Below are 230,686 nucleotides of genomic sequence, written 5' to 3'. Positions count from 1 at the left end.
TGGGTGATGCTGCGGTTGCGCTCGCTGACGGCAATACTCATCAAAAAACCGCTGATGCAGATGATCGACATCAGCGCCAGAACCAGCTCTTGCGGGGCGATCAGGGTCAAGCCCAACAGCGCGGGGAGAATCACCAGGGTGCCGATATTGAAAATCACCATCGCTGCGACAAACATGCGTGCCGGGCGATAGCCCTGTTGCCAGTGGTAAACCGAGACCGCCAGGATGCTGATGCTCGCCAGCCCGACCAGGGCGTAGGTGATGAGGTTAAGCGGCAGGTTGTCGATAAACAGCAACAGCAGGCCGCCGAGCGTGATGATCAAAATGTCCAGCAGCAGCAATTTGTGCAGCGGGTGCGAGCCGCGGTTGGCAAAAAAGCTGTAGGTAAACATCAGCCCGCAGGGGGCGGTCAGCAGCAGTGTCAGGTAGGCACCGGGGATGTGTGTACCGCTCCAGTTGGGGACCCAGTTGTCCAGCAGGTTCAGGAACAGTATTGAGCTGGTCATCAGCAGTGCTTCGCAGATGGCGAGCCATAGGCTGCTGGGCGAGCGGCTAAAGACGAAGCGAATGATGTTTTGCAGCAACAGCATCGAAATGCAGCCGAGCAACAGGCCATAGAGCAAGGGCTTGTTCTGGTTGGCGGCCAGCATGACGGCGGTGTCGAGGGTAATGTGGGGGCGCAGTTGATGGTCGGAGACCATACGCAGGTATACATCCAGCGGTTTGGCGCTTTGGGGCAGGGGCAACAGGTAATCACTGCTCGGCAGGGGTTTGTTGTCCAGAGGCAAAGCAGCACCGGTGTTGATTTCGCTGATCAGTTTTTGATCATCGAAAACGTACATGTCCAGACGGGCCAGATCGGGGGCGAACACCCGAAGGATCTGTTCGTGTTTGTCAGGTTGCAAGCGTACCCGCAGCCACAGGGCTTCACCGGGCTCGGCAGCGCTCAGGCGGGCAAGGTCGACGGGGCTGAACTGACTGGATAAACGGGGGGAGCGCACATCGTTGAGCTGCAGGCCAGCTTGTGGGTCTGACAGGACAGACCAACTGGTACCCGATGCAGCCTGCACAGGCATGAGACAGAGCAGGGTCGTCAGCAGGCTGACGATTAAAGTTGTGGCGATCCTTAGCCAGCGCACGGCGAAATCCCTTGGTAGATTGAAGCCAGATGATAACTATGCGCGGGGCTGGAATAGTTAGGCAAGGGCTGTGGGCCCTTGCCTATCCATGTGGAGCGCTTATTCCTGATCTTCACCGCGTTCGCGTGCAATGGCTCGGTAGCCAATATCGTTACGGTAGAAGCAGCCGTCCCACTCGATGGCCTTGGCCAGCTCGTAAGCCTTGTGTTGCGCTGCCTGAACGGTGTCACCCATGGCGGTTGCGCACAGTACACGGCCACCGGCGGTGACGACTTCGCCTGCCGCGTTGAGGGCAGTGCCAGCATGGAACACTTTGCCTTCCAGCTTGGCGGCCGCATCCAGACCGTGGATCACGGCACCTTTGGCGTAGTCGCCAGGGTAGCCGCCGGCGGCCAGCACGATACCCAGGCTTGGGCGCGGGTCCCATTGGGCTTCAACCTTGTCCAGCGCCTGAGCCAGTGCAGCTTCGATCAGCAACACCAGGCTCGATTGCAGACGCAGCATCACCGGTTGGGTTTCCGGGTCGCCGAAGCGGCAGTTGAACTCGATGACTTTCGGGTTGCCAGCCTTGTCGATCATCAGGCCGGCGTACAGGAAGCCGGTGTAGACGTTGCCTTCTTCAGCCATGCCGCGCACGGTCGGCCAGATCACCAGGTCCATCACACGCTGGTGAACTTCGGCGGTGACTACCGGAGCAGGGGAGTAAGCACCCATGCCGCCGGTGTTCGGACCGGTGTCGGCGTCGCCCACACGTTTGTGGTCCTGGCTGGTAGCCATTGGCAGGACGTTCTTGCCATCGACCATCACGATGAAGCTGGCTTCTTCGCCGTCGAGGAACTCTTCGATCACGACGCGCGAACCGGCTTCGCCAAACGCGTTGCCCGCGAGCATGTCGCGTACGGCGTCTTCGGCTTCGGTCAGGGTCATGGCGACGATCACGCCTTTGCCTGCTGCCAGGCCATCGGCCTTGATCACGATCGGTGCGCCGACTTTCTGCAGGTAAGCCAGGGCCGGTTCGATTTCAGTGAAGTTCTGGTAGTCGGCGGTCGGGATCTTGTGGCGTGCCAGGAAGTCCTTGGTGAACGCCTTGGAGCCTTCCAGCTGAGCAGCGCCAGCCGTCGGACCGAAGCAGTCCAGGCCACGGGCGCGGAACAGATCAACCACGCCGGCAACCAATGGCACTTCCGGGCCAACGATGGTCAGGGAGACATTCTTCTCGGCAAAATCAGCCAGTTGCTCAAGGGCCAGTACGTCGATGGCGACGTTCTCGCATTTGGCTTCAATGGCGGTGCCGGCGTTGCCCGGGGCAACGAAAACTTTAGCGACACGTGGGTCCTGAGCGACTTTCCAGGCCAGTGCGTGTTCGCGGCCACCGCTGCCAATGATCAAAACATTCATTTCAAAAACCTCGGATGACGCTGAATTCTGTGGAAACGCGGGTCAGACCTTGTAGCCGCTGCCGTCAGGCTGCGATCAACCGCAAGGCGGTTGCAGGATGTTCAGATCGCTGAAGACCCTTCGGGTCTTATCGCAGCCTATGGCCGCGGCTACACAGTCTGTGGCGCCTTCAATAATGCTTAGTGACGGAAGTGGCGCATGCCGGTGAAGACCATGGCAATGCCGGCTTCGTCTGCTGCTGCAATCACTTCGTTGTCGCGCATCGAACCGCCTGGCTGGATCACGGCGGTGATACCGGCCTTGGCTGCGTTGTCCAGACCGTCGCGGAACGGGAAGAACGCATCCGATGCCATGACCGAACCCTGTACTTGCAGACCGGCGTGCTCAGCCTTGATCGCGGCAATACGGGCCGAGTTTACGCGGCTCATCTGGCCAGCGCCGACACCGATGGTCTGACGGTTCTTGGCGTAAACGATGGCGTTGGACTTCACGTACTTGGCTACTTTCCAGGCAAAGATCAGGTCGTTGATCTCTTGCTCTGTCGGTGCGCGCTTGGTCACGACCTTCAGGTCTTCGCTGCCGATCATCTGGATGTCGCGGCTCTGCACCAGCAAACCGCCATTGACGCGTTTGAAGTCCCAGGCCGGGGCACGGTCTGCGCTCCACTCGCCGCAGGCCAGCAGGCGAACGTTGGCTTTGGCAGCCACAATGGCGCGTGCTTCTTCGCTCACGGACGGGGCGATGATCACTTCAACGAACTGGCGCTCAACGATGGCCTTGGCCGTTTCGGCGTCCAGCTCACGGTTGAAGGCGATGATGCCGCCGAACGCGGACTCGGTGTCGGTGGCGTAAGCCAGCTCGTAGGCCTGGCGAATGCCGCCTTCAGCGTCCGGGCTTACGGCCACGCCGCACGGATTGGCGTGCTTGACGATGACGCAAGCCGGTTTGACGAAGCTTTTTACGCATTCCAGCGCGGCGTCGGTGTCGGCCACGTTGTTGAACGACAGCTCTTTGCCTTGCAGCTGGGTAGCGGTGGCGATGCTGACTTCAGCAGGCTTGGCTTCAACGTAGAACGCCGCGCTCTGGTGCGGGTTCTCGCCGTAACGCATTTCCTGAGCCTTGATGAACTGGCTGTTGAAGGTGCGCGGGAACAGGCTGCGGCCTTCGGTGCTCAGGGTCTCGGCGGCCTGGTCAACAGTGCCCAGGTAGTTGGCGATCATGCCGTCGTAGGCAGCGGTGTGTTCGAAGGCCTTGAGCATCAGGTCGAAACGCTGTGCGTAGGTCAGGCCGCCGGCCTTGAGGTTTTCCAGAACGCTGGCGTAGTCGCTGGCATTCACCACGATGGCCACGTCTTTGTGGTTTTTGGCCGCGGAGCGAACCATGGTCGGGCCGCCGATATCGATGTTTTCGATAGCGGTCGGCAGGTCGCAGCCTGGCTTGGAGATGGTGGCTTCAAACGGATAGAGGTTAACGGCTACCAGGTCGATCGGCTTGATGCCGTGCTCGCTCATGATGTCGTCGTCGATGCCGCGACGGCCAAGGATGCCGCCATGGATTTTCGGGTGCAGGGTTTTCACCCGACCGTCCATCATTTCTGCAAAGCCGGTGTAGTCCGCGACTTCAACAGCGGCTACGCCGTTGTCTTGCAGCAGCTTGAAAGTACCGCCGGTGGACAGGATCTCGACGCCGAGGGCTTCCAGTTCACGGGCGAAATCAAGGATTCCGGTTTTGTCGGAAACGCTGATTAGAGCGCGGCGGATCGGCAGGCGGGTAGTCTGATCGGTCATCTCGATTTCCATCAAAAGCAAAGGAGTCAGCAAAAAAGGCGGCCCGTTTTACGAGGACGCCTTTCAGGTTTGATTGAATGCTTACAGCAGATCGTACTGTTTGAGCTTTTTGCGCAAGGTGCCGCGATTGAGGCCCAGCATCTCGGAGGCCTTGGTCTGGTTGCCCTTGACGTAGTTCATGACGCACTCGAGAAGGGGAGCCTCGACTTCGGAAAGTACCAGGTTGTAGACGTCCGTGACTTCAGCGCCCTCCAGGTGGGCGAAATAATTGTGCAGCGCCTTTTCGACACTCCCGCGAAGGGTCTGACCTTCTTCGCTCGGTGTATTGAGGTGCTGTTTCAAGTTGACGTTGTCGCTCACGGGCGTTGTTCCACTCACTAATGTCTCGGTCATCATCGTCATGCGGCCACCCATCCTTCGTCCCCTGTCACCAGGCTCTTGTGTCGTTCGGCGAAAAACGCCTGAACGTTGGCGCATTGTGCTTCCGTATCTTCTAAACGATTGAAGTGGGCGCGAAACTCCTTGGCGCCCGGCAAGGTTGCCAGATACCAGCCAACATGCTTGCGGGCGATGCGTACGCCCAGTACCTCCCCATAGAAGGTATGCAATGCAGTCAGATGCTCTAGCAGAATACGTTCCACTTCGCTCAACTCCGGTGCCGGCAACAGTTGCCCGGTACGCAGAAAGTGATCAACTTCGCGGAAAATCCAGGGCCGCCCTTGAGCCGCCCTGCCTATCAATAGTCCGTCAGCCCCGGTCGCATTCAACACGTGCAGGGCCTTGTGGGGTGAATCGATGTCGCCGTTGGCAAAGACCGGTATCGACACTGCCTGCTTGATCGCGGCAATGGTGTCGTACTCGGCTTCGCCGGTGTACAGGTCGGCACGTGTTCTGCCGTGAACCGCAAGCGCTGTGATCCCGGCTTGTTCGGCGATTTTTGCCACCGTCAGGCCGTTCTTGTTGTCCCTGTCCCAGCCGGTACGGATCTTCAGGGTAACCGGCACATCCACCGCAGCCACGACGGCCTGCAGGATCTCGTTTACCAGTGCTTCGTCTTTCAGCAATGCGGAGCCGGCGGCCTTGTTGCAGACCTTCTTTGCCGGGCAACCCATGTTGATATCAATAATCTGCGCGCCCAGCTCCACATTGGCCCTGGCGGCGTCTGCCAGCATTTGCGCATCACCGCCGGCGATCTGTACCGAGCGTGGCTCGGGATCACCGTCGTGAATCATGCGCAGGCGCGATTTGCGGCTGTTCCAGAGACTCATGTCACTGGTGACCATTTCCGAAACAACCAGGCCTGCGCCCATCCGTCGACAAAGCTGACGAAAGGGCTGGTCAGTGACGCCCGCCATGGGGGCGAGAATCAAACCGTTGTGCAATGTATATGGGCCGATGCGTACCGCCGACATAGGACTTCCCTGTTGTGGGGCCGGATCTTGGGAGTTCGAAAAAGGGTTGGCATGATACCCGCTCTCGATGACTGGTTAAAGTCGCAATTGGATGATTTTTGAACAATTAGCCACAAGACACAAACCGCAAGCGGCAAGTCGGGGGCGAACAGCCCCGCACTTGCCGCTTGCGGTTTGTAACTCAAAGCGTAGCGCGGTTATTCGGGAGAGTGAAAACTCAGGCTGTAGTTCACGGCCTTGGGGCCCGGGTCGAGGATGTCCAGGGCAATGTGGATAGGGGTTTGCGGGGGCATTTCGGCTTTTGACAGATCCCCGGTCAGGTATTCGCCGGGTTTGAAGCGACGACTGGCGATCATTTTGCCGTTGATGTCGGCGAAGCGCAGTTCCAGCAGCGGGAAAGGCTGGGAGAACGGTGCGCGGTTGTAGAGGATGGCATCCACCACCAGCGCACCGGCGAACTCTGGGTGGCTGCGCACCACCAGATTGCTGCTTTTGATCCGGTCGATATCGACTTTGGACGGCACGGTACAGCCGATCTGGGGGCACAGTTGCTGGAAGATCGGGCGGTACTGGTCCTGGCGCGCCAGTTCGTCGAAGTGATTGGCGATGTATTGCCCGGCCAGTGCAGCGCCGGCCAGTAGCACCAGCAAGATCCAGAGCAGGCGCTTGCCCCAGGGCGTGCGGCGTTTTTTCCAGTCCAGGTGCAAGGGGTCGTCGACCAGGTCGAGCAACGCCTCGTCGCGTATGGCCGGTTCGCTGCGCTGGTGCTTGTCTTTGCCTACCGGCGCCAGCTCAGGGAGTTCGTCGTCCTCGTCATCGGTCGCAGACAGGCGTTCGCCTGGCAGCGGCGGGTCGAGGTCGTCGTCCACCGAAAGCTTGAGCGGCGGGGTATCGTCCGGCTCATCGAGGTCCAGAGACAACGACGGTTCGGTACGCCCGGTTTTGGCAAGCTCTACCGCTTGCTCGGTCACCTTGGCGGTCTCGGCGCGATCTGCCGCAGAGTCGCTGAACAGGCTGTCAGCCCATTGGGCTTCTTCTGGCTCGGACGTTTCGCGACTGGCGCTCAACGAACTGCTTTTGACCTTGTGTGGCTGGCCGAAGCTTTTGCTGGGCTGGATTTCACGCTCTTCGAGACGCGCGAGCTCTTCGTCCAGATCCAGATGGTCGAGGTCCAGTTCGCTGCTCTGCCAGAGCGCCGGGGTGGCCGCTTTGGGCGCGGCAGGCGGTTCGACGGCCGCGGGCGTTGCCACAGGAGGTGTCGCTACGGCAGGCGGCTGCTCTGTTTCAGTGCTTTGGTTCAGCAGTTGCTGTGCAGCATTGAACACTTGCAGGCAGGCGCCACAGCGCACCACTCCGCGAGCCATGCCCAATTGGGCGTGGCGTACGCGAAAGCTGGTCTGGCAATGTGGGCACTGTGTAACGAAGCTATCGCTCATGCGGCCATCCGGGTTAGGCAGACGTGCATTCTAGCGCCGACGACCACTGATGCGCACCCAGCCATCGCGATTGGCAATTGGGTCCAGATCGAAGTCTTTGGCATAAGCCGCTGCAACTTCTTCGCCCTGTTCGGCAAGGATGCCCGACAGTGCCAGACGGCCGCCCGGTTTTACCAGGCTCGACAGTTGTGGCGCGAGTGAAACCAGCGGGCCGGCCAGGATGTTGGCCACCACCACATCGGCCTGAACCTGAGGCAGGTCTTCAGGCAGGTACAGCGGGAACAGTTCTTGGGCGATGTTGTTGCGCCCCGCGTTGTCGCGGGAGGCTTCCAGCGCCTGCACGTCGATGTCGGTGCCGATGGCCTGTTTGGCGCCCAGCAGCAGGGCGGCGATGGCCAGGATCCCCGAACCGCAGCCGAAGTCCAGAACGTCGCAGTCCTTCAGGTCCTGACCGTCGAGCCACTCCAGGCACAGCGCGGTGGTCGGGTGGGTGCCGGTACCGAAGGCCAGGCCCGGGTCGAGCAGCAGGTTCACCGCGTCCGGCTCCGGAGCTGCGTGCCAGCTTGGCACGATCCACAGGCGCTGACCGAAGCGCATCGGGTGGAAGTTATCCATCCAGCTGCGCTCCCAGTCCTGGTCTTCGATGACTTCGGCGTGGTGTTCAGGCAGGGGCGAGCCGGTCAGCAGTTCCAGATGGGACAGTACGAGGTCGGCTTCGGTGCCGCCTTCGAACAATGCCAGCAAATGGGTGTGCGACCACAGTGGTGTGGTGTTGAGCTCGGGTTCGAAGATCGGCTGGTCTTCAGCGTCCATGAACGTAACTGAAACAGCACCGACTTCGAGGAACGCGTCTTCGTAGGTTTCGGCTTGTTCCGGGCTGATGGCGAGGCGTACTTGCAGCCAAGGCATGGCGGGCACCTTTGAAAAATAGGAGTGTGCAGCCGGTCGGGCTGCGAGAAGCGCGCAAGTTTACGCGAGCGGGCTGGCAGGGGGGTAATCAAAAACGATGAAAAGCCAAAGCCCCTCACCCCAACCCTTCGAGAGAGGGTTGGGGTGAGTGAAGGCTTTGTACCAGATACAACAAAGCCGCTCGAAAGCGGCTTTGTTGAACGGATTACAAACTTACTTGTTAGCCAGTTTGTGTTCCAGGTAGTGAATGTTGACGCCGCCTTTGCAGAAGCCTTCGTCATTCACCAGATCGCGGTGCAGCGGGATGTTGGTTTTGATCCCGTCGACCACGATTTCGTCCAGGGCATTGCGCATGCGCGCCATGGCTTCGTCACGGGTCGAGCCCCAGGTGATCAGCTTGCCGATCAGGGAGTCGTAGTTGGACGGAACCTTGTAGCCGCTGTACAGGTGCGAATCGACGCGAACGCCGTTGCCACCCGGTGCGTGGAAGTGCTTGACCATGCCTGGGCTCGGCATGAACGTCGCCGGGTCTTCAGCGTTGATCCGGCATTCCAGCGAGTGACCGTGAATTTTCACGTCAGCCTGGGTGAAGGACAACTTGTTGCCTGCCGCGATGCTCAACATCTCTTTGAGGATGTCGATGCCAGTGACCATTTCGGACACCGGGTGCTCTACTTGCACGCGAGTGTTCATCTCGATGAAGTAGAAGCGACCATTTTCGTACAGGAACTCGAAAGTGCCCGCGCCACGGTAGTTGATGTCGACACACGCCTTGACGCAGCGAGCCAGAACTTCAGCGCGTGCGGTTTCGTCGATGCCCGGTGCCGGAGCTTCTTCCAGTACCTTCTGGTGACGACGTTGCAGCGAGCAATCGCGGTCGCCCAGGTGGATCGCATTGCCCTGGCCATCGGAAATGACCTGAACTTCCACGTGACGTGGGTTGGTCAGGTATTTTTCGAGGTAGACCATCGGGTTGCTGAACCAGGCGCCGGCTTCTTCGCGGGTCTGCTTGGCTGCTTCGATCAGGTCTTCTTCACGGTGCACAACGCGCATGCCGCGACCACCGCCGCCGCCAGCGGCTTTGATGATCACCGGGTAGCCGACTTCACGGCCGATGCGCAGCGCGGTTTCTTCGTCTTCAGGCAGAGGGCCGTCAGAACCTGGAACCGTTGGCACACCAGCAGCGATCATGGCGTGCTTGGCCGAAACCTTGTCGCCCATCAGGCGAATGGTGTCGGCTTTCGGGCCGATGAAGGCAAAGCCGGATTTCTCGACTTGCTCGGCGAAATCGGCGTTTTCAGCCAAAAAGCCGTAGCCCGGGTGAATCGCCGTGGCGCCGGTCACTTCAGCGGCCGCGATGATGGCCGGAATGTGCAGGTAAGACAGGTTGGCCGGTGCCGGACCGATGCAGACGGTTTCGTCTGCCAGGCCCAGGTGCATCAGCTCTTTGTCGGCAGTGGAGTACACCGCGACGGTCTTGATCCCCATTTCCTTGCACGCCCGCAGGATGCGCAAAGCAATCTCGCCACGGTTGGCGATCAGGACTTTTTCCAGCTTCTGAGGCTTCAACATCGTTGGCTCCCCGTGGTTCAAACGATGGTGAACAGCGGTTGGTCGAACTCAACCGGTTGACCGTTTTCTACCAGGATGGATTCGATAACACCGGCTTTTTCGGCCGTGATGTGGTTCATCATTTTCATCGCTTCAACGATGCAAATGGTGTCGCCGACCTTAACGGTCTGGCCAACTTCAACGAAGGCAGGCGAAGTCGGTGCCGGGGTGCGGTAGAACGTACCGACCATTGGCGACTTGACCACAAAACCGTTCAGTTTCGGAGCAGCAGGCGCTTCGGTCACAGTGGCAACCGGAGCGGCAGCAACTGGAGCAGCGGCAGGCGCTTGCATTGGAGCCGGCGCGTAGAACTGTTGCGCTGGAGTCTTGCTGTGGCGACTGATGCGTACGGACTCTTCGCCTTCTTTGATTTCCAGCTCGTCGATGCCGGACTCTTCCAGCAGCTCGATCAGTTTCTTAACTTTACGGATATCCATGAATCGTCAACTCCCAATGGGTCTGTCAGGGGCGTTTAGCTTGTAATTCAAGCTGTTCCAGGGCGGCCTCCAAGGCCAGTCGATAACCGCTGGCGCCAAGGCCGCAGATCACACCTACCGCAACGTCGGAGAAGTAGGAGTGATGGCGGAAAGGTTCGCGTTTGTGCACGTTAGACAAATGCACTTCGATGAATGGGATGCTCACCGCCAGCAGCGCGTCACGTAATGCCACGCTGGTGTGGGTAAAAGCAGCCGGGTTGATCAGGATAAAGTCCACACCTTCATTGCGGGCGGCGTGGACCCGGTCGATCAATTCATACTCGGCATTGCTTTGCAGGTAGAGCAGATGGTGCCCCGCATCACGGGCCCTTTGTTCCAGATCCTGATTGATTTGCGCCAGGGTGGTCGCGCCGTAAACGCCCGGCTCGCGGGTGCCGAGCAGGTTCAGGTTGGGGCCGTGTAGAACCAGGAAAGTCGCCATCTGCTGTTCCTTATTATCTATGTGCAGTTGTCAGTGCCGGGCGACTATGCCGAAAAGCAGATTCGCTGTCCAGTTAACTGCAATAGCCAGCACGATGCCCGATGTTCGCGAAAAGTTTGTGACCAGAGCTCTAGATCTGGTCATTCGCGTTGGCGACACGTTCGGCGAAGTCTGCTGCATTGATCTCGCCAATGACCCGCTGGTCACTTTTTTCGGTGCCGTTTTTGCCAAAGAACATCAGCGCTGGCGGGCCGAACAATTTGTACTGATCGAGCAGGCCGCGTTGCTCGGCATTGCTGGCGGTGATATCGAAGCGCACCAGCCGGTAACCCTTGAGCAGCTCAAGTACACGGGGGTTGTTCAGCACTTCGTGTTCGATCACTTTGCAGCTGATGCACCAGTCGGCGTACCAGTCCAGTAACAGTGGCTGGCCGGCAGCCTTGGCCTGGGCCAGCGCACTGTCCAGCTCGGCCGGGGTGCTGACGGTGAGCCATTGGCCGGTCGCTTGCGCGGGGGCGGTCACGGCCGCAGTGGCGGGCTGCGAGTGGCCGATGGGGCTAAACGGATCGCTTTGACCGCTCAGGGCGCCGTACCAGCAGGCCAGCCCGTAGACCAGCAAAAGCAGCCCCAGCAGTTGCGCCAGTCGCTGGCGCGGGGCCTTGTAGACGAACTCCAGGGTGCCCAGGAACAGGCTCACGCCTACTGCCAGCAAGCCGATCAACAGCAGCGTCACCGATCCCGGCAGCACGCGGCTGAGCAGGCCGATAGCCAGGCCGAGCAGCAACACGCCGATGGCGTTTTTCACGCTGACCAGCCACGGGCCGCTTTTCGGCAGCCAGGCCGCGCCACCGGTGGCGACGAGCAACAGCGGCGCGCCCATGCCCAGGCCGAGGGCGAACAGCTTCAAGCCGCCGCCCAGCGCATCGCCACTGGCACTGATGTAGAGCAAGGCTCCGGCCAGCGGTGCGGACACGCAGGGTGATACCAGCAGGCTGGAGACCACCCCCAGTACGGCGGCGCCCCATAGCGAGCCGCCCTGGGTGCGATTGGCGACGCGGTCGAGGCGGTTGCTGATGGCTTGCGGCAACTTCAGCTCGAACACACCAAACATGGCCAGTGCAAAAATCCCGAAGAACACCGCGAACGGTACCAGGACCCATACCGATTGCAGGCGCGCCTGCAGATTGAGTTGAGCCCCGAACATGCCCATCAGTGCGCCCAGCAACGCAAAGCACGCCGCCATCGGCAGCACGTAGGCCAGCGACAGGCTGAAACCGCGCAGGCCGCCCACCTGGCCGCGCAATACCACGCCCGACAGAATCGGCAGCATGGGTAGTACGCAGGGGGTGAACGTCAGGCCAATGCCTGCGAGGAAAAACAGCGCCAGTTCGCGCCAGCTCCACGATTTTTCGGGTTGGCCGGTGGCTGGGGCTGCGGTGCCCTCGATGTTCAGTCGCTCGGTTTCAGGCGGGTAGCACAGGCCCTTGTCGGCGCAACCCTGGTAGGTAACTACCAGCGTGAAAGGGCGCGAATCGTTGGCCGGGCGAGGGATATCCACATCGAGAATGCCGTGATAGACCTCGACGTTGCCAAAGTACTCATCGTGTTTTGCTTCACCGGGAGGCAGATGCGCGGTACCCAGGGCGATGTCAGTGGGCTCGGTCTTGAAGCCGAATTTGTGCCGATACAGGTAATAGCCTTCGGTGGGCACAAAGCGCAGCTTGATCGTCTCGGGGGTGCTGTTGATCAGGTTCAGCTTGAACGCTTCGCGCACCGGCAAAAAATCGCTGCTGTTATTGATCGCGCCCAAGGTTGCGCTGGGCCGGTTATCCAGCAAACCCGCACCCATGGCAGGCACGGCAAACAGCAAACACAGGAGCAAAAACAGGCGGCGCATAGGAATCTCGCAAATCAAACGTGGGGGCATGATAGCGCGGCCAATAAACCTGTGCTGGTCGTCTGTAGCCGCTGCCTCACCTTCAGCCGTGGGAACCTGCTCGCGATGCACACGACGCGGTTTATCCTGACGAACGCGGTGATGCCTTCGCGAGCGGGCTCGCTCCCACAGGGGCTTCAGCGCCTACAGAATTCGAACCTTGCAGGGATCATTGTGGGAGCGAGCCTGCTCGCGATGCACACGACGCGGTTTATCCTGACGAACGCGGTGATGCCTTCGCGAGCGGGCTCGCTCCCACAGGGGGCTTCAGCGCCCACAGAATTCGAACCTTGCAGGGGTCATTGTGGGAGCGAGCCTGCTCGCGATGCAGGCGACGCGGTTTATCCGAATGAACGCGGTGATGCCTTCGCGAGCGGGCTCGCTCCCACAGGGGGCTTCAGCGCACACAGAACTCGAGCCTTGCAGGGACTGTTGTGGGAGCGAGCCTGCTCGCGATGCAGGCGACGCGGTTTATCCGAACGAGCGCGGTGATGCCTTCGCGAGCGGGCTCGCTCCCACAGGGGCTTCAGCGCCTACAGAATTCGAGCCTTGCAGGGTTTATTGTGGGAGCGAGCCTGCTCGCGATGCAGGCTCACTCCCACACAGGGGCAGGTGGTTTGGGCTTACACCCTGAACGCCTGCACTGCGGTGTTGAGCTCTGAACCCAGCGCCAGCAGTTGCTGGCTTTGATCACGGGCAATGCCGATACGTTGCAGGTTTTCGTCGCCCAGTACGTGGATGCGCTCGCTGTGATCGCGGATCTCGCTGACGGCCCCGGTTTGTTGGGCGGTGACGTCGGCAATGCGCACGGCAGTGTTCGAGATGGTTGCGATCGCCCCGACAATTTCATCCAGTGCGCCATCCGCCGCCTGGGCCTGCTGGGCAGTGGCCTGGGCGTGGATCACTTGTGCGCGTATGCCTTCAACCGATTGGCGCGCGGCCAGTTGCAGCCCGGCAATCAGGGTCTGGATCTCGTTGGTTGCGCCCGCCGTCCGTTGGGCCAACGAGCGCACCTCTTCGGCGACCACCGCAAAGCCGCGGCCCATTTCACCTGCACGGGCAGCTTCAATGGCCGCGTTGAGCGCCAGCAGATTGGTTTGGTCGGCAATGGAGCGAATCACGGTGAGTACCCCGCCGATGGTGGCTGATTCTTCGGCCAGGCGTTCGATGGTTTGCGCGTTGCCTTGCACTTCCCCCACCAGTGCGTGCAGCCCGGTCAGGCTTTGGCCGATCACCCGTTGCCCTTGTGCCACGGCCAGCCCGGCGCTGCGACTGGCATCGGCGGCCTGACTTGCATCGCCCGCGACCTGAGAGATAGTCGCCTCCAGCTCACCCAGCGCGTCGCGGATTTGCGCGGTGTCACCGGCCTGGCGTTGTGCTCCGCCGTGCAGGCCGGTGCTCAGTTCGGCCAGGGTCTGGCTGCTGCCGGCCACCTGCTCGGCATTCAGGCGCAGGGTGCCCACCAGGTTCACCAGGTAGGTGCGCAGGCGGTTGAGGGAGGATTCGATGTCACGCAGCTCGCGGTTGGTCTTGCCCAGTTGAATGTCGCGGCTGAAGTCGCCTTCGGCCCAGGTCGACAGCAGCGGTGCCAGATACGTCAGCACCCGCGCCAGTTTGCGCTGCAGGGTATCGATCAGCAGCGCGATCAACAGGATCAGGCCAATCATCAGCCCTTGAATCAGCCGCACTTCATTCTGGATCTGACCATGCTCGGCGCGCACCACGGGCTCCAGTCCAGCGATGGCCTGCTGGACGGCGTCGAGTTTGAGGTGGGTGGCGGCACTGAGCTGGCTGTGTTGCTCGATTTGGGTCTGGGTGCGCTTGAGTTCCGCCGGGTAGCGGCTCAACAAGCTGTTGAGTTCGCGCTTGAGGCCTACCCCGGCGTCCTCGGCCTGGGTTGTTGCGGTGGATTCAAGGCCCATCATCGCGGCAAAGTCGTCAGTGCCCGAGGCGCTGTTACTGCTCACACCGAGCAAGGGCAGGCTGTCGATTTGCCGGGCCTGGCGCTCAATGCCGTCCAGCTCGCGCTCCACATCACCGGCCAGTTCGCTGCGCCCGCTGCTGACCAGCTTGTCACGGCTCAGGGACAGCTTGGCCAAGTGTTGCGAGGCTGCCAGCAGCAAGGGCAGATAGGCCCTGGCCTCGGCTGAAGTCGCGTCGCTGGCGTATTGGCCGAGCTGTTCGAGGCTGGCGCCCAATTCGCGCTCGGCCTGCAACAGCAGGGCCTGTGGGTCGCCGGCCAGTTTGCCGGCCGCCAACAGTTCGGTATTGCTGTAGGTGCTCAGGTTCTCAAGGCTGGGGCGCAATGCATCGGCCAGTGCCGGCGGCAAAGGCCCGAGTTCGGTCTTGAGGGCATCGAGGGCGCTGTTGGCATCGCTCAGGCGCACGGCATCGCCGCTGGCGAGGTAGTCCTCGATATTGCGCGCGACGTTATTCTGGAACTGCTGCGAGAGGCTCAAGTAGCGCTCCATCAACAGGAAAGGGCGCTCCAGCGCTTGTTGCGACCACCACAAGGTTGCGCCCAGGGCGAGGCACACGGCGACCAGCAACAGGGTGTTGAGGTTGGTTAGCAGCTTTAGGCGCATTTGGGATTTTGCCTACTACACAATAAGAAGCGGCAAAAGTTATTGCACTTGCGTTACAGCGGTGTGACGGATTCCTGCAGTTCGGCACAAATAGTGGCATTTGGCCTTAACTGATGAAAATGCTGCACCTGATTGCGGCCATTGTGTTTGGCGCGGTACAGCGCTTCGTCGGCCTGGGAGGCCATTTGCAGGCTGTCCGCGTCGTTCTGCAGTTGCACCACGCCGGCGCTGAATGAGCACGACAGGTCTGCCGGCTGCGCGGGGTAGTGAATCTCGGCGAAGCGTTGGCGGATCTGGTTGAGCACCTTATAGGCCGACTGCTCATCGGTGTCCGGCATCACAATGGCAAACTCTTCGCCGCCGTATCGGCCAATAAAGTCAGTTTTGCGCAGGCGCTGCTTGAGAAACAGCGCAAGGCTTTTGATCACCCGGTCGCCCATAGGGTGGCCGTAGCCATCGTTGACGTGTTTGAAGTGGTCCAGATCGAGCATCGCAAAGCTCAGCGGACGATTCTCGCGGCGGGCGCGAAAAGTGCAGTCTTCGAGCAGTTGCAGGATGTGGGTGTGGTTGTACAGCCCGGTCAGGCTGTCACGCACCATCCGCGCCTTGAGATGGCGGGCGCGGGCGGCGCGGTTGCGCACGGTGGTGATCAGATGGCGCGGCTGGATGGGTTTGGTCAGGAAGTCGTCGCCGCCTTCGCTCATGGCATCGAGCTGCTTGTCCATGTCGTCTTCGGCCGACAGGTAGATGATCGGCACGCTGACGTAGCGGTCGTTGTGGCGAATCACCTTGGCCAGCTCGGTCCCGGTGCAGGTGGGCATGTACATGTCCAGGATGATCAGGTCCGGCTGAAAGTCCGCCAGCTCGGCCATGGCCTGAATCGGGTCGATCAGCGTGCGGGTGACAATCCCTGCGCTGTTGAGCAGGCGCTCGGTGTGCAGCGCCTGGGCCCGAGAGTCGTCAATGATCAGCACTTTGTAAGGTTCGTACTGAGCGACGCAGGTCAGCACTTCGATCTTTTCCATCAGGCTGGATGCTTCGAGGGTGCCGGTCAAAAACGCTTGCCCGCCGGCGCGCACAGCGGCCAGGCGGGTAGGGGTGTCGGTTTCATGCAGGCTGAAAAACAGCAGCGGCAGTTTTTGCTCAAGGCCGATCTGGGCCTCGGCAGCCAGTTCCAGGCCACGGCCGGGGCCGCTGAAGTCCACGTCCATCACAATGGCGGCCGGATGGCGCTCGGCCATGGCGTGGCGGAATGTCGTCAAATCGCCAAACGCCTGGGCGTTGAGCTCGAAAAACTCCAGTTGCTTGGCCAGTCGCTCGGCGCGCTCCAGATCGTGCAGCAGGATGTACACCGGTTTGCGCAGCGGCGGCAGGCAAATGTGGGCCATCAGGTCGCCCTGGCGCAGGCCGGTGCGCGACAGGCGCTGCATCAGGCGGTTGAGCTCGGTGATGATCGGGCTGCTCAGGCGGCTGTGATTGGCCTCCATGTCTTGCAGCGCAACATTGATGGCCCGTGCCAGCTCGGTGTGTTCGGGCTGCTCGAACCGGTCGGCAAAACGCAGCAGGCGCAAGTTGGCGTCGTTGAGCTCGGTCAGCCCTGCGGGGGACCATTCATTGGCCTGCAACCGTTGCCATATCTCAAGGATCTGACGTGCCTGATGCGTGACCCGCTGGGCAAAGTGGTTTTTCAGGCGTTCGCGACTGGGGTCTTCTTGCTCGGTCATATCCTGGCTGCTGGTTAGTGGGCATGCTGAGATCGAGTGGTGGCTCTATGCTAGCACCTAGTTCGAAATGTACGAGTTTCTGCTTGAAATTAACTGGCGGGCAGCCATATTGCCTATCCCCTGCGCGCTTGTTCTATAGTGCCGGGCTTACATGCCCCCCGATAAAAAACGTGCACGCAATGCACGATGGGTTAGGGTTGTGGTCGAACCGTTGAATCAAGCATTTGAAAGGATATAGCCATGCTGGACTGGAAAAAACGTGAGGGCGGTGCCCGCGAGTCGGTCAAAGAGACGAAGACACAGTCGCGTGGCTATTTCAAAAGCATTCTATTGAGCCGCTCGATCGCGGTGCTGGTGGGTATCTACGCGCTGGTGTGCCTGGGGCTGGGCTGGTACTGGAGCCAGGAGCCGGATCTGTTCCCGGTGCAGCAAAACGCCCAGGTGGCGGCCGAGAAAGAAGGCAAGCAAATGGTGCCGGGCTTCACCACCGTCGAGACCCTCAAGAGCGTTGCCGGTACGTTGCTCAACAAACCGGGCGGCTATCTGTCCAACGACCGTTTCCCGCCAGGGATCTTTCTGGACAACATTCCAAGTTGGGAATACGGCGTGCTGGTACAGGTGCGCGACCTGACCCGCGCCTTGCGCAAAGACTTCGCCCGTTCGCAGTCGCAGTCGGCGGAAGATGCGGATTTGGCCAAGGCCGAGCCGCGTTTCAACTTCGACAACAAGAGCTGGATGCTGCCGTCCAGCGAGTCCGAGTACCAGGAAGGCATCAACTCCCTGAGCCGTTATCAGGCGCGCCTGTCTGATCCAAACCAGAAAAACGCCCTGTTCTATGCCCGCGCCGACAACCTGAACAACTGGCTGGGCGATGTGGGTACCCGCCTGGGTTCCTTGTCGCAACGCCTGTCGGCCAGCGTTGGGCGGGTCAAGCTCAACAGCGCGCTGAAAACAGAAAGCCTGCAACCGGGCCAGGTGCCGGTGGTTGATGAGGAAGTGGTCGAAACGCCGTGGATGCAGATCGACAACGTGTTCTATGAAGCCCGCGGTCAGGCCTGGGCCCTGTCGCACTTGCTGCGAGCCATCGAAGTCGACTTTGCTGACGTGCTGGCCAAAAAGAACGCCACGGTCAGCGTGCGCCAGATCATTCGTGAGCTGGAAGCGGCTCAGGAGCCGGTCTGGAGCCCGATGATTCTCAATGGCAGCGGCTATGGCGTGCTGGCCAACCACTCGCTGGTCATGGCCAACTACATATCCCGCGCCAACGCGGCGGTCATGGACCTGCGTCAATTGTTGTCCCAGGGCTGAGTTGATGCCGATTTCAGCGCTGGAGGCCGCACACCGTGCGGCCTCTGATCTAGAAATGGTGGCCTGGGTTGATCGCGATGATCAATTGCTGGGCGGTTTGCCCCGCCAGCAATTGCGAGAGCGGGGGCTGATCGGGCGCGGCACTTTTATCCTGTTGTTCAACTCTGCCGGTGAGCTGTGCGTGCATCAGCGCACCCTGAGCAAAGCGCTTTATCCCGGTTTCTGGGATGTGGCGGCGGGCGGCATGGTGGGGGTGGAGGAGAGCTACGCCGAATCGGCGGCCCGTGAGCTGGCCGAAGAGCTGGGGGTGAGCGGCATACCGCTGACGCCCCATGAGCGCTTTTACTTTGAAGGTGAACAAAACCACCTGTGGTGCGCGGTGTTTTCGGCCGTGTGGGACGGGCCGTTGCAGGTGCAGCCCGAAGAAGTCCAGCAAGCGTGCTTTATGCCGGTGGACGAGGCATTGCGCCTGAGTGAACAGCAGCCGTATTGCCCGGATTCGCTGGATGCACTCAAGCGCTATCTGGCCCAGATCAACACGCTGTAGATCGCTGCACAGTTGCCCTGGTGGGAACGAGCCTGCTCGCGAATGCTGTTCGCGAGCAGGCTCGCTCCCACGGTTGAAGGCCATGTGGCCCTTACGATGACTTTTGCGCCGATTGGCTATTGGGCAGCAGCGATTTTGTCGTTACACTGCGCGACCTTTTTCAGGCTCAGGCGGTTTTCCCCCTGAGTTGCGCTGCCCCTGCCAGAGTGGGGCTTCGCGGTCGGTACACCTTGGCGCAACAGCGTCATGCACCGGCCAATTATTTGTCCTCCGAATGAGGATTGCCGGTGGCCAAAAAAGCCGCATCCTTCGCCGCCCTTGGTGGCCTGGTATTTTCCACCGACGCAGGTCGTCACTGTCCGGACTGTCGTCAGCCGGTGGACGCCTGTACCTGCAAACAAACCCTGATCCCCGAAGGTGATGGCATTGCCCGCGTGCGTCGCGAAAGCAAAGGCCGTGGCGGCAAGACGGTGACCACCATCACCGGCGTACCGCTGGCCGAAGACGCGCTCAAAGACCTGGCCACGGCGTTGAAAAAACGTTGCGGTACGGGGGGTGCGTTGAAAGACGGCATCATCGAGATCCAGGGCGATCACGTCGAACTGTTGCTGGCCGAACTGGTCAAGCACGGGTTCAAAGCCAAGAAGTCCGGCGGCTAGCAGCCTCTGTGAAAACCACCGCATAGCTGATCCGGCGCCTGAAGGGCCTGCCGGATTGTGCTCGCCATGGTTTTCACAGAGCCTGTTATCACGGGTTTCTAAACTCGGCGCTGTTGTCAGGGTCTGACTAATCGTCACTTTCACACTTTAGACTGCACCAGCCTGCTTTCAGGTTGGGCTATTTGACTTATTTATAGGGGACTTCGATGTCCGTACGACGCACACGCAAAGACGATGGCAGCCAATGGACAGTTGCGGACAGCCGCAGCGTTTATGGGATTCGCCATTGGGGGGCCGGGTATTTCGCGATCAATGAAGCCGGTCGCGTAGAAGTCCGTCCGAACGGCCCGAACAGCTCGCCCATCGACCTGTACGAGCAAGTCGACGAACTGCGCAAGACCAGCGGTTTGTCCTTGCCGTTGCTGGTGCGTTTCCCGGATATCCTGCAAGACCGTGTACGTCAGCTGACCGGCGCCTTCGATTCCAATATCGAGCGCCTGGAATACCAGAGCAAGTACACCGCGCTGTACCCGATCAAGGTGAACCAGCAAGAAGCGGTGATCGAGAACATCATCGCCACCAAAGACGTGTCGATTGGCCTTGAAGCCGGCTCCAAGCCTGAGCTGCTGGCCGTGTTGGCGCTGGCCCCCAAGGGCGGCACCATCGTCTGCAACGGTTACAAGGACCGCGAATTCATCCGTCTGGCGCTGATGGGCCAGAAGCTGGGCCACAACGTCTTCATCGTGATCGAGAAAGAGTCCGAAGTAGACCTGGTGATCGAGGAAGCCGCCTCGCTCAAGGTCAAGCCACAAGTGGGCCTGCGCGTGCGTCTGTCGTCCCTGGCATCGAGCAAGTGGGCTGACACCGGCGGCGAGAAATCCAAGTTCGGTTTGTCTGCCGCGCAATTGCTGTCGGTGGTTGAGCGCTTCCGCGCTGCCGGCCTGGATCAGGGCATTCGCCTGCTGCACTTCCATATGGGCTCGCAGATCGCCAACCTGGCGGACTACCAGCACGGTTTCAAAGAAGCGATCCGCTACTACGGCGAGCTGCGCAACCTGGGCCTGCCGGTTGACCACATCGACGTGGGCGGCGGTCTGGGCGTGGACTACGACGGTACGCACTCGCGCAACGCCAGCTCGATCAACTACGACATGGACGACTACGCCGGTGTTGTCGTGGGCATGCTCAAAGAGTTCTGCGACGCGCAAAGCCTGCCGCACCCGCACATCTTCTCTGAAAGCGGCCGCGCCCTGACCGCGCACCACGCCATGCTGGTGGTGCAAGTGACCGACGTCGAGAAACACAACGACGACGTGCCGGTGATCGACAACAAGGAAATCCTGCCCGAAACCGTGCAGTGGCTGGTGGACCTGCTGGGTCCGACCGACATTGAAATGGTCACCGAAACCTACTGGCGCGCCACGCACTACATGAGCGACATCGCCGCCCAGTACGCCGACGGCAAGATCACCCTGGCGGAAAAAGCCCTGGCCGAGCAGTGCTACTTCGCTGTGTGCCGCCGCCTGCACAACTCGTTGAAAGCGCGTCAGCGTTCCCATCGCCAAGTGCTGGACGAGCTCAACGACAAGCTGGCAGACAAGTACATCTGCAACTTCTCGGTATTCCAGAGCCTGCCGGACACCTGGGCCATTGGCCAGGTACTGCCGATCCTGCCGCTGCACCGTCTGGATGAAGAGCCGCTGCGTCGCGCCGTACTGCAAGATCTGACCTGCGACTCCGATGGCAAGATCAAGCAATACGTCGATGAGCAGAGCATTGAAACCAGCCTGCCGGTTCATGGTTTGAACGAAGGCGAAGACTACCTGCTGGGCATCTTCCTGGTGGGCGCTTACCAGGAAATCCTGGGTGACATGCACAACCTGTTCGGTGACACCGACTCGGTGAACATCTACCAGAATGCAGATGGCAGCGTTTACCACGCCGGTATTGAGACTCACGACACCATCGAAGACATGCTGCGCTACGTGCACTTGTCGCCCGAAGAGTTGATGAATCACTACCGTGACAAAGTGGCCAGCGCCAACATCAGCGCCAAGGAACGTACCCAGTACCTGGACGCGTTGCGTCTGGGCCTGACCCGTTCGTCGTACCTGTCGAGCCACTGATTGCCCGACATAGTCCTCGCTGACTGAACTACGCTGACCTGTGCATTGCAGGGGTCAGCGTTTTTTTTTGCCCAGAGGTCGTATGCATGTCGAATACCTTCAAGCGTGTCATCGGGCTGGCCTGCGCCGGACTGATGGGCTGGCTGCTCAGTGCCTGTTCGCCGTTGAGCATCATTAACGGCCTGACGCCCGTCAGCACTTTCGACAAAACCAGCGACATTGCCTACGGCGCAGACCCACGGCAAACCCTTGATATCTACCGTCCCAAGCAGCCCGCACCCGGCGCACCAGTGGTGGTGTTCTTCTATGGCGGCAGTTGGAACAGCGGCTCGCGCAGTGATTACCTGTTTGTGGGCGAGGCGCTGGCCTCGCGGGGGATAACTGCGGTTATTGCCGATTACCGACTTTATCCACAGGTGCGTTATCCGGAGTTTCTGGTAGACGGTGCGCAGGCGGTGGGCTGGACGTATCGGCACATTGGCGAGTATGGCGGTAACCCCCAGCGTCTGTACTTGATGGGCCACAGCGCTGGGGCCTACAACGTCGCGATGCTGGCCCTGGATGCGCAATGGTTGAAGGCGGCCGGCCTGAGCCCGGCCAATGTCCGTGGCTGGATTGGTTTGGCTGGGCCATACGACTTTTTGCCGATCAAGGATGAGGCCGTCAGGCCGGTATTTTTCTACCCGGACTCACCGCCCGAGTCGCAGCCGATTCACCACGTCAGCCGAGAGGCGCCACCGGCATTGCTGATGGCTGCCCGCAGCGATACGTTGGTCAACCCGACCCGAAACACAGGCGGTTTGGCCAATGCACTGCGCGGGGTGCATGTGCCGGTGCAGGAGCTGTACTTTTCGCGCACCAGTCACGTGACACTGGTGGCGGCGCTTTCACGGCCGCTGCGCTGGCTGGCACCGGTGCTGGATAACGTCAGCGACTTTGTTACCAGAACCCCGTAGTCGCAGGCTGCGGGGTCAGCTTGCGGCCCTGGGCGTAAACCACTCGTCCCGGCGCTGCATGCGCCACGCATAAACACCCAGGGTCAGGCTGCGCAGCACCATAAACAGCAGAAAACTTATCCACAGCCCGTGGTTGCCGTAGCCGTGCAGTGCCCAGGCAACGGGGAGGGCGATAATCACGCTGATCACCATTGCGTTGCGCATTTCCCGGGCGCGGGTGGCGCCGATAAACAGGCCGTCGAGCAAATAACTCCACACCGCAATCAGCGGCAGCAGTGCCAGATACGGCAGGTACTGGAAGGCGGTTTCGCGCACGCTCGGGATGTCAGTCTGCATCTCGATAAACAGATGCCCGCCAAACAGAAACAACAGCGCAAAGGCTACGCTGGCCAGCAATGACCAGCCGCAGGCCACCACCATCGAGCGGCGCAATGCGATGCGGTCACGGGCGCCGATGGCGTGCCCGCACAGCGCCTCAACGGCGTGGGCCAGGCCATCCAGTGCGTGGGCGGCCAGCAGCAAACCATTAAGCAGCAGCACATTGGCCGCCACAGTGGCGTCGCCCAAGCGTGCGCCTTGCAAGGTGATGGCGAAAAACACCGATTGCAGCATCAGGCTGCGGATAAAAATATCGCGGTTGACCCCCAGCAGCGGTTTCCAATTCTGCCAAACGGTCAGGGCGGCCAGCACCAGCGTGCCCGGGAATTTGCGCAGTGCACCGCGAGTCAGCCACAGACCGAGCAGGGCGCCGCTCCACTCGGCAATCACCGAGGCACGCGCCGCGCCGACCACGCCCCAGTCCAGCCCCAGTACAAACCACAGGTTCAGCGCGATGTTGACCAGATTGGTGGTCAGCAGGATCGCCAGCGGCGCGCGGGCGTTTTGCGTGCCCAGAAACCAGCCCACCAGTGCATAGCTGGCCAGCGCGGCGGGCAGGCCAAACAGCCGGGTATGGAAGAAATCCAGAGTCAGCTCATGCAACTCGGCCGAGGGCTGCATCACACTCAGCGCCACGGTGCTGAAAGGGGTGGCGATCGCCCCCAGCAGCATCGACAGCAGCACACTGAGCAGCAAGCCCTGCACCAGGATCTGGCGTAACGCCGTTCCGTCCCCGCGCCCGGCAGCCTGGGCGGAGAACCCGGTGGTGCCCATGCGCAAAAAGCCCATCATCCAGGCCAGGAAGATGTACATGCTGGCGCCTACCGCCACGGCGCCCAACTGATGGGCGTGGGGCAAATGGCCGATTACCGTACTGTCGACCAGCGCCACCAGCGGTACAGAGATATTCGACAAAATCATCGGCGCCGCCAGCGCCCATACCCGGCGGTGGGTCGGGCGGTCGCGCCAGTCGGCTAATAGAGAAGATGACATGCAGGCTCCTTTGGGGCCGCGATTGTAGCCGCAAAGCCTGCCCTCACCCCAACCCTCTCCCGGAGGGAGAGGGGGCTTTCTGACCAGTGCGCCTGTGGTTCCCCACTGGCTGTTATATAGTCGCCCTTTATCTGCCCAGTTAACGAGAACACCATGCTTAACAAAGGACTGTTCCTGGCTTGCACGCTGGCGCTGCTGAGCGCTTGTGATTCTTCCAGCGTCGACAAACCTGCTGCGCCGTCGGTGGCGGCGAGCCAGCCGGCCAAGCCGGCGCAGGACGTCAAGGCGCTGGCCGAGCGCTATGCCGGGCGCGAGTTGAGCGTGGTGGATGTGTCCGAAGTGCAGCTGGACGGAGCCAGCACCTTGTCCGTGAGCTTTTCGGTGCCGCTCCATCCTGAGCAGAATTTTGCAGACAAGCTGCATCTGGTGGACGCCAAAACCGGTAAGGTCGATGGTGCCTGGGAGCTCTCGGACAACCTGATGGAACTGCGCCTGCGCCATCTTGAGCCCCAGCGCAAACTGATCCTCACCGTCGATCCTGGCCTGCGTGCCGTCAACGACGCCAAACTCTCGGCCGAGTACATCAGCCGCCTGGAGACCCGTGACCTGCAACCTACGGTCGGTTTCGCCAGCCGTGGCAATTTGCTGCCGACCCGTCTGGCCGAAGGCCTGCCGGTGATTGCGTTGAATGTCGACAAGGTTGACGTTGAGTTCTTTCGGATAAAGCCCGAGTCGCTGCCAGCGTTTCTCAGCCAGTGGGGCCGCAACAGCAGCCTGCAAAGCTACGAAGCCAAGGACCTGCTGAGCATGGCCGATATGGTGTATGCAGGCCGTTTCGACCTGAACCCGGCGCGCAATACCCGTGAAACCCTGATTTTGCCGACCTCCGGGATCAAACCGTTGCAGCAGCCGGGCGTCTACCTGGCGGTGATGACGGCGACGGGCAGTTACAACTATTCGACCCCCGCCACCTTGTTCACCCTCAGTGACATCGGCCTTTCGGTACACCGCTATCAGAAGCGCCTGGACGTCTTCACCCAGGCCCTGGAGGGCGGCAGTGCATTGGCCGGCGTCGAGCTGGAACTGCTCGATGGCAAAGGCCGGATGCTCGGTCAGGGCAAAACCGGCAAGGATGGCCACGCAGAGCTGGCACTGCCACCCAAGGCTGAAGTGCTGGTGGCGCGCCAGGGCGATCAGACCAGCTTGCTGCGCTTGAACACGGCGGCGCTGGACCTGGCCGAATTCGACATCGGCGGTCCGCAAGCGCATCCGCTGCAGTTCTTTGTGTTTGGCCCGCGTGATCTGTATCGCCCCGGCGAAACCGTATTGCTCAATGCCTTGCTGCGTGACCGCGACGGCAACCCGGTCAAGCCGCAACCGGTCAGCGTTGAAGTGCGTCGCCCGGACGAGCAGGTCAGCCGCAAGTTTGTCTGGTCGCCGGATGCATCGGGCTTCTATCAGTACCCGCTGCAACTGGCCGCCGAAGCCCCGACCGGGCGCTGGCAGCTGGTGTTCGATTTCGGCGATGGCAAGCCACAGCTGTATGAGTTTTTGGTCGAAGACTTCCTGCCCGAGCGCCTGGCGCTGGAGCTCAAGGGCAGCGATACGCCGCTGAGCCCTGAACAAACGGCCGAAATCCAGGTGACGGGCCGTTATCTGTACGGCGCCCCGGCCGCCGGCAATCGCTTGAGCGGGCAGGTTTATGTGCGGCCATTGCGTGAAGCCGTCAGCACATTGCCGGGCTATGAGTTTGGTTCGGTAACCGAAACCGAACTGACCCAGGATTTGGAGCTGGACGAAAGCGTACTGAACGCCGACGGCAAAGAAACCATCAGCCTTGAAAGCCAGTGGAGCGATGCCAAATCCCCGTTGCAACTGATTGTGCAGGCCAGCTTGCAAGAGTCGGGCGGGCGGCCGATCACCCGGCGCCTGGTGCAGCCGGTATGGCCGGCAGAGCGGATGCCGGGGCTGCGCGGGTTGTTCGAGGGCACTGAAACCGATGGCGATGGCCCGGTAGCCTTTGAACTGTTGGTAGCCGACAAGGACGGCAACAAACTGGCCGCTGAAAACCTCAAGGTACGGCTGGTGCGTGAGCGCCGCGATTACTACTGGAACTACTCGGATAACGACGGCTGGAGCTATCACTACAACGAGAAATTCCTCAACCTCAACGAAGAAACCCTCAGCCTCAAGGCTGGCGAAACCGCCAAGGTCAGCTTCCCTGTGGAGTGGGGCCCTTACCGGGTTGAAGTTGAAGACCCGCAAACCGGCCTGATCAGCAGCCTGCGTTTCTGGGCCGGTTACCGTGCCCAGGACAACGCCGAAGGTGGCGCCGTGCGCCCCGACCAGGTCAAGCTGGCACTGGACAAGGCGGCGTATGCCGATGGCGACCTGGCCAAGGTAACGGTCACGCCACCGGCGGCGGGCAAGGGTTACCTGCTGGTTGAAGGCAGCGACGGCCCATTGTGGTGGGAAGAAATCGAGGTGCCCGCTGAGGGCAAGGCATTCGACATCAAGCTGGACCCGAGCTGGGCCCGCCACGACCTGTACATCAGCGCCCTGGTGATCCGTCCCGGCGAGCGCAAGACCAACATCACCCCCAAGCGCGCTGTCGGCGTACTGCACCTGCCGATCGATCGCAGCCAGCGCAAGTTGGCGCTGACCCTCGATGCACCGCAAAAGATGCGTCCCAAGCAGCCCCTGACAGTGAAGATCCACGCCAAAAACGCGGATGGCAGCATCCCCAAACAAGCCCATGTGTTGCTGGCCGCAGTGGATGTGGGCGTGCTCAATATCACCGACTACCCAACCCCTGACCCTTACGCCAGCCTGTTTGGGCGCAAGGCCTATGGCGCCGATCAGCTGGACATCTACGGGCAATTGATTGAAGCCGGACAGGGCCGTTTGGCCAGCCTGGCCTTTGGCGGTGATGCGGCGCTGGACAAGGGCGGCAAGCGTCCGGCCACCAGCGTGACCATCGTGGCGCTGCAAAGCGCGCCGGTGACGCTCAACGAGCAGGGCGAAGGCGAAGTCAGTGTGGATATCCCCGACTTCAACGGCGAGCTGCGCTTGATGGCACAGGCCTGGACCGATGATCGCTACGGCATGGCCGAGGCCAAAACCGTGGTCGCCGCACCGTTGGTGGCCGAGCTGGCCGCCCCGCGCTTTTTGGCCGGTGGCGACGAGACGAAGCTGGCACTGGACCTGTCCAACCTCACCGACAAACCGCAAAAGCTTCAAGTGCAGCTCAATACCGAAGGCCAACTGAGCCTGCTGGGCGACACGACGCAAAACGTAACCCTGAGCCCCGGCCAGCGCAGCACCTTGCAGATTCCGGTCAAGGCGCTGGGCGGGTTTGGTACGGGGCAGGTCAAGGTCACGGTCAACGGCCTCGACCTGCCGGGCGAAAGCCTGGCGCCGCTCACTCGTGAGTGGACCCTGGGCGTTCGCCCGGCGTACCCGGCCTTGCTCAAGCATTACCGCACCGTACTGAACGACCAGCCGTGGAGCCTGCCCGACACCGAGTTGCAAGCCTTTGAACCGGCCGGGCGCGAAGCCCTGCTCAGCCTGTCGAGCCGCCCGCCGCTGAACCTGGGCGAGCAGATTCGCGCACTCAAGGCCTACCCGTATGGCTGCTCTGAACAAACTACCAGCGGCCTGTACCCGGCGTTATATGCCGATGCGGCCCTGCTCAAACGCCTGGGCCTGGAAGGCGAGCCGGACACCGAGCGCAAACGCAAAATCGAGTTGGGCATCGAGCGCCTGCTGGGCATGCAGCGTTACAACGGCAGCTTTGGCCTGTGGGGGGCGGACGGTCAGGAAGAATATTGGCTGACGGCCTATGTGACCGACTTCCTGCTGCGCGCCCGTGATCAGGGCTACGCCGTGCCGCCCGAGGCGTTGAAAAAAGCCAGCGAGCGCTTGCTGCGCTATGTGCAGGAACGCAACCTGATCGAAGCCGACTACAGCGAAAACCTCGACCATACCCGCTTTGCCGTGCAGGCCTATGCCGCGATGGTTCTGGCGCGCAGTCAGCAAGCACCGCTGGGGGCGTTGCGCAGCATTTTTGAGCGGCGCAGCGATGCCCGTTCCGGCCTGCCATTGGTGCAGTTGTCGATTGCCCTGCAGAAAATGGGCGACCAGCCCCGTGCTGACCAGGCCCTGGTGGCTGGCCTGGCGGTTACCCGCAAGGCCGATCAATGGCTGGGTGACTACGGCAGCCCGCTGCGCGATCAGGCCCTGATTCTGGCCTTGCTGGAAGAGAACAGCCTGATGAGCGGCCAGCGCGAGCAACGCTTGTTCGATCTGTCGGATCAACTGGCAGCAAGCCAATGGCTGTCGACCCAGGAACGTAACTCGCTGTTCCTCGCGGGTCGCGATCTGTTGAGCACCCCCGAAAAAAACTGGTCGGCGCAGCTCACCAGTGGCAGCCAGACCCGCGAGCTGAACAACGCTCAGTCGGGTCTCAAGCTTGAAGGACCGTTGCTGGCTTCACCCGTGACCTTGCGCAATGAAGGCAGCACACCGATTTATCAACAGCTGACCCTTTCGGGTTATCCACAGCAAGCGCCGGCGGCAGGCGGTCAGAACATGAGCATTCGCCGTGATTACCTGGGCATGAACGGCGAGCCGCTGGACATCAAGGCGCTCAAAAGTGGTGATCTGGTACTGGTGCATCTGGCCGTGACGGCCAAGCAGCAGGTACCGGACGCGTTAGTGGTGGACTTGCTGCCGGCGGGCCTGGAGCTGGAAAACCAGAACCTGGGCCAGAGCGCCGCCAGCCTTGAAAACGCCAGCACCCAGGTCAAGCAATGGCGCGAGTCGATGCAGAATGCCAGCGTGCAGCATCAGGAATACCGGGATGATCGTTACGTGGCAGCGCTGAAACTGGATGGCTATGGCACCACGCACTTGCTGTACCTGGCACGCGCGGTGACCCCGGGTACCTACCGCGTTCCGCCGCCGCAAGTGGAGTCGATGTACCGCCCCAACTGGCAGGCCGTGGGCGAGACACCAGGCGAGATGGTGATCAAGGGCCGGTAATCATGCGTGTGTAGCTGCTGCCGCAGGTGTGGTGCGCCACTGCGGCGAAGCGACCCGAAAGAAGGGCCTGCGGCCCTTGTCGCAGCCTTCGGCAACGGCTACAGAGTGTGGTGTGTTTAGGTGATAATCCAGCTCAACACCCACAGCCCCAGCAACATCCAGATCACGCCGCCGAAGATCGAGGCGCGCATGAAGGCGCGCACTGCGTTGTACAAAAACAGCAGGCCGGCAATCAATACCAGAATGCTGATGATGGAGGTGTCCATGCCCAGTGCACGGGCCATGCCGTCGACAAAGTTACCGCCCGCCTCGGTGATGGCACCGAACAGGCCATTCAGGGTCTCGACGATAAAACGAACCAGCGTGCCCAGCCACAGGCCAAGATTTCCAATAAAACTTTCGACGTGCATGGTCATGTTCCGATGAGTAAGGTGGCCACTGTGCCAGATATACACATTAGGCATCCATCCATGCCGCAAGTTGCGTAGCGAGTAAGTGTCTGTGAGGGCAGGGATCAAAAAGGCTCTGGGCTGGACGGCCACCGGTTTGCTGCTGGTGTGCGCTTTGCTGTGGCTGGCCGACAGGATCTGGCCGTTGCCCTTGCCACGGGATGATCTGGCCCGCGTGGTCCTGGCCGAAGACGGCACGCCCCTGTGGCGGTTTGCCGACGCCGACGGCGTGTGGCGCTACCCGGTGCAGGTCAGTGAAGTTTCGCCGCTGTATCTGGATGCCTTGCTGACCTACGAAGACCGCTGGTTTTACCGGCACCCGGGGGTCAACCCCCTGGCGCTGGGCCGTGCGGCCTGGCAAAACCTCACTGGCGGGCGGGTGTTGTCAGGCGGCAGCACCTTGTCGATGCAGGTTGCGCGTTTGCTCGACCCCCATGAGCGCACGCTGCCCGGCAAGTTGCGGCAACTGTGGCGCACAGCGCAGCTGGAATGGCACCTGTCCAAGGACCAGATTCTCACCCTGTACCTCAATCGTGCCCCGTTTGGCGGCACCCTGCAAGGCGTGGCGGCGGCCAGTTGGGCCTATCTGGGCAAGTCGCCGCAGCAACTCACCCATTCCGAGGCCGCGCTGCTGGCGGTGTTGCCGCAAGCACCGAGCCGGCTGCGCCCCGATCGTCATCCGGGGCGGGCGCAAGTGGCGCGGGACAAGGTGCTGCGCCGGTTGGCCGAGTTTCGGGTGTGGCCGCAACCGGCAGTGGACGAGGCGCTGGAAGAGCCGCTGTTGCTGGCGCCGCGTCTGGAACCGAGCCTGGCACCGTTGCTGGCGCGCAGGCTCAACCGGCCCGACAGCCCGCCGCTGATTCGCACCACCCTGGACGCTAACCTGCAGCGCCGTCTCGAAGACTTGCTGTTGGGCTGGCGCGCCCGTTTACCCGATCACACCTCGGCCGCCATCGTGGTGGTCGAAACCGAAAGCATGGCGGTGCGCGCGTATTTGGGCTCGGTGGACATCAACGATGCACGCCGTTTTGGCCATGTCGACATGATCACGGCCATGCGCTCGCCCGGTTCCACCCTCAAGCCGTTTTTGTATGGCATGGCAATGGACGCCGGGCTGATCCACTCCGAATCGCTGTTGCAGGATGTGCCGCGGCGCTATGGCGACTACCGGCCGGGCAACTTTTCCATGGGCTTTAGCGGGCCGGTCTCGGCCAGTGCGGCGCTGGTCACTTCGCTCAACTTGCCCGCCGTGCAGTTGCTTGAGGCATACGGCCCCAAGCGCTTTGCCGCCGATATGCGTAACGGTGGAGTGCCGTTGAGCTTGCCGGCACTGGCCGAGCCCAACCTGGCGCTGATTCTGGGCGGCGCCGGCAGCCGGCTGGAGGACCTGGTCAGTGGTTACAGCGCCCTGGCGCGAGAAGGGCGCAGCGCCAATTTGCGCCTGCAACCGCAAGATGAACTCCATGAGCGTCGCATGCTGTCGCCGGGTGCCGCGTGGATTATCCGGCGCATCCTCAGTGGCCAGGCGCGCCCCGACCGCGATCCGAAAGCCGAGCTGGTTCAGCGGCCGCTATTGGCCTGGAAGACCGGTACCAGTTATGGCTTTCGTGATGCACTGGCGATCGGGGTGGGGCCGCGCTATTTGATCGGAGTGTGGATCGGCCGCCCGGATGGCACTCCGGTGCCGGGCCAGTTTGGCCTGGCATCGGCCGCGCCGTTGATGCTGCAAGTGCACGATGTGCTGAGCAACCGTGACAGCCAGCGCGGTCTTGTCGCGCCGGTACAGGCGGTGCCGGGCAGCGTCGGGGTGGCCGCCATTTGCTGGCCTTTGGGGCAGCCCATGAGCAAGAACGATCCTGACTGTCGTCGTCAACGGTTTGCCTGGACGCTGGATCACACCACGCCGCCCACCTTGCTTGCTGCCGATCAGCCGTTGGGCTCAGGCCTGAGGGAAAATATCCGGGTCAACCCGCAAGGCCTGCGCGTGGGCCCGCAATGCCCCGGTGCGCAGATGCGCGAAGTGGCGTTATGGCCCGCACCACTTGAGCCGTGGCTGCCCCGGGTCGAACGGCGTGAGGCGCGGTTGCCGCCTGCTTCGACACAATGCCCGCCGCCGCCTTTGAGCTCGGTCACATCCTTGACGATTGTCGGCGTGCGCGACGGAGACCGTCTGCGCCGCCCGGCTGCAAGTCAGGCCTGGTTGCGGCTTTCGTTATCGGCTCTGGGCGGAGACGGCCGGCGCTGGTGGTTTCTCAACGGCGCACCGCTGGGCGACAGTGCACCGCAAGAGGCACTCACTGCCACTCTGGAACAGACGGGGCGTTATGAACTCAGTGTGCTCGATGAAAGCGGGCACACCGCACGGGTTGAGTTCAGCGTGGTGGATTAAAACCGCTGCGACAGTGCGCGCACCGGGAAAAACATCAACTAACAGGTCGTCAATTATGCTTATACCTAAAGTAGGGTTGTTATTGCCGGTTTTTTATCGGGTATTAAATAGTGTTGATAAGTAACGTTTTTTTAGAGTTGGTTAGTTCCAAAGTATTAATCAGCAAGCAAGATGATGGCCTTTTTATATAAGGGGTTAATACCAAGTTGAGAATTGTTTGATAAGGCCCTGGGCGTTGTTATGTCAGCACGCGGTGAATGTATCCCTGACGCAGAGCAGGGAACTTTCGAACTCAGGTGTAACAGGTGCAGGGTAATTAATCATGAACACTCAACTGTGGTTGAAAACAAGTACAGCATTACTGTTGGTCATGACCGTCAGCCTGGCTGGCTGCAGCAGCGGTGGTGGCGGCTCCAAGAGCCATGTGTCGGCGAGCACGCCGGATAGCAGCGCCGGCGGCGGTACAGGTGGTGGCGACGGTGGCACGGGCGGCGGCACAGGTGGTGGCGACGGTGGTACTGGCGGCGGCACTGGCGGCACAGGTGGTGGCGATGGCGGTACTGGCGGCGGTACAGGTGGTGGTGGCACCGGTGGTGGCGGTACAGGCGGTGGCGGCACCGGTGGTGGTGGTACAGGCGGTGGCGGTACAGGTGGCGGCGGCACGGGTGCAGGCACCACGCCTCTGGTCACAGGCCAGGTCGTCGGGCAAGTCGGCACGGCTCTTGGCGGCGTGGGCACCACGGTCAGCGGGCTTGGCAGCACCCTGACCACCGTACCTGTGGTGGGCAATCTGGGCGGCGGGCTGGTGGTCAACACCGGTAATGCCGTGACCTCCGTCACCGATGGCCTCACCCACGGCCTGGGCTCGCTGGGTACAGACAAGGACTCGCTTGGCCTCACCGTAGGCGGTGCCACCAATGCAGTCAGTGACCTGGGTAAAGGTGTGTCTTCGGTCGGTACCGGTGTGAGCACTGTGCTGGATAACACCCCGATCAGCCAGATCCCGCTGGTCGGCGGTGTGGTTGGCAAGGTGACTGACGTCACAGGCGGGCTGGTGAATAAAGTGGGCACCACGGTGACCATGCTCGGCAACACGCTGACCACCAACGTGACCAGTGGCCAGTTGGGCAAGGTGACTGGCGGCGTGAATGACAAGGTTCTGGTGCCCGTGATTTCCTTGGTGGAAAACGTGACGGGCAAAGTGGGGACCACGACGGGTCTTGGCGCGCCGGTGGACGGCCTGCTGAACAAGGTCGGCGGTGTCGTGGGCGGGCTGGGCAACAAGGTAACCACGACCGGCGGCGACAACCCGGTCACCTCTCTGGTCGGCGGCGTGCTGGCCGGTGTGGGCGGTGTGGCTGACAAGGCAGGTGGTTACGTGAACCCGGCGGCAGGTACCGGCACAGGCACAGGCACAGGCACTGGTCTGGGTGGTCTTGGCGGGTTGCTGGGTCTGGGTGCAGGTGCGGGCGCAGTTGCCGGCACTGGTACGGGGGCTGGTGTCGGTGTCGGTGCTGGCGTCGGTGCAGGTGCAGGTGTTGGTGCGGGCGCCGTTACTGGCACCGGTGGCACCGCAGGTGGTGGTCTGGGGGCAGGCCTGGGTGCCGGGCTTGGTGGTTTGCTGGGCGTCAAAGTAGATTCAGGCAGCACCGGCAGCACCGGCAACACAGGTGCAGCCGCGGGTGGTACGGGTACAGCGGGTGGTTTGGGTGGTCTGGGTGGTGCTCTTGGGGGAGTGCTTGGCGGGCTGGGCAACTTGGGCAAGAAAAACTGACGATATTGCACCTGGCCGGTTCGACGGCCGTACCTACAGCGCCTACTCTTGGTTGGGACGGGAGATTCAGATGAGTCTCTCGTCTTTTTTCATGTGCAGGTTGTAGGACTGATGCTCGGGAAGCTTCGCGCATGTCGCAAAGGTGAAGCCCCCTCGTTATGCCGCTGTAGTTGAACATGGAGAGTCATATGCGTAATTGCGTCCCCTTTTTGTTATTGGCACTGGTCCCGTATGCGGGCGCCGAGCCACTTCCCCGCTTCCTCAATAGCAACGACAGCATGCAAAACCTGCCCTCACCCAATTTGCCGGTGGATGCCTATCGCCCGTCGGCACCTGCGCTGGAACTGCCAAAACCTGCCGCCGCTGAGGCACAGCCCTTACAGATGGGCACCCGGCTGACCATCCGCAAGTTACAGATCGAAGGTGGCACGGTGTACCCGCTCACCGAACTGGGTGCTGCGTACAAGCCGTTGCTGGGCCATGAAATCACTCTGGCCCAATTGATTGAAGCGACCCGCAGCATCACTCAGCGCTACCAGGATGACGGCTATTTATTGTCGTACGCGTTTTTGCCCCCGCAGAACTTCGACCAGGGCTTGGTGCGTGTGGTGCTGGTTGAAGGCTATATCCGTGATTACCAGGTAGACGGCGATGTGGGGCGGGTTAAAGGCTTCATTGATGAACTGGTGGACAAGCTCAAGGGCGAGCGCCCCCTGACCCGTAAAACCTTCGACCGTTACAGCACCTTGATGAGCCGGATTCCCGGCGTGACCTTACAGGCGCAAGTGCCGCCGCCGGGTACCACTGATGGCGCATCGACGTTGCATGTCAGTGCCAGCCGCCAGCCGTTCACCACCAGCATGAGCCTTACCGAGGGCAGTCGAGACAGTACTCAGGCGCTGTTCGGGATCAGCAGCAACTCGCAAACAGCCATGGCGGAGCAGTTGACCTTGAGCGGGTTGTTCCCGCCGGGCAGTGACAAGGAGCACTACTACCGCCTCGATTACTCACAGTACCTGAACGCCGAAGGCACGCAGTTGAACCTGTATGGCGCCAGTTATCGCAGTGACCCCAGCACCAGCATTGCCACCAGCGACGGCTTTGAGCTCAAGCCCCATCGCGAAAATGACCGCTTCTCGATTGGCGTCAGCCACCCGTTGATTGCAGCACCCAGTGAATGGCTCAGCGTCGCTACCCGGTTGTATGGGGTCAATGACAATACGGACTACAAGGTGGTCGGCTACAACCAGACCATCAGCGAAAAAACCAACACCCGTGCACTGGCGTTTGAAGGTGACTGGCGCAAGTCCGATGCCAGGCAATTGCGTATTTTCAGTGCCGGTGTGTACCAGGGGATAAACGGGTTGGGTGCCAAGAGCGAAACCAACCTGACCAGCAGCCACTACGACCTGGATTTCTTCCGTTTGCGTTTGTCGGGCGTGCAGAGCGACGGTTACTTCGACAACTGGCAGGGCGTGATGTCGGGCGCCTTGTACTGGACGGATGACAGCTTGCCTGACAGCGAACGGGCGGTTTTCGGTGGGCAGAATTTCGGCCGTGGCTACCCGGATGATCAAGCGTCGGGGGATAAAGGTTGGGGCGTGGCGTATGAGTTGAACTACAGCTTTAACCGCGACGGTGAATGGGTGAAGTTGTTGCAACCCTATGCGGCGCTGGACAGGGCCAAAACCTGGTACAACGAACTGCCTTTGAAGGGATCGGATATGTCATCGGCGGCAGTGGGGTTGCGCTTTGGGGATAAACGTTACTACAACATCGCTCTGGAAGTGGCCAAGCCCATGTCGGATATTGCATTGGACAGCTTTAACCGCCGGCCGCGTTATACCCTGAGTTTCAGTTATCAGTTATAAGCTGCCTATATAAAGACTGCCGCCGGCTGCGAGCTTCTAATAGTTAAGAAGCTCGCAGACTGCGGCAGTTTTTATAGGGTTTAACGATAAGGTTTAAGGCGTGGCCATATGCATTTTTGCAGGTTTCGGGAAAAGGTTTTCGAGGGTGTCGAGCAGGCGTACGTGATAAATGGGTTTGCGGAAAAGGTCCAGTACCTGCAGACGCAAGAGGTCGCTGACATCGTCCATATCAGCGTGCCCCGAGATGACAATCACCGGTAAATGCTGGCGCGATGTGTGTTCACGCAGGCGCTTGATCAGGTCTATACCGCTGCTTTCAGGCATGCGCAGGTCAGTGATGACCAGTGCAATGTCCGGATGCCGGGTCAACTGCTGAAGGGCGAGTGTGACTGACGTTGCCGTAAAGCAACAAAAGTCCTCGCCCTCCAACAGTTCTGCCAACTCCAACAGTGCGTCCTCCTCATCATCAACCAGGAGTAGCTGTTGGCGTGGTGAGGAAAGGGGCATGTTAGTCACTCGTCATAAATAATTAATTAGGCTGGAGCAGGCGGATTCAGACCGGTTTTGATCTTGGTGAATATGCCAGTTACAGCGGTTTGTACATCGGGTGAAAGCCCCGCAATAACGACCGCCACCATTGCCGCAATAATGGCGTATTCAATACCTGAAGCGCCCTCTGTTTGTTGTGCAAAACGCTTGGCCTGTTGCGACAGGAATACTTTAGTCGGCACATACACTTTCAGAACAGTATTTAACATCATCTGACTTCTCCTTCGTGCACCGGGTCGGGCACTGCATAACAATGGCGCTACATGATTTCTATGTGCCACCACAGCATTGGCAATAAAACACTTTCCTACAACTGTAACAATGGACTAATTACAAAGCATTAATCCGAATTTGCATTTAAAAAATGTGTGGTCAATCAAAGTATTGAGGTTTGGGCGAAGATTTTTTCACCCGCTAATGGCATTTTGCTTTACCTGAGCTATTTTTAAATAGCGAAAGGTTTCAATTGCGTCATTGGTTCATAGCTGCCTGATTGTGAATGGGTTTTTTTAATCTGCCGTACGCAGCGGTAAATGGAGTTTTTAATGAACAATCGACGCAGCTTGATACTGGCCGCCATTTTGTTTGTCGGTGCTATTGCCGCCGGTTATTGGGGGCTGGTGTTGAGCCGGCAGCAGCCTGTTGCCGCAGTGCCTGTGACCCAGGTGGTCGAGCAGGGTGTAGCGGCTGCTGAAGACAAAACCCGCAAGGCAGTGGTGGTGCTGGCCCGCGATGTCCCCCCGAATGTGGCCTTGACGGCCGATGATCTGATCCTGGAAAAACTCACCACTGCACCGGCTGGCAGCCTGACTGCGATTGATCAGGCGGTGGGCCGTACGCCGTGGCGCAGTCTGGCGGCGGGCACCTGGCTCAGTGAGCAAAGCTTCGAGGCGGGTGGGCCATTGGCTCGCATGATTCGCCCGGATGAACGCGCACTGGCAGTAGGCATTGACGAAGTCAGCGGTGCGGGCGGGCAACTGACCCCGGGCGACTACGTCGATATCTTGCTGTTCTTGCGTCAGGACACCGCCAACCCCCAGCAGTCGGCTCAGGTGGTACTGCCCGCAGTACGTGTACTGAGTGTGGGTGAAGAACTGGGCCTGACCAGTGACGGAAAGCTGGCCAACCAGCCGAAAAACGCCGAAGAAGCACTCAAGCTGGAGCAACGCCGCGCCAGTGCGCGCACCGCCGTGCTGGCAGTGCCTGAACCTCTGCTCAATCAACTGATGCTTGCCACTCAAGCCGGGACTTTGCGTCTGGCCGTGCGCAGCGCCCAGGAGCAGCGCTTGAGCAAATATTGGGCGGGTGAGCAGGAGTCCCCGACCAACCTTGAGAACGCCAAACGCAGCCTGTATCAATTCAACCAACTGGCTATGGCCGGCCCGGTAAGAGCGCCAGTAATCAGTAACCCCGGTGCGCCTCGTGTGCGTGGTACCGAAATTATTCGTGGCAATCAGATGGCCCAACAGCCTGCCCAATAAAAATCCTGATTCTAAAGGAAGCACAGCATGAGCCACCGTTGCGTACCGTTATACAAACGTGCTGCCTGGACGCTGATCTTAAGCAGCTTGCCCCTTGAAATGGCCTTGGCCGCGTCAAGCAATTGTGCGGCACTCGAACAGATGCCGTCGGTCGTGGAAGTGATCCAGGGAGCCCAACAGGCACTGGAGTCTCCGGTCAGCGTGACCCGTATTGCAGTCGGTGACCCGACCGTCGCCGACGTACACGTCAATGGCAGTAACTCCTTTTTGCTCACGGGTGTAGCGCCGGGCACCACCAGCCTGATGATCTGGACCGCCTGCTCGAAAACGCCCCGCCAGAGCATGGTCTTCGTCAAGGGTAAAGCCTCGGCGGGCCTGACCAGTACAGCCCTGTCGCCTTCCGCGGACCCTACCTTGCCGAGCCAGGTGCAAACCGATATCCGCTTTGTCGAAGTGAGCCGCACCAAACTGCAGGAAGCCAGCACCTCGATCTTCGGTATGGGCAGCGACTTTCTGATCGGCTCGCCGGGTTCGTTGATTACCTCGGCGGCCAACGTCATCACCGGTGGGCCACCCGCCAACAACAAGTTCTTCAACGTCGGCTTCGGCGGTGGTCGCGTGCGGGCCATGATTAATGCCCTGGAAGGCAGCGGCTTTGCCTACACCCTGGCGCGTCCAAGCCTGGTGGCCCTCAGTGGGCAAAGTGCAACGTTCCTTGCGGGTGGCGAAGTGCCGATCCCGGTTCCGAGCAGCGGCAGCGATAACGTGTCGATCGAATACAAAGAGTTCGGTATCCGCCTCACGCTGACCCCGACCGTGGTGGGGCGTGATCGCATCCTGCTCAAGGTCGCACCTGAGGTCAGCGAGCTGGACTACACCAATGCGGTGAATATCGCCGGGACATTGGTGCCGGGTCTTAATGTTCGTCGTACCGATACCAGCATTTCCCTGGCCGATGGCGAGAGCTTCGTGATCAGTGGTTTGATCAGTTCGAAAAACAGCGCCCAGGTAAACAAATTCCCGGGGCTGGGAGAAATCCCGATTCTGGGTGCATTTTTCCGTGACTCCAACACCAGCAGCGAAGAGAAAGAACTGCTGATGATCGTGACGCCGCACCTGGTTCAGCCGTTGGCGGCCAATGCGCAACTGCCGTCCCTGCCGGGCGAGAATCTGCGCAACTACGACCCTAACTGGTACCGCTTGTACTTCCTGGAAAACGGCAATTTCAATAGCCGCAGCGGGTTATCTCAATGAGCCAAAGCCTTAGCCAGACGTTTCTCGCGCTGACGCGCAACAACACCGATCTCGAGTGGCTGCAGGGTGCGTTGGCACCCTTGGGCCAAGTGGTGGGTGCAGGCACCAGTAGCCTGGATGAACTGTTGGCATTGGTTGATGTGACGTTCGCCGGGTTGATCTTTGTGGGGCTGGATCGCGAAAAAGTGGTGGCCCAGTGCGCGCTGATTGAAAGTGCGCTGGAGGCCAAGCCGATGCTGGCCATTGTCGCCCTGGGTGACGGTATGGATAACCAGCTGGTGCTCAATGCCATGCGTGCCGGGGCACGGGACTTTGTGGCCTATGGCTCTCGCTCCAGCGAAGTGGCGGGCTTGGTTCGCCGCTTGAGCAAGCGTTTGCCACCGGTGGCGCCGAACGCCGAACTGGGCGGCCTGAGTGTGCTGTTCGGTGCCCAATGCAATGCCGACGGGGCATTGCTCGCCAGTCATTTGGGGCTGGTGGTGCAAAAGAGTAATCAGAGAACCCTGTTTCTGGACCTGGGCGTGCCCCGTGGTGATGGCCTGGCCCTGATGGGCCTTGAGAGTTCGTTTTTCTTTGGTGATGCCTTGCGCCATCTGCGGCGCCTGGACAGTACCTTGATTGACAGCGCCTTTACCAAGGCAGAGGGCGGGTTGCGGGTTCTGGCCCACAGCGACAACGACGAATCACTGGAGTCAACCAGTGCGGCCGAGTTGTATATGTTGCTCAGCGCCTTGCGCATGCACTTTCAGCACATCGTGGTGAACCTTACGGGCCAGCCTGACAGTGATGCGTTGCGTACGTTCGTCAGCCATTGCGACACCTTGATGTGGTACACCGACCAAAGTGTGCTCGATTGCCGGCGCAACCTGGACGTGCTCAACCTTTGGCGTGCCAAGGGTATGAAACTTGATCATGCGGGGTTGTTGGTCGATCGTTACCTGAGCGGTGTGGCCCCCAGTGCCGATGCGCTGGTCAAGAGTTTTGGTTTTCCGGTGATGGCCACGCTGCCACTGAGCCCTGAGTTGCGAATCAACGCCAAGAACCAGGCCGCGACCTTGTTTGATTTGGCCCCGCGAGAAGCCCTGAGCCTGGGGTTGAAAAAACTGGGTGAGCAACTGACCCGGCGTTCACAGGCATCCGAGCAGGCGGTTTCCGGGCCTGCCGCGTGGTTGAACCGCCTGTGGGGGGCTAAATGAGCAATGAACAACTATTTGGCTCAGGCCTGTACAAGGACGGCCGGGCGGACCATGACGGTCTGAAACTGGTACTGCACCGCTACATCATCGACGCCATTGAGGAGACCGGCAAAAACCTGCTGGAAGATTCGCGGGTGATCCTGTCGCAATTCGTCACCGAGCGGGTTGCCGAGTATGTGTCGCGCCTGCACCTGGCGATTTCCCGCTATGAGATGGAACGCCTGGCCGAAGAAATCGTCGACGAACTGACCGGGTTCGGCCCGCTGGAAGTGCTGCTGCGCGACCCGGCCGTGACGGAAATTCTGGTCAACGGCCCTCACCGGGTGTTTGTGGAACGCGAGGGCTTGTTGAGCCGAAGCGATCTGCGTTTTATCGACGATCATCATGTTGAGCGGGTGATGCAGCGCATTTTGGCGCCCCTGGGTCGGCGCCTGGACGAGTCCTCGCCGATGGTGGATGCACGCCTGCCCGATGGCAGTCGGGTCAACGCGATCATTCCGCCGATTGCACTGGATGGCCCGTGCCTGTCGATCCGGAAATTTCGCAAGGACATGCTTCAAGGCACCGACCTGGTCGCGATGCAAACCATCGATCAGGCGATCTATGAATTCTTTCAGGAGTCGGTGGGCAAGCGCTGCAATATCTTGATCAGCGGCGGTACCGGTACCGGTAAAACCACACTGCTCAATATTTTGAGCCAGCTGATCAACCCCCACGAACGTCTGGTCACCATCGAAGACGTGGCTGAATTGCAACTCGGTCACCCTCACGTGGTGCGCCTTGAAACCCGCCCGCCCAATGCCGAAGGGCATGGCGAGGTCAAATCCAGCGACCTGATCCGCAACGCCCTGCGGATGCGCCCGGACCGCATCATTCTCGGTGAGATTCGTGGCGTGGAAGTGCTCGATGTGTTGACCGCGATGAACACCGGCCACGATGGTTCGATGAGCACCGTGCACGCCAACACCGCACAAGATGCCTTGCTGCGACTGGAAACCCTGGTGGGCCTGACGGGCCGCACGGTGGCGGAAAAAACCCTGCGCCAGATGATCTGCGCCGCACTGGACGTGATCATCCAGCTCACGCGCATGCCTGATGGTCGGCGGTGCGTCAGTGAGGTGCTGGAAGTGGTCGGGGTGCGTGACGATGTGTATGTGACCAACACCCTGTTCCGGCTGGACAAGCGCACGGGCTTTGGCTTTATGCGCGAAGCCTTGAACCCGGCAGGCGACAAGTTGCGTCGTGACCCCATTTTGAACGCTCACGGCTGAGGCACTGCTTATGATCCCGGCCCTACTGCTTTTTACCATCAGTTTTCTGATGTTCTCGTTATCCATGAACCTGGTGTACCGCGCCCTGCGTGACCCCACAACCAGCCGGGTGCTCGACCGCCTGGGCGAAAGCCAGCCGCAGTTTGCGGAAAAAATCCAGGGCGTCGCGTGGCTGGACCGGGCATTTTTGCAGGCCGGTCTGGGTCGTCCTTCTGAGCGTCTGGGCCTGTGGCTGTCGTTATGGGCGGTGGCGATAGTGCTGGCCGGCCTGCTCGGCGGCTGGTGGTTTTTCCTCGCCTTTGTGGTGTTACCGCCGGTGCTGCTCAAGGTGTTTGTCAGTTGGCGTTACCACCGTCGGGTGCGGCGCATGGTTGAACAACTGCCGCTATTGCTCGACCACAGTGTGCGTAGCCTGAAGGCTGGCCGCACCTTGACCGATGCGGTGCTGCACGCGATTGAAGCCTCTAGTGACCCGCTCAAAAGCAGTATCGGCCGGGTGTCGCGCAGCGTGCAGATGGGGGTGAGTTTGCCCGAGGCAGTGCAAGACTTTGCCGAGCTGTATGAGCGCGACGAATTTCGCATGTTTGCCCTTGGGTTGAAGGTCAACCATCGCTACGGCGGCAACGCCAGCGAGCTGCTGGAAAACCTGATCGTACTGATCCGCGAACGCGATCAAGGGGCTCGCAGGTTGAGGGCCATGACCGGTGAAACCCGCATGACGGCTTTGGTGCTGGGTATGTTGCCGGTGTTTGTGGTGGGGTTCTTCATGGCCACCAACCCCAACTACATGATCAAAATGTGGCAAGACGGCGGAGGCCAACACATGCTCCTGACGGCGCTTGCGATGCAAATAATTGGCAGCGTGGCGTTGTGGCGCATGGTTCGGAGCGTATGACATGGCCTTTTTGATTTGCGCAGTTTTACTGCTTGGCGCCATGGGGTTGTTGATCAACAACGTGGTTCAGGAACGCCTGAGTCAGCAGCGGGTGATGCAGCGCCTGGAAGGTGACCAGGCCGGGCCGGGCAAGCTCAGCCTGTGGATGCGGGCGGTGGGCAACAGCAAGTTTGGCCAGCGCTCGGTCACGATGGACAGCGAGACCCAGACCCTGCTCAACCGCGTGGGCTGGCGCACCGCAAGCCAGCGTTCGTTGTTTGCCGCCTTTCAGATCGGGACACCGTTTGCGTTTGCCGGGTTGGTATTTCTGGGGCACGAACTGTTCTTCCCGAAGTCGGGCAACCTGTTGGTCGTGCTGCTGTTGTCTCTTGCCGTGGGGTATCTGATCCCCAAGCGGCTGTTGGCTTTCGCTGCCAAACAGCGCCAGCAGGAAGTGGCGGTGGAGGTGTCGACCTTTATCCCCTTGCTGCGCATCCTCTTCGAGTCGGGCATGGCGGTCGAGCAAGCGCTGCGGGTGCTGAGCCAGGAAGGAAGGCAGTTGCTGCCGATACTGACCGGCGAATTGCGGGTCGTGCTCAATCGGGTGGACTCGGGACTGGAATTGACTCAGGAACTGAGCAAAACCGCGAGCTTGCTGGAGGTGGATGAGTTCAATGACACCTGCGTGATCCTTCAACAATTGATTCAGCAGGGCGGCGGCGCGATGAAGTCGTTGCAGGCGCTCAAGGAGTTGCTTGATGACCGGCGCCTGACACGCATGGAGGAATACATCTCCAAAATGTCCGCCAAAATGTCGGTAGTGATGATGGTGTTCCTGTTCCCAGCGTTGATGATTGTTCTGGCCGGGCCGAGTTTTGTCGCTATCTCACGAGCCTTTCTCTCTTGATCAGGGGTATGAACATGAAAGCTGTCATCGTCGTATGCGCACTGCTGATGCTGGGCGGGTGTGCGACCGGAGGAGGCGGGCTGGGCATGGGCGCCAGCTGTTCCAAGTTGAGTAACGATCAGGAACTGGCGCTGAGTCTGGCGGACAACATGGCCAAAGAGGGCAAGTTGCACGCCAGCCTGGCCAACCTGCAAAGCCTGCCGGAGCGTTCGGCACAGGTACAACTGCGCAAGGCGCGGATCTACCGTCAGTTGGGCCGCAATGAGGCCGAGCCTTTGTATAAAGGTTTGTTGGGCAGTTGCCTGGCCGCTGAGGGCGAGCATGGCCTGGGCCAGTTGGCGGCAGGGCGCGGCGATAACGCGCTGGCGACGACCCATCTGGAACGTGCAGCACAAATGGCCCCGACCAACGACAAAATTCGAAATGACCTGGGTGTGGTTTACCTCAACCAACGTCGGATCAATGAGGCGCGGTTTGAGTTTTTGACCGCTCTGGAGCTCAAACAGGACGACTCACTGGCAGCGGAGAACCTGGTGACCTTGCTGATTTACCAGGACCAGTGGAAGCAGGCTTCAGAACTGGTGACCCGTGCCGGATTGACCTCCGAGCAAGTGAGTAATGCACAGTCCCGTGCACAAGCGTTGAAGGCCCAAGCCAAGGCAGCCAGTAACCAGGTGGCTGTCGTCAAATAATAAGTTGGAGGTTTGCCATGACTTTTTACATGCGTGTGGGGGTGCTGTTAGCCCTGGTGCCACTTGGCGCGATGGCCATCGAGCCAGGACCTGCGTCCAGAAACCAACAGGAAACCGAACACTGGTTGCAGCTTCAAATCAGCGGCAATGCTCAATCGCCGGTGCGTCAGGTGGCAACGCCGGCCGAGCGCGAGCAAAGCCTGCAGCGCTGGCTGGACAGCTACAAACACGAAATTCCTGAGTATTACAAACAGGATGAGGGCGGCAAGGCCAAGCAGAATTGAGTACGCATTCTGTGGGAGTCAGCTCCCACAGGATTTGCGGCAGACGTACAGGCTACGGCATACGGGCTTGGCGTTACTCAGCGCTTAAAGCGCACTTTGCCGGTGTTGTTGAGACGGGCTGTTAGGGGACAAGGCGAGAGCCAGTTGGGTGCGATTGTTCATGTGGGTAAGGCGCAGCACTTGCGACACGTAGAGCTTAACCGTGTTTTCAGTGATGCCCAGGTCGCAGGCGATCTGGTAGTTGGTCTGGCCTTTACTCACCAGTTTGGCGACGTCCATCTGGCGCGGTGACAGCTGTTTGAAAATGGTCGGGATCTGTTGCCAGGTACCCTCGCTCGAGTCTTGCTGGTCTGTACTTTGAGACGCCGTTTTGGGAGGGCGTCGAGCTGACTCCATGTCTTGATACAGGTCGTCGATGGACTCGGCCAGATATTGCAGCTTTTGGTTCAGGTGGCCCAGCTGATCGCTTTTATGGCGTTCGCGCAAAATGCCTTCCTGGCGCTGGACACCTTCGAGCAATTCATTGAGATCAACCGGCTTCTGATAGTAATCGGCGATGCCGATACGCAGGGCCTTGATCACATCCTGCTTGTCTGCACGGCCGGTCAGCAAAATGCTTTCAAAGGCGCGGTGTTTGCCGGCGAGTTTTTGCAAGTGCTGGGTCAGTTCGATGCCATTCATCTCTGGCATATGCAAGTCGCACAGCACCAGACCAATGTCTGTATCTGCAACGAATGCACTGATCGCTTCACGGGTGGTATTGCAAGGCACGCAACGGTAACCGCTGCTTTCTAGGAACTCGCACAGTTCTTCAACAATCAACGGTTGATCGTCGACCACGAGTACTTTTATTAGAGGATTGTGTGTATTCACGCGGTTCTCCATCCTGGTAAACCAATCAGGGACTTCTTTGATCCATTCACTTGAATGGACTGATTAAAACGTAGACCTACTTTACTACTATGTACAAGGTATTAATCCCTCATATCAACTAGTTAGAAGCCACATTGTCAGGGTAAAACCGCCTAACAGGAAGGGTGCAAAGGGAAGCTTTTTTGACACTGGTCCATTCTCTTCAAACGAATAGATCCTAAGTTGTTGATTCACTAAAGGCAGGATTTTTGACGCGAACAGCCACCACAGGGCGGTACACACACCGGCTCCGATCAGGGTTCCCAAAATTGTCAGACGATCGGTTGCCAGCGCCAGAGCAATCAGCAGCTTTACATCACCGGCGCCGAGCTTGTTCAGCGCATAGCCGGGCAGGGTCAGCACCAACGCGATCAGCAGCGCCCAGCCGCCTTCGGCCGCGCTTGCTCCGAGCCAGGTATGGCCTGACCCGAGCAGATACAGCAACGCCAGTGCGGCGGCACCAAAGGTCAGGACGTTGGAAATCTGACGCTGGAGAAGGTCTTGAATGGAGCAGGCTATGAACCACAGAAACACCACACATAACTGGATCACGTAATTAACGTCCCTTTTTTACCAATGATTCTATGATGATATTACTGTCGATTGTCAGGGTAGACGCAGCCATGAAAGCAATACTTCCAAAAAAGCAGAAAGGCGCCGCAGCGATTGAGTTTGCGCTGGTGTTTGTGATTTTTTTTGCAGTGCTCTACGGCGTCCTCAGCTACAGCCTGCCGCTGCTGCTGATACAGTCATTTAATAATGCGACGTCCGAAGCGGTCCGCCGCAGCATGGCGGTCGACCCGGCAGCACCTGACTATAAAACGTCGGTGGAAACGCTGGCCAAGAGCGTACTGAAAGAAAAGCTGACCTGGGTGCCTGCTGCCGTAAAAGGCATTATCCCGAATGCGACATTTGACCTGAACACCAGAATACTGACCGCCACCGTTACGCTTCCGCGAGAGGGCTTGAGCAGCATCATGCCGGTACTCAAATTGGGAGTGATCACGGTGCCTGATCTGCCACCGCTCCTGACGGCCCAGTCGAGTGCTCAACTTGTCCCGTTGAGTGTCAAACTTGGCCAGTAATGAAGGGCTGTTCGGGCGATTGTCGGGACGGACCGACAATCGCTTGCCTGAATCCACAGATCCGCAGTTGCATACCCATGCGGGCATCCAGTTGATGCTCGATCATCAAGGCTACGTCACAGACATTCACGGCCTGCAGCGTTACGGCCTGGCGCGCTCAAGCGGCGACGGCGCACCGCGCCTGTTGCTGAGCTATATGGTGCCGGGCAGCACGCTGGCGCTCGAAGGCGTACCGGCAGACTGGGTCGGCCACAGCCTTGACCTGGACTTTCAATGCGCGGGGCTGCGCGTGGTCCATACCCGGGGCTGGGTTCAGCCACAGGGCGACGGTTGGCTTTTACAGCTGCTGGATATCAGTGACTTGCGCCTTGGCAGCCAGCAGGCCAGCAATCGCGAGCGCTGCACCCAACTGACCCTGGGCCTGAGCGAGCAATTGCGCCGGTGCAGTACGGTGCGTTTGCCTGAAGTGATGCACGAAGCGTTGCGCAGCGTGGCCCAGCATGGGCGTGTGCCCTGCATGGCCCTGGCCGTGCGCGATGAGGCGCAGTCCGGCTGGTACATGCACAGCGCCTACCATGCTTTTGACGCCCCCGAACTCTGGACGCTGGAGCAGAACCTCGGCAGCTTGCTTGAGCCGTTCAACGGGCCGGCGCCCCAGCGTGTTGAACGCGACGGCAACCCCCGGCTCAACGACCTGTTTGGCAATGCCGATGGCGTGCTGGTGCCGTACAGCGATCAGCAAGGGCTGTGCGCGTGGTTGATGCTGGGTTTTTACCCGGCCTCCCTGCACGGACCGCAGATGAGCGACAGCGACTGGTTGCAGGTATGCGCCGCATTGGCCGGGCCACTGGTGGGTCGTTTGCGCGAGCAGCAACATCTGCAACAGAGCGAACGTACGGAAGCCCTGCAAGGGTTCCTGGGCGCGGGCTGGTGGGAGTGGTCGGCTACCAGCGAGTGCCTGCAACTGGCCCCGCAACTGGCGGCGAACCTGACACCCACGGCCGATCTGCTGCCACTGACCCTCGAGGCCTGGCTGGCGCTGTTTCATCCTGCTGACCGGGATGAGCTCAGAGGCCGCTTCAATGAGCTGCTGGAACATGGCAAGGCGTTATCGTTGTTCGCGAGAGTGCACCAGCCTCAGAGCACGCAGCCTGCCCAGTGGTATCGGATTCAGGGCCAGGCACAGGGGATCGGTACCCGGCGGCGTATCGTGGGTTTTATGCTGGATGTCAGCGACATCAAGAATCAACAGCAGCAAATTGCTGCCGCCCACGCGCGGCTGGACAACCTGATTGCCAGTTCGCCTGCCGTGATCTATGTGCAGCGCTATGCCGAAGGTGCGCTGCTGCCCGTGTTCTTCAGTGACAGCCTCAAGCCCTTGCTGGGCTGGACACTAGAGGAATGCACGAGCACTGCCTTGATCGAGTGGATCCACCCCGACGATCGTGAGCAGTATTTTGAGCGCACGCGCCAGTTGCTGCGTGAAGGCAGCGCCCGCAGTCGGTATCGCCTGCGTGATCGACGCGGCGATTACCACTGGTTGCTGGATGAGGCCAAGCTGTTGCGCGACGACCTGGGCTTGCCCGTTGAAGTGGTCGGGTTGTGGCTGGACATCACCGAAGCAACTGAAGCGGCTGAACGGGTCAAAAGCAGTGAGGAACGCTATCGGATTCTGGTTGAAGACTCGCCTGCCATGATTTGCCGTTACCTGCCAGACCTGACCCTGACCTTCGGTAATCAGCCGCTGGCCAGCTATCTGGAGTGTACGACCGGGCAACTGCCGGGGATCAATCTGAGCAGCTGGCTCTCCAGCGAACAGCGCGAGGCATTTGTGCAGCGCATTGAGGGTTTGACCCCGGAGTCCCCGGTCAGCTCGGCTGAAATCAGCCTGCAACTGCCGGGGCGTGAGTATGCGTGGTGGGTGTGGTCGGACCGGGGCATCTTCGACGAACAGGGCAACCTGCTGGAAGTACAGGCCGTGGGGCGCGACAACACCGAACTGCGCCGCTCACAGCAGCAACTGACCCACAGCGCGAAAATGGCCACCCTTGGCGAAATGGCCACGGGGCTGGCGCACGAAATCAACCAGCCGTTGAACGTGATGCGCATGGCCATCGTCAACGTGCTCAAACGCCTGAGCAACGGCGATGTGCAGATCGATTACCTGCAAGACAAACTCACCCGTATCGACGGGCAGGTTCAGCGTGCGGCACGGGTGGTCGACCACTTGCGGGTGTTTGGTCGGCGTTCGGAGATCGAGCAGAAAGTCTTCAACCCGGCGCTGGCGCTGGAGGGCACCCTGGCCTTGCTCGGCGAAGGGTTGCGGGGTAAAGGCGTGAAGCTGCGCAGCGAAGGTCTGGCTTGCGACGTACAGGTGCGTGGTCATGCCGATCAGCTTGAGCAAGTGCTGATCAACCTGATGGTCAACGCCCGTGATGCGCTGATGAGCAAACGCGAAGCCGATCGCGACTTTGAGCCCTGGATTGCCCTGAGTATCGAATCTGATGCCCAGAATGTGCACCTGAGAGTGGACGACAACGCTGGCGGCATCGACCCGCGCCTGCTGGAGCGGATCTTCGAGCCATTCTTCACCACCAAGCCCATAGGTTTGGGCACGGGTTTGGGGTTGTCCGTGAGCTACGGAATTATCGACAACATGGGTGGGCGGCTGAGTGTGAGCAACACCGGGCACGGCGCCCGGTTTTCTGTGGAGTTGCCGGTAGTTGAAGTGCAGGTTTGAGGTGCAGCGATATCTGTGGCCGCTGACGACACTGCGAGTGCTGCCTACTCGAACGCAGCCTCGTTCTACTCGTCAGCGGCTACATGCAGTGAGCGTAAGTAAAATGGGATGCGTTGCGAATGGTGTAGCCGCTGAGGAGCGAAGCGAGGCTGCGATCGGCTGCGCAGCAGTCGTAAGACCCTGCAGCGCGGTGTATCTGATACACCGCGCTGCAGGGGTTTAGTCGCGTTTCGTAATCGCTCGCAAGGAATTAAAGCACCAGTTGGGCCCGCCCGCCTTGGTTGCAGGAGAGGTTGGCATCAACCTCTGTGACCATAAGGTTTATGCCAAGCAGCGAGAGCAGGTTGTTGATAATAGGGTCGAGTAAAGGGCTTAACACACTTGTAATTAATCCTGATGCAATATTAACCACCGCTAGAAGCGTCGCATTGACGGCACTCGTCAGTCCCGTCGTAAGTGCGCTCAGGATGCCAGTGCCGTCTACGGGGGCATACAGTTGAATCGGTACATGACTCAAGGTGCTTTTGAGGCTGGCCACCACGTCGGTAGTTGGACTGGCATTTTTAGGCATGGGGGGAAGTTTCAGGTTTGGCGGAACCGTGTTAGTGGCCGCTGAATAAACTAATGTGCTGGGAGTTTTGGCAATGGGCAGCATGGCCATGAGTGCAATGCCACCGCCACCGTAGTCTTTTACCTCGCATCCCGTCAGGAGGCCGCAGGTTTTACTTGTAATGTTCACGATGGGGAAAGGAGTGACAGTCACAGGGGCTGAAGAGGAAAAGGCTTTACTGGCATCAATACTTCCGATGTTCAGATTGGCTATTGATGAGTTTGCTTGAACCGTGAGGCTTTTATTGCTGCTACTTCCGGAAGGACAGGTATACCCGGTCACCAAAGCGTCTGCCCCTCCGGCATCGAGATTAATGCTGAGAAATAATGGGGGCGGTAGTATTTTAACGGTGTATGTAGTGCCGAGGCCGAGCAGGCCTTGAAGGAGTCCGAGCAGGCCTGAAAGAAGCTCTGTGACGTTGTGTACAAGCGTGCTTACCGTGTTGAGAACGGGCAGTTCAATGGTGATCAATGATCGTACTTGAGCAGTACGTACATAAATTTTGTCTGTGGCCGGATTACCGATGGCAGAAAACTGGGGAGGCTCAATAACTTTGACTGTAGTTGTTACTTTGGCCAGTCCCAATACGTTAACCGGAAGGGTAATAGCTACGGCGTTGTTTTTGTTGGCTATCTGGATGGCGGCTTGTATTAGAGAGAATAAGTTAAGGTTTGTATCCAGTCCGGCAGAGGAAGTGCCTGTTTGCAGTTGCAGTAGGTCGCCAACTTTGAGTGCGGTATCTTTGATGGCTGCCACTTGCAGGTTGGTGAGTGCGGTTTGAACGTCCAATGTTGCCCCATTGAGAGTGGCAACTGTGGCTGCGGCTTTTATAAGTTGAGTTACCGTAACGTTTGTCTTAAGTAGTTGTGTGTAGTTTCCGGCATCGACGCCTAAATTAATTGCCAATTGATTCATGTATTGCAGCAAGTTGATATCGGCTTTAACCAGGCCGTCCCAGCCAACGGCCGAGATGGCAACATTACCGCCTAAAAGGCCCGTAAACAGATTGTTGAGCAGTGGAGATTGCGATGTATCGACAGAGGCCAGCGTAGTGCGAATACTGATTTGCGCCAATGTCGGCCCCGGCGTAGCCCCCACCGCACTCGCCGTCAAATTCGTCTTGGTCTCAAACTTGCCATTGATAAGACTCCACAACCCCCCGGCCACGCTCGTGGGGACGGTGGTGGTTGCGATCACGCGTATGGCATCTGATTGGCTACTACTTGCGGTGAATACGCGTACTTGGGTGGCACTATCGGTCTTCAGGGTGCCGCAAGTGACCGCTAGCTTTTGAACACCACCGGGGATGAAATTGTTGCGCTTGGCGTTTGTCTCCGCGAGGCTCTGAGCACTCGGGGGCGTTGCACCACAGGCCCCGCCCAGACTCACCGCCTCCAGCACCGCCATATCCGCCACCCGCTGCAATTTGCGTTGCTCCAGGTACAGGCGCCCGCTGTCGACCACCAGCAACATAAACAGCAGCACCATGCCCAGGGTCACGGCAGCCATCAAACCGATTGCGCCACGCTGTTGCCGGGGACCATTGAAACCAATACTGCGTAGTTGGGGAGACATCGAGCACTCCTTATGCTGGAACACAGCCCAGCGCTAACTCTCCAAAGTTCAGGCGAGTGTAGTCAATAAGTGATCAATGCGCTGGCCAGTTGCCAGTTTTATAGGCGCGATGTGAACGACTAATCAAAAGTCATCGATTAATGAACGAAACCTTAATGTGAAAACCAACTTGCTCACGAAAGTATTAATACAAACTTACTTATATACATCGTGAGCAAGTGGGTGGTGTGGAACTTACTTCGGTGGATAAGTACTCAGGATCTTGGTCACCGCTTCGTTGATGGCTGCGCTGCGCTCTGTGGGCGTCGGGTTGCTGTCGACGACTTTCTCGGCACTGCCGCGCCATACCAGCTTGCCGGTTTTGGCATCGATCAGGTCGATCTGCAATGTGCCAACCTGATAGACCACGTTGCGGGTTTCGTTATACATCGGTGCGCCCCAGTAGCCTTCCCACGGGCCAGCCCCATAACCACCCCACGGTCCACCCCAGGGGCCGCCGTAGCCGTAGTTTGTCACCACCTGCTCCTGACGGTTGGCCACGATCAGCCAGGCTTGCACCAGCAAGTCCGGCTTGCTGCCTGCCGCTACCGGGCGCAAGCCGCGCTGGTCCAGCTGGCTGCCCACGGCCTGGATAATCCGCTGCTCGGTCAGGTCACTTCTGAGCATCGGGTTATTGGGCTGATACTGCACGGCAGGGTCTTTCCAGGCCCAGGACTGGAACCTGGCGAAATCGACAGCAGGGTTGTAGTCATGACTGACCTGCATGGTTTCGCAGGCGCTGAGCAGCAGGGCCAGACCCATTAATGCAATGCGACGTAGCATGATGATTTCTCCACTTCAATAGTGAGACTTAATGAGGAGGATAAGCCTGCACCGCCTTGTTCAGTGATTCGCGCAGGGCGTCACTGCGTTCGCTCAGGCTGCCTTTACTGCTGGTTTCTGCACTGGAGCTCCACACCGGTTGACCGGTTTTACCGTCATACAGATTGAGTCGCACCACCATGACCTCAACCTCGTACGTGCGTACGACGGGTACAGAGTTGTACATTCCGTACTGGTTGCCGTAACGCCCATAACTGTTTCCATAGCCGGCTCCGTAACCATAGTCGTCCTGCACCTGACGCAAGCGTTTTTCCGTATGCAAATCAGCACTGACCCACAGATCGGCCGGACGGTTGGGTTGTACCGGGCGCAAGCCGCGCTGGTCCAGGGCATTGCTCACCGCTTCGGCGATTTGTGCCGAGTCGGCCCAGGCGGTGCCCACGGGCAGGCGATTGTTGAGCCAGGCCCAGCTCTGATAGCGCCCGTAGTCCCGTGGCGGTGCCGGGTAGGCACTCAAATCCAGGGTGTTGGCCGCCTGTGCCGGGGCCGGTGGCATCGGCATGGCGCTTGGGGTGTAAGGGTTGGGGCTTTGGCAGGCGCCCAGCCCCAGGCTTAAAACGACTAAGGCAACGCGGCGATACATGATGTTCTCCCCCGCAGGGCTGTTTAAACCGGGCGGCACACCCAGTGCAGATAACGTCCCAGCCCGGCAAAGGCAGGATGGCGACGGTGGGCCAGTTCCATCTCAACCAGCGCTTCAAGCTCGACACGAGCCTGAAACTCCACTGGCATGTAGTCGTGAAACACCCGCACGCCGCTCCGGGTTTCTACCTGCCACAGGCCTTCCATGGCCGTGGCCAGTTCCCGCGGGTCCAGGGGCTGTTGCGGGGTGAGGCTCTGCTTTTCGCCGGCCATGTCGTTCTTGCGCATTTTGCGGAAGTGGCCCTTGAGCAGGTTGCGATAGATCAACGCGTCGCGGTTGTAAAACGCCAGGGACAACCAGCCGTTTTTGGCGGTCAGCTGATGCAGCACCGGCAGGATCGCGTGGGGCTCGGCCAGCCATTCCAGCACGGCGTGGCACAGCACCAGGTCATAGGGCTCGGTCAGCTGGCCCAGCAATTCCTGCCAGGGTGCCTGGATAAAGGTGGCACTCTGGCCTGCCTCGGCAAAGCGCTGACGGGCACCTTCGAGCATCGGCGCGGCCGGTTCGGCCAGGGTCACGTCGTGCCCCTGTTGGGCCAGCCACAAAGACATATGGCCCAGCCCGGCACCGATATCCAGCACCCGCAGCGGGCGTTGCGGCAATGATTCCTTGAGGTCGGCCTGAAGCACGGCCAGACGAATGACACCCTTGGCGCCGCCGTAGATCTTTTCGGCGAAGCGGGTAGCCAGTTGGTCGAAGTGACGGTCACTCATTTGCTGAAACGCCTTTCATTGTCGGCCAGTTTGTTGCGCACTACATCGTTCATGTCCAGGCCCAGTTCGGCGCACAGCAACACGAGATACAGCACGATGTCGCCCACTTCCTGCCCTGCGTGGGCAAGTTTTTCGGCGGGGAGCTGGCGGGATTGGTCTTCGCTCAACCACTGAAAGATCTCTACCAGCTCAGCCATCTCGACACTGGCAGCCATGGCCAGGTTTTTCGGGCTGTGGAATTGCTTCCAGTCGTTGTTATCGCGGATGCGATGCATGCGTTGTGTGAGTTCGTCGAGGTTCATCGAGGGTGTGCTCTCCAGAAGGCACAAAGCTTGCGGCGGATCAGCAATCGGCGCAAGTGAAAGGCACCTTGTGGGAGCGAGCCCGCTCGCGAAGGTCTTAAGTGGCGGTCTTCGCGAGCAGGTAATCAGCTGACCGGTCGCCAGTTGCCGATCAGGTGAACGAGATCACCATGCCCTTTAACTTGAAAATCGCCGCTGGAGCCCGGCTCGCTGGCCAGCAGGATCACTTCGCTGGGCAGGCGTACCGGCTTTTTAAAGGCCACGAAAACCTCGACATTGGCGGCCGGCAAGTGCGAAGTCAGGGCCGCGAGGGCGCGGGCTTTTATCCACAGGCCGTGGGCGATTGCGCTGGGCAGGCCAAACAGCCTGGCGCTGGCAGCACTGAGGTGGATGGGGTTGTAGTCGCCCGACACTCTGGCGTACTGGCGGCCAATGTCGGACGGGGCGTACCAGCGGGTCAGTTCGTTCAGCGCAACCGGCGCAGGCGACGGGGTTTCGGACACCGGCCCCGGCAGTTCGACGCCCTTGCACAGCAGCGTGCTTTCAGCCTCCCACAGCGGGCCGAGCAGATCGTCCACCTGGGTGACCATCTCAAAGGTGGCCCCCTTGGCGTGTTTTTGCAGGTTGTGCACAAACACCCCAATACGCAGCTGCGTCACGTTGCCCATGGGGCGCAGCACCCGAATCCGGTTAGTTAGATGAATCAACCCGAGCAGGGGGAAGGGGAAATCCTTGCCCGTCAGTAATTGCATTTGCAGCCCAAAGGCCAGGACATGAGGGTAAGTAGGTGGCAGCAATGGGCTCGGCACCAGCGCGCATGCATCCCTGAAGGCCGCCAGGGGCTTGGCCTCAACCTCGACCCAGCAACGCAAGCCTTGTTCCGGCAAGGTGCTGCCGGTGATTTTGCGTCGGGCTGCGGCGTGAGCATAGATCGCGGGCAAGTGCGGGGGGCTGGCGAGGTCAAGCCACTGTGTGGACATGGTTCATGCTCCCAAAATACTTTGCCCGCACACCCGCAGCGCTTGACCGCTGACGGCCCCCGAACCCGGTTGGCCAAGCCAGGCCACGGCTTCGGCAACGTCCTGCGGCAGGCCGCCCTGACCCAGTGAACTCATGCGCCGCCCGGCTTCGCGCAGGGCAAAGGGGATATGCGCGGTCATTTGGGTCTCGATGAAGCCTGGGGCCACGGCGTTGATGCTGATGCCGCGCTCACCCAGCAATGGCGCCCAGGCCTGGGCCAGGCCGATCAGCCCGGCCTTGCTGGCGGCGTAGTTGGTCTGGCCGCGATTGCCGGCGATACCGCTGATGGACGCGAGCAGAATCACCCGGCCGTTATCGCGCAGGGTGCCGCTGTCGAGCAGGGCCTTGGTTAGCACTTGCGGGGCGTTGAGGTTGACGGCCAGCACCGAGTCCCAGAACTCGGGCGTCATATTGGCCAGGGTTTTGTCGCGGGTGATGCCCGCGTTGTGCACCACAATATCGACGCCGTCGGGAAGCTGTCCGATCAGTTGCTCGGGGGCGTCGGCGGCACAGATATCCAGTGCGATGCTGTACCCGCCCAGACGTGCGGCCAGTGCATCGAGGTCATTTTTGGCTGAGGGCACGTCGAGCAGGATCAGTTCGGCGCCATCCCGGGCCATGGTTTCGGCAATCGCGGCACCAATCCCGCGAGCGGCCCCGGTGACCAGTGCCTTGCGCCCGGCCAGAGGTCGCGTCCAGTCCTGTACCTGGGCGGCGCAGGCCGTAAGACGCAGCACTTGGCCGCTGATAAACGCACTTTTAGGCGAGAGGAAAAACCGCAGAGCCCCTTCAAGTTGCTCTTCGGCCCCTTCGCCGACATACAGCAGTTGCAGGGTGCTGGCGTTGCGCAGCTCTTTGGCCAGTGACCGGCTGAAACCCTCAAGTGCACGCTGTGCGCTGGCGGCAAAGGGGTCGCTTAATGTTTCGGGCGCGCGGCCCAGAATCACCAGGTGCGAGCTGTGTTCCAGATTGCGCAATAGCGGCTGGAAAAACTCGCGCAATTGCTTGAGTTGGTCGGTGTGCAGCAACGCGCTGGCGTCGAACACCACTGCCTTGAGTTTGGGGCCCTGGCCAGGAATCCATGGCGTGGCGATCAACGGTTCGGCGCCATAGCTGAACACAGCGTCGGTGAGCTTGCTGGCAAAGCGGTTCACCTGTTCAGCCAGCGGGCCGCCTCCAATCAGCAGCGGGCCTTCGACGGGGCGCAGGCGCCCGGCTTGCCAGCGTTCCAGTCTGCCCGGTGACGGCAACCCCAACGCGCCGACCAGACGCTGGCCGAGGGATGAGTTGACGAAGTCGATATAACGGTCTGACATGGAACACTCTCCGACAGATGGGGTTCAAAGGGTTGACCACAAACATGCCGTGGTCGTTCGTTATCAGCGATAAGGCCTACGCTAGTAACGATTAGTGGATTAAAGAGAATAGGGGGAATCGTATGAGTCTGCGTCGTGTTGCCATTATTGGCGGTAATCGAATTCCATTTGCCCGCTCCAACGGGTCGTATGCGAGCGCCAGTAACCAGGCGATGTTGACGGCTGCACTGGAGGGGTTGATCGAGCGTTACAACCTGCATGGATTGCGCATGGGCGAGGTGGTGGCCGGGGCCGTGCTCAAGGACTCACGGGACTTCAGCCTGACCCGCGAGTGCGTGCTGGGCTCGCGCCTGTCGCCACAAACCCCGGCCTATGACGTGCAGCAAGCGTGCGGCACCGGCCTTGAAGCCGTCGTGCTGGTGGCCAATAAAATCGCCCTGGGGCAGATCGACTGCGCCATTGCAGGCGGTGTCGATACAACCTCGGATGCGCCGATAGGCCTGAATGACGGGCTGCGCAAATGGTTGCTGCAGTTCAATCGCACCAAGGCACCTGTGGACAAGCTCAAAGCCTTGCTGCAATTGCGCCCGGGCTTCCTGAAACCGGAGTTCCCGCGCAATGGCGAGCCTCGCACCGGGCTGTCGATGGGTCAGCATTGCGAGTTGATGGCGCAGACCTGGAACATCCCCCGGGTTGAGCAGGATGAGCTGGCCCTGCACAGTCATCAGGCCCTGACGGCGGCGTATCACGCAGGTTGGGAAGATGACTTGATCACACCGTTCATGGGCCTGAGCCGCGACAACAACCTGCGCGCCGACCTGACCCTGGAAAAGCTGGCGGCCCTTAAACCGGTATTCGATCGCAGTGCCAAGGGCACGCTGACGGCGGGCAACTCCACCCCGCTGACCGATGGTGCGTCAGTGGTGCTGCTGAGCAGTGAAGAATGGGCGCGAGAGCGTGGCTTGCCGGTTTTGGCATACTTTCGCGATGCTGAAACGGCAGCCGTGGATTTCGTGCATGGCGCTGAAGGTCTGCTGATGGCCCCCGTGTATGCCGTCCCACGGTTGTTGGCGCGTAATGGTCTGACCTTGCAGGATTTTGACTACTACGAAATTCACGAGGCCTTTGCCGCGCAGGTGTTGTGCACCTTGAAGGCCTGGGAAGATGCGCACTACTGCAAAACCCGATTGGGGCTGGATGCACCGCTGGGCTCGATTGATCGCAGCAAGCTGAACATCAAGGGCAGTTCACTGGCGGTTGGGCATCCGTTTGCGGCGACGGGCGGGCGGATTGTCACCAACATGTCCAAGTTGCTGGCTACCGCCGGGCAGGGGCGAGGGCTGATCTCGATCTGCGCGGCGGGCGGTCAGGGAGTGACGGCAATCCTTGAGCGGTAGCGCTGAACCCCTTAGGCACTCTGTTACCGGCCAAGGCCCCGTGGGAACGAGCCTGCTCGCGAATGATCTTCGCGAGCAGGCTGGCTCCCACGGTTGAAGTCTCTCCAGACGTTATTCGGGCACTGGGGCACTAACCTCTTGGCGATTGCGAGTGGCGTAGCTTTCAGCCATGACCGAGCACACGATCAGCTGCAGCGGGTGGTAGATCATGATCGGCAGCAGAATCAGCCCCAGCCCGGGGTTGGCGCCGAAGATCAGCGCGGCCATCGGCGCGCCTGCCGCCAGGGATTTCTTGCTGGCGCAGAACACTGCGGCAATTTCATCGCGGGTGCTGAACTTCAGGGCGCGGGCGGTGCGGGTGGTCAGCCACAGGATCACCGCCAGCAGCAAGGCACTGCCGATCAAGGCGCTGATAATCACCGAGCTGCCTTGCTCTTGCCACATGCCCGAAACCATCGAGTTGCAGAACGCGGCGTAGACCAGCAGCAGAATCACCACCTTATCGGCGATGTTGGTGTAGCGCTTGTGGCGGGCGAAAAAACGGCCGAGCCAGGGGCGCAGCAGTTGGCCCAGCACCAGCGGCAGCAAAAGCATGGCGCACAGGTCGAGCAGGGTTGAACCCAGGTCAATGCCCCCGGAGCCGCTGCCCACCACCAGGCTCACCAGCAATGGCGTGAGAAAAATCCCCAACACGCTGGACAGGCTGGCGTTGAGAATTGCCGCCGGTACGTTGCCGCCTGCGCTGCCGGTCAGTGCCACCGAGGAAGAGATGGTCGAGGGCAGGGCGCACAGGTAGAAGAAGCCCAGCATCAGCAGCGGCGGGATATGCGCGCCCAGCAGTTTGTCGCTGATCACCCAAAGCAGGGGGAACACGATAAAGGTGAAGCCTTGCACCATCAGGTGCAGACGGGTGTTCCTCAGGCCGTGGCTGATTTGTTCGCTGGACAGGTTGACCCCGTGCAGGAAAAACACCAGAAACACGCCGATGTTGATCACCCATTCAGCGTGCATGGCGCCGCCGGTGCTGCCGAAGTGTGGAAACACATACGCCAGAAAAGTCGCCAGCAACATGCCGCACAGAAACCAGTCGGTGACCATTCGTTTGAGATGTTTGAGCACAGCCATTGAGGGCACCGCAGCATTGTAAGAATTGATGACTTAGCCTAACGTCGGATGTATCTGACGTCTTGCGATATAAGGCCAACCAATGCCGCCAAACGGACAACGTGGGCTCCAGCGTGCGATTCCAGTACTCGATACGTTGCCCCGAGCGCTGTACGCCCGGGCCGAAAGCCTGGGGGCGGGTTCGTGGACGCCACGGCATCGGCATGATTGGGTGCAGTTTTCATACGCGATCAGTGGCGTGCTGGGCGTGCATACCGACGAAGGCAGCTTCTTTGCACCACCGCAGTGGGGTATCTGGATTCCGGCCGGGCTGGAACATGAGGTCATCACCTCGATGCGGGCTGAAATGCGCAGTTTGTATGTGCGTCGTGAAGACTGCCCCTGGGCGCCGCCGCATTGTCGTGTGCTTGAGGTCACCCCGCTGGCCCGGGAGTTGATCAAGCGTTTTTGCGACTTGCCGGTGGAGTACCCCGAAGGCCAGACCCCCGAACAACGGCTGGTGCAGGTGCTGCTCGATCAGCTTGCCAGTTTGCCCGAGGTCGGGTTTTCGCTGCCATTGCCGCGTCATGGGCGATTGCTGGCGCTGTGCAGTGAGCTGATCGAACGCCCGGATACAGACGTGACCTTGAGCTTGTGGGCGGAGCGTCTGGGCACGTCGGAAAAAACCCTGATGCGTTTGTTTACCCGTGAAACCGGGTTGAGCTTTGGCCGCTGGCGACAGCGCATGCGCTTGCTGTCGTCATTGCGGGTGTTGGAGGAGGGGGCCAGTGTAACCAGCGCCGCGTTGTCCTGTGGCTATGACTCGACGTCGGCCTTTATTGCCGCGTTCAAGAAAATGTTCGGGTTTACCCCTGGCGAGTTGTTTCGTCATTGCTGAGTCGGTGCTCTAAAGGAGTTACTCGTCTATCATTCAAAATCGTTTGCCCTCTCCCCGTGATGAGTGGATTGCCGTATAACGAGTGACATTCGCGTGTTTGGTAATAAAGGACCCACAATAAAAGCTGATGAAGACTCCAAAACGCTTAGAACCCCTGATCGAGGACGGTCTGATCGACGAGGTGCTGCGCCCACTCATGAGTGGCAAAGAAGCAGCTGTGTACGTAGTCCGCTGCGGCAATGAGCTGCGATGCGCCAAGGTTTATAAGGAGGCTAACAAACGAAGTTTCCGCCAGGCCGCCGAATATCAGGAGGGTCGCAAGGTTCGTAACAGCCGTCAGGCCCGAGCGATGGCCAAGGGCTCCAAGTTCGGTCGCAAAGAAACCGAAGATGCCTGGCAGAACGCCGAAGTGGCTGCACTGTTTCGTCTGGCGGGCGCCGGTGTCCGGGTTCCAAAACCGTTCGACTTCCTTGAAGGCGTGCTGTTGATGGAGCTGGTGGCGGATGAGTACGGCGATGCCGCGCCGCGTCTCAATGACGTGACGCTGGAGCCGGATCAGGCACGTGAGTACCACGCGTTCCTGATTCAGCAGATTGTGCTGATGCTGTGCACCGGTCTGGTTCACGGTGACTTGTCCGAGTTCAACGTATTGTTGACCCCGACCGGCCCGGTGATCATCGACTTGCCGCAAGCGGTCGATGCAGCGGGCAACAACCACGCGTTCAGCATGCTGGAGCGTGATGTGGGCAACATGGCTTCTTACTTCGGGCGTTTTGCGCCGGAGCTCAAGGCCACCAAGTACGCCAAGGAAATGTGGGCGCTATACGAAGCGGCCACCTTGCACCCTGGTAGCGTGTTGACCGGCGAGTTTGACGAACCGGACGAGTTGGCGGATGTCGGCGGCGTTATGCGCGAGATCGAAGCTGCCCGTCTGGACGAAGCATTCCGCCAGGCAGTACGCGCTGCAGATGACGCGCCACCGAGCAAAGCCGAAGAGCCGCCTCCACCCTGGATGCAGTGATTCGATGAATAAAAAATCCGGCCCAGGCCGGATTTTTTTATGGCTGTTTCAAAGCGCCTCAGGGCTACAGCATTTACCCGATTCCAGATCCCTGAGAATGGGGCAGTCAGGGCGGTGGTCACCCTGGCAGCTTTCGACCAGTTCCTGCAGGGTGTCGCGCAGGCCGGTGAGTTCGCGGATTTTATGATTCAACTGCTCGACATGCTCACGGGCCAGGGCTTTGACATCGCCGCTGGCCCGCTGGCGGTCCTGCCAGAGCGTCAGCAACTTGCCCACTTCTTCCAGCGAAAACCCCAAATCACGGGAGCGCTTGATAAACGCCAGGGTGTGCAGGTCGTCGTCGCTGTACAGGCGGTAGCCGCTGTCACTGCGGTGCGCGGGTTTGAGCAGGCCGATGGACTCGTAATAACGAATCATCTTGGCGCTCAGGCCGCTGTGTCGGGCTGCTTGGCCGATGTTCATTGCGGGGGCCTCCTCATTCAAGATCCTTGGGTTTCCAGAATTTGAGCATCAACGCGTTGCTGACCACGCTGACGCTGGAAAAGGCCATGGCCGCGCCCGCCAGCACCGGATTCAAAAAGCCGAAGGCGGCCAGCGGAATCCCGATCACGTTGTAGATAAAGGCCCAAAACAGGTTTTGACGAATCTTGGCGTAGGTTTTACGGCTGATTTCCAGCGCGGCAGGTACCAGTCGCGGGTCGCCGCGCATCAGAGTGATCCCGGCGGCATGCATGGCCACGTCGGTGCCGCCGCCCATGGCGATGCCGATATCGGCCGCAGCCAGCGCCGGGGCGTCGTTGATGCCGTCGCCAACCATGGCCACGACGCCGGTTTTTTTCAGCTCGGCCACGGTCGCCGCCTTGTCGGTGGGCAGGACTTCGGCGTGTACGTCGGTGATGCCCAGCGCATCAGCGACCACTTTTGCGCTACCGCGGTTATCGCCGGTCAGCAAGTGGCTGCTGATGTGGCGGGCATTGAGTTGCTGGATCGCCGAGTACGCGCCGCTTTTGAGCGTGTCGCCAAAGGCAAACAGGCCAAGCACTTGCGGCTGCGGGCTTTGCTCGATCAGCCATGACAGGGTACGGCCTTCGGTTTCCCAGGCCTGGGCTGCCCCTGCCAGCGTACCCTGGCCAAGCCCGCTTTCTTCCAGCAAACGACGGTTGCCCAGCGCCAGGCGCCGACCCTCCAGGGTGCCGGCAATGCCGCGTCCGGTGAGTGACTGGCTGTCCGTGACATCAGGTACGTTCAAATTGCGAGCGGTGCAGGCGTCCAGTACGGCTTTGGCCAGCGGGTGTTCGCTGCCGCGTTGCAGGGCGCCGGCGGCTTGCAGCAACTGCGCCTCATCACCGTCGAGAGCGCTGAAGTGGGCAATTTGCGGGGTGCCGGAGGTCAGAGTGCCGGTTTTGTCGAAGACCACGGCGCTGACTTCGTGGGCGCGTTCGAGCGCTTCGGCGTCTTTGATCAGAATCCCGTAGCGGGCGGCTACGCCAGTGCCGGCCATGATCGCCGTCGGTGTCGCCAGCCCCAGTGCACAGGGGCAGGCGATGACCAATACCGCCACAGCGTTGATCAGTGCAGTTTCGATGGGGGCGCCGTAGAACCACCAGCCGAGCAGGGTGGCGAGAGCAATCAGCAGCACCACCGGGACAAACACCTGGCTGACTTTATCCACCAGCTTCTGGATAGGCGCCTTGGCGGCCTGGGCGTCTTCGACCAGGCGGATAATGCGTGCCAGTACGGTTTCGGTGCCCAGGGCCAGGGTTTTGATGACCAGTCGGCCCTCGCCATTGATGGCGCCCCCGGTGACTTTATCCCCCGGCTGTTTCGGCACGGGCAGGCTTTCGCCACTGATCAGGGCTTCATCGGCATGGCTCTGGCCTTCAACCACTTCGCCATCGACCGGGAAGCGTTCGCCGGGTTTGACCAGCACCAGATCATTAAGGCGCAGGTCGCTGATGGCGACGTCTTGCTCCTGCCCGTCGATCACCCGCAATGCACGCTCAGGGCGCAGGGCCTCCAGGGCGCGGATGGCGCTGGCGGTCTGGCGTTTGGCGCGGCTTTCGAGGTATTTGCCCAGCAGCACCAGCGCGATCACTACCGCCGAGGCTTCGAAATACAGATGCGGCATGGTGCCGGGTGCTGCGGTGACCCACTCGTAAATACTTAAGCCATAACCGGCGCTGGTGCCCAGGGCGACCAGCAAGTCCATGTTGCCCGCACCGGCCTTGACGGCTTTCCAGGCGGCGACATAAAAACGCGCACCGAGGATGAATTGCACCGGTGTAGCGAGCAAAAACTGCGCCCAGGCCGGGAGCATCCAATGCATGCCGAAGGGGGCGAGCACCATCGGCAGTACCAGCGGCAGCGCCAGCACTATGGCCAGGGTCAGCGCCCAGCGCTCACGGTGCAGGCGCTTTTGTTGATCGTCCTGAGTGGATTTTTCATTCTGGTGAACGCTGGCGCCATAGCCCGCCTGGCTGACCGCGTTGATCAGCACGTTCGCATCGACCTCGCCGAACAGCTCTATATGGGCGCGCTCACTGGCGAGGTTGACGCTGACGTTTTTGACCCCGGGCACCTTGGCCAGGGCTTTTTCGACCCGGCCTGCGCAAGAGGCGCAGGTCATGCCGTTGATGTCCAGTTCCAGGCTATGGGCAGGTACGCTGTAGCCCGCCTGTTGAACGGCTTCTACCAGTGCCGGAAGGTTATCGGCAGGCGCCACGACGCGGGCCTGTTCGGTGGCCAGATTGACGCTGACCGAACGGACCCCGGGCACTTTGGCCAAGGCTTTTTCCACACGGCCAGCGCAACTGGCGCAGGTCATGCCGGCAATCGGCAGATCGAATTGGGTGGGCACGAGTAATCCTCCTCAAGAAGTTATCTATCCATAGAATCAACCTTGACCCCATGGGAAGGTCAAGGCTTCTTGCTGTGCGTCGGGCCGCGCTTGGGCCCTGTTTAATATTCCAGCTTGGCGGGCATGAGATACATGCCTTGCTTGCCGAGGGCGATGCGGTATTTGCGTACGTCACCGGCCTTCAGCGAGAACTGCTGAGCCGGCGGTACGAGCATGCCCGGCAAGCAGCCGGGGGCTTGGCCGGGCAGCAGTTTGAGACGGATATCGACGCTGGCGGCCGGTAAATTGAAGGCCAGCGCCTGCTCCTGAAACAAACGCCCGGCCAGTTGATTGTCGATATACACACCGACTTCGCAGCTGGTAGGTACTTCAAGGCGTTCGCGGGAGATGATCAGTACGCCGTAGTCCTGGGCGGCATTTGCCCACAGCGGCAAACTGGCAAGACCCAAAAGGCTGACTAGGCTCAAAGCGGACCAGCGCATGGCTAAGTATCCTGTTTTAAATCGCAAGGCTTGCAGCTTGGCCGAGCAGGGGATGGATTGCCAGTCAGCGAGTAAAACATCGGGCTTGACCTTGCCACGGTGGCAAGGTCGAAGCTGTCGTCATCTCTCAGATAGGAGGCGTGATCATGCAAACGTTCAAAGTAGACGGTATGACCTGTGGCGGTTGTGTTGGCGCGGTGACCCGTGCCGTGCAGGCTGTGGATAAAGACGCGAAAGTCGAAGTGGACCTGGCGACCAAAACCGTCAAGGTCGACAGCAAGGTGTCCCCTTTGCAAATCATCGATGTGATCACCAATGCCGGGTTTGAAGCGCGGACTGCGCACTAAGCATCACCCTGCAACCGATATGCAGCCCGCTGTGCTCCTCAGCGGCTACATGGCTCTTGCGAATCGGTGGTTTATTAGCTAGCTGGCTATCTTTATGTTCAAGTTCTGCAACCACGGCTAGACTATCGGGCTGCGCTAACCGCAGCCCGATCTGGATACCTGATGAACTTTCGAACAATTTTGATTCTTGGCGCCCTGAGTGCCTTCGGCCCTTTGGCGATCGATTTCTATCTGCCGGGCTTCCCGGCGATGGCGCAGGCCTTTGCAACGGATGAGCAACACATTCAGCTCACGCTGGCGGTTTACTTTTTGGGCTTGTCCATCGGCCAGCTGGCCTATGGCCCGATTGCTGACCGTTTCGGGCGGCGCATACCGCTGCTGGTGGGGGTAGGGCTGTTCACTGCGGCGTCTGCGGCCTGTGCATTTGCCCCGACCCTGGAATGGCTGATCGGCGCCCGGTTCGTTCAAGCGTTGGGTGGTTGCGCAGGCATGGTGCTGTCGCGGGCCATTGTCAGCGACAAGTGTGATGCTGTGGGTTCGGCCAAGGTCTTTTCGCAGTTGATGCTGGTGATGGGGCTGGCCCCTATCCTGGCGCCCATGCTCGGTGGTCTTCTGGTCAACCTGCATGGCTGGCAGTCGATTTTCATCGTGCTGACCGGCTTCAGTGCCCTGGCTGCACTGGCCGTGGCATTGGGCCTGCCGGAAAGCTTGCCCGCCAATGTGCCGCGCCAACCGCTGTCAGGTGCATTGCGCCAATATGGCAGTTTGCTCAAGGATCGCGAGTTTCTGGGGCATGCCCTCACCGGGGGGATCGCCATGGCCGGGATGTTTGCCTACATAGCCGGTTCACCTTTTGTCTTTATCAAACTCTACGGCGTACCTGCCGAGCATTACGGCTGGCTGTTTGGCAGTAACGCCGCCGGCTTTATTCTGGTCGCGCAGGTTAATGCTCGTTTGTTGGCCAAGCGCGGTCCGGCCTTTTTACTGGCGCGTACCGTGTGGGTCTATCTGGCGGCAGGTCTGGTATTGCTGGGGGTCAGTGCGCTGCATACCCGGCAACTGTGGCCGCTGCTGGTTCCACTGTTTATCTGCATTGCCAGCCTGGGCTGCATCATCCCCAATGCTTCGGCCTGTGCGATGAGCGGGCAGGGCGCGCGCGCCGGCAGTGCCTCGGCGATGCTCGGCTGTTTGCAGTTCAGTGTGGCCGCGGCGGCCGCGTCATTGGTGGGGGTGTTGCACGATGGCAGCGCAATGCCGATGGCAATGGTCATTACCTTGTGTGGCGTGTTGGCAGCCGCTATCGCAGTGGCGACCCGGCGCGTTTATACCGCACGGATCGCCGCTCAGCAGTCGATCTGATTCAGCCGGCCAAGCGCTCGGGAAGTCTGTGGGGCGCTTGCAGGCGCGATTGCAGCGTGTCCACAAAGGCGCGGGCCTCGGATTCGCTGCGAAAGTTGACGGTCTGCTGATCGATTTGAACCTGCCATTGGCAGTTACGGGATCTTGCTAACGCTTTCATCAGGATTTTCATTTCTGGCCTCCTTCGGTTCGCAAAGGAGGCCAGTGTATGCCGAAATACTTTGGCAAATATGTCAGGGATCAAGTCTCTGACTGACGGTTGCAAATTGGCCGCATCCGTCCTCTGGCACGATTTATCAGAACCCTTCGAGCACGATTTTGCCTTTGGCCTTGCCGCTTTCCAGCAGCTCATGGGCGCGGCGCAGGTTGGCGGCATTGATGCGGCCAAAGTGCTCCCCCACCGTGGTGTGCAGGGTACCGGCGTCGATCAGTTCGGCGACGCGGTTGAGCAGGTGATGCTGCTCGATCATGTCCGGGGTTTCGAACAACGAGCGGGTGTACATGAACTCCCAGTGCAATGACAGGCTCTTGCGCTTGAGCTTGGTGATGTCCAGCGCCTTGGGATCGTCGATCAACGCCAGTTTGCCTTGGGGGGCCAGCGCTTCTACCAGTTGGTCCAGATGCTGATCGGTCTGTGTCAGGCTGGCCACGTGAGTGACGGCGTTGATGCCGTGACGCTTGAGTTCTTCGCTCAACGGCTGGCTGTGGTCGACAACAATGTCGGCGCCCAGTTCGCGGACCCAGGCCTGGGTTTCAGGGCGTGAAGCACTGCCAATCACCTTGATTGCGCTCAGTTGGCTGGCCAGTTGGGTCAGGATCGAGCCGACACCGCCCGCCGCGCCGACGATCAGCAGGCTTTGCTGTTCATCGGTTTTGCCTTCGGTGACGCCAAGGCGTTCAAACAGCAGTTCCCACGCGGTGATGGTTGTCAGTGGCAACGCCGCTGCCTGGGCGAAATCGAGGCTCTTTGGCATATGACCAACGATCCGCTCGTCGACCACATGACGCTCGCTGTTGCCTCCGGCGCGTGCGATCGAGCCGGCGTAAAACACCTTGTCGCCAACCTTGAACAGGCTGACGTCACTGCCCACCGCCTTGACCACACCGGCAACATCCCAGCCCAGGACTTTGGCCACGCCGGCTTCAGGCTGTGCGTTCTGGCGCACTTTTGTGTCCACCGGGTTGACCGAAATGGCCTTGACCTCGACCAGCAGGTCGCGGGGGCCGGCCACAGGCTCAGGTAATTCGATGTCTTGCAGGGCCAGTGGGTCTTGAATCGGTAGCGAATGGTAATAGGCGACAGCTTTCATGGGGCACGTCCTGAAGATGGGTGAGAAACTGGTGTTGATGATTCGCTATTTCGCAGGATGATAAAACCGGATAAAACAGCAGTCTCTTTCAATATTATTTTGATAATTGCCGAGTGAGCTTTGGATGCTGCGTTTCGATGACCTGCAATTGTTTGTTCGCGCCGCTGACTTGGGCAGCCTTTCGGCGGCCGCGCGGGTGATGGACCTGTCGCCTGCGGTGGCCAGTGCGGCACTCAAGCGTATAGAAGCGCAGTTGGGCGCGCGGCTGCTGGCGCGCTCCACCCGCAGCTTGCGTCTGACGGCGGAGGGCGAAGGGTTTCTTGAATATGCCCGTACGGCACTGGCCAGCCTTGATGAAGGGCGACGGCTGTTGGCTCGTGGCCAAGATCAGGTCAGCGGTGTGCTGCAACTGTCTGCACCGTCGGACTTCGGGCGCAATCTGCTGCTGCCCTGGCTCGACGAATTTCAGCGTGAGCACCCGCAACTGACGGTGCGCCTGTTGCTGGGCGACCGGATAGCCGACCTGTTCCGCCAGCCGGTGGACATTGCCTTGCGTTACGGCGAACCGGAGGACTCCAGCCTGGTGGCTTTGCCGGTGGCCCCGGACAATCGCCGGGTGCTGTGCGCATCACCGGCATACCTGGCGCGCCACGGGGAACCGCGTCAACTCGAACAGTTGCTGCAACACAATTGCCTGCTGTACATGCTTGGCACGCGGGTTCACGACCACTGGCAATTCAATGACGGCAAGCGCGAGCTGGGGCTTACGGTGAGTGGCAACCGTTTCAGTGATGATGCCGATGTGGTGCGCTTGTGGGCGGTTGCCGGCGAGGGCATTGCCTACAAGTCGTGGCTGGATGTGGCGAGGGATGTGCAAGCCGGGAGGCTCAAGGTGTTATTGCCGGAGCTGACCTGTGAGCGGGCTCCGTTGAATCTGCTGTGCGGGCATCGTGCGCAGTTGAGCAAACCGGTGAAGTTATTGCGCGACATGCTCAGTGAACGGTGTGCGCAACTCAGTAGTCGCTGAGGAACGCAGCGGCTACTGAGTTATCGGTTATGCCTTAAGGCCTGACCAATCGCGCATCCAGGCTGTTTTGCGCCAGGCGTTTGGCCTGGTCCTGGGTCATGCCCAGATCGGTGTACAGCGCGTGGAAGTTCTCGGTCATGTAGCCACCGAAGTAAGCCGGGTCATCGGAGTTGACCGTGACTTTCACGCCACGCTCAAGCATGTCGAGAATATTGTGCTGCGACATGTGATCGAACACGCAGAGCTTGGTGTTGGACAGTGGGCACACGGTCAACGGGATTTGCTCGTCGATGATGCGTTGCATCAGGCGCTCGTCTTCAATCGCCCGCACACCGTGGTCGATGCGCTGAATCTTCAGCAGATCTAGGGCTTCCCAGATGTATTCCGGCGGGCCTTCTTCGCCTGCGTGGGCGACTGTCAGGAAGCCTTCGTGGCGTGCACGGTCGAACACGCGCTGGAACTTGCTCGGCGGGTGGCCCATCTCTGAACTGTCCAGGCCGACGGCGATAAATGCATCGCGAAACGGCAGTGCCTGATCGAGGGTTTTTTCGGCTTCTTCTTCGCTCAAATGGCGCAGGAAGCTCAGGATCAGGCCACTGGTGATGCCCAGTTGCTGCTCGCCATCCTTGAGTGCGCTGGCGATGCCGTTGAGCACGACTTCGAACGGGATGCCACGGTCAGTGTGGGTTTGCGGGTCGAAGAAAGGCTCGGTGTGAATGACGTTCTGTGCCTTGCAGCGCAACAGGTAGGCCCAGGTCAGGTCGTAGAAGTCCTGAGAGGTGCGCAGTACGTCCGCGCCCTTGTAATAGAGGTCAAGGAACTCTTGCAGGTTGTTGAAGGCATACGCCTTGCGCAAGGTTTCAACGTCGTTCCAGGGCAGGGCGATCTTGTTGCGCTCGGCCAGCGCGAACAGCAACTCAGGCTCCAGGGAGCCTTCGAGGTGCATGTGCAGTTCAGCTTTTGGCAGGGCGTTCAGCCAGTCATACATAAAAAATTTTCTCATCAGGTGCAAACAAGGTGCACAGAACCGTCGTACCGCAGATGACGGTTTCGTGCGCCTGCAAAAGCGACATTCTACAGGCGTGTTACAGAGTGCAACATAAAACTAGACCAACTGGTTTGCATGGAAGGTGTGAAGCGCGACAGCAGGATCGACGTGTTACCAGGGCAGTGTTTCTCCTTTGTAGTTAAGGAAGAAGTGACCGCCTTTACCGGCGTAGGCATCGACCTGATCAATGAGGCCGCGGGTGCTGGTGGCTACATCGATATCAGCGCCTTCACCGCCCATGTCGGTTTTGACCCAGCCCGGGTGCAGGGACAAAACGGTCAGCTTGCGATCGCCCAACTGACTGACGAAGGTGTTGGTCAGGGAGTTGAGTGCGGCCTTGCTGGCCTTGTACAGCGCCAGTTCCGGGGCGTCGGGGCTGGTGATGCTGCCCAGGCCCGAGCTCATGAACGCCAGCACCCCGGTGTCCGGGTGCAGGTTTTCGGTAAAACATTGCGCCAGGCTGATGGGGGCAACGCAGTTGGTCCAAAACAGCTGCGCCACTTCATGGGCGGGGGCTGCGCCGGGCTTCTGGTCGTCCGGGCCTTTGACGCCGGCGTTGACGAACAGCAAGTCGAAAACCTGGTCCTGCAGACGCTCATGCAGAGCGTTGACGGAGCCTGCATCGTCCATGTCCAGTTGCTCGATATGGACGTCGGGTACCGCATGCAGGGCTTCGGCCCGGTTCTTGTCGCGCACGGTCGCGGTAACCGCCCACCCATCTTCTTTCAGGCGCTGTACCAACCCGAGGCCCAAACCTCGGGAGGCGCCGATAATCAGTGCATTTTTTGTCCCGGACATGATTAGTTTCCTTTGAGCAGGGAAGGTCGCAAACGGCTACTTTGCCCCAGCCACCTGAGCAATACCAGTCGTAGGCATTTGAGCAGAGGAGGCACTGCATAGGGGCGTTATCCACACGGCACCAGCACCTTTTCTGGGCGTGGATAAGTCGATAACCCCCAATCGGGTTCCCGCTATTTGATCAAAAAACATACAAAATCATACAGCCGCTGCCGGACAAGCCTTACGGGGGCTCTTGCACGGGTTATCCACAGGTTGCTCCACAGCTACTGTGCACAAGCGAAAAAGCTCGGCATAAGTACCTGAGAGCCTTGTTCCAACTGGCGATAAACAGCAGCAAGCGACTGTTTTATCGAGAAAAGAGTGGCGTATTGGCTAAATTGATCATTTTTTGATCTTTGATGGCAAAGCCACGTTCCTAAAGGCCTGCAGCGGTATGTACTCAGGTTATCCACAGCCCGGTGCACAGTGGTTGGGGGTAAAGATAAAGGAGGGGGGAGCGGCGGGCCAGGTTCAGCAACCCGCCATGACGGTCACGGAGTGGCGCGATGCCGGTGCAGGATAATACGGCCACGGCTGAGGTCTGCCAGCTGCTGTTGCAACAGGCCAATCTGTGGCTCGGCCATGGCCATGCGCAATGACACGCCTTGAGCGTTGAAGGTTTCGTCGAGCAACAACCCGCCCAGGTCATTGAGTCGGACTTTCAAGAGGGCCAGCTCGCTGAATGAACATTCACAGCTCAGTTCGGTGCGCTGGATCAGCGGCAAGTGCTCAGCGTTTTGAAGGCATTTGTTGGCGCCCCCGCCATAGGCCCGCGCCAGGCCGCCCGTACCCAGTTGGATACCGCCGTACCAGCGGATGACGAGGACCACGACCTGATCGAAATCCTGTGCCTCGATGGCCGCCAGAATGGGGCGCCCGGCCGTACCGCCGGGTTCGCCGTCGTCGTGGCTGCGGTATTGGTCAGCCAGCTTCCAGGCCCAGCAATTATGCGAGGCATTGAGGTCGCGGTGCTGTTCGATAAATGCATGGGCTTCGGCGGCCGTGCTGATGGGGCCGGCGAAGGTGATAAAGCGGCTTTTGCGAATTTCTTCACGGTATTCGCACAGGCCGGCCAGGGTAAAAGGCATGCTCTACTCAGTGTCGTGACGGGTGTGTGAGGCCGCAGCCCATGAGGATGATATGAATCAGATTGGCTTTGGGCTGCCCGGAACTCTGCGTGCAGGCATCATTTTGGCACACTAGCGTGTGGCTTCCAGACTTTCCAGAAAGCTTTCCAGCACCAAGTGAGGGCGCCGCCCTTTGCGGGTGACGGATGCCAGGCTCAAATCGTAGAAGCGTGTTTTAGGCTTCAGTGCCCGCAGACGGCCTTGCTGAACCCACAGGCTGGCGTAATGGTCCGGCAGATAGCCGATGTAGCGCCCGGTCAAAATCAGGAAGGCCATGCCTTCGCGGTCCGAAGCACTGGCGGTGCAATTGAGCGCCTGATAGAGGGCCTGGATATCTGAGGGCAGGCGAAAGGTCGGGGCAATGGCATCTTGATCATTGAGACGCGCATCTTCCAGTTGCCGGTCATCGACATAAAACAATGGATGGCCCACCGCGCAATACAGCAGGGAGCGCTCGCTGTAGAGCGGCAGATACTCCAGACCGGACAAGGTGCTGGCCTGGGGGACGACGCCTACATGCAGGCGCCCGTCGAGCACCCCTTGTTCGACTTCATGGGGCGAGATCATCCGGATATGGACCTGCACTTCAGGGCCGCGCTCTTTGAGTTGGGCCAGGGCGTGGGTGATGCGCATATGGGGCAGGGTGACGAGGTTATCGGTCAGGCCTATGTTCAGCTCGCCGCGCAAGTGTAGGTGAAGGCCGTTTACCTCTGTGCGAAAGCTCTCAAGTGCGCCAAGTAATTGCAAAGCAGACTGGTAGACCTCTCGCCCTTCTTCTGTCAGCGAAAACCCCGCTCGTCCACGCTGACAAAGACGCAAGCCCAGGCGTTGTTCCAGGTCACTCATCTGCTGGCTGATGGCAGAGCGTCCGATACCCAGCACCGTCTCTGCAGCCGAGAACCCGCCGCACTCCACAACACTGCGAAAGATACGCAGCAATCGGATATCAAAGTCGCTGACCTGGGCCAGTGCATCGGGACGACGGCTGCTCATAGTTTAGTGAACGCCTAACTGAAGGTTAGAAGAGTTGGATTTCATCGACTTTATAGGCGTGGCAATTTAGGTGCAACAACGCTTTCAACATCCCACGCCGCTTTCGCCTTGCGAGGTTTTGCTGATGAACATGCCCGAGAATGCCGAATTGAACCTGACCAGCCAGCTCAAACTGGATTCGCACTGGATGCCTTACACCGCCAACCGTAACTTCCATCGCGATCCACGTTTTATCGTGGCCGCCAAAGGCAGTTACCTGACGGACGATAAGGGTCGGCAAATCTACGATTCGCTGTCAGGTTTGTGGACTTGCGGCGCAGGGCATACCCGCACAGAAATTCAGCAAGCCGTGGCCAAGCAATTGGGCACCCTCGATTACTCGCCTGCGTTCCAGTACGGCCACCCGCTGTCATTCCAGTTGGCTGAAAAAATCACCGAGCTGACACCGGGCAACCTCAATCACGTGTTCTTCACAGACTCGGGTTCCGAGTGTGCGGACACTGCGGTCAAGATGGTACGTGCCTACTGGCGCCTGAAAGGGCAGTCGACCAAAACCAAGATGATTGGTCGTGCTCGCGGTTATCACGGTGTAAACATTGCCGGTACCAGCCTGGGCGGTGTGAACGGCAACCGTAAAATGTTTGGCCAGGCAATGATGGATGTAGATCACTTGCCGCATACGCTGCTGGCGAGCAACGCGTTTTCTCGCGGCATGCCGGAGCTGGGCGGGATCGCATTGGCCGATGAACTGCTCAAACTGATCGAACTGCACGATGCCTCGAACATCGCTGCGGTATTTGTGGAGCCGATGGCCGGTTCTGCCGGTGTACTGGTTCCGCCTCAGGGTTATCTGAAACGCCTGCGTGAAATCTGCGATCAGCACAACATCCTGCTGGTCTTCGACGAGGTGATTACCGGCTTTGGTCGCACGGGCTCAATGTTCGGTGCTGACAGCTTCGGTGTGACGCCTGACTTGATGTGCATTGCCAAGCAAGTGACTAACGGTGCTATCCCGATGGGTGCAGTAATTGCGACCAGCGAGATCTATCACACGTTCATGAATCAGCCGACGCCGGAATACGCCGTTGAGTTCCCTCATGGCTACACCTACTCGGCCCACCCGGTAGCCTGTGCTGCCGGTCTTGCGGCGCTTGATCTGCTGCAAAAAGAAAACCTGGTGCAGAGCGTGGCTGAAGTCGCGCCGCATTTTGAAAATGCGTTGCATGGTTTGAAGGGCGTGAAAAACGTCATCGATATTCGTAACTATGGTCTGGCGGGCGCCATTCAGATTGCGCCGCGTGATGGCGATGCGATTGTCCGTCCGTTCGATGCTGCAATGAAGCTGTGGAAAGCCGGCTTCTACGTGCGCTTTGGCGGTGACACCCTGCAGTTTGGGCCAACCTTCAACAGCAAGCCGCAAGACCTGGACCGTTTGTTCGATGCGGTCGGCGAAGCGCTGAACCAGATCGACTGATCCTTCTATATAGAAGCGACACTTATTGCACTTACGCAGGCGCGCAGCGTTCGCGCCTGTGGACAACTTTTCTGGAGCATCCATGAGCACCATCCAACACTTGATCAACGGCGAGCTGCTGAACGATTCTGGTCGCACTGCCGATGTATACAACCCGTCGACCGGTAAAGTGATTCACCAGGTTCCGTTGGCCAGCCGCGAGACTATTCAACAAGCCATAGATGCAGCCAAGGCTGCCTTCCCGGCGTGGCGCAATACCCCTCCTGCAAAGCGTGCCCAGGTGATGTTCCGTTTCAAGCAATTGCTGGAGCAGAACGAAGCACGTATCTCGCAGTTGATCAGCGAAGAGCATGGCAAGACGCTGGAAGATGCCGCAGGCGAATTGAAGCGCGGGATCGAGAACGTCGAATACGCCTGCTCAGCTCCTGAAATCTTGAAGGGCGAGTACAGCCGTAACGTAGGGCCGAACATTGATGCATGGTCGGATTTTCAGCCACTGGGTGTTGTTGCAGGGATTACGCCTTTCAACTTCCCGGCCATGGTTCCGCTGTGGATGTACCCATTGGCGATCGTGTGCGGTAACTGCTTCATCCTTAAGCCATCTGAGCGTGACCCGAGTTCGACGCTGTTGATCGCTCAACTGTTGCTGGAAGCCGGTCTGCCCAAGGGCGTGATGAACGTGGTGCACGGCGACAAGTCAGCGGTGGATGCATTGATCGAAGCGCCGGAAGTCAAAGCTCTGAGTTTTGTGGGCTCGACACCGATTGCCGAGTACATCTACGCCGAAGGCACCAAGCGCGGTAAACGCGTCCAGGCACTGGGCGGGGCGAAAAACCACGCAGTGCTGATGCCGGATGCGGACCTGGATAACGCAGTCAGTGCATTGATGGGCGCAGCCTACGGTTCATGCGGCGAGCGCTGCATGGCTATTTCGGTAGCAGTATGTGTGGGCGATCAGGTGGCAGATGCCCTGGTGGCCAAGCTGGTTCCGCAAATCAAAGCGCTTAAAATCGGTGCAGGCACATCCTGCGGTCTGGATATGGGACCTCTGGTCACCGGGCAGGCACGTGACAAGGTCAGCGGCTATGTGGACGATGGCGTAGCAGCAGGTGCCGAGCTGGTGGTTGATGGTCGCGGGTTGAGCATCAAGGGTCACGAAGGGGGCTTCTTCCTCGGCGGCTGCCTGTTTGATCGCGTGACGCCTGAGATGCGCATCTATAAAGAAGAAATCTTTGGCCCTGTGTTGTGCATCGTACGGGTTGATAGCCTGGAAGCGGCCATGCAACTGATCAATGATCACGAGTACGGCAACGGCACCTGCATCTTCACCCGCGATGGTGAAGCAGCGCGTTTGTTCTGTGATGAGATTGAAGTGGGGATGGTGGGGGTTAACGTGCCACTGCCAGTGCCTGTGGCGTACCACAGCTTTGGCGGCTGGAAGCGTTCGCTGTTTGGCGACCTGCATGCTTATGGCCCGGATGGTGTGCGCTTCTACACACGTCGCAAGGCTATTACCCAGCGCTGGCCGCAACGTGCCAGCCATGAAGCGTCGCAGTTTGCCTTCCCTAGCCTGTAAGGCTGGCGAGAGCTCTATATAGAAGAAGAGAGGCCAGCCGTCAGGCTGGCCTCTGCTTTTAGGGGCTTTTAAGGCTATATGACAGAAATATGAATTTAGGGCTTGACCCAGAATTCTGACGGCCTATAATTCGCGCCTCTTCCGGCACAGTAGAAACGGAAAACTCCTTGAGTTTCAATGAGTTGGATCTGTTTTCGAGAGTGCCAGCTTCAAGTCATCGAAGCAGGAAATGAGGTGTTGACAGCAGCGTGTAACGCTGTAGAATTCGCCTCCCGCTGACGAGAGATCGAAAGCGCAAGTGGTTGATGTTACAGAGGAAACTTTGAAAACATCTTAAAATAACCGCTTGACAGCAACAGAGGCTGCTGTAGAATACGCGCCTCGGTTCAGCGAAAGCTAAACCAACCGCTCTTTAACAACTGAATCAAGCAATTCGTGTGGGTGCTTGTGGAGTCAGACTGATAGTCAACAAGATTATCAGCATCACAAGTTACTCCGCGAGAAATCAAAGATGTAACCAACGATTGCTGAGCCAAGTTTAGGGTTTCTTAAAAACCCAAAGATGTTTGAACTGAAGAGTTTGATCATGGCTCAGATTGAACGCTGGCGGCAGGCCTAACACATGCAAGTCGAGCGGTAGAGGGGTGCTTGCACCTCTTGAGAGCGGCGGACGGGTGAGTAATATCTAGGAATCTGCCTGGTAGTGGGGGATAACGTTCGGAAACGGACGCTAATACCGCATACGTCCTACGGGAGAAAGCAGGGGACCTTCGGGCCTTGCGCTATCAGATGAGCCTAGATCGGATTAGCTAGTTGGTGAGGTAATGGCTCACCAAGGCTACGATCCGTAACTGGTCTGAGAGGATGATCAGTCACACTGGAACTGAGACACGGTCCAGACTCCTACGGGAGGCAGCAGTGGGGAATATTGGACAATGGGCGAAAGCCTGATCCAGCCATGCCGCGTGTGTGAAGAAGGTCTTCGGATTGTAAAGCACTTTAAGTTGGGAGGAAGGGCATTAACCTAATACGTTAGTGTCTTGACGTTACCGACAGAATAAGCACCGGCTAACTCTGTGCCAGCAGCCGCGGTAATACAGAGGGTGCAAGCGTTAATCGGAATTACTGGGCGTAAAGCGCGCGTAGGTGGTTTGTTAAGTTGAATGTGAAATCCCCGGGCTCAACCTGGGAACTGCATCCAAAACTGGCAAGCTAGAGTATGGTAGAGGGTAGTGGAATTTCCTGTGTAGCGGTGAAATGCGTAGATATAGGAAGGAACACCAGTGGCGAAGGCGACTACCTGGACTGATACTGACACTGAGGTGCGAAAGCGTGGGGAGCAAACAGGATTAGATACCCTGGTAGTCCACGCCGTAAACGATGTCAACTAGCCGTTGGGAGTCTTGAACTCTTAGTGGCGCAGCTAACGCATTAAGTTGACCGCCTGGGGAGTACGGCCGCAAGGTTAAAACTCAAATGAATTGACGGGGGCCCGCACAAGCGGTGGAGCATGTGGTTTAATTCGAAGCAACGCGAAGAACCTTACCAGGCCTTGACATCCAATGAACTTTCTAGAGATAGATTGGTGCCTTCGGGAACATTGAGACAGGTGCTGCATGGCTGTCGTCAGCTCGTGTCGTGAGATGTTGGGTTAAGTCCCGTAACGAGCGCAACCCTTGTCCTTAGTTACCAGCACGTAATGGTGGGCACTCTAAGGAGACTGCCGGTGACAAACCGGAGGAAGGTGGGGATGACGTCAAGTCATCATGGCCCTTACGGCCTGGGCTACACACGTGCTACAATGGTCGGTACAAAGGGTTGCCAAGCCGCGAGGTGGAGCTAATCCCATAAAACCGATCGTAGTCCGGATCGCAGTCTGCAACTCGACTGCGTGAAGTCGGAATCGCTAGTAATCGTGAATCAGAATGTCACGGTGAATACGTTCCCGGGCCTTGTACACACCGCCCGTCACACCATGGGAGTGGGTTGCACCAGAAGTAGCTAGTCTAACCCTCGGGAGGACGGTTACCACGGTGTGATTCATGACTGGGGTGAAGTCGTAACAAGGTAGCCGTAGGGGAACCTGCGGCTGGATCACCTCCTTAATCGACGACATCAGCTGCTCCATAAGTTCCCACACGAATTGCTTGATTCATTGTAGAAGACGATAACTGCAGAGTCGCTCTGTGGTTTTTCTGTCGTAAAGCTTAGAAATGAGCATTCCATCAAACGATGGTGAATGTTGATTTCTGATCTTTTGATTAGATCGTTCTTTAAAAATTTGGGTATGTAATAGAAAGTTAGACTGGATAGCACTTTCACTGGTGTTTATTCAGGCTAAGGTAAAATTTGTGAACGTTCTTAATTGAACATGCGAATTTTCGGCGAATGTCGTCTTCATAGTATAACCAGATTGCTTGGGGTTATATGGTCAAGTGAAGAAGCGCATACGGTGGATGCCTTGGCAGTCAGAGGCGATGAAAGACGTGGTAGCCTGCGAAAAGCTTCGGGGAGTCGGCAAACAGACTTTGATCCGGAGATGTCTGAATGGGGGAACCCACCTAACATAAGTTAGGTATCTTAAGCTGAATACATAGGCTTAAGAAGCGAACCAGGGGAACTGAAACATCTAAGTACCCTGAGGAAAAGAAATCAACCGAGATTCCCTTAGTAGTGGCGAGCGAACGGGGACCAGCCCTTAAGCTGTATTGATGTTAGCGGAACGCTCTGGAAAGTGCGGCCATAGTGGGTGATAGCCCTGTACGCGAAAACATCTTTGCAGTGAAATCGAGTAGGACGGAGCACGAGAAACTTTGTCTGAATATGGGGGGACCATCCTCCAAGGCTAAATACTACTGACTGACCGATAGTGAACTAGTACCGTGAGGGAAAGGCGAAAAGAACCCCGGAGAGGGGAGTGAAATAGATCCTGAAACCGTATGCGTACAAGCAGTGGGAGCCCACTTTGTTGGGTGACTGCGTACCTTTTGTATAATGGGTCAGCGACTTATTTTCAGTGGCAAGCTTAACCGAATAGGGGAGGCGTAGCGAAAGCGAGTCTTAATAGGGCGTCTAGTCGCTGGGAATAGACCCGAAACCGGGCGATCTATCCATGGGCAGGTTGAAGGTTGGGTAACACTAACTGGAGGACCGAACCGACTACCGTTGAAAAGTTAGCGGATGACCTGTGGATCGGAGTGAAAGGCTAATCAAGCTCGGAGATAGCTGGTTCTCCTCGAAAGCTATTTAGGTAGCGCCTCATGTATCACTGTAGGGGGTAGAGCACTGTTTCGGCTAGGGGGCCATCCCGGCTTACCAAACCGATGCAAACTCCGAATACCTACAAGTGCCGAGCATGGGAGACACACGGCGGGTGCTAACGTCCGTCGTGAAAAGGGAAACAACCCAGACCGTCAGCTAAGGTCCCAAAGTTATGGTTAAGTGGGAAACGATGTGGGAAGGCTTAGACAGCTAGGAGGTTGGCTTAGAAGCAGCCACCCTTTAAAGAAAGCGTAATAGCTCACTAGTCGAGTCGGCCTGCGCGGAAGATTTAACGGGGCTCAAACCATACACCGAAGCTACGGGTATCACTTAGGTGATGCGGTAGAGGAGCGTTCTGTAAGCCTGTGAAGGTGAGTTGAGAAGCTTGCTGGAGGTATCAGAAGTGCGAATGCTGACATGAGTAACGATAATGGGTGTGAAAAACACCCACGCCGAAAGACCAAGGTTTCCTGCGCAACGTTAATCGACGCAGGGTTAGTCGGTCCCTAAGGCGAGGCTGAAAAGCGTAGTCGATGGAAAACAGGTTAATATTCCTGTACTTCTGGTTATTGCGATGGAGGGACGGAGAAGGCTAGGCCAGCTTGGCGTTGGTTGTCCAAGTTTAAGGTGGTAGGCTGGAATCTTAGGTAAATCCGGGATTCTAAGGCCGAGAGCTGATGACGAGTTGTCTTTTAGACAACGAAGTGGTTGATGCCATGCTTCCAAGAAAAGCTTCTAAGCTTCAGGTAACCAGGAACCGTACCCCAAACCGACACAGGTGGTTGGGTAGAGAATACCAAGGCGCTTGAGAGAACTCGGGTGAAGGAACTAGGCAAAATGGCACCGTAACTTCGGGAGAAGGTGCGCCGGTGAGGGTGAAGCATTTACTGCGTAAGCCCATGCCGGTCGAAGATACCAGGCCGCTGCGACTGTTTATTAAAAACACAGCACTCTGCAAACACGAAAGTGGACGTATAGGGTGTGACGCCTGCCCGGTGCCGGAAGGTTAATTGATGGGGTTAGCTAACGCGAAGCTCTTGATCGAAGCCCCGGTAAACGGCGGCCGTAACTATAACGGTCCTAAGGTAGCGAAATTCCTTGTCGGGTAAGTTCCGACCTGCACGAATGGCGTAACGATGGCGGCGCTGTCTCCACCCGAGACTCAGTGAAATTGAAATCGCTGTGAAGATGCAGTGTATCCGCGGCTAGACGGAAAGACCCCGTGAACCTTTACTATAGCTTTGCACTGGACTTTGAATTTGCTTGTGTAGGATAGGTGGGAGGCTTTGAAGTGTGGACGCCAGTCTGCATGGAGCCAACCTTGAAATACCACCCTGGCAACTTTGAGGTTCTAACTCAGGTCCGTTATCCGGATCGAGGACAGTGTATGGTGGGTAGTTTGACTGGGGCGGTCTCCTCCTAAAGAGTAACGGAGGAGTACGAAGGTGCGCTCAGACCGGTCGGAAATCGGTCGTAGAGTATAAAGGCAAAAGCGCGCTTGACTGCGAGACAGACACGTCGAGCAGGTACGAAAGTAGGTCTTAGTGATCCGGTGGTTCTGTATGGAAGGGCCATCGCTCAACGGATAAAAGGTACTCCGGGGATAACAGGCTGATACCGCCCAAGAGTTCATATCGACGGCGGTGTTTGGCACCTCGATGTCGGCTCATCACATCCTGGGGCTGAAGCCGGTCCCAAGGGTATGGCTGTTCGCCATTTAAAGTGGTACGCGAGCTGGGTTTAGAACGTCGTGAGACAGTTCGGTCCCTATCTGCCGTGGACGTTTGAGATTTGAGAGGGGCTGCTCCTAGTACGAGAGGACCGGAGTGGACGAACCTCTGGTGTTCCGGTTGTCACGCCAGTGGCATTGCCGGGTAGCTATGTTCGGGAAAGATAACCGCTGAAAGCATCTAAGCGGGAAACTTGCCTCAAGATGAGATCTCACTGGAACCTTGAGTTCCCTAAAGGGCCGTCGAAGACTACGACGTTGATAGGTTGGGTGTGTAAGCGCTGTGAGGCGTTGAGCTAACCAATACTAATTGCCCGTGAGGCTTGACCATATAACACCCAAGCAATTTGCGTCGAAGAGACCAGATTGCGGTGTGTGAAGACGATACAAACCGAAAGTTTGCGACTCACAAAACACCACTCTATTACATACCCATTCGCTGGAGCGTGAACCGAAAGGTAAACGACCTGGCTACCGAATTTCTTGACGACCATAGAGCATTGGAACCACCTGATCCCATCCCGAACTCAGTAGTGAAACGATGCATCGCCGATGGTAGTGTGGGGTTTCCCCATGTGAGAGTAGGTCATCGTCAAGATTAAATTCCAAAATCCCTGTCTGCTCGCGCAGACGGGGATTTTGTTTTTGTATAAGTACAAGCTTTGTAAAAAGCCTGTGCTGTTAATCAGGCCATTTGCCTGGCTAACACCTCGATTATCTCAATCGAAAGAAGCAGGAAATAAGGTGTTGACAGCAGCGTGTAACGCTGTAGAATTCGCCTCCCGCTAACGAGAGATCGAAAGCGCAAGTGGTTGATGTTACAGGGGAAACTTTGAAAACATCTTAAAATAACCGCTTGACAGCAACAGAGGCTGCTGTAGAATACGCGCCTCGGTTCAGCGAAAGCTAAACCAACCGCTCTTTAACAACTGAATCAAGCAATTCGTGTGGGTGCTTGTGGAGTCAGACTGATAGTCAACAAGATTATCAGCATCACAAGTTACTCCGCGAGAAATCAAAGATGTAACCAACGATTGCTGAGCCAAGTTTAGGGTTTCTTAAAAACCCAAAGATGTTTGAACTGAAGAGTTTGATCATGGCTCAGATTGAACGCTGGCGGCAGGCCTAACACATGCAAGTCGAGCGGTAGAGAGGTGCTTGCACCTCTTGAGAGCGGCGGACGGGTGAGTAATATCTAGGAATCTGCCTGGTAGTGGGGGATAACGTTCGGAAACGGACGCTAATACCGCATACGTCCTACGGGAGAAAGCAGGGGACCTTCGGGCCTTGCGCTATCAGATGAGCCTAGATCGGATTAGCTAGTTGGTGAGGTAATGGCTCACCAAGGCTACGATCCGTAACTGGTCTGAGAGGATGATCAGTCACACTGGAACTGAGACACGGTCCAGACTCCTACGGGAGGCAGCAGTGGGGAATATTGGACAATGGGCGAAAGCCTGATCCAGCCATGCCGCGTGTGTGAAGAAGGTCTTCGGATTGTAAAGCACTTTAAGTTGGGAGGAAGGGCATTAACCTAATACGTTAGTGTCTTGACGTTACCGACAGAATAAGCACCGGCTAACTCTGTGCCAGCAGCCGCGGTAATACAGAGGGTGCAAGCGTTAATCGGAATTACTGGGCGTAAAGCGCGCGTAGGTGGTTTGTTAAGTTGAATGTGAAATCCCCGGGCTCAACCTGGGAACTGCATCCAAAACTGGCAAGCTAGAGTATGGTAGAGGGTAGTGGAATTTCCTGTGTAGCGGTGAAATGCGTAGATATAGGAAGGAACACCAGTGGCGAAGGCGACTACCTGGACTGATACTGACACTGAGGTGCGAAAGCGTGGGGAGCAAACAGGATTAGATACCCTGGTAGTCCACGCCGTAAACGATGTCAACTAGCCGTTGGGAGTCTTGAACTCTTAGTGGCGCAGCTAACGCATTAAGTTGACCGCCTGGGGAGTACGGCCGCAAGGTTAAAACTCAAATGAATTGACGGGGGCCCGCACAAGCGGTGGAGCATGTGGTTTAATTCGAAGCAACGCGAAGAACCTTACCAGGCCTTGACATCCAATGAACTTTCTAGAGATAGATTGGTGCCTTCGGGAACATTGAGACAGGTGCTGCATGGCTGTCGTCAGCTCGTGTCGTGAGATGTTGGGTTAAGTCCCGTAACGAGCGCAACCCTTGTCCTTAGTTACCAGCACGTAATGGTGGGCACTCTAAGGAGACTGCCGGTGACAAACCGGAGGAAGGTGGGGATGACGTCAAGTCATCATGGCCCTTACGGCCTGGGCTACACACGTGCTACAATGGTCGGTACAAAGGGTTGCCAAGCCGCGAGGTGGAGCTAATCCCATAAAACCGATCGTAGTCCGGATCGCAGTCTGCAACTCGACTGCGTGAAGTCGGAATCGCTAGTAATCGTGAATCAGAATGTCACGGTGAATACGTTCCCGGGCCTTGTACACACCGCCCGTCACACCATGGGAGTGGGTTGCACCAGAAGTAGCTAGTCTAACCCTCGGGAGGACGGTTACCACGGTGTGATTCATGACTGGGGTGAAGTCGTAACAAGGTAGCCGTAGGGGAACCTGCGGCTGGATCACCTCCTTAATCGACGACATCAGCTGCTCCATAAGTTCCCACACGAATTGCTTGATTCATTGAAAAAGACGATAGAAGTAGATCAAAATTGGGTCTGTAGCTCAGTTGGTTAGAGCGCACCCCTGATAAGGGTGAGGTCGGCAGTTCGAATCTGCCCAGACCCACCAATTTTGTGTAAAAAGTCTGTAGATATATGGGGCCATAGCTCAGCTGGGAGAGCGCCTGCCTTGCACGCAGGAGGTCAACGGTTCGATCCCGTTTGGCTCCACCATAACCTACTTCTGTTTCGTAAAGCTTAGAAATGAGCATTCCATCAAACGATGGTGAATGTTGATTTCTGATCTTTTGATTAGATCGTTCTTTAAAAATTTGGGTATGTAATAGAAAGTTAGACTGGATAGCACTTTCACTGGTGTTTATTCAGGCTAAGGTAAAATTTGTGAACGTTCTTAATTGAACATGCGAATTTTCGGCGAATGTCGTCTTCATAGTATAACCAGATTGCTTGGGGTTATATGGTCAAGTGAAGAAGCGCATACGGTGGATGCCTTGGCAGTCAGAGGCGATGAAAGACGTGGTAGCCTGCGAAAAGCTTCGGGGAGTCGGCAAACAGACTTTGATCCGGAGATGTCTGAATGGGGGAACCCACCTAACATAAGTTAGGTATCTTAAGCTGAATACATAGGCTTAAGAAGCGAACCAGGGGAACTGAAACATCTAAGTACCCTGAGGAAAAGAAATCAACCGAGATTCCCTTAGTAGTGGCGAGCGAACGGGGACCAGCCCTTAAGCTGTATTGATGTTAGCGGAACGCTCTGGAAAGTGCGGCCATAGTGGGTGATAGCCCTGTACGCGAAAACATCTTTGCAGTGAAATCGAGTAGGACGGAGCACGAGAAACTTTGTCTGAATATGGGGGGACCATCCTCCAAGGCTAAATACTACTGACTGACCGATAGTGAACTAGTACCGTGAGGGAAAGGCGAAAAGAACCCCGGAGAGGGGAGTGAAATAGATCCTGAAACCGTATGCGTACAAGCAGTGGGAGCCCACTTTGTTGGGTGACTGCGTACCTTTTGTATAATGGGTCAGCGACTTATTTTCAGTGGCAAGCTTAACCGAATAGGGGAGGCGTAGCGAAAGCGAGTCTTAATAGGGCGTCTAGTCGCTGGGAATAGACCCGAAACCGGGCGATCTATCCATGGGCAGGTTGAAGGTTGGGTAACACTAACTGGAGGACCGAACCGACTACCGTTGAAAAGTTAGCGGATGACCTGTGGATCGGAGTGAAAGGCTAATCAAGCTCGGAGATAGCTGGTTCTCCTCGAAAGCTATTTAGGTAGCGCCTCATGTATCACTGTAGGGGGTAGAGCACTGTTTCGGCTAGGGGGCCATCCCGGCTTACCAAACCGATGCAAACTCCGAATACCTACAAGTGCCGAGCATGGGAGACACACGGCGGGTGCTAACGTCCGTCGTGAAAAGGGAAACAACCCAGACCGTCAGCTAAGGTCCCAAAGTTATGGTTAAGTGGGAAACGATGTGGGAAGGCTTAGACAGCTAGGAGGTTGGCTTAGAAGCAGCCACCCTTTAAAGAAAGCGTAATAGCTCACTAGTCGAGTCGGCCTGCGCGGAAGATTTAACGGGGCTCAAACCATACACCGAAGCTACGGGTATCACTTAGGTGATGCGGTAGAGGAGCGTTCTGTAAGCCTGTGAAGGTGAGTTGAGAAGCTTGCTGGAGGTATCAGAAGTGCGAATGCTGACATGAGTAACGATAATGGGTGTGAAAAACACCCACGCCGAAAGACCAAGGTTTCCTGCGCAACGTTAATCGACGCAGGGTTAGTCGGTCCCTAAGGCGAGGCTGAAAAGCGTAGTCGATGGAAAACAGGTTAATATTCCTGTACTTCTGGTTATTGCGATGGAGGGACGGAGAAGGCTAGGCCAGCTTGGCGTTGGTTGTCCAAGTTTAAGGTGGTAGGCTGGAATCTTAGGTAAATCCGGGATTCTAAGGCCGAGAGCTGATGACGAGTTGTCTTTTAGACAACGAAGTGGTTGATGCCATGCTTCCAAGAAAAGCTTCTAAGCTTCAGGTAACCAGGAACCGTACCCCAAACCGACACAGGTGGTTGGGTAGAGAATACCAAGGCGCTTGAGAGAACTCGGGTGAAGGAACTAGGCAAAATGGCACCGTAACTTCGGGAGAAGGTGCGCCGGTGAGGGTGAAGCATTTACTGCGTAAGCCCATGCCGGTCGAAGATACCAGGCCGCTGCGACTGTTTATTAAAAACACAGCACTCTGCAAACACGAAAGTGGACGTATAGGGTGTGACGCCTGCCCGGTGCCGGAAGGTTAATTGATGGGGTTAGCTAACGCGAAGCTCTTGATCGAAGCCCCGGTAAACGGCGGCCGTAACTATAACGGTCCTAAGGTAGCGAAATTCCTTGTCGGGTAAGTTCCGACCTGCACGAATGGCGTAACGATGGCGGCGCTGTCTCCACCCGAGACTCAGTGAAATTGAAATCGCTGTGAAGATGCAGTGTATCCGCGGCTAGACGGAAAGACCCCGTGAACCTTTACTATAGCTTTGCACTGGACTTTGAATTTGCTTGTGTAGGATAGGTGGGAGGCTTTGAAGTGTGGACGCCAGTCTGCATGGAGCCAACCTTGAAATACCACCCTGGCAACTTTGAGGTTCTAACTCAGGTCCGTTATCCGGATCGAGGACAGTGTATGGTGGGTAGTTTGACTGGGGCGGTCTCCTCCTAAAGAGTAACGGAGGAGTACGAAGGTGCGCTCAGACCGGTCGGAAATCGGTCGTAGAGTATAAAGGCAAAAGCGCGCTTGACTGCGAGACAGACACGTCGAGCAGGTACGAAAGTAGGTCTTAGTGATCCGGTGGTTCTGTATGGAAGGGCCATCGCTCAACGGATAAAAGGTACTCCGGGGATAACAGGCTGATACCGCCCAAGAGTTCATATCGACGGCGGTGTTTGGCACCTCGATGTCGGCTCATCACATCCTGGGGCTGAAGCCGGTCCCAAGGGTATGGCTGTTCGCCATTTAAAGTGGTACGCGAGCTGGGTTTAGAACGTCGTGAGACAGTTCGGTCCCTATCTGCCGTGGACGTTTGAGATTTGAGAGGGGCTGCTCCTAGTACGAGAGGACCGGAGTGGACGAACCTCTGGTGTTCCGGTTGTCACGCCAGTGGCATTGCCGGGTAGCTATGTTCGGGAAAGATAACCGCTGAAAGCATCTAAGCGGGAAACTTGCCTCAAGATGAGATCTCACTGGAACCTTGAGTTCCCTAAAGGGCCGTCGAAGACTACGACGTTGATAGGTTGGGTGTGTAAGCGCTGTGAGGCGTTGAGCTAACCAATACTAATTGCCCGTGAGGCTTGACCATATAACACCCAAGCAATTTGCGTCGAAGAGACCAGATTGCGGTGTGTGAAGACGATACAAACCGAAAGTTTGCGACTCACAAAACACCCTTCTATTACATACCCATTCGCTGGAGCGTAAACCGAAAGGTGAACGACCTGGCTACCGAATTTCTTGACGACCATAGAGCATTGGAACCACCTGATCCCATCCCGAACTCAGTAGTGAAACGATGCATCGCCGATGGTAGTGTGGGGTTTCCCCATGTGAGAGTAGGTCATCGTCAAGATTAAATTCCAAACCCCCTGTCTGCTAACGCAGACAGGGGGTTTGTTTTTGTGCCGAGAAAAGTACCGCCCAGCTTGGCGCGACAAGCGAAACGTCCTCGACCTTATCGCTACAGCTCCCTACGCCGTAGCTTGAGCTCCACCAATCTTGGCGAGCAATGTTAAGGTTCGCCTTTGGATTTTGCCTTCTCCTAAGGATGCCGTCATGCCGGTTGCTACGTCCCTCAATGCAGGTTTTATGGTGGTTCATGGTAACCGCCTGGATGAGTTGCGTAGCCTGGTCGTCAGTTGGATGCGCCGCTACCCCCTGGCGCCTTTGGAGAACGAAATTGCTCTGGTACAGAGCAACGGTATTGCCCAATGGCTGAAGCTGGCTCTGGCCGAAGATGCTCAGGACGATGATCTCGGTGGCTGCGGTATTGCTGCAGCAGTGGATGTGCAGTTGCCCGGCAGTTTTTTGTGGCAGCTCTATCGGCTTGTGTTGGGCAGTGAAGAAATCCCCGCCAAATCCCTGCTCGATAAAGCCCCGCTGACCTGGCGCCTGATGCGCCTGCTTCCTGCGCTTATAGACCAACCGCACTTTGAACCCTTGCAGCGGTTTCTGACCCATGACACGGATTTGCGCAAACGCTATCAGTTGTCAGAGCGCCTGGCGGACTTGTTTGACCAGTACCAGGTCTACCGTGCCGACTGGTTGGAAGACTGGGCCGCCGGCCGCCATCAACTGCGCAACGCCCGGGGTGAAAGCCCTGCCTTGAGCCCGGCCAACTGCTGGCAAGCCGAACTGTGGCGCGCGCTATTGCTTGATGTCGGTCAAGAAGGAATGTCCCAGAGCCGGGCCGGCGTTCACCAGCGCTTTATGGACAAGATCAGCAGCCTTGAGCAAGCTCCGCCCGGCTTGCCGGCGCGCGTGATCGTCTTCGGTATTTCGTCATTGCCCGCTCAGGCACTTGAAGCTCTGGCCGGGCTCGCCCGTTTCAGCCAGGTACTGCTGTGTGTGCACAATCCTTGTCGCCATCACTGGTCTGACATCGTTGCGGACAAGGATCTGCTGCGCCATCAGTACAAGCGCCAGGCCCGCAAAGCCGGAATGCCTACCGCACTTGACCTCGATACCCTGCATCAACACGCTCACCCCTTGCTCGCTGCCTGGGGCAAGCAGGGGCGCGACTACATCAACTTGCTCGACAGCTACGACGACCCCAACAGCTATCGTGCGGCCTTTCGTGATGGCCGTATCGACCTGTTCAGTGAGGTCGAGCCGCTCAACCTGCTTAACCAGTTGCAGGACGATATTCTTGAGCTGCGCCCACTCAATGAAACCCGAGAGCTGTGGCCCGCTATCGACTTGGACAAAGATCGTTCAATCCGCTTCCACATTGCCCACAGTGCTCAGCGGGAAGTTGAGATCCTCCACGACCAGCTACTTGCACGATTCAGCGAAAACCCTCAGTTGCAGCCACGTGATGTGATTGTGATGGTGCCGGATGTCGACAGCTACGCGCCCCATATCCGGGCCGTGTTTGGTCAGATCGAACGCGATGATCGGCGCTTCATTCCCTACACCTTGGCCGACCAGGGCCAGCGTGGCCGTGATCCACTGCTGATTGCGCTCGAACACTTGCTCAAACTGCCTGACAGCCGCTTCCCCGTCAGCGAAATACTCGACTTGCTGGACGTGCCTTCACTGCGAGCCCGCTTCAGTGTCCAGGAGCGCGACTTGCCAACCCTGCATCGCTGGATCGAAGGCGCGGGCATTCGCTGGGGGCTCAATGCTGAGCAGCGCGCAGGCCTGGGCTTGCCTGCACAACTGGAGCAAAACAGTTGGCGCTTCGGCTTGCGTCGCATGCTGCTTGGCTATGCCGTCGGCAGTGGCGAGGCCTGCGATGGTATTGAGCCGTACGATGAAATCGGTGGCCTGGATGCGGTGCTGATTGGTCCGCTTGTGGCTCTGCTCGATGCGTTGGAAGTTGCCCATCAAGAGTTATCGCAACCAGCTTTGCCGCAGCAATGGGGCGAGCGCCTGCAAGGGTTGGTGCAACTGTTTTTCCAGGCTGAAACCGAACACGACGATTACCTGCTGGCCCAGCTTGAAGAGCTGCGTGAAACTTGGCTCGAAACCTGTGAGCTGGTTGGTCTACAAGATGAGTTACCACTGACCGTAGTACGCGAAGCCTGGCTAACCGGGCTTGATCAAGGCAAGTTGTCACAACGCTTCCTGGCCGGAGCGGTTAACTTCTGCACCCTGATGCCCATGCGTGCCATTCCCTTCAAGCTGGTGTGCCTGCTGGGCATGAACGACGGCGACTACCCGCGTGCACAACCGCCGCTGGACTTCGATCTGATGGGCAGTGACTACCGCCCAGGCGACCGTTCCCGCCGCGAAGATGACCGTTATCTGCTACTCGAAGCACTGCTTTCCGCCCGTGAGCAGCTCTATATCAGCTGGGTCGGACGCAGTATTCGCGATAACAGCGAGCGCCCGGCTTGCGTCCTGATAGGCCAACTGCGTGATCACCTTGCCAATGGCTGGCATTTGGAGGGAGGCGAGGATCTGCTAGGTGCCATGACTCAAGAGCATCCGCTGCAGCCCTTCAGTACCCGCTACTTTCATGAAGGCAATCCCAACCTGTTCAGTTATGCCCGCGAATGGCAACGTTTGCACGAGCCACAACCCGCGCCCATTCAAGCCGGCACGCTGGGAGTGCACGAGCAGGAAGAGCCACTGAACCTTACGCAGTTGCAGGACTTCTTGCGCAACCCTGTACGTCACTTCTTCAGTCAGCGCTTGAAGGTATTCTTCGAGGCGGCCGAAGTGCCTTTGGCCGATGAAGAACCTTTCGTGCTCGATGCATTGCAACGATACACGCTCAGTGACAGTTTGCTCGAAGCCGCCCTGGCACAACCCGACGAGCCTGAACACGCCTTGCACACCCGTGCCCTGCGCTTACAAGGCAGTGGCCTGTTGCCCATGGCCGGCTTTGGCGAATGCCTGCAACACGAACTGATCGAGCCGTTACCGGATGTGCTGCAACGCTATCAGCAGCTGTTGGCCCTGTGGCCTACACCGCTAAACAGCGCGCTGCCTGTCAGCTTTGAAGACCACGGCCTGACACTGGAAGGCTGGCTCAGCAATCTGCATCAACGCAGCGACAAAGGCCTGCTCTCCATCACGACTATTCCTAATAGCATTGGCGGGATTAAAACCCGTAAATGGCACCGATTGACCCGGCCATGGGTAAACCATCTGGTGGCCTGCGCCAGTGGTCTGGAGATGTCGACTGCCCTGGTGGCCAGCGATGACACCTTGTTACTTGACCCTCTGGACCCCGGGCAGGCCAGTGACATTCTTGGCAACTTGCTGGTGGCCTGGAAATCCGGCATGAGCCATCCGCTGCCTGTCGCCGTGAAAACAGCCTTCGCCTGGCTGGCTCAAACCGACCCGGACAAGGCCGACGCCGCTGCACAAAAAGCCTACGAAGGTGACGGCCAAACCAGTGACGGCGAACGTCGTGAAAGCGCAGCGCTGGCCCGTCAGTTTCCCGATTACGCCGCCTTGATGGCCGCTGAAGAATTTGCAGAGTGGTGCGATGCCCTCTATCGACCACTTTTTGATGCGCCTTGGCGTTCATTAAACAGCGAGGCGTCCCGCTAATGAGCGAGCAAACATTACCGCTGGCCTTGGCCTTCCCCCTGCGTGGCAGCCAACTGATAGAAGCCAGTGCCGGCACCGGCAAAACCTTCACCATCTCGGCGCTCTACCTGCGTCTGATCCTGGGGCATGGCGGCGAAGCATCAGGTTTTGGGCGTGAGTTGTTACCGCCGCAAATTCTCGTTGTGACCTTTACCGATGCGGCCACCAAAGAGTTGCGCGACCGCATTCGCACACGCCTGGCTGAAGCTGCACGGTTCTTCCGTGACGAGATTGAAGCTCCGGATGCATTGGTGGCGCAGTTGCGTGAGCAGTTTGGCCCCGAGCAGTGGGCCGCTTGCGCCGGCCGTCTCGATATCGCGGCACAGTGGATGGACGAAGCTGCGGTGTCGACCATCCACAGTTGGTGCCAGCGCATGCTGCGCGAACATGCCTTCGACAGTGGCAGCCTGTTTACCCAGACCCTGGAAACCGACCACAGCGATTTGCTGGGCGAAGTGCTGCGTGATTACTGGCGGCTGTTTTGCTACCCCATGCACGGCGACGCACTGAACTGGGTGCGTGCCAACTGGAGTGGTCCCGCCGCCCTGTTGCCGCGAGTCCGCGCGCTGTTTGCCAGCTCACGTCAGCCCACCCTGGCCGAGCAAACCCCGGCCCAAATGATCGAAGCCTGCTTGCAAGAGCGCCGCGAAGCGCTGTCACAGCTCAAAACCCCATGGCTGCAATGGGCCCAGGAGCTGCGCGATATCTGCCTGCAAGGCGTTGCCAGCAAAGCGGTCGACGGTCGAAAAATGCAGGCGCGTTACTTCGAACCCTGGTTTGAAAAACTCAGCGCATGGGCGGCCGATGACGACCAAGAGCAGCTTGACCTGGGAACGGGTTTCACCCGCCTGACGCCAGACGGCATGGCCGAAGCCTGGAAAGGCGCGCCCCCGCAGCATCCGGGGCTCGATGCAATGCATGGCCTCAAGGCCGCGCTCGATGCGTTGCCGACCCCCGATGCAGCGGTTCTGCAGCATGCGGCGAACTGGGTGAGCGTGCGCTTTGAAGAAGAAAAGCGCCGCCGTGCCGAGATGGGTTTCGACGACATGCTGCTGCGCCTCGACGCTGCATTGCAGGCCGAAGGCGGAGAGCGCTTGGCGACCCTGATTCGCGAGCAGTTCCCGGTGGCACTGATCGACGAATTTCAGGACACCGACCCGGTGCAGTACCGCATCTTCGAAACCATCTACCGCATCGAAGACAACAGCCCCGATACCGGACTGTTCCTGATCGGCGACCCGAAACAGGCGATCTATGCCTTTCGCGGTGCCGACATTTACACCTACTTGCGCGCACGTCACGCCACCCATGGCCGACTGCACACGCTGGATACCAACTTCCGCTCCAGCCACGCCATGGTCGAGGCCGTAAATCACGTTTTTGAACGGGCCGAGCAGCGCGACACTGGCCGAGGCGCGTTTTTGTTCCGCGAAGGGCCTGAAAACCCTGTGCCCTTTGTGTCGGTTAAATCCCAGGGACGCAAAGAAATCCTACAGCTGGATGGTAAAGCGATTACCGCATTAACCCTCTGGCAATTACCCTCCGAGCAGCCGGTGTCGGGGGTGATTTATCGTCAGCAACTGGCAGCGGTGTGTGCCAGCCAGATTGTCGAATTGCTCAATGGCGGTCAGCAAGGCCGCTGTGGTTTTGCCAAAGATGGCGAAGCGTTTCGCGGCGTATTGCCGGCCGATATCGCGATTCTGGTGCGTGATGGTAAGGAGGCCCAGGCGGTGCGGCGAGAGTTGTCGAACCGAGGTGTACGTAGCGTTTACTTGTCGGATAAGGATTCGGTCTACGCCGCGCAGGAAGCCCACGATGTGCTGGCCTGGCTCAAGGCCTGCGCCGAACCGGATGTCGAGCGCCCGCTGCGCGCGGCCCTGGCCTGTATCACCCTGGACCTGCCGCTGATTGAACTGGAGCGCTTGAACCAGGACGAACTGGCCTGGGAAAAACGCGTGATGCAGTTCCGTGGCTACCGCGAAACCTGGCGCAAGCAAGGAGTGCTCGCCATGTTGCGCCGCTTGCTGCACGACTTTGAGCTGCCCCAGGCCCTGATTGCCCGCCCTGATGGCGAGCGAGTGCTGACCAACGTATTGCACCTGTCCGAACTGCTGCAGCAGGCCGCCGCCGAACTGGACGGCGAACAAGCGCTGATCCGGCATCTGGCCGAGCACCTGGCGCTGTCTGGGCAGGCGGGTGAAGAACAGATCCTGCGCCTTGAAAGTGATGAGCAACTGGTCAAGGTCGTGACCATTCACAAGTCCAAGGGGCTGGAGTATCCGTTGGTGTTCCTGCCGTTTATCTGCTCCACCAAACCCGTGGATGGCAGTCGTTTGCCGCTGCATTACCACGATGCGGCGGGCAACGCCCAGGTGAGTCTAAAACCGACGCCAGAGCTGATTGTCCAGGCCGATGACGAGCGTCTGGCCGAAGATTTACGCCTGCTCTACGTGGCCCTGACCCGGGCCCAGCATGCGTGTTGGCTGGGCGTTGCCGACCTCAAGCGGGGCAACAACAATCGCTCGGTGTTGCACCTTTCGGCGTTGGGCTATTTGCTGGGTGGCGGGACGATGCTGGCCGAGTCTGTCGGATTGCAGAGCTGGCTGGCGGATGTGCAGCAAGATTGCGCAGCCGTACTGTGCGAGCCCGTACCGCCTGTCGGCGAGGCGCATTTTTATCCGCCGCTCAACGAAGCTACCTTGCTTGCGCCGCTGACCCCTACCCGCCGCGCGGCGGAAAACTGGTGGATTGCGTCCTACAGCGCATTGCGAATCGGTGACAGCCTCAGCCCCGCGGAGGCTCCCGAAAGCGCCCTAGCGCAAAAGCTCTCGGATGATGAGCGACTCGATCCCGATGCACCGCGAGATGTATTACTCAGTGGCGGTGATATTCACCGTTTTCCGCGAGGGCCAAACCCCGGGACCTTTCTCCATGGCTTGCTTGAATGGGCGGGCAGCGAAGGGTTCAAGGCGAGCCCCGAAGCGATCAATGACGCCGTGGCGCGGCGCTGCAACCGGCGCGGCTGGCAAGGCTGGATCGAGACATTGAGCGACTGGCTGCAGCACCTGCAAGATGAACCATTGCGTCTGAATAATGGCCAACCGGCTGTAGTACTCAGTGAGCTAAGCCAGTACCAAATTGAGATGGAGTTCTGGTTCGCCAGCCACAAGGTCGATGTGCTGCAACTGGACAAGCTGGTGCGCCAGCACACCCACGGCGGCGCTGCACGGGCCGGGGCCGAGCCGAGCTTGCTCAATGGCATGTTCAAGGGCTTTATCGACCTGACCTTTGAGCACCAGGGGCGTTATTACGTGGCGGACTACAAATCCAACTGGCTGGGAGCTGACGATTCGGCCTACACCGAACAGGCGATGACCGCCTCGATTCTGGATAACCGCTACGACCTGCAATACGTGTTGTACCTGTTGGCCCTGCACCGTCAGCTCAAGGCGCGGCTGCCCGATTACGACTACGACCAGCATATGGGCGGCGCGCTGTACCTGTTTTTACGCGGCACCCGCTCCCAGGGGCAGGGCGTGTATTTCACCCGGCCGCCCCGGCTATTGATCGAAAGCCTGGACTTGATGTTCCAGGGTAAACCTTTACCGAAAACGGCTGAACCGGCGTGGGAACAGGGAGTGTTGTTATGAGTCGTTCGTTTGCCGAACTGTTGCCTACGCCGTTGACGGCCGAAAGCCTTGCCCGGTTACAACCTCTGGGCCGTGCCGAGGACCTGCTGCTGTTGCTGGAGCGCTGGGTCGAGCGAGGCTGGTTACGGGCGCTGGATAAGGCCTTCGTCGCGTTCCTTCACGAACGCGATCCGCAAGGCGACCCGCTGGTGCTGCTGGCAGCAGCGTTGACCAGCCATCAGTTGGGCCACGGCCATGTGTGCCTGGACCTGTTCGAAACCCTGAAAGAGCCCGACTTTGCATTGTCCTTGCCACCCGAGGGCGATATCCAGACCGGTGCCATGTTGTTGCCTTCGCAACTGCTTGAGGCTCTGGAGGGCGATGCGTGGTGCAAGGCCCTGCAAGCCAGCCCGTTGGTGGAACATGCGGGGCAGTCGTCAGCCGATGCGGCCAGCCGGCCATTGGTGCTGAGTGAGCGCCGTCTGTATTTACGCCGTTACTGGGCCTATGAGCGACGTATCGACAGCGCATTGCGCCAACGTCTGGCGCTGGCTGAAGCGGCGCCAGACGATTTGCCCGCACGGCTGAACGGCTTGTTCGGCAGCCCGGCACAGAATGCGCCGATTGACTGGCAAAAACTGGCATGTGCTTTGGCCGCACGCGGTGCTTTCAGCATTGTCACTGGCGGCCCGGGCACCGGTAAAACCACCACTGTGGTGCGTTTGCTGGCGTTGCTGCAGGCTCCGGCCGTCGAAGCGGGTGCGCCCTTGCGGATTCGTCTTGCCGCGCCGACGGGTAAAGCTGCTGCGCGCCTGACCGAATCCATCAGCCTGCAAGTCAAATCACTGGAAGTGGACGACAAGGTTCGGCAAAAAATCCCCAGTGACGTGACCACCGTTCACCGCCTGCTCGGCAGCCGTCCCGGCACGCGCCACTTTCGTCATCACGCGGGCAACCGCCTGCCGCTGGATGTATTGGTGGTCGATGAAGCGTCGATGATTGACCTGGAAATGATGGCCAACCTGCTCGATGCGCTACCGGCTCATGCGCGGCTGGTGCTGCTGGGTGACAAGGACCAGCTGGCATCGGTTGAAGCCGGTGCTGTGCTGGGGGACTTGTGCCGTGATGCGGAGGCAGGCTGGTACACCCCGCAAACCCGGGCGTGGCTGGAGCAGATCAGCGGTGAAAATCTCGGCGCCAGTGGCTTGCAGCAAGACCTGGACGGTACTCATCCGCTGGCCCAGCAAGTGGTCATGTTGCGTCACTCGCGACGCTTCGGGGAAGGCAGCGGCATCGGCCAGTTGTCGCGTCTGGTCAACCGGCAGCAACCCCTCGAAGCACGGGCCTTGCTCGCGGCGGGCAGCCATGCCGACCTGTTTGCATTACCCCTAAAGGGCGAGCAGGACCGCGGATTTGAGCGCCTGGCGCTGGAAGGGCGCGGCACGGAGGCCAAAGGGTATCGGCATTACCTTGAGGTGCTGCGCGAGCAGCGGCCCAACGCCGAGACCGGGCTTGAGGACCCTTGCTGGGCCGCATGGGCGGGTAACGTGCTGCAAGCGTTCGAGGCTTTTCAGGTGCTCTGCGCCGTGCGCAAAGGGCCCTGGGGCGTTGAAGGGCTGAATGCGCGCATTACCCACGCACTGTTCGCCCGCAAGCTGATTGACAGTGATCAGCATTGGTACGAAGGCCGCCCGGTGTTGATGACGCGTAACGATTACGGCCTGGGCCTGATGAATGGCGATATTGGCATTGCCCTCAAACTTCCTGAGGGTGACGGCCCGACCCGGCGCCACGTATTGCGTGTGGCTTTCGCCCGCAACGACGGGCAAGGGGGCATCCGTTTTGTGCTGCCAAGCCGGCTCAATGATGTCGAAACGGTGTATGCCATGACCGTGCACAAATCCCAGGGCTCGGAGTTTTCACACACCGCGCTGGTACTGCCCGAAGCGCTTAACCCGGTGCTGACCAAAGAACTGATCTACACCGGCATCACCCGTGCCAAGCACTGGTTCAGCCTGGTCGAGCCGCGTGCGGGGGTTTTTGAAGAGGCTGTGCAGCGCAAGGTCAAACGCCTGAGCGGGTTGATGTTGGGGCTGGGGTAACGCTTGTTTCCTGTGGGGGCCAGATACACCCTGCTGCCTGCACCGCTGGCAGGCCAGCCCCCACAGGTATTGCGTCAGATTTGAGTCTTTTTGGGCGCCAGACCCCACAGATTGTGACCTGTATCACAGTGAGTACACATGTCGTGCTATCGTTACGACACTATTCCTACAAAGATTACAGAGAAATCCCGCATGGACGTGGCTGTCTCCTCGGCAGAACAGCATTTTGGATGGCGGGTACGGCTGCTTTCTTTTTGCCTGTTACTGCTGAGCACTCCTTGCCTGGCCCAACCTGAAGCACCCATAAACCTGGCTGATCAGCGCGCCAAGGCTGTGACCCAAGTGGTCCTTGGCATCCTCAGCTATGCACGTTGGCCCACTGAGCCGGCGCAATTGCAGTTATGCGTGATCGGCCCGACCGAATACACCGATGACCTGCTCAAAGGCGCGACTCAGCCCAGTGGCAGGCCGGTGCAGGTTCGTCGTGTGTTGGCGAGTGATCCTGGTATTGCCAGTGATTGCAACGCGGTGTACTTAGGCAAGTTAAGCGCTGAGGAGCGCAGCCAGCTGTTCTCCAGCTTCAATACCAAAGCCGTACTGAGCATCAGCGAAGACGGTGATCAATGCACCGTAGGCAGTCTTTTTTGCCTGCGCGTGCGCGATGAACAAGTGTCGTTTGAGGTCAACCTCGACTCTGTCGCTCGCAGCGGCGTACGCATTCATCCCAGCGTGCTGCAACTGTCGCGTCGCAGGGCGGCTCAGCCATGATCCTTTCCCAAAAGCCTAAAAGCCGGCGCAGGTTGCGCTCGGTATTGCGCCGAGGGCACCTTGGGGTGGCATTGGTAGCCGTTACACTGGCCAGCGCTTCGATGACCCTGTTGGGGGTGCTGGCGCTCAAGGTGTACGCCGACCACAACTTGCACCTGATTGCCCGCTCCATCAATTACACCGTGGAAGCAGCCGTGGTGTTTGATGACCGTGCGGCGGCAACCGAAGCGCTGGCCTTGATTGCGTCCACCGAAGCAGTCGCCGAGGCCAGGGTTTACACGGCCGATGGAGAGCTGCTCGCGCAATGGCAGCGCCCGGAAGCTGGCCTGTTGCCCAAGGTCGAAAAGTGGTTGGCCGATAGTTTGCTGGAACAACCGATCACCGTGCCGATTTTGCATCAGGGCCAGGAAGTCGGTCTGGTGACCGTCCGTGGGCACGGGGCCAATATGCTGAGCTTTTTGCTCAGCGGGCTGCTTGGCGTGATGGTGTGCACGGCGCTCAGCGCCTGGAGTGCGTTGTATTTGTCGCGCCGGCTTCTGGGTGGCATCACCGGGCCCTTGCAACAACTGGCTGAAGTGGCACACGCCGCGCGCCGCGAGCGGGCGTTCGACCGGCGCGTGCCGCCGGCACATATTGCCGAACTGGACAGCCTGGGCAACGACTTCAATGCCTTGCTCGATGAGCTTGAGTCCTGGCAAAGCCATCTGCAAAACGAGAACGAGATCCTGGCGCATCAGGCCAGTCACGACTCGCTGACCAATCTGCCCAACCGCGCCTATTTTGAAGCCCGTCTGACGCGCACCCTGCGCTCGCTGAACAACGTCAGCGAGAAGGTCGCCGTGCTGTTTCTCGATAGCGATCGTTTCAAGGACATCAATGACACCTATGGCCACGCGGCAGGTGATGCGGTGCTGGTTGCCGTGGCGACGCGCGTGCGTGCCCAGTTACGTGAGGACGATGTGGTGGCGCGCCTGGGCGGCGACGAATTTGCGATTTTGCTGAGCCCGCTGCACAAGATCGCAGATGCCCAGCGCATCGCCGGCAAGATCATTGCCAGCATGCTGGAGCCCATTGAGCTGCCGGGCCAAAGCAGTGTCGTGACCTCGCTCAGTATCGGAATCGCCGTTTACCCCGAACATGGTGCAACCCCGGATTCGCTGCTCTGTGCCGCGGACCTGGCGATGTACCAGGCAAAACGCCTCGCCCGAGGCGGGCAACACGTTGCGGAGTTGGAGTACCCCGCAACTCCATGATCATCAGGAGTTACCCCCCCCATGCTTGCATTGACCCAGCGTTATCTGCAGTTTTTTAGCGTTGCCCTTTTACTGGCAACGCTGTCGTTGACCGGTTGCCAGACTGCCCCGCCAAAAGGTCTGACCCCGGCGCAGATCACGGTACTCAAACAACAGGGCTTCGAGCTGACCGAGGAGGGCTGGGCGTTCGGTTTGTCGGGCAAAGTGCTGTTTGGCAGTGACCTGGAAGTGCTCAATACGCAAAGCCAGGAAATCGTCGAGCGCATTGGCACCGCCTTGCTCGGTGCTGACATCCAGCGCGTGCGGGTAGATGGCCATACGGACTCCTCTGGCAAGGAGTCCTACAACGAACAACTGTCCGTGCGCCGCGCCAACAGCGTGGTCAAGGCGCTGCTCAAGGTCGGCATGCGCCCCGAGAATATCCAGATCCGCGGGTTGGGCAGCCGCGAGCCGGTGGCCAGCAACAATACCCGGTCGGGTCGTACTGAAAACCGCCGCGTCTCGATCGTCGTGATTGCCGACTAGCGCCATGGCGTGTAGCCGCTGAGGAGCGAAGCGAGGCTGCGATGGGCTGCGAAGCGGCCCCGGTCTTTTGAAGGCCCTTCGGTCCTTGTCGCAGCCTCGCTTCGCTCCTCAGCGGCTACATGTGCAGTGGCGAGTCACCCCGAAAACTTCATCCCCCGCGTCTCGCCCAGCAACAGCGGCGCATTCAGCTCCGTCACTTCGCGGATGTAATCCCACAGCAGGGTGATGCGCTTCAACTTCCTCAGGTCCTCGCGGCAGTACATCCAGAACTGGCGCGTGAGGTTGATTTCGTCCGGCAACACCGGTAGCAAACGCGGGTCCTGGGCGGCCAGAAAGCACGGCAGAATTGCCAGCGAGCGCCCCTGCTGCGCCGCCACGAACTGGGCAATCACACTGGTGCTACGCAGGTTGGCGCTGGCGCCGGGCAGTACATTGGCCAGGTACAGCAGCTCCGAGCTGAACGCCAGATCGTCCACGTAACTGATAAACGTATGCTCCGACAAATCAGCCGCCCGGCGGATCGGAGGGTGCTGGTCCAGATATTCCTGGGTCGCATACAGCTGCAAGCGGTAGTCGCACAGCTTGCAGCACACATACGGCCCGTGTTCCGGGCGCTCCAGGGCAATGACGATATCCGCCTCGCGCTTGGACAGGCTGATGAAGTGCGGCAGCGGCAGGATATCCACCGAAATGGCCGGGTAGGTGTCTACAAAATGGCTGAGTTGCGGGGTGATGAAAAAGCTGCCGAAACCCTCGGTGCAGCCCATGCGTACATGGCCCGACAACGCCACGCCAGACCCTGAAACCTGCTCGCAGGCCATGTGCAGCGTGCTTTCAATCGACTCGGCATACCCCAGCAACCGCTGGCCTTCGTTGGTCAGGGTAAAGCCGTTGGTGCGCGACTTTTCGAACAGTAACGTCCCCAGCGCGGCCTCCAGCGAGTTGATCCGCCGCGACACGGTCGTGTAGTCCACCGCGAGTCGTTTGGCAGCACTGCTGGCTTTGCGGGTGCGGGCCACCTCAAGAAAAAACTTCAGGTCGTCCCAGTTCAGTGCGCTTAACGATGTGATGTTTTTTTGCATGTTAGACCGGCTTTTATGTGCGTTCTTATTAGAAGAACGCACACCTATACTCCAAAAACAGTCCTGCGACCAATTTGGCTGCCCGTACTCACAAGAATAATTTCGGAGACTTCCATGAGCGTTTCTAACACCCCGTATCAAAACGCCCGCTTACTGATTGATGGCGAATGGGTCGAGTCTCAGACCACCGAGTGGCACGACATCGTCAACCCGGCCACTCAGCAAGTGCTGGCCAAAGTCCCGTTTGCCACCGCCTCGGAAGTCGACGCCGCCATCGCCAGTGCCCAACGCGCCTTCCAGACCTGGAAGCTGACGCCGATTGGCGCGCGGATGCGCATCATGCTCAAGCTGCAAGCGCTGATTCGTGAACACTCCAAGCGCATCGCCGTCGTCCTGAGTGCTGAACAAGGCAAAACCATTGCCGACGCCGAAGGCGATATTTTCCGTGGCCTGGAAGTGGTCGAACACGCGTGCTCCATCGGCACGTTGCAGATGGGTGAATTCGCTGAAAACGTAGCCGGCGGGGTGGATACCTATACCTTGCGCCAACCGATTGGTGTCTGCGCAGGGATCACGCCTTTCAACTTCCCGGCCATGATTCCGCTGTGGATGTTCCCGATGGCCATCGCCTGCGGTAACACCTTCGTGCTCAAGCCTTCCGAGCAAGACCCGCTGTCGACCCTGATGCTGGTCGAACTGGCGATGGAGGCCGGGGTTCCGCCAGGCGTGCTGAACGTAGTGCACGGCGGCAAAGACGTCGTGGACGCACTCTGCACTCACACGGATATCAAGGCTGTTTCGTTTGTGGGCTCAACCGCTGTCGGCACCCACGTCTATGACCTGGCGGGCCGCCACGGCAAGCGCGTGCAATCGATGATGGGCGCTAAAAACCACGCGGTGGTGCTGCCTGACGCCAACCGTCAACAAACCCTCAATGCACTGGTGGGCGCAGGTTTTGGCGCTGCCGGGCAACGCTGCATGGCCACCTCGGTGGTGGTGCTGGTGGGCGCGGCCAAGCAGTGGCTGCCGGACCTCAAGGCGCTGGCGCAACAACTCAAGGTCAATGCCGGCAGTGAGGCGGGCACCGACGTGGGCCCGGTGATCTCCAAGCGTGCGAAAGAGCGCGTGCTGGGGCTGATTGAAAGCGGGATCAAAGAAGGCGCGGTGCTTGAGCTGGACGGCCGTAACGTCAAGGTTCCAGGGTTTGAGCAAGGCAACTTTATCGGCCCGACCCTGTTTTCGGGCGTTACCACCGACATGCAAATCTACACCCAGGAAATCTTCGGCCCGGTGCTGGTGGTGATTGAAGTCGACACCCTCGACCAGGCCATCGCGCTGGTCAACGCCAACCCGTTCGGCAACGGCACCGGCCTGTTTACCCAAAGTGGCGCTGCGGCGCGCAAGTTCCAGACTGAAATCGATGTGGGTCAGGTCGGTATCAACATTCCGATTCCTGTGCCGGTTCCATTCTTCAGCTTTACCGGCTCCCGTGGCTCGAAACTCGGCGATCTTGGTCCGTACGGCAAGCAAGTGGTGCAGTTCTATACTCAAACCAAGACCGTCACCAGTCGCTGGTTCGATGATGAAAGCGTGAATGATGGCGTTAATACCACCATCCATCTTCGTTGAGGGCACACACCATGAACATCGCATTTATTGGCCTGGGCAACATGGGCGCGCCGATGGCGCGCAACCTGATCAAGGCCGGGCATTCGCTGAACCTGTTTGACCTGAACAAAGACATCCTGGCCGAGCTGGCAGCCCTGGGTGGCCATATCAGTGCTTCGCCCCGCGAAGCCGCCAAAGGCGCCGAGCTGGTGATCACCATGCTCCCGGCTGCCGCCCATGTGCGCAGCGTGTGGCTGGGTGAAGACGGCGTGCTGGCGGGGATCGGCGAAGGCGTGCCAGCGGTGGATTGCAGCACTATCGACCCGCAGACCGCCCGTGATGTGGCCGCCGCAGCCGCCAAACAAGGCGTGCACATGGCTGATGCGCCGGTGTCCGGTGGCACGGGTGGAGCACAGGCCGGCACCCTGACCTTCATGGTCGGCGCCAATCAGGCACTGTTCGACACCCTGCACCCGGTACTCGCTCAAATGGGGCGCAACATCGTCCATTGTGGGGATGTGGGCACGGGGCAAGTCGCTAAAATCTGCAACAACCTGCTGCTCGGGATCTCCATGGTCGGCGTCAGTGAGGCCATGGCCCTGGGCGCTGCACTGGGCATCGACAGCGAAGTGCTGGCCGGGGTGATCAACAGCTCCACCGGACGCTGCTGGAGTTCCGAGGTGTACAACCCGTGGCCGGGCATTGTTGCTACGGCCCCCGCATCGCGCGGCTATACCGGCGGCTTTGGCGCCGAGTTGATGCTCAAGGATCTGGGGTTGGCCACCGAGGCTGCACGCCAGGCCCATCAACCTGTAGTGATGGGCGCCGTGGCACAACAGTTGTATCAGGCGATGAGTTTGCGCGGCGAAGGCGGCAAAGACTTTTCGGCCATCATCAATAGCTATCGCAAGCCCGAATAGGGCTTTTCCGGGAATCCGCGTCGGGCGGATTCCCGGTTTTTTGCGTGGTCTCAATCAGGCAAAAACGAAATACTTGCGCACGGTTTCCACCACTTCCCACGTGCCTTTCATGCCTGGTTCCACGATAAAGATATCCCCGGCCCTCAGATGGATCGGTTCTTTGCCCTCAGGGGTGATGATGCAATACCCCTCGCGGAAGTCGCAGTACTCCCACTTCACATACTCCACGTACCACTTGCCGGGCGTGCAAATCCACGTGCCCATGATTTTGCTGCCGTCTTCGCTGGTGTAAGCGTTGAGGTTGACGGTATGCGGGTCGCCTTCAAGTTTTTCCCACTTGCAGGCATCGAGCACTGGCAGGGGATGGGTGTCGCGAAGCACGGTGATTGGCGCAGACATAAGACCTCCGGTGATGGGTTATCGAACCCCACCCTAACCGTGGTGGCGCACTGACAGATGCCTGATTCCGACACCCAGTGACCCGAATGCGCAACTCTTCAGTGGGAGCGAGCCTGCTCGCGAACGGTCTTCGCAAGCAGGCTGCTCCCACAGTTGAGTTCACCCCCTGCTTAGCGGGTGTTCGCCAGCGCCTGGCCTTTGCTCAGGCGTAAACGGTAGAACCCGTAGATGATCAGCAACCACACCGGGATCGCATACACCGAGGCGCGGACATCGGGGATCATCCAGATCACCGAGACGATCACGGCCATAAACACCAGGCACAGCACGTTGCTGAACGGGAACCAGAACGCCTTGAACGAAGGCGTTACGCCTTGTACCGCCATGGCCTTGCGGAACTTGATATGGGTGAGGCTGATCAGCGCCCAGTTGATCATCAGCGAAGCAACCACCAGCGCAAACAGCAGCTCCAGTGCCTTGTGCGGTGCCACATAGTTGACTACCACACACAGCAACGTCACCAGCGCCGACACGCCCAGTGCGCGCAATGGCACGCCATTTTTGGTCAGCTTCATCAGCGCTTTGGGCGCATCACCCTGTTCTGCCAGGCCAAAGAGCATGCGGCTGTTGCAGTACACGCCGCTGTTGTAGACCGACAGCGCGGCGGTCAGCACCACAAAGTTGAGGATTTGCGCGGCGGTATCGCTGCCGATCAAGGCAAAGATCTGCACAAACGGGCTGCTGCCGTAGGCATCGCCACCGGCGCCCAAGGTGACCAGCAACTGATCCCACGGGTACAGCGCCAGCAGGACGGTCAGTGCGCCTACATAGAAAATCAGAATCCGGTACACCACCTGGTTGATGGCCTTGGGGATCACCTTTTTCGGTTCGCTTGCCTCGGCGGCAGTGATGCCCACCAGCTCCAGGCCACCGAAGGAAAACATGATAAAGGCCATGGCCATCAGCAGCCCGGTGCCGCCGTTGGGGAAGAACCCGCCGTGGCTCCACAGGTTACTGAACGACGCTTGCGAGCCGCCGGTGCCGCTGATCAGCAGGTAGCAGCCGAGCACGATCATGCCGACAATCGCCACCACCTTGATGATGGCGAACCAGAACTCCATCTCGCCGAAGACCTTCACGTTCAGCGTGTTGATCAGGTTCACCAGCACAAAGAACACCACTGCACTGACCCAGGTCGGCACCTCGGGCCACCAGAACTGGATGTACTTGCCCACCGCCGTCAGCTCGGCCATGCCCACCAGCACGTACAGCACCCAATAGTTCCAGCCCGACAGGAAGCCCGCATAGCCGCCCCAGTACTTGTGGGCGAAGTGGCTGAAAGAGCCAGCTACCGGCTCTTCGACAATCATCTCGCCCAGCTGGCGCATGATCAGGAACGCGATAAAGCCGGCAATCGCATAGCCCAGAATCATTGACGGCCCGGCCGACTTGAGCACGCCCGCCGAGCCCAGGAACAGGCCCGTACCGATGGCGCCGCCCAAGGCGATCAGCTGGATATGGCGATTCTTCAAACCGCGTTTGAGTGTGACCGGGGGAGAGTTGTCGTCAGCCATCGGGTGCCCTGTTCGTTGTTGTTTTCAGTGTTGATCGGAATCACCCGCGCTGTGGCAGCGGGTGTCAGCAGACCGGGATCTTACTCCCGCAAAAAACGCAGGCATACAGGGGATAACCACAGGCAACAATCAAAACTCTATTCGTGCTTTTGAAGCAAAGGTCATTTGACTCATCACGGGTTTTTCTTACACAGGCAGATCGATATTCTGCCGGCATGTTTTTGAACCCCCCCATGCCGCTCAACAGCGCTGAGGGTTTACCCCCCCTGGAGGCTGATGATGAAAAAAGTACTTTTGCTTAACGGCGCGAAAAAATTTGCCCACTCCGATGGTCGCTACAACCTGACCATGCACGACACCGCACTGGCGTTCTTTGACCGTCAGGGCTTTGAAGTCAAAGTGACCCACATCGACGAAGGCTACGACATCGCCGAAGAAGTCGAAAAATACCTGTGGGCAGACGTCATCATTTATCAAATGCCGGGCTGGTGGATGGGCGCGCCGTGGATCGTTAAAAAATACATCGACGAAGTCTTCACCGAAGGCCACGGCAAGCTGTACGCCAGCGACGGCCGCACCCGCTCCGATGCTTCGCAGCGTTACGGCAGCGGTGGTTTGATCCAGGGCAAGCAGTACATGTTGTCGCTGACCTGGAACGCGCCGCAGCAAGCGTTTGACGACCCGGCCGACTTCTTTGAAGGCAAAGGCGTGGACGCGGTGTACTTCCCGTTCCACAAGGCCAACGAGTTCCTGGGCATGACCGGCTTGCCGACCTTCCTGTGTGTTGACGTGATGAAGCGCCCGCAACCCGAAGTCGACGCCGGCCGTTATGAGCAGCATTTGACTGAAGTGTTCGGCCTCAACGCCTGAGCCCTGTAGCGATTCGGGTATCGGTCTGGGCCCCTGTGGGAGCGAGCCTGCTCGCGAATAATCTTCGCGAGCAGGCTCGCTCCCACGTTAGTCTCTCTTTAGCCGCTGACGAGGCTAAGCGAGGTCACAACCAATGAGGGACACCTGTGAAAGCCAGATCCGATGAGCTGCAAATTTTTGTTTCGGTGATTGAGTGCGGCTCGATTTCCGCCGCCGCCGAACAAGCCGGGCTCACGCCGTCAGCCGTCAGCCGCACGCTGTCACGGCTGGAGGCCAAACTCGAAACCACCTTGATCAACCGCACCACGCGGCGCATGGACCTGACCGAAGAGGGCAAGTTTTTCTTCGAGCGGGCCAAGCTGATCCTTGAACAAATGGACGAGCTTGAAGAACGCCTGATCTCACACCAGCGCACCCCGTCCGGGCGCCTGCGCATCAATGCCGCCTCGCCCTTCATGCTGCATGCCATCGTGCCGTACCTCCCCGAGTTCCGGGCGCTGTACCCCGAGATCCAGCTGGAACTCAACAGCAACGACCTGATCATCGACTTGCTGGAGCAGAGCACCGACATCGCGATCCGCATCGGCACACTGGCCGATTCCACCTTGCACGCCCGCTCCCTGGGTTGCAGCCCGCTGAACATCCTCGCCAGCCCCGACTACATCGCCCGGCATGGCGCCCCCATCAGCGTTGCCGACCTGGCCAACCACACCCTGATCGGCTTTACCCAGAACGATGGCCTCAACCAGTGGCCGCTGCGTTATGCACAGGGCGACCGCTGGCCCATCCAGCCGGCCATCAGCGCATCGAGCGGCGAAACCGTGCGCCATCTGGCGCTGCAAGGGCAGGGCATCGCCTGCCTGTCACACTTCATGACTGTTGAAGACATCAATGCCGGGCGCCTGCAGGTGGTGCTGGGCGAATTCAACAGCGGCTATCGCCAGCCGATCAACGCCGTGTACTACCGCAACTCACAGCTGGCGCTGCGCATTCAGTGCTTTCTGGACTTTATTCAGGACAAGCTCGCCCGCTACGCGATTTGCGACTTCAGGGGATAAACCTTGTGGGAGCGGGCTCCCGCACTTTGCATACTCCTTCGCACTTTTACTTTTGTTGTTTGAAAACGGTTCTGAAATCAGACAAGGTTTGGCATCGTCCTACAAAAACAAAAGGAAGTTGCAATGCGTGTTGTATGGTTCAAAACCCTGGCCTTGACGGCTGCCATCGCGGCCAGCTCTTCAGCTTTTGCCGTCACGCTGGACGGCGGCGCCGTTGCCGCCCCGGATCAATACGGTGCCGAAGTCGCGGCACAAATTCTTAAAAAAGGCGGCAACGCCGTCGACGCCGCAGTTGCGACCGCCTTTACCCTGGCCGTGACTTACCCCGAAGCCGGCAACATCGGCGGCGGCGGTTTCATGACGATGTACATCGACGGCAAACCCTACTTCCTGGATTACCGCGAAACGGCGCCCAAAGCCGCTACCCGCGATATGTACCTCAATGACAAAGGCGAAATCATCGAAAACCTGAGCCTGGTGGGCACTCGCGCCGCAGGCGTGCCCGGTACGGTGATGGGCTTATGGGAAGCGCACCAGCGCTTTGGCAAATTGCCGTGGGCCGAGCTGCTGACCCCGGCCGTGGGTTACGCCAAAAACGGTTTCAAGGTGGCCGACCAGCAATACCAATATCGCGAAGATGCTCTGGCGCTGTTTAACGGCACCACCAACTTCAGCGACTATTTTGGCACCATGAAACCCGGTGAAACCTTCAAGCAGCCGGAGCTGGCCAAGACCCTGGAGCGCATCGCCGACCAAGGCGCCAAAGAGTTCTACCACGGTCAGACTGCCGACCTGCTGGTTGCACAAATGCAGCAGGACAAAGGCCTGATCACCAAAGAAGACCTCAACGAGTACAAGGTCAACTGGCGTGAACCGATGCGTGTCGATTTCCGTGGCAATACCCTGTACACCGCGCCGCTGCCAAGCTCGGGCGGGATCGCGCTGGCGCAGTTGATCGGTATCAAGGAAGACCGTGCGGCAGACTTCAAGGGCGTTGAGCTGAACTCCGCACCCTATATCCACTTGCTGGCTGAAATTGAAAAGCGCGTATTCGCTGACCGTGCCGATTACCTCGGCGACCCGGCCTTCGGCAAAATGCCCGTGGCAGAACTGACCGACCCGGCCTACATCGCCAAGCGTGCGAAAGAGGTCAACCCGAAAGCGATTTCGCCGACGGCCAACATCAAACCGGGCCTGGAGCCGCATCAGACCACGCACTTCTCCATCGTCGACAAACAGGGCAACGCCGTCAGCAACACCTACACCCTGAACTGGGATTACGGCAGCGGCGTTGTGGTTAAAGGCGCAGGCTTCTTGCTGAACGACGAAATGGATGACTTCAGCTCCAAGCCGGGCGTGGCCAACGCCTTTGGTGTGGTGGGCGGCAATGCCAACGCCATCGAGCCGGGCAAACGCATGCTGTCGTCCATGAGCCCAAGCCTGGTGACCCGCGATGGTCAGGTCACGCTGGTGCTGGGTACTCCGGGTGGTTCGCGGATTTTCACCTCGATTTTCCAGGTGCTGAACAACATCTACGACTACAACCTGCCGCTGGAAAAAGCCGTGGCTGCACAGCGTGTGCATCACCAGTTGCTGCCTAAAGACACGATCTACTTCGACGCCTACGCGCCGCTCACCGGCAAGGTGGCCGACGAGCTCAAGGCGATGGGCTACACCCTGGAAGATCAGGGCTGGAACATGGGCGATATCCAGGCAATCCGCGTGAACGGCACCCAGCTTGAAACCGCCTCCGACCCGCGTGGCCGTGGTGTGGGCATGGTTGTGAAGTAACCCCCAAACTCTGTAGCCGCTGCCGAAGGCTGCGATGGGGTGCGAAGCAGCCCTGAAGGCCCTTCGGTCCTTATCGCAGCCTGCGGCAGCGGCTACAGTTATCCCCGGCGCACCTGATTTGCTACCATCCCTTTCTCGATTTCCCCTCCGCTTTTCCCGTCCCGACTTTTAGGTAAACCATGAAACTCAAACGTCTGCGCACTGATGTGCTGGCCGGACTTACGACGTCGTTCGCTCTTTTACCCGAGTGCATCGCGTTCGCGCTGGTCGCCCATCTCAACCCGCTGATGGGCCTGTACGGCGCGTTTATCATTTGCACTATCACCGCGCTGTTCGGCGGGCGGCCGGGCATGGTGTCCGGTGCAGCCGGGTCCATGGCTGTGGTGATCGTCGCGCTGGTGGTGCAACACGGTGTGCAGTACCTGCTGGCGACCGTGCTGCTGGGCGGGGTGATCATGCTGGCGTTCGGCCTGCTCAAGCTCGGCAAGCTTGTGCGCATGGTGCCGCATCCGGTGATGCTCGGTTTCGTCAACGGCCTGGCGATCGTTATTGCCATGGCGCAACTGGACCATTTCAAGGACGGGGACACTTGGCTCAGTGGCATGGCGCTGTACTTGATGATCGGGCTGGTGGCGCTGACCATGGCCATCGTCTATCTGTTGCCGCGCCTGACCCGCGCCGCGCCGCCTGCCCTGGTGGCGATTCTGGGCGTAGGCCTGGCGGTTTACCTGCTGGGTTTGCCGACCCGCACCCTGGGCGACATGGCGCACATTGCCGGCGGTTTGCCGGCGTTTAGCCTGCCGCAGATTCCGTGGAACCTGGAAACCCTGTACATCATCGCGCCCTACGCGATCGTAATGGCGGTGGTCGGTCTGCTGGAGACCCTGCTGACGCTGAACCTGACGGATGAGATCACTGAAAGCCGTGGCTACCCGGACCGCGAGTGCGTGGCACTGGGCGCCGCAAACATGGTGTCGGGGGTGTTCGGCGGCATGGGCGGTTGCGCGATGATCGGGCAAACCGTGGTTAACCTCAGCTCCGGTGGGCGGGGTCGCCTGTCCGGCATCACGGCAGGGGTGATGATTTTGCTGTTCGTGCTGTTTCTGTCACCGTTTATCGAGCGCATCCCGTTGGCGGCGCTGGTGGGCGTGATGTTTGTGGTCTCGCAGCAGACCTTCGCCTGGGCCTCTTTGCGGGTGCTGAACAAGGTGCCGTTGAACGATGTGCTGGTGATCATCGCGGTGACGGTGATTACCGTGTTTACCGACCTGGCCGTGGCGGTGATGTGCGGGGTGATTATTGCAGCGCTCAACTTTGCCTGGCAGCAGGCGCGCCAACTGTATGCCGACGCGGATGTGCAGAGTGATGGCAGCAAGCTTTACCGGGTGCATGGCACGTTGTTTTTTGCCTCCACTACGGCGTTTCTCAAGCAGTTCGACCCGGCCAACGATCCGGCTCAGGTGACGCTGGATTGCCGCCACCTGAACTTCATGGATTACTCGGCCATCGCGGCACTGGACACCCTGCGCGAGCGCTATCGCAAGGCGGGCAAGCATCTGCGGGTGTTGCACCTGTCTGAGCGCAGCAAAAAACTGCTCAAGCGCGCTCGCGTGCATCACGAGTAACAGGGAGACTTGTTATCGAAGGGGTGAGAGTAAGTGGCTCAAGCGTCCGCGTACAATGCGATGAGTTGGATGGGGTAGTGATCCATTAACTGTAATGGTGCTATGTGTTTGTACATTGAAAAAGTCCGCATGTTACGTCTGCGGACTTTTAAGTGTGGCGTATTAGAATCCAGGGATCATTACTTTGCCGATGCACTTTGGGTCATTGCCTGACGAGTCAAAAATAAATTGCACTTGTGCTGCCCCGAGGCGAGTTTCTCTAACTTGTTCACTCAGGTACACAGAGTGTACGGATCCGTCCTGTTTAAGATTGTCACCTGACTTGGCCCATTTAGTCCAGGTCAGGCCCGTTGAGCCCCATACTTGAAGGTTTGCATTGGCTTTGGAACGTGACTTCGAGCTTGAAGGCGCGGAGATTTTGTAGCCGGTCATGCGGACAAATATTTGACCGTTACCCCGGACTGCGGTCAGGTAAGCAGTGCCGGTGAAGTTGCTTGCGGAGCAACTGGCGGTGAAGTTTTTAGACACTTCAGCGAACGACGAAGAGGCCGCCATTAACGTTGCGATCGCAAGACCAGTTTTAATCGCGAGTTTTGGTTTGTTGAACATTGTTCAGGGTCCTATTGTTTAATGAATGTAGGCCCGGGAATATTAAATTTAATATCAGGTATGTGGTTATGGTCGGATGTACATTGTGTTATAGGAAATAGCCTGCTTAGGTGTAGGTGCATATACCTGCTAAGTACCCGAAAAAGTTTCGAGTATTTTCAGCGCGTGGGTTTTTCTGAAAAGGCCATGCTCCACACAGGCTTCAGTCTGGTGTGCTGATCCGTTTAACACGCATACGTGGCGGTGATGTGCGGGGTGATTATTGCAGCGCTCAACTTTGCCTGGCAGCAGGCGCGCCAACTGTATGCCGACGCGGATGTGCAGAGTGATGGCAGCAAGCTTTACCGGGTGCATGGCACGTTGTTTTTTGCGTCCACTACGGCGTTTCTCAAGCAGTTCGACCCGGCCAACGATCCGGCTCAGGTGACGCTGGATTGCCGCCACCTGAACTTCATGGATTACTCGGCCATCGCGGCACTGGTCACCCTGCGCGAGCGCTATCGCAAGGCGGGCAAGCATCTGCGGGTGTTGCACCTGTCCGAGCGCAGCAAAAAACTGCTCAAGCGCGCTCGCGTCCACCATGAGTGAAAATACGCCCCCCGGATTTTCATTTCAGCCTGTCGCTCATGCCTGGATGCGACACGACGTATCGGTTCACGAAAGTAATTTTCATAAACATTGAAATTAACCTTCGGTAATGCTTTTTGAGTTTCACAAGAACTCAAAAAATATTGCCGGGGGAACCTCGTATGACGCCATCATCGGGCTACGGGCTGCTGCTTTATGCCGCCATTGCCATCATTGCGCTGATCGTTCTGATTGCGCGCTACAAGATCAACCCGTTTATCGTCATCACCCTGGTTTCCATCGGGCTGGGCCTGATGGCGGGCATGCCTGCGGGCAGTGTGATGGGGGCTTACGAAGGCGGTGTCGGCAAAACTCTGGGGCATATTGCGCTGGTGGTCGCGCTGGGCACCATGCTCGGCAAGATGATGGCCGAGTCGGGGGGCGCCGAGCAGGTGGCGCGCACCTTGATTGACCGCTTCGGTGAACGCAACGCGCACTGGGCCATGGTCTGCATTGCGTTCCTGGTGGGCTTGCCGCTGTTTTTTGAAGTCGGTTTTGTATTGCTGGTGCCAATTGCCTTCACCGTTGCGCGCCGGGTCGGGGTGTCGGTGCTGATGGTCGGTTTGCCGATGGTGGCCGGTTTGTCCGTGGTGCACGCCCTGGTGCCGCCGCACCCGGCCGCGATGCTGGCGGTGCAGGCGTATCAGGCGTCGGTGGGGCAAACCCTGATGTACGCGATTCTGATCGGCATCCCCACGGCGATCATCGCCGGGCCGCTGTTCGCTAAATTCATCGTGCCGCGCATTCAGTTGCCCGCGGATAATCCGCTGGAAAAGCAATTTATCAACCGCGAACCGCGGGCACGCCTGCCGAGTTGCAGCATCACCCTGGGCACGATCCTGCTGCCGGTGGTGCTGATGCTGATCGGCGGCTGGGCTGACCTGATTTCCACCCCGGGCAGCGGCTTCAACCAGTTTTTGCAGTTCATCGGTAATTCGGTGATGGCGCTGCTGATCGCCACCGTGGTCAGCTTCTGGACCTTGGGCCTGGCCCAGGGCTTTAACCGCGAGTCGATCCTCAAGTTCACCAACGAGTGCCTTGCGCCGACGGCCAGTATCACGCTGCTGGTGGGCGCGGGCGGCGGTTTGAACCGGATCCTGATCGACTCGGGGGTGACCACCGAAATTGTCGGCCTGGCCCAGGAGTTTCAGTTGTCGCCGCTGTTTATGGGCTGGGTGTTTGCCGCGCTGATGCGCATCGCCACCGGCTCGGCCACCGTGGCCATGACCACCGCCTCGGGGGTTGTGGCGCCCGTGGCGATTGGCCTGGGTTATCCACACCCGGAATTATTGGTGCTGGCCACGGGCGCGGGCTCGGTGATTTTTTCCCACGTGAACGACGGCGGCTTCTGGCTGGTGAAGGAATACTTCAATATGACCGTCGCCCAAACCTTCAAAACCTGGACGGTGCTGGAAACCCTGATTTCCGTGGTGGCGTTTGGTTTTGTCCTGATCCTCTCAGAGCTGATTTAAATGGACATCCTGTATCAAATTCGAGTTCGCCAGGACAGCTTCAGCGCCGCCGAAGCGCGCATCGCCCGGCTGATGCTCAGCGACATCAGCTTTGCTGCGAGCGCCAGCCTCGACGAACTGGCGCTGCGGGCCGAGGTCAGCAGTGCCACCTTGTCGCGCTTTGCCCGCAGCGTTGGTTGCCGCGACTTGCGTGACCTGCGCCTGCAATTGGCCCAGGCCAGCGGGGTGGGTAACCGCTTTCTGGACAGCGCGAGCATGCCTGAGCAATCGGCGTTTTTTCGCCAGATCGTGGGGGATATCGAATCGACGCTGCATGAGCATCTGGCCGGTTTCAACGGTGAACGATTTGCCGATGCGGTGCGGGTGCTGAGCGAGGCGCGGATGATTCACGCGTTCGGCATGGGCGGTTGCTCCAGTGTGTGCAGCGATGAATTGCAGGTGCGCCTCGTGCGGCTGGGTTACCCCATCGCCGCCTGCCGCGACGCCGTGATGATGCGGGTGGTGGCCGCGACCCTCGGGCCGGAACACGCCGTTATTGTGTGCTCTTTGACGGGGCAGACCCCGGAGCTGATCGAGGCGGTAAAGCTGGCCCACAACTATGGGGCCAAGGTGATCGCGATCACACGGCCCGACTCGCCGCTGGCTGAGCTGGCGGATGTGGTGCTGGCGCTGCAAGGGGTGGAAACCAGCTTTATCTACAAGCCTACCGCTGCCCGTTACGGCATGTTGCTGGCCATTGACGTGCTCGCCACCGAGCTGGCGCTGTCGATGCCCGAGGCCAATCAGGAGCGCTTGCGCCGGATCAAACTGGCATTGGACGACTATCGTGGCGGCGACGACTGCCTGCCGTTGGGGGATTGAAATGCGCTACGACACACTGATTCGCAATGCACAGGTGATTGATGGCAGCAACGCGCCTGGTTATATGGCCGACGTGGCGGTGCGCGCCGGGCGAATCGAACGGATCGGCGAGCTGGGCGATGCCCGTGCCGGGAACGAGATAGACGCTGCAGGTCGGGTGCTGGCGCCGGGGTTTATTGATGTGCACACCCACGACGACACGGTGGTCATCCGCCAGCCGCAGATGCTGCCCAAGCTCAGTCAGGGCGTGACCACGGTGATTGTCGGCAACTGCGGCATCAGCGCTTCGCCCGTGACCTTGCGTGCTGAGCCGCCAGACCCGATGAACCTGCTCGGCGACAGGGCCGCGTTTGTGTACCCGCGCTTCAGCGATTACCGCGCGGCGGTTGAGGCGGCGAACCCTGCGTTGAATGTCGCCGCGCTGATCGGCCATACGGCGCTGCGCAGCAACCACATGGATGACTTGCAGCGCACGGCGACGGCCAGCGAAATCCGTGGCATGCGCCAACAACTGCGCGAAAGCCTGGAGGCCGGTGCCTTGGGGTTATCCACAGGGCTGGCCTACGCCAGTGCGTTCAATGCCGAGACCGATGAGGTGCTGCAACTGGCCGCCGAACTGAGCGCATTCGGTGCGCTGTACACCACCCACTTGCGCAGTGAATTCGAGCCGGTGCTGGAGGCGATGGACGAAGCGTTTCTGATCGGACGCCAGGCCCGAGTGCCGGTGATTATTTCCCACCTCAAATGCGCCGGTGCCGGGAACTGGGGGCGCAGCCCGCTGTTGCTGGCGGCGCTGGAACAGGCGGCAAAAAACCATCCGGTGGGCTGTGATTGCTATCCCTACGCGGCGAGTTCTTCGACCCTGGACCTCAAGCAAGTGACCGATGCGTTTCGCATCACCATCACCTGGTCGACGCCGCACCCGGACATGGGCGGGCGTGATCTGCAGGACATCGCAGCGCTCTGGGGCCTGTCGCTGCTGGACACGGCGCGGCGCCTGCAGCCGGCAGGGGCGGTGTACTACGGGATGGATGAAAGTGATGTACGCCGAATTCTGGCGCACCCGTTGTCGATGATCGGTTCCGATGGCTTGCCCGAAGATCCGTTCCCGCATCCGCGTTTGTGGGGGGCGTTCCCACGGGTGCTGGGGCATTTCAGCCGTGACGTGGGGCTGTTCCCGTTGCACACGGCGGTACATAAGATGACAGGGTTGTCGGCGGGGCGTTTTGGTCTGAGGGAGCGGGGCGAGATACGCGAAGGCCACTGGGCGGACCTGGTGTTGTTTGATGCTGAAAAAGTGCGCGATGTAGCGGACTTCAACCAACCGCAACAGGCCGCTGAAGGGATTGACGGGGTGTGGGTCAATGGCGTGTTGAGCTATGAAAATGGCGTGGCCAATGGCAAGCGCGCCGGGGTGTTTTGTGGGAGCGAGCACGCTCGCTCCCACAGGTTTACACCTTGAAGTGGCTCACCATCTCTTGCAGTTGATTACCCAGGCGCGCTAGCTCAACGCTGGACTTTGCAGTCTCGTCGCTGGCCGCTGCGGTTTGTTCCGAAACGTCGCGCACGTTGACGATGCTGCGGCTGATCTCTTCGGCCACTGCGCTTTGCTGTTCGGCGGCGGCTGCGATTTGCTGGTTCATCGACTGGATATTCGACACGGTGCGGGTGATGCCCTGCAACGAGGTGCCCGCCTGGCGGGTCAGCGTTACGCTGCTGTCGGTCAGGGTGCGGCTGTTGTGCATGACGCTGGCCACCTGCTGCGTGCCGCTTTGCAAGGCGGCAACCAGGGTCTGGATCTCTTCGGTGGATTTTTGCGTCCGCTGGGCCAGGCCGCGTACTTCATCGGCCACCACGGCAAACCCGCGCCCGGCGTCACCGGCACGGGCGGCTTCGATGGCGGCGTTGAGGGCCAGCAGGTTGGTCTGTTCGGCCACGGCCTTGATCACGTCCATCACGCTGCCGATCTTGTCGCTTTCCTGTTGCAGCACGGCCATGGCTTCGGTCGAACGGCCGACTTCTACCGCCAGGCGCTCGATCTGATCAATGGCCTGATTGACCACGGTGTCGCCTTCGCGGGCTTCGTTGTCTGCTGCTGCGGCCGCTTGGGAGGCCTGTTCGGCGTTGCGCGCCACTTCCTGCACGGTGGCGGTCATTTCATGCATGGCGGTGGCCACTTGATCGGTCTCGATCTTCTGGCTGTTGACCCCGGCGCTGGTTTGCTCGGTCACGGCAGACAGCTCTTCGGCAGCGCTGGCGATCTGGCTCACGCCATCACGGATCCCGCTGATCAGCTCGCGCAGGGTGGTGCCCATGCGCGCAATACCTTGCTGCAACACACCCAGTTCGTCGCGACGGGTGATGCGCAGGTTCTGTGTCAGGTCGCCACTGGCAATACGTTCCACCACGGCCAGGGTGTCACGCAGGGGGCCGGTGATCTGGCGGGTGATGATGACCGCCGCGATAACGCCAAACAGCAACACCAGCAAGGTGGTGATCAGTTGCATGCTGTTGGCCGTGGCGCTTTCGATGTCGCGCCGCTGCAGCTGGATTTTGTACAGCTCGTCGCTGAGGGCAAGGACGCTGGTGCCGTATTCGGTCATGTCCTTGCGCGTGGCGATGATGGTGTTGTCAGTGGAGGTGTACACCTGCAGCGCCTGTTTGTACTGCTCCATGGTCTGGGTCAGGGTGCGCAGGGTGTCGCCGGCATTGGTGGCGAAATGCGCGTTTAACCGCTCAAGGCTGGCGACGGCTTTGTCCAGTTGCTGGCGGGCGGCCGTTTCGGTTGCCGGAGTGGGCGCAGCAATATAGGCGCGTACCTGGTAACGCGAGAGCAGGAACTGCTCACGGATTTCAGACACGGTCTGGAACATGGCGAAGCGGTTTTCATCTTCGGCCGGCAGTTGCTCGGCGCGGGCGATCAGCGTTGCGATGGCGTCTTGCGCCAGCTTGGCGCTGCGGTCCATGGCCGCCCGTGATGCGGCAGACTCAACGTAAGCCTTGCGCATCGTCACCAGGGCGCTCTCGTAGCGGCCGATAATGGCTTGCTGTTCCTTGAGCAGCTTGAGGTTGTCCAGGCTTTTGAAGCTGGCGATCAGCTGTTCTTGCTGAGCCGAAAACGCATCAATGCTGGCTTGTACCTTCTGCGCAGCGGCTTCGTCGCCGTCTGTGAGCATGTACTGCAAGCGCGTCACTCGCAGGTTGGTAAACGCGGTGTTAAGGCGCGTGATGTCGCTCATCCAGTTACTGCGGTCAATCAGTTTGTCCAGGCTGATCCAGTTGCACACGGCCATTACGCAGGTGAGGGCCAGTACCAGGCCAAAGCCCAGGGTCAGTTTCAGGTTGACGCTGATGTTGCTCAGCCATCTATTCATAGAGTTCTCCAGGAACGGTGCACGCATGATCTAAGTTCGCTGGAGGGTTTTATTCTTCTGGCCCAGCAGAGTGTTGTGTTGGGGGGTATCGGCGGCTTTCGTCAGAGCTGAAACGTTTTGTTTGATGCAATGCTCAGATAGCTGCATGTCCATTTGGAGAGTGTGGTCAAACGTGGGCTTCACGTTTTTTTTCACATTCGTTTCACCTGTCTCTGACCTCTCCTTTTTTAGACTAGCGTTCAGCTAATAGAGACCTACGTTGTGTAAATCTATTTCTTGCAGCGGGCTGCGAATCTATCCGCTGTCATATTCGCGTTATAGGGTGGCGGCCAGAGTCGTTCACTGACTGCCAAAGGGGGCGTGTTTATCGTGACGTTGAGTCCTGTCTTGACCGCAATCAATCGAGCAATGCTGCGTCGCGGGCTGGCCCGTTATAGAAATGTGCTGGTCGTGGGCGTTGCAAGCGTGCTGGCCATTGCGCTGACATTGACCTTGTTGGCGCCTGCGTCCGCGCCCAATCTGGCGCAAGCCAGCCATGCCGATCATGTGTTGTTGCTCACTGACAGCTGGGCCAAAGGCGATGTGATTGCTCTGGTTCGCCATGCCGAGCGCTGCGATCGCTCTACCACGCAGTGCCTGGGGCCAGAAGACGGTGTGACGGTGCGCGGTGCTGCAGCCGTTCAGGCGTTGGGCTCGGACTATGAGCAGTTAGGTCTCAAGAATGCCGACATTTACAGCAGCTTGCTGACCCGGGCCCGGCAAACCGCCGATGCCATGTTCGCCCGGCCGGTGGAGGCCCAGGACTGGTTGTTCAACTGCCGGGGCGGCATGTTGCGTGATGCCCTCAAGCACAAGGTAGCGGGCCACAACCTGGTACTGGTCACCCACAGTGAATGCATGGATCAGCTGCTTTTGGACATGCACCTGTCAACGAACACGACGTTTGGCTACGGTGATTCATTGTTTATCAAGACCAACGGCGTCAATGGCGAACCGCAGATGCTGGGTTACATCGCACCCAAAGACTGGGCGAGCATCGTGCCAGTGGTCAACGCGACGGCCGGCCACGGGTATGAAGCTTCGCAGTTCTGATCGGCCCCTTCAGGTGCCCCCCCTAACGCCCGGCCATGCGCCGGGCGTTTTCATTGCGTTTGCCCAATCAGGTGCGTTTGAGCAGGCGGTTCCAGTTTTGCTCATCGGGCAATGGCAGGTCGCTGAGTTCGCGTGCCACCACATTTTCGATATCGCCGGCACTGAGCACTTTTTCGTCAAGCCATGGCCATGTGGCATCCGCATCGCGGAAGTTGAGTTGATCGTTCAGTTGCTGGCAGGCGAGGGCGAGCGAATGCATCAGTCGCCACTGGCTGGTGATGTAGGGCTTTTGCTGGGCCGGGATACGGCTGAGCAAGGCCGCCACGTCGGGCAAGTCCGGGCTGGGTGACTGGTCACTGTGCAGGTTCCATACAATCGAACCCTTGTTCGATACGTCCTGATTGGCCAGTGCCGGGTCGCTGCTGACCTCGACGCTGAGCTTGACGCGTTGCTGTTCAAGCTGATCGATCAGGTAGTTGGCCAGGTCAGACTTGCGTAGAAACGCGGTGGCTGTGTTGAAGGCCAGCTGAGCGTCGTAGTCGCTCAGGGTTTTGCTGGTAATGCTGATGGTCATGACAGGCTCCTTGAGTGGGAAACGCCCAAGGAGCGTAGCCAATACCCCGCGATCGGCCACGGCAACTGCGGTTCTGTTGCCCGGGATCAAGTTTATGGCCGGGGCGCCGCCAGGCTCACAAAGTGAAAATGACGACGCCCCACGCTGACTTTGTCCACGATGTTCAACGCCATGCCGGGCACCACCGGGTTTTCGATGAGCACGATGTTGTCGGGCGATGCACTGAGAAACGCCTGCAGTTCTGCGGTTGAGTCCAGGGTGTGCTGCAATTGGCGGGTGTAAAACACCACGGCGGCCAGGCGCTCGTCGGGTTTCATCAGCGCGATCTGTTTGCCGCTGGCTTGCAGGCTCATGGCGTGGGCGGCCAGGGGCTCGAATGACTCGGTTTTATCGGCGAGCGGGGCCCGGAGCGCCGCCACCAAGTAGGCGGTAACTACGGCGGCCAGCAGGGCGGCGGCGAGGGAGCGGTGGTGCTGGCTCAGGAACCTGGCCCACGCCGAGTGCTGGCCTTTTTCGCGCAGCCAGGCCAACACAACCCGGGCGTACTCACCCGCAATGACCGCAGCCGCTGGCGCCAGCGACATCAGGTACACCGCGCGTTTGCTGGAGGCGAAGTTCAGCAGCACGAACTGCGCCACCAGCCACACGCAGAAAAACAGCAGGTAGGGGTTGCTGCGCAGTTGTTTGCGAAAGTGCCAGAGCCCCAGGTAGGTCAGCAGGTTCCACGGCAAGAAGGCTTCTGGCAGCTTTCTCAGGTAGTAGTAGAACGGTTCGTAATGCCCGGCTTCGACAAAGGAGCCGCTGAAGCGCCCGACGCTGTTGGTCCACAGCAGCTCGCCAAGCGCTTGCATGCCACCGCGCTGATACAGCACGCACAGCCAGATCATCAGCGGAATCAGCCCCAGCAGGGTCAGCAGCGCAGGTCGCAGCCAGTTGCGCGGTACAAAACGTTTTGCTATCAGGCTTTCACACAGCAGGAATACAAAGATCACCACCCCCGGCAATGCCAGGCCCAGTACGCCTTTACTCAAGGTCGCAATGGCTATGCCAGCGGCAAACAGCAACCAGCTGCCCCAGGCAAAACGCAGTTGGCGGCTGGCATGAAAAAACGCCAGCAAGGCCATGGTCACCCCCAGGGTCAGCAGCGCGTCTTCACCCACCTGACGCACATTGCCCCAAAAGCTGCCCATGGTTGCCAGCATTGCCGCGGCGGTCCAGGCCAGTGCGACAGGGCGCCCCAGCTTGCGCAACATGGCGTACAGCAACAGCACGCAAAACAGCCCGGCAAAAGCCGAGGCCAGGCGCACGGCGAATGGCTGGGCGCCAAACACACGAATGGCGCCCGCATCCAGCCACAGGCTCAGGGGCGGTTTTTCAAGGAAGGGTTCATTGAGCAAGTTGGGTGTGACCCAGTCGTCGCTCAGGTGCATTTGCATGGCGATGCCCGCCACTCGCGACTCGGTCGAGCCTTGCAACTGGTGATTGCCCAGCGCAAAAAAGAACAGCACACCAGCGAGGAGCAACAGCAGCAGAGCGGGACGAGTCAGACGCATTGGGCTACCAGGCAGAAAAGGCAGGGGAATAGTGCGCTGGAGTATAGGAGGGTAATTATTTACAAAATGTGAAAGTGGCTAAGTCCAGGCTTGTTGGCGATGCGGTTTGTCAGGTGGTGGCCGGCGCCATCCGCTAGAATCCCGCGTTTAGACCGCCTCTCCACTATCTGTAGCAAGGGATGTCCATGATCTGGTTTCTTGAAGGGCAATCGAGCCAACGCGACGTGATTGCAGGTGCCCGCGCGGCGCTGCCCGATGCGGTTCGGATCTTTGCCTCACACCGACAAAACCGCCCTGAAATTACCGGGTTGGCAGATGTCGCCTGGCGCGAGCCTCTGGACAATCAAGAACGCATTGGCTGGGTTATCGAACAGGCGCGAGCCCATCAGATCCGCGTGGTGCTGGCCGGGCGCGTAGGGCAGGTCTATGAAGCCCATCGGGCCGAGTTCGAAGCCGCTGGCCTGCAACTGATCACGGGCGCCCTGGATCTGGACACCTTTGAGCGGGTAGACGACAAGGCAGTATTCACCCGCGAAGCCCTGGCGGCCGGGCTGGCGTGCATTCCGGCCATTGAGGTGAGCACTCAGGACGAGCTGCAAGCGGAGTACGCCCAGTTGTCCCGTGATGGCCAGGTTTGCGTAAAACCGACACGCGGCATTTATGGTCAGGGCTTTTGGCGCCTGGCCGATGATGTCGACCCGTTCCGCAGTTTTGCCAACGCCGACGCCCATGAAGTCAATGCAACGGTCTTTGCCCACGCCTACGGGCAATCAGAGGCGCCCAAGCCGTTGCTGGTGATGCCGTACATGCCCGGCAGCGAATGCTCGGTGGACATGGTGTGCGAAGCAGGCGAGGCCGTGGCGTTTGTGGGGCGGCGCAAGCAGGGCCTGATGCAGACGTTTGAGCGCGACGGTGCTGCGGTTGAGCTGGCGATCAAGGCCGCACGGCACTTCAAGTGCGACGGTATCGTCAACGTGCAGACCCGCGATGATGCGGCAGGCCAGCCACACCTGCTGGAGATCAATCTGCGTTACTCCGGCGGCATCGGCTATACGCGCGAAGCCGGCGTCAACCTGCCCGGTATTTTTGCCGCTCGCCGCCTGGGTCTGCCGGTGCCGGCCAGCGTCTGGCGCGAGGATGTGCAAGTCAAGGCAATCACGGTGGTCGTTCCGGTTCGCGGGGAATCGCTGTTAAGGTGAGTTGACGTTTCCGGTAACCATTTTTCGCTTGTCTTAAGTCATCGACTCGCTGATCGTCCCCCACTTTTTATGTATTTCCAGGTAGTAAATGTTGATGAATAGCGGTAACCCCATGACCGAACCCAAGGTTTTGCATGCAAACCTTAAGCGCGGTCGCCTGGAGGTGCAGGTCAATGCATCGACCTTCGAGCCTCAGGCACTTTTCAGTTTTGCCGAGCGGCGTAATCCAAAGCGGGCCTTTTTGTTTGTTTCCCGCGTGCTGGGCCGTCACATCCCGGCCCGTCCCTCGCTGATGGCTGAAAGCTTCAACGCCCTGGCCGGCAAGATCCCGGCAGACCTGCCTGGCCCGGTGCTGGTGATCGGCATGGCCGAAACCGCTGTCGGACTGGGCGCCGGCGTACACCGTGCGTTGAGCCGGACCCGCAATGACAGCGTGTACCTGTGCAGCAGCCGTCACCCCACGGGCAGCGAACTGTTCGCCCGCTTTGAAGAAGAGCACAGCCACGCCAGCTCGCACCTGCTGCATCTGCCACAAGACGCGCACACCCGCGACCTGATGCTCAGCGCCCGCTCGCTGGTGCTGGTGGACGACGAAGCGTCGACCGGCAATACCTTTATCAACCTGTCCCGGGCGCTGGCCGAAGCGGGGCTCAACTCGATTGAGCGCATCGTCACCGCGACCCTGACCGACTGGTCCCAGGACGCTGTACGCAAGGCCATGGGTGACCACGTTAGCAGCGTCTCGTTGCTCGACGGTCGCTACACGTTCGCCGAAGATCCCACCGCTGAGCTGCCGGACATGCCCGAGGTGGGCAGTGTGGCCCAAGGTGACTGGGCGCTTGATCCGAGCCGTGACTGGGGCCGTATGGGGGTGTGTGAACACCTCGACACCCTGGCGCCCGACTTGCAGGTAGCGCCCGGAGAGCGGGTATTGGTCATCGGTACCAGCGAATATGTCTGGCCACCATTCCTGTTGGCCGAGCGCCTGGAACGGGCGGGTGCCGACGTGCACTTCAGCTCCACCAGCCGCTCCCCGATTGCCCTGGGCCATGCCATCGACCACGCATTGTCGTTCTCTGACAACTACGGGCTGGGTATTCCCAACTTCCTTTACAACGTCGCCCCGGGCCAGTTTGACCGGGTGCTGATTTGCAGTGAAACCCCGGCGGCTGCCGTCGACCCGGCGCTGATCAGCGCATTGAATGCGCAGGTGATCGTAGATGAGCAGTAATCGCCCGCTGGTGTTCGTCGATCTGGACGACACCCTGTTTCAGACCGCCCGCAAAATGGGCGATGAGCCCCGCTTTGCCGCCACGCTGGACGTAGACGGTCAGCCCAATGGCTTTATGAGCGCGACACAAAAAAGCTTTGTGGAATGGCTGCTGGCCACCAGCGACGTGGTTCCCGTGACTGCGCGCAGCATCGAGGCCTATCAACGGGTGCAATTGCCCTTCGCCCACGGTGCGGTCTGCGCCCATGGCGGGGTGATTCTCAACCCGGACGGTTCGCTGGACCTGGACTGGCATGCCCGCATGTGCGACCAGCTGGCACTTGAGCAGACCCGTCTGCACCAGTTGAGCGAGCAAACCCTGGCCATTGGCGCCGAGCTTGGTTTTTCGCTGCGCGGTTGGGTGGTTGAAGAGCAGGGGCTGGCCAATTACGTGGTCACCAAGCACAACAACGAAACCGACGAAGCGCTGCTCACCGTGTTGGCCGAGGTCAAGGCGCGGGGCTTGCTGGACGGGCTGTATGTACACGGCAATGGCAACAACCTGGCGTTCCTGCCCGTAGCGCTGCAAAAACGTGAAGCGGTGCGCGAGTGGATACGTCGCGATCAGGCGATCAACGGCAAGCGGCCGTTGCTGGGCTTTGGTGACAGCGTCTCGGACCTGGGCTTTATGGCCGAGTGCGACTGGTGGGGCACGCCCAAGCGCGGTCAGTTGGCTTCCCATGTGCTGGCGAGCGTCAGCCATGAGTAACGCTTTTGCAGGGCTGAACACCGTCGGCAGTGGCAGCTATGACGCCGATGACGTGCACTTTTTACTGCGCGCCATGCAGATTGAAGCCACTGACGTGCAGGAAAAAGAGCGCCTGATTCAGACTCAGCAGCGCCATTACTCCGAGATGATCAGCGAGGAACATCCGCCCTCCGACACCCATAAAAACCTGTATCAGCTTGCTCTGGCGCAGAACGGTGCCCGTATGGCGGCCGATGTGCAGGCGCTGGCCCAGGCGTTGAATGAACGTTACAGCGGCCCTTCGATTGCGCTGGTGTCGTTTGTGCGGGCCGGTTTGCCGCTGGGCGTATTGCTGCGCCGGGCGCTGCTCGATCTGGGCCGCGAGGCCCGGCACTACGGGATCAGCATTATTCGTGACCGTGGAATCGACAACGTGGCACTCGAAGCTATCATCAAGGCCCACGGTGCCGAGAACATCGTGTTTGTTGATGGCTGGACCGGCAAGGGCGCGATCAGCGGCCAGATCCGCGACAGCCTGGCGGGCGATTCGCGTTTCCCGGCAGATCCGCGTCTGGTAGTGCTGGCCGACCCTTGTGGTCGCGCCTGGCTGGCGGCTTCGGCTGAAGACTGGCTGATCCCGTCGGGCATCCTCGGGGCGACGGTTTCCGGCCTTGTTTCACGCTCCATCTGGCCGCAAGACCCGGGCCTGCATGGTTGCGTGGTGTACGACCACTTGGCTGAGCACGACGTGACCATGGGTTTTATCCACAGTATCGAAGCCGAGCGAGCGCAGCTGGCGCCGCAGGCATCGGCTCAACCCTGGACACCGGAGCAGGCATTGGCTTTGCAACACTCGGCGGTGGCTGCGGTCGAACGTATCTCGACCCGATTTGCGGTGACCAACCCCAACCGGGTCAAACCGGGTATCGCCGAGGCCACCCGCGCCGTGATGCGCCGGGTGCCGGACCACGTGCTGGTGCGTGATCGTGATGATCAGGACGTGCAGTTGCTGCTGCACCTGACGCGCCAGGCCAATATCGAGGTTCAGGAGGTGGGTGATCAATTGGGGCCTTATCGCGCCGTGACCGTAATCAGGAGTGTTCGCTGATGATCAAGCATTCAGCCTATGCCTTGGGCGCCACTCTTTATATGCCGGCCACCCGTCCCGATATTCTGGAAGTGGTGCTGGGCGAGAAGATCCAGGGTTTGCGTTCGCTGGTGGTGTGCCTGGAAGACGCGGTGGCCGAAACCGACGTGCAACAGGGGCTGAACAACCTCAAGAGTCTCTTGCTGGGGATCGAGGCGCGCGGCGGTCGCCCGTCCAGCGGGCCGATCCTGTTTGTGCGGCCGCGGGATGCGGCGATGGCAGCGGTGCTCAATGAGTGGTCGCTGATGCGCCATGTCGACGGTTTCGTAGTGCCCAAGCTGAGCCTGAGCAATATCCGCGAGTGGCAGCAGGCGGTTACCCGCGAAGACTTGATGCTGATGCCAACCCTGGAGACCCCGGACGTCTTTGTCCCCAATGCCATGGTTGAGCTGCGCAGCGCCATGCTTGAGCAATTGCCGGGGCGTATTATTGCCTTGCGCATCGGCGGCAACGATTTGATGGGCTGCCTGGGCTTGCGCCGCCCCCCTACGATGACCCTTTACAGCACGCCCATGAGCTACGTGATTGCGATGTTGTGCGGGGTCATGGGGTCGGCAGGCTTTGCCCTGACCGCGCCGGTGTTTGAACAACTCAACACTCCGCACCTGCTGGAGCAAGAGCTGGCGCTGGATATGGCTCACGGGCTTGTGGGTAAAACCGCAATCCACCCGTCGCAAATTGCAGCTATCCACAAGGCGTTGCAAGTCAGCCTTGAAGATCTGAACAGTGCACGCCAAATACTGAGTGAGGCGGCGCCTGCGGTGTTCAGGTTCAACGACGCCATGTGCGAGCCTGCGACCCATTACAAATGGGCGCAAACGATTATTGAACGAGCACATTGGCAAGGGGTTCGCCCCGAAATCGCCAGCTCGTCAGACACTTTTGGAGGCAGCCTGCGATTGGCTGAATTAGTGGGTTGAACGACGATTTGAAGACACCGGTCAAGGGTAAGCAGGTTCTGTCGGCTTTCGATTTTGATGGCACGTTGACCTATCACGACACCTTTGTGCCGTTTTTGCGTTTTGCCTTTGGCAATCGGCTGTTTGCCATGCGCTTGCTGCGCATGATCCCGGCCAGTGTTTGCTATTTGCTGGGTAGGATTTCGCGTAATGCCTTGAAGGAAAAACTGATCGCGGTCTACCTGACGGGAGCCAAAGAAGCGTGGGTAAAAGAGCGCGCAGAAGCATTTTGTGACGTTTCGTGGCAGCGCCTAATGCGGCCTTTGGGCTTAACATCCGTCGCCAATCAGGTTGAACAGGGCGCCGAGGTGACGATTTGCTCGGCCTCGCCCGAACTGGTGCTCACGCCGTTTGCCAAAAAACTCGGTATCGGCCTGATCGGCACCCGACTGGCGTCAGTCGATGGCGTACTGACCGGGGCGATCGACGGTATCAACTGTCGCTGTGAACAAAAAGTCATTCGGCTGGAGGCGCAATACGGGCCTTTGGACCAGTACACACTGCGCGCCTGGGGTGATACCCGGGGCGATGAACAAATGCTCGGGGCCGCTCAGGAGCCACATTGGCGCGAATTTCACGCGCTGTGGCGTCGCAAGCGGCCACTTGACGTGTGCCTGCGTGAAGGACTGTAAGCAAGGCGTAAGCAACGCATGTCAATAATCAGCAATAACCTATCGTGCTTGAATGCAGACAAGGAGACGCTTCATGGCCATTTCGCTGTCCAAGAACCAAACCATTTCTCTTGAAAAAGAAGCCGGCACCGGCCTCAAGAAAATCCGCATGGGCCTGGGCTGGGACCCGGTCAAGCCGAGCGGTTTTTTTGCCAAACTGCTGAGCAGTGACGCCGCCATCGACCTGGATGCCTCATGCATCCTGCTCGACAGTGCCAAGCAGCCGCAGGACCTGGTGTGGTTCCGTCAACTCAAGTCCAATGACGGCTCCATCGTTCACTCCGGCGACAACCGCACGGGTGAAGGCGATGGCGACGACGAATCGATCCAGGTCAACCTCGAACAGTTGCCTGCCGGCGTCAAGCATCTGGTGTTTACGGTGAACTCGTTCACCGGGCAAAACTTTGAAGCGGTAGAAAATGCCTACTGCCGAATCGTTGATGAGCTGACCGGCAAAGAGCTGGCGCGCTTCAACCTGTCCGATAAAGGCCGGCACACCGGCGTGGTCATGGCCTACATGAGCCGTACTTCGGCGGGCTGGGACCTGACCGCAGTCGGTACTGTTGCCAATGGCCGTACTGCCCAGGACTTGAGCAGCGAAGCGGCTCAGGCGGTGCGCGCATGACGGCCCTGACACCGGGCGCCAATACCGCCGTTGCCCCAGGCACCCTGAGCGTCACCATCACCTACACCCCGGTGCCGGGCGCTGATCTGGACGTATCGGCGTTCCTGCTCAATGAGTCGGGCAAGGTGCGTGGCGACAATGACATGTGCTTCTTCGGCCAGCAGAGCGTCAACAATGGCGCGGTCAAGCTGGTCGAGTCGGCTGCAGGCCGCAGCGTGTTCAGCGTCAATCTGGACGCCATTGACCAGGCCGTCGAAAAAGTCGCACTGACAGCGACCATTTACGAGAACAAGGCCCGTTTCGATGCTTTCCCGCAACTGACCGTATCGGTGAGCGGCGGTATTGAAGCCCCGATCCCGACCCAGGGCATGCAAGAGACCGCGTTGATCCTTGGCGAGTTCTATCGTCGCCAGGGCGCGTGGAAGTTCCGTTGCGTGGCCCAGGGCTTTGCCGGTGGCCTGGCGCCGTTGGCCCAGCACTTTGGCGTTGATATTGCCGCGCCTGCTCCGGCACCGGCGCCTGCTCCGGCAGCAGCCCCGGCACCCGCGCCAGCCCCAGCAGCACCCGCGCCGGTACCGGCGTCCCGGGTCAACCTGTCGAAGATCACTCTGGACAAGCAGCGCCCGTCCATCAGCCTTGAGAAAAAAGACGGTGATTTTGGCGAGATCAAAATCAACCTGAACTGGAACCGCAGCAACCCGAACGACAACGGTGGTGGCGGTGGCTTCTTCGCGACGCTGCGCAGCAAGGCGACCGGCAAGTCGGGCGGTATCGACCTGGACGTGGGTTGCCTGTACGAAATGGAAAACGGCCGCAAGGGCGCGGTTCAGGCCCTGGGCAATGCCTTTGGCGATTTCCGTGACGAGCCGTTTATTCAATTGATGGGCGACGACCGTACCGGCTCCGTGAGCGACGGCGAGTGGTTGCGCATCAATGGCAAGGAGTGGCGCAAGATGCGTCGCGTGCTGGTTTACGCGTTCATCTACGAAGGCGCACCGAACTGGCAGGCGACTGACGGCGTGATCACCTTGTACATCCCGGGTGAGCCGCCGATTGAAGTACGTCTGAGTGAAGAGGGGGGCACCAAAGGCATGTGCGCCATCGCTTTGCTTGAAAACGTCGGTGGCAGCGTGAAGGTCAACCGCAAGGTTGAGTTCTTCAAGGGTCACTCAGATATGGATAAGGCGTTCAATTGGGGCATGCGCTGGTCTGCCGGCTCCAAATGAGCGCTATGTAATTGGCCGCCTGCCGATGCAGGCGGTGGTCCTTCAATTTCTGACAAGGTGAATCCAATGCTCGAATGGCTCAAAACCAACGCAACCGCCGCCCGTGACAAGCTTTCGGCGGAAGTCAGCAAGTTCAAGAACCGTGAGTTCATGGAAGCCGTGGTTTCCGGGTGCGCACTGGTGGCCGCGGCCGATGGCAACATCAGCAGCGACGAAAAGCAGAAAATGATCGGTTTTATTCAAAACTCTAATGAATTGAAGGTTTTTGACGTTAAAGACGTGATCAAGGCTTTCAACTCGGTATGCGAGAAGTTTGAGTTTGATGAACAGATCGGTCGTGCTGAAGCACTGAAGTCGATCGGTCAGCTACGTAAAAAAGAAGATGCTGCCCGTCTGCTGGTGCGTGTTTGCTGCGCAATCGGTAGCGCCGATGGCAACTTCGATGAAAGTGAGCGGGCTGCTTGCCGCATTATCTGCAATGAGCTGGGGTTGAACCCTGGCGATTTTGATCTCTGAGGACATCATGGAAAACACGGCAATTGGCTTTCCGCCAACTACCATCGCTGTATTTGTGGCTCTGGCGGTCATTGCTCTGGCAATCGACCTGTTTACCCACAAAAGCGATAAACCGGTCTCACTGACCAACGCCGCCGTCTGGTCGGTGTTCTGGGTGCTGATCTCCCTGGCCTTTGCGGGCTACCTGTACTACGCGCACGGCCCAAGCGTGGCCAGCCTGTTCGTCACCGGTTACGCGCTGGAAAAAGTCCTCAGCGTCGACAACCTGTTCGTGTTCATGGCTATTTTTGCCTGGTTCAAGATCCCGGACGCGCTGCGTCACCGTGTTCTGTACTGGGGCATCATCGGCGCCATCGTGTTCCGCCTGATCTTCGTGGCAATCGGTACCGGCTTGCTGGCGTTTGGCCCTTGGGTCGAAGTGCTGTTTGCGGTAGTCGTGGCCTGGACCGCGATCATGATGCTGCGCAGCAAGGAAGAGGATGAGGAGGAGGATTACTCCAAGCACATGGCCTACCGTTTTGCGAAAAAACTGTTCCCGGTTTGGCCAAAACTGCACGGACATAATTTCTTTGTTTCACGCTCAGAGCTTGAAAAAGAGATCACGAAGCCTCAGAACAAGGGAATGACCCTTGTAGGCAAGGGCGCTCTTTTTGCGACACCACTGTTTTTGTGTGTGGTGGTGGTTGAGGTTTCAGACATTCTGTTTGCCTTCGACTCCGTACCGGCAGTGATTGCCGTGAGCCGTGAACCGTTGATCGTGTACTCGGCCATGATGTTCGCAATTCTGGGTCTGCGTACCATGTACTTCGTTCTCGAAGCACTGAAGCGCTACCTGGTTCACCTGGAAAAATCGGTTATCGCGCTGTTGTTCTTTATCGCCGGCAAGCTGGCCCTGAACGCTACCGATCACCTGTTTGGCCACGGTATCAGCATTGACCCGAACACCAGCCTGATCGTGGTGTTAGTGGTATTGGCCATCGGTATTGTGGCCAGCATCATCTTTCCAGGTAAGGAAGAAGAGCAATCCGACGTTAAAAACGACACGAACGCTTGATCGCACATTATTAAGGAGAATTACACATGGCACTTTCCCTTTCCAAAGGCGGCAACCTGTCCCTGTCCAAAGAAGCTCCGGGGATGACTAAAGTCCTCGTGGGCCTGGGCTGGGATGCTCGTTCCACTGATGGTCAAGACTTCGACCTGGATGCGAGCGCTTTCTTGCTCAAGGCTGACGGTAAAGTCCGCGCTGACTCCGATTTCATTTTTTACAACCAGCTAAAAAGCACTGATGGCTCGGTTGAGCACACCGGCGACAACCGTACCGGTGAAGGCGACGGCGATGACGAGGCGATCAAGGTCGACCTGTCCAAAGTCCCTGCTGACATCGACCGTATCGCGTTCACCGTGACCATTCACGAAGCCGAAACCCGCAAGCAAAACTTCGGTCAGGTTCGTGGTGCGTTCATTCGAATCGTGAACCAGGACAACAACAGCGAAGTGGCGCGTTACGACCTCGCTGAAGATGCCAGCACCGAAACCGCGATGATTTTTGCCGAGCTGTATCGCAATGGCGCCGAGTGGAAATTCCGCGCTGTAGGCCAGGGCTTCAACGGTGGCCTCAAGCCATTGGCTGAAAGCTATGGTCTGAAGTTTTAATCGACCCATTCATCTTTTTATATAAGGGTTCACGAACATGGCAGTAAGTCTGAGTAAGGGCGGCAACGTCTCCCTGACCAAAGAAGCACCTGGCCTGACAGAAGTTATTGTTGGCCTGGGTTGGGATCCACGTGTGACTGACGGCCAGGAGTTCGACCTGGACGCCTCGGTGTTCATTGTTGGCGAGAGCGGCAAAGTGCTGAACGACGGCAGCTTTGTGTTCTACAACAACAAGACTTCGCCGGACGGCAACGTTGTTCACCAGGGCGACAACCGCTCGGGTGCTGGCGAAGGTGACGACGAGCAAGTGAACGTCAACCTGGCGGCTCTGTCGCAAGAAGCCAAAAAACTGGCTTTCGCGGTGACCATTCACGACGCCGACGGCCGCAAACAAAGCTTCGGCCAAGTGTCGAACGCTTACATCCGCGTTCTGAACAAGGCGGATAACAAAGAGCTGGCACGCTTTGACCTGAGCGAAGACGCTTCGACCGAGACCGCTATGGTCTTCGGCGAGTTGTATCGCAATGGCGAAGAGTGGAAGTTCAAGGCAATCGGCCAAGGTTTTGCAGGTGGCCTCGCGCCATTGGCTTCGAACTTTGGCGTTAACCTGGGCTAAACCCCTGCGTTAATCAAAAGGCCCTCCCCGGTTTCGGGGAGGGCCTTTTTTTGTGCGTCTGTTTTGAAACCTGAAACCTGAAACCTGTAGCCGCTGCCGCAGGCTGCGATAAGGTCCGAAGGACCTTCAAAAAGCGGTGGCCGCAAGTCAGTGGCTCAAAAGCTCATCTGCCATTGCCCCATCAGCCCATGGTTACGGCTGTTGCTGCCGATATCGCCGGTGTAGCCCACGCCCAGGGTTTGACGGGCTGATACGCCAATATCCAGACCGGCTTCCAGCACCAGGCTGTTGCGGTCAAGCGCACTGCCTTCGACATTGAAGGCCGAACCGCCCAGCACAAAGGCCTGGGTGGTTGAGCTGTTGATGTCGCCATAGGTGTGTTTCCAGCCGGCACTCAGCCGCGGGGTGATGCTCATGCCGTTTTCCAGCTGGCTCAGGTGCGCCAGACGCACGCCCAGGGTGCTGTTGAAGTTGTCCTGTGTCTGTTCCTCGACCTGTAACGCGGCGGCGCCACCCTTTTCGGTGTAGCGGTCACGCTGGTAGCGCTGATAACCGAGGTTGGCAAACGGTTCTGCACTCAGGCGCCCACTGCCCAGGGCATAGCCCAATTCGGCAAAGGCTTGCTGGCTGTTGGCGCGGTAATCGCCCTTGGGCTGATCGCTGAAGCCGTTAAACACCACGCTGCGCTTGCTGTCACCGTCATGGGCGCTATAGGCCGCGCCCAGGCGCAAGGCCAGCGCACCGCTCTGGCGAATGGCATAGGCCCCCGCGTGCCAGCTGTTGACCGTGCCATCCATGCCCGTGCTGTCCACGTCGGTTTTCGAATAACCACCGAGCACGCCCATGCGCCAGTCCGGCGTCAACGCCCAGTCGGCACCCAGCAAGCCGCCTTTGGTGCGCTGCGTTACGTCGCTGCTGCCGTGCGAACCGTCAAGCCGTCCGTAGCTGCCCAGGCCTTGCAGCCAGAGCCGGCCCCGGGCATTCGGGTCGTTGAGGTTGCGCACCCCGGCGGGTACGCCGGTGGCAGCCAGGACCGGGGTATCGCGAGTCGCGGTTGCAACGCGCAGCCCGCCACTTGCGCCCAGCGATTGCATGGCCGCCAGCATGCTGCCGCCCACTTGCGACGTAGCGCCCAGCGTCGCGCTGCTCAGGCTGGCATTGCCGCTGCCGGCCAGCTGTTCGATCGCTGCCCCCGCCGTTTGTGTGTTGGTGTTGAGCAGGGCGTTATACAGCGCATTCCCCGCTTTGAGCTGGCCCAGGCCGATGGCGGCACTGTTGCCGTTGGCGCTGCTGGCGTAATCGGCAAATGCCACGTCATTGCGCGCATAGGTCAGTTCGACACTGGCGGGGTTGTAGCTGAGGGTCGGGGTGAGGAAGGCGTAATCGCTGGTGACCGTGCCAAAACGGCCGTCGATGGCGCCTGCGTTGAGCACGGTGTACTGACTCAGCCACGGGTAGGTGCCGCTGCCGGCATTGATTGCCAGCGTCGCACCATTGAGGTGGGCGGTGCCGCCGACCTGCACCGGTGCGCTGCTGCCTTCGGCGTTGACGCCATAAGCCAGGGTCGCGCCGCTGCTCAGGGTCAGGTCATGGGTGATGCTCGCCGTGCCCAGCTGTGGGCTGGTTTGCAGTGTGCCGTTGACCAGCAGGTTGCCGACACTGCCGCCACCGGCGTAAACGCCGCCTTCGTCGACGGTGAGGGTACCGCTGATGGCACCCTGGTTAACCAGGCGGGCGCCGCTGAAAATCTCGCCGCCGTCACTGAAGTCGTTCTGGCTGGAGAGGGTCCAGCTGCCGGATTTGACGTCCAGCCATTCAAAATTCTGACTATTGCCGAACCGGCCACCGGCCGGGTCATCGAACGTCACCCGGTCATAACCGCTGCCGCCGTCCACAAGACCGTCGAAGCGGCTGGCGCTGCCCAGCGTGAGGCTGTCATTGCCGCCGCCCAGGTCCAGTGCCCGGCCATTGCTGCCGCTGATCAGGCCATTGTTGACGACCACATCATCGAACTCGCCCACAAACCTCACACCAAAGCCGTCCAGCCCTTTGATCGTGCCGTTGTTGATCAGCGTGGTGGCCGCGAGCCCGGAGCCATCGCTGCCGTCATCCACCAGCACCGCATTGTTGGCGCCGCTGACCAGCGCGCCCTGGGCGTTGTAGATATAACCGCCCCCCAGGGCGATCCCTTCGCTGCCATTGGCAAAGCCGTTTTTGTCGACCCCGCCCGCGCCGGCGCCCTGGATGGTGCCGTAGTTTTCGATGTGCGCGATAAAGTCGATGTCCACGCCATCGCCATCACCGTTGGGCTTGAGCCCGGAGTACGCGCCGGTGATGGTGCCGTAGTTGATGACGGTGCCATCACCGTCCGAGCCGAAACCCGAGCCGTTACGCCCGGTCACTTCGCCATAGTTGACCAGTGTGGCGCCCATGTCGGTGGTGATCCCGTGGCGCCCGCCCGAAAGGGTGCCGTGGTTGGTCACGGTCACGCCGGTTGCCGAGTCGATGTCGATACCGTCGAACTTGTCGTCGTCGGTGCGCGCATCGCCCGAGGAAATTTCGCCGTAGTTGAGAATCGTGGCGTTGGCACCGGTCTTCATACCGTCGCTGAACTCGCCGCGAATCAACCCGCCCTCACGGTTGATCAGAGTGGTCCGCACGTTTTCACTGCGCACGGCATCGAGGTCGATGGCCTGGCCGCTGCCGGTTGAGCGGATGGTGCCGCTGTTGTCGATCAGCACACTGCCACTGCTGAAGTGGGTGTCGATGCGCAAGGCATCGTTGCTGCCCTGGATCGTCGCGCCGCTACGGTTAGTGATGCTGTAGTTGCGCTCGCCGTCCGCTTTGCCGCTGCTGTCGATGGCTCGCCCGCCCGTCGAGACTAGGCTGCCTGCGTTGTCGATCACTACGCCTGCGCCACTGGTGGCGTCTTTGAGGGTCACGGCCACTTTGGCGGTTGTCAGGCTGCCGGTTGGCGTCACCGTCAGCGAGTCGTTGGCGCCCAGGCTCAGGGCGCTGCTGCCGGGAGCCTCCACCAGGTTGTCTTTGGCGATTGCCAGCGAGGCAAACCCGCTTGAAGTGATTAGCGCGATGGCGAGCGCAAGGCGCTGGGGTGAGGCGGGCATGGCGAACGACCTTTTGGGAATAACCGGGTCGTCTTGTATAGCGAGTAGTTTTTACAAAATGATGTATCTGAATACCACTGCAACCTCTGTATCGTGTAGGCCATTGCAGGATTTTTCGCTTTCACCCGGCGCCTTCAGGTTTTCTCCATGAATACCGCGCCCCCTTATCAAAGTGGTTCAGTTCAAACATGGATACAGTACGCGCACGTCTCGCCGGTCTGATTGAGTTTGTAAAACAGACGGCACTCATGCAAAAGCGGCCCGCGTTAACCGTCAGCCAGCACAACGCCTTTAGTGCCAGCGAAGAAAAGCTGCGGGCATTGCCGGGTGTCAGCCTGGATGTGCTGGAAGGTGACGAAGACGAAATCTGGCTACGGCTTGAGCGTCTGCACGAGACCCGTCCGCCGGCGCCCCTGAGCCCGCTGCTGGCGCTGTGGATCGAGCTGGCAGGCGACCCGCAAACCGCGCCTGCGCTCAAACTGCGGGTGGCTCACGAAGCGTTGGTCAACAGTGCCGCGGTGTCCGGGCCCGAGCTTGAGCGTTTGGCCACGGCCGGTATCGAGATCGCTGAAGATGCCCCGCTGGATGAGTGGGTGAATCTGGAAGACTGCCTGGATGCGGGCGAGATCAAGGCCCAGTTCAAGTCCTACAGCCAAACTGCCTGGCGCCTGTGGGCAGTAGAGGAAAAACTACGCCGCAAAAGCATTGAGCTGTATGCCGAGCTGTTTCTGCTGGTGCAGCAAATGCAGGGCAACCTGGGGGATGCACAGCTGGAGCTGGTCTGGGGCCTGGGAGTGTCGACGTGGGAACATCCCGTGGTCGGCGTCATCCATTACCCGCTGATCAGTCAATTGGTCGAGATTGCCATCAACCCGGACAGCATGGCGATTGAAGTGCGCCCGCGTGCCGCCGAGCCGCGTCTGGAAGTGGACGCCTATGTGGCGGCAGACATTGCCGGCGTCGGGCCGTTGGCGACCCTGGCCAAGGACTTTTTCAAGAAAGACCAGGCCGGGATCAGCCCGTTCAACCCCGCCAGTCATGAGCCGGTGATCCGTTCGGCCTCTTCGTTGCTCGATGCCCAAGGGCAGTTTGTGCCGGTGACGGTGACCGAAGGTGATCGCAGCGTGCCCAAGGCCGGTGAGCACCTGTGTGTGACGGACACCTGGACCCTGTTTGCCCGCGCCCGCGACAGCAACATGTTTATTGAAGACCTGGGGCGCTTCGAGGGCGAGATCGAGGCGATCGGCGAGTTGCCAGCCGCCTTGCAGGCGATCTTGACCGAACCATCGAGCGTGCTTGAAGACGTGGTGCTGCCACCGTTTCGTGGCCTGTCCTACGTCAGTGGCTCCCAAAGTGATGGTGCACCGGCTGCCAAAGCCCACGAACTGTACTTCCCCAAGCCGTACAACGACGAGCAGGTGCAAATCATCCAGCTGCTGGAAGTGCACGATGGGGTTGTGGTGCAAGGCCCGCCCGGTACCGGTAAAACCCACACCATCGCCAACGTCATCAGCCACTACCTGGCCAATGGCAAGCGGGTGCTGGTGACGTCGATGAAAGACCCGGCGCTGGCTGTGTTGCAGGAAAAGCTTCCCGAAGACATTCGCCCGCTGGCGATCAGCCTGCTGAGCAGCGAAGCGGATGGCATGAAGCAGTTCGAATTCGCCATTCAAAAAATCTCAGCTGAAGTTCAGCGCATTGATCGGTCGCTTTATAAGCGCGAAATCAGCCAGATTGATGACGAAATCAATACCCTCCACGGTCAAATGGCCAGTGCCGATCGTGAGATCACCCAGTGGGCCGAGCGCAACCTGTCGGACCTGGAAATCGACGGCGAACGCCTTAGCCCTACCCATGCCGCGCTACAGGTCGCCACGGCCCAAGACGAGATCAACGGCTTTGCCGATCAGATCGGGATTGGCGAGGAGCATCGTCCGCGTTTTGCCCTGCAAGACATCATCGCCCTGCGCGAGGCACGGCTGGTGCTCGCAGACGCGTTGTCTTACCTGGGGCACAAAGTGCCGCAATTGGAGGATTTCCCACAGGCGCAAACGCTGATCCAGGTGCACCAGGATCTGGCTCAGGAAAGCCAGTTGCAGCACAAGGAAAGCACCGGCGAGGTGCCGCGTTTGCTGGACGCCAGTGTGCAGACCCTTGAGCAGGCACAGGCCCTGGTCGAGCATCTGGAACACTTGCAGGCCCTGCGCACGCAGCTTGCGACTGCCGAACACAGCTGGGTGGCGGCCATGCAGGCCCATTTGATACGCAACCCGAATGCTGATGTGCTGGCGCTTTTTGACAGCCTCAAGGCTGAAATCAAAGAGGCACTGGGCGGGCGCAAGGCGTTTGTGGCCAGGCCGGTGAGCTTGTCATTCGAGCCCCAGGCGCAGCCCGAAGTGGTAGCCGCCATTGATAACCTGGCCCAGGGACGGCGCCCGTTCGGGTTGTCCGGCCTGATCGGCAAGGGCAGCCAGAAACAGTTGCTGGACGCCATTGTGGTGTTGGGCAGCAAGCCGCAAAACGATCAGGACTGGGCGCATGTGCAAGCTTTTGTGCGCTTCCAGCAACTGGGTCGCACCTTGCTGTTGCGCTGGAATGCACTGGCCGCCGAAATGCCGTTGCCGACCCTTGAAGCCGACGTCGAGCAACTGCTGGCGGCTACCCGGGCGATTGAACTGTACGACGACATTATCCTCGCGGAGCACGGCGAAGTCCGCGCCCACACCGAACTCAGGCAACTGCTCCCGGACTGGGTTGAAGTCAGCCAGTTGCGCAGTGACGAGGCCGTGCTGGGCAAAGGCGCTAGCATTCTGCGTCATTACCTGATGCGCCACCGTCTTGCGGCCACCTGGGTGCTCAAGGAAACATTCAACAAGGCTCTGGCCGGTTGTGGCGGCGCTATAAGCGAGCGTCTGCAAGGGTTTCTCGACGCAAGCCTGGGCCAGCCGGATGTGAGCGTCACCGAGCTTCAGGCGCAGTGGTCCGAGCTGATGGATGAACTGCGCCGGGTGCTGGCGCTGACCGGCGCACTTGAAACGGTGCAACGGGTGACGGACGTTATTGCGCAAAGCGGCGGGCTGATCTGGGCTGCCCGCTTGCGTAACGAACCGTGCACCGGGCCGGTGGATGACCTGCTTGCGGATAACTGCCTGGACGTATGGCGCCTGAGCCGTTTGGCGCAGTACCTGAAGAGCATTGATGGGCGAGAAGACCTCAAGCGCCTGTTCACATTGCGCGGTGAACTGGAGTTGAGCCTGTCGCGTCTTTATCAGGATGCGGTGGTTAAACGTACCTGGTTGCGCTTGTCAGAAAACGCCACGCCGAGTGTCCGGGCAGCCCTTGAGTTGTATCGCACCGCGATCCGAAAAATCGGCAAGGGCACCGGCGTGCGTGCCGGGCGTTATCGACAGGACGCGCGACTGGCTGCCGACGTGGCGATCTCGGCGATCCCGTGCTGGATCATGCCGCACTACCGTATTTGCGAGAGCTTGCCGGCGCAGTACGGCGCGTTCGATCTGGTGATAATCGACGAAGCATCGCAGTCCGATTTGACCGCGCTGCCGGCCTTGCTGCGGGCGAAAAAAGTGCTGGTGGTGGGCGATGACAAACAGGTCTCGCCGGACGGCATCGGCATGGAAGAAGAACGCGTGCAGAACATGATGGCGCGCTTTTTGGGCAACCAGGTGGGGCTCTATCGGCCCTTGATGTCCCCGGAACGTTCGCTGTATGACCTGTTCAAGGTGGTGTTTGCCAAGAGCGGCACCATGCTGCGCGAGCACTTTCGCTGCGTGGCGCCGATCATCGAGTACTCCAAGCGCGAGTTCTACAACCACGAACTCAAGCCGCTGCGCCTGCCGATGCTGACCGAGCGCCTGGACCCGCCGCTGGTGGATCTGCTGGTGATGGACGGGGCGAAAAAGGGCAAGTTCAACCTCGGCGAAGCCAATGTGATTGTCGAGGAAATCCGCCGTTTGATCGCTCTGCCGCAAATTGTCGGGCGCAGCATTGGCGTGGTCTCGTTATTGGGGGCGGAGCAGGCGCAAAAAATCATGCAGATGCTGACCAAGGCGCTGGGTGAAGAAGTGATCACCCGGTTCCAGATCAGCTGTGGCGATGCGCGCACTTTCCAGGGCAAGGAGCGGGACATCATGTTCCTGTCGATGGTGGCCAGCCCCGGTGATTGCTTTGCCAATAGCCGTGACTCCATTGCCCAGCGTTTCAACGTGGCCGCGTCCCGGGCGCGGGACCGCATGTACCTGGTGCGCAGCGTCGAGCTGACCGACCTTAGCGCGGTCGATGGCTTGCGCCGGGGCCTGATTGAGCATTTTGAAACGCCCTTTACCCAGGATGCGGCCCAGGTCAGCGATTTGCGGGAGTTGTGCGAGTCGGGCTTTGAGCGCGATATGTACGATGAGCTGACGCAGCGCGGCTATCGGGTGATTCCGCAGGTCGGCGTGGGGGCTTATCGCATCGACATGGTGGTTGAAGGTGACAACGACAGCCGCCTGGCCATCGAGTGCGACGGCGACCGCTTCCACGGGCCTGACCGCTGGGACAGTGACATGCGCCGCCAACGCATTCTGGAGCGCGCGGGCTGGCGCTTCTGGCGCTGCTTCGCTTCGGCGTTCACCCTCAACCGACAACAGATCATTGAGGATGTGCTGGCTACCTTAACGGCCATGAACATCGAGCCTTCGAGTGGCGCAGGGGCGGCGCCGAGCATTCATGTCGAACGGCGCCAGGTGTACGGTTTTCGACGGGCCGGCCAATCAGATGAAGAGGGCGCACGGCCTTATGACGACCGGCCGGCCAAGGACCCGTTCCTGATCTGGGTCCCGGACGACCTGGATATTGTGAGCGATATTCAGGAGGATGAGTCTTCACCGCAGTTGGCCTGAAGAAAGACCGGGCGCTGTTGCGCCCGGTCTTCAGAAGTCAAATTGATACTGCGCCGACACGCTGCGTTCTTGCGCACGGTCACCGCGCTGATCACTCAGGCTCATGCTGGCTGAGCTGCTGCGGGTGAGCCGTGCCACCGCGCCCAGGTTCAGGTTCAACGCTGTGCTGTTCAGCGGTGCGCCGGCGATGCGCATCGTGCTTGCCCCTTGCCAGGCGACATCGGCCGTAGGGGTCAGATCGCCATTGGCGCGGGTGTAGGCCGCACTGGCGTTGAGGCTTAGCCAGGAGGGCCCCGTCGACGTTCTGCTCAAGTCCACATTCAAGCGCACGCCGCTGGTGGTCAGGTTAACCACGCTGTTGGCGGTGCGGCCTTTCAAGGCGCTTCTGGCACTGATTTCGCGGAACCCGTCACTGCGGGTGCGCACACTGGCAAATTGCACAAACGGCTGCCAATCCCATGCACCCTGGCTCAAACGATAGTTGCCTTCGATAAACGCCTGGTGGATCTGGCTGCGGTATTCGGCGGACAGGCTTTCATCGACCCCGGCAAAACTGACGTGGCGCCGGGTCTGTACTTGGGACTGGCCATAGCTGAGGCCGCCGTATAACCCCAGCGCATCCCAGGTATGCCCTGCATGCAGGCCGATCTGGTTGCTGTAGAGGGTGGCTTTGCTACCACCGGTTTTGACGCTGACTTGACCGCTGGCCAGCAGCACCCCGGCGCGGGAACCTTGATCGAAGTCGTGGTCGGCGCCGATCAGTACGCCTGAATGCTTGTGGCTGGCGGACGCCGCATTGCCGTCACCGTCCAGGCGCCCGTTTTGATGCTGTGACTGTACCCAAAGGCCTTGTCGTGAGTTGCCTGTCTGCCGGGAGGGGGTGTCGAGTGCTCCTCGCGCACGCGCCAGCGCTGCGTCGCGCAGTAACTGACTGTTTTCGATCATGACCGACTGGGTGCTGGCGTGCACTTCACCGCTGAGCTGGTCCAGTGCAGGCCGCACTTGCTCCGGGAACAGCGAGGTCAGGCGCTGCGCCAGCGGCTCGGACATGGCTAGGTGGTCGGCGGCCCTGGCCGTGGCGCGCTGGTTGGCGGTGTTGGCGGCTGAGGCCAGTGGCAGGCCGCGGGCCACATCAAACCCCGCTGTGTGGGCGTCGAGGGTCCGGGTGAAGCTGAGAAAGGGGGAGAACGCCCGATGATCAATCCTGGTGAAATCGCCCTCGATGCCCGCGTCGGCCTGCAGCACGCGGTAATGCTGGCCCAGGGTGAATACGGCGGGGGCCGGTGACAGACGCAGCGTACTGTCTCCCAGTCGGGCCTGGCCGCTGACCTGCAGCGCCGGTGTGTCAGGGTTTTTTCCCGCCGTGGCGATCAGCGTCGAGCCCGGGCCTTGCTGGTAGTCGCCGTTGACCGTCAGCGGGCGCTGTTCACTGCCGGGGGCAATCGTGCCCAGCACTTGGGTGTCAGCCAGTGTGCCATCGCCGCTGAGAAAACCGGCCGTGCCCACCCGGGTCATGGCGTCGGTTTGCCGGCCGCTGATATGGGCGATGCCGCCGGTCACGTTGAGGTCAGTGCCCTGCAAGGTGCCGTTGAGTCGCAATAACCCGCCCGCGACATTGATATCGCGGGTGAAGCGGTTGTGACCATCGAGTTCCAGGATGCCACCGTTGAGAGTCGCCCCTGCAAAGCTGTTGTCGCCGCTGAGGCGCAGCCAGCCATCGCCGGTTTTGCCCAGTCGGCCCGGGCCACTGATGTCGTTGCGCCAGTCATCCCAGGCGCCGCCTTGCCAGACCACCGCGCCACCGGCCCGGCGGTCCATGGCCACAGTGGTGTCGACGCGCAGTTGCCCAGGCCCGTCGATGGCCTTTTTGAGGTCGACCAGGCCCCAGCCATACACGTCATCCACGCCGGGGTCACCCAGGTCTTGCGCAGTGGTCAGCAACACATCGCGGATCTGCGTGTTGCTCAAATAGGGAAAGCGCTCCATCAACACACCGAGCGCGCCGGTGACATGGGGGGTGGCCATGGAGGTGCCGGTATAGGTGGCATAGCCAAAGGTCGGGCGGTCGGCCACGGTCCTGAATCCATTGACCTCGCCGTCTGTGTCATAGAGTTTTTCGACATCGATCTCGCCGCTGACGATGGCGGATTTGACCTCGGTGCCCGGGGCGGCGAGGCACCAGTCCATGCTGTAACCACAGCGCATCGAACCGGCTTTGAGGCCAAGGCTGCGGTTTACATTGACCACACTCAGCCAGTACGGCTCAAGCTCGGGCATGGCCCTGGGCAGCGTGGCGAGCATGCCGGCAAAAGGGGCCGTTTGCGGGGACTCGCCCGGGTTCTGGTCGCGGACATTGCCCGCCGCAAAAACCTGTAAAACCCCTGTGCTTTGTGAACCACGGGCAAGTGTGGCGCCTAACCCCGGGCGTATGCCTTGCAGGGCCGTATCCAGTTCTTCTGCGGTGTCCAGCCTGGTGGAAAGGCCCCAGCTGTGGTTGATGGCGCGCACGTTCTGCTCTTGGAACCGGGCATAGGCTGTAATAAATGCATCGGGGGGCGTTGGCTCGACGAGCTGGGTGTTGTCAAACGAAGGCGGGAGAAAGTTGTAGGTATTGCTGAACGATCGCACCGTGCTCAGGTTGGCTGCATAGGCAACACCGTGGCTGCCTGCGCCATCGCGATTGGCCAGCATGATCCCGGCAACGTGGGTGCCGTGGCCGTTGTATTGGGTCCCCAGCGTGTCGATGTACTGGGTGAGTTCATCCTGGGTGAGCTCGCCGTCTGCCACCAGTTCTTGCAGTGCGGCCAGAGCCTGCGGCGGCAAGTCGTTGTACTCGATGCTGGCGCGGTCGCCATCGCTGAGAAAGCATCCATCGGACGTATCGGTGGGCAGTGTCTCTCTTTCGCACCCGGGATCTGCCAGGCGAAGTGCGTAATGAGGTTTTCCGGCGAATTCGCCATGGCGCAGGTCAACGCCGGTGTCGACAATGCCCAGGCGTATCCCGCTGCCACTGAGCCCGCGGGCATAGGCCGCATCCGCGCCAATGGCGCCCAGCCCCCAGTTCAGCTTGAACTCATCGCTGCGCCAGCTGGCGGCGTCGTGCAAATTCCCCTGTTCGTGGTACGCCAGTGCTTGTGCAGGGAGCGTCCACAGGCCAGCGAGCAGCAGGATGGAGGTTGCGGTGGGTAATGATGAGGGGATGGTTTCGTCTTGGGGCCTTTTGTCGCGTGTGTCGGGGCTCAGCATGGCTAAAGATTCTTTATCTGAAGTGAGCTGGGCAGCGTGGGCAAACTGAAACAGGATACGTATCAGCGGTGGCTGGGTTTTGTGCGGGAGGGCTCAGCTAATGCTGTAGGGAAAATTATGTGTCCTTTTTTTGCAAAGCGGCGGCGGCTGGGGGCTGCAGCGGGGGAGGGGGGGTACAAGGTATTGGCGGTCAGCAGGTGATCGTACAACTCGCTTGAGCTATCATGCGCCTATACGGGGGCAGTGCAGTGCCGCGTACAGATCCGCCAAGTCGATTGTTCGGCTGCTTTAATGATCAGTGCTCCCGATCCCTTTGAATTCGAGAAAAATGTTCACCATGGATAACCAGACCGACGTACCCCGCCTCCCTCGCAAGCGCCGCAGCCTCGCGCAAGAGTTGGTGACGGTGCTGTCCGAGCAGATCCGCGACGGCATGCTCAAGCGTGGCGACAAGTTGCCCACCGAGTCAGCGATCATGGAAGCGCATGGCGTCAGCCGCACGGTGGTGCGCGAGGCGATTTCCCGTCTGCAGGCCGCCGGGCAGGTCGAGACCCGGCACGGTATCGGCACCTTTGTGCTGGATACGCCGAGCCCGAGCGGTTTTCGGATCGACCCGGCGACCGTTGTGACCTTGCGCGATGTACTGGCGATTCTTGAACTGCGTATCAGCCTTGAAGTGGAGTCGGCCGGGTTGGCTGCGCAACGTCGCAGTGCCGAGCAACTGGCTGCGATGCGTGCGGCGCTGGATGCGCTGAACGAGAACACCGCCCGTGATGGTGATGCCGTGGCCTCGGACTTTCAGTTCCATTTGCAGATTGCGCTGTCGACCGGCAACCGTTACTTCACCGATATCATGAGCCACCTGGGCACCAGCATCATTCCGCGTACCCGGCTCAATTCGGCGCGCCTGGCCCATGATGACCAGCAGCAGTACATGAACCGGCTGAGCCGCGAGCACGAAGAGATTTACCAGGCCATTGCCCGTCAGGATTCGGAAGCTGCCCGTGCGGCCATGCGCTTGCACCTGACCAACAGCCGCGAGCGCCTGCGTCATGCCCATGAAGCAGCAGAAGCGCAACGCGGGTAAGGCCCCTGTGGGAGCGAGCCTGCTCGCGAATGTTTTTCGCGAGCAGGCTCGCTCCCACGGTTTAAGTACCTCCTCAGCAGGTACCGATGTAAGCCACTTCTCAGACAACCTACCTCTGTTCTGAAATTAAATTCCGACTCTGTTTGGCTCCTACAAAGCCCGTAATAGAAGGGCTTTGTGCTTTTCATTATCCAAAATTCAGCCGCCGGCAAGCACGATTGCAAGAAATGAGATTGACGTTACCTTATTAAGTTGTACGATGACGTACGACGTAGCGAAGCGCTAACGTATTTTTCATCACAACGTGCTCCCAGGGTGTTCGAATAATGAATCCACAAGAACTGAAGTCCATCCTCTCTTCCGGTCTGTTGTCGTTCCCGCTGACAGACTTCAATGCTCAAGGTGATTTCCACCGTGAGGGCTACATCAAGCGTCTGGAATGGCTGGCCCCGTATGGCGCTTCGGCCCTGTTCGCTGCCGGTGGTACCGGTGAGTTCTTCTCCCTGGCGGCCAGCGAATATTCGCAAGTGATCAAAACGGCAGTCGATACCTGCGCCAATAGCGTGCCGATCCTTGCCGGTGTCGGCGGTTCGACTCGCCAGGCCATCGAATACGCTCAAGAAGCCGAGCGCCTGGGCGCCAAAGGTTTGCTGCTGCTGCCGCACTACCTGACTGAAGCCAGCCAGGACGGCGTTGCCGCCCACGTTGAAGCGGTGTGCAAGTCGGTAAAAATCGGCGTGATTGTCTACAACCGCAACGTTTGCCGTTTGACTGCGCCGCTGCTGGAACGTCTGGCCGAGCGCTGCCCGAACCTGATCGGCTACAAGGATGGCCTGGGTGACATCGAGTTGATGGTGTCGATCCGCCGCCGCCTCGGTGATCGCTTCAGCTACCTGGGCGGTTTGCCGACTGCCGAAGTTTACGCTGCCGCGTACAAGGCGCTGGGCGTACCGGTTTACTCCTCGGCGGTGTTCAACTTCATCCCGAAAACCGCGATGGATTTCTACCACGCCGTGGCCCGTGAAGATCACGCCACCGTGGGCAAGATCATCGATGACTTCTTCCTGCCGTACCTGGACATCCGCAACCGCAAGGCCGGTTACGCCGTGAGTATCGTCAAGGCCGGTGCAACCATTTCCGGTTACACCGCAGGCCCGGTACGTACCCCGCTGACCGATCTGTTGCCAGAAGAGTACGAAGCACTGGCCGCCTTGATCGACAAGCAAGGCCCGCAGTAAGCAAGTATCAAGGCCGCTGAGTAATCAGCGGCCTTTTGCGTAAGGGAATATGCTCGGCGGCTGTAAAAATTCTCCCAAAGAATCACACACAGCGTCACCTGAAAGTCCGCCACATCAAAAAATATTAACCCGCGCATAAAAATAATCAGTGGGAGTAGTACTACATGCAAGCGACCAAGCCTACGCGCGTTCGCTATTTGATTTTGCTCATGCTTTTTCTGGTGACCACGATCAATTATGCAGACCGTGCGACCATCGCCATTGCGGGCTCCAGCCTGCAAAAAGACCTCGGCATCGACGCCATCACTCTGGGTTACATCTTCTCCGCATTTGGCTGGGCCTACGTGGCCGGGCAAATCCCCGGGGGGTGGCTGCTCGATCGATTCGGTTCGAAAAAAGTCTACGCCCTGAGCATCTTCACCTGGTCACTGTTCACGGTACTGCAAGGTTTTGTCGGTGAGTTCGGCATGTCTACAGCGGTGGTTGCGCTGTTTATGCTGCGTTTTCTGGTCGGTCTGGCCGAAGCGCCATCCTTCCCCGGTAACGCCCGCATCGTGGCGGCCTGGTTTCCGACGGCAGAACGTGGCACGGCATCCGCCATTTTCAACTCGGCGCAGTACTTCGCCACGGTATTGTTCGCTCCGTTGATGGGCTGGATCGTGTATTCCTACGGCTGGGAACACGTGTTTATTGTCATGGGCCTGTTCGGTATCGTGTTTTCAGGCATCTGGCTGAAAGTGATCTACAGCCCTCGCGAACACCCGGGCATTAACGACGCTGAGTTCAAGTACATCGCTGAAAACGGCGGCATGGTCGACATGGACCAAAAAGGCAAAAAGGCTGACGGTCCAAAGTGGGATTACATACGTCAACTATTGACCAATCGCATGATGCTCGGCGTGTATCTGGGGCAGTACTGCATCAACGGTATTACCTATTTCTTCCTGACCTGGTTTCCGGTGTATCTGGTACAGGAGCGCGGCATGACCATCCTCAAGGCCGGTTTTGTCGCCTCATTGCCCGCTATCTGCGGGTTTATCGGCGGCGTGCTGGGCGGGGTGATTTCCGATTACCTGCTGCGTAAAGGCCATTCTCTGACCTTTGCCCGCAAGGCGCCGATCATCGTTGGCCTGTTGGTATCGAGCAGCATCGTGGCGTGCAACTACGTGGATGTTGAATGGATGGTCGTCGGCTTTATGGCCCTGGCGTTCTTCGGTAAAGGCGTAGGTGCACTGGGCTGGGCCGTCGTCTCCGACACCTCGCCCAAACAGATCGCCGGGCTGAGCGGTGGTCTGTTCAACACCTTCGGCAACATTGCTTCGATCACTACCCCCATCGTCATCGGCTACATCATCAGCTCCACTGGCTCGTTCAAATGGGCGTTGGTGTTTGTCGGTTGCAACGCATTGGTGGCGGTATTCAGCTACCTGGTTATCGTAGGACCGATCAAGCGTGTGGTACTTAAAGAACCACCGTCCAGCGGGCCGAAAATCGCTGAACTCACACCTGTCCATTCTTGAGGAGCGGCGTCATGACATTGATTGAACATTCCGACTCGCCGCGCTCGATCCGCTTGCACCCTCTGGATAACGTTGCGGTCGTGGTCAACGACCAGGGTGTACCGGCCGGGACAGTGTTTGCGGATGGCCTGGTGACCCTGGACTTTGTGCCCCAAAGCCACAAGGTCACGCTGGTCGACATTGCCGAAGGTGGCGAGGTGATTCGCTACGGCCAGGTCATCGGCTATGCCTTGCGAGCGATTGCCCGTGGCCGCTGGGTCAATGAAGACCAGCTGCGCATGCCCACCGCACCGTCGCTGGACAGCCTGCCGATGGCCACCGATGTTCCGCCCGCGCAGGCGCCGCTTGAGGGCTACACCTTCGAGGGCTATCGCAACGCCGACGGTACCGTGGGCACGCGCAATATCCTGGGCATCACCACCACGGTGCAGTGCGTGACCGGGGTGCTGAACCATGCCGTCAAGCGGATAAAGGATGAGCTGCTGCCCCGTTACCCCCATGTCGATGACGTGGTGGCGCTGACCCACAGCTACGGCTGCGGGGTGGCGATCAGTGCCACCGATGCCTACATCCCGATCCGTACCGTGCGCAATCTGGCGCGCAACCCCAACCTTGGGGGCGAAGCGCTGGTCATCAGCCTGGGCTGCGAGAAATTGCAGGCCGGCCAGGTGATGCACGATAACGACAGCTCGGTGGACCTCAGCGAGCCGTGGCTGTATCGCTTGCAGGACGCCACCCAGGGCTTCAACGAAATGGTCGAACAGATCATGGCGCTGGCCGAAATCCGATTGAAAAAACTCGACCAGCGCCGCCGCGAAACCGTGCCGGCGTCCGAGTTGATTCTGGGCATGCAATGCGGCGGGAGCGATGCGTTTTCCGGGATCACCGCCAACCCTGCACTGGGGTATGCCTCGGACCTGCTGCTGCGGGCGGGGGCGACGGTGATGTTTTCCGAAGTCACCGAAGTGCGCGACGCCATCTACTTGCTGACTTCACGCGCTGAAACCCGGGCCGTGGCTCAGGAGCTGGTGCGCGAAATGGACTGGTACGACCGCTACCTGGCCAAAGGCGAAGCGGATCGCAGCGCCAACACCACCCCGGGCAACAAAAAGGGCGGGTTGTCGAATATCGTCGAAAAATCCCTGGGTTCTATCGTCAAATCCGGCAGCAGTGCGATCAATGGCGTACTGGGCCCTGGCGAGCGCTTCACGCGCAAAGGGCTGATTTTTTGTGCCACGCCCGCCAGCGACTTTGTGTGCGGCACCCTGCAGCTGGCCGCCGGGATGAACCTGCACGTGTTTACCACCGGGCGCGGTACGCCCTATGGTCTGGCGATGGCACCTGTGGTGAAAGTCTCGACCCGCACCGAGCTGGCGCAACGCTGGCCGGATCTGATCGACATCGACGCCGGGCGCATTGCCACCGGGCGCGTGAGTATTGAAGACCTCGGCTGGGAGCTCTTCCACTATTACCTGGACGTGGCCAGTGGCAAAAAGCACACCTGGGCCGAGCGGCACAAATTGCACAACGACATCACCTTGTTCAACCCGGCGCCGATTACCTGACCTGCCAGACCACGGATTTACGGTGGAAAGTCTGTGGAGGGAGCGAGCCTGCTCGCGAATGGATTGCTGCGGAGTAACGGCTTAACCGCATAGGCTCTGTTCCCGCAGGTTTTGTTGCGCATGGGCCGCCACGCGGCCTATCACCAGAATCGCCGGGCTTTTCAGTTCGAAGGCCCCGGCGTCATGTTCCATCGCGCTCAAGTGGCTGCGGCATTCGCGCTGATGGGGCAGGGACGCATTTTCAATCATGGCTACGGGCATATCCGCGGCCATGCCCCCCGCCAACAATTGCTCGCGGATCTCGCTCAATTTGGCCACGCCCATGTACACCACCAGCGTGGTACCGCTTTGCGCCAGTGCCTGCCAGTTCACCTGGCTCTCATCCTGGGTGTGCGCCGTCACCAGCGTCACGCCTCGGGCCACGCCGCGCAGGGTCAGCGGGATATCGCAGTGCGTGGCACCTGCCAGCCCGGCCGTAATGCCGTTAACCAATTCCACCTCAACCCCGTGTTCACGCAACCACTGCGCTTCTTCGCCACCACGGCCGAAGATGCACGGATCGCCGCCCTTGAGCCGCACCACGCATTTGCCGTGACGGGCATAACGCAGCATCAGACGATGAATAAATGCCTGTGGCGTCGAACGACACCCTCCACGCTTGCCCACCGAAATCACCCGGGCCGCCGGGCAATGCTCCAGCACGGCGTCATTGACCAGATCGTCAATCAGCACCACATCCGCTTCGCGCAGGGCGCGCACGGCCTTGAGCGTCAGCAGCTCCGGATCACCCGGGCCTGCACCCACCAGCCAGACTTTTGCATTCATTGTGATTTCCTTACGCGATGACGGCGATCGGCTGCGCCTGGGCAGCCAGCAAACGCTTGATTTCCGGGACGCAGGAACCGCATTGCGTTCCGCAGCCCACTGTATTTTTCAGCCCCTGCAAGTCCAGCCCCTGGTCGATGCCGGCACATACCGCGCTCTGGCTGACGTTCTTGCAGTTGCACACAATCTTGTTGCCCCCGGCCGGGGTGTCGACGTTGCCGGGGGGGGCGCTCAATGGCGCCAGCAGCCAGCGCCGCAGCTGTTCGTCGGCGCGACCTTCCAGCCACAGGCTTTGCAGCCAGTGCTGGGCGAGGGTTTCGCCGGCCAGTCGAATGGCGGTAATGCGGCCATGTTCGATACGTACCCGTTTGCCGATGGAGCGACGCGGGTCGTCGTAAGCCAGCACCGGGCCCTCGTTGAGCCCCAGGCATTGGTCGATGTCGCGCAGCAGTTGCGGGTCTGGCGCGCTGGCGCTGGCCGCACGGATCAACAGCGCAGGGCGCTCGCGGCCCGTCAGGCTGAAACTCACATACGAAAAGGCTTCGCAGAGCGGGCGCAGCGTCTCGAATTTCTGTTGTACATCGCCCTCTATCAGGGCGAAGAGATGCCAGGGCAATTGCACCGGCTCCAGCCGAACGGCGCTGTGTTTTAGCTCCGGTTGTTTGGACAGGGGGTCGAAAGCCGGCAGGGTCAGGGTGTTGACCCCGCCCTTGAGAAAGCGGTCACCCCAGTGCATCGGTAAAAACGCTTGCCCCGGACGCACGCTGTCATCGCTGCTGACCGGCATGATCACCGCCCCGCGTCGGCTTTTGAGGCTGATCAAGTCACCGGGTTGCAAGCGATGGCGGCGCAGTTCGTCCGGGTGCAGGCTCAACACCGCTTCACTGACGTGGCCGAACAATTGCGCGGAGGTGCCGGTGCGGCTCATGCCGTGCCATTGGTCACGCAGGCGACCGGTGATCAGGGTCAGCGGAAAGCGCGCATCCCGTTGCTCCTTGGCGGCCCGATAAGGGTCGGCCACAAACTGGGCATGACCCGTGGCAGTAGGAAAAATCCCGTCCAGATACAGGCGAGCCGTGCCTTCGCGGGCGCCGGCAGGGAAGGGCCACTGTTGCGGGCCAATGGCATCGAGTACCGCATGGCTGATACCCGACAAGTCCAGGTCACGGCCCCGGGTCAGGTGCTTGTACTCATCGAACACCTGCGCCGCGGTTTCAAATGCAAACAGGCCGGGTTGCGCAGGGCGCAGATATTTTTCCAGGCGTTGAGCGAAATCCACAGTGATCGCCCAATCGGAGCGCGCCTCTCCCGGTGCTGCGATGGCTTTGCGTACGTGGGAAATACGCCGTTCGGAGTTGGTCACCGTGCCGTCCTTTTCGCCCCAACTGGCGGCGGGCAGCAGCAGGTCAGCGAAAGCGGCGGTTTCGGTGGTATGAAATGCCTCTTGCAGCACCACAAACGGGCAGGCCAGCAATGCCGCCCGCACAGCGGTCTGATCCGGCATGGATTGCGCGGGGTTGGTGCAGGCGATCCACACGGCTTTGATCTTGCCGCTGGCCATCTGCTCAAACAGCTCGATGGCGCTCAGGCCGGTGGTGTGCGGCAGTTGCTCAACCCCCCAGTACGCGGCGACTTCGGCCCGATGCTCGGCATTGGCGGCCTCGCGGTGGCCGGGCAACAGGTTGGACAGGCTGCCGGTTTCGCGCCCACCCATGGCATTGGGTTGACCGGTCAGCGAGAACGGTCCTGAACCGGGACGGCCGATCTGCCCGGTGGCCAGATGCAGATTGATCAGGGCGCTGTTTTTCGCACTGCCGGCGGTGGACTGGTTAAGGCCCATGCACCACAACGACAGAAAACTCGGCGAGGTGCCGACCCATTCGGCGCATTGCTGCAATTGCTCGACGCTGATGCCGCACAGCTGCGACACCATCTGTGGGGTGTAGTCGCGCACCAGGCTTTTCAGCTCGGGCAGACCTTGGGTGTGAGCCTGGATAAAGTCACGGTCGATCCAGTCTTCCCACAACAGCAAGTGCAAAATCCCGTGAAACAAAGCGACATCGGTACCGGGCAGAATCGCCAGATGCAGGTCGGCGAGATCGCAGGTGTCGGTCCGGCGCGGGTCGATGACGATGACTTTCATGGCCGGGCGCCGAACTTTTGCCTCCTCCAATCGGCGAAACAGTACCGGATGGGCGTAGGCCATATTGCTGCCGACGATCATCACGCAGTCGCTCAGCTCAAGGTCTTCATAGCTGCAAGGCGGTGCATCGGCGCCCAGGCTGCGCTTGTAGCCGACTACGGCCGAGGACATGCACAGCCGCGAATTGCTGTCGATGTTGTTGGTGCCCACCAGCGCCCGCGCCAGTTTGTTGAAGGCGTAGTAATCCTCGGTCAGCAACTGCCCGGAAATGTAAAACGCCACGCTGTCGGGGCCGTGTTCGGCAATGGTGGCGGCGAACACGCTGGCGGCGTGATCCAGGGCGCTGTCCCAGTCGGTGCGGCCACGGGCAAGGTCCTTGCCCAGGCGCAATTGCGGGTACAGCGCGCGAGCGTTGAGGTCGCCAGTCAGGTGCAGCGTCGAGCCCTTGCTGCACAATTTTCCGAAGTTGGCCGGGTGTGCCGGATCGCCGCTGACGCCGAGAATGCGCTCGCCGTCATGTTCGATCAGCACGCCGCAGCCGACCCCGCAATAGCAGCAGGTGGAGGCGGTGATCTGGCGGTTCATCAGCCTGCGTCCCGCAGGGCCAGCTGCACGCGGCCATTTTCGACCCGCGCCGGGTGGTGATGGGCGCAGCCAATGTCCGGAGCCTGGGCTTCGCCGGTTTGCAGGTCGATTTGCCAGTTGTGCAGCGGGCAGGCAACGCGCTTGCCGTAGATCAACCCCTGGGACAGCGGGCCGCCCTTGTGCGGGCAGCGGTCGTCGAGGGCGAACACTTCATCGTCGCTGGTGCGAAAAATCGCGATATCGCCTTTTGGCCCGGCAATGATCCGTGAGCCCAGGGCGTTAATTTCATCCAGTGCGCAGATATCCAGCCAGTTCATGCCAGCACCTCGAGGTTTTTCAGCGGGATAACGTCGAACTCTTTTTTCAGCTGGGGCTGAGCCAGGCGTTCCTTCCACGGGTCTTGCTCGAACGACAGGGAGAATTGCAGGCGATCATTGAGCGCCTTGCGCCGGTCGGGATCTTCGAGCACTGCCTTTTTGATGTGCTCCATGCCGACCCGTTGCAGGTAATGCACGGTGCGTTCGAGGTAGAAGGCTTCTTCGCGATACAGCTGCAAAAAGGCGCCGTTGTACTCGCGCACTTCCTCGGCGGTCTTGAGCTTGACGAAGAACTCGGCGACCTCGGTTTTGATCCCGCCGTTACCGCCGATATACATCTCCCAGCCGGAGTCCACGCCGATTATCCCTACGTCCTTGATGCCTGCTTCCGAGCAGTTGCGCGGGCAACCGGACACCGCCAGTTTGACCTTGTGCGGCGACCACATATTGAACAGGTCGTGCTCCAGCTCGATGCCCAGCTGTGTCGAATTTTGCGTACCGAAGCGGCAGAATTCGCTGCCCACGCAGGTCTTCACGGTACGGATGGATTTGCCGTAGGCGTGGCCGGAAGGCATGTCCAGATCCTTCCACACGCCCGGCAGGTCGTGCTTCTTGATCCCCAGCAAGTCGATGCGCTGCCCGCCCGTGACCTTGACCATCGGCACGTTGTACTTGTCGGCCACGTCGGCAATACGCCGCAGCTCGGACGGGTTGGTCACACCGCCCCACATCCGCGGAACAACCGAGTAGGTGCCGTCTTTTTGAATGTTGGCGTGGGCGCGCTCGTTGATCAGGCGCGATTGCGGGTCATCTTTTGCTTCGCCCGGCCAGGTGGAGATCAGGTAGTAGTTGAGTGCCGGGCGGCAGGTGGCGCAGCCGTTGGGCGTGCGCCAGTTCAGGTAGCTCAGGGTGGCGGCGATGGTCAGCAGATGCTGTTCGCGGATGGCCTGGCGGATGTGCCCGTGGTTGAGGTCGCTGCACCCGCAGATGGCTTTTTCGCTTTTGGGTTTGACGTCTGCGGCGCCGCCCACGGTGTTGATCAGAATCTGCTCTACCAAACCGGTGCAGGAGCCGCAGGAGCTGGCGGCCTTGGTGTGTTTTTTGACGTCGTCGACGCTGAACAGCCCGTGTTCCTGGATCGCCTTGACGATGGTGCCTTTGCACACGCCATTGCAGCCGCAAACTTCGGCGGTGTCGGCCATGCCCATGGCTTTGTCCTGGCCCTGGTGGCCTACGTCGCCAATAGCGTTTTCACCAAACATCAGGTGATCGCGGATCTCACCGATGGCGTGATTCTCACGGATCTGGCGGAAGTACCAGCCACCGTCGGCGGTGTCGCCGTACAGGCAGGCGCCCACCAGAATGTCGTCCTTGATCACCAGTTTTTTGTAGACCCCGCCGATAGGGTCGCTGAGGGTGATGGTTTCGGTGCCTTCACCGCCCATAAAGTCGCCAGCGGAGAACAGGTCGATGCCGGTGACCTTCAACTTGGTCGAGGTGACAGAGCCCTGGTAGCGGGCAAAGCCCAGTTGCGCGAGGTGGTTGGCGCACACCTTGGCTTGCTCGAACAGTGGCGCCACCAGGCCGTAAGCGATGCCGCGATGGCTGGCGCATTCGCCGATGGCGTAAATGCGCGGGTCATAGGTTTGCAGGGTGTCGTTGACCAGGATCCCGCGGTTGCACGGGATGCCTGCGCGCTCGGCGAGTTCGGTATTGGGGCGGATGCCGGCAGCCATGACCACCAGATCGGCGGGGATGATGTCACCGTTCTTGAACTCGACCGAGCCTACCCGGCCGTTGCCCGCGTCGTGCAACGCGTTGGTCTGTTCGCGCAGTCGAAAATGCAGGCCGCGTGCCTCAAGGGCGGTTTGCAGCAGTTGGCCGCTGATAGGGTCCAGCTGGCGATCCAGCAACCATTCGCCGATGTGCACCACGGTCACGTGCATGCCGCGCAGCATCAGGCCGTTGGCCGCCTCAAGACCGAGCAGGCCGCCACCGATGACCACCGCGTGCTTGTGGGTTTTGGCGGTGTCGATCATCGCCTGGGTGTCGGCGATGTCGCGGTAACCGATGACGCCATCCAGCGTGTTGCCAGGGATGGGCAGAATGAACGGCGTGGAACCGGTGGCGATCAGCAGGCGGTCGTATTCGGCCTCGGTGCCGTCGTCGGCGATGACCCGACGTTTTGCCCGATCGATCTGCACGACTTTGCGGCTGAGCAGCAGCTTGATGTTGTTTTCCAGGTACCAGTCCAGATCGTTGAGCACGATCTCTTCGAAGGTCTGCTCACCGGCCAGCACCGGAGAGAGCAGGATTCGGTTGTAGTTGGCATGGGGTTCGGCGCCGAAGACCGTGATGTCGTACAGCTCATTGCTCAGCTTGAGCAATTCTTCCAGGGTGCGAACCCCGGCCATGCCGTTGCCGACCATCACCAGTTTTAGTTTTTTCATCAGGTTCTCCGGGAGCTGGGGCCTGCCTTATAGGGGCATTGCGGCCTTGCTCGACAAATTGTGCGCAAACAAAAAAAGGCGTCCCGCCAGTTACCTAGCGAGGACGCCTTTGTCCTTGTCCCGTTCTCTCGGGAACCCCGTTCTTCGTCGTTGAAGGCCGGGTTTTATGATTGATGGATTAGCCAATGCAGCGGTTGTGCCAAGTCGGCCAACGCCCATGTTTAAAGGGCGAAGATGTTTTTGGGAGAGGGGTTTGTGCACTGAATAAACGCGTCGCGCCCGATATTGGAGCGTTACTCCTGTAGCCGCTGAGGAGCGGAGCGAGGCTGCGATCGGTGTGATGCGGCACATCGATCGCAGCCTTCGTTCCTCGTCAGCGGCTACAGGGTTTTCGAGCGGCTGTTATGTGTGAAGCAGCAAAAACATCAGCGCCAGATTGATCAATAACGACATCAATGCCACCGCCCGCCACACCATCAGTGGCTCTCGCTCCAGCAAGGGCCTGGGGCGCACGTTCAGGCTCTGGCGTTCGCCCTGTTCCAGTTGCAGCAACCATTCCTCGGCCGTTTCAAAGCGCTGCTGCGGATCGGCCGCAACGCCGCGTTCCAGGCTGTGGGCAATCCATTCCGGCAGGTCGGGGCGATATCGACTGGCGCTCACCGGCACACCAAAGCGCGGGCGCTGGAAGGCTTCGATTTCGCCGTAGGGATAGTGCCCGGTCAGCAGGTAATAAAGTGTAACGCCCACTGCATACAGATCCTGTCGGGCGGCGGGTTTTTCGCCGCGAAAGGCTTCCGGAGCGATATAACTGGGTGTGCCGGGCAGTGCCGATGGCAAGTCCTCTGACAGGCCCGGGCAGTAGGCCAGCCCGAAGTCCAGCACGCGCAACTCGCCGTCGTCACTCAGCAGCACATTGTGCGGTTTGATATCGCGGTGAAAAATCTGCCGCCGGTGTAGCAGCCCCACAGCCCGTAGCAGGCGCTCGGCCAGATCCAGCCATTGGGCCAAGGGCAGCGGCCCACCCCTGGCGTAGAGTTTTTCCAGGGTAATGCCTGCGTATTCACGCATCACGTAGTACAGATGCTGACGCTGACTGGCAGGGTGTACTTCAGGAAAGTGCCGCCCGGCCACGCGCTTGAGAAACCATTCTTCCGACAGCAATGCCTGCCCGGCCTGATGATCGTCGTGCAGACGGGCCGGCAGGGTTTTCAGCAGCCAGGGCTGTTGTTGCGCGTCGCGAACCCGGTAGAGCAGCGATTGCTGGCTCTGGCCAAGATGGCTTTCTACCTGCCAGCCCTCAAAGTGTTGCCCCGGTCTCAGTACGGGCGGTAACGGCCATTGCTGCAACTGCATCAAGGCATCGCCGATGTCGCTTTCGCCCAGGGTGTCGACCCTTACCAGCAGGGCGCTGGCGTTGTCCTGGCTGCCAGCCCGATGCGCCGCGTTGACCAGGGTGTGGGCAGCGCTTTGCAAATCGGGCAGGTCACGCAAAATGGCGGCGATGGCGGTATCGCCCAAGGTCGACCACACACCGTCACTGAGCAGTACAAAGGTCTCGTCCTGACGCAATTGGTCGTCGAGAAAATCCACCACCAGATGTTGATCAAGCCCCAACGCACGCTTGAGCACATGCTGCATGCCGGGTTGATCCCATACGTGATCTTCGCTGATGCGCTGCAAGGTTTCGCCATGCCAGCGATACACCCGGCAATCGCCGACATGGGCCAGGGTAAATCGCCGGCCGCGCAACACCAGTGCACTGACAGTGGTCAGCAGCGGTTGCCCGCCGCCATTGGCTTGAAGCCAGCGGTTTTGCGCGAGCAGCAAGCGCTCCAGCGCCTGTGCGACGCTCCAGGTTTCAGGCGTGGCGTAGTAGTCCAGCGCCAGCGCCTGCAACGTCGAGCGAGCGGCCAGACCTCCGTCGGCGCATTGGCTGACACCATCGGCGATGGCGAACAAATAACCCTTGCTCGCTGCCAGCAACGGCACTGGCGTGACCTCGCGCAGCGCGTCCTGATTCTCTGCGCGAGGACCGATGGCGCTGGCGTGGGCAAAGCTCAGTTGCAGGCTCATGACGGCCTCACACGCGGGCAGCGGTCACGGCAGCAGAGCCCCAGGTGGTTCTCCAGCGGCGTTTGACCCCGTGCAGGCCAAACCAGGCCAGAACACCGAGGCTGGCGAACAGCCACAAGGCCAGTTGATAGCTGCCAGTGCTTTGCTTGATTGCACCCATGCCCGCTGCCAGGGCGAAACCTCCGATGCCACCGGCCATGCCGATCAAGCCGGTCATTACGCCGATTTCACGGCGAAAGCGCTGCGGCACCAATTGGAAAACCGCGCCGTTGCCTGCACCCAGTCCCAGCATGGTGCAGACAAAAAGTGCCAGTGCCGCGTAGGAGCTGGGCAGGTTGAAACCTACGGCCGCGATGCTGATCGTCGCTACGGCGTACATCCCCAGCAGGGTGCGAATCCCGCCGAAGCGATCTGCCAGCGCACCGCCCAAAGGTCGCATCAGGCTGCCCCCGAAGACGCAGGCGGCGGTGTAGTAACCCGCGGTCACCGGGCTCAGTCCGTATTGATCGTTAAAGTAGCCGGGCAGGGCGCTGGCCAGGCCGATAAAACCACCGAAAGTCACGCTGTAGAAAAACATGAACCACCAGCTGTCGCGGTCGCCCAAGGCCTTGAAGTAGTCGCTCATGGACTTGGCTTTTGGCCGCTCGGGGGCGTTTTTGGCCAGCCAGGCGAACACGAAAATGCACAGCACCAACGGGATCAGCGCAAAGCCGAACACATTGCTCCAGCCGTAGGCGGCGGCGAGCAGCGGGGCCAGCAGGGCGGCGAACACGGTGCCCGAGTTGCCCGCACCGGCGATGCCCATCGCCTTGCCCTGATGCTGTGGCGGATACCACTGCGAAGCCAGCGGCAGGGCAACCGCGAACGAGGCGCCAGCCATGCCCAGAAACAGCCCCAGCACCAGGGCTTGTTCGTAGCTGTGAATACCGTGCTTCCAGGCAACAAACAGTGCGCAGATAACAATCACCTGGCCGATCAGCCCGGCGGTTTTCGGTGACAGGCGATCAGCCAGCAGGCCCATCACAAAGCGCAGCAGGGCGCCGGCAAGAATTGGCGTGGCCACCATCAGCCCGCGCTGTTGGGTGGTCAGTTGCAGGTCGGCGGCGATTTGCACCGCCATCGGGCCGAGCAGGTACCAGACCATAAAACTCAGGTCGAAATAGAGAAACGCCGCGAACAGGGTCGGGGTATGACCGGATTTCCAGAAGCTTGAATTCATCGCGCACCTCAACGGTTAATCGTTTCGAGAAGGAGTCATGAGCTAGCGATGGGGCGCCGTAACGGCCGCACCACCGGCCCCGTTCACTGGGGCCAAAACGAAAAAACGCCGCTGCCTGACTCGCCATGGGCGAATGAGGAGAGCGACGTCTTTGTCGTAGGTGGGGCAACCGCCGTTGGTTACCGGTAATGAATGCGTAGCGAGAAGTGTGCCAACAGGTGAGTAACTCACCCCCCGTGGGAGCGAGCCTACTCGCGAATGATCTTCGCGAGCAGGCTCTCTCCCACAGTTGAAGTATTTACAGGCAAGGGTGTCAGCCCAGCAGCTCACTCATGGCAATGATCTGCTCCGCGACCTGAATCAGCTTTTGCTGGCGGCTCATGGCCTGGCGTCGCATCAGGGTGTAGGCCTCTTCTTCGTTGCAGCTTTTCATTTTCATCAACAGGCCCTTGGCCAGTTCGATGCGCTTGCGCTCGGCCAGTTGCTGGTCGCGGGCGTGCAGTTGGGCGCGCAGGGCCTGGTCGCTTTCAAAGCGGGCCATGGCCACATCAAGAATCGGCTGCAAGCGCTGTGCGTGAATGCCCTCGACGATGTAAGCGCTGACCCCGGACTTGATCGCCTGGCGCATCACCCCGGGGTCGTGCTCGTCGGTGAACATCACAATCGGCCGTGGCTGGTCCCGTGAAACCAGCACCACTTGCTCCATCACATCGCGGCTGGGTGACTCGGTATCGATCAGAATCACATCCGGGCGCACCGTTTCGACGCGCGCGGGCAGGTCGATGGTCAGGCCTGATTCGTCGATCACCTCAAAGCCGGCTTCGCTGAGCGCGGCTTTGAGGCGGCCGACTTTTTTCGCCGTGTCGTTGATCAGCAAGATACGCAGCATGGGGCAGGCTCCAGTCAACGACGGGCAAGAAGGGGAGCGCTGGCGCTCATGGCATGCAGCGCAAAGCTTCGTGCATAACCTGCGGGGTCCGAGCCGTCCCACACCTTGCCGTCGATCAGCTGGCTACTGCGCATGTTCGCTCCACCGGCGCTCACACCCACGGCGCTGGCGGCGTCGCGGTACAGCGCCAGTTGCTGGACCTGTCGGGCAACGCCGAGGTAATCCGGGTCTTCGCGCAACAAGCCCCAGCGGCGGAACTGAGTCATGAACCACATGCCGTCGGACAGGTTAGGCAGGTTGACCTCACCGTCGCCATGAAAGCGCAACGCGTGGGGGTCTTGCCAGTGGTTGCCCAGCCCGTCGCTGTAGTTGCCGAGCAGGCGCGGCTCGATGCACTCAACGGGCGCATTCAGATACTCGGGGGCGCTCAACAACTGGGCGGTACTGCGACGGTTTTCGTCGCTTTGCTCGATAAAACGGCTGGCTTCGAGGATCGCCATCACCAGCGCCCGGGCGGTATTGGGGTACTGCTCGACGAATGCCCGGGTGCAGCCGAGCACTTTTTCCGGGTGGTCGGGCCATAGCGCCTGGGTGGTGGAGAGGGTGAACCCCATGTTTTGTTTGACCGCACTGGCGGCCCAGGGCTCGCCGACGCAAAAACCGTCAATGCGGCCCGCCTGCAAGTGCGCAACCATCTGCTGCGGCGGCACTACCACACTGTCGACGTCTTGCAGCGGATGGATGCCCTGGCTCGCCAGCCAGTAATACAGCCACATGGCATGGGTGCCGGTAGGAAACGTCTGGGCGAAAGTCAGTTTTGAGCGACTTTGGTGCACGTGCTGTTGCAGCGCCTCAGGACGGGTCACACCCAGCGCTTGCAAGCCGTGGGAGAGGTTGAGGCTCTGGCCGTTCTGATTGAGCCCCATCAACACGGCCATGTCGCTGGCCGCCACGCCGCCGATCCCCAAATGCACGGCGTAGATCAGACCGTAGAGGCTGTGGGCCGCGTCGAGCTGGCCGTTGACCAGATTGTCCCGCAGGCTGGCCCAGGACGACTGGCGCTTGAGATTCAGGGTCAGGCCAAAAGGCTGGGCGAACCCTTGAGTGGCGGCCACCACCACCGAGGCGCAATCACTGAGGGCCATGAAACCGAGGTTGATTTCGGTTTTTTCCGGGGCGTCGCTGCCGTTGACCCAGGCCAGGGGGCCGGCGGATGGTTCGATCATGGGAGGTGCACCTTCGCGAAAAGCATACTGCGAGGGTGCAAGGCATATGCCAGAGGGGTAAACCCAGTTGAAAACCCGCTTTTACAGGGCTTTGGAGTCGCGGTTGCCTTTGATGGGTTGGCCTACTTCAAGCGGTCTTGCGCCTTGCGATACGCGGCCTCATGTTCGCGCTTGTCAACGGCGACGACGAACACCACAACCTCTTGATCAATGACCTGATAGATCAGGCGGTAACCCGCGCTGCGCTACTTGATTTTGTAGCAGTCCGGCAACTTGCGCAGCCGATTGGCCTCAACACGGGGGTTGAGCAACACCTCTGACAATTTACTCTTGAATTGCTGCCTGACCGTGTCTGCGAGCTTGTGCCATTCCTTGAGTGCGCGCTGGTCAAACTCAAGATCAAAGGTCATCCAGTGTCACCTTGACCCTTTGCGGCGCTGCCAGGCGTTCGCGCACGGTGTTGATCAGTGCTTCGTCTTCCTCTGTCACCAGCATGGGGCGAAAGGGCAGTTGGCCGCGTTCGGCAACGTACTGCAATGCCTGGCGGACCAGTTCCGAGGGGGTGACACCCAAACGCTCAAGTTCCTTGTAGGCGCGGGCTTTGAGTTCATCGTCGATGCGGATATTGATGGAGGCCATGGTTTTGACTCGTGTAATGACGTTTGTCATTACGTTGGCCTCTGCTCGTTTCTTTTGCAAGTGCCATTGGGCAGTTAAGTGTTCTGTGTTGTTCATAGGCTCTCCAGACATTAAGCCGCCATAGAAGGGCGGTCAGCTAGGTGAGCCTAGCTAGAGATAATCAGGTAATTCGTACGACGATTCGCTTTCATTCCTGTGAAACATCCGAGAGCACCAATCGCCTGATTGGCGACAGGCGCGTTAGTTATGTACGACGAAATTCTTTAATTGGTTATTAACTTACAACCAAAAAACTTATAACCATTCGCAGTCGTTTAAACATCCTTTGTTCTATTAAAGTGTCTATCTATCTTTAGAATAAATAGTGATTAGTCAGTGCTGCTTTTATGCCTTTATGATCTGTCCACAACAACTCGTGAGGCAGGAGTGGCGCAATGACTATTCAAATAAAACCTGTGGCAGGTCGAATTGGTGCACAACTTGAAGGCATAAAGCTGGGCGGGGATATCAGTGCTGAAACATTCGAGTTTATTAATCAGGCATTGTTGAAATACAAAGTGCTGTTCTTCCGTGATCAGCATCTGGATGACGCCGAACACGAAGCGTTTTCCCGACGCTTCGGCGATCAGGTTCCGCATCCAACCGTGCGCTCCGCCGAGCAAAGCGCCGCCATCCTGCACCTGGATGCCAAGGAAACCCGCGCCAACTCCTGGCACACCGATGTGACCTTTGTTGCCAATTACCCGAAGATTTCTATCTTGCGCGGTGTGGTCATCCCGCCTTATGGCGGCGACACCGTGTGGGCCAATACCGCGTCGGCCTATGCCGATTTGCCAGATCCGTTAAAACAATTGGCCGACAGTTTGCGCGCCTTGCATACCAACGTTTATGACTATGCCACACCACGTAATACCGATGAGTCGGGCCTTAAGCGTTATCGCGAACAGTTCACGGCCCAAGTGTATGAAACCGAACATCCTCTGGTTCGCGTACACCCTGAGTCGGGCGAAAGAAGTTTGTTGTTGGGCCACTTTGTCAAAGAGATACAGGGCGTCAGCAGCAACGATTCCAGACAACTGATTCGCCTGTTCCACGACCGTATCACCCATGTGGATAACACCGTGCGCTGGCGCTGGCAGGAAGGCGATGTGGTGATCTGGGACAACCGCGCCACGCAGCACATCGCGATCAACGACTACGGCGATGCCCCGCGCATCGTGCGCCGCACCACCATCGACGGCGACGTGCCGGTGGGTGTGGACGGCCGCCTGAGCCAGGCGCTCAAGCCTACCCCGGACACTCGCTCGCCGAAAACCGAAGCCGACAAAAAACACCTCGCCGCCTGACTGACCCCCCCATTCCCTTGCTCCAAGGAAGACGTGCATATGGCCTTATTCAAACGTAATGCCCTGTTTCGCAAGGGCCGCATTGCCGCCGTGCTGGCGGCGGTGCTGGCTGCACCTCTGGCCCAGGCCGATGTAGTGCGCATCGGCGTTGCGACCGCGGGGGGTGGTGAGCCGGTCACGTTCAGCGGCTCGACCCTGGGCATCGTGCGCAACCAGCAATTGCTGGAAAAAGCATTCGCAGGCAGCGGCACCGACGTGCAGTGGTTCTTCTTCAAAGGAGCGGGCCCTGCGGTCAATGAAGCCTTGTCCAACCAGCAGCTGGACTTCGCCTACCAGGGTGATCTGCCTGCTGTGGTCGGGCGCTCCAACGGGCTGGACACCAAATTGCTGGCCGCCCTGGGCGTACGGGCCAATCTTTACCTGGCCGTGCCCAAGGGCTCGGACATCAAGAGCATCGAAGACCTTAAAGGCAAGAAGGTCGCGGTGTTTCGCGGCACCAACGGCCATCTGGTGTCGATCAACCTGTTGGCTGAACACGGGCTGACCGAGCGCGACATCAAGGTGATCAACCTCGATACCGGCAGCACCCAGGCCGCTCTGGTTTCCAATGGTGTGGATGCTGCTTTCGGCGGTCGCGAACTGTTCAAGCTGCGGGACAAAGGCCTGATCGACATCATTTACGACAACCCGGCGCAGGATGTTCGCTACACCCGCCAGACGGCATTGGTGGTGCGTGGTGCCTATGAAAAGGAACACCCGGCCAACGTGCAAAAGGTCGTCGATACGCTGGTGGACGCGGCGAAATGGACGTCTGAAGACGGCCACCGCGATGCCGTTTTCACCGAGTGGGCCAAGAGCAACGACCCGGTGGACTCACTGCGCGCCGACTTTACCGGGGTCAGCCTGCGGGACAGGGCGTCGCCGCTGATCGACACCTTTTTGGTGAGTCGTTATCAGGCGGTGGCGGACCAGGCCAAGGACGAAAAACTTATCCGCCGCCCGGTCAGCATCGAGGGCTGGTTCGAGCCCGTTTACTTGCAGACCGCCCTCAAAACCAAAGGGCTGGAGAACTTCTGGACGGCCTATGGCCCGGATGGCAAGCAGCCTGCTGGTAATGCTGTCGCGGGCAAGTAACTGCAACCCTGTGTGGGAGCGAGCCTGCTCGCGATGCAGGCGACGCGGTCGTGTCGATCCAGTCGCGAGCAGGCTCGCTCCCACACACAAACACTCTGTTTTTTGTAGCAAGCAAGGGAGCCAGGCACATGGCCAAGGCACAGACGATCACACCAGAGCAGTACGCACCGGCGCTACCGCGGGACAACGTCAAGCGCTTGCCGCCGTCACCGACCCGCCCTGTACGCAAGGTCGAGGTGGCGCGCACCTCTTCCTGGACCACGAAGCTGGGTGACAGCGCCTTGCCCTGGCTGTTGCCGCTGGCGCTGCTGGGCCTGTGGTATCTGGGGGTTGAGCGCGGCTGGCTTTCCGAGCAGGTGCTGCCACCGCCAGCCTATGTTTACGAGACCCTGTCGGACCTGTTCACTTCCGGGGATCTGTGGGTAAACGCGGCCGCCAGTTTGCAGCGGGTCGTGGTCGGATTTGCCCTGGGGGCCCTTGCCGGTGTGGCGCTGGGGCTGGCCATGGGGTTGTCGAAAACCGTAGAGGATTACCTGCTGCCCACCTTCAACGCCCTGGTGCAAATACCGGTACTGGGCTGGCTGCCGTTTGCCTTGCTGGTGTTCGGCATCGGCGAGCCGCTCAAGTATGTGCTGATCGCCAAGGCGGCGATGGTGCCGATCACGCTGTGCACCTTGCAGGCTTTTCGTCAGGCGCCCAAAGGGTTGCTGGAAGCGGGGCGGGCGTACGGTTTCAGCCGCTGGCAGAGCGTCGTGTTCATCGTCTTGCCTGCGGCCATTCCAACCCTGTTCACGGGGCTGAGACTGGGCTTCACCAAAGCCTGGCTATCGCTGGTAGTGGTTGAACTGGTGGCTTCGAGCGAGGGGCTGGGTTACCTGATTGTTTATGGTCGCCAGCTGTTTCAACTGGATCTGGTGATGGCGGCCGTGGTGGTGGTCGGTGCGATCGGCTTGCTGATCGATCGCGGTTTCGATTACGCCGAGCGTCGCCTGCATCGTGGCCGCGCACCTGCAGCGGGGCGCCTGTCATGAGTACTGCTCTGGCAATCAATCATGGCAGCCGTCGCTATCGCGGCTGGGTTGTACCGATTACCGCCGTAGGTGTGTGGTGGCTGGCTTCGCACATGGGCTGGAGCCAGTCCGGTCTGCTGGTGTCACCGGAGAAGGTGGCGGCCACGGCCTGGGACCAGATTGCTTCGGGCAAATTCTGGCGGGCCATCAGCGCCAGCCTGGCGCGCAACCTCAGTGGCTTTTTTATCGGCACCACACTGGGCCTGGTGCTGGGCTGCCTGCTGGGCCTGTCGCGGCACTTCGAGCGTTTGGTGGGGCCGAGTTTCAACACGTTCAAGCAAATTTCGCTGTTCGCCTGGATCCCTTTGATTTCGGTGTGGTTCGGCCTGGGCGATGTGGCCAAGGTGGTGTTTCTGTCACTGGCAGCGCTGGTGCCGGTGGTGGTGAACACCTGTGACGGGCTGCGCAATGTGCCGCCCAACCTGCTGGAAGTAGCGCGTGTTTATCGCTTCAGCCGCTGGCAAACCATCGTCGGGGTCATGTTGCCCGCCGCCTTGCCGTCGATCTTCACCGGGCTGTACCTGGCGCTGGTGTACTCGTGGCTGGCGACCATCGGGGCCGAATACTTGCTGGTCTCGGGGGAGGGCATCGGCAATACGCTGATCGATGGCAGCGAGCATTTCATGATGGACCTGGTGCTGTTCGGCATGGTGGTGATCGGCCTGGTGGGCTGGAGCCTCAATGCACTGGCACGGATTTTTGAGCGGCGGATGCAGCGCCTGTATGGCATCGCACCGGTTTGACCGGCACTTTCAGAAGGATTGCAGCATGCTCAACAACAGCCTGACCTTGAGAAACATCAGCAAGCGTTTTGCTTCCCGCCCGGGCAGTTCGACCCAATTGCAGGTGCTCGACAACATCCAGCTCGACATTGCCCCCGGTGAGTTCATCAGCATCGTCGGCGCCAGCGGTTGCGGCAAGTCCACCCTGTTGCGCCTGATTCTTGGCCTGGACGAAGAATACGAAGGGCGCATCCTGCTCGATGGCAAACCCATCAAGGGCACGGGCCTGGAGCGCGGCATCGTGTTTCAGGACCACCGCCTGTTCCCCTGGCTCAACGTTGAACAGAACGTCGCGGTCGCGCTCAAGAACTCGCCCCTGAGCCCCAAGGAAAAACGCGACACCGTGCGCGAGCACATTGAACTGGTGGGCCTGCAGGATTTTATCGATGCCTACCCGCACCAGATTTCCGGTGGCATGGCCCAGCGCGTGGCCATCGCCCGCGGTCTGGTCAATCGCCCGAGCGTGCTGTTGCTGGACGAGCCCCTGGGCGCCCTCGATGCCCTGACCCGTGCGCGCCTGCAGGGCGAGCTGCAGAACATCTGGGCCAAGGAAAAAATCACCATGATCCTGGTCACTCACGATGTGGATGAAGCGGTGTTCCTGGGCGATCGCGTGGTGGTCATGCAGCCCAACCCCGGCCGTATCCGGCGCATTCTGGACGTCGACCTGCCGCGCCCGCGCAACCGTAGCGACAGCCGTTTTATCGCCCTGCGCGACGATGTACTGAGTGACTTCGCCGAATTGCACTGACCCCCTGCCACCTATCATTCAGAGAACGGAACATGCCCGAACGTCAGCTCAGCCTTAACCTGTTCATCTACCCCAATGGTCATCACGAAGCCGCCTGGCGCCACCCGCAGTCGGTGCCGGAATCGTCCATGGACATTGGCTATTACCAACAACTGGCGTTGCGTGCTGAGCGTGAAAAACTCGATGCCATCTTCTTTGCCGACTCGCCGTCACTGGCTGAAAGCGGTCGTGAAGGTTTGCGCATCCGCTTTGAACCCGTGACCTGGCTGGCGGCCATCGCGGCGGTGACCCAGCGCATCGGCCTGATCGCCACGGCCAGCACCACCTACAGCGAGCCCTACAACCTGGCCCGCTCGTTCAGTGCCCTGGACCACCTGAGCAAGGGCCGCGCCGGCTGGAATATCGTGACCACGTCAATGGCCGCCGCCGCTGCCAACTTTGGCCTCGACGAGCATCCTTCGGCCCACGACCGCTACGCCCAGGCCGAAGAATTCGTGCAAGTGGTGGGTGACCTGTGGGACAGCTGGGAAGACGATGCACTGGTGCTGGACAAGGCGGGCGGTGTGTTTGCCGACAGCACCAAGGTGCACTCGATCAACCACGTCGGCGCCTATTACAAGGTCAAGGGACCGTTGAACTCACCGCGTTCGCCCCAGGGGCGGCCGGTGCAAGTGCAGGCCGGTTCATCCGAGGATGGTCGTGACTTTGCCTCCAGACATGCCGAAGCCATTTTTACCGCGCACCAGACCCTGCAAAGCGCCACCGAGTTTGCCAACGACATTCGTGCCCGGGCCAGGGCCGTGGGCCGCGATCCGCGCCTGCTTAAAATCCTTCCGGGCATCAGCCCCTACATCGCCAGCACTGAAGCTGAAGCCCGGCGCAAGTTTGATGAGCTCAACGAGCTGGTTCTGCCCCATGTTTCCCTGGGGCAACTGCGACTCCTGTTGGGTGTGGACCTGTCCGGTCAGGATCTGGACGCGCCATTCCCTCGCCACTTGATCAACTTCGAGGGCATTGAAAGCCAGTCCAGCCGCTTCAAGCTGATCATCGACATTGTTGATCGCGAGAACGTCACCCTGCGCCAGTTGATCAACCGTCTGGCCGGTGCGCGTGGGCATTGGGTGCCGGTGGGGACGCCGGTGCAGATCGCCGACCTGATCGAGCAGTGGTTCCGCAGTGGTGCGGCCGATGGTTTTAACGTGATGCCGCCGTCGCTGCCAGAGGGCTTTGAAGTATTCCTGGATGAAGTGCTGCCGATCCTGCGCCAGCGCGGTTTGTTCCGCCGTGAGTACGCGGGCAGCACCTTGCGCGAGCACTACGGCCTGAGCCGGCCTGATTCGCGCTACGCCCTGAAAACCGCCTGACTCCCCCCCACCCCTGTGGGAGCGAGCAGCTCTACGTCGCGCTGGTTTTTTATTGAGCGTGTCAGGCGCAATTCTTGTGGGCACTGGCTCGCGCAGTAATCATTCCTGTGGGAGCGAGCCTGCTCGCGAAGCAGGCCTTGAAGCCTTCGCGAGCAGGCTCGCTCTTACCAGAGCAGCTCTACGTCGCGCTGGTTTTTTATTGAGCGTGCACAGGCGCAACCCTTGTGGGCGCTGGCTCGCGCAGTAACCATTCAACGCCACGATGGCTGAGCCAGATACGCGACGGCCTCGCTGTCCAGCAGGTTGCGGTAGGTGTGGGGTTGATCGGCGCGGAACAGGATCGAATCGCCGGTATGCAACACAAAGTGTTCTTCACCAATGCTCAGCGCCAGGCGGCCCTGTGCGACCACCAGATTTTTCTGTACGCAGTGCGCGTGGCCCGGCACATGTTCTTCTGCCTGGGGCCCCAGGCGCAGTTCGTAAAACCCTACCAGCGGCTCGGCTTGTGCCGGGTACAAGGCGCGGCGAGTCACAGTGCCGGCCGCGTTGACCTGCAGGGTACCGTCTTGCGCAGGCAGCAACAGGGCGCCATGGGGTTCGACGGGGGTGAGGAATTCGGCGATCGAGACCTTTAGCGCACCCGCGATCCTGCACAGCACCTTGATCGAGGGAATGCTGCGGCCTGCTTCTATCTGCACGATCAACGCCCGCCGCACGCCACTGGAATGGGCCAGCACATCCAGAGACACCTGACCCTTGTCACGCAAGCGCCGCAGGTTCTGGCTGATGCGCCTGGCCATGGGGTCGTCGTCCCGATGATCGCGCTCTGGCAGGCTGAAAGGGATGCTGCCGCTGCTGTCGAGAAAACCGGTTGGAATGTTCATGGGCGCTACTTCATGCAATCCGAAAGCCATGAGATTACCGATGGTTGCTTAGATCTATAAATAATTATTTAAGACCTTTAAATACCGATATTGAATAAGCAGCAGGCTGATAAAACGGCTCTATAGTTATACCCCGTTGGGCGTTGACCGCTTCAACCCCGCTGACTAAGGTTGGCGCCACTCGATTTCAGGTCACAACGCAGGGAGTCATCATGAGCGACATCCAGTACCGCAACCTGGGGCGTAACGGCGTGAAGGTTTCGCCCATTACTCTGGGGACCATGATGTTCGGCGGGCAAACCCCGGACGACGTAGCCCGGCGCATCACCGACCGTGCGTTCGAGCAGGGCATCAATTCCATCGACACAGCCAACGTCTATAACAGCGGCGCCTCGGAAGAAGTTGTCGGCCGCTTGATCGCAGAGCGCCGTCAGCACTGGGTACTGGCCACCAAGTTCGGCTATCCCGAGCCCAGTGGCAGTGGCCCGAACAACAGCGGTGCTTCGCGCCAGTACATCATTGCGTCGGTCGAGGCCAGCCTCAAGCGCCTGAACACCGACTACATCGACCTCTTCTACCTGCACCGCGAAGACCACGACACGCCAGTGGACCAGACCCTGCGCGCCCTTGACGACCTGATCCACGCGGGCAAGATCCGGGGCTACGGGTTGTCGAACCATCGGGGCTGGAAACTCGCCGAATTCAGCCGTACCGCTGACCTGCTGGGCATCCAGCGGCCCAGCGTCAGCCAGCCCCTGTACAACCTGGCCAACCGTCAGATCGAAGTCGAACACTTGCCGGCTGCCGAGCATTACGGCATTGGCGTGATCTCTTACAGCCCGCTGGCTCGAGGCGTCCTCACGGGTAAATATAATCCGGACCAAGCCCCAGGCCAGGACACCCGCGCCGGGCGCAACGACCTGCGCCTGCAGCAGACGGAATGGCGCCCGGAGTCCCTCAACCTCGCCCAGCGTATCCGCGAACACGCCGAGCAGCGTGGCATCAGTGCCGGCCAGTTCGCACTGGCCTGGGTGCTGAACAACGCCCTGATCACCTCGGCGATTGCCGGGCCGCGTACCGAGCAGCAGTGGGAAGATTATGTACCGGCGTTGAACTACAACTTCACCGCCCAGGACGAGGCGTTTATCAATGACCTGGTGGTGACTGGGCATTCCTCGACACCGGGCTATAACGACCCGAGTCATCCTTTTTTCGGGCGCAAACCCCTCGGTTGAGCCGGCAGGTCTTGCGCCCGCAAGCACGCCTTGCGGGCGCAAGCCTTGAGTTTGCAGCGATGCAGCAACCTGTGTTCTTGAATGACGGACGATTTTGGGTGGTACCGCCAGGGCTTAGCTGGCAAAATGCCATCCGCTTTGCGCGCACCTCACCATCTACTGCGCACGGCCTGAATTCTGACAAGGAACAGTTGGATGCTCGTCGCACTTGTTGTTTTGAACGCGATTTATCTGATCTGCAGCCTCCTGTTCAACGCTGAACTCTTGAATATGGCAGGGGCAGATATCCCCCTCAAAAAACTCGAAGACCTTGAGACCTATAGCCAGGTTCTGGCTTCGACCAGTATGTGCCTGCTGGTCTGGCGCCTCTGCTACCGGCGTTACCGGGACCGGGGCAAGGTGCTGTGGATCTCGCTTGTTGCCTCAACCCTGATCGTTACGCCGGCCACCTGGTGGTTTCAGGGCGCTGCACCCGACTGGATCGCCGAACAGTTCCCGGGCTCTCTGCGGGTCAGCAGCCTGTACGCCTACGTGACCAAAAAAGGGCTGCTTTATGACTCCCTGAATATCCCCGGGCTGCCCTACAAGGCCTACAAGGATCAGGGGGAGGGCAAGGCTTTTATCGCCAACCTCGGGGTGTTGATGAGCGTCCAGGGCTCATACGTCAACCGGATCGACAAGAACTTCCAGGGCTTTGCTGCTGCCGTGTTCCGTGGCTATACCACCCGCAACGGCGATGCCCTGTACGAGCGGCTCAATGAAACCGTCGTGCCCGATGTCGACGACATCATTCGCGAGTACACCAAGCTTGAAGGGTTTCGTGCCGCGGGGATTGCGGGGCATGAACACAAACCCATCCCGTGGCCGCGTGGGGATCGCGACCTGGGCTATCAACCCACAATCGATGAGTACGCCCGGTCGATCAGCCCGGGGGTAAGAAGCCGCGACGCGCTGATCAATTCAGACGAAATCCGCCACATGGCCAAAAGCACGCTGGGGCCCTTCTACGTGAAAGGGATGAACCTGCTGGCGACGCGCCAACAATTCCAGAGCTACCTGCCCGCCATTGCCGAGAACATGGCCTTCGATGTGGCCCACACGGACATCAAGGGCCTTGAAGGGCTGAACGTGGTGAAGAACATGTGGTTCATCCCGTTTTCACTGCTGAGCGGGTTGTTCTTTGGCGCCATCAGCCTTGTGGTGTTGATCATTTCCAGTATTGAAGCGCTGAGCCGCATGCCCGGGCGCATTCGTTTTGTGCGCCCGGCGGCCATTGCCTTGATCGTCATTGTGCCTTTGGCCTTGAGCAACGGCATTGTCGATTCGGCCGGGTACCGTGATGCATTCAGAAGTCTGGGCCGGCAACCGATGGTCGTGGCCTCAGTGTTCAACTGGGCCATGACCTCGCAGGCCATGCTTTACAACCTGACAAAACCTCTGCTGAGAGCGGAGTGATGAAATACAAAAGGGAGATTCACCGTGCGTAACAAGTTCATCGTTTCAATCCTTGCGGTCGCGATCGCGACCAGTTCGGGCTGTGCCCAGATGGGTATCAACAAGGAGCAGGCCGGTACTGCCATCGGCGCAGTCGCGGGCGCAGTGGCCGGCTCCTTTATGGGCAAGGGCAATGGCAAAATCATCGCCGTGTTGCTGACCAGTACCCTGGGCGGCTACATCGGCAACAAGATCGGCGCCAAGCTCGATGATCAAGACCGCCAGGCTCTGGCGCAGCGTACTCAAGATGCCTTGAACCAGCCCGCGATGGCTTCGGGTCAGCCTGTGAAATGGACCTCCGCGCACTCAGGCGCGACTGCCGAGATCGTTCAGGGCAAAGAGTTCACCGACACCAAAACCGTTGAAGTCAAACGTGCGCCCAAGATTGCTGCCGTGCCGTCGATGAAGCTCATCAACGAGCCGTACATGACCAAGAGCAGCTCCAACGTCCGTTCCGCGCCCAACAAAAATGCGGGCAAGGTCGGCGGCCTGCAGCCAGGCACCGAGTTCACCGCCGTGGGTTCTACCGGCGACTGGATCCTGGTGGGCCGCAAGGGTGTGACCGTGGGTTACGTGCACAAAGACCTGGTCGAGCCAAAGTCTGTGGCCATGGCCAAAAACATCAAGCCGGCTGCCAACCTCGACGAGATGAATGTCTCGGCCGACAAGGAAACCCGTGCGTTTGACCTGGACTCGATCCCGTCGCTGCCAACCCAGCAGGTTGTGGCACAAACCTCATGCCGCCCCGTGACCGTAAGCCTCAAAGCGGCAGACGGTAACAGCGAGCAGGAAAACAGCACCTTCTGCAAGCAAGCCAACGGCACCTGGGAACTCATCTAAGGAACCCCATGAAGAACCATGCACTCGCCCTCGCAGTGGTGAGTGCTTGGGGCCTTGCGCCTCAAGCTTACTCACATGAATTAGCCTACTCCAAGTCTGAACAGATCCACGTACTGGTTGAAGGGGAGGCGAACACCTGGTGCAAACCGCAGATCGCCATCACCATGCAACGCCCGGCCTGGGATGATCAGAAGCCGTTGAACGTGCTGCTGAGCAAACTGCCTTTTATCCTCGAACAAGAATGCCCGCGCGCCAACGTCAGCTGGAAAGCCGTCGATGCAACGGGCAATGTCTTCGCCTCCGGCACAGGCAATGCGACACACCTGGGGCTCGCGACATTGGCTGCAGCCGCACCCGCGCCAGTTCAAGCGCCGGTTGTGGCCCCGGTCGTAGTCGCTCCGGCGGCAGCGCCAGTGGTTGCTGAAGTCGCCGCTCCGGTTGTAGCGCCAGTGGCTGCCGTGGTTGTGGCCCCGGTAGCAGCGCCAGTGGTTGCTGAAGTCGCCGCTCCGGTTGTTGCACCCGCGCCTGCCGTGGTTGTGGCTCCGGTAGCAGCGCCCGTTCCTGCGGCAATCCCGGCTGCCCCGCCAGCGCCTCAGGCTGCAATTGCTGCGGCACCCACCGCTGACTTTGGCCGCTCGCTGGCAGTGGGCAACAACAACCTGATTTCCGTCACTGACGGTGCGGGCTGCAAGTGGCTGATCAGCAAATCGGCGATGGACTCCAGCGATCCGAGCATCGCTTTCGCGTCCTCTCCGGCCATGCCGTGTGCCGCGTCCGGCTATGCCGAAGGCGAGTTCGACAAGTTGCGCTGGTCGATCCCCAACACCTACCGCGGCGACTCATGGAACCGTGCCTACGTTCACCCGAGCGGGTTGATGTTCAGTCAATCGGCCGCATCGGCGGTCAAAGGCAAGGCACTGTCCTACCTCAGCCCGAATGCTGATCAGGCCTTGTTCGAAGTGGGCGAAATCCCGGCCCGTGGCATGAAGGTCTACCTGGCATTCCAGCGTTCAAAATACCGCGTGCTCACGCCGTTCAGCGGCAACCCGTACTACGTGGCGGTCACCGCGAACGATGGGTTTGCACTCGACCCGGTCGAGTACAAGCAGGCCGTGGTTGAGATCTACCAGCTGATCAAGGCCACTTCGCCTTCGACCGTCGGGGTAGATAACCTGTTTATCGCCAAGAACCTGGACACGCTTTATCCGCAGGGTTACTCGTCCAATGATGACCTGAAGATCGTTCGCACCCGCATGGGTGAAAACCGCGGCGAGTTTTACTTCGATGTTCGTGAAGGCAGCAACTACACCAAACGACGTGAAGAGATCCGTGTGCGCGAAGCCCGCCGTCTGCAAGAACAGCAGGCGCAATTGCACGCCCGCATTCTCAACCGCTACGAGCAGTTGAAAGCCGGCATGAAGGAGTTTGAAGGTCGCGAAACCGAAGCCCTGGCCCAGATGGCAGGCATCAAGGTGGCGTTCCCGACGCCGATGGTCATGCTTAACCCGTCGACCTCGAAATCAGCGGAACCGATGATGATTCACGTCACGGGCAAACGCGGCGACTTCTACGAAATCGACTTCCCGAGCAAGGGCCGGGTGCAGGCCGATACCGACCTGCAAGAGCAGTGGTATGTGCTGTATGCCGCCAACATGACGCCGTACCTGCCGCTGGTGGATGGTCGCGCTATTCCGACCTTCCGCGTGTACTCGGCTGGCACGCCTGAAGCCTGCCAGCAAGATCACTGCGCAGACCGGGTGTCTTTCGGTGTGGTACTGGCCAAGGAGTTCCCGAACGCCGGTATCGACTTCAGTTGGACCCCTGAAGTGTCCCAGCAGTATGTGACTGCCTGGCAGCAAGCATCAGCCCAAATTGAGTAAGGCCACGCCACTATGAAAACGATGAACAAGAAGCAAATCATCATCGCCGCCGCGGCCGCTGCTGTAGTCGTATTGGGTGTGACGGTTTCCATGATGTCGAGCGCCGGCAAGAAGAAAACGCTCGGTTATTACGACGACTTGAAAGAGCAGTTCTTTCTGGCTGACGTGCTGAACGAAGGGGATGTTTCCTATTCCGTCTTCTCTGGCAACCTCACGGTAACGGACCCCGAGATTCGGCTGGTTGCCGCGCAAACCAACGGTACCGAAACCTTTCTCAAAGGCATGCTGACATTGCTGGCGGGCGCCAACGGTGCGGCCAACGAAACCGGCCTGGCGGCCTGGTCGCGTTACTTGCTGGACGCCACCACCGGTGGTGGTCGTGCAGGCGGGGTGTACCTCAAGGCCGACTCCCTGAAAATCAGCCGCTCCGGTGATAGCAAGGATGGCGAAATCCGGGTCCAGCTAAAGGGCCTGGACATGGCCAACCCCTACATCTCACACAAAGGTTCTGACGTGGTACTGGTCTCGGATGTCGCCGATGAGATCCAGCCCCGCGCCGAGGTGGAAGCAAACGGGCGTGTGGTTAACTCCAGCTATTCGTGGGGCAGCAACACGGTTGCCCGCCTGCCGTTCGCCGGGGCTTTTCTGAGCACTGCGACGGGGGATATCGGCACCAAGGTTGACCTGGACTTCACCCTCAAGCGTTCTGACGATGGCGAAGGCTCGATGAAGTTTGTCGTGGTTCACCGCAACGACGGCAGCGAAACGGGCCGTATTACCCGCGAGGCCGAGTTCGCCTCGATCCCGGAGCTCGATGACGTCCAGGAACTGCTTAAAGGCGCCTACAGCGGCTTCATCATGGGGGCCTACAACACCTCCATGGGGCAGTCTGTACTCTCCGATGCAGCGGCCAACTTTGCCCGTAAAGCCAAGGTGGCGAACTACTCGCTGACCTACAAAGGGTTTGATCCGCTGGAAGATGGCTTCAAGGCGTACAAGGCTGCCACCAAGCGTCAGGACTTCGAGGGCTACTGCGTGCAGACGGGCCTTTCAATGTTCCAGAACGACTTCGGTGCCAAGGCCAAAAAGCACAGTGATTCGGAATGTGCGATCGCCGCGAAGCTGGTCAGCGATGGCAAGTTCAAAGAGAGCTACACCTTCAAAGAGGACAAATCCCTGTTTGCAGGCCTGTTTGTCAGCAAAAGCTTCACCCTCGAGACGAACTGACCGTCTCACCGTCCAAGACCAGGAGCCCGGCGTGCCGGGCTCCTCGGCCCTCCCTTCCAGCCTCCCTTTTCCTCTCTGAACACCTGCGCTGCGACCTCAGGTCGATATGGATGCGGGTGCATTGCGACCGCTTCGCGCTCGAACGCAGCCTCGTTCTACTCGTGAGCGGTTACAACGCGGGGTATGTGGGAGCGGGCGTGCTCGCGATGGAAACCTGATGGCAGGGTCAGAAGTTGGCCGGTGTATTGGCGCTGATGATCTCTGCTTCATCGGCACCGATATTGCGAAAGCGGTGGGGCAGGGTGGTCGGGAAGTAATAGCCGTCGCCTGCATTCAATATGCTGATCTGTCCGTCCACGGTGAGTTCAACCGTGCCCCGGGCAACCAGTCCGCATTCTTCCCCTTCGGCGTGCACAATCGGCTCTTCTCCAGAGCTTGCGCCCGGCGCGTATTGCTCGCGCAACAACCGCATCTGCCGGCCCGGCACCGAAGCGCCAATCAGCAGCAACCGCAAGCCATCACGTCCCAGATCCGGTTGTTCATTGGCGCGGAAGACGTATTGGTGTTCGCGGGGTGGCTGGTCGAAGGTAAAAAAATCGGCCAGAGACATGGGGATGCCTTCCAGCAACTTTTTGAGGGAGCTCACAGAAGGACTGACGCGATTCTGTTCGATCAGGGAAATGGTGGCATTGGTGACGCCGCTACGCCGGGCCAGCTCGCGCTGGGACATTTTGTAGCTTTCGCGTACTAATTTGAGTCGTGAGCCCGTGTCCATGACAGCCTTATGTGAGAACTACTTAAGGGTGATGGGGGGAGATGGCGGTCGACGGATGCTGCAAATCGCACCGTACCCCTGTCCCAGAAACGTGAAAGGCGACTATTAAATCACGTTTGTTCGTGTTGCTCAGCAGGTTCGGTAAATGGCGGGTAAGCCAGCGTCTACAGGGATTGCATCTGGCAGACCCGCATTGGCTGGCGTCGCCCTTCAGGTGGCGCCAGCCGGGTTGAACTAGATCCCGAAACGGTCGCGCATTGCGTAGTACGCAGCGCCCATGGCGGTAAGCGGTACCTGGAAGGTCCGGCCACCGAGCATGGGCATGTGCGGCAACGAGGCAAACGCATTGAAGCGCTCGGCGTCGCCGCGGATCATTTCAGAAATCAGTTTGCCCGCCAGGTGCGAGCAGGTGACGCCGTGGCCGCTGTAGCCTTGCATGTAGTAGGCGTTTTTCTCGATACGCCCGAATTGCGGCATGCGTGACATGGTCAGCAGGAAGTTGCCGGTCCAGCGGTAATCGATCTTCACGTCCTTTAGTTGAGGAAAGGTCTTGAGGATTTTCGGCTTGATCAGTTGCTCGATGTCGTCCGGCTCGCGGGCGCCGTAGACCACGCCGCCGCCGTACAGCAGGCGGTTGTCGGCCGTCAGGCGGTAGTAGTCGAGCAGGTAGTTGCAGTCTTCAACGCAGTAGTTGTTGGTGATCAGGCTACGGGCGACGTTTTCCGCCAGCGGCTCTGTCACGACAATTTGCGAACCGCAGGGCATGCTTTTGCTAGTCACGCGACTGTCGAGGTCTTGCGGCAGGTAGGCGTTGCCAGCGATCAGCAGGTACTTGGCCCGAACGACCCCTTTGGCGGTGCGCACGGTGATTGGCTCGCCGTAGGTGATTTCCACTGCGGCCGATTGCTCGAAGATCTTGCCGCCCAGGCCGATGATTGCCGAAGCTTCGCCGAGTGCCAGGTTCAGCGGGTGGATGTGTCCGCCCTGCATGTCCAGTAGGCCACCCACGTAGTTGTCGCAACCGACTTCACGCTTGATGTCTTGTGCATCGAGCATGGTCAGGTTTTTGTTGCCGTAGCGTTCCCAGCTGTTTTTTTGCTCGGTCAGGCCTTTGAGCTGCTTTTTGTTCAGCGCAGCAAAGATCCCGCCGGGACGGTAATCGCACTGGATATCGTAGTGCTGGATGCGCTGACGGATGATGTCGGCGCCTTCAAAAATCATGCTGCCAAGCACTTCGGCAGTCTTGTCGCCGTAGCGCGCTTCGATGACGTCTACGTCGCGGCTGTAGGAGTTGACCAGTTGACCGCCGTTGCGACCGCTGGCCCCGAAGCCGACTTTGGCGGCTTCGAGCACGGTGACGCTGTAGCCCGCCTCGGCGAGGAACAGGGCTGAGGACAGGCCGGTATAGCCCGCACCGATCACGCAGACATCGCATTCCACCAGCTCTTCAAGCGTCGGGAAGTCGCCCGTGTGGTTGCGGGTCGCGGCGTAGTAGCTGTTTACATGATTTTGTTTAACAGAACGTTGATTCATAAGTTTCTCCGATGGCTGTCGACACGTGCCGGCGACAGCCGCCGTAAAGGTGTCAGAGCTTGATCCAGGTGGCCTTGAGCTCGGTGTATTTGTCGAACGCATGCAGCGATTTGTCCCGACCATTACCCGACTGTTTGAACCCGCCAAACGGCGCCGTCATGTCGCCGCCGTCGTACTGGTTGACCCATACGCTGCCGGCGCGCAAGCCGCGAGCAAAGGTGTGGGCCTTGCTCAGGTTGCTGGTCCACACGCCTGCGGCCAGGCCGTAGATGCAGTCATTGGCTATCGCCAGTGCTTCCTGCTCGGTGTCGAAGGTGATCAGCGACAGCACCGAACCAAAGATCTCTTCCCGAGCGATGGTCATGGCATTGGTCACACCGTCAAAAATGGCCGGTTCCACATACAGGCCTCCGGTGTCTTCGAGGGTGCGATTGCCGCCGGTGATCAGGTGTGCGCCCTGGTCCTTGCCGATCTGGATGTAGCGCAGCACCGATTCCATTTGGCGCTGATCGACGACGGCGCCCACGGTGGTCGCCGGGTCCAGGGCATGCCCCGGTTTCCAGGCTTGCAATGCCTGCACCAGCAAGGGAATGAATTGCTCGCGGATCGAGCGCTCCACCAGCAGGCGCGAGCCGGCGGTGCAGACTTCACCCTGGTTAAACGCAATGGCGCTGGCGGCTGCTTGCGCGGCTGCGCGCAAGTCCGGCGCATCGGCAAACACCACGTTAGGGCTCTTGCCGCCCGCCTCAAGCCACACCCGCTTCATGTTGCTTTGGCCCGCGTAGATCAGGAGTTGCTTGGCAATTGCCGTCGAGCCCGTGAAGGCCAGAACGTCGACGTCCATATGCAACGCAAGCGCTTTGCCGACGGTGTGCCCCAAGCCCGGCAGGACGTTGAACACGCCTTTAGGGATACCGGCGTCCAGTGCCAGCTGCGCGATGCGGATCGCCGTGAGTGGCGATTTTTCAGAAGGCTTGAGGATGAACGAGTTGCCTGCCGCCAAGGCCGGGGCGAACTTCCAGCTGGCCATGATCAGCGGGAAATTCCACGGCACGATGGCCGCGACTACACCTGCAGGCTCACGGGTTATGAGGCCCAGTTGATCGTGTGGCGTGGGCGCGACTTCGTCGTAGATCTTGTCGATGGCCTCGGCGCTCCAGCGAATCGCATTGGCGGTCGCCGGGATATCGATGGTCATGGAGTCGCTGATGGGCTTGCCCATGTCCAGGGTTTCCAGCAGCGCCAGTTCTTCCTGGTTTGCCAGAATCAAATCGGAAAAACGAATCAGGATGCGTTTGCGCTCAGCCGGAGCGAGCCTGGCCCAGATGCCGGATTCGAAGGCCTTGCGTGCAACGATCACCGTCGCATTGGCGTCGGCTTCATCGGTGCTGGCGACGTTCGCCAGAAAGCGACCGTCCACCGGGCTCATGCATTCGAAGGTTTCACCGCTGAGTGCCGAGCGGTATTGACCATCAATGAATGCCCGACCTTCTAGTGTCAAAGACTGAAAGCGTTGCTCCCAGTCACTGCGAGTGTTTGCCATTGGAGTGACTCGATGCAGAGGGAAATGGGGGCGCGGGACTTGAAGTCGACCCATTAACGATTCGAAAAACACAGGCGCTGTGGGCGCGGGGTTGCCCGCGAAAGCGCAGTGTCAGGCGAGATCAATAGTGGGTGTGCCCACGGCGCCCACAGGGGGAGGCGGTGTACGTGGAGAGGCGTACACCACTGGGCCCGTCAAACGGTGTGCAAGTACCAGTTGTACTCAAGGTCCGAGATGGAGTTCTCGAACTCGGCGAGTTCACTCTCCTTGCAGGCGACGAATACGTCGATGTACAGCGGGTCGATGTACTTGGCCATGACTTCGCTGTCGTCCAGTTCGCGCAATGCATCGCGCAGGTTGTTCGGCAGGCTCTGTTCGTTTTGCTCGTAGCTGTTGCCTTCCACCGGAGGGCCCGGCTCGATTTCGTTGGTCAGGCCATGGTGAATGCCAGCCAGCACAGAAGCCATCAACAGATACGGGTTGGCATCGGCGCCGGCGACGCGGTGTTCGATGCGCACGGAGTCGGCAGAACCGGTCGGCACACGGACCGCCACGGTACGGTTGTCGATACCCCAGCTCGGCGAGTTAGGTACATAGAACTGTGCGCCGAAACGACGGTATGAGTTCACGTTCGGACAAAGGAAGGCCATCTGTGCTGGCAGGGTCTCGAGCACACCGCCGATCGCGTGACGCAACGCGGCGTTCTGCTCGGGATCCTCGCTGGCAAAAATGTTGTTGCCTTCCTTGTCGAGAATCGAGATGTGTACGTGCAGACCGTTGCCCGCCTGGCCCGGATACGGCTTGGCCATGAACGTGGTGTCCATCTCGTGGTCGTAGGCGATGTTCTTCACCAGACGCTTGAGCAGTACTGCGTAATCGCAGGCCTTGATGGGGTCGGCAACGTGATGCAGGTTGACTTCGAACTGCGCCGGGGCGCTTTCCTTGACGATCGCGTCAGCCGGGATGCCTTGCTCTTTGGCACCTTCGAGGATGTCTTGCAGGCAGTCGACATATTCGTCGAGGTCATCGATCAGATACACCTGGGTCGACATCGGACGTTTGCCTGATACCGGCGACCGTGGCGATTGCGGGCGGCCGTTCACGTTGTCCTGGTCGATCAGGTAGAACTCGAGTTCAAAGGCTGCACAAATCGTCAGGCCCATGTCATCGAATTTGGAAACGACCTGACGCAGCACCTCACGCGGGTCAGCGAAGAAAGGCTGGCCTTCGAGTTCGTGCATGGTCATTAACAATTGTGCGGTCGGGCGCTTCTGCCAAGGCTCGATGCACAGGGTGTCGGGGATGGGGTAGCAGATACGGTCCGAGTCACCGATATCCAGACCCAGGCCGGTGCTCTCCACCGTAGAGCCATTGATATCAAGCGCAAACAAAGAGGCCGGCAGGTTGATGCCTTTCTCGTAAACCTTGTGGAGACTGGTGCGCTCGATGCGCTTGCCGCGCACCACGCCGTTCATATCCGCAATGAGAAGGTCGACGTACAAAACCTCAGGATATTTCTTAAGGAATGCGTTCGCTTCATTGAGCTGAACTGCGCGCAGGGGAACCGACATGATGCACCTATTATGTTAATTATTATGTTCACTGCCCTTTCACGAACTCAGTCAATCCGAAAGGTATAGTGAAGTCAATAGCGAACACCTGGCTTTAAAATGTTATTTTTTAGGCCTTGTGAGGGCTTTTCGGTATCGGATAGGCCGTTTAGAGCGCGAGGTGGGTGATGATTTGCTCTGGCGTGTTTTATATTTTTTACATTGGAGTTGTTAATTAAAATCAACAAAGCTAAGCTCCGAAAAAGCTCGTTCAAGTGTGAAACTTCGAGGTGATAAAAATGGCACTCAAGCCATTGATCGGCGTTACTGCGTGTGTCAAACAGATTGGCCTGCACCCTTACCACGTCAGCGGCGACAAGTACTTGCGTGCTGTCAGCATCGCCTCGCTGGGGTTGCCGGTGATCATTCCTTCCCTGGCACACCTGACAGAAATAGATGAGCTGCTCGCTCATCTGGATGGTGTGTTGCTGACGGGTTCGCCTTCGAATGTGGAACCGTTCCACTATCAAGGTGCTGCCAGCACTCCCGGCACGGATCACGATCCGGCGCGCGACGCCACGACCCTTCCTCTATTGCGTGCAGCCATTGCTGCGGGCGTTCCGGTGCTCGGCATCTGCCGGGGTTTTCAGGAAATGAACGTGGCATTCGGTGGCAGCCTGCATCAGAAAGTTCACGAGCTCCCGGGCTTTCTCGATCACCGCGAAGCAGATCATCCAGACCTGGCCGTGCAGTACGCGCCGGCGCATGGCGTTGAGGTGCAGCCGGGCGGCGTGTTTCAGGCGCTGGATTTGCCTCCCGCGTTCCAGGTCAATTCGATTCACAGCCAGGGCATTGATCGGCTGGCCCCTGGCCTGCGTGCCGAAGCCGTTGCTCCGGATGGCCTGATCGAGGCGGTTTCCGTTGAGTTCAGCAAGGCGTTTGCCGTGGGTGTGCAGTGGCACCCGGAATGGCAGGTTCAAGACAACCCTGTCTACTTGAGTATTTTTCAGGCGTTTGGCGATGCATGCCGGCAACGGGCATCTCTTCGTGATTCGCGCTGACTGACGATTTTTATTTTCGCGTATTGATTTGGCTGTCTGCGTAAGCAGGTGGGCGCGTCTTTGCGTGTCAGTCCCTCACCACAACACACCGCGATAACAACAAGTACAACCAGGCTGCCGGAAGGTCGGCGCCGAATGAGCCCGTTCGCTGCGGGTTATCCACTACTAAGTCGGGCCGCGTTGGCCTGGCGACTGAAACCTGTTGGGAGTTTCATATGGCAAACGCCTCCAGTACCTATAGGAAGGCTCTTGAAGGTCACCAGGCACCGAAAAAAGTGTTGGTAAAAGTCGATCGGGTCACCAAGAAATTCGACGAAACCATCGCTGTTGACGATGTATCCCTGGAGATCAATCAAGGCGAAATCTTCGCCCTGCTCGGAGGTTCCGGCTCCGGAAAATCGACCCTCCTGCGCATGCTGGCAGGCTTCGAGCGCCCAACAGAGGGCCGTATTTTCCTCGACGGTGTAGACATCACTGACATGCCGCCCTACGAGCGGCCGATCAATATGATGTTTCAGTCATACGCGCTTTTCCCGCACATGACGGTGGCACAGAACATCGCCTTTGGCTTGAAGCAGGACCGTTTGTCCGCCAGTGATATTGAGGCCCGCGTTGAGGAAATGCTGCGACTGGTGCACATGACCCAGTACGCCAAACGCAAGCCGCATCAATTGTCCGGTGGTCAGCGTCAGCGCGTGGCCCTGGCCCGCTCGCTGGCCAAGCGTCCAAAGCTGCTGCTGCTCGATGAGCCGATGGGCGCGCTGGACAAAAAACTGCGCTCGCAGATGCAGCTGGAGCTGGTGGAAATCATCGAACGGGTGGGCGTGACCTGTGTGATGGTGACCCATGACCAGGAAGAAGCCATGACCATGGCTGAGCGTATTGCCATTATGCACTTGGGCTGGATTGCCCAAATCGGTAGCCCGGTAGACATCTATGAAGCGCCTGTCAGCCGGATGGTGTGCGAGTTCATCGGCAACGTGAACTCCTTTGACGGTTCGGTCATTGATGACGAGGAGGGCTACGCGATCATCCACAGCCCGGAACTGGATCAAAAGATCTACGTGGGCCACGGCGTGACGACGTCGCTGGAGGACAAATCGATTACGTACGCCATCCGCCCGGAAAAAATGCTGGTCAGCAGCCTCAAGCCCGAGTCTGCCTACAACTGGTCCCACGGCAAGGTTCATGACATCGCCTACCTGGGTGGGCACTCGGTGTTTTACGTGGAGCTGCCCGGGGGCAAGATCGTCCAGTCGTTCATGGCCAACGCCGAACGCCGTGGCGCCCGCCCTACTTGGGACGACGCGGTCTACGTGTGGTGGGAAGACGACAGCGGCGTGGTACTGCGCTCATGAACATGCGAAAGCTCAAGCGCCGACTGCAACGAATAACCCCCGGTGGCCGCCATATGGTCATCGGGATTCCATTCCTGTGGCTGTTTCTGTTCTTCATGCTGCCGTTCTTCATCGTTCTGAAGATCAGTTTTGCTGAAGCCGACGTCGCAATTCCGCCGTACACCGAGATCTACAGCTACGTTGACCAAAAAATTCAGCTGCTGCTGAACCTGGGCAACTACGCCATGTTGGGCGACGATGAGTTGTATATCGCCGCCTATCTGGGTTCGTTGAAGATGGCCTTTTTCAGCACGGCGTTGTGCCTGCTGATCGGTTATCCGATGGCTTACGCCATCGCCAATGCGCGCAAAGAAATGCAGACCGTGCTGGTGCTGCTGATCATGATGCCGACCTGGACCGCGATCCTGATCCGGGTTTACGCGTGGATGGGCATCCTCAGCAACAACGGCCTGCTCAATGGCTTCTTGATGTCGATGGGCTGGATTAGCGAACCGTTGCAGATCCTCAACACCAACATCGCGGTGTATATCGGCATTGTGTATTCGTACCTGCCGTTCATGATTCTGCCGCTGTACGCCAACCTTGTGAAACACGACACCAGCCTGCTGGAAGCCGCGTCCGACCTGGGTTCGAGCACGTTCAACAGCTTCTGGAAAATCACTGTTCCGCTGTCCAAAAACGGCATCATCGCCGGCTGCATGCTGGTGTTTATCCCGGTGGTGGGCGAGTTCGTGATTCCGGAACTGCTGGGCGGCCCGGAAACCCTGATGATCGGTAAAGTGTTGTGGCAAGAGTTCTTCAACAACCGTGACTGGCCCGTAGCGTCTGCACTGGCTGTCGTCATGCTGGCGATCCTGATCGTGCCCATCATTCTGTTCAACCGCAGCCAGGCTAAAGAGCTGGAGGGCAAGATATGAATCGCATCCGTTTTTCTAGTTTTATGCTGGTCGCGGGGTTGTTGTTCATCTACCTGCCGATGCTGATCCTGGTGATCTACTCGTTCAACGCCTCCAAGCTGGTAACGGTGTGGGGCGGCTGGTCGCTGAAGTGGTACGCAGGGTTGCTGGACAACACGCAGCTGATGGGCTCGGTGATGCGCTCGCTGGAGATTGCCTGCTACACGGCGATTGCAGCCGTCGCGCTGGGCACCCTGGCGGCGTTCGTACTGACCCGGATTTCGCGTTTCAAGGGTCGCACGCTGTTTGGCGGCCTGGTGACTGCGCCGCTGGTCATGCCGGAAGTGATCACCGGTCTGTCGCTGTTGCTGCTGTTCGTGGCCATGGCGCAGATGATCGGCTGGCCGCAAGAGCGTGGCATCGTCACCATCTGGATCGCCCACACCACGTTCTGCTCGGCCTATGTGGCCGTGGTGGTGTCGTCGCGTCTGCGTGAGCTGGACCTGTCGATCGAAGAGGCGGCCATGGACCTGGGGGCCAAGCCGTGGAAGGTGTTCTTTTTGATCACCATCCCGATGATCGCGCCGTCATTGGCCGCGGGGGGCATGATGTCCTTTGCCTTGTCGCTGGACGATCTGGTATTGGCCAGCTTCGTGTCCGGCCCAGGCTCCACGACCTTGCCGATGGAAGTGTTCTCGGCGGTGCGTCTGGGGGTTAAACCCGAAATCAACGCCGTGGCCAGCCTGATTCTGTTGGCGGTATCGCTGATGACCTTCATGGTGTGGTTCTTCAGCCGCCGTGCTGAAGAGCACCGCAAAAAGGCGATTCAGCAAGCCATCGATGAATCGGCGGCGGAGTCCTGGAAGCAGCCTGGCAAGCAAAGGGCAGAAGCAATGGCTTAAAGCGTTTCGGCGAGCAAGGTTGCTTGCTCGCCGAAACACGTGTTCGACAGATTTTCCCGTTCGAGCAGCGCCTTACCACCGCTGCACTCCTTTGCAGAAGAACGGCCTCACCTTGCTTCCTCGGTTAAGGTGAATTTGGGCGCCCTCGGGCGCCTTTTTTTGTGGCTGTTTTTCAGGGCGTGTTTTTGGGGAAATACCGGCTGGGTGCCTTGCCCAGTACTCTGCGAAACACACTGGTGAAGGCGCTCGGGCTGCTATAGCCCAGATCAGTCGCTACCCGCGTAATGGCTTCGCCGTTACCCAGGCGCACTACTGCAGCCAGCAGGCATGCTTGCTGGCGCCATTCGACAAAGCTGATTCCGGTTTGCTGGCGAAACAGCCGGGTGAAGGTGCGGCGGCTCATGCCAACCTGTAGGGCCATATCATCGATCCCGATATCCAGTGACGGCTGCTCCAGCAGCTTGCGGCAGGCATATGCCAGCCTGGGCTCAACAGGCAGTGGGGCATTGAGTGACAAGGGCGGCATATCGGCTATTTCGTGAAGCAGCAAACTCATCACGAGACCCTCCCGATGGGTCTCGTCATAGAGTGCGGGGATATCCATGGCCTGGATCAGTAACTGGTGAAGCAGTGGCGAGATGCCGAAGACCTGGCAGTGTGCGGGCAGGCCAAGCCGGGTGCAGGCGGGGTCACGGATATACGTATTAAGCATCGTCACCGGCCCGGCCATGCTCATTTCGTGAGCCACCCCCGCCGGGACCCAGATAGCCCTTTGCGGGGGAACGACCCAATTGCCCTGGCGGGTGAATACCGTGATCACACCGCTGGCGGCATAGGCAAATTGCCCGCGTCGATGGGTGTGCAGCGCAAAGTGCTGCCCGTCTCGATAGTCATTGGCCGTGACCACTGCGTCACGGGGGATGTTTTCGTAGGTATCTATGTCAGTTTCGCGCATGGCCCGAATTTAATGATTTATGACCTCATAGTGCAAGCGGGCCGCTGCTGCAATTGTTCATAGTGAGGCCTTGGCTGGCGCATACAGCCGCCAGTCCTGCCTATCGGAAATCGAACACCATGCAAAAGAAACACCTGACCCTGGCCGTACTGGTGACGGCGATCTGGGGGCTTAACTTTCCCGTTACCAAACTGGGCCTGGCGGCGATTGATCCGCTGTTGCTGACGGCTCTTCGATTTACCCTGGCGGCGTTACCGTGGGTATTTTTTGTCAAACGCCCGCCGATCGCGATCAAGTGGCTGGCGGCGTATGGATTGATTTTCGGTGTGGCGATGTGGGCGCTGATCAACCTGGGCATCGAATGGGGCGTACCGCCCGGCACTGCAGCGCTGTTGATCCAGTTCAGTGCTTTTTTCACCATGGGTTGGGGGGTATTGCTGTTTCGCGAACACCTGAGCCTGAGGCAGATGCTGGGGATGGGGCTCGCCGTGTTGGGGCTGGTCAGCATCATCCTTGCCAGCCCCGGCCATGGGACGACCCTGGGTTATGGCTTGTTGCTGGTCAGTGCCTTTAGCTGGAGCGTCGGTAACGTCATCATCAAGCAGTCCAAAGTCCGGGAAATGTTCGCCTTCGTGGTCTGGGCGAGCGTGTTTCCACCGATCCCGTTGCTGGCACTCACCTGGCTGGCGCATGGGACGGCGCCCTTTGCCGCTTTGGCCACTCAGTTTGAGTGGGTGGCGGTGTTCTCACTGTTGTTTCAGGTCTACGCGGCAACGCACTTTTGTTATTGGGGCTGGAATTTATTGCTGCGCGAGTACCCGGTGTCCACGGTGGCACCGCTCTCATTGCTGATACCGGTGTTCGGGATCGCAGGCTCGATGCTCATGCTGGGGCACAGGGTAGGTTTCAGCGAGGGAGTTTCGATGGTGTTGATCCTGTCGGCGCTTGCCGTGGGGTTTGTAAAAGGGCCAGGGCTTAGTCCGAGATTTCAGTTACCGGTATGGTCTGGTCGTCGGAAGTCTGCGCGCCGCTTTTCTTCTCTCGACGATCGTTGATCCATTTACCTACCTGCGCCGGGAATTCAGCGGGCGATTTTCGGCCGACCTTTCTTGCGAGATCAAGGATAGTTTGTTGGGCCAGAGCCTCTTCCATGCGTTTTTGTGCCGTCATCATCGCGGCGTGAACCGAGCAATGACCGTCCAGCGCCCAAGCAGGCGGCGAACCCTCGAACAGGGCGCAGCGGCCACGAATTTCCCGACAATCGAAAATGAGCTTCTGGCCGTCGATAGCGTTGACGATATCAAGAATGCTGATTTCGTCAGCAGGCCTTGCCAGCTTAAATCCGCCGCGCACGCCTTCTGTCGCTACAACCAGTTTTGACTTGGCCAGCTTGGTGAAAATCTTCGCCAGGTAGTCCTGAGGTACCCCTTGCAACTCTGCAAGATCGCGCACGCTCGCTTCCCGGCTTTCGCCGCCATCACCGACCAAAAAAAGCAGGCAATGAATGCCGTACTCAACGCCTGCGCTGTAAAGAGACATCAGTATCTCCGACTTAATTAGTCGCATATTTTAGCAGTGATCAGTAAGGCGGGCAACGCTCCTGGGGGGCGTAACGGGGAGGGGCCGCCTTTAAAGTTCAATAAAACGCCTGATTTCAGTGCGCAAATGTCGTATTTAATGGTCGTTGTCTCCTGTTTTTGTCTGAAGCACTTGCGGGTGAGGGAGGTAGAAAAAGATTGCGCTCAATAACTACGACTAATATAGTCGCCGTTATTGGGGCTCGGTGGCGATCGTCTTTCCGGGGTCGCTTTGCTCGGGCTTCTCATCAGGGGGTAAAAAATGAAACAGCAGATTCTGATTGTTGGCGCAGGTTTCGGTGGGATGTGGACGGCTTTGAGCGCGACGCGACTGTTCGACCTTCATGGTCATAACGAAGTTGAAGTGACCGTATTGGCCCCTCAGGCCGAGTTGCGCGTGCGCCCGCGCTTTTACGAACCTGATGCTCATCGCCTGGTCGCACCGATTGGCGAATTGTTCGATGCGGTAGGCGTGAAGTTCATCAAAGGGGCCGTTGACACCATCGATGCTCAGCAAAAAAGAGTCGGCTACATCGATGCCTCAGGCACAAGACAAGTGTGCTGCTACGACAAGCTTGTTTTGGCCACAGGCAGTCGGCTTGCGGTGCCTGACACCCAAGGTGTGGCGCAATACGCTTTTGATGTGGACCAGATTGAGCACGCCGTGCGGCTGGAGCAGCACCTCAAGTCACTGGCAGACCTTCCGCAAAGTCAGGGTCGCAACACGGTAGTGGTGGCAGGTGGCGGCTTCACCGGCATTGAAACAGCGACCGAAATGCCAGCTCGCTTGCGGGCCATCTTGGGTGCTGATGCGAACGTTGAAGTGATCATCGTGGACCGTGGTGAAAAAGTCGGGGCGTCAATGGGGGCTGAAATCAGCCAGTCAATCGCCGAAGCCAGCGATGAACTGGGGGTGACATGGCGCTTGAAATCGTCCGTAGTGGCTGTTGATGAGCAGGGCGTTACCCTTGGCGATGGCCAGCGAATCGACGCGAAAACCGTGGTCTGGACCACTGGAGTACGGGCCTGTGCGTTGACCGCGCAGATCCCGGGTGAGCGCGATTCGCTTGGGCGTCTGCATGTGGATGCCCACCTTAAAGTCATAGGCCAGAACGACATCTTCGCCACCGGTGATGTTGCCTACGCTGCAACCGATGACCTTGGGAACCATGCGCTGATGACATGTCAGCACGCCATTGTTTTGGGGCGTCACGCTGGCAACAACGTTGCAGCCCAGATTCTGGGCGTGGCACCGATTGCGTACAGCCAGCCCAAGTACGTCACGTGCCTGGATCTGGGAGGCTGGGGTGCGGTTTACACCGAGGGATGGGACCGCCAGGTCAAGTTGACGCGACAGGAAGGAAAAACGCTCAAGACGCAGATCAACACGGTGTGGATCTACCCTCCGGCGGCTAATCGTGAAGCTGCTTGGGCGGCGGCGGATCCATTGATTCCGATTGCCTGAGACGGATGCTCCGGGGCAGCACTTGCTGAGGATTTAAGCCGGGCTGTCGCTGAATTTCAGGCACAAAAAAAGACGTCCGTGGACGTCTTTTTTTGTGGATTTGGTGGAGCCGGGGGGATTTGAACCCCCGTCCGCCAGTACTCCGCTGTCGGTACTACATGCGTAGCCGTATCTATTAAGTTAACCCTCAGCGACCCGAAGGGCAGGGTGCTTTGGGCGAGTTGTGTAAGTTTTAGCCGCTTCGTCCACAACGTACTGCACGGCGATCCTGTTCTATATGACAATCACTTCAGGTTTACAGGCATCCCCTAGTGATTGCTGGACCCGAAGGTACCAGGAGGATGGCTAAGGCAGCTTACGCTGCGAGAGCTTGACCCTCGTAGGTTTCGTCATTGGCAACTATAAGTAGTTGCAACAGTGGATTTACGAGTTCTGTTACCAACTCGGCATGCACCTAGAGTTTCGCAACCGGCGTCGAATCCTAAACGGCCCCGATGCTTGCTGTGTAACCAGCAAGCTTGCGGAGTGTACGCCTTTGTGGCGCAGAAGGCCAACCCAAAGGGGTTACTCACCACCTTTGTTGTTGTCTGCAATATCCTGAAGCGTCTGGGTGGTCAGTGAAATGCAGTTATCAATGCCTTCTTTTGTGCCTTTGGCTTGTTCGGCCTTGGCTTCTGCGACCCGGCTCTCGACGCTGTCTTGTAAGTCGGAGCTCATTTCTCCAGAGCTGACCACGGCGTCCTTGATTTTTTGCAGGTTGATTTGGCAAAGGTCTGTCGCCGCAAATACCGGAGAGGCCAACATCACAGCGGAAATAAACAGACCAGCAAGAGCGGTACGCTTCATGGGAAAACTCCTTGTGCTCATGATAGGCCCGGTGGCTCCGGGCTCGGTTTTATGCCCCAAACGTTGGGGCGTTAAGCCAATTGACTATAGCCACGCTCAAAATTTCTGCCTGTAATTGGCCATTATTTATTAAGTTTTTTTACGCTCGAAAACAGGGCTGTCGCACGATTTTGGGTCGTCGTTGAAGACGTATCTCGATAGGTCGCTAGCTCGCGCCAGAGTTTGTGAACCCCCGAAGGCTGCGATCTTTTAAGGTCAAGAGATCGCAGCCTTCGGGGGATTTGGGGTTACAGGGTTTTGGCGCCCGTTACCCGGTCCACCAGGTAGACCAGCCCGTGGTAATCAATCCCGCCATGTTGGCTCAGGCCAATTTCGCACGTTCGGCTGGTGGAAATTCCTTCGCTGCAATGCTGCACCGCGTCTTTCAGGGTGCGCAGCGAGTGGGCGTTCAGCTCAGGTGTGGTGAAGCCTTTGTCGCCGGCAAAACCGCAGCAGTGAATGCCCTCCGGGATCACCACTTTGGAGCTGCACAGGCGTGCGATGTCGATCAGTGCCTGGCTTTCACCCAGGTGCTGGGTGCTGCAGGTCACGTGCACCGCAATCGGTGCGGTTTGCGGGGTGAAGTTCAACTTATCCACAAGGTGGGTGCGAATGAAACGCACCGGGTCGTACAGGTCGAGGCGGGTTTCGCCCAGGTCTTGCACCAGGCGCAACGTGCACGGGCTGGTGTCGCAGTAGATTGGGTCAAGGCCGCCACGGCTGGCATGCAACAGTGCACCGATCAGTTCCTGGCGCTTGTGCTCGGCCTGTTCACCATAGCCTTTGGAGGCGAACGGCTGGCCGCAGCACAGGCTGTCCATGTTGTCGGGGAATACTACTTGGTAGCCGGCCTTTTCCAGCAGACCGCGGGTTTTGTCCAGCAGCGACATCTGTTCTGTGTCGCTTGCCGCCGGGCCCATGACCCGCGACACGCAGGCCGCAAGGTAGACGACCCGGGGGCGGGCATCCTTGACGGGCGGGCTGAAGCGGATCGCCCGTTCCGGCTGCGGCATGGCGTTGGTCCACAATGGCACGCGGCCCTTGCTGGCCTTGGTCAATGCAGACGAGATTTTTGTCAGGCGCGGCGCCCCCAGCAACATGCGCGCACCATTGGCCACATGCAGCGTGAAGCGGGCGCCTTGCAGTGTGGTTGCAAAGTGATTGCCCAGCCAGTCGGCAGTTTTAATGCTGTTTGCGCTGCGGGCACGCAGTTTTTTTACCAGGTCGCCGGTGTTGATGCCTACCGGGCAGCGCTGCGCACATAAGCCGGTCGCCGCGCAGGTGTCGATGCCTTGGTAGGCGTAGGCTTTTTCCAGTTCAGTGGTGTCGATGCCGGCGCGTTTTTTAGCCTGAATATCGCGCCAGATCACAATCCGCTGGCGGGGGCTGAGGGTCAGTCCCTTGGACGGGCACACCGGTTCGCAGAAACCACACTCGATGCACTTATCCACAATCTCGTCAGCGGCAGGCATCGGTTTGAGGTGCTTGAGGTGGATATGCGGGTCTTCGCTGAGCACCACGTCGGGGTTGAGAATGCCCTGCGGGTCGAGCAAACGCTTGAGTTGCCACATCAACTGGTAGGCGTCGCTGCCCCATTCCAACTCCACAAAGGGTGCCATGTTGCGCCCGGTGCCGTGCTCGGCCTTGAGCGAGCCGCCGAATTCCACGGCCACCAGTTGCGCTACGTCATCCATAAAGGCCTGGTAGCGCGCCACTTCTTCGGGGTTGTTGAAGCCCTGAGTGAAGACGAAGTGCAGGTTGCCCTCCAGGGCGTGGCCGAACAGGATCGCTTCGTCGTAGTGGTGCTTGTCGAACAGCTCGATCAGGCGGTTGACGCCGATGGCCAGTTGTTCGACCGGGAAGGTCACGTCTTCGATGATGACCGTGGTGCCGGTTTTGCGCACCGCACCCACAGCCGGGAAGGTGTCCTTGCGGATGGCCCACAGCTTGGCGTTCTCTTTCGGGTCCTCTGTGAAATCGACTTGTTTCTCGACCGGGAAGGTCGACAGCGAGGCCATGATTTGCGTCAGTTGCTCGTGCAGCAAGGTCTGGGACGCGGCGCGAGATTCGATCAACAGGGCGCAGGCATTGGCCGACAGTTGTTGTACGAAAGCCGGCATGCCTGGCTTGTCCTGCACTGAGCGCAAGCTGCGGCGGTCCAGCAGTTCAACAGCGGAAACGGGCTGGCTTTTGAGCACGGTAACGGCATTGCAGCAGGTTTCAACGTCCGGGAATACGATCAGTGCCGAGGCTTTGTTCGGGTGGTCGATCACGGTGTCGTAGGTGACGGCGCTGATAAAGCCCAGAGTGCCTTCGCTGCCCACCAGCAGGTGGCTGAGGATATCCAGCGGGTCGTCGAAATCCACCAGGGCGTTGAGTGACAGGCCCGTGGTGTTTTTCAGGCGGTATTTGTGGCGAATTTTTGCCGCCAGTTCGGCATTGGCGCGGGTCTCGCGGGCCAATGTCGCCAGCTGTTCGAGCAATGGCCCGTGGCTTTGGCGAAAGGCGGCGATGTTGGCCGCGTCTTCGGTGTCGACCCGGGTGCCATCGGCCAGCACAACGCGCAGTCCGGCCAGGGTGTGGTAGGTATTCTGTGCGGTACCGCAGCACATGCCGCTGGCGTTGTTGGCGACGATGCCGCCAATTTTGCAGGCGTTGATCGAGGCCGGGTCGGGGCCGATTTTGCGCCCGAACGGGGCCAGCCACGCGTTAGCTTGCGCGCCAATGACGCCGGGTTGCAGGCGGATTTGCGTGCCCTGGCCGCGAATCTCCTTGGCGTTCCAGTTGTCCCCGAGCACGATCAGCACGGAGTCGCTGATGGCCTGGCCAGACAAGCTGGTGCCGGCGGCGCGGAAGGTGACGGGCACCTGGTCGCGTCGGGCCAGACGCAGCAGTTCGACCACTTCGTCCTCAGACTCAACGCGAATCACCAGCTTGGGGATCAGCCGATAAAAGCTCGCGTCAGTGCCAAAAGCCAGGGTGGAGAGCGGGTCGTTGAAACGGCGGTCTTGCGGTATCAGCCGTTCGGCATCGCGCACAAAGGCGGCGGGCAGACTCATGCATCCTCCAGAATCAGCACGATCAGGTCTTTCGGGCCGTGGGCGCCGTAGGCCAGTACTTGCTCGATGTCGGCGGTTTTCGATGGGCCCGACACCAGCAAAGCGTTGGTCGGCATACCTGCGGCCCAGTTCATTTCGCGCTGTACCTGATAGAAGTTGTCGCGAATTTCGCTGGCCTTGAGCAGGGCGAAATGCACCGGTGGTACCAGGCTCATCAGTCGCGGCTCTTCGGGGGTCGGCCACATGATCAGGCTGCCGGTGGCGGCAATCGCGCCCAAGGTGGTGGTCAGGCTGGCCGGGGTGTCGTTAAACAGTTCGGCTTTCCATTCTTCCAACGGTCGGTCGTAGGCTTTGAGTGTCGGCAGCGCAGGATTTTGCGCCCAATGCGCGGTCACTTTTTGCCCGTGGGCTGTGGTCGGGGCGATCAGCAAGCTGGGCAATTGACGGTCGGTGACCAATTGCGCCAACAGCGCGGGCCAGTCCTGCTCGGTGCTTAGGTGGATCTCGGTGTGTACCGCTTCCATCAGTTTGCGCAGTTGCGGGATGCGTTGTTCTGGAGTGTAGGACCAGGGTTCCGTCACCAGCACTTCGTCGAAGTTGTCAGGCACAGGTGTGGTGCCCGTCAGGCTGTTACGCAATTTGTTGAGAATGTTCTGTTTAGCGCTCATCACTGGTCTCCCGACTTTTTCGCCAAATGCTCGCGGGCCATATCGTGCAGCGAACGGGCAGCGGGTTTGGGGGCGCTGTGGTTTTGTGTCCACGGGCCGACATTGCTCGGCGTGAGCCCGCGCAGGCGGGTGGCGGCCTTGAGGAATACGCGGTACAGGGCAGGGGAGCTGTTGAGCCTGGCCCACATGTTCCAGATCAGGCGTTCCTTGCGTGAGTACTTGCTGCCCTGGCCGCGCATGATGCGGGGCGAGGTATCGGGTGCTTTGACGTTCTCTTCACGCAGGCGGCGCAGCAGGGCCGGGATCGGAATTTTTACCGGGCACACTTCGCCACAGGCCCCGCACAGCGACGAGGCGCTGGGGTGGTCCGGCACTTTGGCCAGGCCGACCATGTGCGGTGTGATGATTGCGCCAATCGGACCGGGGTAGACCTCGCCGTAGGCATGGCCGCCAATGCGGGTGTAAACCGGGCAGTGGTTCATGCAGGCACCGCAGCGAATGCAGTTCAGCGTCTGGCGCAGTTCGCTGTCGGCAAAGGCCTGGCTGCGGCCGTTGTCGAGCAATACCAGGTGCACTTCTTCAGGGCCGTCCAGTTCACCGGGCTTGCGTGGGCCAGAGATCATGTTTACGTAGGTGGTGATCGGCTGGCCAAGGGCCGAACGGGTCAGCAGCGATACCAGCGGTACAACGTCACGCAGGTTTTCGACAACTTTCTCAATGCCGGTGACGGCAATGTGCACGGGCGGCACGGTGGTAGACATACGGCCGTTGCCTTCGTTTTCCACCAGCAACAGGGTGCCGGTTTCGGCAACGGCGAAGTTGACACCGGACACGCCGATATCGGCCTCGAAGAATTTTTGCCGCAGCACGCGACGACCGATCTGGATCAGTTGGTCCACGTCTTTGGTGTAGTCAACGCCGAGCTTTTCGTGGAACAGGTCGGCTACTTGCCCGGCGTTCTTATGAATGGCAGGCATGATGATGTGGGACGGTTTTTCGTTGTCGAGCTGAACGATGTACTCGCCCATGTCGGACTCAAGGCATTCAATGCCCTGGGCGCCGAGCACGTGGTTCATCTCCATCTCTTCGCTGACCATCGACTTGCCTTTGATCACTTGCCTGGCCGAGCGGCGGCGAGCAATCGACATGACGATTTCATTGGCCTGGTCGACGGTTTCAGCCCAGTGCACCTGCACGCCGTTGCGGGTCAGGTTGGCTTCCAGTCGTTCCAGCAGGTCGGGCAGTTTGGACAGCGCGCGGGCGCGGATGGCGTTGCCCAGGGCGCGCAAGTGTTCGCGCTCATGGGCGTCGCTGAAGGCCACGGCGCGTTTGGTCATCAGTGAATCCATGGCGCTACGGAAGTTGTTCCGCAGTTGCTGGTCAGCCAGGGCTTCGTGGGCGCGCTCGCGGAAATCTTCTTCCACTGTAACGGTGGGGATCAGTGTGCTGGTGTTCATTGCTCACCTCCGGTGCGCTGCCACAGGAAACTGGCCAGATGCTGGCCGCGCAGGGCTTCTTTCTGTTTTTCCAGCGAGCCGTTGATATTCATCAGGCAGCCGCAGTCGGCGGTAAGCACCTGGTGTGCGCCGGTTTCAATCAAGGAGCGGGTTTTGTCGGCGACCATGGCGCCGGAAATATCGGGCATGCGTACGCTGAATGTCCCACCAAAACCGCAGCATTCACTTTCGTGGCTGTGGTCGATGCGTTCCACATTGCTTAGTTGTGCCAGCATTTCGCGGCCGTGCAGGTGGGTGTTCATCTCGCGGCGTGCGGAGCAGGAGGTGTGCAGGGCGACTTTTACGGGGGCGCCGTGGTCCTTGAATTGGACCTTGCACACAAACAGCAAGAATTCGGTGAGCTCAAAGGTGCGTTCGGCCAGGGCATGAACCTTCTTCAAGGTTTCGGGCTCGTCTTTGAACAAGTCTTCGTAGTGTTCGCGCAGCATGCCGGCGCAGGAGCCGGACGGCACGACCACCGGGTAGTCTTCTGCGAACAGGGCCAATTGTGAGCGGGCGACTGCACGTGCCTGATCGGTGTAGCCCGAGGTGTAGGCCGGTTGCCCGCAGCAGCTTTGGCCCTGGGGGTAGTCAACTGCGATGCCTTCGCGCTCGATCAGGTGAATGGCGTCCATCCCGGCTTCGGGGAAGAACAGGTCGACCACGCAGGTGCCAAACAGATAAACCTTGCGCGGTTTGTGCGTGGGGTATTGGCGCGGGGTTGGCAGGGGTGGGGCGACGCGGGTCGCATTAGGCACGGCATTGTAAAAAAGCTCGCTCATCAGGCGTCTCCGGGTGGTCCCGGTTATGTGTCCACGCGAGCGGCTGAAATCTTCCTCAGCCGCCGGGCAGACCGGGTTTTGAATGATTGGCGCCGGCGTGTAGGCCGGCGCCTTTTATCGTGCAGTAACCATAGCGCTATTAATGCACCAGCATGCCGGTGAACCAGTAGGCCTGAGCCAGTGTGATCAGGCCGACGATGGTGGCAAAGAACAGGCTGTGTTTCAGGGTGAAGCGGAACAGGTCGGATTCTTTACCCACCAGACCGGTTGCTGCGCAGGCCACGGCGATCGATTGCGGGGAAATCATTTTCCCGGTTACGCCGCCACTGGTGTTGGCCGCGACCATGAGTACGTCGCTGACGCCGATCTGGTGGGCGGTGGTGGCTTGCAACGAGCTGAACAGGGCGTTGGACGAGGTGTCCGAACCGGTCAGGAACACGCCCAGCCAGCCGAGGAACGGCGAGAAGAACGGGAACGCCGCGCCTGTACCGGCCAGTACCAGGGCCATGGTGGATGACATGCCCGAGTAGTTGGTGACGAAGGCGAAAGCCAGCACCATGCCGATGGACAGGATCGGCCAGCGCAGTTCGTAGAGGGTCTCTTTTAAAGTGGTAAGACCAGTCTTGATGTCGATTTTCAGGATCAGCATCGAGATCAGCGCAGAGAAGAAAATCGCGGTCCCGGTGGCTGAAATCGGATCAAGTTTGAACACGGCAGCAATCGCCGTGGGGGCGTTCACGATCGGTGCGGTTTTGATGACCAACTGATCGAGATGCGGGATCGCGAAGTTGAATACCCAGCCATACATTGCACCGCCCGGTGAGAACAGGGCCTTGAACGGTTTGAGGGTCCAGATGGTGACCAGTACGGTCAGGATCAGGAACGGGGACCAGGCTTTTAGAATCTGCAGCAGGCTGTAGGGCGACGCCATCAGGTTGGTCGGCTTGCCAAAACCTCCGGCGCTGGCGGTGACGGTAACGTCCGAGCTTACGCCAGCGATCTGTGCGCCTGCGGTGCGTTTTGGCTGCCAGACTTTGAGGAACAGGGTCAGGCTGATCAGGCTGGCCAGGGCTGAGGTGATGTCCGGCAGTTCCGGGCCAATGTAGTTCGAGGTGAAGTACTGAGTAATGGCGAAGCTCAAACCTGCCACCAGCGCTGCAGGCCAGGTCTCACGCACACCGCGCAGGCCGTCCATCATGAACACCAGCCAGAACGGCACGAACAGCGACAGCAGCGGCAGTTGGCGACCGGCCATGGCGCCGATCTTGAATGAGTCGATGCCGGTGACTTGTCCAGCCACGATGATCGGGATGCCGAGGGCGCCGAATGCGACGGGCGCGGTGTTGGCGATCAGGCACAGACCTGCAGCGTACAGCGGGTTAAAGCCCAGACCTACGAGCAGTGCGGCAGTAATCGCTACCGGCGCACCGAAACCGGCTGCACCTTCAAGGAATGCACCAAAGCAGAAGCCGATTAGCAGTACCTGCAGGCGCTGGTCGTCAGTGATCGACAATACCGAGCTGCGGATGATTTCGAACTGGCCGCTTTTGACGGTCAATTTGTAGAGGAATACGGCGGCGACGATGATCCAGGCAATCGGCCACAGGCCATAGGCAAAGCCATAACCCGCTGCTGCGAAGGCCATGTCGACAGGCATCTGGAAGGCAAAGATGGCCACCACAATCGACAGGGCCAGGGTGATGGCACCGGCGACGTGCCCTTTGAGGCGGAAGACGGCCAGGGCCAGGAAGAAAAATACGATCGGGATAACGGCCGCGAATGCGGACAGGCCGAGGCTGCCGAGCGGATTGTAGAGCTGTTGCCAGGTTTGCATATGGGGTGGCCCCTAATTGTTATTGGTTGATGCTGCTGATTGTTTTTGGGTAATTGGTATTACCAATTTACAATCGCTGTTGGCTAGGTTAAAAGCCTTATGTGGCATGTGTCAATTTGCCGCCTCTAAATCTTTGGTCGAGGTGTTCGTCGTCCGGGCATCTGATGGGGTTATGGGCGGTACTTCTGATGGGTGTGTGGAGTGCGCCAATCGGCGAGAATAGAGGGCCCGGCGTGTGGTCGGGAGGGTGGAGAGCAGTTATGGGGTTTGATCAAATCCGTCAGCGCCGTTTGTCGGACGATATTGTCGAGCAGCTTGAGGGCATGATCCTTGAGGGGACGTTGAAGTCGGGCGAGCGCTTGCCGGCCGAGCGTGCACTGGCCGAGCAGTTTGGTGTGTCGCGCCCGTCATTGCGCGAGGCGATCCAGAAGTTGTCGGCCAAGGGCTTGCTGGTCAGCCGCCAGGGCGGTGGCAATTATGTGGCGACATCACTGGGTTCGACCTTCAGTGACCCCTTGCTGCAACTGCTGGAAAGCAACCCCGAGGCTCAGCGCGACTTGCTTGAGTTCCGACACACGCTTGAGGCTTCGTGCGCTTTTTACGCGGCATCGCGGGCGACCGAGATGGACCGTGACCGGTTGCGCCTGGCGTTTGAGCGATTACAGGATTGCTATGCGCGGGTTGATGAGGTCAGTCGCGCAGAAGAGGGGGAGGCTGATGCGAACTTCCACCTGGCCATTGCTGAGGCGAGCCATAACGCTGTGTTGCTGCACACGATCCGCGGGTTATTCGATTTGCTCAAGCGCAACGTGGTGACCAATATCGGAGGCATGTACAAGCAGCGCAGCGAAACGCGCGACATGCTGATTGGTCAGCATCGCGAGTTGTATCTGGCGATTATCGAAGGTCGGGCGGACGACGCTCGGGAAGTGGCGAGCCGGCATCTGGTGTATGTACAGGAAGTGCTGGAAGAGGTGCGCCAGGAAGTACAACGCATGGCGCGGGCCGAGCGGCGCAATGGGTTGTGAAGATGCAAGCCTGTAGCCGCTGCCGTAGGCTGCGTCCGGCGACGAAGTCGTCGTAAAGCCGGTGAACGCGACCTTACTGGCAGGTCGCGTTTTTAGCATTTACGATCGCTTCGCAATCGGACGCAGTCTCGCAGAGCTCGTCAGTTGCTACAGGGGGCAGAAGATCTAGTCTTCCTTGCCTTTGTTTCGCACTGCGCGCTGCAGCTCGCGATCGGAATCACGCTCGCGCTCGGTATGGCGCTTGTCGTATTCCTTCTTGCCTTTACCCAGGGCAATTTCGCACTTGATCAAGTGCTTGCTCCAGTAAAGCGAGAGGCAGACGCAGGCGTAACCCTTCTGCTGCACGGCGGCAAACAGCTTTTCCAGCTCGCGCTGGTTTAGCAGCAGTTTGCGGCTGCGCGTCGGGTCGGCGATAACGTGGGTGCTGGCTGTCGTCAGGGGCGAGATATGGCTGCCGAGCAACCATGCTTCTCCATCCTTGAGTAGCACGTAGCTGTCTACCAGCTGTGCCTTGCCTGCACGCAGACTTTTTACTTCCCAGCCGGCCAGGACCAGACCAGCCTCGAACCGATGTTCGATGAAGTAATCGTGTCGCGCTTTTTTATTCTGCGCGATGGTCCCTGTGGGGTGTTTCTTCTGTTTAGCCATAGGGCCGGCATTATAGGCAGTTGCGAGCGTGTCGGCTATGGGCACCTGCGTGCTTGAGCACGTAGGTTGATTCCCGGACAATGCGCCCTCTTTTTTTAGTGGTTGGGCGTAGTAACGATGTCGACAGACAAGGTTTCTGTCCACGGCAGTTGGGCAAGCCGTTGGGTCTTTATTCTCGCTGCGACCGGTTCTGCCGTGGGTTTGGGCAGTATCTGGAAATTCCCCTACATGGTCGGCGTCTATGGTGGCGGCGCTTTTGTGTTGGTGTTTTTGGCGTGTATCGCGTTGATCGGTGTGCCGGTGATGCTGGCTGAAACCCTTATCGGGCGGCGCGCACGGCTCAGCCCGGCAAATGCCTTGAAGGTGTTGGCGGTCGAGGCGGGGCATTCGGCACGTTGGTCGTGGGGGGCGTTTGCCGGGATGATCACGGCGTTGCTGATTTTGTCTTTCTATAGCGTGGTGGGCGGCTGGTCGCTGGATTACATCATCAATATGGGCAAGGGCGATTTTCAGGGAGCGACGGCCGATGAGGTCGGTGCGTACTTTGGTGGCGTCATTTCGGACCCTTGGCGCCTGACGTTTTGGCACACCGGGTTTATGTTGTTGTCCGCATTTGTGATCGCTAGGGGGGTAGTGGCGGGGCTTGAGCGCAGTTTGCGGATCATGATGCCGATTCTGTTTGTGCTGTTGCTGGTGCTGCTGGGTTACAGCATGACCACCGGGCACTTTATGGAAGGCGTGCATTTCATGTTCGACTTCAACCCCGACCGCGTGCTCGACGGCGTGCTGGCGGCGATGGGGCATGCGTTCTTTTCGCTGAGTGTCGGCGTGGGTTCGATCATGATCTATGGCGCCTACATGCCCAAGAATGCATCGATCTCCGGGACGGTGGTGGGTGTGGCGCTGATTGACACTTTTGTCTCATTGCTGGCCGGGCTGGCATTGTTTCCAATTGTCTTTGCGTCGGGGTTGAACCCTGGTGAGGGGCCGGGCCTGATGTTCGTGACCTTGCCATTTGCCTTTGGCAATGTGGCATTCGGTCAGTTGATGGGCGTGGTGTTCTTTATTCTGGTGGCCGTGGCGGCCTGGAGTTCGGCCATTTCGTTGCTTGAACCGATGGTGGCGTATCTGGTGGAACGCACCAAAATGCGACGGTTGTGGGTCACGTTCTGGCTGGCGTTTAGCTGCTGGTTTGTCGGCCTGGGCACGGTTTTTTCGTTCAACATCTGGAAGCAGGCCAAGTTTTTCGTGAATGAAGGCTCAGGCTTTCACTTCTATCAGTGGGGCGCTGCCGGCGGTCTGGACTTCTTTGGTGTCGTCGATTTCTTCACCTCGCGTATCATGTTGCCTTTGGGTGGACTGTGCTTTGTGGTCTTTGCAGGCTGGATCATGGGGCGCGGTGCGGTTCGCGACGAGTTGTCGATGCGCAGCCCGGTAATGTTCGCCCTGACTCTTTTTTTGATGCGCTATGTGGCGCCACTCGGCATTCTGATTGTGTTTGCCGCCCAGCTGTGGAAGTAACGCTGACATGACTACCCATATCCAACGCTCGGCCTTGCTGCCTTACCCGGCGCAGGCGCTTTATGACCTGGTTAACGATGTTGCGAGCTACCCGCAATTTTTGCCGTGGTGTTCGTCTGCTGAAATTCTGGAAAGCACCGAGGTGCTGATGCGCGCCAGTTTGGGGGTAGCAAAGGGCGGCTTGAGCCAGCACTTTGTAACCCGCAATACGCTGGTGCCGGGGCAGTCCATTGAAATGAACCTTGAAGAAGGCCCGTTCACCAAGCTACATGGCGTGTGGGTGTTCAAGCCGCTGGGCGAAAAGGCCTGCAAGATCAGTCTGGACATGACCTTCGATTACGCCGGGGCCATTGTCAAAGCAACCCTGGGGCCTTTGTTCAATCAGGCGGCCAATACGCTGGTGGATGCATTTTGCCAGCGAGCCAAACAGCTGTATGGCTGAGCCCATGATTGAAATCGAGGTGGTCTATGCTGCTGTCGAGCGCCAGCGCCTGTTGAACCTGACAGTGCCAGTGGGCACGACGGTACGGGCTGCGGTGCTGGCATCGGGTATTGGTGGTGAGTTCCCCGAGCTTGATCTGGCCGGTTGCCCTGTGGGGATTTTTGGCAAGCAGGTGGCAGAGCCTGAAACCCGAGTGCTGCAGGCGGGTGATCGCATCGAAATTTATCGCCCGTTGTTGGCTGACCCTAAAGAGATTCGCCGTCAGCGTGCGGCTAAAGCGGCCGAGGCCAAGCGTCTGAGCCAGACCTGATCGCTATATCGCAGACAACAAAAAGCCCGGCATGCCGGGCTTTTTTGTGCCGAACACTTATTGTTCGGTTGTATCCAGAGGTTCTGGCGTAGGTACCGGTACGGTTTCAACACCGTCTACGTCTTTCTGGATTTGATCAAGCAGCGAGCCAGGTTTGGCTGGCGCTTCTTTCTTCTCGGCTGGAGCCTGAGCGTCCGGTGCGGTCACGTCTGTGCCACCGGTTTTGCCGAGAATGGCTTCGTCGCGGCTTACGCCAGGCTTGAAATCGCCCGACAAGCTCACGAGCTGGTCGTTTTGGTTGAAGAACACGCTCACGCGTTCTTGTTGGCGCTCACCGCCACCGGGCTGCAGGCTATACAGATAATCCCAGCGATCCGGGTGGAAAGTGTCAGTCAACAGGGCGTTGCCCATAATAAACCGCACTTGCCGACGGGTCATTCCCGGGCGTAACTGGTTTATCATGTCCTGTGTGACGACATTGCCCTGTTGGATGTCGATTTTGTAAACCCCGGGGAATGAACAACCGGCGAGTGCGAGCAGTCCCACAAAGGTGAAACTGGTTAGCAAGAGCTTGGTGTTTTGCATCGGTGGGCGACTTCCACTATCTTGGCTGGGACAACGTAAACGCCGATCATACCCGTATTAAGAGGAGCTGCGAAGCAGCTTCCGCGAGAAAGCTAACCATGGTTGAAAATAGCGAACTACGTAAGGCCGGACTTAAGGTGACTCTGCCACGAGTCAAAATTCTACAGATGCTTGACTCTGCCGAGCAGCGTCACATGAGCGCCGAGGATGTTTACAAGGCACTTATGCAGGCAGGCGAAGACGTCGGTCTGGCCACGGTTTACCGTGTTCTGACCCAGTTCGAGTCAGCGGGGCTGGTGATTCGCCATAATTTTGATGGCGGTCATGCGGTCTTCGAATTGGCTGATGCCGATGGTGGCCACCACGACCATATGGTCAACGTGGACAGCGGTGAAGTGATCGAGTTTTTCGACGAAGACATCGAAAAACTGCAGCACGCCATTGCAGCCAAGCACGGTGTTGAGTTGGTGGATCACAACTTGGTGCTGTACGTGCGCAAGAAAGTTAAATAAGCATGTCGCGCGAATTACGGTTCGCGAAACGATCGAAGGCGGCCCAAGGGCCGCCTTCGTGCTTTCTGATATCGGCTTTTTAATGACCGTTCGTCGTTAAGCTGCCAGATTTTTTGCAGTGACGACCATTTTTTTGGCGTGAGCCAATGATTCTTTCGTCAGATCGATGCCTCCGAGCATGCGGGCGACCTCTTCTACACGTTCTTTTTTGCTCAGTTTTGACACGGCGGTTCGCGTGGTTTCGCTCTCGCGGACCTTGTGCACGAAGAGGTGTTGATGGCATTGCGCAGCCACTTGCGGCAAGTGGGTGACGGTCAACACCTGGCCTCGTTCGCCGAGGCGGCGCAGCAGTTGCCCCACGATTTCGGCAGTCGGGCCGCCAATGCCCACATCCACTTCGTCGAATACCAGAGTGGGTACGCGAGAGGTTTGTGCGGTGATGACCTGAATGGCCAGGCTGATACGCGACAGTTCACCGCCAGAGGCGACCTTGGCCAGGGCCTTTAGTGGCTGGCCGGGGTTGGCGCTTACGAGCAGTTCGACTTGCTCCAGGCCGTGAGGCGTAGGGTCATTGCTGCTCTGTGAGCGCAGCTCGATCAGGAAGCGGCCACCGGGCATGCCAAGACGCTGGATTTCTTCTTCTACTGCACTGCTCAGGCGTGTTGCGGCCAGGCTGCGCAGGTTGCTGAGTTCGCGTGCGCACTCATGATAGTGGCGGGAATAGGACGTCAGCTCATTGGCCAGGCGTTCGATGTTTTCATCGTTGGCGTTAAGGGTTTCGAGTTCATCCAGCAGTTTTTGCTGCAATGCCGCCACTTCGGTGGGTTGCACCCTGTGTTTGCGCGCCAGTGTATAGATGGTGTCGAGTCGCTCTTCGAGGTACTGCAGGCGGCTCGGGTCAGCATCAAAGTGATCGATGAAGCGGTTGAGTTCGCCCACGGCTTCTTCAACCTGGATCTGTGCGCTGGCCAGCAGGTCGGTTGCTTCACCCAGTGAACCCGAATGGCTGTTGATGCTCGACAGGCGGTTCAGGCTGGCTGTCAGCGCATTGAGCACGTTGCCGGAGTCGCTTTCGCTACACTGCTCGACTACCTGACGGCAGATGGTCAGCAGGGTTTCGGCGTTGGTCAGGTTTTTGTGTTCCTGCTCCAGCTCCTCCAGTTCGTTTTCACCCAGGGAAAGGGTTTCAAGCTCTTCGAGCTGGTAGCTCAGCAACTGATGGCGTGCGCGTTGCTCATCGCCGGAGTTGGACAGGTGCTCGAGCTCTTGTCGGGTCTGGCGCCAGCGTTGTGCAGCGAGCTGAACCTGACGGGCCAGATCCGTGGCGCCGGCAAATTCGTCGAGCAGGCGGCGGTGGGTGTCGGGCTTTAGCAGTGACTGGTGTTCGTGCTGGCTGTGGATATCAATCAGCAGCTCGCCTAGGGCTTTCAAGTCACCTTGAGGGCAGGGTGTGCCGTTGATGTAGCTGCGCGAGCGCCCTTCGGCGGTGATGACCCGGCGCAAGATGCACGGGCCGTCGCCTTCCAGGTCGCGCTCGGCCAGCCAGGCACGGGCTTCGGGAATGTGTTGCAGGTCGAAGGTGGCCAGGATGTCAGCCTTGTCGGCTCCGGGGCGTACTACACCGCTGTCGGCACGATCGCCGAGGGTCAGGCCCAGCGCATCGAGCATGATCGATTTGCCGGCGCCGGTTTCGCCAGTGATTACGCTCATCCCGCGATCGAGTTCAAGATCGAGATGTTCAACGATGGCGTAGTTATGTACGGACAGGTGCACCAGCATGGGAGCCGCTCCAAAACGTAATGTCTGGTTATTTATACAGTGTTTTGTTTCGTGCTGACAATGGTTGTGCTTAGTTCGATTTGCTTGTTTTTTTATGTTTTTTAGCTCGTTTTGGTTTTTTTGCAGCAAGGGCGTTGAGGTTCAAACATGCCTTTTCTGGTTTTTTGGCTCTTGAACCTGAGAATTGCGACCCCATATACCTTGGCAGAAGCGCGAGTCGAGCTCGCGGACGATGTTTGAAAGGAGAAATCTATGGCAGACGAACAGACTATGGATACGCAGAACCAGGAAGCTAATCAGGCCGCCGATATCGCAGGTGAGGATCTGGCAGCCCGAGTGCAGGTGCTTGAAGAGCAGCTGGCAGCCGCTAACGATCAGGCTCTGCGCGTAGCTGCCGATCTGCAGAATGTTCGCCGTCGTGCCGAACAGGATGTCGAGAAGGCGCACAAGTTTGCGTTGGAAAAGTTCGCTGGCGACCTGTTGCCTGTGATCGACAGCCTGGAGCGCGGTCTTGAGCTTTCCAGCCCGGACGATGAAAACATTCGCCCAATGCGTGAAGGGATTGAACTGACCCTGAAAATGTTCCAGGACACCCTGAAGCGTTATCAGCTGGAAGCGATCGATCCACATGGCGAACCCTTCAATGCCGAGCATCATCAAGCGATGGCAATGCAGGAGAGCGCTGACCTCGAGCCGAACAGTGTGCTCAAGGTGTTTCAAAAAGGTTATCAGCTCAATGGTCGCTTGCTGCGCCCGGCTATGGTCGTAGTTAGCAAGGCGCCAGCGCCGGTTTCGCCATCGATTGACGAACAGGCTTGAAATCGGCCGCAAGGCCCCCATTTAGAAGTCAAGCGTTAAGCAGTGCCGCAGTTGGTCATTACTGCTGCGGCAACAAAATTCAAATTTAGGGAGAGTAAACATGGGCAGAATTATCGGTATTGACCTCGGGACCACCAACTCGTGTGTTTCGGTTCTTGAAAACGGTAAAGCTAAAGTTATCGAAAACGCAGAAGGCGCGCGTACTACGCCGTCGATCGTTGCGTACGCCAATGATGGCGAAATTCTTGTTGGCCAGTCGGCCAAGCGTCAGGCAGTGACCAATCCGCATAACACCTTGTACGCGGTGAAGCGTCTGATCGGTCGTCGTTTTGACGAAGAAGTTGTGCAGAAAGACATTCAGATGGTTCCGTACAAGATCGCCAAGGCTGATAACGGCGACGCTTGGGTTGAAGTGAACGGCCAGAAAATGGCTCCGCCACAGATCTCGGCTGAAATTCTGAAGAAAATGAAGAAAACCGCCGAAGACTACCTCGGCGAGCCAGTGACTGAAGCGGTAATTACCGTTCCGGCCTACTTCAACGACAGCCAGCGTCAGGCGACCAAAGACGCCGGCCGTATTGCGGGCCTGGACGTTAAGCGCATCATCAACGAACCAACCGCAGCTGCTCTGGCTTACGGTATGGACAAGGCGAAAGGCGACCACACTGTCATCGTTTATGACTTGGGTGGCGGTACTTTCGACGTGTCGGTAATTGAAATTGCCGAAGTGGATGGCGAGCACCAGTTTGAAGTGCTGGCAACCAACGGCGACACGTTCCTGGGTGGTGAAGACTTTGACATCCGTCTGATCGACTACCTGGTTGACGAGTTCAAGAAAGAAAGCGGCATGAACCTCAAAGGTGACCCGCTGGCAATGCAGCGTCTGAAAGAAGCTGCTGAAAAAGCCAAGATCGAACTGTCGTCGAGCCAGTCGACTGACGTGAATCTGCCGTACATCACTGCAGATGCAACCGGTCCTAAGCACTTGAACGTGAAGATTTCCCGCGCCAAGCTGGAATCGCTGGTTGAAGACCTGGTTCAACGCACCATCGAGCCATGCCGTATCGCGCTGAAAGATGCCGGTATCGACGTTGGCGCGATCAACGACGTGATCCTGGTCGGTGGTCAGACTCGCATGCCGCTGGTACAGAAGCTGGTAACCGAGTTCTTCGGCAAGGAAGCACGTAAAGACGTGAACCCGGACGAAGCTGTTGCAATGGGTGCTGCTATCCAGGGCGCGGTATTGGCCGGTGATGTTAAAGACGTTCTGTTGCTGGACGTGAGCCCGCTGACTTTGGGTATCGAAACCATGGGTGGCGTAATGACTGCCCTGATCGAGAAAAACACCACGATTCCTACCAAGAAATCGCAAGTGTTCTCGACGGCTGACGATAACCAGGGCGCAGTGACCATTCACGTGCTGCAAGGCGAGCGCAAGCAAGCCGCTCAGAACAAGTCGTTGGGCAAGTTCGACCTGGCTGACATTCCACCAGCTCCACGTGGCGTGCCTCAGATCGAAGTGACCTTCGACATCGATGCCAACGGCATCCTGCACGTAAGTGCAAAAGACAAGGCGACTGGCAAGTCTCAGTCCATCGTGATCAAGGCTAACTCGGGTCTGTCCGAGGAAGAAATTGCTCAGATGGTACGTGACGCTGAAATCAACGCCGAAGAAGACCGCAAGTTCGAAGAACTGGCAGCTGCACGTAACCAGGGCGACGCACTGGTTCACTCGACTCGCAAAATGATCGTCGATGCTGGCGACAAAGTAACCGAGGAAGAGAAAGCTGCAATCGAAGCTGCTGTAGTTGCACTTGAAGCCGCTGTTAAAGGCGACGACAAGGCTGCTATCGAAGCTAAGGTTGAAGAGCTGTCCAAGGTGTCCGCTCCAGTTGCTCAGAAGATGTACGCTGAGCAGGCGAACCCGGCAGACGCAGCGGCCAAGCCAGCTGATTCGGCTGAAAAAGCGGACGACGTTGTCGACGCTGAGTTCGAAGAAGTAAAAGACAACAAGTAATCAGCTTGTTTGTCGGCCAGTTGACCGCGCTTTAGCGGTGACTGGTAGGATGTCGCCGCGCGGGAGCTAGCTCCCGCGTTGGCGTGTCTGGAGTAAAGGAATTTTTACAGCATGCGACAAGGTCGAATGCTGGCGGTTTGGTCTGGATCTTTCTTGTTTTCCGGCCAGAGGTAACCGCTCCTGTCGGCCAATGCATTGGCTGTTAAACAGAAACCAATATCGTTGAAAAGACGTGAGTCGGGTCTGATCCTTTTCGGGCTTGGCGGGTTTGGCGAGGCTCGGGAGGGTTTTGTCGAACGTCCTTGAGAGTGCAAAGAATTATGGCAAAGCGCGACTATTACGAAATATTGGGTGTTGAACGCACTACGACTGAGATCGAGCTGAAAAAAGCTTATCGCCGGCTGGCGATGAAGCATCACCCGGACCGCAATCCGGATGACAAGGCCTCGGAAGAGCTGTTCAAAGAGGCTAACGAAGCTTACGAAGTTCTGTCGGACTCCAGCAAGCGTGCTGCCTACGATCAATACGGCCATGCCGGTGTTGATCCGCAAATGGGTGGCGGCGGTGCAGGTTTTGGCGGTCAGAACTTCTCCGATATTTTCGGCGATGTGTTCAGCGATTTCTTTGGCGGTGGTCGTGGCGGCTCCCGGGGCGGCGCTCAGCGTGGTAGCGATTTGCGCTATACGCTGGAACTGGACCTGGAAGAGGCTGTACGCGGTACCACGGTCAATATCCGCGTTCCGACGCTGGTCAATTGCAAGCCGTGTGACGGTTCGGGTGCCAAGAAAGGCTCCTCGCCCGTAACCTGTACAACGTGCGGTGGTATTGGCCAGGTGCGCATGCAGCAGGGTTTCTTCGCTGTGCAGCAAACCTGTCCGCGTTGCCATGGGCAGGGCAAGGTCATTTCTGATCCGTGCGACAGCTGCCGTGGCGAAGGTCGCGTCGAAGAGTACAAAACCCTTTCCGTCAAAGTGCCAGCGGGCGTTGATACCGGCGATCGTATCCGTCTTTCGGGCGAAGGCGAGGCGGGCGTACAGGGTGGGCCAACGGGTGACCTGTACGTAGTGATCGAAGTGCGCGAACACGCGATTTTCCAGCGCGACGGCAAGCATCTGTTCTGTGAAGTGCCTATCAACTTTGCTGATGCTGCGCTGGGTGCCGAGATTGAAGTGCCGACGCTGGATGGTCGGGTCAAGCTGAAAATCCCGGAAGGCACGCAGACCGGCAAGCAGTTCCGTCTGCGTGGCAAAGGTGTGGCCCCGGTACGTGGCGGCGGCGCTGGCGACTTGATGTGCCGTGTGGTGATTGAAACGCCGGTGAAACTCAATCGTCGTCAGCGTGAGTTGATGGAAGAGTTTCGCGCAACACTGGAAGGCGACAGCAGTCACTCGCCTAACGCAACCGGTTGGTTCGAAGGCGTGAAGCGCTTCTTTGGCGACCTGTAAGGAGCGGTGCATGCGACGTATAGCTGTGATGGGCGCTGCCGGGCGCATGGGCAAGACATTGATCGATGCGGTGCAGCAGCGCTCACCCGTCTGCGGGCTGACGGCGGCTATCGTTCGTCCTGGTAGTTCGCTGCTGGGGGCTGATGCCGGTGAGCTGGCTTCTATCGGGCGAATTGATGTGCCGTTGTCGGCCAGCCTGCACGATGTCGCTGCTGATTTTGACGTGCTGATCGATTTCACTTTGCCTGAAGTGATGCTGAGCAATCTGGCGGTGTGTCGCAAGCTGGGCAAGGCCATGGTGATTGGCACCACGGGCTTGAGCGCGGCGCAAAAGCAGCTGCTGGTCGAAGCGGGTCAGGACATTGCGATTGTCTTTGCTTCCAACTTCAGCGTTGGTGTCAACCTGTCGTTCAAGCTGCTCGACATGGCTGCGCGGGTGATGGGCGATGATGCGGATATCGAAATCATCGAAGCTCATCATCGGCATAAGGTCGACGCACCCTCCGGTACCGCAATGCGCATGGGTGAAGTCATTGCCGATGCGCTGGGTCGTGATCTGCAAAAGGTCGCGGTCTATGGTCGTGAAGGCCATACCGGTGCTCGCGAGCGTGAAACCATTGGTTTCGCCACGGTACGCGGCGGTGATGTGGTGGGTGATCACACCGTGCTGTTCGCCACTGAAGGAGAGCGGCTCGAAATTACCCACAAGGCATCCAGTCGTATGACCTTTGCCAAGGGCGCTGTTCGTGCTGCACTTTGGCTGGACGGGCGTCAGCCTGGCTTGTATGACATGCAGGATGTGCTCGACCTGCGTTGAGTAATCTCTGTAAAATCGGGCTGTTGGTGCGCCATCAGCCCGATTTTTAACCGCTAAGCGATTTTCTGTCGCATTCCCCTGTCTTTTAGACTCTTTAGCGGTAGACCAAAAAAGCCTTTTTCTGTAAGCTACAGCTTTAGTGTGTCCACTAAAAGCGCGCAGATAATTCGATGAAGAAGCGGGGTGACGTGTCCATACGTCACTCCGCTTTTTTACAACCTGCGATCGCCCTTTCAGGCTTTATTTACGGGAGGTCTTCTTGACTAAGCAAGCCATACTCGCCCTCGCTGATGGCAGCATTTTTCGCGGCGAAGCCATTGGGGCCGACGGTCAAACCGTTGGTGAGGTGGTGTTTAACACCGCAATGACTGGCTACCAGGAGATCCTGACGGATCCTTCCTACGCTCAGCAAATCGTGACCCTGACTTACCCGCATGTTGGCAATACCGGTACTACCCCGGAAGACGCCGAGTCTGATCGTGTCTGGTCCGCAGGTCTGGTAATCCGTGATCTGCCACTGGTTGCCAGCAACTGGCGTAACAAGATGTCGCTGTCTGATTACCTGAAAGCCAACAATGTTGTGGCTATCGCCGGTATCGACACCCGTCGCCTGACTCGCATCCTGCGTGAAAAAGGCGCACAGAACGGCTGCATCATGGCCGGTGACAACATTTCCGATGAGGCAGCCATTGCAGCCGCACGCGGTTTCCCTGGCCTGAAGGGTATGGATCTGGCGAAAGTCGTCAGCACCGAAAAAGCTTACGAGTGGCGCTCCAGTGTCTGGAACCTGGCCACCGACAGTCACCCAACCATCGAAGCCAGCGAGTTGCCTTACCATGTAGTCGCTTACGACTACGGCGTGAAGTGGAACATCCTGCGCATGCTGGTTGAGCGCGGCTGCCGCGTTACTGTTGTGCCGGCACAAACCCCGGCCAGCGATGTACTCGCACTCAACCCGGATGGCGTGTTCCTGTCCAACGGCCCGGGTGATCCTGAGCCTTGCGACTACGCGATTACCGCTATCCAGGAAGTTCTGAAGACCGAAATTCCGGTATTCGGCATCTGCCTGGGTCACCAGCTGCTGGCTCTGGCCTCCGGCGCCAAGACCGTGAAAATGGGTCATGGTCATCACGGTGCCAACCACCCTGTTCAGGATCTGGACACCGGCGTTGTGATGATCACCAGCCAGAACCATGGTTTTGCGGTAGACGAAGCGACCTTGCCAGCCAACGTGCGTGCTATCCACAAGTCGCTGTTCGACGGCACGCTGCAAGGCATCGAACTGACCGACAAGAGTGCTTTCAGCTTCCAGGGCCACCCTGAAGCAAGCCCGGGCCCGAACGACGTTGCACCGCTGTTCGATCGCTTCATCAATGAGATGGCCAAGCGCCGCTGATCAGCTTCCTGCTGTAGCACCCTGTGGAGGCCCCGAATTGCGGTGGCCCCCGGGGTGCTTCAGGAGCCTGATTGACAGCTTGCCGACTGACCTGCGGATTTGAGTGACAAACCCATGCCAAAACGTACAGACATAAAAAGCATCCTGATTCTCGGCGCTGGCCCGATCGTTATCGGCCAGGCGTGTGAATTCGACTACTCCGGCGCCCAGGCCTGCAAGGCCCTGCGCGAAGAGGGTTACCGCGTCATCCTGGTGAACTCCAACCCGGCCACCATCATGACCGACCCGGACATGGCCGACGCGACCTACATCGAGCCGATCAAGTGGCAGACCGTTGCCAAGATCATCGAAAAAGAGCGTCCAGACGCACTGTTGCCGACCATGGGCGGCCAGACTGCACTGAACTGCGCACTGGATCTGGAGCGCGAAGGCGTTCTGGAGAAGTTCGGCGTAGAAATGATCGGCGCCAATGCCGACACGATCGACAAGGCTGAAGACCGTTCGCGCTTCGACAAGGCGATGAAGTCCATCGGCCTTGACTGCCCGCGCTCCGGTATTGCCCACAGCATGGAAGAGGCCAACGCGGTTCTCGAAAAGCTGGGCTTCCCGTGCATCATCCGCCCGTCCTTCACCATGGGCGGCACCGGTGGCGGTATTGCTTACAATCGTGAAGAGTTCGAAGAAATCTGCGCTCGCGGTCTGGATCTGTCGCCAACCAAAGAGCTGCTGATCGACGAATCCCTGATCGGCTGGAAAGAATACGAGATGGAGGTTGTCCGCGATAAGAAGGACAACTGCATCATCGTTTGCTCGATTGAAAACTTCGACCCGATGGGCGTGCACACCGGTGACTCGATCACCGTTGCTCCGGCACAGACCCTGACGGACAAGGAATACCAGATCATGCGTAACGCCTCGTTGGCGGTACTGCGTGAGATCGGCGTTGAAACCGGCGGTTCCAACGTTCAGTTCGGCATCTGCCCGGACACCGGTCGTATGGTCGTGATCGAGATGAACCCGCGTGTATCGCGCTCCTCGGCGCTGGCATCGAAAGCCACCGGCTTCCCGATTGCGCGTATCGCCGCCAAGCTGGCGATCGGTTACACCCTGGACGAACTGCAAAACGAAATCACCGGCGGCGCAACGCCTGCGTCCTTCGAGCCGTCCATCGACTACGTTGTGACCAAGCTGCCTCGCTTTGCTTTCGAAAAATTCCCGAAAGCCGATGCCCGTTTGACTACTCAGATGAAATCGGTAGGTGAAGTCATGGCCATTGGCCGGACTTTCCAGGAATCACTGCAAAAGGCCCTTCGCGGCCTGGAAGTGGGCGTAAGCGGTCTTGATCCAAAGCTCGACCTGAGCAACCCGGAAAGCATGGCCGTGCTCAAGCGCGAGCTGACCGTGCCGGGCGCTGAGCGTATCTGGTACGTGGCTGACGCTTTCCGCGCAGGCATGACCGTTGAAGATATCTTTGGCATGAACATGATTGACCCTTGGTTCCTGGTACAGATCGAAGATCTGATCAAGGACGAAGAAAAAATCAAGACCATGGCGCTGTCCTCGATCGATCGCGACGCCATGTATCGCCTCAAGCGCAAGGGCTTCTCTGATGCGCGTCTGGCTGTATTGCTGGGTGTGACCGAGAAAAATCTGCGTCGCCACCGTCACAAGCTGGAAGTGTTCCCGGTCTACAAGCGCGTTGACACCTGCGCGGCCGAGTTCGCTACAGACACTGCTTACATGTACTCCACCTATGAGGAAGAGTGCGAAGCCAACCCTTCGGATCGTGACAAGATCATGATTCTGGGTGGCGGTCCGAACCGTATCGGTCAAGGTATCGAGTTCGACTATTGCTGCGTTCACGCCGCTCTGGCGCTGCGTGCCGATGGTTACGAGACCATCATGGTCAACTGCAACCCGGAAACCGTTTCCACCGACTACGACACCTCGGATCGTCTGTACTTCGAATCCGTAACTCTGGAAGACGTGCTGGAAATCGTGCGCGTCGAGAAGCCAAAAGGTGTGATCGTCCAGTACGGCGGCCAAACCCCGTTGAAACTGGCTCGTGCCCTGGAAGAAGCTGGCGTGCCAATCATCGGCACCAGCCCTGACGCCATCGACCGTGCAGAAGACCGCGAGCGCTTCCAGCAGATGGTTGAGCGTCTGAACCTGCGTCAGCCGCCTAACGCCACCGTGCGCAGCGAAGACGAAGCCATTCGTGCTGCTGGCAAGATCGGTTACCCGCTGGTAGTTCGTCCTTCCTACGTGTTGGGCGGTCGTGCGATGGAAATCGTTTACGAAGAAGAAGAGCTCAAGCGTTACCTGCGCGATGCGGTGAAAGTGTCCAACGACAGCCCTGTGCTGCTGGACCACTTCCTGAACTGCGCAATTGAGATGGACGTTGATGCTGTCTGCGACGGTACTGATGTCGTGATCGGCGCGATCATGCAGCACATCGAACAGGCGGGCGTTCACTCCGGTGACTCCGCTTGCTCGCTGCCGCCGTACTCGCTGCCGCTGCACATCCAGGACGAGATGCGCGAACAGGTCAAGAAAATGGCTCTGGAATTGGGCGTTGTCGGCCTGATGAACGTGCAATTGGCTCTGCAGGGCGAAGATATCTACGTGATCGAAGTGAACCCGCGCGCATCGCGTACCGTTCCTTTCGTGTCCAAGTGCATCGGTGTTTCCCTGGCCATGATCGCGGCACGCGTGATGGCTGGTAAAACCCTGAAGGAAATTGGCTTCACCAAAGAAATCATTCCTAACTTCTACAGCGTGAAAGAGGCGGTCTTCCCGTTCGCCAAATTCCCGGGTGTTGACCCGATTCTCGGCCCTGAGATGAAGTCCACCGGTGAAGTGATGGGCGTGGGCGATACCTTCGGCGAAGCTTTTGCCAAGGCCCAGATGGGTGCAAGCGAAGTGCTGCCGACTGGCGGTACTGCGTTCATCAGCGTTCGTGACGACGACAAGCCTTTGGTGGCCGGTGTCGCTCGCGACCTGATCAGCCTGGGCTTCGAAATCGTTTCGACTGCTGGTACTGCCAAGTTCATCGAAGCTGCAGGCTTGAAAGTGCGCCGTGTGAACAAGGTGACCGAGGGTCGTCCGCACGTTGTCGACATGATCAAGAATGACGAAGTTACCTTGATTATCAACACCACCGAAGGTCGTCAGTCGATTGCTGACTCCTATTCCATTCGCCGCAACGCGCTGCAGCACAAGATCTACTGCACCACGACTATTGCTGCTGGCGAAGCGATCTGTGAAGCGCTTAAGTTCGGTCCTGAAAAAACCGTGCGTCGCTTGCAGGATCTACACGCAGGATTGAAGGCATGATCAAGTACCCAATGACGGTCCAGGGCCATAAAGCCCTGGAAGATGAGCTTGCACACCTGACCAAAGTTGTTCGGCCAAAGCTGAGCAAGGAAATCGGTACGGCGCGTGAGCTCGGCGACCTGAAAGAAAACGCGGAATACCATGCGGCTCGTGAGCTTCAAGGTATGTCTGAGGCTCGTATCCGTGATATCGAAGGTCGCCTGCAGAACGCAGTAGTGATTGATGTGACGGCTATTCCTCATACCGGCAAGGTGATTTTCGGTACGACGGTCGAAATCGCTAACGTTGAAACTGACGAACGAGTTGTCTATCAGATCGTTGGTGAAGATGAAGCTGACTTCAAGCTCGGAAAAATCTCCGTCGGCTCGCCGCTTGCTCGTGCCTTGATTGCCAAGGAAGAGGGTGACGTAGTAGCGGTGAAAACACCTGGCGGTGTTATCGAATACGAGATCATTGAAGTACGTCACATCTAGGAATGACGCCCGCCTTGTGCGGGCGCACTTCTTTGGCGGCTGATCCGGGTGTTCCGGGTTGGCAGCTTGTGGTTGTTGCACACAGAATTTTTGCCGGTGCTGGCCTTAAAGGCGGTTGGCAGCGTTGCTGGATGAAGAGGTAAATGGCAGGGCGGGAAGTATTGCGTTGGGCGTCTCTGGCTGCCTGATGCGTTGCGCGGGCAGTTCTTGCATGACTCTCGGGTTTACCCTGGAAGAGTTTCAGGGCGCGCCAGGCGCACCCTTGACCCTTGTCGACATCACTTGAAGCGATGGATGTTCGACAGTTGCTTGTTTACATTGACGTTCTTGCGGTACAGAAGCGCCATTTTACCGATAACCTGTACCAATTCCGCTTTGCCGGCCTTGCACATTTGTGCGACGGCCTCCAGGCGGGATTCGCGATCCAGGATGTTGACTTTGATTTTAATCAACTCGTGATCGCCCAATGCGCGTTCGAGTTCGGCTAAAACACCTTCAGTCAAACCATTGTCAGCCACAGTCAAAACTGGTTTCAGATGGTGGCCAATGGACTTGTACTGTTTCTTCTGCTCTTGAGTGAGCGGCATAATCTGACCCCTGTGTCTGATCTTGTAAAAAGCGGCGGCCAGTTTACCCGAGCGAGTCACAGACCGCCCGGTTAATCACGACCCGTTTAAAATTTTTGAGGTGGCCCGTGGCCCGTTCCAAGACTAGCCTTAACTGGCTGAAAGAGCATTTCAACGATCCATACGTCAAAATGGCGCAAAAAGACGGGTACCGCTCGCGTGCCAGCTACAAATTGCTGGAGATTCAAGAGCGTGATCGTCTGATTCGTCCCGGCATGACGGTTATTGATCTCGGGGCTGCCCCGGGTGGCTGGTCGCAGGTGACCAGCCGTCTGATCGGCGGTCAGGGGCGATTGATCGCATCCGACATCCTGGACATGGACAGTATTCCTGATGTGACCTTCATCAAGGGTGACTTTACCGAGGATGCGGTGCTTGCACAGATCCTCGAGGCGGTCGGAAATACGCAAGTAGACCTTGTGATTTCTGATATGGCCCCCAATATGAGTGGATTGGCAGCTGTGGATATGCCTCGGGCGATGTTCCTGTGTGAGTTGGCACTGGATCTTGCCGGTCGCGTCCTGCGTCCTGGTGGTGATTTTCTGATTAAAGTTTTCCAGGGAGAAGGCTTCGATCAGTACCACAAAGACATTCGCAAGCTGTTCGACAAGGTGCAGATGCGCAAGCCGTCGTCGTCTCGAGACAGGTCCCGCGAGCAGTATTTGCTGGGGCGCGGCTTCCGCGGTATCGATGGTTCTGCCAGTGATGAGCGTCTTTGACAAGGGCGATAGTTTTTTTTGAATCGCTTTACAGATCTGGCATAACGAATATTGTGTAGTCAAAGTTTCACAAAGGGTTACAGACGGAGCCTGCAAGGGTTGTAGGCAATGTAGTAAGTTATGCCGGTGAATATCATGCGAAGCACGCTTCAGTAGCGGGGCTTGCTTCAGAGGGTAGCTAATTGAACGATATGGCAAAGAATCTGATCCTGTGGTTGATCATCGCCGCTGTCCTCGTGACAGTGATGAACAACTTCTCCAGTCCAAACGAGCCACAAACCCTCAACTATTCCGACTTCATCCAGCAAGTTAAGGATGGCAAGGTCGAGCGCGTTGCCGTGGATGGCTACGTGATTACCGGCAAACGCAGCGATGGCGATACCTTCAAAACCATCCGTCCGGCCATTCAGGACAACGGTTTGATCGGTGATCTGGTGGATAACCATGTAACCGTTGAAGGCAAACTGCCAGAGCAACAAAGCATCTGGACTCAGCTGCTGGTTGCGAGCTTCCCGATTCTGGTGATCATCGCGGTCTTCATGTTCTTCATGCGCCAAATGCAGGGCGGTGCCGGCGGTAAAGGCGGCCCGATGAGCTTTGGCAAGAGCAAGGCGCGACTGCTGTCGGAAGATCAGGTCAAAACGACTCTGGCTGACGTAGCAGGTTGTGATGAGGCCAAGGAAGAAGTAGGCGAGCTGGTTGAGTTCCTGCGTGATCCGGGAAAATTCCAGCGCCTGGGTGGTCGTATTCCTCGTGGTGTGCTGATGGTTGGCCCGCCAGGTACCGGTAAAACCCTGATTGCCAAGGCAATCGCGGGCGAAGCCAAGGTGCCGTTTTTCACTATTTCGGGTTCCGACTTTGTTGAAATGTTCGTGGGCGTCGGCGCAAGCCGTGTTCGTGACATGTTTGAGCAAGCCAAGAAGCACGCACCTTGCATTATCTTCATCGATGAAATCGATGCTGTCGGCCGTCACCGTGGTAACGGTATGGGCGGTGGTCATGATGAGCGCGAGCAAACTCTTAACCAGTTGCTGGTTGAGATGGACGGCTTTGAGATGAATGACGGCATCATTGTGATTGCCGCCACCAACCGTCCTGACGTACTTGACCCTGCGCTGTTGCGTCCAGGCCGTTTTGACCGTCAGGTAGTGGTTGGCTTGCCGGACATTCGTGGCCGCGAGCAGATCCTCAAGGTTCACATGCGTAAAGTGCCGATGGGCGATGATGTCCAGCCAGGCGTGATTGCACGTGGTACTCCGGGCTTCTCCGGTGCTGACCTGGCCAACCTGGTAAACGAAGCTTCCCTGTTCGCAGCGCGCACCGGTAAGCGTGTTGTTGAAATGAAAGAGTTCGAGCTGGCCAAAGACAAGATCATGATGGGCGCCGAGCGCAAATCGATGGTTATGTCGGACAAAGAAAAGCGCAACACGGCTTATCACGAAGCAGGTCACGCCATTGTTGGTCGCGTTGTGCCAGAGCATGATCCGGTTTACAAAGTCTCGATCATTCCTCGCGGCCGCGCCCTGGGCGTAACCATGTTCCTGCCGGAAGAGGATCGTTACAGCCTGTCCAAGCGAGCGCTGATCAGCCAGATCTGTTCTCTCTATGGCGGCCGTATCGCCGAAGAGATGACTCTGGGCTTTGACGGTGTTACCACCGGCGCGTCCAACGACATCATGCGTGCGAGCCAGATCGCCCGGAACATGGTGACCAAGTGGGGCTTGTCCGAAAAGCTGGGCCCGTTGATGTATGCCGAAGACGAAGAGTCCTATCTGGGTCGCGGTGGTGGTCAGTCTGCAAGCGTTTCGGGTGATACAGCCAAGCTGATCGACTCCGAAGTGCGCAGCATCATTGACCAGTGCTACAACACGGCCAAGCAGATCCTGACTGAGCATCGCGACAAGCTCGATGCCATGGCTGATGCGCTGATGAAGTACGAAACGATCGATGCCGATCAGATCGACGACATCATGGCGGGTCGCCCGCCGCGCGAGCCTCGTGACTGGGAAGACGGTAGTTCGGGTACCCCGACTGCTCCGACGCTGGATAAAACCGAGCGCCCGGAAACACCTATCGGCGGCCCTGCTGCTGATCAATAAGGCTTGAAATGACTTTCGTTCAGTCCTCAACCCGGTTGCCTTGCGGCAACCGGGTTCTTGATTTGGCCCATACGCATGTTATGGGTATTCTCAATGTCACCCCCGACTCCTTTTCTGATGGCGGCCGCTTTGCTGCTCTGGATGCGGCTGTGCGTCATGCGCAGGCGATGGTTCTGGCCGGTGCAACTCTGATTGATGTTGGCGGTGAGTCAACGCGTCCCGGAGCGCCTGTAGTTTCGTCACAGGAAGAGCTCGATCGGGTTGCTCCTGTTGTCGAGCGTATAAGCCGGGAACTGGATGTCATTATTTCGGTCGATACATCGGCGCCAATTGTCATGACCGAAGTTGCGCGTCTCGGGGCGGGCCTCATCAATGATGTGCGCTCGCTGCGCCGTGAAGGTGCCTTGCAGGCGGCTGCGGCCACTGGTTTGCCGGTATGCCTGATGCATATGCTCGGTGAGCCGGGTGATATGCAGGATAATCCTCATTATGATGACCTGGTGGGTGAGGTTTCGGCGTTCCTGGTCGATAGCATGGCCCGGTGTGCAGCCGCCGGCATTGGCCCTGAGCGCATCGTGCTGGACCCGGGGTTTGGCTTTGCAAAAACATTGCAGCACAACTTGAGCCTGTTCAAGCACATGGAGGCTCTGCATGCACTGGGGCGGCCTTTGCTGGTGGGCGTGTCACGCAAAAGCATGGTCGGGCAAACACTGAACCGGCCGGTTGCCGAGCGCCTGTATGGAAGTCTGGCGCTTGCAGCTTTGGCGATGACCAAGGGGGCGCGTATTTTGCGTGTCCACGATGTTGCCGAAACAGTTGATGTGGTACGGATGATCGCAGCGGTAGAGTCCGCCGACTAAAAATGATGGAGCAGTTATGACAAAGAAGTATTTTGGCACCGACGGGATTCGTGGTCGGGTCGGCGTTTATCCGATCACCCCTGACTTTATGCTCAAGCTGGGCTGGGCTGCCGGTATGGCGTTTCGCAGCAAAGGCGCTTGCCGGATCCTGGTCGGCAAGGACACCCGTATTTCGGGTTACATGTTTGAATCGGCTCTGGAAGCAGGCTTGTCGGCTGCCGGTGCTGATGTGATGCTGCTGGGGCCGATGCCTACGCCGGCGATTGCCTACCTGACGCGTACCTTTCACGCCGAAGCCGGCATTGTGATCAGCGCTTCGCACAATCCTCATGACGATAACGGCATCAAATTCTTCTCGGGTGACGGCACCAAGCTACCTGATGACGTCGAGTTGATGATTGAGGAGTTGCTGGACGCTCCCATGACGGTTGTCGAATCTGACAAGCTTGGCAAGGTATCTCGCATCAACGACGCCCCGGGTCGCTACATCGAGTTTTGCAAAAGCAGTGTGCCGAGCAGCACCAACTTCAGCGGCCTCAAGATCGTTCTCGACTGCGCCCATGGTGCTACCTACAAGGTTGCGCCAAGTGTTTTCAAGGAGCTGGGTGCGCAAGTCATCGTGCTCTCGGCTCAGCCTGATGGCTTGAACATCAACGAAAACTGCGGCTCGACCCATATGGGCCAGTTGCAGGCTGCCGTGGTGGCCGAAGGTGCTGATCTTGGGATTGCCTTCGATGGCGACGGCGATCGGGTTCTGATGGTTGATCACACGGGCGCGATTGTTGATGGTGATGATCTGCTGTTCATCATTGCGCGTGATCTGCACGAGCGCGGCAAGTTGCAGGGCGGTGTTGTCGGTACGCTGATGAGCAATCTCGGGCTTGAATTGGCACTGGCTGACCTTGGCATTCCGTTTGTGCGCGCCAATGTGGGTGACCGTTACGTCATCGCCGGCCTGCAAGAACGCGATTGGCAGGTTGGGGGTGAGAACTCCGGGCACATCGTTTGCTTCCAGCACACCACGACCGGCGATGCGATCATTGCGGCGCTCCAGGTGCTGCTGTCCTTGCGTCGTCGTGATGAAAGCCTGGCCCAGTCGCGCCAAGCGCTGCGCAAGTGCCCGCAGATTCTGCTGAACGTGCGTTTTGCGGGGGGTGTTAATCCCGTCGAGCATCCGGCTGTCAAGGAAGCCTGTGCACGTGTGACGAAGGCCATGAATGGTCGTGGTCGCGTATTGTTGCGCAAGTCGGGAACAGAGCCTTTGGTGCGTGTAATGGTCGAAGGTGATGACGAAAACATGGTTCGCGGCTACGCCGAAGAGCTGGCAAAACTGGTAAGTGAAGTTTGTGCCTGAATTCGGCTTGCCAGCGCGGATTTGGTTGGGTAACATCTGCGCCCACTTTGACCGACGAGGTAAAGCATGCGTCGCACTATGGTAGCTGGTAACTGGAAGATGCACGGTACCCGCGCCAGCGTCGCTGAGCTGATCGACGGTCTGCGTGGTCTGGTCTTGCCAAACGATGTTGATGTTGCCGTATTCCCGCCTCAGCTGTTTATTGATCGTGTGATCAAAGGCTTGCAGGGCGCACCGATTTCGGTCGGTGCTCAGGATGCTGCAGTAGAGTCGGGGCAGGGCGCTCTGACTGGCGAGATTTCATCGAGCCAGTTGGTAGACGCAGGTTGCAAGCTGGTGCTTGTGGGTCACTCCGAACGTCGCCTGATTCTGGGTGAGCAGGACGAGACACTCAATCGCAAGTTTGCAGCGGCTCAAGCCTCTGGTTTGACGCCAGTGTTGTGCATAGGGGAGACCCTGGAGCAGCGCGAAGCGGGACAAACGCTTGAAGTGGTAGAGCGTCAGCTGAATGCCGTGATTGATGAGTTTGGCATTGATGCTTTTGTAAATGCTGTGATTGCATACGAGCCGGTCTGGGCTATTGGCACCGGGCTGACCGCATCACCACAGCAAGCGCAAGATGTGCATGCGGCCATTCGCGCACAGCTGGCGCAAAAGAATTCTGAAGTGGCACAAGGTGTGCGGCTTCTATACGGCGGCAGCGTGAAGGCGGCCAATGCGGTCGAACTGTTCAGCATGCCGGATATCGATGGGGGACTCATTGGCGGGGCTTCCCTGAATGCAGATGAGTTCGGTGCGATCATTCGTGCCGCAGGAAACTGAAAATGCTGGATAACGTCGTAACTGTGTTTCATCTGCTGACAGCATTGGGTGTGATTGCCCTGGTTTTGCTGCAACAGGGCAAGGGAGCGGATGCTGGAGCATCTTTTGGCGCAGGTGCATCAAATACTGTGTTCGGAAGCCAAGGTTCCTCTACCTTTCTTAGTAAGTTTACTGCTATACTTGCCGCAGGTTTTTTCATAACCAGCTTAGGGTTAGGTTACTTTGCTAAAGAGAAAGCTGAACAGCTGACTCAAGTAGGTTTGCCAAATCCAGCGGTGTTGGAAGTTCCAGTGCAAAAGCCGGCTTCAGATGATGTTCCGGTGCTTCAAGAGCAAAAGTCGGCAACTCCTGCGACTGACGTACCTCCAGCTCAAGAGCAAAAGTAAAACGGGTTTCATGATGTAACGTTGTATTGCCGAGGTGGTGGAATTGGTAGACACGCAACCTTGAGGTGGTTGTGCCCATAGGGTGTAGGGGTTCGAGTCCCCTTCTCGGTACCAATTATCAAGAATGCCCGCAGTAGCGGGCTTTCTTGTATGTGGAAGGTTGGATTGACCCTGAAAAGGATCAACCGTATACTTCCGCTCCAGCTTTGTCGCGGGATGGAGCAGTCTGGTAGCTCGTCGGGCTCATAACCCGAAGGTCGTCGGTTCAAATCCGGCTCCCGCAACCAGTTTTAGCGGAGCCCCTTCTTAGGGGCTTTTTGTTAACTGGACACTTTATAGCGTCGGTATTCAACGACGTTTCAGAGATGGGCGCTTCGCCCATTTTTTCATTTTGCACAGCATGCACAAACATGCACTAGGGGGTTCAGGTGTCGAGCAAGCTAGAACAGTTGCAGGACTTGTTGGCCCCGGTGATCGTGGCCCTTGGCTATGAATGCTGGGGTATTGAATTTTCGGCTCAAGGCCGCCATTCAATGTTGCGTGTCTATATCGACAAGGAAGGCGGCGTACTGGTGGATGACTGCGCAATAGTCAGTCGTCAGATCAGCGGCGTTCTGGATGTCGAAGATCCTATCGCTGTTGAATACACCCTTGAAGTTTCTTCTCCTGGCATGGAACGCCCACTGTTCACCATTGAGCAGTTTGCGAAATTTGCCGGTGAGCAAGTGAGGATCAAGCTGCGCTCGCCTTTCGAAGGGCGACGCAACTTTCAGGGCCTTCTGCGCGGCGTAGAGGAGCAGGACATTGTGGTGCAGGTTGAAGACCATGAATTCCTGTTGCCGATCGATATGATCGACAAGGCCAACATTATTCCCAGTTTTGACTGAGACGCGGATCCCGCGGATCCAATGGCTTGCGAAAGGCGAGGCGTACGATGAGCAAAGAAGTACTGCTGGTTGTTGAGTCGGTGTCCAATGAAAAGGGCGTACCGGCAAACGTTATTTTTGAAGCGCTGGAGCTGGCTCTGGCCACCGCGACCAAAAAGCGTTTTGAGGACGAAGTCGAACTGCGTGTGGAAATCAATCGCCACACCGGTAACTATGAGACTTTCCGTCGCTGGACTGTGGTCGAAGACGAAGATCTGGATGATCCAGCATACGAGTTGGCGGTTGACCAGGCCCAGGCGAAACAGCCAGGCGCTGTAGCCGGCGATATTATCGAAGAGAAAATCGATTCTATCGAATTCGGTCGGATCGCTGCACAAACGGCCAAACAGGTCATTGTGCAAAAAGTCCGCGAAGCTGAGCGTGCTCAAGTAGTCGATGCCTATCGCGAGCGTCTGGGCGAAATTATTTCTGGCACCGTTAAAAAAGTGACACGTGACAATGTGATCGTTGATCTGGGCAATAACGCTGAAGCGTTGCTGGCCCGTGAAGACATCATTTCGCGTGAGACTTTCCGCGTTGGCGTACGCCTTCGCGCGCTGCTGAAAGAGATTCGCACCGAAAATCGCGGCCCTCAGCTGATCCTGTCGCGTACCGCGCCAGAGATGCTGATCGAGCTGTTCCGCATTGAAGTGCCAGAAATCTCCGAAGGCCTGATCGAAGTGATGGCGGCCTCCCGCGATCCTGGATCACGCGCTAAAATAGCTGTTCGCTCGAAAGACAAACGCATTGATCCGCAAGGTGCCTGCATTGGTATGCGCGGTTCGCGTGTCCAGGCAGTGTCCGGCGAATTGGGCGGAGAGCGAGTGGATATCGTCCTTTGGGATGACAACCCGGCGCAGTTCGTGATCAACGCAATGTCGCCCGCAGAAGTGGCGGCAATTATCGTCGACGAAGATGCCCATGCAATGGACATCGCCGTTGGCGCAGACAATCTGGCCCAGGCGATTGGTCGCGGCGGTCAGAACGTGCGTTTGGCCAGCCAGTTGACCGGCTGGACCTTGAACGTGATGACCGAATCGGACATCCAGGCTAAGCAGCAAGCAGAAACCGGCGATATCCTGCGCAACTTCATCGAAGAGCTGGAAGTTGATGAAGACCTGGCGCAGGTACTGGTAGATGAAGGCTTTACTAGCCTGGAAGAGATTGCCTACGTACCGGTGGAGGAAATGCTCAACATCGATGGCTTTGACGAAGATACCGTCAACGAGCTTCGCGCTCGGGCCAAGGATCGACTGTTGACTAAAGCCATCGCTACTGAGGAAAAGCTGGCAGACGCCCATCCGGCCGAAGACCTGCTCTCGCTTGAGGGTATGGACAAGGATTTGGCGATGGAACTGGCGGTGCGCGGCGTAATTACCCGCGAAGACCTGGCCGAGCAGTCTATTGACGACCTGCTCGACATCGACGGCATTGACGATGATCGTGCCGGCAAGTTGATCATGGCCGCCCGAGCCCATTGGTTCGAGTAATTAGGCGCGGCCTGAGGAGAGAAATGCATGACGCAAGTCACGGTGAAACAACTGGCCGATGAGGTCAAAACACCGGTTGAGCGCCTGTTGCAGCAGATGCGTGAGGCAGGTCTGCCGCACAACGCCGCCGAGCAGAATGTGACCGACAGTGAGAAGCAAGCTCTGCTGACTCACCTGAAAAGCAGCCACAAGGCTAAAGTGGAAGAACCGCGCAAGATCACTTTGCAGCGTAAAACCACCAGTACCCTGCGTGTTGCTGGCAGCAAAAGCATTAGCGTTGAAGTACGCAAGAAGAAAGTCTTCGTACAGCGTAGCCCGGAAGAAATCGAAGCCGAGCGCAAACGTGAGATGGATGAACGTCGTGCAGTAGACAATGCCGCACGTCAAAAGGCTGAAGAAGAGTCCAAGCGTCGCGCCGAAGAAGAAGCGCGCCGTCAGCCTGCATCTACGACTGCGCCAGCTCCGGCTGTTGCGGCACCTGCACCTGTGCAAGCCGCACCGGCAGCAGCACCTGCTCCAGCCGCTGATGCACGCAAGCGTGACGAACAGCGTCGCCCGGACAAGCCACGCGCTGACGATAACAATCGTCGCGGTAGTGGTGACGGCGATCGCAAAAACGCTCCGCATCGTGCCTCGGTTAAAGAAAAAGCACCGACTCCACGTGTTGCTCCACGCACTTCCGACGAAGAAAGCGATAGCTTCCGTCGCGGCGGTCGTGGCAAGGGCAAGCTGAAGAAGCGTAACGCTCACGGTTTCCAGAGCCCAACCGGCCCTGTAGTTCGTGACGTACAGATTGGCGAGACCATCACTGTCGGCGATTTGGCTGCACAGATGTCGGTCAAGGCTGCTGAAGTCATCAAGTTCATGTTCAAGCTGGGTACTCCAGCGACCATCAACCAGGTACTTGATCAGGAAACTGCTCAACTGGTTGCTGAAGAACTGGGCCACAAAGTGACTCTGGTCAGCGACAACGCCCTGGAAGATTCCTTGGCCGAGTCCCTGAAGTTCGAAGGCGAGTCGTTCTCCCGTGCTCCGGTTGTGACCGTAATGGGCCACGTTGACCACGGTAAAACGTCCCTGCTCGACTACATCCGTCGTGCCAAGGTAGCTGCTGGCGAAGCCGGTGGTATTACTCAGCACATCGGTGCGTACCACGTTGAAACCGAACGCGGCATGGTCACTTTCCTCGATACCCCGGGTCACGCTGCGTTTACCGCAATGCGTGCACGTGGTGCCAAGGCGACTGACATCGTGATTCTGGTTGTGGCTGCAGACGACGGCGTAATGCCGCAGACCATCGAAGCTGTTCAGCATGCGAAAGCAGCTGGCGTGCCTCTGGTTGTTGCAGTGAACAAAATCGACAAGCCAGGTGCTGATCTCGATCGCATCCGCAGCGAGTTGTCCGTTCACGGCGTGACGTCGGAAGAATGGGGTGGTGACACTCCGTTTGTTTCGGTCTCGGCGAAAATGGGTACTGGCGTTGACGAACTGCTCGAAGCCGTATTGCTGCAAGCTGAAGTTCTGGAACTCAAGGCAACTCCATCGGCTCCTGGCCGTGGCGTAGTGGTTGAGTCCCGTCTGGACAAAGGCCGTGGCCCGGTTGCAACCGTTCTGGTTCAAGACGGTACCCTGCGCCAAGGCGACATGGTTCTGGTCGGCTCCAACTACGGCCGCATCCGTGCCATGCTCGATGAGAACGGCAAGTCCATCAAGGAAGCCGGTCCATCCATCCCTGTCGAGATTCTCGGCCTGGACGGTACGCCAGATGCTGGCGACGAGATGAGCGTAATGACCGACGAGAAGAAGGCGCGTGAAGTTGCCCTGTTCCGTCAAGGCAAGTTCCGCGAAGTGAAACTGGCGCGTGCTCACGCAGGCAAGCTGGAAAACATCTTCGAGAACATGGGTCAGGAAGAGAAGAAGACGCTTAACATCGTCCTCAAATCCGACGTCCGTGGTTCGTTGGAAGCTCTGCAGGGCGCTCTTGGCGGCCTGGGTAACGACGAAGTGCAAGTGCGCGTAGTGGGCGGCGGTGTCGGTGGTATCACCGAGAGCGACGCTAACCTGGCACTGGCCTCCAACGCTGTACTGTTTGGCTTCAACGTGCGTGCTGATGCTGGCGCTCGCAAGATTGTCGAGCAGGAAGGCCTGGACATGCGTTACTACAACGTCATCTACGACATCATCGAAGACGTCAAGAAAGCCCTTACCGGCATGCTTGGCAGCGACGTTCGGGAGAACATCCTGGGTATCGCTGAAGTCCGTGACGTGTTCCGTTCGCCTAAGTTCGGCGCGGTTGCAGGTTGCATGGTGCTTGAAGGTGTTGTTCACCGTAACCGTCCAATCCGCGTACTGCGTGAAGACATCGTTATCTACGAAGGCGAGCTGGAATCCCTGCGTCGCTTTAAAGATGACATGTCCGAAGTGCGTGCCGGCATGGAATGCGGTATCGGCGTCAAGAGCTACAACGACGTTAAAGTCGGTGACAAGATCGAAGTGTTCGAGAAGGTCCAGGTTGCTCGCAGCCTCTAACTCGCGAGCCTCAAGAGTGAGGACGAGCCCGCGCATGCAAATGTGCAGCGCTCGGCCTGGACTCTAAACGCAACGCCCGGTCTGGCTTCTGTCTGGCCGGGCGTTTGCCGCTTTCAGACCGCATGGGTTTCCCATGGGTGAGTAACAGGTAACAAGACATGGCAAAAGAATATAGCCGTACCCAACGTATTGGCGATCAGATGCAGCGCGAGCTGGCACAGCTGATCCGTCGTGAAGTCAAAGACCCGCGTGTGGGTCTGGTCACCATTACTGCTGTTGATGTCAGCCGTGACGTCGGTCACGCCAAGATTTTCATCACCGTGATGGGTCAGGACAACGCTGAAGATATCGCTCAGACCATCAAGGTACTGAACTCGGCAGCGGGTTTCCTGCGCATGCAACTGGCGCGAGAAATGAAACTGCGCAGCGTTCCACAGCTGCACTTTCATTACGACGAAAGTGTTGTGCGTGGCGCTCATCTGTCCGCTTTGATCGAGCGTGCAGTGGCTGAGGATAATCAGCACCCTGAAACCACTGCTCCCGAAGACACCAAGGAGTAACCGGTGGCTCAGGTCAAGCGTATCCGTCGTAACGTCAGCGGTATCATCCTGCTCGACAAGCCGCTTGGGTTCACCTCCAACGCGGCCCTGCAGAAAGTCCGCTGGCTGCTCAATGCCGAGAAGGCAGGGCACACCGGTAGCCTCGATCCATTGGCCAGCGGTGTATTGCCGCTGTGCTTTGGCGAAGCCACCAAGTTTTCGCAATACTTGCTCGATTCCGACAAGGGTTATGAAACCCTGATGCAATTGGGCAAGACCACCACCACTGCAGACGCGGAAGGCGATGTTTTGCTGACGCGCCCAGTGACCGTTGGTCGCGACGATATCGAAGCTGTTTTACCCGCTTTTCGTGGGAAAATCAGTCAGATACCGCCGATGTACTCTGCGCTTAAGCGCGACGGACAGCCGCTTTACAAGCTGGCCCGTGCAGGCGAAGTGGTGGAGCGTGAACCACGTTCTGTTACTATTACCCGCCTCGAATTACTGGCCAGCGAAGGTGACACTGCGCGCTTGGCCGTCGACTGCACCAAAGGCACTTATATCCGTACCCTCGTGGAAGATATCGGTGAGCAACTTGGGTGCGGGGCATACGTTGCAGAATTGCGCCGTACGCACGCCGGACCTTTCTGCCTGGCCCAAACGGTCACGCTGGAAGAGTTGGAAGCCGTGCATGCCGAAGGCGGCAACGAAGCGGTCGACCGCTTTTTGATGCCTTCGGACAGCGGTTTGCTGGACTGGCCATTGCTGCACTTCTCGGAAGCCAGCGCTTTCTATTGGCTCAACGGCCAACCGGTTCGCGCTCCGGATGCACCGAAGTTCGGTATGGTGCGGGTACAGGATCACAACGGTCGCTTTATCGGTATCGGTGAAGTGAGCGAAGACGGGCGCATCGCGCCGCGTCGACTGATTCGGTCGGAATGACCGAACTCAGGCCGTATCGGGATGCAATACTCCCGGCGCGGACTGGAAAGAGGGTGGCTGTTATTAGGCACGGTTACCCCTCTCTTTTAAATACGAGGATTTGTCCTCGGCCTATTGGATCTGTCTTGTTCGCAAGCGGATCCCTAATGAAAGGAAAGCCAAATGGCACTTACAGTTGAACACAAAGCAGAAATCGTAGCTGACTACCAGCAAGCTCCAGGTGATACAGGTTCTCCAGAAGTGCAGGTTGCACTGCTGACCTTTAACATCAACACGCTGCAAGGTCACTTCAAAGAAAACAAAAAAGATCACCACTCCCGTCGTGGTCTGATCCGTATGGTAAACCAGCGTCGCAAGCTGCTGGACTACCTCAAAGGCAAGAACGTTGAGCGTTACAAAACGCTGATCGCTCGCCTGGGTCTGCGTCGCTAATAGCGATGTTGCTAGAGGCTGGTTGTCTGTCGTGCGTTTGCGGGTTTCCCGCAGGCGGACGGCAGGCTTCCAGCCTCAAGTTTTATCTGGACTAGCCGGATTCTTACGAAAGCTTGCCGTAAGGGCTGTTTTCGTAAGCATCTTGAGTCGGGTCAATACCCGATGTTGCACATGACTTTCGCAAGAAACCCGTTCCCCAAGAGCCACAAAGAAGGTAGGACACCGTGAACCCGGTTATCAAAAAATTTCAGTTCGGTCAGTCGACCGTTACTCTCGAGACTGGCCGTATCGCCCGTCAGGCCTCCGGCGCAGTATTGGTCACCGTTGACGACGACGTCAGCGTGTTGGTGACTGTTGTCGGCTCCAAGCAAGCTGATCCAGGCAAGGGATTCTTCCCTCTGTCGGTTCACTACCAGGAAAAAACCTACGCCGCGGGTAAAATCCCGGGCGGTTTCTTCAAGCGTGAAGGTCGCCCTTCCGAGAAAGAAACCCTGACTTCGCGTCTGATCGACCGTCCGATCCGTCCGCTGTTCCCAGAAGGCTTCATGAACGAAGTGCAGGTTGTCTGCACCGTTCTGTCCACCAGCAAGAAAACCGATCCGGACGTCGCTGCGATGATCGGTACTTCGGCTGCGCTGGCTATCTCCGGTATCCCTTTTGATGGTCCGATCGGCGCTGCCCGCGTTGCTTACCACGAAAGCACCGGCTACCTGCTGAACCCGACTTACGAGCAACTGGCCGCTTCGAGCCTGGACATGGTTGTTGCCGGTACATCGGAAGCTGTGTTGATGGTTGAATCGGAAGCCAAAGAGCTGACCGAAGACCAGATGCTGGGCGCGGTACTGTTCGCCCACGACGAATTCCAAGTGGTTATCCAGGCTGTTAAAGAGCTGGCCGCCGAAGCAGCAAAACCAACGTGGGACTGGGCTCCGGCTCCAGAAGCTACCGAACTGCTGGGCGCTATCCGTGCCGAGTTCGGCGACGCGATCTCCCAGGCTTACACCATCACCATCAAGGCCGACCGTTACGCTCGTTTGGGCGAACTGAAAGACAAGGTTGTTGCCAAGCTGTCCGGTGAAGAAGGCCAGCCTTCGGCTAGCGAAGTCAAAGCTGCTTTCGGTGAAATCGAATACCGCACCGTTCGCGAAAACATCGTTAACGGTAAGCCGCGTATCGATGGTCGTGACACCAAGACTGTTCGCCCGCTGAACATCGAAGTTGGCGTTCTGCCAAAGACCCACGGTTCGGCTCTGTTCACCCGTGGCGAGACTCAGGCACTGGTTGTTGCAACTCTGGGTACTGCCCGCGACGCGCAACTGCTGGACACCCTGGAAGGCGAGAAAAAAGACCCGTTCATGCTGCACTACAACTTCCCTCCGTTCTCGGTAGGTGAGTGTGGTCGCATGGGTGGCGCTGGTCGTCGCGAAATCGGTCACGGTCGTCTGGCCCGCCGTTCGGTTCAGGCCATGCTGCCTGCTGCCGACGTGTTCCCGTACACCATCCGTGTTGTATCGGAAATCACCGAATCCAACGGTTCCAGCTCCATGGCTTCGGTCTGCGGTGCTTCCCTGGCACTGATGGACGCTGGTGTTCCGATGAAGGCACCGGTTGCCGGTATCGCCATGGGTCTGGTTAAAGAAGGCGAGAAATTCGCAGTTCTGACCGACATCCTGGGTGACGAAGATCACCTGGGCGACATGGACTTCAAAGTAGCCGGTACCGCCAAAGGTGTTACCGCGCTGCAGATGGACATCAAGATCAAAGGCATCACCGAAGAAATCATGGAGATCGCTCTGGGCCAAGCCCTGGACGCTCGCCTGAACATCTTGGGTCAGATGAACCAGATCATTGCCGTATCGCGCAACGAACTGTCGGCCAACGCTCCGACCATGATTGCGATGAAGATCGACACCGACAAAATCCGTGATGTTATCGGTAAAGGCGGCGCGACCATCCGTGCAATCTGTGAAGAAACCAAAGCTTCGATCGATATCGAAGACGACGGTTCGATCAAGATCTTCGGCGAAACCAAAGAAGCAGCAGAAGCGGCGCGTCAGCGCGTTCTGGGTATCACTGCTGAAGCCGAGATCGGCAAGATCTACGTGGGCAAGGTTGAGCGTATCGTCGATTTCGGCGCATTCGTAAACATCCTGCCGGGCAAAGACGGCCTGGTTCACATCTCCATGCTGAGCGACGCTCGCGTTGAGAAAGTGACTGACATTCTGAAAGAAGGTCAGGAAGTGGAAGTATTGGTACTGGACGTGGACAACCGCGGCCGTATCAAGCTGTCCATCAAGGACGTAGCAGCAGCCAAGGCTTCGGAAGCTTAATAGCCTCCGATACCTGCGTTGCAAAAAGGACCCTTCGGGGTCCTTTTTTTGTGCCTGGAGAAAAGTCGGTGCTGCGGGCGACAGGCCATCAATGGAAAGCCGCAACTTGCATGCAGGTTGGCGGCCGGTCATGCATTCTGCACGACAGGCTGTTTTTTGTTTTTTTATAACTTATTGATTTGTAAGGGTTTTATTAAAAATGGAAGTTGGCACAACCCCTGCAACACTATAGGTAACCCTGCTGCCAGATGACGGCGCAGATTTTGAAGAAGACAGGAGTTACTCGTATGAAGAAGTTCGCTATCGCTGCTGCAACTGCCACCGCTCTGACCCTGACCATGGCCAACGCTGCATTTGCTGCTCAAGCGACTAACCAGGCACCTATGGTCGTGGCTGCTGGCGAAGTAACCAAAGCCAAGGAAGCTACTTCTGACACCTGGATCACGACCAAAGTGAAAGCTGATCTTGTTACTGAAAAAGGCATTCCAGGCACAGATATCAAGGTTGAAACGAACAAAGGTGTTGTTTCCCTATCTTCCATGGTCCCAGTAACTGAAGCTCAAAAAACCACAGCTGTTGCCATCGCCAAAAAGATCAAAGGCGTCAAAGCTGTCTCGGCTGATGGCCTGAAAGCGGAATAACCCCTCTTGCTCGTAGAACCGGGGGACAAAGTCGAAGCAGGTGATTCAAGTAATACGCCTGCTGGCTTTTAAAGAGGTTCATGCGACGGTCACACGGATGTGACCATTACAGCCCCCGGCGCTTGCGTCGGGGGCTGTTCTATTTGCGGGGTACCGTTTGTGTGGGAGCTGGCTTGCCAGCGATTGCATCACTGCGCAGAGTCAGGCGAACCGAATCGTCTGGATGGCCAGCAGGGCTCCAGGCATCGTCAGATGCTTACTCGCTATCAAGGTGCAGCGGTGAGATCACCCGGCCATCGCTTTCGGCCTCACCCAGCGTGGCATCGATGAAGTACACGCGGTCGTCAGCCAATTGGCCTTTGTCCACCAGGAAGTCCTTGATGCTGCTTGCGCGGTCCTGACCCAGTTGGCGCAACAGCACTTCGCTCTTGCTCCAGAAGTCGATCAGTGCGGCACTCATTTTGGCAGATCGCTCATCACGGCTCAGATCTGCCCACTCGGCAGGCGGCTGCTGTTTGAGGCGGGTGCGGTAAATACCTTCCAGCAAGGCAGCCTTCTCATCCTCCGGCACTTTGAGCAGGGATGCCTGGGCTGGCACCTTGTCTCCACGGCGCTGGAGGATCTTGTAGAAGTTGTATTGATACTCGCGCTCAAGACGGTCCTGCGCGATGTGCGGGCCATCGCTGCTCTGTGCGGCGGTGCCCTCGATTTCCAGGCGCAGGGCCGGGCGTTCCTTAAGTGCCTGGGCCAGAGTGGTCAGCGCTTTTTGCGCCTCAGGGCTCAGCTCGCTTGATCCTGGCGCGAACGACACTGTGCCCAGGTCCTCGGCACCGCCACCGCTGATCAGCCCGCCAATGAACTTGAAGGGAGCTTGTGCGGCACGAAGCACAAGGTTGCGTACGGTCTGCCAGATAATCGGCATCACGCTGAACTGCGGATTGTTGAGGTCGCCGCTGATCGGCAGTTCGATGGAGATCTTGCCGTCGGTGTCCTTGAGCAAGGCAATCGCCAGTTTGATCGGCAGATCCACTGCATCGGGGCTGTCGACTTTCTCCCCCAGCTGCAACTGCTCGACCACCAGTTTGTTCTCGGCCTTGAGCTGACCGTTGCTGATCATGTAATGCAGATCGAGGTTCAGGCGACCCTTGCGGATGCGGTAGCCGGCAAACTTGCCGGAGTAGGGGGTCAGGGTCGTCAGTTCGACACGTTTGAAGCTGGTGGCGATGTCCAGGCTGGCCATCGGGTCAAACGGGTTGACGCTGCCCTTGATGGTCACTGGCGCATAGCGGTCGACTTTGCCCGCTATGTTGACCGGGGCTGGCTTGGCATTGCGGCTGTCGATGGTGCCGATCTGGCCGTTGAGCTGTTGAACAGCCGTCTGGAAGTTCGGTGTCAGGCTAAAGTCGGCGAAGTTGGCCGAGCCGTCGTTGATCGCAATCGCGCCTATATGGATGCCAAGCGGCCTGCTCTTGCTGGCCGTGCTCTTGGCAGTGCTGCCTGCGGGCTGCGGGATCAGCAGGTCATCGACGTTGGTGGTGCGATCGTCGTTGATCATGAAGCGCACATAGGGTTTTTCGAGATTGACCCGGGCCACCGAGAGGCTGTCACCGTGCTGGTACTTCACGTCGTCCAGTACCAGTTTCTGCCACTTGAGAAAGTCGCGGTTTTTCAGCGTGTCCAGTGTGTGCAGCTGGTCGACCTGGGCCCGGCCTTCTACGGTAAAGGCTAGTGGTTCGGTGCTTTTGAGATTGACTGCCAGGTCGCTGCCGAGCATGCCGCTGCGCAGCTCAAGGCGTATGAAGGGGTCGATGTAGGCCTGGGCTACGCGCAGGTCGATGTCTTTGGTCGTGACTTTGAGCCTGGCGCTCACCGGGCTCAGGTTGACGTCGCCGCTAGCCGTGAGCTGGCCCTGTTTGCCCACACCCGTGTCGAGGTTGAGGGTGAAGGGGGAGCGGTTCAGGCTGTCGAAGTCTTTGAGGTTCAGGTTGAGCGGCCCGATATCCAGCGCCACCGGGGTTTTGGGCTCTTTGTCGGCGAGGTGTACACGATAGTCGC

174 protein-coding genes, 4 tRNA genes, 6 rRNA genes, 1 other RNA gene and 4 pseudogenes (2 of these 189 cut by a window edge) are annotated in these 230,686 nt (G+C 58.9%); 114 read left to right on the top strand and 75 right to left on the bottom strand.

Annotation, left to right across the window (positions count from 1 at the left end; all coding sequences use genetic code 11):
- The 13 genes from BLW11_RS01470 to BLW11_RS01410 all read right to left on the bottom strand — a co-directional run.
- A protein-coding gene (locus tag BLW11_RS01470) for a hybrid sensor histidine kinase/response regulator (RefSeq protein WP_048360259.1) crosses the window boundary here: on the bottom strand, positions 1–1,139 show its beginning. The gene continues 1,642 nt to the left of window position 1, outside the view; 1,139 of the gene's 2,781 nt are visible here — the first part of the coding sequence; it begins with the start codon at positions 1,137–1,139; its stop codon lies off the left edge, out of view.
- Between the two features lie 99 nt (positions 1,140–1,238).
- Positions 1,239–2,537 (bottom strand): phosphoribosylamine--glycine ligase, encoded by a 1,299-nt coding sequence (gene purD / locus BLW11_RS01465; RefSeq protein WP_048360258.1) that lies wholly within the window; start codon positions 2,535–2,537, stop codon positions 1,239–1,241.
- 179 nt (positions 2,538–2,716) lie between these two features.
- Positions 2,717–4,324 carry a bifunctional phosphoribosylaminoimidazolecarboxamide formyltransferase/IMP cyclohydrolase gene (gene purH, locus BLW11_RS01460; RefSeq protein ID WP_048360257.1) on the bottom strand — a complete coding sequence of 536 codons (1,608 nt, stop codon included), beginning with the start codon at positions 4,322–4,324 and terminating at the stop codon, positions 2,717–2,719.
- An 81-nt stretch (positions 4,325–4,405) separates the two neighbouring features.
- The gene (fis, locus tag BLW11_RS01455) at positions 4,406–4,726 is read right to left on the bottom strand and encodes a DNA-binding transcriptional regulator Fis (RefSeq protein WP_019408796.1); all 321 of its coding nucleotides are present in this window, start codon (positions 4,724–4,726) and stop codon (positions 4,406–4,408) included.
- A complete protein-coding gene (gene dusB, locus BLW11_RS01450) occupies positions 4,723–5,736 on the bottom strand; it encodes a tRNA dihydrouridine synthase DusB (protein ID WP_048360256.1) in 1,014 nt (337 codons plus the stop codon). Before dusB ends, fis begins: the two co-directional genes overlap by 4 nt.
- Before the next feature lie 197 nt (positions 5,737–5,933).
- Entirely contained in the window at positions 5,934–7,172 is a 1,239-nt protein-coding gene (locus BLW11_RS01445; RefSeq protein WP_048360255.1) for a DUF3426 domain-containing protein, read from the bottom strand.
- 30 nt (positions 7,173–7,202) lie between these two features.
- Complete coding sequence (gene prmA / locus BLW11_RS01440; RefSeq protein WP_048360254.1) at positions 7,203–8,081, bottom strand: 50S ribosomal protein L11 methyltransferase; 879 nt, start codon at positions 8,079–8,081, stop codon at positions 7,203–7,205.
- Between the two features lie 213 nt (positions 8,082–8,294).
- On the bottom strand, positions 8,295–9,653 hold the full coding sequence (gene accC / locus BLW11_RS01435) for an acetyl-CoA carboxylase biotin carboxylase subunit (RefSeq protein WP_048360253.1): 1,359 nt from the start codon (positions 9,651–9,653) through the stop codon (positions 8,295–8,297).
- Positions 9,654–9,670: 17 nt separating this feature from the next.
- Entirely contained in the window at positions 9,671–10,129 is a 459-nt protein-coding gene (gene accB / locus BLW11_RS01430) for an acetyl-CoA carboxylase biotin carboxyl carrier protein (protein WP_048360252.1), read from the bottom strand.
- 25 nt (positions 10,130–10,154) lie between these two features.
- Positions 10,155–10,610, bottom strand: a complete 456-nt coding sequence (aroQ, locus tag BLW11_RS01425) for a type II 3-dehydroquinate dehydratase (RefSeq protein WP_048360251.1) — start codon at positions 10,608–10,610, stop codon at positions 10,155–10,157.
- Positions 10,611–10,740: 130 nt separating this feature from the next.
- A complete protein-coding gene (locus BLW11_RS01420) occupies positions 10,741–12,507 on the bottom strand; it encodes a protein-disulfide reductase DsbD (RefSeq protein ID WP_048360250.1) in 1,767 nt (588 codons plus the stop codon).
- 662 nt (positions 12,508–13,169) lie between these two features.
- Positions 13,170–15,131: a methyl-accepting chemotaxis protein gene (locus BLW11_RS01415; protein ID WP_048360249.1), complete on the bottom strand. Its 1,962-nt coding sequence runs from the start codon at positions 15,129–15,131 to the stop codon at positions 13,170–13,172.
- 53 nt (positions 15,132–15,184) lie between these two features.
- Positions 15,185–16,855, bottom strand: a complete 1,671-nt coding sequence (locus BLW11_RS01410; protein ID WP_048360248.1) for a response regulator — start codon at positions 16,853–16,855, stop codon at positions 15,185–15,187.
- A gap of 240 nt (positions 16,856–17,095) precedes the next feature.
- Here BLW11_RS01410 and BLW11_RS01405 point away from each other — a divergent pair, with 240 nt between their 5' ends.
- From BLW11_RS01405 to BLW11_RS01385, 5 genes are all read left to right on the top strand, one after another.
- Positions 17,096–18,163, top strand: a complete 1,068-nt coding sequence (locus tag BLW11_RS01405) for a DUF2333 family protein (RefSeq protein ID WP_048360247.1) — start codon at positions 17,096–17,098, stop codon at positions 18,161–18,163.
- 4 nt (positions 18,164–18,167) lie between these two features.
- Positions 18,168–18,710 (top strand): NUDIX hydrolase, encoded by a 543-nt coding sequence (locus BLW11_RS01400; protein WP_048360246.1) that lies wholly within the window; start codon positions 18,168–18,170, stop codon positions 18,708–18,710.
- Positions 18,711–18,997: 287 nt separating this feature from the next.
- Positions 18,998–19,369 (top strand): translation initiation factor Sui1, encoded by a 372-nt coding sequence (locus BLW11_RS01395; protein ID WP_048360245.1) that lies wholly within the window; start codon positions 18,998–19,000, stop codon positions 19,367–19,369.
- A gap of 206 nt (positions 19,370–19,575) precedes the next feature.
- Positions 19,576–21,495, top strand: a complete 1,920-nt coding sequence (speA, locus tag BLW11_RS01390) for an arginine decarboxylase (protein ID WP_048360244.1) — start codon at positions 19,576–19,578, stop codon at positions 21,493–21,495.
- A gap of 86 nt (positions 21,496–21,581) precedes the next feature.
- Positions 21,582–22,451, top strand: a complete 870-nt coding sequence (locus BLW11_RS01385; RefSeq protein ID WP_048360243.1) for an alpha/beta hydrolase — start codon at positions 21,582–21,584, stop codon at positions 22,449–22,451.
- A gap of 15 nt (positions 22,452–22,466) precedes the next feature.
- Here the strand turns inward: BLW11_RS01385 and BLW11_RS01380 are convergent, their stop codons facing one another.
- Entirely contained in the window at positions 22,467–23,822 is a 1,356-nt protein-coding gene (locus BLW11_RS01380) for an MATE family efflux transporter (RefSeq protein ID WP_048360242.1), read from the bottom strand.
- A 153-nt stretch (positions 23,823–23,975) separates the two neighbouring features.
- On the opposite strand from BLW11_RS01380, the gene BLW11_RS01375 reads away from it, so the two are divergent.
- Positions 23,976–28,865: an alpha-2-macroglobulin family protein gene (locus tag BLW11_RS01375; protein ID WP_048360241.1), complete on the top strand. Its 4,890-nt coding sequence runs from the start codon at positions 23,976–23,978 to the stop codon at positions 28,863–28,865.
- 116 nt (positions 28,866–28,981) lie between these two features.
- Here BLW11_RS01375 and BLW11_RS01370 read toward each other — a convergent pair whose 3' ends face one another.
- Positions 28,982–29,275 carry a hypothetical protein gene (locus BLW11_RS01370; RefSeq protein ID WP_048360240.1) on the bottom strand — a complete coding sequence of 98 codons (294 nt, stop codon included), beginning with the start codon at positions 29,273–29,275 and terminating at the stop codon, positions 28,982–28,984.
- A 91-nt stretch (positions 29,276–29,366) separates the two neighbouring features.
- On the opposite strand from BLW11_RS01370, the gene pbpC reads away from it, so the two are divergent.
- The 3 genes from pbpC (at position 29,367) to BLW11_RS01355 (ending at position 35,348) form a co-directional block, all read left to right on the top strand.
- Complete coding sequence (gene pbpC / locus BLW11_RS01365) at positions 29,367–31,703, top strand: peptidoglycan glycosyltransferase PbpC (RefSeq protein WP_420912213.1); 2,337 nt, start codon at positions 29,367–29,369, stop codon at positions 31,701–31,703.
- A gap of 322 nt (positions 31,704–32,025) precedes the next feature.
- A complete protein-coding gene (locus BLW11_RS01360; protein ID WP_048360239.1) occupies positions 32,026–33,477 on the top strand; it encodes a collagen-like triple helix repeat-containing protein in 1,452 nt (483 codons plus the stop codon).
- 188 nt (positions 33,478–33,665) lie between these two features.
- A complete protein-coding gene (locus tag BLW11_RS01355; RefSeq protein ID WP_048360238.1) occupies positions 33,666–35,348 on the top strand; it encodes a ShlB/FhaC/HecB family hemolysin secretion/activation protein in 1,683 nt (560 codons plus the stop codon).
- A gap of 93 nt (positions 35,349–35,441) precedes the next feature.
- On the opposite strand, the gene BLW11_RS01350 is transcribed toward BLW11_RS01355, so the two are convergent.
- Entirely contained in the window at positions 35,442–35,855 is a 414-nt protein-coding gene (locus BLW11_RS01350) for a response regulator (protein WP_048360237.1), read from the bottom strand.
- Between the two features lie 26 nt (positions 35,856–35,881).
- Complete coding sequence (locus BLW11_RS01345; protein WP_048360236.1) at positions 35,882–36,109, bottom strand: Flp family type IVb pilin; 228 nt, start codon at positions 36,107–36,109, stop codon at positions 35,882–35,884.
- 333 nt (positions 36,110–36,442) lie between these two features.
- Here BLW11_RS01345 and cpaB point away from each other — a divergent pair, with 333 nt between their 5' ends.
- The 8 genes from cpaB to BLW11_RS01305 are packed head-to-tail and all read left to right on the top strand — an operon-like array spanning position 36,443 to position 43,856.
- Complete coding sequence (cpaB, locus tag BLW11_RS01340) at positions 36,443–37,378, top strand: Flp pilus assembly protein CpaB (RefSeq protein WP_048360235.1); 936 nt, start codon at positions 36,443–36,445, stop codon at positions 37,376–37,378.
- Positions 37,379–37,405: 27 nt separating this feature from the next.
- Positions 37,406–38,632 (top strand): type II and III secretion system protein family protein, encoded by a 1,227-nt coding sequence (locus BLW11_RS01335; protein ID WP_048360234.1) that lies wholly within the window; start codon positions 37,406–37,408, stop codon positions 38,630–38,632.
- On the top strand, positions 38,629–39,828 hold the full coding sequence (locus BLW11_RS01330) for a CpaE/TadZ family protein (RefSeq protein ID WP_048360233.1): 1,200 nt from the start codon (positions 38,629–38,631) through the stop codon (positions 39,826–39,828). The genes BLW11_RS01335 and BLW11_RS01330 overlap by 4 nt, the downstream gene beginning before the upstream one ends.
- Entirely contained in the window at positions 39,825–41,099 is a 1,275-nt protein-coding gene (locus tag BLW11_RS01325) for a TadA family conjugal transfer-associated ATPase (RefSeq protein ID WP_048360232.1), read from the top strand. Before BLW11_RS01330 ends, BLW11_RS01325 begins: the two co-directional genes overlap by 4 nt.
- A 10-nt stretch (positions 41,100–41,109) precedes the next feature.
- Positions 41,110–41,994, top strand: a complete 885-nt coding sequence (locus tag BLW11_RS01320) for a type II secretion system F family protein (protein ID WP_048360231.1) — start codon at positions 41,110–41,112, stop codon at positions 41,992–41,994.
- A 1-nt stretch (position 41,995) separates the two neighbouring features.
- Entirely contained in the window at positions 41,996–42,880 is an 885-nt protein-coding gene (locus BLW11_RS01315) for a type II secretion system F family protein (RefSeq protein WP_048360230.1), read from the top strand.
- Positions 42,881–42,894: 14 nt separating this feature from the next.
- A complete protein-coding gene (locus tag BLW11_RS01310) occupies positions 42,895–43,572 on the top strand; it encodes a tetratricopeptide repeat protein (RefSeq protein WP_048360622.1) in 678 nt (225 codons plus the stop codon).
- 17 nt (positions 43,573–43,589) lie between these two features.
- A complete protein-coding gene (locus tag BLW11_RS01305) occupies positions 43,590–43,856 on the top strand; it encodes a DUF3613 domain-containing protein (protein WP_048360229.1) in 267 nt (88 codons plus the stop codon).
- Between the two features lie 84 nt (positions 43,857–43,940).
- On the opposite strand, the gene BLW11_RS01300 is transcribed toward BLW11_RS01305, so the two are convergent.
- Both BLW11_RS01300 and BLW11_RS01295 read right to left on the bottom strand, forming a co-directional pair.
- Positions 43,941–44,741: a response regulator transcription factor gene (locus BLW11_RS01300; protein WP_048360228.1), complete on the bottom strand. Its 801-nt coding sequence runs from the start codon at positions 44,739–44,741 to the stop codon at positions 43,941–43,943.
- 102 nt (positions 44,742–44,843) lie between these two features.
- Positions 44,844–45,320 (bottom strand): prepilin peptidase, encoded by a 477-nt coding sequence (locus tag BLW11_RS01295; protein ID WP_048360227.1) that lies wholly within the window; start codon positions 45,318–45,320, stop codon positions 44,844–44,846.
- A 71-nt stretch (positions 45,321–45,391) separates the two neighbouring features.
- On the opposite strand from BLW11_RS01295, the gene BLW11_RS01290 reads away from it, so the two are divergent.
- Together BLW11_RS01290 and BLW11_RS01285 are read left to right on the top strand one after the other, a co-directional pair.
- The gene (locus BLW11_RS01290) at positions 45,392–45,853 is read left to right on the top strand and encodes a TadE/TadG family type IV pilus assembly protein (RefSeq protein ID WP_048360621.1); all 462 of its coding nucleotides are present in this window, start codon (positions 45,392–45,394) and stop codon (positions 45,851–45,853) included.
- The gene (locus BLW11_RS01285; RefSeq protein ID WP_053069553.1) at positions 45,843–48,593 is read left to right on the top strand and encodes a PAS domain-containing sensor histidine kinase; all 2,751 of its coding nucleotides are present in this window, start codon (positions 45,843–45,845) and stop codon (positions 48,591–48,593) included. The genes BLW11_RS01290 and BLW11_RS01285 overlap by 11 nt, the downstream gene beginning before the upstream one ends.
- Before the next feature lie 250 nt (positions 48,594–48,843).
- On the opposite strand, the gene BLW11_RS01280 is transcribed toward BLW11_RS01285, so the two are convergent.
- The 7 genes from BLW11_RS01280 to BLW11_RS01250 form a co-directional block, all read right to left on the bottom strand.
- A complete protein-coding gene (locus BLW11_RS01280; protein WP_048360226.1) occupies positions 48,844–50,778 on the bottom strand; it encodes a pilus assembly protein TadG-related protein in 1,935 nt (644 codons plus the stop codon).
- A 234-nt stretch (positions 50,779–51,012) separates the two neighbouring features.
- Entirely contained in the window at positions 51,013–51,600 is a 588-nt protein-coding gene (locus BLW11_RS01275) for a DUF4136 domain-containing protein (RefSeq protein WP_048360225.1), read from the bottom strand.
- 28 nt (positions 51,601–51,628) lie between these two features.
- The gene (locus tag BLW11_RS01270) at positions 51,629–52,243 is read right to left on the bottom strand and encodes a DUF4136 domain-containing protein (protein WP_048360224.1); all 615 of its coding nucleotides are present in this window, start codon (positions 52,241–52,243) and stop codon (positions 51,629–51,631) included.
- 23 nt (positions 52,244–52,266) lie between these two features.
- A complete protein-coding gene (locus BLW11_RS01265; RefSeq protein ID WP_048360223.1) occupies positions 52,267–53,016 on the bottom strand; it encodes a methyltransferase domain-containing protein in 750 nt (249 codons plus the stop codon).
- The gene (locus BLW11_RS01260; RefSeq protein WP_048360222.1) at positions 53,013–53,318 is read right to left on the bottom strand and encodes a nucleotide pyrophosphohydrolase; all 306 of its coding nucleotides are present in this window, start codon (positions 53,316–53,318) and stop codon (positions 53,013–53,015) included. The genes BLW11_RS01265 and BLW11_RS01260 overlap by 4 nt, the downstream gene beginning before the upstream one ends.
- A gap of 125 nt (positions 53,319–53,443) precedes the next feature.
- Entirely contained in the window at positions 53,444–54,298 is an 855-nt protein-coding gene (locus BLW11_RS01255) for a MaoC family dehydratase (RefSeq protein WP_048360221.1), read from the bottom strand.
- A 3-nt stretch (positions 54,299–54,301) separates the two neighbouring features.
- Entirely contained in the window at positions 54,302–55,654 is a 1,353-nt protein-coding gene (locus BLW11_RS01250; protein WP_048360220.1) for a 3-oxoacyl-ACP reductase, read from the bottom strand.
- Between the two features lie 122 nt (positions 55,655–55,776).
- On the opposite strand from BLW11_RS01250, the gene BLW11_RS01245 reads away from it, so the two are divergent.
- Entirely contained in the window at positions 55,777–57,051 is a 1,275-nt protein-coding gene (locus tag BLW11_RS01245; protein ID WP_048360219.1) for an acetyl-CoA C-acetyltransferase, read from the top strand.
- A gap of 111 nt (positions 57,052–57,162) precedes the next feature.
- On the opposite strand, the gene BLW11_RS01240 is transcribed toward BLW11_RS01245, so the two are convergent.
- Positions 57,163–58,176: a bile acid:sodium symporter family protein gene (locus BLW11_RS01240; RefSeq protein ID WP_048360218.1), complete on the bottom strand. Its 1,014-nt coding sequence runs from the start codon at positions 58,174–58,176 to the stop codon at positions 57,163–57,165.
- Positions 58,177–58,258: 82 nt separating this feature from the next.
- Between BLW11_RS01240 and BLW11_RS01235 the strand changes: the two genes are divergently transcribed.
- Both BLW11_RS01235 and BLW11_RS01230 read left to right on the top strand, forming a co-directional pair.
- Positions 58,259–59,053 carry an AraC family transcriptional regulator gene (locus BLW11_RS01235; RefSeq protein ID WP_048360217.1) on the top strand — a complete coding sequence of 265 codons (795 nt, stop codon included), beginning with the start codon at positions 58,259–58,261 and terminating at the stop codon, positions 59,051–59,053.
- A 127-nt stretch (positions 59,054–59,180) separates the two neighbouring features.
- Positions 59,181–60,074 (top strand): PA4780 family RIO1-like protein kinase, encoded by an 894-nt coding sequence (locus BLW11_RS01230; RefSeq protein WP_048360216.1) that lies wholly within the window; start codon positions 59,181–59,183, stop codon positions 60,072–60,074.
- Between the two features lie 48 nt (positions 60,075–60,122).
- Here the strand turns inward: BLW11_RS01230 and cueR are convergent, their stop codons facing one another.
- The 3 genes from cueR to BLW11_RS01215 form a co-directional block, all read right to left on the bottom strand.
- On the bottom strand, positions 60,123–60,536 hold the full coding sequence (gene cueR / locus BLW11_RS01225) for a Cu(I)-responsive transcriptional regulator (protein ID WP_048360215.1): 414 nt from the start codon (positions 60,534–60,536) through the stop codon (positions 60,123–60,125).
- Between the two features lie 13 nt (positions 60,537–60,549).
- Positions 60,550–62,931 (bottom strand): heavy metal translocating P-type ATPase, encoded by a 2,382-nt coding sequence (locus BLW11_RS01220; RefSeq protein WP_074836699.1) that lies wholly within the window; start codon positions 62,929–62,931, stop codon positions 60,550–60,552.
- A gap of 101 nt (positions 62,932–63,032) precedes the next feature.
- Complete coding sequence (locus BLW11_RS01215) at positions 63,033–63,413, bottom strand: hypothetical protein (protein ID WP_048360214.1); 381 nt, start codon at positions 63,411–63,413, stop codon at positions 63,033–63,035.
- 146 nt (positions 63,414–63,559) lie between these two features.
- Here BLW11_RS01215 and BLW11_RS01210 point away from each other — a divergent pair, with 146 nt between their 5' ends.
- On the top strand, positions 63,560–63,760 hold the full coding sequence (locus BLW11_RS01210) for a heavy-metal-associated domain-containing protein (RefSeq protein ID WP_048360213.1): 201 nt from the start codon (positions 63,560–63,562) through the stop codon (positions 63,758–63,760).
- 162 nt (positions 63,761–63,922) lie between these two features.
- Positions 63,923–65,119, top strand: a complete 1,197-nt coding sequence (locus BLW11_RS01205) for a multidrug effflux MFS transporter (RefSeq protein WP_048360212.1) — start codon at positions 63,923–63,925, stop codon at positions 65,117–65,119.
- Position 65,120: 1 nt separating this feature from the next.
- Here BLW11_RS01205 and BLW11_RS23960 read toward each other — a convergent pair whose 3' ends face one another.
- Together BLW11_RS23960 and BLW11_RS01200 are read right to left on the bottom strand one after the other, a co-directional pair.
- Positions 65,121–65,291, bottom strand: coding sequence for a hypothetical protein (locus BLW11_RS23960; RefSeq protein WP_162837865.1), 171 nt, complete (start codon positions 65,289–65,291; stop codon positions 65,121–65,123).
- A 124-nt stretch (positions 65,292–65,415) separates the two neighbouring features.
- Positions 65,416–66,429 (bottom strand): zinc-binding alcohol dehydrogenase family protein, encoded by a 1,014-nt coding sequence (locus BLW11_RS01200; RefSeq protein WP_048360211.1) that lies wholly within the window; start codon positions 66,427–66,429, stop codon positions 65,416–65,418.
- A gap of 124 nt (positions 66,430–66,553) precedes the next feature.
- Here BLW11_RS01200 and BLW11_RS01195 point away from each other — a divergent pair, with 124 nt between their 5' ends.
- Complete coding sequence (locus BLW11_RS01195) at positions 66,554–67,456, top strand: LysR family transcriptional regulator (protein ID WP_048360210.1); 903 nt, start codon at positions 66,554–66,556, stop codon at positions 67,454–67,456.
- A 34-nt stretch (positions 67,457–67,490) separates the two neighbouring features.
- Here BLW11_RS01195 and BLW11_RS01190 read toward each other — a convergent pair whose 3' ends face one another.
- The 4 genes from BLW11_RS01190 to BLW11_RS01175 form a co-directional block, all read right to left on the bottom strand.
- Positions 67,491–68,444, bottom strand: coding sequence for an adenosine deaminase (locus BLW11_RS01190; protein WP_048360209.1), 954 nt, complete (start codon positions 68,442–68,444; stop codon positions 67,491–67,493).
- Between the two features lie 171 nt (positions 68,445–68,615).
- Positions 68,616–69,302, bottom strand: coding sequence for an SDR family oxidoreductase (locus BLW11_RS01185; protein WP_048360208.1), 687 nt, complete (start codon positions 69,300–69,302; stop codon positions 68,616–68,618).
- A gap of 533 nt (positions 69,303–69,835) precedes the next feature.
- A complete protein-coding gene (locus tag BLW11_RS01180; protein ID WP_048360207.1) occupies positions 69,836–70,432 on the bottom strand; it encodes an IMPACT family protein in 597 nt (198 codons plus the stop codon).
- Between the two features lie 111 nt (positions 70,433–70,543).
- Positions 70,544–71,464 carry a LysR family transcriptional regulator gene (locus BLW11_RS01175; RefSeq protein ID WP_048360206.1) on the bottom strand — a complete coding sequence of 307 codons (921 nt, stop codon included), beginning with the start codon at positions 71,462–71,464 and terminating at the stop codon, positions 70,544–70,546.
- Positions 71,465–71,588: 124 nt separating this feature from the next.
- Here BLW11_RS01175 and aptA point away from each other — a divergent pair, with 124 nt between their 5' ends.
- The 16 genes from aptA to yfiB all read left to right on the top strand — a co-directional run bounded on the left by aptA (position 71,589) and on the right by yfiB (position 97,755).
- Entirely contained in the window at positions 71,589–72,938 is a 1,350-nt protein-coding gene (gene aptA, locus BLW11_RS01170) for an omega-aminotransferase AptA (RefSeq protein ID WP_048360205.1), read from the top strand.
- 82 nt (positions 72,939–73,020) lie between these two features.
- Positions 73,021–74,514 (top strand): CoA-acylating methylmalonate-semialdehyde dehydrogenase, encoded by a 1,494-nt coding sequence (locus BLW11_RS01165; protein ID WP_048360204.1) that lies wholly within the window; start codon positions 73,021–73,023, stop codon positions 74,512–74,514.
- Positions 74,515–75,082: 568 nt separating this feature from the next.
- Positions 75,083–76,619 (top strand): 16S ribosomal RNA (locus tag BLW11_RS01155).
- Between the two features lie 324 nt (positions 76,620–76,943).
- Positions 76,944–79,835: ribosomal RNA gene (locus BLW11_RS01150) — 23S ribosomal RNA — on the top strand.
- Between the two features lie 151 nt (positions 79,836–79,986).
- A 5S ribosomal RNA gene (rrf, locus tag BLW11_RS01145) occupies positions 79,987–80,102 on the top strand.
- Between the two features lie 480 nt (positions 80,103–80,582).
- Positions 80,583–82,119: ribosomal RNA gene (locus BLW11_RS01140) — 16S ribosomal RNA — on the top strand.
- A gap of 81 nt (positions 82,120–82,200) precedes the next feature.
- Positions 82,201–82,277, top strand: a tRNA-Ile gene (locus BLW11_RS01135).
- Positions 82,278–82,305: 28 nt separating this feature from the next.
- Positions 82,306–82,381, top strand: a tRNA-Ala gene (locus tag BLW11_RS01130).
- Positions 82,382–82,627: 246 nt separating this feature from the next.
- Positions 82,628–85,519, top strand: a 23S ribosomal RNA gene (locus BLW11_RS01125).
- Between the two features lie 151 nt (positions 85,520–85,670).
- Positions 85,671–85,786, top strand: a 5S ribosomal RNA gene (rrf, locus tag BLW11_RS01120).
- The 16S, 23S and 5S rRNA genes sit together here with 2 tRNA genes alongside, the layout of an rRNA operon.
- Before the next feature lie 203 nt (positions 85,787–85,989).
- Positions 85,990–89,439: an exodeoxyribonuclease V subunit gamma gene (recC, locus tag BLW11_RS01115; protein WP_048362044.1), complete on the top strand. Its 3,450-nt coding sequence runs from the start codon at positions 85,990–85,992 to the stop codon at positions 89,437–89,439.
- Entirely contained in the window at positions 89,439–93,128 is a 3,690-nt protein-coding gene (recB, locus tag BLW11_RS01110; protein WP_048362045.1) for an exodeoxyribonuclease V subunit beta, read from the top strand. Before recC ends, recB begins: the two co-directional genes overlap by 1 nt.
- Entirely contained in the window at positions 93,125–95,209 is a 2,085-nt protein-coding gene (recD, locus tag BLW11_RS01105) for an exodeoxyribonuclease V subunit alpha (protein ID WP_048362046.1), read from the top strand. The genes recB and recD overlap by 4 nt, the downstream gene beginning before the upstream one ends.
- Positions 95,210–95,401: 192 nt before the next feature.
- On the top strand, positions 95,402–95,977 hold the full coding sequence (yfiR, locus tag BLW11_RS01100) for a regulatory sequestration protein YfiR (RefSeq protein WP_048362047.1): 576 nt from the start codon (positions 95,402–95,404) through the stop codon (positions 95,975–95,977).
- Positions 95,974–97,230, top strand: coding sequence for a diguanylate cyclase DgcN/YfiN (dgcN, locus tag BLW11_RS01095; RefSeq protein ID WP_048362048.1), 1,257 nt, complete (start codon positions 95,974–95,976; stop codon positions 97,228–97,230). The genes yfiR and dgcN overlap by 4 nt, the downstream gene beginning before the upstream one ends.
- A 21-nt stretch (positions 97,231–97,251) precedes the next feature.
- Positions 97,252–97,755: an outer membrane lipoprotein YfiB gene (yfiB, locus tag BLW11_RS01090; protein ID WP_048362049.1), complete on the top strand. Its 504-nt coding sequence runs from the start codon at positions 97,252–97,254 to the stop codon at positions 97,753–97,755.
- Positions 97,756–97,889: 134 nt separating this feature from the next.
- Here the strand turns inward: yfiB and BLW11_RS01085 are convergent, their stop codons facing one another.
- Entirely contained in the window at positions 97,890–98,837 is a 948-nt protein-coding gene (locus BLW11_RS01085; RefSeq protein ID WP_048362050.1) for a LysR family transcriptional regulator, read from the bottom strand.
- Between the two features lie 114 nt (positions 98,838–98,951).
- Between BLW11_RS01085 and BLW11_RS01080 the strand changes: the two genes are divergently transcribed.
- Together BLW11_RS01080 and mmsB are read left to right on the top strand one after the other, a co-directional pair.
- Positions 98,952–100,466, top strand: coding sequence for a CoA-acylating methylmalonate-semialdehyde dehydrogenase (locus BLW11_RS01080; RefSeq protein ID WP_048362051.1), 1,515 nt, complete (start codon positions 98,952–98,954; stop codon positions 100,464–100,466).
- 11 nt (positions 100,467–100,477) lie between these two features.
- On the top strand, positions 100,478–101,365 hold the full coding sequence (gene mmsB / locus BLW11_RS01075) for a 3-hydroxyisobutyrate dehydrogenase (protein WP_048362052.1): 888 nt from the start codon (positions 100,478–100,480) through the stop codon (positions 101,363–101,365).
- 54 nt (positions 101,366–101,419) lie between these two features.
- Here the strand turns inward: mmsB and BLW11_RS01070 are convergent, their stop codons facing one another.
- Positions 101,420–101,764 (bottom strand): cupin domain-containing protein, encoded by a 345-nt coding sequence (locus BLW11_RS01070; RefSeq protein ID WP_048362053.1) that lies wholly within the window; start codon positions 101,762–101,764, stop codon positions 101,420–101,422.
- A 170-nt stretch (positions 101,765–101,934) separates the two neighbouring features.
- Entirely contained in the window at positions 101,935–103,338 is a 1,404-nt protein-coding gene (locus BLW11_RS01065; protein WP_048362054.1) for an amino acid permease, read from the bottom strand.
- Positions 103,339–103,617: 279 nt separating this feature from the next.
- Here BLW11_RS01065 and mdaB point away from each other — a divergent pair, with 279 nt between their 5' ends.
- The 4 genes from mdaB (at position 103,618) to BLW11_RS01045 (ending at position 108,682) form a co-directional block, all read left to right on the top strand.
- Positions 103,618–104,208: an NADPH:quinone oxidoreductase MdaB gene (gene mdaB / locus BLW11_RS01060; protein ID WP_048362055.1), complete on the top strand. Its 591-nt coding sequence runs from the start codon at positions 103,618–103,620 to the stop codon at positions 104,206–104,208.
- Positions 104,209–104,354: 146 nt separating this feature from the next.
- Positions 104,355–105,266, top strand: a complete 912-nt coding sequence (locus BLW11_RS01055) for a LysR family transcriptional regulator (RefSeq protein WP_048362056.1) — start codon at positions 104,355–104,357, stop codon at positions 105,264–105,266.
- A gap of 123 nt (positions 105,267–105,389) precedes the next feature.
- Positions 105,390–107,057 (top strand): gamma-glutamyltransferase, encoded by a 1,668-nt coding sequence (gene ggt, locus BLW11_RS01050; protein WP_048362057.1) that lies wholly within the window; start codon positions 105,390–105,392, stop codon positions 107,055–107,057.
- 179 nt (positions 107,058–107,236) lie between these two features.
- The gene (locus BLW11_RS01045; RefSeq protein ID WP_048362058.1) at positions 107,237–108,682 is read left to right on the top strand and encodes a SulP family inorganic anion transporter; all 1,446 of its coding nucleotides are present in this window, start codon (positions 107,237–107,239) and stop codon (positions 108,680–108,682) included.
- 162 nt (positions 108,683–108,844) lie between these two features.
- On the opposite strand, the gene BLW11_RS01040 is transcribed toward BLW11_RS01045, so the two are convergent.
- Positions 108,845–109,291, bottom strand: coding sequence for a hypothetical protein (locus BLW11_RS01040; protein WP_048362059.1), 447 nt, complete (start codon positions 109,289–109,291; stop codon positions 108,845–108,847).
- Between the two features lie 240 nt (positions 109,292–109,531).
- Between BLW11_RS01040 and BLW11_RS01035 the strand changes: the two are divergent.
- The 4 genes and pseudogenes from BLW11_RS01035 to BLW11_RS01020 all read left to right on the top strand — a co-directional run.
- A pseudogene (locus tag BLW11_RS01035) lies at positions 109,532–109,879 on the top strand (STAS domain-containing protein); the annotation flags it as partial.
- A 161-nt stretch (positions 109,880–110,040) separates the two neighbouring features.
- Positions 110,041–111,390 (top strand): GntT/GntP/DsdX family permease, encoded by a 1,350-nt coding sequence (locus BLW11_RS01030; RefSeq protein ID WP_048362061.1) that lies wholly within the window; start codon positions 110,041–110,043, stop codon positions 111,388–111,390.
- A complete protein-coding gene (locus tag BLW11_RS01025; protein ID WP_048362062.1) occupies positions 111,391–112,251 on the top strand; it encodes a MurR/RpiR family transcriptional regulator in 861 nt (286 codons plus the stop codon). It abuts the gene before it with no gap.
- Position 112,252: 1 nt separating this feature from the next.
- Positions 112,253–113,713 carry an N-acyl-D-amino-acid deacylase family protein gene (locus tag BLW11_RS01020; RefSeq protein WP_048362063.1) on the top strand — a complete coding sequence of 487 codons (1,461 nt, stop codon included), beginning with the start codon at positions 112,253–112,255 and terminating at the stop codon, positions 113,711–113,713.
- On the opposite strand, the pseudogene BLW11_RS24270 reads toward BLW11_RS01020, so the two are convergent.
- A pseudogene (locus tag BLW11_RS24270) lies at positions 113,703–114,299 on the bottom strand (methyl-accepting chemotaxis protein); the annotation flags it as partial. The gene BLW11_RS01020 and the pseudogene BLW11_RS24270 sit on opposite strands and share 11 nt — an antisense overlap.
- 306 nt (positions 114,300–114,605) lie before the next feature.
- Positions 114,606–115,625 (bottom strand): annotated as a pseudogene (locus BLW11_RS24265) (methyl-accepting chemotaxis protein); the annotation flags it as partial.
- A gap of 408 nt (positions 115,626–116,033) precedes the next feature.
- On the opposite strand from BLW11_RS24265, the gene pmrG reads away from it, so the two are divergent.
- A complete protein-coding gene (gene pmrG / locus BLW11_RS01010) occupies positions 116,034–116,717 on the top strand; it encodes a lipopolysaccharide core heptose(II)-phosphate phosphatase PmrG (RefSeq protein WP_048362065.1) in 684 nt (227 codons plus the stop codon).
- 67 nt (positions 116,718–116,784) lie between these two features.
- Here pmrG and BLW11_RS01005 read toward each other — a convergent pair whose 3' ends face one another.
- Entirely contained in the window at positions 116,785–117,291 is a 507-nt protein-coding gene (locus tag BLW11_RS01005) for a hypothetical protein (RefSeq protein WP_048362066.1), read from the bottom strand.
- A gap of 92 nt (positions 117,292–117,383) precedes the next feature.
- A complete protein-coding gene (locus BLW11_RS01000) occupies positions 117,384–118,844 on the bottom strand; it encodes an ArnT family glycosyltransferase (RefSeq protein ID WP_048362067.1) in 1,461 nt (486 codons plus the stop codon).
- A gap of 185 nt (positions 118,845–119,029) precedes the next feature.
- Here BLW11_RS01000 and BLW11_RS00995 point away from each other — a divergent pair, with 185 nt between their 5' ends.
- From BLW11_RS00995 to BLW11_RS00940, 12 genes are all read left to right on the top strand, one after another.
- Positions 119,030–120,043, top strand: a complete 1,014-nt coding sequence (locus BLW11_RS00995) for an ATP-grasp domain-containing protein (RefSeq protein ID WP_048362068.1) — start codon at positions 119,030–119,032, stop codon at positions 120,041–120,043.
- A 94-nt stretch (positions 120,044–120,137) separates the two neighbouring features.
- A complete protein-coding gene (locus BLW11_RS00990; RefSeq protein ID WP_048362166.1) occupies positions 120,138–121,274 on the top strand; it encodes a phosphoribosyltransferase domain-containing protein in 1,137 nt (378 codons plus the stop codon).
- Positions 121,264–122,022, top strand: a complete 759-nt coding sequence (locus BLW11_RS00985; RefSeq protein ID WP_048362069.1) for an HAD family hydrolase — start codon at positions 121,264–121,266, stop codon at positions 122,020–122,022. Before BLW11_RS00990 ends, BLW11_RS00985 begins: the two co-directional genes overlap by 11 nt.
- The gene (locus BLW11_RS00980; RefSeq protein ID WP_048362070.1) at positions 122,015–123,109 is read left to right on the top strand and encodes a cysteine protease StiP family protein; all 1,095 of its coding nucleotides are present in this window, start codon (positions 122,015–122,017) and stop codon (positions 123,107–123,109) included. Before BLW11_RS00985 ends, BLW11_RS00980 begins: the two co-directional genes overlap by 8 nt.
- A complete protein-coding gene (locus BLW11_RS00975; protein ID WP_048362071.1) occupies positions 123,109–124,068 on the top strand; it encodes an HpcH/HpaI aldolase/citrate lyase family protein in 960 nt (319 codons plus the stop codon). The genes BLW11_RS00980 and BLW11_RS00975 overlap by 1 nt, the downstream gene beginning before the upstream one ends.
- Positions 124,065–124,739, top strand: coding sequence for an HAD-IB family hydrolase (locus BLW11_RS00970; RefSeq protein WP_048362072.1), 675 nt, complete (start codon positions 124,065–124,067; stop codon positions 124,737–124,739). Before BLW11_RS00975 ends, BLW11_RS00970 begins: the two co-directional genes overlap by 4 nt.
- Before the next feature lie 73 nt (positions 124,740–124,812).
- Positions 124,813–125,403 carry a TerD family protein gene (locus tag BLW11_RS00965; protein WP_048362073.1) on the top strand — a complete coding sequence of 197 codons (591 nt, stop codon included), beginning with the start codon at positions 124,813–124,815 and terminating at the stop codon, positions 125,401–125,403.
- The gene (locus tag BLW11_RS00960) at positions 125,400–126,629 is read left to right on the top strand and encodes a TerD family protein (protein WP_048362074.1); all 1,230 of its coding nucleotides are present in this window, start codon (positions 125,400–125,402) and stop codon (positions 126,627–126,629) included. Before BLW11_RS00965 ends, BLW11_RS00960 begins: the two co-directional genes overlap by 4 nt.
- A 66-nt stretch (positions 126,630–126,695) precedes the next feature.
- Positions 126,696–127,145 carry a tellurite resistance TerB family protein gene (locus BLW11_RS00955; RefSeq protein WP_048362075.1) on the top strand — a complete coding sequence of 150 codons (450 nt, stop codon included), beginning with the start codon at positions 126,696–126,698 and terminating at the stop codon, positions 127,143–127,145.
- Between the two features lie 7 nt (positions 127,146–127,152).
- Positions 127,153–128,199 (top strand): TerC/Alx family metal homeostasis membrane protein, encoded by a 1,047-nt coding sequence (locus BLW11_RS00950; protein WP_048362076.1) that lies wholly within the window; start codon positions 127,153–127,155, stop codon positions 128,197–128,199.
- Between the two features lie 26 nt (positions 128,200–128,225).
- The gene (locus BLW11_RS00945; protein ID WP_048362077.1) at positions 128,226–128,801 is read left to right on the top strand and encodes a TerD family protein; all 576 of its coding nucleotides are present in this window, start codon (positions 128,226–128,228) and stop codon (positions 128,799–128,801) included.
- A 37-nt stretch (positions 128,802–128,838) separates the two neighbouring features.
- Positions 128,839–129,417, top strand: coding sequence for a TerD family protein (locus BLW11_RS00940; protein ID WP_048362078.1), 579 nt, complete (start codon positions 128,839–128,841; stop codon positions 129,415–129,417).
- 155 nt (positions 129,418–129,572) lie between these two features.
- On the opposite strand, the gene BLW11_RS00935 is transcribed toward BLW11_RS00940, so the two are convergent.
- Positions 129,573–132,542: an autotransporter outer membrane beta-barrel domain-containing protein gene (locus tag BLW11_RS00935; RefSeq protein ID WP_048362079.1), complete on the bottom strand. Its 2,970-nt coding sequence runs from the start codon at positions 132,540–132,542 to the stop codon at positions 129,573–129,575.
- Positions 132,543–132,730: 188 nt separating this feature from the next.
- On the opposite strand from BLW11_RS00935, the gene BLW11_RS00930 reads away from it, so the two are divergent.
- Positions 132,731–137,440, top strand: a complete 4,710-nt coding sequence (locus BLW11_RS00930; protein WP_048362080.1) for an AAA domain-containing protein — start codon at positions 132,731–132,733, stop codon at positions 137,438–137,440.
- A 30-nt stretch (positions 137,441–137,470) separates the two neighbouring features.
- Here the strand turns inward: BLW11_RS00930 and BLW11_RS00925 are convergent, their stop codons facing one another.
- Positions 137,471–140,686 carry a S8 family serine peptidase gene (locus tag BLW11_RS00925; RefSeq protein WP_053069589.1) on the bottom strand — a complete coding sequence of 1,072 codons (3,216 nt, stop codon included), beginning with the start codon at positions 140,684–140,686 and terminating at the stop codon, positions 137,471–137,473.
- A gap of 337 nt (positions 140,687–141,023) precedes the next feature.
- Between BLW11_RS00925 and BLW11_RS00920 the strand changes: the two genes are divergently transcribed.
- The 4 genes from BLW11_RS00920 to garD all read left to right on the top strand — a co-directional run bounded on the left by BLW11_RS00920 (position 141,024) and on the right by garD (position 146,096).
- Entirely contained in the window at positions 141,024–141,773 is a 750-nt protein-coding gene (locus BLW11_RS00920; RefSeq protein WP_048362168.1) for a FadR/GntR family transcriptional regulator, read from the top strand.
- A 326-nt stretch (positions 141,774–142,099) separates the two neighbouring features.
- Positions 142,100–143,011, top strand: a complete 912-nt coding sequence (kdgD, locus tag BLW11_RS00915; RefSeq protein ID WP_048362081.1) for a 5-dehydro-4-deoxyglucarate dehydratase — start codon at positions 142,100–142,102, stop codon at positions 143,009–143,011.
- A 164-nt stretch (positions 143,012–143,175) separates the two neighbouring features.
- Entirely contained in the window at positions 143,176–144,531 is a 1,356-nt protein-coding gene (locus tag BLW11_RS00910; RefSeq protein ID WP_048362082.1) for an MFS transporter, read from the top strand.
- An 11-nt stretch (positions 144,532–144,542) separates the two neighbouring features.
- A complete protein-coding gene (garD, locus tag BLW11_RS00905; protein WP_048362083.1) occupies positions 144,543–146,096 on the top strand; it encodes a galactarate dehydratase in 1,554 nt (517 codons plus the stop codon).
- 81 nt (positions 146,097–146,177) lie between these two features.
- Here the strand turns inward: garD and cobA are convergent, their stop codons facing one another.
- The 10 genes and pseudogenes from cobA to BLW11_RS00855 all read right to left on the bottom strand — a co-directional run bounded on the left by cobA (position 146,178) and on the right by BLW11_RS00855 (position 158,462).
- Positions 146,178–146,921: a uroporphyrinogen-III C-methyltransferase gene (gene cobA / locus BLW11_RS00900; RefSeq protein WP_048362084.1), complete on the bottom strand. Its 744-nt coding sequence runs from the start codon at positions 146,919–146,921 to the stop codon at positions 146,178–146,180.
- A 10-nt stretch (positions 146,922–146,931) separates the two neighbouring features.
- Positions 146,932–149,649, bottom strand: a complete 2,718-nt coding sequence (locus BLW11_RS00895; protein ID WP_048362085.1) for a nitrate reductase — start codon at positions 149,647–149,649, stop codon at positions 146,932–146,934.
- The gene (nirD, locus tag BLW11_RS00890) at positions 149,649–149,966 is read right to left on the bottom strand and encodes a nitrite reductase small subunit NirD (protein ID WP_048362086.1); all 318 of its coding nucleotides are present in this window, start codon (positions 149,964–149,966) and stop codon (positions 149,649–149,651) included. Before nirD ends, BLW11_RS00895 begins: the two co-directional genes overlap by 1 nt.
- Positions 149,963–152,416, bottom strand: coding sequence for a nitrite reductase large subunit NirB (gene nirB / locus BLW11_RS00885; RefSeq protein ID WP_048362087.1), 2,454 nt, complete (start codon positions 152,414–152,416; stop codon positions 149,963–149,965). The genes nirD and nirB overlap by 4 nt, the downstream gene beginning before the upstream one ends.
- A gap of 402 nt (positions 152,417–152,818) precedes the next feature.
- Positions 152,819–154,489: a bifunctional protein-serine/threonine kinase/phosphatase gene (locus tag BLW11_RS00880; protein ID WP_048362088.1), complete on the bottom strand. Its 1,671-nt coding sequence runs from the start codon at positions 154,487–154,489 to the stop codon at positions 152,819–152,821.
- 7 nt (positions 154,490–154,496) lie between these two features.
- Positions 154,497–155,708 carry a nitrate/nitrite transporter gene (locus tag BLW11_RS00875; protein ID WP_048362089.1) on the bottom strand — a complete coding sequence of 404 codons (1,212 nt, stop codon included), beginning with the start codon at positions 155,706–155,708 and terminating at the stop codon, positions 154,497–154,499.
- 313 nt (positions 155,709–156,021) lie between these two features.
- Complete coding sequence (locus BLW11_RS00870; RefSeq protein ID WP_019827366.1) at positions 156,022–156,597, bottom strand: ANTAR domain-containing response regulator; 576 nt, start codon at positions 156,595–156,597, stop codon at positions 156,022–156,024.
- Positions 156,598–156,611: 14 nt separating this feature from the next.
- The gene (locus tag BLW11_RS00865; RefSeq protein ID WP_048362090.1) at positions 156,612–157,823 is read right to left on the bottom strand and encodes a CmpA/NrtA family ABC transporter substrate-binding protein; all 1,212 of its coding nucleotides are present in this window, start codon (positions 157,821–157,823) and stop codon (positions 156,612–156,614) included.
- Positions 157,824–157,945: 122 nt separating this feature from the next.
- Positions 157,946–158,233: pseudogene (locus BLW11_RS00860) on the bottom strand (type II toxin-antitoxin system RelE family toxin).
- A complete protein-coding gene (locus BLW11_RS00855; RefSeq protein ID WP_019827369.1) occupies positions 158,223–158,462 on the bottom strand; it encodes a type II toxin-antitoxin system RelB/DinJ family antitoxin in 240 nt (79 codons plus the stop codon). The pseudogene BLW11_RS00860 and the gene BLW11_RS00855 overlap by 11 nt, the downstream one beginning before the upstream one ends.
- Before the next feature lie 434 nt (positions 158,463–158,896).
- On the opposite strand from BLW11_RS00855, the gene BLW11_RS00850 reads away from it, so the two are divergent.
- The 6 genes from BLW11_RS00850 (at position 158,897) to BLW11_RS00825 (ending at position 164,909) form a co-directional block, all read left to right on the top strand.
- Positions 158,897–159,808, top strand: a complete 912-nt coding sequence (locus BLW11_RS00850) for a TauD/TfdA dioxygenase family protein (protein WP_048362091.1) — start codon at positions 158,897–158,899, stop codon at positions 159,806–159,808.
- Positions 159,809–159,847: 39 nt separating this feature from the next.
- Entirely contained in the window at positions 159,848–160,942 is a 1,095-nt protein-coding gene (locus BLW11_RS00845; protein ID WP_048362092.1) for an ABC transporter substrate-binding protein, read from the top strand.
- A 128-nt stretch (positions 160,943–161,070) separates the two neighbouring features.
- A complete protein-coding gene (locus BLW11_RS00840; protein ID WP_048362093.1) occupies positions 161,071–161,973 on the top strand; it encodes an ABC transporter permease in 903 nt (300 codons plus the stop codon).
- Complete coding sequence (locus tag BLW11_RS00835) at positions 161,970–162,755, top strand: ABC transporter permease (RefSeq protein ID WP_048362094.1); 786 nt, start codon at positions 161,970–161,972, stop codon at positions 162,753–162,755. Before BLW11_RS00840 ends, BLW11_RS00835 begins: the two co-directional genes overlap by 4 nt.
- 25 nt (positions 162,756–162,780) lie before the next feature.
- Positions 162,781–163,545 (top strand): ABC transporter ATP-binding protein, encoded by a 765-nt coding sequence (locus tag BLW11_RS00830; RefSeq protein WP_048362095.1) that lies wholly within the window; start codon positions 162,781–162,783, stop codon positions 163,543–163,545.
- 32 nt (positions 163,546–163,577) lie between these two features.
- The gene (locus BLW11_RS00825; RefSeq protein ID WP_048362096.1) at positions 163,578–164,909 is read left to right on the top strand and encodes an LLM class flavin-dependent oxidoreductase; all 1,332 of its coding nucleotides are present in this window, start codon (positions 163,578–163,580) and stop codon (positions 164,907–164,909) included.
- Between the two features lie 251 nt (positions 164,910–165,160).
- Here the strand turns inward: BLW11_RS00825 and BLW11_RS00820 are convergent, their stop codons facing one another.
- Positions 165,161–165,793, bottom strand: coding sequence for a helix-turn-helix domain-containing protein (locus tag BLW11_RS00820; RefSeq protein WP_048362097.1), 633 nt, complete (start codon positions 165,791–165,793; stop codon positions 165,161–165,163).
- Positions 165,794–166,005: 212 nt separating this feature from the next.
- Between BLW11_RS00820 and BLW11_RS00815 the strand changes: the two genes are divergently transcribed.
- The 5 genes from BLW11_RS00815 (at position 166,006) to BLW11_RS00795 (ending at position 172,469) form a co-directional block, all read left to right on the top strand.
- The gene (locus BLW11_RS00815; protein ID WP_193790205.1) at positions 166,006–167,028 is read left to right on the top strand and encodes an aldo/keto reductase; all 1,023 of its coding nucleotides are present in this window, start codon (positions 166,006–166,008) and stop codon (positions 167,026–167,028) included.
- A 195-nt stretch (positions 167,029–167,223) separates the two neighbouring features.
- On the top strand, positions 167,224–168,483 hold the full coding sequence (locus BLW11_RS00810; protein ID WP_048362098.1) for a hypothetical protein: 1,260 nt from the start codon (positions 167,224–167,226) through the stop codon (positions 168,481–168,483).
- Between the two features lie 24 nt (positions 168,484–168,507).
- The gene (locus tag BLW11_RS00805) at positions 168,508–169,362 is read left to right on the top strand and encodes an SH3 domain-containing protein (RefSeq protein WP_048362099.1); all 855 of its coding nucleotides are present in this window, start codon (positions 168,508–168,510) and stop codon (positions 169,360–169,362) included.
- 8 nt (positions 169,363–169,370) lie between these two features.
- Positions 169,371–171,242 (top strand): hypothetical protein, encoded by a 1,872-nt coding sequence (locus tag BLW11_RS00800; RefSeq protein WP_048362100.1) that lies wholly within the window; start codon positions 169,371–169,373, stop codon positions 171,240–171,242.
- Between the two features lie 21 nt (positions 171,243–171,263).
- Positions 171,264–172,469 (top strand): hypothetical protein, encoded by a 1,206-nt coding sequence (locus BLW11_RS00795; protein ID WP_241486186.1) that lies wholly within the window; start codon positions 171,264–171,266, stop codon positions 172,467–172,469.
- A 226-nt stretch (positions 172,470–172,695) separates the two neighbouring features.
- Here BLW11_RS00795 and BLW11_RS00790 read toward each other — a convergent pair whose 3' ends face one another.
- The 4 genes from BLW11_RS00790 to BLW11_RS00775 form a co-directional block, all read right to left on the bottom strand.
- Entirely contained in the window at positions 172,696–173,244 is a 549-nt protein-coding gene (locus tag BLW11_RS00790; RefSeq protein ID WP_046810696.1) for a cupin domain-containing protein, read from the bottom strand.
- 234 nt (positions 173,245–173,478) lie between these two features.
- A complete protein-coding gene (locus tag BLW11_RS00785) occupies positions 173,479–174,777 on the bottom strand; it encodes an NAD(P)/FAD-dependent oxidoreductase (RefSeq protein WP_048362102.1) in 1,299 nt (432 codons plus the stop codon).
- Between the two features lie 52 nt (positions 174,778–174,829).
- Positions 174,830–176,320 (bottom strand): aldehyde dehydrogenase, encoded by a 1,491-nt coding sequence (locus tag BLW11_RS00780; protein WP_048362103.1) that lies wholly within the window; start codon positions 176,318–176,320, stop codon positions 174,830–174,832.
- 194 nt (positions 176,321–176,514) lie between these two features.
- Positions 176,515–177,891: a glutamine synthetase family protein gene (locus BLW11_RS00775; RefSeq protein WP_048362104.1), complete on the bottom strand. Its 1,377-nt coding sequence runs from the start codon at positions 177,889–177,891 to the stop codon at positions 176,515–176,517.
- Between the two features lie 278 nt (positions 177,892–178,169).
- Between BLW11_RS00775 and BLW11_RS00770 the strand changes: the two genes are divergently transcribed.
- The 4 genes from BLW11_RS00770 to BLW11_RS00755 all read left to right on the top strand — a co-directional run bounded on the left by BLW11_RS00770 (position 178,170) and on the right by BLW11_RS00755 (position 182,087).
- On the top strand, positions 178,170–178,931 hold the full coding sequence (locus BLW11_RS00770; protein WP_048362105.1) for a gamma-glutamyl-gamma-aminobutyrate hydrolase family protein: 762 nt from the start codon (positions 178,170–178,172) through the stop codon (positions 178,929–178,931).
- A gap of 215 nt (positions 178,932–179,146) precedes the next feature.
- Positions 179,147–180,289, top strand: coding sequence for an ABC transporter ATP-binding protein (locus tag BLW11_RS00765; protein ID WP_048362106.1), 1,143 nt, complete (start codon positions 179,147–179,149; stop codon positions 180,287–180,289).
- Positions 180,286–181,206, top strand: a complete 921-nt coding sequence (locus BLW11_RS00760; protein WP_048362107.1) for an ABC transporter permease subunit — start codon at positions 180,286–180,288, stop codon at positions 181,204–181,206. The genes BLW11_RS00765 and BLW11_RS00760 overlap by 4 nt, the downstream gene beginning before the upstream one ends.
- Entirely contained in the window at positions 181,203–182,087 is an 885-nt protein-coding gene (locus BLW11_RS00755) for an ABC transporter permease subunit (RefSeq protein WP_048362108.1), read from the top strand. Before BLW11_RS00760 ends, BLW11_RS00755 begins: the two co-directional genes overlap by 4 nt.
- Positions 182,088–182,259: 172 nt before the next feature.
- Here BLW11_RS00755 and BLW11_RS00750 read toward each other — a convergent pair whose 3' ends face one another.
- Positions 182,260–183,042 (bottom strand): AraC family transcriptional regulator, encoded by a 783-nt coding sequence (locus BLW11_RS00750; RefSeq protein WP_048362109.1) that lies wholly within the window; start codon positions 183,040–183,042, stop codon positions 182,260–182,262.
- A 119-nt stretch (positions 183,043–183,161) separates the two neighbouring features.
- Here BLW11_RS00750 and BLW11_RS00745 point away from each other — a divergent pair, with 119 nt between their 5' ends.
- On the top strand, positions 183,162–184,097 hold the full coding sequence (locus tag BLW11_RS00745) for an EamA family transporter (protein ID WP_048362110.1): 936 nt from the start codon (positions 183,162–183,164) through the stop codon (positions 184,095–184,097).
- On the opposite strand, the gene BLW11_RS00740 is transcribed toward BLW11_RS00745, so the two are convergent.
- Positions 184,018–184,581: an RrF2 family transcriptional regulator gene (locus tag BLW11_RS00740; RefSeq protein ID WP_048362170.1), complete on the bottom strand. Its 564-nt coding sequence runs from the start codon at positions 184,579–184,581 to the stop codon at positions 184,018–184,020. The two genes, BLW11_RS00745 and BLW11_RS00740, sit on opposite strands and share 80 nt — an antisense overlap.
- Before the next feature lie 300 nt (positions 184,582–184,881).
- On the opposite strand from BLW11_RS00740, the gene BLW11_RS00735 reads away from it, so the two are divergent.
- On the top strand, positions 184,882–186,084 hold the full coding sequence (locus BLW11_RS00735; RefSeq protein ID WP_048362111.1) for an NAD(P)/FAD-dependent oxidoreductase: 1,203 nt from the start codon (positions 184,882–184,884) through the stop codon (positions 186,082–186,084).
- Positions 186,085–186,185: 101 nt separating this feature from the next.
- On the opposite strand, the gene ssrA is transcribed toward BLW11_RS00735, so the two are convergent.
- The 7 genes from ssrA to BLW11_RS00700 form a co-directional block, all read right to left on the bottom strand.
- Positions 186,186–186,577: a transfer-messenger RNA gene (gene ssrA, locus BLW11_RS00730) on the bottom strand.
- Positions 186,578–186,648: 71 nt separating this feature from the next.
- Entirely contained in the window at positions 186,649–186,930 is a 282-nt protein-coding gene (locus BLW11_RS00725; protein WP_048362112.1) for a hypothetical protein, read from the bottom strand.
- A gap of 287 nt (positions 186,931–187,217) precedes the next feature.
- Complete coding sequence (locus BLW11_RS00720; protein WP_048362113.1) at positions 187,218–190,028, bottom strand: FAD-binding and (Fe-S)-binding domain-containing protein; 2,811 nt, start codon at positions 190,026–190,028, stop codon at positions 187,218–187,220.
- Positions 190,025–190,696, bottom strand: a complete 672-nt coding sequence (locus BLW11_RS00715) for a LutC/YkgG family protein (protein ID WP_048362114.1) — start codon at positions 190,694–190,696, stop codon at positions 190,025–190,027. The genes BLW11_RS00720 and BLW11_RS00715 overlap by 4 nt, the downstream gene beginning before the upstream one ends.
- Positions 190,696–192,153 (bottom strand): LutB/LldF family L-lactate oxidation iron-sulfur protein, encoded by a 1,458-nt coding sequence (locus BLW11_RS00710; RefSeq protein WP_048362115.1) that lies wholly within the window; start codon positions 192,151–192,153, stop codon positions 190,696–190,698. Before BLW11_RS00710 ends, BLW11_RS00715 begins: the two co-directional genes overlap by 1 nt.
- Positions 192,150–192,974, bottom strand: coding sequence for a (Fe-S)-binding protein (locus BLW11_RS00705; RefSeq protein ID WP_048362116.1), 825 nt, complete (start codon positions 192,972–192,974; stop codon positions 192,150–192,152). Before BLW11_RS00705 ends, BLW11_RS00710 begins: the two co-directional genes overlap by 4 nt.
- Before the next feature lie 139 nt (positions 192,975–193,113).
- Positions 193,114–194,808, bottom strand: a complete 1,695-nt coding sequence (locus BLW11_RS00700; RefSeq protein WP_048362117.1) for a lactate permease LctP family transporter — start codon at positions 194,806–194,808, stop codon at positions 193,114–193,116.
- Positions 194,809–195,068: 260 nt separating this feature from the next.
- Between BLW11_RS00700 and BLW11_RS00695 the strand changes: the two genes are divergently transcribed.
- Positions 195,069–195,836, top strand: a complete 768-nt coding sequence (locus BLW11_RS00695; protein ID WP_048362118.1) for a GntR family transcriptional regulator — start codon at positions 195,069–195,071, stop codon at positions 195,834–195,836.
- A 165-nt stretch (positions 195,837–196,001) separates the two neighbouring features.
- Here BLW11_RS00695 and smpB read toward each other — a convergent pair whose 3' ends face one another.
- Positions 196,002–196,484: an SsrA-binding protein SmpB gene (smpB, locus tag BLW11_RS00690; RefSeq protein WP_048362119.1), complete on the bottom strand. Its 483-nt coding sequence runs from the start codon at positions 196,482–196,484 to the stop codon at positions 196,002–196,004.
- Positions 196,485–196,601: 117 nt separating this feature from the next.
- Here smpB and BLW11_RS00685 point away from each other — a divergent pair, with 117 nt between their 5' ends.
- Genes BLW11_RS00685 through BLW11_RS00675 form a run of 3 tightly spaced genes read left to right on the top strand, consistent with a single transcriptional unit; the run spans position 196,602 to position 198,757 of the window.
- Positions 196,602–198,005, top strand: coding sequence for a sodium-dependent transporter (locus BLW11_RS00685; protein ID WP_048362120.1), 1,404 nt, complete (start codon positions 196,602–196,604; stop codon positions 198,003–198,005).
- A gap of 7 nt (positions 198,006–198,012) precedes the next feature.
- Complete coding sequence (locus BLW11_RS00680) at positions 198,013–198,447, top strand: type II toxin-antitoxin system RatA family toxin (RefSeq protein ID WP_048362121.1); 435 nt, start codon at positions 198,013–198,015, stop codon at positions 198,445–198,447.
- Entirely contained in the window at positions 198,440–198,757 is a 318-nt protein-coding gene (locus BLW11_RS00675) for an RnfH family protein (protein WP_048362122.1), read from the top strand. The genes BLW11_RS00680 and BLW11_RS00675 overlap by 8 nt, the downstream gene beginning before the upstream one ends.
- A 57-nt stretch (positions 198,758–198,814) precedes the next feature.
- On the opposite strand, the gene BLW11_RS00670 is transcribed toward BLW11_RS00675, so the two are convergent.
- A complete protein-coding gene (locus BLW11_RS00670; protein ID WP_048362123.1) occupies positions 198,815–199,342 on the bottom strand; it encodes an outer membrane protein assembly factor BamE in 528 nt (175 codons plus the stop codon).
- A 98-nt stretch (positions 199,343–199,440) separates the two neighbouring features.
- On the opposite strand from BLW11_RS00670, the gene fur reads away from it, so the two are divergent.
- Positions 199,441–199,854 (top strand): ferric iron uptake transcriptional regulator, encoded by a 414-nt coding sequence (fur, locus tag BLW11_RS00665; protein WP_048362124.1) that lies wholly within the window; start codon positions 199,441–199,443, stop codon positions 199,852–199,854.
- A gap of 96 nt (positions 199,855–199,950) precedes the next feature.
- On the opposite strand, the gene recN is transcribed toward fur, so the two are convergent.
- Positions 199,951–201,633 carry a DNA repair protein RecN gene (gene recN / locus BLW11_RS00660; protein ID WP_048362125.1) on the bottom strand — a complete coding sequence of 561 codons (1,683 nt, stop codon included), beginning with the start codon at positions 201,631–201,633 and terminating at the stop codon, positions 199,951–199,953.
- Positions 201,634–201,885: 252 nt separating this feature from the next.
- Here recN and grpE point away from each other — a divergent pair, with 252 nt between their 5' ends.
- From grpE to greA, 7 genes are all read left to right on the top strand, one after another.
- Positions 201,886–202,452: a nucleotide exchange factor GrpE gene (gene grpE / locus BLW11_RS00655; protein WP_048362126.1), complete on the top strand. Its 567-nt coding sequence runs from the start codon at positions 201,886–201,888 to the stop codon at positions 202,450–202,452.
- Positions 202,453–202,552: 100 nt separating this feature from the next.
- Positions 202,553–204,469 carry a molecular chaperone DnaK gene (gene dnaK / locus BLW11_RS00650; RefSeq protein WP_019825894.1) on the top strand — a complete coding sequence of 639 codons (1,917 nt, stop codon included), beginning with the start codon at positions 202,553–202,555 and terminating at the stop codon, positions 204,467–204,469.
- A gap of 320 nt (positions 204,470–204,789) precedes the next feature.
- Positions 204,790–205,914 carry a molecular chaperone DnaJ gene (dnaJ, locus tag BLW11_RS00645; RefSeq protein WP_048362127.1) on the top strand — a complete coding sequence of 375 codons (1,125 nt, stop codon included), beginning with the start codon at positions 204,790–204,792 and terminating at the stop codon, positions 205,912–205,914.
- A gap of 10 nt (positions 205,915–205,924) precedes the next feature.
- Positions 205,925–206,731, top strand: a complete 807-nt coding sequence (gene dapB / locus BLW11_RS00640) for a 4-hydroxy-tetrahydrodipicolinate reductase (RefSeq protein ID WP_048362128.1) — start codon at positions 205,925–205,927, stop codon at positions 206,729–206,731.
- Positions 206,732–206,990: 259 nt separating this feature from the next.
- A complete protein-coding gene (carA, locus tag BLW11_RS00635) occupies positions 206,991–208,127 on the top strand; it encodes a glutamine-hydrolyzing carbamoyl-phosphate synthase small subunit (RefSeq protein ID WP_048362129.1) in 1,137 nt (378 codons plus the stop codon).
- Positions 208,128–208,241: 114 nt separating this feature from the next.
- The gene (gene carB, locus BLW11_RS00630; protein WP_048362171.1) at positions 208,242–211,463 is read left to right on the top strand and encodes a carbamoyl-phosphate synthase large subunit; all 3,222 of its coding nucleotides are present in this window, start codon (positions 208,242–208,244) and stop codon (positions 211,461–211,463) included.
- Positions 211,460–211,936 (top strand): transcription elongation factor GreA, encoded by a 477-nt coding sequence (gene greA / locus BLW11_RS00625; RefSeq protein WP_048362130.1) that lies wholly within the window; start codon positions 211,460–211,462, stop codon positions 211,934–211,936. Before carB ends, greA begins: the two co-directional genes overlap by 4 nt.
- Positions 211,937–212,214: 278 nt before the next feature.
- Here the strand turns inward: greA and yhbY are convergent, their stop codons facing one another.
- A complete protein-coding gene (gene yhbY / locus BLW11_RS00620; protein WP_019825905.1) occupies positions 212,215–212,523 on the bottom strand; it encodes a ribosome assembly RNA-binding protein YhbY in 309 nt (102 codons plus the stop codon).
- Positions 212,524–212,630: 107 nt separating this feature from the next.
- Between yhbY and rlmE the strand changes: the two genes are divergently transcribed.
- The 16 genes from rlmE (at position 212,631) to BLW11_RS00540 (ending at position 228,631) form a co-directional block, all read left to right on the top strand.
- On the top strand, positions 212,631–213,281 hold the full coding sequence (gene rlmE, locus BLW11_RS00615; RefSeq protein ID WP_019825907.1) for a 23S rRNA (uridine(2552)-2'-O)-methyltransferase RlmE: 651 nt from the start codon (positions 212,631–212,633) through the stop codon (positions 213,279–213,281).
- Between the two features lie 191 nt (positions 213,282–213,472).
- Positions 213,473–215,380, top strand: a complete 1,908-nt coding sequence (gene ftsH / locus BLW11_RS00610; protein WP_048362131.1) for an ATP-dependent zinc metalloprotease FtsH — start codon at positions 213,473–213,475, stop codon at positions 215,378–215,380.
- An 8-nt stretch (positions 215,381–215,388) separates the two neighbouring features.
- Positions 215,389–216,240, top strand: coding sequence for a dihydropteroate synthase (gene folP, locus BLW11_RS00605; RefSeq protein WP_048362132.1), 852 nt, complete (start codon positions 215,389–215,391; stop codon positions 216,238–216,240).
- Between the two features lie 16 nt (positions 216,241–216,256).
- Positions 216,257–217,594, top strand: coding sequence for a phosphoglucosamine mutase (glmM, locus tag BLW11_RS00600; protein WP_048362133.1), 1,338 nt, complete (start codon positions 216,257–216,259; stop codon positions 217,592–217,594).
- A gap of 66 nt (positions 217,595–217,660) precedes the next feature.
- Complete coding sequence (gene tpiA, locus BLW11_RS00595) at positions 217,661–218,416, top strand: triose-phosphate isomerase (protein WP_048362134.1); 756 nt, start codon at positions 217,661–217,663, stop codon at positions 218,414–218,416.
- A 2-nt stretch (positions 218,417–218,418) separates the two neighbouring features.
- Positions 218,419–218,802 (top strand): preprotein translocase subunit SecG, encoded by a 384-nt coding sequence (gene secG / locus BLW11_RS00590; RefSeq protein ID WP_003439612.1) that lies wholly within the window; start codon positions 218,419–218,421, stop codon positions 218,800–218,802.
- 28 nt (positions 218,803–218,830) lie between these two features.
- Positions 218,831–218,916: transfer RNA gene (locus BLW11_RS00585), tRNA-Leu, on the top strand.
- 96 nt (positions 218,917–219,012) lie between these two features.
- A tRNA-Met gene (locus BLW11_RS00580) sits at positions 219,013–219,089 on the top strand.
- Positions 219,090–219,230: 141 nt separating this feature from the next.
- Positions 219,231–219,689 carry a ribosome maturation factor RimP gene (gene rimP, locus BLW11_RS00575; protein ID WP_019825918.1) on the top strand — a complete coding sequence of 153 codons (459 nt, stop codon included), beginning with the start codon at positions 219,231–219,233 and terminating at the stop codon, positions 219,687–219,689.
- Positions 219,690–219,736: 47 nt separating this feature from the next.
- Positions 219,737–221,218, top strand: a complete 1,482-nt coding sequence (gene nusA, locus BLW11_RS00570) for a transcription termination factor NusA (RefSeq protein WP_019825920.1) — start codon at positions 219,737–219,739, stop codon at positions 221,216–221,218.
- Positions 221,219–221,245: 27 nt separating this feature from the next.
- The gene (gene infB / locus BLW11_RS00565) at positions 221,246–223,747 is read left to right on the top strand and encodes a translation initiation factor IF-2 (RefSeq protein WP_048362135.1); all 2,502 of its coding nucleotides are present in this window, start codon (positions 221,246–221,248) and stop codon (positions 223,745–223,747) included.
- Positions 223,748–223,905: 158 nt separating this feature from the next.
- Entirely contained in the window at positions 223,906–224,307 is a 402-nt protein-coding gene (gene rbfA, locus BLW11_RS00560; RefSeq protein WP_048362136.1) for a 30S ribosome-binding factor RbfA, read from the top strand.
- A gap of 3 nt (positions 224,308–224,310) precedes the next feature.
- The gene (gene truB, locus BLW11_RS00555) at positions 224,311–225,228 is read left to right on the top strand and encodes a tRNA pseudouridine(55) synthase TruB (protein WP_048362137.1); all 918 of its coding nucleotides are present in this window, start codon (positions 224,311–224,313) and stop codon (positions 225,226–225,228) included.
- 162 nt (positions 225,229–225,390) lie between these two features.
- Positions 225,391–225,660, top strand: coding sequence for a 30S ribosomal protein S15 (gene rpsO / locus BLW11_RS00550; protein ID WP_048362138.1), 270 nt, complete (start codon positions 225,391–225,393; stop codon positions 225,658–225,660).
- A gap of 224 nt (positions 225,661–225,884) precedes the next feature.
- Entirely contained in the window at positions 225,885–227,990 is a 2,106-nt protein-coding gene (gene pnp, locus BLW11_RS00545) for a polyribonucleotide nucleotidyltransferase (protein ID WP_048362139.1), read from the top strand.
- 287 nt (positions 227,991–228,277) lie between these two features.
- Positions 228,278–228,631 (top strand): BON domain-containing protein, encoded by a 354-nt coding sequence (locus BLW11_RS00540; protein WP_048362140.1) that lies wholly within the window; start codon positions 228,278–228,280, stop codon positions 228,629–228,631.
- Between the two features lie 256 nt (positions 228,632–228,887).
- On the opposite strand, the gene BLW11_RS00535 is transcribed toward BLW11_RS00540, so the two are convergent.
- Positions 228,888–230,686 carry the 3' portion of a DUF748 domain-containing protein gene (locus BLW11_RS00535; protein WP_048362141.1) on the bottom strand. The gene runs 1,114 nt beyond the window's last position, so only the last 1,799 of its 2,913 coding nucleotides appear in the window; its start codon lies beyond the right edge, outside the window; the stop codon is at positions 228,888–228,890.

This window comes from Pseudomonas deceptionensis, from assembly GCF_900106095.1.
GTDB classification, from domain to species: Bacteria; Pseudomonadota; Gammaproteobacteria; order Pseudomonadales; family Pseudomonadaceae; genus Aquipseudomonas; species Aquipseudomonas deceptionensis.
The sequence above is the reverse complement of the archived record's forward strand: the minus strand, read 5'-3'. Positions and strand labels throughout refer to the sequence as shown.

Coding starts and splice junctions, on each gene's coding strand:
- purD (WP_048360258.1), bottom strand. CDS start 2,537: ATGAATGTTTTGATCATTGGCAGCGGTGGCCGCGAACACGCACTGGCC.
- purH (WP_048360257.1), bottom strand. CDS start 4,324: ATGACCGATCAGACTACCCGCCTGCCGATCCGCCGCGCTCTAATCAGC.
- fis (WP_019408796.1), bottom strand. CDS start 4,726: ATGACGATGATGACCGAGACATTAGTGAGTGGAACAACGCCCGTGAGC.
- dusB (WP_048360256.1), bottom strand. CDS start 5,736: ATGTCGGCGGTACGCATCGGCCCATATACATTGCACAACGGTTTGATT.
- BLW11_RS01445 (WP_048360255.1), bottom strand. CDS start 7,172: ATGAGCGATAGCTTCGTTACACAGTGCCCACATTGCCAGACCAGCTTT.
- prmA (WP_048360254.1), bottom strand. CDS start 8,081: ATGCCTTGGCTGCAAGTACGCCTCGCCATCAGCCCGGAACAAGCCGAA.
- accC (WP_048360253.1), bottom strand. CDS start 9,653: ATGTTGAAGCCTCAGAAGCTGGAAAAAGTCCTGATCGCCAACCGTGGC.
- accB (WP_048360252.1), bottom strand. CDS start 10,129: ATGGATATCCGTAAAGTTAAGAAACTGATCGAGCTGCTGGAAGAGTCC.
- aroQ (WP_048360251.1), bottom strand. CDS start 10,610: ATGGCGACTTTCCTGGTTCTACACGGCCCCAACCTGAACCTGCTCGGC.
- BLW11_RS01420 (WP_048360250.1), bottom strand. CDS start 12,507: ATGCGCCGCCTGTTTTTGCTCCTGTGTTTGCTGTTTGCCGTGCCTGCC.
- BLW11_RS01415 (WP_048360249.1), bottom strand. CDS start 15,131: ATGCGCCTAAAGCTGCTAACCAACCTCAACACCCTGTTGCTGGTCGCC.
- BLW11_RS01410 (WP_048360248.1), bottom strand. CDS start 16,855: ATGACCGAGCAAGAAGACCCCAGTCGCGAACGCCTGAAAAACCACTTT.
- BLW11_RS01405 (WP_048360247.1), top strand. CDS start 17,096: ATGCTGGACTGGAAAAAACGTGAGGGCGGTGCCCGCGAGTCGGTCAAA.
- BLW11_RS01400 (WP_048360246.1), top strand. CDS start 18,168: ATGCCGATTTCAGCGCTGGAGGCCGCACACCGTGCGGCCTCTGATCTA.
- speA (WP_048360244.1), top strand. CDS start 19,576: ATGTCCGTACGACGCACACGCAAAGACGATGGCAGCCAATGGACAGTT.
- BLW11_RS01385 (WP_048360243.1), top strand. CDS start 21,582: ATGTCGAATACCTTCAAGCGTGTCATCGGGCTGGCCTGCGCCGGACTG.
- BLW11_RS01380 (WP_048360242.1), bottom strand. CDS start 23,822: ATGTCATCTTCTCTATTAGCCGACTGGCGCGACCGCCCGACCCACCGC.
- BLW11_RS01375 (WP_048360241.1), top strand. CDS start 23,976: ATGCTTAACAAAGGACTGTTCCTGGCTTGCACGCTGGCGCTGCTGAGC.
- BLW11_RS01370 (WP_048360240.1), bottom strand. CDS start 29,275: ATGCACGTCGAAAGTTTTATTGGAAATCTTGGCCTGTGGCTGGGCACG.
- BLW11_RS01360 (WP_048360239.1), top strand. CDS start 32,026: ATGAACACTCAACTGTGGTTGAAAACAAGTACAGCATTACTGTTGGTC.
- BLW11_RS01355 (WP_048360238.1), top strand. CDS start 33,666: ATGCGTAATTGCGTCCCCTTTTTGTTATTGGCACTGGTCCCGTATGCG.
- BLW11_RS01350 (WP_048360237.1), bottom strand. CDS start 35,855: ATGCCCCTTTCCTCACCACGCCAACAGCTACTCCTGGTTGATGATGAG.
- BLW11_RS01345 (WP_048360236.1), bottom strand. CDS start 36,109: ATGATGTTAAATACTGTTCTGAAAGTGTATGTGCCGACTAAAGTATTC.
- cpaB (WP_048360235.1), top strand. CDS start 36,443: ATGAACAATCGACGCAGCTTGATACTGGCCGCCATTTTGTTTGTCGGT.
- BLW11_RS01335 (WP_048360234.1), top strand. CDS start 37,406: ATGAGCCACCGTTGCGTACCGTTATACAAACGTGCTGCCTGGACGCTG.
- BLW11_RS01330 (WP_048360233.1), top strand. CDS start 38,629: ATGAGCCAAAGCCTTAGCCAGACGTTTCTCGCGCTGACGCGCAACAAC.
- BLW11_RS01325 (WP_048360232.1), top strand. CDS start 39,825: ATGAGCAATGAACAACTATTTGGCTCAGGCCTGTACAAGGACGGCCGG.
- BLW11_RS01320 (WP_048360231.1), top strand. CDS start 41,110: ATGATCCCGGCCCTACTGCTTTTTACCATCAGTTTTCTGATGTTCTCG.
- BLW11_RS01315 (WP_048360230.1), top strand. CDS start 41,996: ATGGCCTTTTTGATTTGCGCAGTTTTACTGCTTGGCGCCATGGGGTTG.
- BLW11_RS01310 (WP_048360622.1), top strand. CDS start 42,895: ATGAAAGCTGTCATCGTCGTATGCGCACTGCTGATGCTGGGCGGGTGT.
- BLW11_RS01305 (WP_048360229.1), top strand. CDS start 43,590: ATGACTTTTTACATGCGTGTGGGGGTGCTGTTAGCCCTGGTGCCACTT.
- BLW11_RS01300 (WP_048360228.1), bottom strand. CDS start 44,741: ATGGAGAACCGCGTGAATACACACAATCCTCTAATAAAAGTACTCGTG.
- BLW11_RS01290 (WP_048360621.1), top strand. CDS start 45,392: ATGAAAGCAATACTTCCAAAAAAGCAGAAAGGCGCCGCAGCGATTGAG.
- BLW11_RS01280 (WP_048360226.1), bottom strand. CDS start 50,778: ATGTCTCCCCAACTACGCAGTATTGGTTTCAATGGTCCCCGGCAACAG.
- BLW11_RS01275 (WP_048360225.1), bottom strand. CDS start 51,600: ATGCTACGTCGCATTGCATTAATGGGTCTGGCCCTGCTGCTCAGCGCC.
- BLW11_RS01270 (WP_048360224.1), bottom strand. CDS start 52,243: ATGTATCGCCGCGTTGCCTTAGTCGTTTTAAGCCTGGGGCTGGGCGCC.
- BLW11_RS01265 (WP_048360223.1), bottom strand. CDS start 53,016: ATGAGTGACCGTCACTTCGACCAACTGGCTACCCGCTTCGCCGAAAAG.
- BLW11_RS01260 (WP_048360222.1), bottom strand. CDS start 53,318: ATGAACCTCGACGAACTCACACAACGCATGCATCGCATCCGCGATAAC.
- BLW11_RS01255 (WP_048360221.1), bottom strand. CDS start 54,298: ATGTCCACACAGTGGCTTGACCTCGCCAGCCCCCCGCACTTGCCCGCG.
- BLW11_RS01250 (WP_048360220.1), bottom strand. CDS start 55,654: ATGTCAGACCGTTATATCGACTTCGTCAACTCATCCCTCGGCCAGCGT.
- BLW11_RS01245 (WP_048360219.1), top strand. CDS start 55,777: ATGAGTCTGCGTCGTGTTGCCATTATTGGCGGTAATCGAATTCCATTT.
- BLW11_RS01240 (WP_048360218.1), bottom strand. CDS start 58,176: ATGGCTGTGCTCAAACATCTCAAACGAATGGTCACCGACTGGTTTCTG.
- BLW11_RS01235 (WP_048360217.1), top strand. CDS start 58,259: ATGCCGCCAAACGGACAACGTGGGCTCCAGCGTGCGATTCCAGTACTC.
- BLW11_RS01230 (WP_048360216.1), top strand. CDS start 59,181: ATGAAGACTCCAAAACGCTTAGAACCCCTGATCGAGGACGGTCTGATC.
- cueR (WP_048360215.1), bottom strand. CDS start 60,536: ATGAACATCGGCCAAGCAGCCCGACACAGCGGCCTGAGCGCCAAGATG.
- BLW11_RS01215 (WP_048360214.1), bottom strand. CDS start 63,413: ATGCGCTGGTCCGCTTTGAGCCTAGTCAGCCTTTTGGGTCTTGCCAGT.
- BLW11_RS01210 (WP_048360213.1), top strand. CDS start 63,560: ATGCAAACGTTCAAAGTAGACGGTATGACCTGTGGCGGTTGTGTTGGC.
- BLW11_RS01205 (WP_048360212.1), top strand. CDS start 63,923: ATGAACTTTCGAACAATTTTGATTCTTGGCGCCCTGAGTGCCTTCGGC.
- BLW11_RS23960 (WP_162837865.1), bottom strand. CDS start 65,291: ATGAAAATCCTGATGAAAGCGTTAGCAAGATCCCGTAACTGCCAATGG.
- BLW11_RS01200 (WP_048360211.1), bottom strand. CDS start 66,429: ATGAAAGCTGTCGCCTATTACCATTCGCTACCGATTCAAGACCCACTG.
- BLW11_RS01195 (WP_048360210.1), top strand. CDS start 66,554: ATGCTGCGTTTCGATGACCTGCAATTGTTTGTTCGCGCCGCTGACTTG.
- BLW11_RS01190 (WP_048360209.1), bottom strand. CDS start 68,444: ATGTATGACTGGCTGAACGCCCTGCCAAAAGCTGAACTGCACATGCAC.
- BLW11_RS01185 (WP_048360208.1), bottom strand. CDS start 69,302: ATGTCCGGGACAAAAAATGCACTGATTATCGGCGCCTCCCGAGGTTTG.
- BLW11_RS01180 (WP_048360207.1), bottom strand. CDS start 70,432: ATGCCTTTTACCCTGGCCGGCCTGTGCGAATACCGTGAAGAAATTCGC.
- BLW11_RS01175 (WP_048360206.1), bottom strand. CDS start 71,464: ATGAGCAGCCGTCGTCCCGATGCACTGGCCCAGGTCAGCGACTTTGAT.
- aptA (WP_048360205.1), top strand. CDS start 71,589: ATGAACATGCCCGAGAATGCCGAATTGAACCTGACCAGCCAGCTCAAA.
- BLW11_RS01165 (WP_048360204.1), top strand. CDS start 73,021: ATGAGCACCATCCAACACTTGATCAACGGCGAGCTGCTGAACGATTCT.
- recC (WP_048362044.1), top strand. CDS start 85,990: ATGCCGGTTGCTACGTCCCTCAATGCAGGTTTTATGGTGGTTCATGGT.
- recB (WP_048362045.1), top strand. CDS start 89,439: ATGAGCGAGCAAACATTACCGCTGGCCTTGGCCTTCCCCCTGCGTGGC.
- recD (WP_048362046.1), top strand. CDS start 93,125: ATGAGTCGTTCGTTTGCCGAACTGTTGCCTACGCCGTTGACGGCCGAA.
- yfiR (WP_048362047.1), top strand. CDS start 95,402: ATGGACGTGGCTGTCTCCTCGGCAGAACAGCATTTTGGATGGCGGGTA.
- dgcN (WP_048362048.1), top strand. CDS start 95,974: ATGATCCTTTCCCAAAAGCCTAAAAGCCGGCGCAGGTTGCGCTCGGTA.
- yfiB (WP_048362049.1), top strand. CDS start 97,252: ATGCTTGCATTGACCCAGCGTTATCTGCAGTTTTTTAGCGTTGCCCTT.
- BLW11_RS01085 (WP_048362050.1), bottom strand. CDS start 98,837: ATGCAAAAAAACATCACATCGTTAAGCGCACTGAACTGGGACGACCTG.
- BLW11_RS01080 (WP_048362051.1), top strand. CDS start 98,952: ATGAGCGTTTCTAACACCCCGTATCAAAACGCCCGCTTACTGATTGAT.
- mmsB (WP_048362052.1), top strand. CDS start 100,478: ATGAACATCGCATTTATTGGCCTGGGCAACATGGGCGCGCCGATGGCG.
- BLW11_RS01070 (WP_048362053.1), bottom strand. CDS start 101,764: ATGTCTGCGCCAATCACCGTGCTTCGCGACACCCATCCCCTGCCAGTG.
- BLW11_RS01065 (WP_048362054.1), bottom strand. CDS start 103,338: ATGGCTGACGACAACTCTCCCCCGGTCACACTCAAACGCGGTTTGAAG.
- mdaB (WP_048362055.1), top strand. CDS start 103,618: ATGAAAAAAGTACTTTTGCTTAACGGCGCGAAAAAATTTGCCCACTCC.
- ggt (WP_048362057.1), top strand. CDS start 105,390: ATGCGTGTTGTATGGTTCAAAACCCTGGCCTTGACGGCTGCCATCGCG.
- BLW11_RS01045 (WP_048362058.1), top strand. CDS start 107,237: ATGAAACTCAAACGTCTGCGCACTGATGTGCTGGCCGGACTTACGACG.
- BLW11_RS01040 (WP_048362059.1), bottom strand. CDS start 109,291: ATGTTCAACAAACCAAAACTCGCGATTAAAACTGGTCTTGCGATCGCA.
- BLW11_RS01030 (WP_048362061.1), top strand. CDS start 110,041: ATGACGCCATCATCGGGCTACGGGCTGCTGCTTTATGCCGCCATTGCC.
- BLW11_RS01025 (WP_048362062.1), top strand. CDS start 111,391: ATGGACATCCTGTATCAAATTCGAGTTCGCCAGGACAGCTTCAGCGCC.
- BLW11_RS01020 (WP_048362063.1), top strand. CDS start 112,253: ATGCGCTACGACACACTGATTCGCAATGCACAGGTGATTGATGGCAGC.
- pmrG (WP_048362065.1), top strand. CDS start 116,034: ATGCTGCGTCGCGGGCTGGCCCGTTATAGAAATGTGCTGGTCGTGGGC.
- BLW11_RS01005 (WP_048362066.1), bottom strand. CDS start 117,291: ATGACCATCAGCATTACCAGCAAAACCCTGAGCGACTACGACGCTCAG.
- BLW11_RS01000 (WP_048362067.1), bottom strand. CDS start 118,844: ATGCGTCTGACTCGTCCCGCTCTGCTGCTGTTGCTCCTCGCTGGTGTG.
- BLW11_RS00995 (WP_048362068.1), top strand. CDS start 119,030: ATGATCTGGTTTCTTGAAGGGCAATCGAGCCAACGCGACGTGATTGCA.
- BLW11_RS00990 (WP_048362166.1), top strand. CDS start 120,138: ATGAATAGCGGTAACCCCATGACCGAACCCAAGGTTTTGCATGCAAAC.
- BLW11_RS00985 (WP_048362069.1), top strand. CDS start 121,264: ATGAGCAGTAATCGCCCGCTGGTGTTCGTCGATCTGGACGACACCCTG.
- BLW11_RS00980 (WP_048362070.1), top strand. CDS start 122,015: ATGAGTAACGCTTTTGCAGGGCTGAACACCGTCGGCAGTGGCAGCTAT.
- BLW11_RS00975 (WP_048362071.1), top strand. CDS start 123,109: ATGATCAAGCATTCAGCCTATGCCTTGGGCGCCACTCTTTATATGCCG.
- BLW11_RS00965 (WP_048362073.1), top strand. CDS start 124,813: ATGGCCATTTCGCTGTCCAAGAACCAAACCATTTCTCTTGAAAAAGAA.
- BLW11_RS00960 (WP_048362074.1), top strand. CDS start 125,400: ATGACGGCCCTGACACCGGGCGCCAATACCGCCGTTGCCCCAGGCACC.
- BLW11_RS00955 (WP_048362075.1), top strand. CDS start 126,696: ATGCTCGAATGGCTCAAAACCAACGCAACCGCCGCCCGTGACAAGCTT.
- BLW11_RS00950 (WP_048362076.1), top strand. CDS start 127,153: ATGGAAAACACGGCAATTGGCTTTCCGCCAACTACCATCGCTGTATTT.
- BLW11_RS00945 (WP_048362077.1), top strand. CDS start 128,226: ATGGCACTTTCCCTTTCCAAAGGCGGCAACCTGTCCCTGTCCAAAGAA.
- BLW11_RS00940 (WP_048362078.1), top strand. CDS start 128,839: ATGGCAGTAAGTCTGAGTAAGGGCGGCAACGTCTCCCTGACCAAAGAA.
- BLW11_RS00935 (WP_048362079.1), bottom strand. CDS start 132,542: ATGCCCGCCTCACCCCAGCGCCTTGCGCTCGCCATCGCGCTAATCACT.
- BLW11_RS00930 (WP_048362080.1), top strand. CDS start 132,731: ATGGATACAGTACGCGCACGTCTCGCCGGTCTGATTGAGTTTGTAAAA.
- BLW11_RS00925 (WP_053069589.1), bottom strand. CDS start 140,686: ATGCTGAGCCCCGACACACGCGACAAAAGGCCCCAAGACGAAACCATC.
- BLW11_RS00920 (WP_048362168.1), top strand. CDS start 141,024: ATGGATAACCAGACCGACGTACCCCGCCTCCCTCGCAAGCGCCGCAGC.
- kdgD (WP_048362081.1), top strand. CDS start 142,100: ATGAATCCACAAGAACTGAAGTCCATCCTCTCTTCCGGTCTGTTGTCG.
- BLW11_RS00910 (WP_048362082.1), top strand. CDS start 143,176: ATGCAAGCGACCAAGCCTACGCGCGTTCGCTATTTGATTTTGCTCATG.
- garD (WP_048362083.1), top strand. CDS start 144,543: ATGACATTGATTGAACATTCCGACTCGCCGCGCTCGATCCGCTTGCAC.
- cobA (WP_048362084.1), bottom strand. CDS start 146,921: ATGAATGCAAAAGTCTGGCTGGTGGGTGCAGGCCCGGGTGATCCGGAG.
- BLW11_RS00895 (WP_048362085.1), bottom strand. CDS start 149,649: ATGAACCGCCAGATCACCGCCTCCACCTGCTGCTATTGCGGGGTCGGC.
- nirD (WP_048362086.1), bottom strand. CDS start 149,966: ATGAACTGGCTGGATATCTGCGCACTGGATGAAATTAACGCCCTGGGC.
- nirB (WP_048362087.1), bottom strand. CDS start 152,416: ATGAAAAAACTAAAACTGGTGATGGTCGGCAACGGCATGGCCGGGGTT.
- BLW11_RS00880 (WP_048362088.1), bottom strand. CDS start 154,489: ATGAGCCTGCAACTGAGCTTTGCCCACGCCAGCGCCATCGGTCCTCGC.
- BLW11_RS00875 (WP_048362089.1), bottom strand. CDS start 155,708: ATGAATTCAAGCTTCTGGAAATCCGGTCATACCCCGACCCTGTTCGCG.
- BLW11_RS00870 (WP_019827366.1), bottom strand. CDS start 156,597: ATGCTGCGTATCTTGCTGATCAACGACACGGCGAAAAAAGTCGGCCGC.
- BLW11_RS00865 (WP_048362090.1), bottom strand. CDS start 157,823: ATGATCGAACCATCCGCCGGCCCCCTGGCCTGGGTCAACGGCAGCGAC.
- BLW11_RS00855 (WP_019827369.1), bottom strand. CDS start 158,462: ATGGCCTCCATCAATATCCGCATCGACGATGAACTCAAAGCCCGCGCC.
- BLW11_RS00850 (WP_048362091.1), top strand. CDS start 158,897: ATGACTATTCAAATAAAACCTGTGGCAGGTCGAATTGGTGCACAACTT.
- BLW11_RS00845 (WP_048362092.1), top strand. CDS start 159,848: ATGGCCTTATTCAAACGTAATGCCCTGTTTCGCAAGGGCCGCATTGCC.
- BLW11_RS00840 (WP_048362093.1), top strand. CDS start 161,071: ATGGCCAAGGCACAGACGATCACACCAGAGCAGTACGCACCGGCGCTA.
- BLW11_RS00835 (WP_048362094.1), top strand. CDS start 161,970: ATGAGTACTGCTCTGGCAATCAATCATGGCAGCCGTCGCTATCGCGGC.
- BLW11_RS00830 (WP_048362095.1), top strand. CDS start 162,781: ATGCTCAACAACAGCCTGACCTTGAGAAACATCAGCAAGCGTTTTGCT.
- BLW11_RS00825 (WP_048362096.1), top strand. CDS start 163,578: ATGCCCGAACGTCAGCTCAGCCTTAACCTGTTCATCTACCCCAATGGT.
- BLW11_RS00820 (WP_048362097.1), bottom strand. CDS start 165,793: ATGAACATTCCAACCGGTTTTCTCGACAGCAGCGGCAGCATCCCTTTC.
- BLW11_RS00815 (WP_193790205.1), top strand. CDS start 166,006: ATGAGCGACATCCAGTACCGCAACCTGGGGCGTAACGGCGTGAAGGTT.
- BLW11_RS00810 (WP_048362098.1), top strand. CDS start 167,224: ATGCTCGTCGCACTTGTTGTTTTGAACGCGATTTATCTGATCTGCAGC.
- BLW11_RS00800 (WP_048362100.1), top strand. CDS start 169,371: ATGAAGAACCATGCACTCGCCCTCGCAGTGGTGAGTGCTTGGGGCCTT.
- BLW11_RS00795 (WP_241486186.1), top strand. CDS start 171,264: ATGAACAAGAAGCAAATCATCATCGCCGCCGCGGCCGCTGCTGTAGTC.
- BLW11_RS00790 (WP_046810696.1), bottom strand. CDS start 173,244: ATGGACACGGGCTCACGACTCAAATTAGTACGCGAAAGCTACAAAATG.
- BLW11_RS00785 (WP_048362102.1), bottom strand. CDS start 174,777: ATGAATCAACGTTCTGTTAAACAAAATCATGTAAACAGCTACTACGCC.
- BLW11_RS00780 (WP_048362103.1), bottom strand. CDS start 176,320: ATGGCAAACACTCGCAGTGACTGGGAGCAACGCTTTCAGTCTTTGACA.
- BLW11_RS00775 (WP_048362104.1), bottom strand. CDS start 177,891: ATGTCGGTTCCCCTGCGCGCAGTTCAGCTCAATGAAGCGAACGCATTC.
- BLW11_RS00770 (WP_048362105.1), top strand. CDS start 178,170: ATGGCACTCAAGCCATTGATCGGCGTTACTGCGTGTGTCAAACAGATT.
- BLW11_RS00765 (WP_048362106.1), top strand. CDS start 179,147: ATGGCAAACGCCTCCAGTACCTATAGGAAGGCTCTTGAAGGTCACCAG.
- BLW11_RS00760 (WP_048362107.1), top strand. CDS start 180,286: ATGAACATGCGAAAGCTCAAGCGCCGACTGCAACGAATAACCCCCGGT.
- BLW11_RS00755 (WP_048362108.1), top strand. CDS start 181,203: ATGAATCGCATCCGTTTTTCTAGTTTTATGCTGGTCGCGGGGTTGTTG.
- BLW11_RS00750 (WP_048362109.1), bottom strand. CDS start 183,042: ATGCGCGAAACTGACATAGATACCTACGAAAACATCCCCCGTGACGCA.
- BLW11_RS00745 (WP_048362110.1), top strand. CDS start 183,162: ATGCAAAAGAAACACCTGACCCTGGCCGTACTGGTGACGGCGATCTGG.
- BLW11_RS00740 (WP_048362170.1), bottom strand. CDS start 184,581: ATGTCTCTTTACAGCGCAGGCGTTGAGTACGGCATTCATTGCCTGCTT.
- BLW11_RS00735 (WP_048362111.1), top strand. CDS start 184,882: ATGAAACAGCAGATTCTGATTGTTGGCGCAGGTTTCGGTGGGATGTGG.
- BLW11_RS00725 (WP_048362112.1), bottom strand. CDS start 186,930: ATGAAGCGTACCGCTCTTGCTGGTCTGTTTATTTCCGCTGTGATGTTG.
- BLW11_RS00720 (WP_048362113.1), bottom strand. CDS start 190,028: ATGAGTCTGCCCGCCGCCTTTGTGCGCGATGCCGAACGGCTGATACCG.
- BLW11_RS00715 (WP_048362114.1), bottom strand. CDS start 190,696: ATGAGCGCTAAACAGAACATTCTCAACAAATTGCGTAACAGCCTGACG.
- BLW11_RS00710 (WP_048362115.1), bottom strand. CDS start 192,153: ATGAACACCAGCACACTGATCCCCACCGTTACAGTGGAAGAAGATTTC.
- BLW11_RS00705 (WP_048362116.1), bottom strand. CDS start 192,974: ATGAGCGAGCTTTTTTACAATGCCGTGCCTAATGCGACCCGCGTCGCC.
- BLW11_RS00700 (WP_048362117.1), bottom strand. CDS start 194,808: ATGCAAACCTGGCAACAGCTCTACAATCCGCTCGGCAGCCTCGGCCTG.
- BLW11_RS00695 (WP_048362118.1), top strand. CDS start 195,069: ATGGGGTTTGATCAAATCCGTCAGCGCCGTTTGTCGGACGATATTGTC.
- smpB (WP_048362119.1), bottom strand. CDS start 196,484: ATGGCTAAACAGAAGAAACACCCCACAGGGACCATCGCGCAGAATAAA.
- BLW11_RS00685 (WP_048362120.1), top strand. CDS start 196,602: ATGTCGACAGACAAGGTTTCTGTCCACGGCAGTTGGGCAAGCCGTTGG.
- BLW11_RS00680 (WP_048362121.1), top strand. CDS start 198,013: ATGACTACCCATATCCAACGCTCGGCCTTGCTGCCTTACCCGGCGCAG.
- BLW11_RS00675 (WP_048362122.1), top strand. CDS start 198,440: ATGGCTGAGCCCATGATTGAAATCGAGGTGGTCTATGCTGCTGTCGAG.
- BLW11_RS00670 (WP_048362123.1), bottom strand. CDS start 199,342: ATGCAAAACACCAAGCTCTTGCTAACCAGTTTCACCTTTGTGGGACTG.
- fur (WP_048362124.1), top strand. CDS start 199,441: ATGGTTGAAAATAGCGAACTACGTAAGGCCGGACTTAAGGTGACTCTG.
- recN (WP_048362125.1), bottom strand. CDS start 201,633: ATGCTGGTGCACCTGTCCGTACATAACTACGCCATCGTTGAACATCTC.
- grpE (WP_048362126.1), top strand. CDS start 201,886: ATGGCAGACGAACAGACTATGGATACGCAGAACCAGGAAGCTAATCAG.
- dnaK (WP_019825894.1), top strand. CDS start 202,553: ATGGGCAGAATTATCGGTATTGACCTCGGGACCACCAACTCGTGTGTT.
- dnaJ (WP_048362127.1), top strand. CDS start 204,790: ATGGCAAAGCGCGACTATTACGAAATATTGGGTGTTGAACGCACTACG.
- dapB (WP_048362128.1), top strand. CDS start 205,925: ATGCGACGTATAGCTGTGATGGGCGCTGCCGGGCGCATGGGCAAGACA.
- carB (WP_048362171.1), top strand. CDS start 208,242: ATGCCAAAACGTACAGACATAAAAAGCATCCTGATTCTCGGCGCTGGC.
- greA (WP_048362130.1), top strand. CDS start 211,460: ATGATCAAGTACCCAATGACGGTCCAGGGCCATAAAGCCCTGGAAGAT.
- yhbY (WP_019825905.1), bottom strand. CDS start 212,523: ATGCCGCTCACTCAAGAGCAGAAGAAACAGTACAAGTCCATTGGCCAC.
- ftsH (WP_048362131.1), top strand. CDS start 213,473: ATGGCAAAGAATCTGATCCTGTGGTTGATCATCGCCGCTGTCCTCGTG.
- folP (WP_048362132.1), top strand. CDS start 215,389: ATGACTTTCGTTCAGTCCTCAACCCGGTTGCCTTGCGGCAACCGGGTT.
- glmM (WP_048362133.1), top strand. CDS start 216,257: ATGACAAAGAAGTATTTTGGCACCGACGGGATTCGTGGTCGGGTCGGC.
- tpiA (WP_048362134.1), top strand. CDS start 217,661: ATGCGTCGCACTATGGTAGCTGGTAACTGGAAGATGCACGGTACCCGC.
- secG (WP_003439612.1), top strand. CDS start 218,419: ATGCTGGATAACGTCGTAACTGTGTTTCATCTGCTGACAGCATTGGGT.
- nusA (WP_019825920.1), top strand. CDS start 219,737: ATGAGCAAAGAAGTACTGCTGGTTGTTGAGTCGGTGTCCAATGAAAAG.
- infB (WP_048362135.1), top strand. CDS start 221,246: ATGACGCAAGTCACGGTGAAACAACTGGCCGATGAGGTCAAAACACCG.
- rbfA (WP_048362136.1), top strand. CDS start 223,906: ATGGCAAAAGAATATAGCCGTACCCAACGTATTGGCGATCAGATGCAG.
- rpsO (WP_048362138.1), top strand. CDS start 225,391: ATGGCACTTACAGTTGAACACAAAGCAGAAATCGTAGCTGACTACCAG.
- BLW11_RS00540 (WP_048362140.1), top strand. CDS start 228,278: ATGAAGAAGTTCGCTATCGCTGCTGCAACTGCCACCGCTCTGACCCTG.